This is a genomic window from Flagellimonas pelagia, from assembly GCF_003584135.1.
GTDB classification, from domain to species: Bacteria; Bacteroidota; Bacteroidia; order Flavobacteriales; family Flavobacteriaceae; genus Flagellimonas; species Flagellimonas pelagia.
In genome coordinates, this window is the sequence record NZ_QXFI01000036.1 from 1 (window position 1) to 230686 (window position 230686).

Consider the following 230686-nt stretch of genomic DNA (forward strand, 5'->3'; position numbering starts at 1 on the left):
CCACGTTCACCTCTGCCGTGTCCATTCCACAGACTCCGCTAGTAACCGTATAGGTGTAGACACCGGCGACATCCGTTGAAGGGTCAAAAACCCCTGTTCCACTGGAAAGGCTTGGTGTCCAAACGCCTCCCAAATCAGGTGTGCCCGAAAGGCTGTCGAAAAGGTCCACGGGCATATTGTTTTCACAGATCTCCAGTTCCCCATTTTCCCCTGCATTGGGCAACAAATCGATTACCACGTTCACCTCTGCCGTGTCCATTCCACAGACTCCGCTAGTAACCGTATAGGTGTAGACCCCGGCGACATCTGTTGAAGGGTCAAAAACCCCTGTTCCACTGGAAAGACCCGGCGACCAGGTACCACCCATGTCCGGTGTGCCCCCAAGGCTGTCGAAAAGGTCCACGGGCATACTGTTCTCACAGATGTTCAGTTCCCCATTTTCACCCGCACTTAAGGTATTTGCTTGCTGAAAGTCATACAAGCCGTCAAAATCACTATCCAATGGTGAAACATACCCCCCATTGCCAATGACCAACCCATTTGCATCAACAGTAACGGGGTCACTTCCAAGTATTCCGTTTCCATCAGCATCAATAAAACCAGCCTCCACTACATCAAAGCAATCATCGCCATCACTGTCCAAATCCATATGATCTGGATATCCATCATTATCACTGTCCCTTTCCAAATCACCATTTTGCTCTACTGTATCCAAAATACCATCATTGTCATCATCTAAATCATCATCATTTAATATACCATCATCATCAAAGTCTGGAATACATTCATCTCTAACTTCCTTTTCACTACTACATTTTGAGGGGTTATCAATAATGTTTATTACTCCATAAACATTTCCATTTGTAAGTAAATTACATATTGCCGAACAATCAGACAATGAATTATTTCTTCTAATTGAAATACCATTTCCATCTATAATGCCAACAGTAAATAAGTTTTCTAAGCCTTTTAAATCAGTGATAGATTCATTAGATGTAATATTTATTCCTCTGGTTTCAATTAAATTACTAAAACCGATTAAGCCTGTTAATTTATTGTTTGTTGTTATACCTAACTCTCCTTCTAACTTTGCAAGACTATTAAAACCTGTTATTGCAACAAGATTATTATTATCACTTATATATAAGTTCCCCCAAGAAGGATCTAAATCTCCAATAATTTGAATATTATTAAAGCCATCTATTTGCTCTAAACCTGTATTCCATATTTCCAAACCACTTCCAATTGTAACGAGGTTGTCAAATTGAGGGATTTCAATCAACAAAGGACACCTATCAAAATCCATTCGATATGATATTTGTACTAACCCTGTAAAACCTATAACTTTTTCTAATTTTCTATTCTCAGAAATTTCAAAGCTTTGGGCAATTTCCATTAGCGATGCAAATCCATTTATTTCAGCTAAAGAATCATTTTTAGTAATCCTCAAGTTTCCCTCAGAAAGCCATATGGGATTAGTAGGTACACCAATTCTAACCAAGTTATTAAACCCCTCAAGTTTTTCCATTGCATTAGCTCTTCTTATCAAAAACCATCCATCAACATTTAGTAAATTATCGAAGGTAGATATTGTTTCCAAAGAGTAATTCTCAGATACTTGAAAGTTTCCCCCAATTTTTTCTAACGCATTAAATCCCTTTATATGCTTTAAACCACTATAATTTTGAGTAATTAAAAAATCCCCATTGACCGCTTGCAACTTATTAATTCCTTCAACAGTTTCAATTAAATGACTTTGATCAATTATAAAATCACCGCCAACGAATTCTAAATTACTAAAGTTTGATACGCTTGTGATTTCTGAATAGGAAATTCTTAAGGACCCTTCTATTCTTTTTATAGCTGTTATGCCAGAAATATCGGTAGCATCACCTATATATACCGTACCAGTGATAACTTCACAAGTCCCATAATTTGTAATAAAATCTTCAACGTCACTTTGACTATTCAAATAAACATCTCCGGTAGGACATTGTGCCAAAACAGCATTTACTGTAAAAAAAATAACAAAAGTGATGCTTTTAAAATTCAAGTAACGAGGTTGTTTTCGGAATTCTTGTTAACGTAAAATTCAATTAAGAATTATCTTACTCATAAAAACAATCCAAACTAATTAAAAAGAGGTTTAAGAGACAAATTAAATCGTCCAAAACCAATATAAATAGTCTGAAATATTAAACTTCTTTGATCCGTAGGTGTGTTGACATTACACCCTTCTCCTACGTCGGGTATCATAAAAGGTGTTCCATTTCATTTTTTAAAAGGAAATTTTTAGCTCAACTTTTCAGACGCTACAATTTTTAAAGAATGAGATTCTTTAAAAATTTAGGCGAGTTGGTGCGGTGGAAGTAAGCTTTGTTTTTACCAAAGCAAAGAAACATAACGCGAGAACATTATAGTACAAATGCCGTCATGTAGTGTTTTATGGGTTACGCCATTAGATAGCTATAATTCTCCATATCGCTCAATTGTTTTGTACAAAAAAATGTTGTACACATTATTTTAAGGATATCTCAGTTCTGAAATGTATTGTTTTTAGAGTAGTTTGTTTCAGATTATCTTCATATTTCTTAACCAATGAAATCACACTTTCATATTTATATGTCTCTATAAATTCTTTTAGAGCCTTTTGGGCCTTCATATCGATTATTTTTTCATCCGATCCACCTATAAGTTTAATCCAATAAGAAAGATAAGACCAAACCTGTTCCTTTGAGCCCAAATCCAATTCTATATAACTATTGAATATCCCTAGCTTAAATAAAAACCTATCAATACATAAAACAATATATTCCTCAAGTTCATCGCGTTTTTCCGAATCTTTCTCTGAAAGTGCCTTAATAAGTTTTTTTATGGGTTTATAACGCTTATAATCTTTAATTAAATTTGTACAATCGTTTATTTGATTTAAAATTTTATATCCATCTAGAATCAAGAAAGCATTTTTGACATCTTGGTCATCCACAAATTTTTTGTACTCAGTGGCCAAGAATTCAGCTTTTTTCCAATCTTGGGTCTTGCGATATTCCATAAAACCTCTCCATGCACCTATCATGACAACAGAGAGAGTTAAACCCTTAATTGCTATGTCCCATTCATCAATTCCCATAATCAACGTATTTATTTATTAGTCTATAAGAATGATATCCCTATATCATCATTCAATTTGGATTTTATAGGGAAGTAATATGTAGGAAATCAATAACTTGGAGTACCTAAATATAGAAATTGAGCGCAAAATCACATTGCTCAAAAACCTTAAAAATTCTGGGGGGGTTCCATAATTTTTAAGGTTAACTTTATAGTTTTCAATTAAATATAGATGAAAAGCGGTAAATTCCGCTTTCAGATAAGTAAATGGCCTCCCCTACCCACACCACTTTCCAACATCTGGGATGGGTCTGTAGGTGTAGTATTGCAGCACTTCCTCCAAGGCCATTTTCAATGCCTTGTTCACAGGTACCATTTTGGTGCCCAGTTGATAATCTATCTGGTTCAGCTGCATGTAATACTCCGTGAACACGGGAACGTACAACCCTTTGGTAATGGCTTCGGAAACCGTTTTGTATTGCTCGGCCTGTCCTTCGCGGATTATCTTGCAGGTGGCCAAGCGCAAACTACCATATTTATCACGGGTGGCCCCAAAACCGAACAATCGGCAGATGAGACCCCGGTACGCATAGCTGCCACAATGGCCTTGACCGGTAACGGAAAGGGAGTTGAACAAAAAACAATTTGGGTTCGGGTTGCCGTTCAACATATCCAAAGTGGTTTCCGCCTCACCGGACAAAAATAAATGAAAAGCCCACGGTAAAAATTCCAACGGGGAGGCTTCTATATGGGGATAGTTACAACATTTTCCACAGCCTGAAACACAGCCCAATCCGGATGCTTTCTGAAATTGGGCACTCTCTTTTTCCAATTGTCCGAAGAGGTTCTCAACCATACGGACCTTCTGCTCTAATGTCAAAAATTTTTTCCCGAAGGTATCGCTAATTTTGACACGTCATCAGAAATTCTTTTTGAAAAATTTGAGGGCAAAAAAGCCCATATTTCACATCCCACACGTTTTAAAATTGTTGTGTGAATCGCGTTGGATCTTACCGAAATTCAATGGTTCTGGTAAAGGTACTTTTTAGGGATATCCTTGCCATCGTCCGAACTCATGGTCCAGATCATATTGGCTATCCACCATCTACCATCGGAATAAACCAATTGATAGCTACCAACCCCTTTTCCTTTTTCATTTTCGGAATCAACCCCTTCAAAACTCTGGATGATTTGGGCAATGCCATTGTATTCTTCAATCATTTCTCCCGTGGCCTCTTCATGATATCCGAGCGTATAGTATTCATCGGTAAGGGTAACCAGAAAATCATTCAAGTCCATGGTCTCATGCATGAAACTACCATCTTCTTCACCCACAACAGTAAAGTGCGCGGTGGGAAGAAACAAGGTCCTAAAATAAGCGGTATCGATTTTCTGTCCCGGTACAACGGAGATCACACGCTGTGTTTCTTTGGTCAACTCATTGGCATCCTGAAAAACACTTTTGTCCTGCGCATGTCCTAATATGCACATGAACAGCACTGCAATGGATAGATATGTCTTTTTTACTACCAAATCTTGATGCGTTCTTCTTCCGATTTAAAGTTTTGGTCCCCTGGTTGCAGGTCGAAGGTCTCATAAAACGGTGTGAAGTTCATCAACGGGCCGTTCACCCTCCAAATAGCTGGGGAATGGGGATTGGTATTCACGTAATTGCGCATAAACTCATCCCTTACCTTTACCCTCCAAATCCTGGCGATGGACATAAAGAAGCGTTCATCAGGGGTGTAGCCGCCTATCCGAACCGTATCCTGCCCCTGTTGGGTCAATTTGAAAGCGTCATAGGCGATGGCAATACCTCCATTATCCGCTGTATTCTCGCCAATAGTCAGGGCACCCTTTACATGTACACTGTCCAAAACGGTAAACGTGCTGTAGCGATCGATCAATTGTTGGGTCTTTGCCTTGAATTTGGCCAAATCGTCCTCGGTCCACCAATTTTTTAGGTTTCCATCCTTGTCATACTGCGACCCGTTATCGTCAAAAGCGTGGGTCAATTCATGCCCGATTACCATACCGATACCACCATAATTCACAGCATCATCAGCCTCCTTGTCAAAATAGGGGAATTGTAGGATTCCCGCAGGGAACACAATCTCATTGGAAGATGCACGGTAATAGGCCGTAACGGTGGAAGGGGTGGTCCCCCACTCTTCTTTGTTCGGGGCCTTGTTCAGGTCCTTCATCCGATATTCGTAGGCGTTTTTTTGTAGGGTCACCACATTCTCAAAATAGGTGTCCCTGCCGATGGTTACGTCATATTCCCGCCAAACATCGGGGTAGCCTACTTTCTTGGTGATGGCATATAATTTTTCCTTGGCCTTGGCTTTAGTGCTGTCGCTCATCCAATCGAGTTTGGACATACGGTTTTCAAAAGCTTTTTGAAGGTTGTTCACCAAATCGGCGACCCGTTTTTTGTCCTCTTCATCAAAATAACGCTTCACGTACAACTGGCCCAGAGCAAAACCCAACATGCGGTCCACCTGCTGTACCATCAACTGGGCACGCGGTTGTTGTTCCGATTGGCCCAAAAGCACCTTGTTATACTCAAACACCGCTTTTTCAAAAGGGGTGCTCAAGAAATTGGCATAATTGTCCAACGTATGGGCCATAAGATAGGTCTTCCAGTCATCCAAGGAGGTTGAACCCAACATCTCGTCCAATTTGGCGTAATATGCGGGTTGTTGTACATCCACGGAATCGGCCTCCAGCTTTAAAGTGGCCAACATATCGGCCCACCCAATATGGGCATTGTCAGTGGACATATCCGCCACGGAAAACTTATTGTAATTGGCCTTGATGTTTCTTCTTTCGATTCGGGTCTTATGCGATTCGGCCAACTGTTTTTCCATTTCGTAGACAGTCTCTGTCTTTTCCATGCCATTTGCATGATCGGTAAGCTCAAACAAGGTAGCGATGTACTTTTTATAGGCATTTTGAATACCCACGGTTGCCGAATCCGTTTTAAAATAATAATCCCGATCAGGAAGTCCCAATCCGGATTGACTGACATGCAAAATATTGATGCTACTGTTTTTATTGTCGGGCGCTACACGAAGTGCAATGATGGAATTATTGCCCGTTTCCATTTCCTCGGTCACAAAATCCATTACGCCTTCAACATTAGATATGGCGTTGATGCGTTCCAGAATAGGTTTCAAAGGCTCATATCCCCTTTGGTTGATCTGTGCCGTATCCATTCCCGAGGCGTAAAAATCGCCCACCTTCTGCTCTATCGTACCGACTTCGTGTTCCGTGGCGGAAACTTCTTCCAATATATTTTGAAGCAATTTTTTCTGGGGGATGTTCAAAAAACTGTAGGACCCTACTCCAACCTGATCCTCGGCAATTGGAGTGGAATCGTACCAAACCTTGTTCACACGCATAAAGAAATTATCGCCGGGTTTGATGGATTCTGTAATACCGGTATAGGCTATTTTGGTGGATTCTTTTGGTTGCTCCTTTTTACAGGAGGTGAAGGCAATGGCCAATAAGGCCATGGGTAACATTTTTTTCATTGGTTGGGTTATTTTTACGAATATACCGATTAATGAAACCCGTGATTCCTACCGAAATCTTAAAAAAGAATTAAAAAAAAACCGGAAGACCCGTGATAATCTCCGGTTTATATTTTTCGGCCTCAATTTGAAATCATTTATGCCAAGCCCGAAATCAGGTTCAACGCACGGTCGATCTCTTCCTTGGAATTGTAAATATGCACGGAATGTCGAAGCATTTTAGCCCCTACGGAGCGTGGTTGCAACCGTTCCTTCTCCCAAAGATATTTCTGAAGTTCAGGACCTGTCATGCCTTCCACCCCGTATGTAGTGATTCCAGCTGCCAGTTCCTCATTGGTGGACGAAAAGATGGTCACGTGTTTCATTTCCTTGAGGCCATCCCGAAGGTGCATGCCCAATTCCTTGATCCTACCGATCCAAACATCGTGGCCAATGGTATTGAAGAAGTCCACAGCGGCATCATAGCCCGCCATAAGTCCTGCATTCCCGGTTCCGTTCTGCATCAATCGGAATCCGTGATCATCCTGATTGTCCCAGTTGTAGCTAGCTATGGTGGACCAGATACCATCCACCACATCTTTATTGATATACAAAAGACCACTGCCCGCTGGGGCCAATAACCATTTGTGCAAGCTGGAATAATAGGCGTCACACCCGATATCCTTCACATCCACCTTCACGTGTCCCACACACTGGGCACCGTCCAAAATGGTGAAAATGCCGCGTTTTTTGGCTTCGGCACAGATTTGTTTTACGGGCATCACCGTTCCAAATCCGGAAATGATATGCGGTACGGCAATGACTTTGGTCTTTGGGGTCACTTCTTTAAAAATGGCATCCACAATGGCCTGTGGATCGTTGGCAGGTTCAGGCATGGTGGCCTGTTTGTACACACAGCCTTTGCGTTTGGCCAGCAATTGCCACGCCCCGAATCCACCACCGTGTTCTTGGTTGGTATTGAGGAGCTCATCCCCTTTTTTCAAATCCAAACCCATTCCTACGTAGTTCATACCAAAGGTGGCATTTTGGGTCAGGGAGATTTCCTTAAAATCACAGTTGACTATTTTCGCCAATTTGGTTCGCAGTTCCTCGTACGGAAAATAACCCGTCAACAATTCGGGACCGGAACCATTTTTGTAGTCCACTGTAGCGGCCTCTACGTTCCAATGCATTATGTGGTCGAACATTTTGTCCAGCACATAGCCCGATGTAGGGCCCATGGTACCGTTGTTGAAATAGGTCTGTCCTTCTTTCAAGGGAAATTGTTTACGGACCATCTTCCAATAATCGTCATCCTTGTCGGTAACGTACTTTAAGGAATCGATGGACCAATCTTTTTTAGGGTCGAAGGATAACAAGGGCAAGGACATCATGGCGGCTGCGCCTTGTTTTAAAAATTTTCTACGGTGTGACATGTTGGTTGGATTTAGTGGTTTAGGGTTTAGGGTTTAGGGTTTAGGGTAAAAGTAATTGTTTATTGATTATTGTTTATTGTTCATTGCACATTGTTCATTGATTACCGATCATGAAACCCAATTCCCATCAAAATCTTAGGAACACATTTCTCGATACGTTCTTCACGGGTCTTGGATTGTTTCGCACTGGAAAAATGGAGCAAGTATCCCTTTTGCCGGCCAGGGGTCAAGCTTTCAAAGGCTTCCTTCAGCTCAGGGTCTGCATCCAATCGGTCTTGGAACTCTTCCGGTACTTCGTATTCCGAAATATCCTTGCGTTTTACCTTCAGCCCTGCTTTTTCCACTTCCATGGCCTCAAAGATGTATTGACGCAAAATTTCCAATTTCTCCTTCACCTGTTCCACTTGGGTAAACTTTACCACCCGACCGGATTGGGTATTGTCTCCCGGCTTTTCCAAAATCTGGTAGGCATCCTGCAACAAGGCGCCCTTAAAAAAACTGATCCAGCAATATTCCTTAAAAGCGGCCAGCATCATAAAATTGCGTCCGTTGTAAGTATAACAGGGCACACCCCATTTCCGTTCTTCGGTAACCCCGCATTCCAATAAAAGGGTGCGAAGCAATTTCATTTCGCCCTGCCATTTGTGTACCTTACAATCCGGGGTGCCCACCAAAGAGCATCGTCCACAGCCTATTTCAAAATATTCGTCTACCGCTGGGTTCATATTTGTCATTGTTCGATTTTAACTCGTCTTTTCAAAGAAAATGTAAATTCTTTAAAGAATCATCAACACTTCTCTTCCTTTTGTTTCAGTAACCTAAAATGATCCCTTAAATTTAAGAGCTAATTCAAAACAATGAAAAATAAATTACTTCCCCTATTGCTGTTAGTGGGCACCCTTACCGTATCTGCCCAGGAAACTGTCCTTGGGTTCAGCAAAAAGGCCTCCGATGAAGAACTCAAACTAGAGGCCGCATTCGAAAAAGAACTTACTGCATCCAATCTGGACGACTGGATGAAGCTGATGGCCGCCGAGCCACACTGGGTCGGTACCGCCTATGGCGAACAGAACGTGAAGTGGATGGAAAAGCAATTCAAATCGTGGGGGTACGATACCCGTATCGATACCTACCAAGTGCTTTTCCCCTACCCTAAAGTGCGCGTGTTGGAGCTTACTGCCCCAACTAAGTATTCCGCTTCGTTAAAGGCGATTCCCGTGGAGGGCGACCCGTATACCGAGCAGGGCGATAAATTGTTGCCCAGCTACAACGCCTTCTCCACCGATGGCGATGTGGAGGCCGACCTGGTTTTCGTGAACTATGGGATTCCCAGCGATTATGAGGAACTGGAAAAATTGGGCATCGATGTGAAAGGAAAAATCGTCATCGCCAAATATTATGGTTCTTGGCGAGGGATCAAACCGAAACTGGCCGCCGAAAAAGGGGCCATTGGTTGCATCATCTACTCCGACCCTATGGACGATGGTTATTTCCAAGGCGATGTGTACCCCAAAGGTCCCTTCAAGAACAAAACCGGTGTACAACGTGGTTCCGTGATGGACATGCCGCTTTATCCCGGAGACGTATTGACCCCAGGTTATGCCGCCACCAAGGATGCCAAGCGTTTGGATAGAAAAGATGCTCCTACCATCACCAAGATTCCGGTGTTGCCTATTTCGTATGAGGATGCACAACCGTTGTTGGAAGCATTGGAAGGTCCCGTGGCTCCCGAAAAATGGAGAGGTGGACTTCCCATTACCTACCATATTGGTCCTGGTCCCGCCAAGGTACATTTGAAACTGGAGTTTGACTGGCAGTTGAAACCTGCCCATAACTTGATCGCTACCCTAAAAGGTTCCGAATTCCCCGATCAATGGGTAGTTCGCGGCAACCACCACGATGCTTGGGTTCACGGTGCCAGCGATCCCATAAGTGGTATGGTGGCCTTGATGGAAGAAGCCCGCGTAGTGGCCAAATTGGCCAAGCAGGGCAACAAGCCCAAACGTACCCTCGTGTACTGTGCGTGGGATGCCGAGGAACCCGGATTGATCGGTTCTACAGAATGGGTTGAGGACCATATGGGCGAATTGAAACAAAAGGCCGTGGCCTACGTCAATACCGATGGGAACAGCCGTGGGTATCTGGGCGTTGGGGGATCCCACTCCCTACAGGCCATGGTTACCCAAGTGGCCAATAGTGTAACCGATCCCCAGAAAGGGGTTTCCGTAGTGGAACGCAGAATGGCCGCCAACTCCATGCGGGGTGGCGACAGCTCGTTTAAATTGTCCGCTCTTGGATCGGGTTCCGATTACACCCCCTTTATACAACATACGGGTATTGCCTCGTTGAACCTTGGCTTTGGTGGCGAAGGTTCCGGTGGGGAATACCATACCATTTACGATACCTATACCCACTATACCCGCTTTAAGGACCCCGGTTTCCAGTATGGGGTGGCTTTGGCCAATACCGCCGGTCGCATTGTGCTCCGTATGGCAAACGCCGAGGTATTGCCGTTTGAACTGACCCAATGGCACAGCACCGTGAACGGTTATTTGGGCGAAGTGATGAAGACATTGGAAGACATGCGCTCCGATGTGGAAAAACATAACAAACTGGTAAAAAAGGATGCCTACCAATTGGTGATGGATCCCAAAAAACCGGTTGCCACTGCCAAAATGGAGGCCGAAATTCCGTATTTGGACTTTTCGCCCTTACAAAATGTGATGGCAGATTTGAAAACGAGTATCGATACCTTTTCCAAGATAAACCTGACCCAATTGCCCGCTGCCAAAAAGGCACAGCTCAACAAGGAGTTGATGGGCATGGAGCAGGTATTGCTGCAGGATAAGGGTCTACCCCGAAGGGACTGGTTCAAACACCAGATCTATGCCCCCGGATTTTACACGGGCTATGGGGTAAAAACACTTCCAGGCGTGCGCGAGGCCATTGAGCAGAAAGAGTGGAAAGAAGCACAGGAACAGATCGGGGTTTTGGCCACCACCCTGAAGAATTTTGATACCGAAGTACAAAAACTGATCGGTATCGCGGAATAGATATGCCGTGAAAAATCAAGGCCGCCTTTTGCGAAGTTTCGTGGAAGGCGGCTTTTTTTGCCTTCCCCCCCTCCCACTATCAATCCTTTTGCTTTGCCATAACTGCTGTTTAGTCAGTTGTTAATACCGTTAACCTTTCAACGGTGTTTATTAATTTCTCCTTAATCCCTGCCAGCTTGTGGTAATTCTAACTTGCCGGCCATAGGGGATTGTCTTCTCCTATTATAGAAAACCAATCAAAATCTTCACATGAAACGATTATTACTCGTATCGGCCATCCTTTTATTTTCTATGGCCGCATCAAACATTTTTGCGCAAGGCTGTGTAGCCATACGTGGGTTCTCCACTTGTAGCGGGGAACTTGCCAATAGAAGTACTGCCGGATTCCAAAAAGGCCAATGGTCCATCAGTGGTAATTTTAGACACTTTAAATCCTTTAGGCATTTTGTAGGTACGGAAGAGCAGGTAGAACGTGTGGAAGAACACACCAATGTCATCAACCGTTCCTCTTTTTATGACTTGTCCATTGGCTATTCGTTTACGGACAGGCTGTTTGGCACCTTGATCATCCCTTATGTGGACCACTCCCGGGAATCCGGAAGGGATGAACGGTCTAAAGTGTATTCCCAAGGTTTGGGCGATATCCGCGCAAGTGTTGGCTACTGGCTGTTCGATTTCAACAAGCAGGTACGCTCCAATCTGTCCATAAGTTTGGGGATCAAGACCAATTCGGGGAAATCCGACTTTACCGATGTACATGCCCACAGGGATGGAAGACCGGACGAAAGACCTGTTGATCAATCCATACAACCCGGGGACGGCGGCGTGGGCTTCACTTTTGAACTGCAAGGCTATCATTTGATCACCAACAACCTGTTCGTGACCGGTGGGTTCTATTATTTGGTGAACCCAAGGGAAATGAATGGCGTTCCTACCTACCGATCTAGGGAAACGGAGGCCATTATGTCCGTTCCGGATCAGTTGGCCGGACGTGCAGGACTCACCTATATCTTCGGCACTTCAGGGTTTGGGGTGTATGGCGGCGGACGATACGAATGTGTGCCGGTATATGACCTTATTGGTGGAAGCGGCGGGTTTAGAAGACCCGGTTATGTGCTTTCCGCAGAGCCCGGGTTAAGCTATACCCGTAACAAATTTCAGGTAAACGTGGATGTGCCCATTGCATTGGTACGAAACCGGACACAGAGTTTTCCCGATATGCAGACCGAGGCCATGACCGGTGAATCCCAACACGGAGATGCCGCCTTTGCGGACTATTTGGTGAGTGTTGGGGTCACTTATCGTTTTGGTGGTAAAGGACATGCCAATATGCCTGTGGATGTAGATGAAATTGAGCCTACAGCACCTATAAATTAACATATATCATGTAGCAGACAGCCTGGAAGAAAGCTCAGGAACAGCTTGGGATCGCCGAGTGACCATGGCTTCTGGACTGCAAAGATTTAAAGGGAGACCATAAGGTCTCCCTTTTTTGTGCAATTTTGTAACAATCAAAGTGAATGGTTCTCTTTAGTGTAAACCCTTTCCATGTCACACCTAAAACTTCTACAGATACTCCTCTGTGCCCTACTCTGCAGTTTAGGGCAAGCCCAGCAGGTCTCCCAAGAACAATTGGACACCTTTTTGAATACCTTGGCCCAACAGGACAAGTTTATGGGAACCCTACAAGTATCCCGAAACGGACAAAAAATCTATGGCACACAGTACGGTTTTGCCAACTTGGAAACCAAAGTTCCGGCAACGGAAAACACCTTGTACCGGGTAGGTTCCATATCCAAAACATTTACCGCCGTTCTTATACTAAAAGCTGTGGAAGAAGGCAAACTATCCCTCTCCCAAACCTTGGACGCCTTTTTTCCCTCCATTCCGAACTCGGAAAAGATTACCGTGGCGCAGATGCTGAACCATCACAGTGGTATCCACAATTTCACGAACGGCCCCGGTTTTATGGAATGGCGCACCCAACCCAAGACGGAGCAGGAAATGGTACAGATCATAGCGGCGGGAGGGAGCGATTTTGTACCCGGTATCCAAGCGGCTTATAGCAATTCCAATTACGTATTGCTATCGTACCTTTTGCAGCAGGTGTACCAACAGCCTTACGCCGTTATTTTACAGGAAAAGATATTGGACCCCTTACATCTGCAACACACCCAATTTGGGGACGCAACCCTTCCCGAGGCGAAAAAGACCCGCTCCTACACCTACCAAATAGGTTGGCAGCCCGTGGCCGATACCCATTACACCATTCCCATGGGAGCCGGGGGTATTTTGATGTCCGCCCCGGATTTAGTGAAATTTATAGAAGCACTCTTTCAAGGAAAACTGCTGTCCAAAACCTCCTTGGAAACCATGTTGACGCAAACGGATGGCTATGGCATGGGTATTTTTGAAGCGGAACTTTTTCATAAAAAAGCCTATACCCATGATGGCAAGATCGATGGTTTTAATGCATTCTATTATTATTTCCCTGAGGAAAAGACGACCTATGCCCTACTCTCCAATGCCGAAAACTACGAATTGGGCCAAGTGAACCAAGCCGTATTGGCCTATACTTTTGGCGAGCCTTTTGATCTGCCCACCTTACCTACCTATACCGTAACCAAGGAAGACCTTGCCCCCTATCTTGGAGTGTACGGCAGCACGGAAAGCAGTTTGGTGATCAAGGTGACGCATGAGGACAACCACCTCTTGGCCCAACCCGAAGGGCAACAGATCTACCCCATGGATGCCGTGGCCAAAGACCAGTTTAAACATTATAAATCCGGGGTAACCTTGGAGTTTGACCCTAGCCAAGGCAGTATGACCATGAAGCAGGGCACCCAAAACATCCATTTTACAAAGCGGTGATCTTTGTTTCTAAAAAAGTAGGACCGCCTTTTGCATAGCTAAAGAGGCGGTTTTTTAATGCCCATCCCATTTTTGCTTTTCTCAAAAGCATGGATTACCTTTCCCAGACCCAAAATTTACAAACACCTACCATGAACATACGGCTTACCAAAGAACAGAAGATCAAAGTGCTCAACTCCGCGGACATATATGCGATCATGCAGCAGGTATTGCTGCGCGAAAACAAGATACGCCGCAACCAAGAGCATTTTTGGGTGGTGGGCCTCAACCACAACAACAAGATCCTGTTTGTGGAGCTTATTGGCCTGGGGGCCAGCAACCGGGTAAATGCCGACCCGCCCGACGTGTTTAGAATGGCGATCTACAAACTGGCCAGCAAACTGATCTTGGTGCACAACCACCCCAGTGGCTCACACGCCGTTACCGATGCCGACATTACCTTTACCGACCACATGCTAAAAGTGGGGAAACTGATCAAGGTGGAAGTGTTGGACCATTTGGTGATCACCGAGACCCACTACACCAGTTTTGCCGACCAAGGCGTGATGGACCAATTGAAGAAAAATGGCCTTTTTGAAATCATGGGCCCCGAAAAACAGGAATTGGAACAGTTTAAGATCGATACCGAGAAAAAGCGGGCCGAGAAGGAAAAGGCCAAGGACATTGCGAAGAAAATGAAAGCCAAAGGCTACGACGATGCGACTATTAAAGAACTAACGGGCTTGAGTTTAAAGGTGATTGGGGGGATATAGAATACATATTATTCCTCATCTTCACCAACCTCTTGACCATTGTTAATCGCACTTTCAAGAGCCTTGTCTATTACTTCCTTTTTGGCAGATACTTTTTTCTTTGCATTTTTCTCCAACATGGCAGCGACTCTTCCTAATCCAGGAATACCAGATAATTTGTCAATTGTCATTTGGAACTTATAACTCTGCTCCAAGGCCTCCATTACAGGGTGATCTGATGCCTCATAATTTGAAATCAATTTTCCGGGATTTTCAGCTGAAATTTGTAAGAAATTGGACAAAAGCCTAAATCTCAACTCTTCTGATTCTTCTGGGTTATTCAAACTCTCAATCTGAGTTGAGAGACCTTCATAGGTTCTACTTAAAACCTCTTTATGAGAATATTCTTCAATTAGCCTTTTGGATAAATTCAATTTTTTATTGGCTGAATAGGTAAACCAAAGGACCGGAATATACATTGGAACAATAGCTAGAACCAACCTTGGCAACCTTGTTATCACTTCTTGTACCGTTATACCTTCAACCAAAAAGAATATACTAATTACGACAGGAATAAAACTTACTCCTATCATAAAGTATATACCTTGGCTAAACCTCTTTTGCAATACCTTTGAAGATTCAACCTCGTCATCTTTCTTTTTAGAAAAAGCTGAGCTTAGCCCTGCGGTCATAGCATCTGGAAGAAGCGAAGCAATATCATCGTTAATTTTTTGATATTTTTTCTTGAATTCTTCTTCAAAGACCTTATAACTGTCTTTATAATTTTTATTTAAGTTTTCTACACTTTCAAATGATTCTTCAATTTTTAATTTCAAATCATCATAGGTTGCATCCAACTCTCCTTTCAAACCATCAATTTTGGTTTCTTCACCTGTACTCTCGTCTGTTTGAACGTAGCCGAAAACTTCCCTATATAAATCATCAACCTCTTTTTTTCTCTTATTAATTGCTGTCAAGCTAACACTTGATTTGTCAAGATTTTCTTCTACTGTGGAAATGAAATCTTCAATTTCTGAAAGCTTTGAATCAAGTTCCGGATACTTTTCAAAAACGCCATCTATATTTCGAATTCTAGAATTAAGGCTTTCCAACTTTTTATCAAATTCTGATTCTGCATCATCCAATCTACTTTTTACCTCATCAACTGCCAATTTTTGTTCGTTGGCATCCACACTATAATCATTAATTTGATTTTTAGTAGTTCTTGCAGACTCTAACTCAGAATTTAACTGTTCAAGTAGGATTTGGGCTTCTTCTAATTTTGCTTCTATTTTATTCCTAAATTCTGAAGCTTTCTTGGAATGTTGCTTTGCCTCTTTCTCATCGTCAGAAGTCTTTCTTTCAATCTCTTTTTTCAATTCACCAACATATCCTTCTAATCCAGATACCCTTTCCCAAAGTTTTCTTCTCTCGTCCTCTAGGTACTCAATCTGTTTACTTTTCGAACCATCTAAAAATGACATACTATTATAGTTTCAACAGTTAATTAATCTTTCTTTTGAAGTTCTTCTTTTATAAAAGCTCCATACTTCAATTCTTTGCCATCAAACCACTTACAACCGACTTGATTGTTTCGTTCACTTACCTTATATATCGTCATTTCTGGGCCACCTGATTTTAAGAATACAACATCTCCTAATTTTAATTCACTCATAATCAATACTTTAATTTTATTTTTTTGAATTACCAATAGTTATACCAATTAGAGTTTTGTCATTAATTACATGTTTATAGTGGTAAATCCATGACATACTGTCATAAAATTTAAAATTATGTCATGTTTTTCTGTTAAAAATTGAAAATATAATTACTTAATTAAGTAATTTATTACAGAAAACCGTAACCCCATAAAAAAAGCCCTAAAGGGCTTTCTCCAATAATCCAACAAATCTAATAATCCAACCGTCCCCTAAAAAGCCACTAGCGCCTGCACCCTCTCCAACAACTCAGCGGCCATGGCGGGGTCCAACCCATAATCCTGTAGGCTGCCCACAGGGTTTTTAAAGCTCAGTTGGGTGGTATGGGCATCCACTTCTTGCAGTACCAGTTTTAAGGGAATGTCATTGATCGCCAAGGGGTCGTCCGCCATGATCTGGGCAATGTACTTGGGCTCAAAAAAGAGCAATTGCCGCAAGGGCGGTATGGTGATCCCGTGTTGGGCCACAATGGCCTGGGTATCAATCTCGTGCAGCAGCAAAAAACCGTGGTCGGTGATCCGTTGTTTCAGGGTGTCGTACACCTGCCCAAAGGGCAGCGATAACAATTGGTGTTCCACATGGGCTTTCATAGGCTAGGGATTTAGGCCATGGCGGCACGGGCAAAGCCCACGGTTTCACGGTAGGTAGTGGGCGAAATCTCGGCGTTGTTCTTAAAAAAGCGGCTAAAGTAGTGCTCGTCGTCATACCCCAGGTCGTAGGCGATCTCCTTTACGCTTTTGTTGGTGAGGTATAGCTCGCGCTTGGCCTCTATAATGATCCGCTCGCTGATCAGGTGGGTCATGGTCTTGTTAAAATAGTTCTTGGTGATCTTGGCCAGCGCCTTGGGGCTGATGTTCAGCAGGTCGGCATACTCCCCGGCGGAGTGCTTGGTTCGGTAGTGGGTCTCGATCAGGTTTTTCAGCTTTTGGAGGATAAAGGGTTCCTTTTCATCGGATAGGCCTTCCAGCACTTCGGGTTGTTGCTTGGCCTTGGCGCGGGAGGTGGTGATCAAAAAGATCTTGAGGTAAGAGACCAATAGCTCGTACTGGGCCATTTCGGCCTTTTGCACCTCCAGGCGCATCTGTTGCAGCACCAGTTCCAGCTCGTTGCGGATGTCGTCCGTTACGCGGAGCATGGGCGGCGCATAAATATTGTTGAAGAGCACCCCGTTGCAGGCCACCTGTTCGTGGTGCTTGTGGATGCAGAAAAAATCGGGATGGAAATGCAACACCACTCCTTCCAACGGTTCGTCCTCGGTAAGGGTAAAGGGTTGGTAGGGCGTCATGGCGAACAGGGTGTCGGGCGTAAAGGCATATTCCGAAAAATCCACCTGGGCGGTGCCCCTCCCCTTTTTGATCCAGATCAGGGAGTAGTAGTTGTGGCGGTTGGTATCGCAAAATTGGCAGCTATCCTCAAAATGGGAAAGTTTAAAGGCCAGGTTGCCCGTTTGTTCGTCAATAAGGGTGTTAGTGTTGTAGAGGTTCATATCAATGTTCAATTAGCAATTAGCAATTAGCAATGATCAATCCTTTGTCATTTCGAGTGGTTTTTGGGCCTTGGGCCAAAAATTGTATCGAGAAATGGTTTTTACGAACCCAACCCCTTGTTCTCGATACTTTTTCTTTCTGAAAAAACTCGAACTGACAATTTTCTGCTACTCCAATTGATCACGGACAATCCGTGCTTACAATCGGCGTTCGTTGGCCGCAATGGGCAGGTCGTTGATGCTGGCATAACGCTTTTGCATCAACCCATGCTCGTTGAACTCCCAGTTCTCGTTCCCATACGCACGGAACCACTGCCCTTGGGCATTTTGGTACTCGTATTCGAAACGTACCGCTATACGATGGTCGGTAAAGGCCCAAAGTTCCTTACGCAGTTTATAGTTTTTTTCCTTTTGCCATTTGTCGGTCAAAAAGGCAACCACGGCTTCCCTACCGTTCACAAATTGGGAGCGGTTGCGCCATTCGGTGTCCTCGGTGTAGGCCTTGCTCACCTTGTCAGGGTCTTGGCTGTTCCAGGCATCTTCTGCCAATTGCACTTTCTCCCTGGCCGTTACTTCGGTAAAGGGAGGTAATGGAAATTTTTTCTCTATGGCCATTTGCTTCTATTTTTTAGGTTGATAAAAGGGCAGGCCCCATGGCAGGACCCACCCCGGCTAATTAAAACTACTTGCTGTTCTTGACCTTGGGCCATTTGGCGTGTGCCGCCTTTTTAAGCTCCGTGGTGCGTTGTGCCCAATCTTCGTACGTATTGAAGACTTCCCCGTTGAAAGGTCCGTTGAAGAAGAGGTACAATTTTCCATCGATCACCGTATAGGTTTCCGGGTTGATGGGAAACTTGGTGTCCTTGGCCGCCACACCCCATGCACAATAGCCATCAAATTGGGGCAAATAGTTGCTGGGCGCCTTGGTGAAGGCATCGCGGTTGGCCTTGCTGGCAAAGTAATAGGTGGCCCCATCGTGCTTGGCCATATAACTTTTGTTTCCTTTTTGGGCCGCTCCGGAGAAATAGGCCACTACATCGTACCCGCCAATGGCAAGTCCGTTCTGGTCAACGGGGTCTATCTGCGCCTGGGCACCGATCATGGTGAACAAGGCCACCCCTAATAGAAAAATGGATTTCATGGTTTTCATCTGTTATGGATTTTATGATTAGAAAAAATGAACACTAAACGGTTTCAGCTTCCACTACCGGAAAATCGATAGCCGTGTTGGCGGTATTGTTGAAATAGTTGGTAAAAATGTTCAAGGCCACGTGTGCCACGATCTCACCCACGGCACCATCGGTATAGCCTGCATTTTTTACGGTCTCCACGTCGTCTGCAGATACCCTACCCCTTTTTTCCACCAAGGTCTTGGCGAACGTAAGGGCGGCAGCAATCTTGGGATCTTTGTTACGACCTTCGCGGGCCATATGCAGGGTGTCGGTATCGATGCTTACCAATTTTTCCCCGATAAAGGAATGGGCGGACAAACAGTAGTTGCAGGCGTTGGACTCGGCCACGGCCAAAGCGATCAATTCGCCCAAACGACCACCAAGGGTTCCTTTGCCCAAGGCATCGCTCAAGTTCAAATAGCCTTCCAATACGGCAGATGAGTTGCCCATGGTACGCATCATGTTCGGCACCATGCCCAATTTGCCTTGGATGCCCTCGAAAAGTTCTTTGGATCTTCCTGTTGCTTCGTTGGGATCCAATGCTTGTAAACGTGTCATAGTTTTTGTTTTTAAATGGATTGTCATTATTGACGTTACAAAGGTGCGGTGGCCGTGGTTGGGATAAAATGGACAGAAGTCACTTGTTCTTGGACATTTTTCCCTTTAGGGACAAAAAGGTTCCCGTCAACCTGAACTCGTTTCAGGTTCTCATCATGATTTGTCCATCAATGTGATGGGATTCTGAAATACATTCGGAATGACGACATTCTCTTTGGATGATTATTCTCTCAATGAGAAAAAATAGGACCATATCAAGGACCTATCGTACCAAAATGACATCAATGCAAACCCATGATCCCTCAATCCAAAACCCATTTTCGTCAATTGCATATGCAACATTATTGCGTATGGGTTAGCTTCGTTAAAAAATAAAGAAAATGACCACACTTGAAACGATAAACCTCTTACAGAAAATTTGTTTGGTCGCCGCAGGCGTTATCCTCTACCTCGCCGGATGGCTACACGGTGCCCACTGGGGGAAAAGAAATCGGATCTAACACAATACGGGACCTCTCAGAGCGTTTTGAATCTTGTCCCAACCAACCAAAACCTACTTGAGCCATCTTCACACAAGACCCCCTTATTAGACGCATTCTGGTCCTCTGCCAGAACCAACACTACATTATTGCCGTGAGCGAACTCTGGAACGGTGCCCTGCAATACGCCTGTTGGCACAAGCCCAAAACGCTCTTGGAAGAATCGAGCCTGATCGTTACCGGTGGTTCTACCCACGTTTCCCAAAAAAAAGACAAAACGGAATACCTTTTTAGGCACAAGGGCTGGATCTTTTCCTTGGAAAAAATCGTCCCTCCGGGCACCATGGCCTTTCCCCTGATCTTTTTGGAGGTCACCGACCAAGAGCAAAAAAAAAGTACCTGGAAAATGGAGGAAATGCCATTGCCCAAGTACTTAAGTAATTTTTTATGAGGATGCTCTACCCCTTGTAGGTCACGCGGTAAATGGCGTCGCCCACATCGTCGGAAATCAACAGCGAACCATCTTTGAGGAACAACAGGTCCACGGGCCTTCCAAAGGCTTCTTGTGATTCTTCGTCCAACCAACCATCGATAAAAGGTTCATAGCCTACGGCTTGGTTGCCGTCCAACTTCACCAAGGTAACCCTATACCCCACTTTTGAGGATCGGTTCCAAGAACCGTGTTCTGCAATAAAGGCATGGCCCTTATAACTCTCGGGGAACATACTGCCCGTATCGAACTTTACGCCAAGGGCCGCTACGTGTGCACCCAAAGGCTGTACGGGAGGCACAAAATCCGAACAGGGACGTTGAGATCCAAAATCAGGATCTAGAACGGTACCCCCATGGCAAAATGGAAAACCAAAATGCTGGCCCACCTCGGTCAAGCGGTTGAGCTCGCCCGGAGGGGTATCGTCGCCCATCATATCCCTGTTGTTGTCGGTAAACCATAGTTCGCCCGTTTCTGGGTGCCAGGTAAACCCAACGGTGTTTCGGATGCCATGGGCAATGATCTCACGGTTGCTGCCGTCAGGGTCCATGCGGGTGATGGATGCAAAGCGTTGGTCTACGGAAGTACTGTCGCAGATATTGCAGGGTGCTCCCACAGGTACGTATAATTTGTCGTCGGGGCCAAAGGCGATGTATTTCCAACCGTGGTGGAAATTGCCCGGGTAATCGTCATATATCAGTTCAGGTTCCTGTGGATTGTCCAACTGCTGTTCAATGTTTTGGTACTTGAAGAGTCGGCTTACCGCGGCCACATACAAGGCACCATCCCTGAAGGCTACCCCATTGGGCTGCTCCAGATCTTTGGCGATCACATAAGTCTTATCGGCCTTGTAATCCCCATTGGTATCCTTCACGGCATAGACCACGCCCTCGTTACGTGTTCCTACGAACAGGGTGCCATCGTCACCCATGGCCATAGAACGTGCGCCGTCCAGACCTTCGGCATAGACCTCGATTTTAAAGCCTTCCGGCAAGTGTAGACGATCAAGGGGCAAGCTGGTTTCGGATTGTACCGTTTCTTCAGCTTCGGTGCTTTCTTCCTTCCCTTCTTCCTTTTTTCCATTGCAGGAAAGTACGGCTAGGGAAAGCGCACAAACAGTTATTGACTTAAAGGTCAAATCGTAAATTTTCATGTTGCAGTTTTAGGTCTTTTGGTTTTTGATTCCCTAAAGCTAAAACAAAATGCTGGAAATGCAGAAAACAAGCGAGGGTACTTTTGTGATTATCCTACTCTTTTTCCTCATAGGGGGACAGATTGCCCTGGTACCATATATTGGTGCGGTGACTACTGGACATGGCGATCCGTGCCGAACGGTTGGGGAACAATTGAGCAACGACCTGATAGGCCTCCGTACCTTCGTTCACCTTGAATTTGAGGACATAACCAGAACCCTTGGTCGCCGGTTCCATGGAATATTCCTTTGGAATGCCCTTGAACTTTATCCCCACTTGCTTGGGATCGTAATAGCCTCCCATGCGGCGTTCCCCAAAATAGGGAAGGTCGGCCATGACGCTATCGCCTACCATCCGCAGATAACCGCCAGTACCCGCAATATCGATACGGCTGGCGGTACTGCCTTGAGGCAATAGGCCCGCATTGGCAATACTGTTCAGGCTTTGACTGGCCATAGGTTGTGCCCAAGTGGCCCTTATCTCGAAATGCTTATCCGTGACCATTTGGTCCAACGCGGCCAACTCCTCAGGGGTTGCTTTGTACGTGGACGAGCATGCGGCAGCAAATACGATGGCCACTAGTGCTATGGATTTGAATAGTGTTTTCATAGGATTCAAAATTGACCCAATAAATTACAAAATCTAAGGATGATTTCAGAGACAAATAACGCCGTGTTAACGTTTGAACCGTTCAAAAATGGCCAAGGTCTTTTTGGTGTTGATGAAATAGACCCCCGTCAACAAAATGGTTGCCGCGAATATGGATTGTACTGTAATCTGTTCATCCAAAAAATACCAGCCGAGCAGCAAGGCCACGATAGGGTTCACATAAGTGGAAGTCGCTACTTTTTCAGGGGAAACCGCTTTCAACAAGTAATTGAAGGAGGTAAAGGCGACGATACTGCCAAAGACCACCAAGAGGATCATGGACCACTGTACTTTACCGCTCCAATCCAAAGGAGAAGACCATTCCTCGCCAAAAGCCAAACTCATGAGGGCCAATGTGAGTCCGGCCGTGAACATTTGATATCCGGTGTTCACGAAATAGTTGGTAGGCAGATCGGCACGGGCCACAAAAAGGCTTCCGTAGGCCCAACTCAACATGCAAAAGAAGATCATGATCATCCCCGTGATGGATTCTTTCTGGGCTATGATCTGCTTTTGGCTCACCAACAAATAAATCCCGATAATCCCCAAAATAACCCCAATAACGGACATGGGTTGAATCTTTTTGCCTTGCAACATCCGCATCAACAACAAAATGATGAGCGGTTGGGCGGAGATTTCGAGGGCGGCAAATCCACTATCCACATAACGAAGTGCCCAAACCACTACCCCGTTCCCAAAACTGAGAAAAAAGACACCGGCCAATATAGTATTGAGCAATTGCTTTTTGGAAATGGTGAGGGGAATCTTCATGAACTTGGCCAAAATGAAGATAAAAAGTCCGGCAGTGGTAAACCGGCAGGAGGCCAGCATGAAGGGTTCCAGTTCCAGAACCGCGATCTTGTTCAGCAGATAGGTAGAGCCCCAGATAACGTAGATGGCAAAAAAAGCTAAAATGACCAGCGCGGAGTTCGAGGATCTTCCCATTCCAAGACAAGTTGTTTGCCTTGCAATATTACGGATGTTTAAAGGAGTACAAAACAGATAGGGAGCAACTTTTACAACAAAACAAAAGCAATCTGTAACGGGTGGTCAAACGCTAAAACGTCTTGCCCATATTCAGCAGGTAGTCCGCAAAATCGCTTTCCAGTTTTTTGAACCTTCCCAATTGTTCCTTCACTTCCATTTCCAATACTTCGCTGATGCCCTCTTTTTGTTTCTGGATAAGGTCCAGGATTTCTTTTTGATGTCTGGAAAATATCTTGAAACCGTTCTTGAGCGCGTTAAACTTTTCAAAGTCAGAAGGACATTTGGGCTCATAGGTGTAGGAGCTCAATTTTTTGGAAAGTCGTTGTATGGTGGTATTGTTCCTTTCCATGCGAACCAATAGTTCCTGTTTGGTGTGGATACTATCTTCAACAATATGATCCATGACTTTGCGCTGTTTTTGGGGATTAGATGCTTAACGACCATTAAGTTAGGTAATATCTTACAGAGTTGTTTCTTAATTAACTTTCATTTAATGGTTTAATTAACAATGATCAACAAAAAAGCCCGATGCCAAATGGCATCGGGCCTGAATATTAAGGTATTGTAAACCAGACCTAGTTTTCGGTCTTTTCGTAAGCTTCCTGCTTCAACTCATCACTGGCGATGATGGCCAACTCTACACGTCTGTTTTGGGCCTTGCCCTCCGCAGTTTCGTTACTGGCAATGGGCTGATCTTCACCATACCATTTGGTGGTGAACCTTCCACTGGAGATTCCTTTGCCTACCAAATAAGCCGTCACGGCTTGTGCTCTACGTTGGGATAGTCCCAAGTTGTATTCTGCCGCTCCGTCACTATCCGTATGGCCTTCCACCAAAATATTGGTTTTTGGGTATTCTTTGAAGATACCGGCCAATTTGTCCAAGGTAGTGGCAGAGGTTCCCTTGATATCGGATTTGTTGGTATCAAAATACACCCCGTTCTCACCACTAAAGGTTACGTTGATCCCTTCACCTACACGCTGCACTTCCGCACCTGGAATCTCTTCCTCGATACGTTCGGCCTGTCTGTCCATGCGGTTACCAATATACCCTCCGGCAGCCCCGCCCACCACGGCACCAATAATGGCTCCAAGGGCAGTGTTCCCTTTTCCAACATTGTTACCGATGACTCCCCCAATGACAGCGCCACTACCGGCACCGATGGCAGCTCCTTTTTGGGTGTTGTTAGCATTTTTGATCGCATCACAGCTCAGGATAAGGCTCAAGGCCAAAACAGCTGTGGTTCCTTTCAATAATATCTTTTTCATGTAGTTATTTTTTTGAGAATTCGTAAACAATGGTAACGGGTTGCCCGTCTACCGTAACGTTGGACTTCAGGGTCATGTTCTGGGGTGTTAGGCTCACAATATTCAAACGATAGCCATAACCGCCGGAAATGTCCTTGCGATTTTCGTCGATGAACTTAAACTGCAATTGGCTGCTGTAGTTTTGTGAAGGCTCCACAACCGACCATCTGAAAAAGCGATCGCCTCCTTGACACAAGGTACTTTGGCGGATGGTATACCGACCTGTACTGTTGTTGTCCCTGAAGAACCACTCACTGTCCTCGAAGCAGATGTCTTCTGCATCGTTAAAAATGACGGATTTAAAATTACCGGAATTGTTTTCGTAATGTACGTTGTCCAGATTCCAAGTGCCGCTAAGAAGGTTTCTTTGGTCCCTTGCGCTTTTGGACACGGAACATGATGAGAGGAAAATTCCCATCACTGCTAATAGTAGAAATGACTTTTTAATCATAAGAATTAAGTTAATGTTCAATAAAAGATACGAAATGGGGCGTAAATATAGTTGTTATAAAAATCAAAAAATGATTAATTCATTCTTTTTCAATAGGCGTAAAGTTCCAACAAAACTTGTTCAAAACGCTTATTGGGAAGATAATTTTCTTCTAAAGCCTTGGCAAAGGGAACCGGGGTCTCCAAACTTCCGACTCGTTTGACAGGAGCATCCAGATAAGGGAAACATTCCTCCATCACCATAGCGGAAATATCGCTTGCAATACCCCCGAACAAGGTGTCTTCCTGTAAAATAATGAGTTTTCCTGTTTTCTTGACCGAAGCAAAAACCGCTTCCATATCCAGAGGTTGAAGGGTACGTAAATCTAAAAGATCGGCTTCAATTTCCGGATTTTGGTCCAATATTTCCGAGGCCCAATGCACCCCCGCACCGTAGGTCACAACAGTGATGGACTTCCCTTCCCGTAACACATTGGCCTTACCAAAAGGCAGCGTGTAATAATCGGTCGGCACATCACCATAGACGCTTCGGTACAGCCCCTTGTGTTCAAAGAACAGAACGGGATTGGGATCATTGATAGCCGTGTTCAACAATCCTTTGGCATCATAAGGTGAGGAAGGGTACACCACTTTGAGTCCAGGGGTTTTGGTAAACCATGCCTCATTGGTCTGGGAATGAAAGGGTCCGGCCCCTACTCCACCCCCGCAGGGCATGCGTACCACAACATCCGCTTTTTCATTCCAACGGTAATGAACCTTGGCCAAATAGTTCACAATGGGGTTGAATCCAGAGCTTACAAAATCAGCAAACTGCATTTCCACCATGGCCTTCATCCCGTTGATGGAAAGCCCCATGGCCGCGGATACGATGGCCGATTCACAAATGGGGGTATTCCGAACCCGGCTCTTGCCAAACTTGGGCACGAACCCTTCTGTAATCTTGAAAACCCCACCATAATCCGCAATGTCCTGCCCCATGATGATGAGTTCGTTATGCCGGTACATGGATTGCTCCAATCCTTCGGATATGGCATCCACAAAGCGAATGTTCTTTACTTCAGAATTAGGCTTTATTTCTTGATAATCAAATTCTTGATATACCTCATTTAATTCCTTGGTTTCATTGAATAAAACTGGGGATTCTTCAAAAGCCAGATCCAAATTCACATTGATTTCTTCAGAAATACCAGCTTTCAATCGCTCAATTTTTTCGGAAGTGAGCACTCCTTGATCCAATAGAAAAGCCTCGTAATTGGCAATCGGGTCCTTCTTACCCCACTCCTTCATCAACTTTTCAGGAACGTATTTGGTACCACTGGCTTCTTCATGGCCGCGCATGCGAAACGTCTTGAATTCCACCAAGACCGGTCTCGGCCTCCTTCGTATGGCCTTGCACAATTCATCGATTTTGGAATAGACCTCCAAAATGTTATTGCCATCGATTACGCGGGATTCCATACCATATCCCTTGGCACGATCGGCCAAGGTTTCACAGTTGTATTGTTCATTGGTAGGTGTGGATAGTCCATAACCATTGTTCTCAATACAAAATAGTACGGGAAGGTTCCAGACAGAGGCCACGTTCAAGGCTTCGTGGAAATCCCCTTCACTAGTAGCGCCTTCACCAGTAAAAACTGCCGTCACCCGCTTTTTTCTTCGAAGCATGTCCGCCAAGGCAATACCATCGGCCACCCCCAACTGGGGACCTAAATGGGAGATCATCCCCACAATCTTGTATTCTTGGGTACCAAAATGGAAACTGCGGTCCCTACCCTGGGTAAAACCACTCTGTTTCCCTTGCCATTGTGCAAAAAGTCGGTTAAGGGGAATGTTTCGCGAAGTGAAAACACCCAGATTTCGGTGCATGGGCAATATGTACTCACTATCCTTCAGGGCCTGCGTGACCCCAACCGAAATGGCTTCCTGTCCAATACCACTGAACCACTTGGAAATCTTGCCCTGCCGCAACAGGATCAGCATTTTTTCCTCTATCATCCTGGGCTTTAACATCCCGGTATACAAATCCAGCAGCCTTTGCTCTTCCAGGTCGCCAATATGATATCTCATAGATAAAAATTCAACAGGATAAAAGTAGTAAAAAGGCATCCATCTTCCTTCAAATTTCCAAAACGTTCGGCATTATTCCTTACTTTTGACATTATTCCAAAAATGACAACATGAGTGCCATACCTAGTGTAAACCTTGAGGATTTTGTCTCAGGGGACCCAGCCAGAAAGGAAAAATTTGTCAAAGAGATCGGTGCCGCTTTCGAGGATATCGGATTCGTGGCCCTGAGCGGTCATTTTTTGTCCGACGAATTGGTGGACGAACTCTATTCGGAAATCAAAGCATTCTTCCAATTACCACAAGAGGTCAAGGACAAATATGAAATAGAGGGCATTGGAGGACAAAGAGGCTACACCTCTTTCGGAAAGGAACATGCCAAAGGCAAAAAGGAAGGTGACCTGAAAGAATTTTGGCATTTCGGTCAATATGTGGAGGACAATCCAAGGCTGGAAAAGGAATATCCGGCCAATGTGATGGTAGATGAGCTTCCCGATTTCAACAAGGTTGGAAAGGAAACCTATAAAATGCTGGAGAAGACCGCAAAATATGTGTTAAGGGCCCTTGCCCTGCATTTGGGACTGGAAGAAACCTATTTTGATGAATATATCAAAAACGGGAATTCCATTTTAAGGCCCATCCACTACCCTCCCATCACCACGGAACCCAAAAATGCCGTTCGTGCAGCGGCCCATGGCGACATTAACCTGATTACCTTACTTATGGGCGCCCATGGCAAGGGATTGCAGGTACAGAACCACGAAGGGGAATGGGTGGATGCCATTGCCAGACCCGATCAATTGATGATCAATGTAGGAGACATGCTTTCCCGATTGTCCAACAATAAATTGAAATCGACTATACACCAAGTGGTGAATCCGCCAAGGGAGTTGTGGGGTACGTCACGCTATTCCATTCCGTTCTTTATGCACCCGATTAGCGAGATGCCCCTGAACTGTTTGGAAAACTGTATCGATGCCGAACATCCCAAAGGGTTTGAAGACACCACGGCAGGCGAATACCTGCACGAACGATTAATCGAACTGGGATTGATCAAAAAATAAGGATATGGACTTGAAGGACCAGCTCAAAAACCTCTTCCCTGACCATGTATCCGAGGAAAAACCCAATCAGGAAAACAACGAACCTTCCTACTGGCTTCAGGACGATCCCATTATTTGCAAATATGAAAAGCGAAAGGGAAAACCAGTGACCATTTTGGAGGGCTACAATGGGGCCGATAGTGATTTCAAGAAACTGGCCAAAGACCTGAAATCATATTTGGGCGTGGGTGGCAGTTTTAAAAAGGAGACCATCATTATCCAGGGCGATTACAGGGACAAAATCATGGATTTCCTAAAGGAAAACGGATTTTCCGTGAAAAGGGTCGGTGGATAATCTGAATTTTGAACAAGGTGTTACAATTTCCCGCCCTATGTTAAAAAAGAACTATTGACTATCAATGTTTTGTGAAAAAATTTTTGTGTTCATCGTTTAAGTCTTACTTTTATTCTTCCTAACCAACGAAAACTAAGCTGAAAATGAAATCACTGTTGCACATCACCAACGGGGACAGCTTCACGTCTAGACTAGAGTCTCTAGAAGTGAAAGGAGACATTATTACCTGGCGGGAAATGCTATGCGAAGGCAAGACCCTTTGTGCCGTAGGAAGCGAGTCATTCTGGAAGACCCGGTTCGAATTCCTGAACAAAAACTACAAGATTACCAAGTCGTGGTTTGTTGAAAAAACATTGAAAGAGTACCGTTCCCTTTGTAACCACAAGCAGCAAGACCATATTGTTTTATGGTTTGAATACGACCTTTTTTGCCAGATCAACATGCTTGCCGTACTGAGTTGGCTGAAGACCCACAGGAGACATGCAGAAATTTCTTTGGTCTGCAGTGGCAAGGAAGACGGTTCGGAAAAATTATATGGCCTCAATGAGTTAAGTGATGAGAAATTGCTTCAGCTCTATGAAAACAGGACCATTCTTTCCCAGGACGATATTGAATACGCTGATTACATATGGCAATTGTACTGTAGCGACAACCCCATCCGATTGGAAAACCAGATTGCCAACAACGATTTTCAGTTTGAATACCTATCCGATGCCCTCAAAACACATTTGAAACGCTTCCCGACCATCAAAAATGGTTTAAATGACTTGGAAAACCATGTGCTGCAGGTGGCCGCAGAAATGAAACCTAAATCCAAAGCGGAATTGATGGGTGAATTGATTACCAACCAAGGCTACTACGGTTTTGGTGATACACAGTACGAAAGAATCGTTACCACCCTAAAACCTCTTTTCAATTCCTTCAGCCCTGTCAAATTGACAAAAAAGGGTATGGAAGTACTGAAGCAAGAAACCAACTATTATTCCCAAATACGTGATAATCAAATGTATTTAGGCGGTTCTTTAAAGTATAACTTCCTATATAATACGGAAACAAACCGCATCTTAAAACTCTAGAGAATGGCCTCTTTGGGCAGCTCAGAACTTATTCTGAACCCTGATGGCAGCATTTACCATCTCAACCTCCTACCTGAGGATATTTCCCCTATCATCATTACTGTTGGTGATCCTGGACGCGTTTCACAGGTGTCCCAACACTTTGATTCCATCGAAATCCAAAAAACCAAAAGGGAATTTGTGACCCATACCGGTCATTATGCGGGAAAACGGATTATGGTGCTTTCCACAGGTATCGGAACGGACAATATCGATATTGTTTTCAACGAATTGGATGCCCTTGCCAACATTGATTTTCAAAGCAGGAAGATAAAGGACCAAAAAACACAGTTGAATATTATACGTGTCGGTACTTCAGGATCCATCCAGACAGATATCCCGGTTGACTCTTTCTTAATGAGCACCTCTGGTATTGGTTTTGATGGTCTTTTGCACTTTTATGAGTCTGGACACGTGAGGAATGAGGCATTGGAACAAACGATCAACGATTATTTGGGCTGGGATAGGCATAACATCCATCCTTATGTGGCTGATGCCGACCCTGATTTGATTGATATTTTTTCCTCAAATCGTATACGATTCGGAATAACAGGCACTAATTCAGGTTTTTATGGTCCTCAGGGAAGGTCGCTTCGCCTACAGACCAAGATTCCCGATTTCAATGAAAAATTGGCATCGTTTTCTTATCAAGATCAACGTATTACGAACCTTGAAATGGAGACAGCCGCCATGTACGGACTTGCCAAAATGCTTGGACACCGCTCTATTTCCCTCAACGTGATATTGGCCAACAGACCCAACAAGGAATTTTCCAAACAAGGTAGGCAGTCCATAGATGCATTGATCCAATACACTCTAGAAAAAATAGCACAAAGTCAACTGGTATAATTTTTAAAAGGCTGTTTTTAAAAAAATACCGATTGGAATCTATATTTTAGAATACTCAACAAATTGCCTACATGAAAAAAGTAAAAATCATTGGGGTTCCCGAGCATTTCAACCTTCCTTGGCACCTTGCTATGGAAGATAGCGCCTTTGAAGATCGCGGCATCCAACTGGATTGGACCGATGTACCTGAAGGCACCGGAAAAATGGCCCAAATGCTCCAGGACGAGGAAACCGATCTGGCCATCATTTTGACCGAAGGTATGGTCAAAAGCATTTCGCAGGGCAATCCCAGTAAGATTGTACAAGTCTTCGTGGCCTCCCCCTTGCTTTGGGGCATCCATGTGGCTGCAGGTAGTACAAGGAATTCCATCAAGGATATTGAGAACGACAAAGTAGCCATTAGTCGCTTGGGAAGTGGCAGCCACCTCATGGCCTATATCAATGCGCAAAACCAAGGCTGGGACACCAAAAAACTTCAATTCGAAATCATCAACAATCTTGATGGTGCCGTGGAAAACTTGACTTCGGGTTCCAATGCCTATTTCATGTGGGAACACTTCACCACTAAACCTTTGGTGGACCAGGGTATATTCAAAAGAGTGGGCGATTGCCCTACCCCATGGCCGTGTTTTGTGATTGCCGCCACCAATGCATTTCTAGAAGCCCATTCGGGATTGTTACGGCATATTCTAGAGGTCATCAATACCTATACGGAAGAATTCAAACAGATTCCGAGCATAGATAGAACCTTGGCCAATCGATATGAACAAAAATTGGAAGATATTCAACAGTGGCTTTCGAAAGCCTCATGGGGCCAAGAACAACTAACCACGGAAACCCTGAACGAGGTCCAGAAAAGGTTGTTCGACCTTAAGTTGATAGAACAAATCAAGGACGCATCAGAATTTCTTTGGGATTAACAGCCAAACATTACAGTGGCTTCGACTACGCTCAGCCACCTTGTTTTTTTTAAAGAATCCAACCATCAAAAAATCCAATATTCCAAATATTGAAACCAACTACCAATCAATGGCAGGTTTTCCCATGCGGTTCAATAATGCATTGGTCTTGCTAAAGTGGTTGTTCCCGAACCAAAGTCCCCTATTGGCACTCAGGGGTGATGGATGCCCTGAAGTAAGGATATGATGTTTCGATTTATCGATCAAAGCTGCCTTCTTTTTGGCAAAACCGCCCCATAGAAGAAAAACAACCCCTTCCAACTCGGCAGATACCGTTTTGATCACGGCATCGGTAAAGGTTTCCCAACCTTTGTTCTGGTGGCTTCCCGCTTGATGGGCCCGTACGGTCAGGGTGGCATTCAACAATAGTACCCCCTGATCCGCCCAACGTTCCAAATTACCACTGGCGGGATAGGGCTTTTCAACATCCGTTTTGATTTCCTTGAAAATATTGACCAAGGAAGGTGGGTGCGGAATCCCGTCCTTCACCGAAAAACAAAGGCCGTTGGCCTGCCCAGGGCCATGATATGGATCTTGACCAATGATGACCACTTTGGTTTCTTGGAAAGGGCAATGGTCAAAAGCGGAAAAAATATCCTTACCCTTTGGGTAACAGGTGCTTTGCTGATATTCCTGCTTTACAAATTGCGCCAATTGTTGAAAATAAGGTTTTTCGAACTCTGGTTTTAAGTGTGCTTTCCAGCTAGGTTCTATATTCACGTCCATAGCCGATTACTTCTTTTTGGTCAATTTGTAGATCAAATAAGCAATACCCGCCACAAAATGGAGCAAAATAATACCGGCAATCACATAGATCAATGTATGGTCGTTCTTCATACTATTTATTTTTGAAGCAAGACAGGAATCCTCAAATGTAAGCATTGCATGCCGTTTTACATGACCACTTCATACAAAATCCTATCTTTGCGCTGCTAGCGAAAAAAGATGCATAATATTCACCCCAAAACACTTCAAGACCTCGAGTTCCCGACGGTATTACAACAGATTTCTGCCCGGTGCAATACCGAATTGGGCAAGGAACAGGCTTTGGATATTGTCCCCATCCCAAATAGGGAGGATTTGTTGGAGCGTTTGGGCCAAACTTCCGAATACTTGGCATCGTTTTCCAATGACAACCGTATTCCCAATCACGGATTCGACCAAATCAACCCCGAATTGGGACTTTTAAAGATTGAGAACAGCACCTTGGAGGTGGCAGGTTTTCGAAAAATTGGAAGCATCTGCAAAACGGTCACCATCCACCAGAAGTTTTTGAAAAAATTCAAGGAATACTATCCGCTGTTGTTCCAAAAGTCGGAAGTACTGGAGTACAACACTGAGATTCCGGAGGCCATTGATGTCGTCATCGATAAATTTGGGGAAATCAAGGACACCGCTTCTGACGAACTAAGACACATCCGAAGCCAAATCAACGAAGTTCGGGGCAAGATCAACCAAAGTTTCGGGGCCGCCTTGGGGCGTTACCAATCCTTGGACTTTTTGGATGAGATTCGGGAGTCCGTGGTAGAAAATCGAAGGGTTTTGGCTGTTAAGGCCATGCACCGAAAAAAAGTGAAGGGTACCGTGATGGGTACTTCCAAAACAGGAAGCATCGTGTACATTGTACCGGAAACCACTTTGGCCTATGCCCGGGAGCTCAACAACCTCGAATTTGAAGAAAAGGAGGAAATCCAACGCATCCTCAACCAACTCACTGATCAAATCAGGCCCTTTGCCATTTTGCTCAGGGAATATCAGGCATATTTGACGGATGTTGATATCACCGCTGCCAAGGCCAAATACGCCAATGAGATGAACGGGGTGCTTCCGGAAATCAACGGGACTAGGGAATTGTATCTCCGAGAGGCCTATCATCCCCTGCTCTATCTTTCCAACAAGCGAAAGCTGGAAAAGACCTGGCCGCAGACCATCAAACTACATCCAGAAAACCGTATCATCGTTATTTCCGGGCCTAATGCCGGGGGAAAAAGCATCACTTTAAAAACCATTGGCCTGTTGCAGGTGATGCTTCAAAGTGGCATGTTGATTCCCGTGCACGAGCGTAGTTCCGTGTGCTTGTTCGATAAAATCTTGACGGATATTGGAGACAATCAATCCATTGAAAATCATTTAAGTACATACAGTTATCGACTCAAGAACATGAACCACTTCTTAAAGAAGTGCAATAACGAAACCTTATTCTTGATTGATGAGTTCGGTACGGGTAGTGACCCTGAATTGGGGGGCGCCCTGGCCGAAGCTTTTTTGGAAGTGTTTTACGAACGTGAAGCCTACGGTGTCATCACCACCCATTATGCCAATTTGAAGGCACTGGCCAACGAATTGCCTCATGCCACCAATGCCAATATGCTCTTCAATTCCAAAACCCTGGAACCCACTTTTCAATTGGTATTAGGCGAAGCAGGTAGTTCCTTCACATTTGAGGTAGCCCAAAAAAACGGTATCCCCTACTCTTTGATCAACAAGGCCAAAAAGAAAATTGAACGGGGCAAGGTCCGTTTTGATGCCACCATTGCCAAACTGCAAAAAGAACGTAGCAAAATGGTGCAAACGGGAACCCGACTCCAGGAAGAGGAAACCAAGGCCCGGGAAGAGGCAGATCGATTGGAACAACTCAACTCCAAGATAAAGACCAAATTGGAGAGCTACCAAGAACTGTACGACCACAACCAACGGATGATTCAATTGGGCAATAAAGTCAATACGATTGCGGAACAATATTTCATTGATCACAAAAAACGCCCTCTGATTTCGGAATTGCTTCGGATTGTGGAGACCGAGAACAGCAAGCGCAAGAAGACTTCAGCCAAAAAAGCCAAGGAAAAGCAGAATCAGCAAAAACAAGTCGCCCAAGAACTGGAACAGGAAATCAAACAGGTTCGGGTAGAGAAAAAGATCAAGAAGAAAAAGGAAGTTCAAGCCGAAAAGAACAAACCCCGTCCCGTGTTCAAAATTGGCGACCGCGTCCGTATGATGGACGGTAAAGCGGTGGGCAGCATCGATACCCTTGAAAAAGGAAAGGCCGTGGTCAATTATGGTATGTTCACCACCAATGTGAGTGTGGACCAATTGGAACTGGTGGAGGCCAAAAAATAAACCTAAACGTCATTTCAAAATGAGGGGTATGATGACCCATGCGAAATCTCCCTGTGATAAGTGCTATTTTTTTGCCAATTATAACCCATCGAAGACCAACGGATCATATCATTCATGAATTTTCACATTATCCTTGTGAAATGAACAACATTCTCGTTATTATTTTTTTACCTTGTTGTCCAAACTTCTATGACAATCACGTAAAAAGATGAAAGAAAAAGCATCCTCCACAACTAGACGAAACTTCATTAAAAACACCGCAATGGCCTCTAGCATTTTTATTGTGCCACGCCATGTACTCGGTGGCCCTGGTTATTTGGCCCCTAGTGACCGCCTGCATTTGGCGGCCATTGGAGCGGGCGGTAAAGGTGCCAGTGATATTGCAAATGCCTCGGTGGACGGCCGTGAACGCGTAGTGGCGCTTTGCGATGTCGATTTTTCCGGTTCTGCCAAAAGGTCGGTGGAACGTTTCCCAAAAGCCAAACTGTTCAATGATTATCGTGAAATGCTGGATAAGATGAAAGGCATTGATGCCGTCACCATCAGTACACCAGATCATGTGCACGGTCCAGCTGCTGCCTATGCCATGGGACTGGGCAAACACGTATATGTGCAAAAACCTTTGACCCACAACATCCGTGAAGCACGTATCTTGACCCAAATGGCAAGAGACAAACAAGTAGTGACCCAGATGGGGAACCAAGGGGGATCTAACCCACTTCTGGGCATGGTCCAAAAATGGGTGGATTCCGGATCATTGGGAAAAATCACCAAAGTGGAAATTTGGACCAATAGGCCCGTTTGGCCTCAAGGATATGCCATGCCCGAACCAGACCCAGCAAGCAAGCCTGCAGATTTGGATTGGAACCTGTGGTTAGGCCCAGCACCCATGAAGCCCTACACCCCTAACCTACATCCTTTCAACTGGAGAGGATGGTGGGATTACGGTACCGGTGCCTTAGGAGATGTTGGTTGTCACTTGGTGGACATTCCATACCGAACCTTGAAATTGGGTTATCCCACCTCTGCTGAATGTAGCGTAGGTACGGTGTTCTCCCAAATGTGGACCCCAGATTACCATCCAGAAGGTTGTCCTGCATCTTCCTTCATCACCTTAAGTTATGAAGCTACGGACAAAACAGGATCTCCATTGATCATGACTTGGAGCGATGGTGGTATACGTCCATCCCATCCAGAAATTATTCCCGCCGACAGTGATATTGGAGGCCCAGGTAGTTATAATGGCGTATTGATCCATGGTGAAAACGGTGTGATTTCTACCAATATCAATGACAGTTCTCCGTTGACACCCAAATTATATTTGAACGATGGTACCACTGAATTCGGTCCCGAAGTAGAAGATATGCCTGAACCGGAATACGGCCACCAACGCAAGTGGGTAGATGCCTGCAAAGCAGGGTTTGGAAGTGAGGAACACCTAGGACTTACCTCTTCTTTTGACTATGCCGGACCTATGACAGAAACGGTTTTGATGGGCAACTTGGCCATACGTAGTTATATGTTACGCAAAGAAAACCCAGAAGGTCAGATGGAATTTTATGGAAGAAGAAAACTGATTTGGGATGGCGACAACATGAAAATTACCAACTTTGAGGATGCCAACCAGTTTGTTACCCGTACCTATCGAGAAGGATGGGAAATGTAACCGATTGGAACAAAAACCATATCATAAATCAGGGCCGCTGCATGCGGTCCTTTGTTTTTGCGCTTCAGAATGTCATTCCTGCAAAAGCAGGAATCCAAACTTGGCCCTAAATGGATTCCGCATCGCGTGCGGAATGACAATAAAAACTTTTGTGAAGACTCGTGTAATTCGTGCCAACCCGCTCCAATAAGATTGCATTTTGTAGGCCATTTGCCTTGCGCTTCTCTTTACTGACAAACAATAAAAAGGAGATTTCCCGCACTCCCTTCGGTCGGTTCGAAATGACAATAAAAACATTCGTGAAGATTTGTGCAATTCGTGTCAGAATGCAGGACAGCAATAAAAACAGATTCCCGCCTACGCGGGAATAAAAAACAGTCGGCATCAAATGGTTGAACCCCACTTGAGCGGCCGACTGCCTTGAAAAATCATTGGAATCTATAAACAGGTAACTTGCTGAATAGTTAAACAGCACCCAAATATACCCGTGGTTGCGCGGTGACAACTGTTCCCGCCATTGGTACTGTTCCCTATATAATACTGATATACATCTGCCCCACCATCGTCTTGCACCCATATGGTAATATCGTAAGCGCCGTTTGGTGGTTGTATGGTTTTGATGGATCCACTGACATTGCTTGTAACCCATAAAGATGGATTAGCATCGAGATCGCTTTTTGTAACACTTCCACCTGAACCCTGTAGTTGATTTTTATAGGTAAGTGCAAATTTAAATGTACGACTGGAATCGTTTATAAAATCCACAGTTCTATGCACAACGCCTTCACTGGTACAGGTTTCCGCTTGATAATCCTCGGTATAACCCATTTTGGCTACGGTGTTGTCCTTTAAAAATCTAACCGTATAGGAAATAGGAGCCCCTGGATTGTCCCTACTATAAACAGCATTAGCCCCTTTAATGATAGGAGATAGATCACCAAAATTACGTGCAGTCACTGCTTCAGCGGCCACCTCTGCATTCCCACCAATGACTATGGTGGTGATGTTGGAGCTAGCCAAAATGGCCTTGCTCGTCACTTCGGATTCCACACTTATGCTGTTCGATTTTCCCGCAGCGTAATCCAAAGCAGCTTCGAGCTGAATACCAGTTGCTTCATAGAAGGTTTCCAATCTAAACATAATGATGCGCCCATAGCTTACCGATTTAATATACCCCGGGGGAGCGCTGGAATTGAACATGGATTCCACGTCGGAGGCTGAAATATTATCCCCGAAAACTGCCGATGGACTGGATGGTGTTTCCATGGAAACGGTATAAAACACCTGCTTAAAAACCATATTGGCAACCCTTTTTACCGAAGTACTTTCATAACTGAGCTGTGAACTAAAGTCCGTAGATGCCCACTCGATATTCACCCCAAGATCCATACTTACCTGTTTGGAACTGTATGAGGTTTTGGAATCCGAGTAGGAACTGGCCTCGTTGACATAACCATCTTGGTAGGCGTTTGCGTTCCACCATTCAAGGGCAACATCGATGCCTGCATCCACAGAATTGAAATTGGGACTGTCCACCGTAAAATTTCCGTTTTCACCAATTCCCGGAAGGTCAACCCTTAACGACAAAGGTGCTCTTGATGGCGCAACTGGTGTTGGAAGTCCATTCCTCAGATTGGCATCAACTTTAACCAAGGCCCCGGGCCATATAATTCCCGCGTTGGGTTTTAAAATGGCAATATCTTCATAATTGGTCTTAAGGTTGTATGCCGTTGTTGTACAATTGGTAATCACATTGTTTGACTGGGTTGGTGGATCTGAAATGGTTTCTCCTTCGGTACGCACAGTACTGGAGCTTCCGGTATCCACCACTCCCAAGAGTGCATCTGGATCATAGGACAGGTTGGCGACAACTTCATTGATATTTGCTTCGCTATCTTTATTGGTTGGGTCGGTACCGCTATCCTTACTACAAGATTTGATGATAACCATCAGGGCAATCATGCCCAATACAGATATCCTTTTTAAAAATGTTTGTTTAGTTTTCATAACTATTTGGTTTTTAGGTTCAACGAAGCCGAAAGTAGTATCGGAATTGGCTCGAACCTATTTTTGGGCATGGACAAAGTATGGACAAGATGTGTGGACAACCACTAAAAATACCATGGACAACCGATTTTCAGCTATCAAGCAGTTTATCGATTAAACCCAATACAATCAATGCTTTACAGGAGTGTTTATTGGATTCCAAACAACAGGAAACATGGATTTTTTATGGACAAGCAATTCTTAGGGTCTTTACCATGAGCTAAAACCCATTGAATTAATTGATTATCTTGCTGTAACCTAACCCACCAACCTCATGAGAAACTTTTTGTACACTATCTTTTTAATTTCACTTCCCATTTGTAACCTTCCCGCTCAAGATCAACAAAAAACCGACAGTCTTATTCAGGCACTGACATCGGCTAAAAGTGATTCCACTCAATTTGACATCTTAAACCGGTTATGGTTTCAATATATTGATAACGACATTGATCAGGCCGTGGACTATTCTGAAAAAATTATCCAACTGGGGCAGAAAAGTGACATAGATTCCATATTAACCTTTGGTTATGAGCGAAAGGCCGTGACCTATGCCTATATGAACAATTTTGACAGTTCCGGGACTTATTTCAGAAAAGCACTCAGTGTCTACAAAAGGAACAATGACCTAAGGAAAATGGCGGCTGTGCAACGAAACCTGGGACAAGACCATAACGTGGCGGGTAAATTGGACAGCGCTTTTTATTACTACGATCTGGCTGAAAATAATTATGAAACCGTAAAAGATAGCATTGGCTTGGCCAATATCTATAACAGTAAGGCAATTGTATATCTTCAAAAAGGCTATTTTAATCTAGCACTGCAACAAGCTTTTAAGACTGCCGAAATTTCGGAGAAGCATAAGGATTCCATCGAACTCGTGCAGAACCAAATGGTCATCGCGGCCACTTATGCCGAAATGAAGGACACTTTGAACGCCATTGCCTACCATGAAAAAATACTGACCTACTTTGAACGCATCAAAGAACTGCGCCAACAAGGAGCCTCGTTGTTTTTGCTGTCCGCTTTGGGAGTGAATAATCCAGAATTATACAAAACCACTCAGGAACGGTTGGATAAGGCCCTGCAAATTGCCCAAAAATTGAAAGACCCTTCTTTGGAATACCAAATTGAGCACATTCAATGCCTGCTCTTGTTCAACCAAGGAAAAGTGGATGAGGCCATTTCCCGTTTAAGCAAATTGGTCGAGTATGAAGAGCTGCAAGCGAATGACTTGGGCGTCTCGGAGTATCGTATTGATTTGGGACGAATGCAACTGAAGGCAAATCAAAACGTCCTAGCTGAGACCAATCTATTGGCCGGATTAAAAATTGCAAAAGAAACCGACAATTTAAGACTACAAGTGAGAGCATACGATTTGCTATCCAAGGCATTTGAAAAACAAGGTCAATTTGACAAAGGATTGGAATACCAAAAACAATTCAAGACTATAAGCGACAGTATTTATGATGCGGAAAGCCAAAATCGTTTTTCGGAGCTACAAACCATCTATGAGACAGAAAAGAAGGAGGCCGAAATTGCATTGCAACAGGAAGAAATCAATACCCTAAATGAAAAAGCCAAAGTGGACAAACTTACCAAAAGTCTTTATGCCGGCGGCATGGCCTCTGCCCTAGCCCTTACCGGATTGGTCGTCTTCGGGTATCGCCAACGGATGAAGAAAAATAAAGTGGAACGAGAAAAGCAAGAAGAAATCTACAAACAAGAGATAGCCCACAAAAAAAAGGAACTCGCCAGCCAAACCTTGCATTTGGTGCAAAAGAACACCTTTATCCAGGAGTTGATGGAGAATTTGGAAAGCATCAAAAACTCCCCGGAAAAGTTCAAGATGGAATTCAGGCGGATCGTGATGTTGCTGAAAAAGGAAAATGCCTCGGACAAGGACTGGGAAGTGTTCAAGACCTATTTTGCCGAAGTGCACAACGACTTTGACCAAAAGCTAAGAACACTCGACCCTGATATTTCCGAAAAAGAAATCAGGCTGGCGGCCTTTTTACGCATGAACCTGACCACCAAGGAAATGGCTGCTACCTTGAACGTATTGCCAGACAGTATCCTCAAATCCAAATACCGGTTGAAAAAGAAATTGGGACTGGACAAGGATATGGACCTGAGCAGTTTTTTGAATACACTATAGGAACAAATAAAGTTTGAATTTCTTAATTTTGTTATATGCGTTCCCTGTCCACATATAACAATGAACTAAAATTGAAAGGCTTCAACGTTTTTCAAATAGAGGAAGATGGGAATGCCACCAGGGTTTACAGTCGCAAGGAGTTCTACAAAATTTGCCTGACCACGGGAAAGAGCAAGATCCACTATGCGGATAGGACTTTCGAAGCCGAAGGAACCATCTTATTTTTCGGGAATCCCCACATCCCCTATTCATGGGAAACCTTATCGTCCACCTATGTGGGTTATACCTGTTTGTTTTCTGAAGACTTTCTTTTACCTGGGAACCGATCGGAAAGTTTGCAACAATCGCCATTGTTCAAACTGGGAGGCACTCCCATTTTGGATATTTCCACCGAGCAAAGGGATTTTTTAAACGGAATCTTTCAACGGATGATTTCCGAGCAACAATCTGATTATGAATTTAAAGATGACCTTATTCGGAATTACATCAACCTGATTTTACACGAATCTTTGAAATTAAAACCTTCGGAGAAATACAACCAAAACAAAAACGCCGCTGAACGGTTGACTTCCGTTTTCATGGAATTGTTGGAAAGACAATTTCCCATTGAAAGCCCCGAAAGACCACTTCAATTGAAAAGCCCAAAAGACTACGCCCAACAACTTTCGGTACATACCAACTACTTGAACCGTGCCGTGAAACAAGTCACCGGAAAACCCACATCGGCACATATATCGGACAGGATCACCCACGAGGCCAAATCCATATTACAGCACACCAACTGGAACATTGCAGAAATTGCATATGCCCTAGGATTTGAATACCCCACATATTTTAACCACTTCATTAAAAAGCAAACAGGAACCGCCCCTTCTTTCCTTAGAGCTTAATTGGTTTGAAAATTATAATCATTGGTTTGAATCTCATTAACCCAAATCTTTGGGTTGAAGGTAATTTTGCATATATAAACGTTCACGAAGATGTCCAACGATACAAAAGACATATTCCAAAGATTGCTGAATGGGGAAACGGTTCCTTTTAATGACCCAGACTATTTCAAAATCAGGGAAGCTTCATTGGACACCAGAAAATTGGTTTCACAACTGAACCGAACCATTGACCCAGTTGAAATCAGGTACATATTGGGTCAAATTACGGGAACCAAGATTGATGACACTGTTGGTGTGTTTACTCCCATCTTTATCAACCATGGAAAAAACTTAAAACTGGGCAAGAATGTGTTCATCAATTTTGACTGCACGTTTCTGGACCTTGGCGGCATAACCATAGAAGACCAAGTACTCATTGGCCCAAAAGTAAGTGTGCTTTCTGAAGGCCATCCCATTGACCCAGCCAAAAGACAATCCTTGTCCACAGCTCCCATTTTAATAAAAAAGAATGCTTGGATAGGTGCCAACAGTACCATATTAAAAGGAGTCACCATTGGAGAAAATTCCATTGTTGCAGCTGGCTCCTTAGTGAACAAAGATGTGCCCGACAATGTGATTGTTGGTGGAGTTCCAGCTAAAATCCTGAAGAATATCGATAAATCAATTTTCAAATAAAAACATAAAAATGAAAAGGAACATTAAAAGAGCACTATTTATTACAGGACTGGTGGGAATCGCATTTTCCTTTCTGGCATGTAACTATACTATTAACAACGAAAAAGTGACAGATATGAAATCAAATGAAGAAGAATTGGACTTTATTTTCCCAAAGGGAAACCTAGGTCCCAAGGAGTTATTTACAGGCAATGCATACAACATAGGTCTTGTGGATATAGATGATGTATATACCACAGCAGTGGGCAACGTTTATTTTGAGCCAGGGGCGCGAAGCAATTGGCATACGCACCCATCCGGACAAATTTTGATCATTACGGATGGGGTTGGCTATCACCAAATTGAAGGAGAGCCGATTCAGATCATCAAAAAAGGAGACGTGATCAAATGCCCGCCACATACCAAACATTGGCATGGCGCCAGTCCCGATACCGGTTTGCAACAGCTCTACATTGTCCCAAATACCGAAAATGGTATTGTGGATTGGATGGAAGCCGTAACGGACGTGCAATACAACAATATCAAATAATAAATGTGAAACATTCAAGAAGGGAATTCATGCAGCAAACCGCCTTGGCAGGAACTGGGGTTTTACTCACGGGCACAACACCATTGCTGGCCAATAATTTCAATAGTAACAAAACCATTATGAAAGAGAATATAAAATCAAAAGGATATGCAGCCTTTGATGCAACAGGCACCTTAAAGCCTTGGGAATTTGAACGACGTCCTGTGGGCGATAACGACATCTTGATCGATATCAAATTTGCAAGTATTTGTCATTCCGACATTCACCAGATGAAGGGGCATTGGGGTCCACAACAGTATCCACAAATTCCAGGACACGAGATTGTGGGCATTGTTGAGGCAGTGGGCAAAAATGTCACCAAGTTTAAAATAGGTGATCGCGCTGGTGTAGGTTGTATGGTAGACAGTTGCATGGAATGCGATAGTTGTATGCATGGAGAAGAACATTTTTGTGAAAAAGGCGAAACGGTTTTCACTTATGGGTACCCAGAAGCTTCTTCACCAACTGGAATATCACAAGGAGGATATGCCTCCAACATTGTGGTCAGGGATCATTTTGCCGTCCATATTCCAGAACACATTAGTTTACAGGAAGCAGCTCCGTTGCTATGTGCTGGAATAACCACCTACTCCCCGTTGATGAAGGCTCAATTTAAAATTGGCGACAAAGTTGGGGTTGCCGGTATTGGCGGATTGGGGCATTTGGCCATTAAATTAGCCGTATCTAAAGGAGCCGAAGTGTATGCTTTTACTACATCTCCTGGGAAAGTAGCAGACATAAAATCTTGGGGGGTAAAGGAAGTGATTGTTGTGGATGAATCCTTTGGTAGTATGAATGTTTTTGCCAAAAAACTGGACTACATGATTTGTACCATTCCGTACCAGTTCAACTCGGCTCCATACATTGCATGCGTTAAACCTAATGGTCATTTTACCTATGTGGGCATGCCCAATGGGTTTGAATTGACTTTTAGCAATATCAATTTGGCGGCTACAAGGGTCAATTTCAATGCATCCTTGATTGGAGGTATTCCCGAAACCCAAGAAGTGGTGCATTATTGTGCCGATAATGGAATACGACCTGACATTCAAATGATTTCCGCCGAACAAATCAACGATGCTTGGGAAAAAGTGGTGAACAAGGAAGCGCGTTATCGTTATGTGATTGATGCGGCCACATTTTAATGACTGAAAAAGAAAATTTTATCATTTAAGGGAGTGGTTCAAGTCAAGGCTTGGACCACCTTTTTTTAAACCAGAAATAGACACGCATCGGTGCTTATTTTATTGCCCAATGATTTTTTTTCGGTGCGCTTTCCCCCAGTCCGTCAAATTATTGATAATGATCTGTAACGTTTTCCCATGCTCGGTAAGTTGATACTGTACGGTAACGGGTTGTGTATCTAGAACAATCCGCTTGATCAACTTGTTTATTTCTAGCTCCTTCAATTCCTTGCTCAGCATTTTGTTGGAGATACCCTTAACATCATTCAAAATATCGGAAAACCTCCTTTTGTTATAAAAGCAGATGGAAGAAATAATGGATATTTTCCATTTACCACTCAACACATCCATGGCATCTTGAACGGCCATCATTTCTTTTTTATGCATATCTGCGCGGACTTCTTTGCATTCCATACTACTTCTTGTTACCATTAGGTTACTTCGTTACTCGGAAGTAACAGTTACTTTTTGTAACAAAGTTACTAAAATAAATCTATCGGTTCTACCTTTGTGGCTCAAACAAAAAAAGTATTAAAATGAGTTTTACAAACAAAAGCGTAGTCATTACTGGAGGAAGTACCGGTATTGGATTGGCTACGGCAAAAGCTTTTATAGAAAATGGCGCCAATGTGCTCATCACAGGTAGGAATTCAGCCAACCTTGCGAAAGCAGCGGCGGAAATCAACAGTCAGAAACTGCAAACCGTAGTTTCGGACACCTCAACTTTGATCGGTATCTCTGCTTTGGAAAAGGCGGTTGAAGAAAGTGGGCATCAAATAGACGTGCTTTTTCTAAACGCGGGCATAGCAGTATTTGCACCCATCGGGCAAGTAACGGAAGAAGACTTTGATGCGCAATTCAACACGAACGTAAAGGGGTCATTCTTTACGTTGCAAAAGTTGCTTCCACATTTAGCGGATGGTTCGGCTGTGCTATTCACCTCGTCAACCGTAGCAACCGCTACCAACTCAGGTGCCAGTATATATTCTGCCACCAAAGGGGCATTGAACAAAATTGCCCAAATTGCCGCAAATGAATTGGCAGAAAGACAGATCAGGGTGAACATTGTTAGCCCAGGACCAACGGAAACACCTGGTTTTGACAAGGCGACACAAGGAGGTGCCAAAGACTTTTTTGCCGCAGCCACAGCTTTGCAACGAATGGGAAGACCCGAGGAGATAGCAAAAACAGTCTTATTCTTGGCTTCCGACAATGCAAGTTTTATTACAGGAACGGAATTGTTGGCAGATGGTGGTTACATCAATTACGCATTAAAATAACCTGAATTAAGCATTATTTAGGTAAAGAAAACCACGGATGTGCAAACATCCGTGGTTTGTATTTTTTTGTTCCCATGTAACATTTTCGGTTATGGGAAGTCTCCAAGGAAAGCATATACAAAATGAAATCAATCAAAATCCTATTACTTTTCACTACACTTTTACTCATCAACAGTTGCAAAAATCAACCGCAGCCACTTGGTGCCACTATCACCTTTAAAGAGGGAGAAAGTCCATTCACCTCAGAACAGAAAGAGTTGATCCAAGAGATTATCACCAATTCGGAGGGTGAAATCAGGGCACTACTCCCCCAACTTCCCGACAGTATTACGGTAGCTGTTGAAATTGTGGATTGGGACCTTGATGTGGTCGGTGGGGTCACAGGGCGCACCGAAACCAATTCCCCTCCCTTCGTGGCCATCCAAATCTCGGAGAAATACCCAGGTGGTGTTACTGCAGCGTCACAAACCGCATTGAAGCATACTATTTTTCATGAGTTCCACCATTTATCCCGAGGTTGGGCCATTCAGGATAACAGGTATGGTCCAGGTATACCCATTGCCGCCGTGAACGAAGGACTGGCCGTGGTGTTTTCAGAAGAATATACCCATCAGTCCATGAAAGCGGACAGCCCACCAGAAGCCGCAGTTGCAGAGCAATGGATGAAGGAAATCCTGGCACTGCCTATAGATGCCAACTATCAACATTGGATGTTCGAGCATCCGGACGGAAGGCAATCCATAGGATACCGAACTGGGAATTATATCATCAGAAAGGCTATGGAAAATTCAGGTAAAAGTGTTCTTGAATTGAGCAAGAATACTCCCGATGAGATATGGAAACTGGTAGGGTATCAACAATAAACCTTTCGTTCACTCAATAGACTTTCTATCCAAAGCGCAGTATCTTTGTAATAAAATGAGATGCTGCGCTTTCGCGGGAACAATGATATGAAAGAAAACAAAAAAATCATCCTATTCGATGGGGTTTGTAACCTCTGCAACGGCAGTGTACAGTTTGTAATCAAACGGGACAAAAAAGACGTCTTTCGCTATGCTGCGATACAGAGTGAGGTGGGTGAGCAATTGATCGCTGAACGCCATATTGACACCAGCCAAGTCGATTCCATTATTCTGATTGAACCGGGCGTGGCCTATTTTACCAAATCGGATGCTGCACTGGAAATTGCAGGAGAATTGGGTGGCTTGTGGAAATTGACCTCTATTTTCAAGTGGATCCCAAAATCCATCAGGGATGTCATTTATGATTTTGTGGCCCGTAACCGCTACAAATGGTTTGGCAAACAAGAATCGTGTATGATCCCAACTCCCGAACTAAAGGCCAAGTTTTTGGGCTGACTCACCAGAACTCCCACTTCCCTAACCCACCTGACCATTTCACACTACTCCTGATTTTTTGGATGACTGTCCAGTTATAGGTTTGAGCAACATTTAAATCCAATCCTATGAAAAATACAGCTATTCTCTTTGTATTGGCCCCTTTTTTCCTTTTTGCCAACGAATCAAAAATACCTTCCAAGATTAAAGAGGTTACGGCATACCTCAGCGGTGCCCAAATTACCCGAACCGCTACCTGCCCACTCCAAGAGGGCTCCAATGAGGTAGTTTTTACGGGACTTTCCCACAAAATTGATGAGAGCAGTATCCAGATTTCAGGATTGGGTCCCGTTTCCATCCTTTCTCTGGTGTACAATATCAACTATTTGGAGAAATCCGAAAGCAATCCCAAGGTAAAGGAGTGGGAAAACGAAATCATCCGGTTGGAACATGAAATCGCCATGTTGAAAAATACCATTGCCGGTCTTGAGGAAGAGGAAAAAGTCATCACCTCCAACCGATTGGTCAATGGGGACCGACAAGTATTGGACCTGGACCGCATAAAACAGATCGGGGCCTATTACCGGGAACGCACCACGGCCATCAAAAATGAGATCTTCAAGACCAACCTTACCATCAACAAACTAAAATTGGAAGTAGGCGACCTGCAACACCAACTCGCTGAAGTAAACAATGCCCCGGAAGTGCCCCAAGGCGAAATCACTATCATTTTTGACGCCCCTATTGCCACCAACTTGAACGCCACGCTCACCTACTTGGTCAGGGACGCAGGATGGGTACCCAATTACGATATCAAATCAACCGGACTGAATGCACCCTTGAATTTGGCCTATAAGGCCAATGTGTACCAAAAAACAGGTCAGGACTGGAACAACGTGCATATGGTGCTATCCACAGGCAATCCCAATTATAATATTGCCAAACCCAACTTGGAGGCCAAGTATCTCAACTTTGTATCCTCCTATCAAAAGCGATATGCCCCCTCCGTGAAGAAAAAAGGATATGCCTTTAACCCGAATGTCAAAAAAGTAGTGGGCACCATTACCGACGAAAGTGGACAGCCTCTTCCCGGCGTTAACATCATCATTAAAGGCACCAATAAGGGAACCCAATCCGATTTTGACGGCAATTATACCATCGATGTGGCACAGGGCCAAGAGTTGGTCTACTCTTATATCGGCATGCACCAACAGGAACTGCCCATCTACTCCTCTATTATGAATGTTCGTTTGGAGGAAGATGCACAGCATTTGGACGAAGTGGTGGTCATGGGTTACGGTAGTACTTCAAAAGCATTATCGGGTAGAGTTGCCGGAGTACAAGTAAGAAGAACAGGTTCTGTTACCATACCCACCGAAGTACAAGAACCCTTATACATCATCGACGGTATTCCAGTGGAGGATTTCTCGGAAGGTGATCTGGACGAAAACGAGATTCAGGATATAGAAGTAGTGAAGGGAGCCAATGCAACAGCCATTTATGGAAGTAAGGGCGTAAATGGGGTCGTGGTAATCACCACTAAAAAGAGTCATACCATGGAAGGGGCCACCAAAACGGAGTTTGCCATCAAAAAGGCGTACACCATCAATTCCGACGGGGATATTACAGCCATAGAGATCAATACCTTTAAAATGAATGCCGATTACGAATATTTTGCAGCACCCATCCTCAACGAAAATGTATTCTTGACCGCCCGTTTCACCGATTGGGAGAAACACCAATTGTTGCCTGGGGAAGCCAACGTTTATTTTGAGGGCACCTACGCCGGTAAAACGGTCATCGACCCCTATACCACCAAAAAAGAAATGATCCTTTCCTTGGGCATAGACAATAATGTGACGGTCACTCGGCAACAGGAACGTGATTTCAAAAGCAAATCCTTCTCAGGAAGCAACCGTATCTTGGATCGTACCTATACCTTGGAAATCAAGAACAACAAAAATGTTCCGATCCACCTAAAACTTATGGACCGAATTCCCGTTTCCCAAAACAAGGAAATCAAGGTGGACGATATTGTCACCAACAATGCAGATTACGATGACAAAAAAGGATTGTTGACTTGGAATTTGGAGCTAACCTCACAGCAATCCCAGAAAGAAAGCTTTTCTTTTCAGGTAAAATATCCGAAAGGCAGGTATATTTCCCTGTGAACGCAACAAAACAATTTACTGTTGTTTTAAATCACTTCTCTATAAAATTTTCTTCGAAAACCACTCGAAGTGACAGGTTACAACATTAGCTTAAGTCAGTTCGAGTGTTTTCTCCGACAACGGAGGAGAAAATGTATCGAGAACTATAAAGTGCCAAATTTTTTCTTGGATAGATTTGGGAGTTTGTCATATTCTCCATCGATTAGTGCTCGCTTTTTTTGACTTGACCATTTTTTGACTTGTTTTTCAAGTGATATTGCCAAGTTGGGATTGGTAAACTGACAATGATACACTAGTTTAATCGGTCTTCTTGAAAAAGTATAGCTATCCTTGTATTTTCCTGTTCGATGTTCTTCTATTCTATCGTTTAAATTTGAAGTGACCCCAGTATAATAGGTGTTATCCGAACATAATAGGATGTAAACATAGTAGGTTTTCATTCACTCGAATTCAAATCACTTCTCGATACAATTTTCTTCGAAAATCACTCGAAGTGACAATTTACTTGAGGTTATTCAGGATAAAATCCAAGGTCTTGTTGGTGTTCAATTTGGTGTTGAACGAATAGCTTTGGTGGGTAATGGGCTGTGCCAATCCCATACCTCTGAGGTATTTGATGGTTTCCTCATGATCCAAGGACACTTTTCCGGTAAGCATGTTGTCCATGCTCTCCTCTTTTTGATATCGCTTATAAATCTTGCGCAACCCGCTCAAATACAAACGATCTTTGGTGAAACCTCCGCCCCGATGCGCTCGAAGGGTAATGGTGAACGCTTCGTCCCGATTGAGTTTGTACTGGCCATGGATCAAATCAAAGGTATCGGCAAAAGAATAACCCTTGATCAAACTGTCCGCTGCCAAAACACGATAAGCCAGTTCCTTCAAACGCTTTAACGTAAGGGCTCCGCCCATGTACTCACTGAACACGGCCAAACCTTCCTGTGTCTCCACATTTTTGGGCAAGCCGTTTGAAAAAATCTTCAAAGGTTGCAACAAACCGTTATAAGTAGTCACCAAATGCACCCCGATCTCATGGTTGGCAAGCGTCAACAACTGGTTCTTACTGAACTTGTTGTTCTTTTTGATCAATAGGGACTGGGAGCTGTTGCTCACCATGGCCTCTGCTGCGATGTGTGTGGAAAACTTAATGTTCAACGGAAAATCGTACTGCTTTACAAAGTCCACAAAATAGGCCTGTGCCTCTTCTGCGGTAAACACTTTTTCCATATCCGAAGCCACGGGTTCGTCCGCAAAATGAAGAATGAACCGGGCGTTCTGCACATCCTTTTCCGTAGGGGTCCCATATACCCGAAGGGAATTGTAATAAAAGTTCTTGCCCTTGCCGATGGTCTCGATACACTGCACCATGTTGGAATAGTAATAGATCACCTCTTGGTACAACTTGCGGATACGATCATCGTGAATGCGTTCCAACCGTTGCGAAAAGAACAACCGATGCAACTTGTAAGGATCAAACTTTAGCTTGGGATATTTAAACTCGGGCTCCGCAGTATATTTTGAAGCAAAGAAACGATGCTTCTCCTTTTCAATATTGATGGGGTTGATGTAACTCAACAATTCAATCTTACTGACCAGCCGGTCCAGATTGGCATCAATTTCGAACAAATCGGCATATTCCTTGGCCAATTCCTGTTTTTCCTTTTCCCCGATCATACATTTTCTATTTCGAATGCACGTACCATTTTTGGAACCATGATCTTAAACTGCTCCTCTACCGAACGCACCACTTCCGGAAAGATGATGCCTGTATGCTCATCGCAGTAAACCTTGGAAATTTCCGTCGCCAAAACTAAGGTATTATCGAAATTCCTGGTGATATATTTTAAAAAATATCCATTGCCCTGAAAGGTGTCATTGATCTTGGCCGTGGTCTGCATATCGATAGGTAAGACCATGTTCTCCAATCTTTCCCTCCACTGTTCCGCCAATGCCCCAAATCGGTTATTATTGATGTTGATGGTACCCAAATTCCAAACAGGTACTTCCCTTTCCCATCGTTTCCAATTATAACTGTGCATATCGAAAACCAGGATCTTCGGGTATTTCGATTCCAATTTTTCGATCAAGACCTTGACTACTCTATAGAAATTAAGGTGTTTGTTCAGGCTGATCTGTTTTTCCTTTTCAAGTAGGGGTTCTTTCCAAAGCTCCTTGCCCCAGGCATCTTTGTAAACGGCCGTTTCCGGTGGGCGGTTAAGATCATACTCGAACCGGCTATCACAACCTGCAATGACAATGGGATGGGATTGCACCATGGCCTTGGTGCATGGATCCTCCTCATACCAACGTTCGTATTGGGTATGGGTACAATTGTCCCAAAGGGATTTTCGAAACTGGTGACCATCGTGAACGGCACCGCACACATAGGGAACGTAATCCTCAATTTTGAGGGTAAAGGAATAATCTTCGGCTACCGCCTCAAAACTTTCCTCGTTTTGGATTTTTTGGAGTATTTCGTCTATGGAACATCTATGCATTTTCTACTTCGTTACGCAATCTTGACCTGCGGTCAAATGCCTTTAACTTATCCAACACCTTACTTTCGATAAAATCGATGACCTTGGTTTGAATCTTGGTCTTGTACACTTTGTTCATATAGGTAATGCCACCCGGAGACATCACATTCACTTCTACCAACTTGCCACCGATTACGTCAATGCCCACAAAGTAGAGACCATCCTTTACCAGTTTAGGTCCAATCTGCTTGCACAGGGCCTTTTCCTGTTTCGTCATGGTATGTTTGGCCACGGAACCTCCAGCCGAAACATTGGATCGGTGGTCATCGTTTCCAGGGATGCGCCGCATGGCACCAATGGGTTCTCCATTTAGTATCAAAATACGCACATCGCCTTGATCGGCACCTTCAATGTATTCTTGAAGTATGACATAGTTAGAAGTTCCATCTGAATTGGTTACATAAAAATCCAACAACGAATTGATATTGGACATGGCTGTCTTCTCGATCAAGATGACACCTGAACCACCGTACCCGTTCAAAGGCTTCAAGATCATCTTGTCCGCAGGAGAATTCTTGATCTGTTGGATCAAATATTTTTTGTTCTTGGAGACATGGGTGGCCGGAATAATATTACTATGGGAATCCCCAAAAGCGGCCGTGTACAGTTTATTGTTCGCTTCACGAAGCCCTTGGAGCGAATTGACAATGAACACGTCATCTTTTACAGAATCCAAAAAATTGAGCATCAACGGGTCCAACGGAGGATTGGCACGCATAAAGATGACATCAAAGCCAGCCAAAGGAAGCATTTCTTCACGGGTTGTGGCCTGTTTATAAAAGGTCTTTTGACTGCTGGACACTTTATCCATCCGATTGATCACAGTGCAAAAGGCACTGGTAACACTGTTTCTTATCGTTAGATTGGCCGGAGTACAAAGGGCCACCCCATGGTTTCTTTTCACGCATTCATGGATCAAAGCCAAAGAAGTATCATTCTCCGGATTGATCTCATCCCATGGGTACATTAAAAAACAGATGTTCATGATGCTCTTGTTTTTAGCTCGGTTCGTTCTTATGGTAATTGTCGTCCCAATGTTTCACCTTGGGTTCTCCCAATTTTCCTACGGATTTGGCCACTACCATGGAGACCGTGGCATCCCCCGTAACGTTCACGACCGTACGGCACATATCCAAAGGCCTGTCCACAGCAAAAATAAGGGCCAATCCAGCTTCTGGAATCCCCGCTTGTGCCAACACGATCACCAACATAACCATTCCGGCACCCGGCACTGCGGCACTACCGATGGAGGCTAAAGTAGCAGTGACGATGATTCCCAACTGGGCCGACAGGCTCAAATCCATGCCAAATGCCTGCGCAATAAAAACTGCTGCAACCGCTTGGTACAAACTGGTTCCGTCCATATTGATGGTAGCCCCAATGGGCAGTACAAAACTGGTCACTTCTTCCTCTACTCCCAAATGCTCTTCTACCCTTTCCATGGTCACGGGCAGGGTCGCTGCACTGGAACTGGTTGAAAAAGCCAACAATTGTGCAGGTGACATGCCTTTTAAGAAAAATGATGGGGTTTTCTTGGTAAAGATCCAAACAATCAAAAGGTATATACCAATCATCAGTACCAAACCAAGGACCACACAGAAAGCATACCAAGCCAATGCCTTGAAAAGGTCCATACTTGGTGATTCGACCACCAAAGCAGCCAACAAGGCAAAAACGCCATAGGGTGCGGCCAGCATGATGATATCGATGAGCTTTAATATGACCTCGTTGAACCCATCAAAGAATTTTTTGACCGGTGTGGCCTGTTCTTCGGGTATCAAAATAAGTCCGATGCCGAAAAATATGGCGAAGAAAATGACTTGGAGCATGTTGCCGTTATCGCTCGCCGCCTTGAAAATATTGCTGGGAACCAAATCCTCCAATGCCTGTAACGGTCCGGCTTCTTTTTGTTTATCTGCTTTGGATTTGATGGAATCCGCATCGCCCTTGTAATTTTCTACCAATTCGTTTCGGGTATCCTCAGTGATGGAATTCCCTGGTTTTACAATGTTCACTACCATCAAACCAATAGAAACGGCAATTACCGTGGTAATGATATAAATACCGATGGTCCTACCACCCATTTTGGACAGTTTGGAAATGTCCTTTAAATCCGAAACCCCTTTGATCAACGAAGCCAAAATCAAGGGAACGGCAATAAGTTTTAAAGAATTGATGAAAATGTTTCCAAAAGGCTTGATCCAATCGGCCACCAATTTGGGGCCCCATTCAAATTGAACCATTAATAGCGCAAACAATACACCCATGACCATACCAATAAGGATACGCCAGTGCAATTCCAATTTCTTCATAAGATGGTTTTAATGGCAGTAAGATACTTTTTTGCTAGGAAACCACCTAACACCCTCTTAGATTTTGTTGGTGCGCGCCAAAAGGGTAAAGTCCGCCAAAACCAGTGCTGCCATGGCTTCCACGATGGGGACAGCTCTTGGCACCACACAGGGATCATGTCTTCCCTTACCTTGGGTGGTCACTTTTTCACCTTCCTTGTTGATGGTGTCATATGCCTGCAAAACGGTGGCCACAGGTTTAAAGGCCACATTGAAGTAGATGTCCATGCCGTTACTGATACCTCCTTGAACCCCTCCACTTCGATTGGTCTGGGTGGTACCATCGGAATTGTAGGCGTCGTTATGTTGACTACCCTTCATGGCCACCCCGGCAAAGCCACTGCCATATTCAAAACCTTTTACGGCATTGATAGACAACATGGCCTCGCCCAAACGGGCATGGAGCTTATCAAAAACCGGTTCTCCTAGACCGATTGGTACATTTTGGATCACACAGGTGACCACCCCACCAATGGTATCCCCTTCTTTTTTAATGGCCTTGATGTAGTCTTCCATCTTTTGGGCCATTTCGGTATCCGGGCAACGGACCGCATTGGACTCGATATTGGAGAAATCCAATTCTTGATAGGGTTTATCCAATTTGAGTTCCCCTACTTGGGAAACAAAGGCGTTGATCCTCATATCGCCCAAAAACTGCTTGGCAATGGCACCCGCCACTACCCTACTTGCGGTTTCACGGGCAGAACTGCGTCCACCACCTCTATAATCCCGAAACCCATATTTTTGATCATACACATAATCGGCATGGGATGGCCGATACGAGTCCTTGATATGCGAGTAATCGTGTGATTTCTGATTGGTATTATGAATGGCAAAACCAATCGGTGTTCCCGTAGTTTTACCTTCAAACAGTCCCGAGTAAAATTCCACGGTATCCGGTTCCTTGCGTTGGGTAACAATGGCAGACTGTCCCGGTTTTCTTCGGTCCAAATCCTTTTGGATCAGTTCAAGGTCCAGTTCCAATCCGGCAGGACAACCATCGATGACGCCCCCTAGGGCTTTCCCGTGCGATTCACCAAAGGTGGTGAGTCTAAAAAGCTGTCCAAAAGAATTTCCTGCCATTCGGTATAAAAATTAAAGATACCTCCAAAGGTAGATGTTATAAATCGAATTGAAAAACCCCTCACCCACTTAATGTTATTGTAACATATTGAGATTACGGATGATGATTATTTAACAATAATGTCATGTATTAATGATTTGAAATTGATTTTCAATTTATTCCTACCAGTTTATTTTGCAGTTAAACCCTATACGATTGAAAAAAAGGAAGATAGAATTGGCGGTAATTTCCGATGTCCACCTTGGGACTTACGGTTGTCACGCCGACGAACTGATTGCCTATCTGAATAGCATACAGCCCAAAAAGCTGATTTTAAATGGGGATATCATTGATATTTGGCAATTCAGCAAACGGTATTTCCCCCCATCCCACTTGAAGGTGTTGCGCAAGATCATTGGCATGGCCTCCAAAGGTACCGAAGTCTATTATATCACTGGAAATCATGACGAAATGCTCCGTAAGTTCAGTGATACTTCAATGGGTAATTTCAAGATCATGAACAAGTTGGTGTTGAATTTGGATGGCAAAAAAGCCTGGATCTTTCATGGTGATGTGTTCGATGTTTCCATCCAAAATGCCAAATGGTTGGCCAAACTTGGGGGATATGGGTATGACCTGCTCATCGTAATCAACAGTTTTGTAAACTGGTGTTTGGTGAAAATGGGCCGTGAAAAATATTCCTTATCCAAGCGCATCAAGAACAGCGTAAAAAGTGCGGTGAAGTACATCAACAACTTTGAAAAAACTGCAGCCGAACTAGCCATAGAGAATGAATACGACTACGTGATCTGCGGACACATCCATCAGCCCAAAAAAGAAGTGTATGAGAGCAAGAACGGTAGTTGTATCTATCTAAATTCCGGGGACTGGGTCGAAAACCTCACTGCCTTGGAATATTCCTTTAAACGCTGGAAAATATATCACTACAACCATGACAGGCTTTCACCTTTCTTTGTGGACGAAGACCTGAAGGAAATGGACATGAACGAACTCATTGCCTCCATTACCGACAAAGATGTGGAAATCGAGGACATGACGGAAGACTTGTTCAATGAGGAAGATGAAAAGGTAAACCCCAAAAGTCTAGATGACCAAGGCCTTTCTCAGGATTGAGACCGGATGTTGGGCTTCCCTTTTGGTGCCATCCTTAATCTGATGTCTACAACTGGTTCCATTGGCCGCGATGATCACTTCTTGCCCACTCTTGTTGATAGCCGGAAACAATTTCAGGTTACCCACTTTCATACTGGTATCGTAATGTTCCTTTTCGTACCCGAATGAGCCCGCCATTCCGCAACAACCTGATGCAATGATGGAAACTTTGTAGTTTTTGGGCAGATTCAATACATCAAAGGTCACTTTTTGGTTGCTCAACGCCTTTTGATGGCAGTGATTATGTATTTTGATGGTTCGTTCTTCATCCGTAAAACTATCTGAAGTAATGTGCCCGGAAGCAATCTCGGAAGCCAAAAACTCTTCGATCAGGAAAGATTTGCCCGTCAGCTTGTCCAACTGTTCCTTATCATCATGCAAACGTTGGTATTCATCCCTAAAGGAAAGGATGGCGGAAGGCTCCAGTCCCACAATCACCACATCATCATCAAGAAATGGCTTTAGTTTTTCCATATTCTTGGATACCAATTTCTTTGCTTGTTTCAGAAAACCTTTGGATAAATAGGTCCTTCCACTTTCCGCATAAAAAAGTTGTACATCATACCCCAACCTACAGAGCAATTCTATGGCATCCTTGCCCACTTCTATATCCAGGTATTTGACGAACTCGTCCAAGTGGAGCACCACCCTTTTTTTGGAAAGGTCTGTCCGTTTAGCACGATACTCTTGTAAATGCTTTTCAAAATTGAAACGGTGCACACGGGGCAAATGGCGCTCTGGGGCCACCGCTGAGATTTTTTTTAGAAGGCCGCCCAAGGATTTTGACTTGTAAACGGCATTGGTTAGCCCTGGAATTTTACTTCCCAAAGCATTGAGTTGGGTATTGTAAGCGAACAATTTGCTGCGCAATGGATATCCGTTCGCTTCCTGATAATGGTATAGAAACTCCGCTTTTAACGTAGCGATGTCCACATTACTGGGACATTCACTGGCACAGGCCTTACAGCTCAGGCACAAGTCGAAAGCATCCTTTACCTCACTATGGTCAAACCGATTGGTTTTTTCTGAATTCGTTAAAAACTCACGCAACGTATTGGCCCTTCCCCTTGTGGTATCCTTTTCATTTTTGGTGGCCTGATAGCTTGGGCACATACCACCGCTCATGTTGTGGCTCTTGCGGCAGTCCCCGCTCCCATTACATTTTTCTGCGGCTCTCAAAATTCCTTCACTATCCGAAAAGTCCATCAAGGTCTTGATCTTCGGTTCCTCACGGTCGATTTCATACCTCAGGGACTCATCCATGGGGAAAGCGTCCACAATTTTACCCGGATTGAATATAAGATTGGGGTCGAAAAGGGATTTCACGCGTTTCAACAATTCGTAATTGCTGTCCCCAATCATCAAGGGAATAAATTCGGCCCTCACGATCCCATCACCATGCTCCCCACTGAAACTACCGTGATATTTTTTGGTCAATTTGGCCACATCCGTGGTGATGGAACGGAACAATACCACATCCTCGGACTTTTTCAGATTGAGAATGGGTCTTAAATGCAACTCTCCTGCACCGGCGTGGGCATAATACACGGCATCTTGCTCATATTTCTTCATAATCTGGGAAAACTCCCCGATAAAATCCTTCAAATCTTCCAGAGCCACTGCGGTATCCTCGATACAGGCCACGGCCTTCCGGTCCCCTACCATATTACCGAGCAGGCCAAGCCCTGCTTTTCGCAGTTCCACGGCCTTATTGATATCGTCCCCATATAAAACCGGACTGGCATAGCTCAAACCTGAGTGTTCAATGGTCTCTAGCAATCCTTTCAGTTGGATTTGGAGGTCATCTTCGGAATGTGCCTTTACTTCGAGCATCAAAATTCCTGCTGGATCACCTTCCACAAAAAAACGATTGACCAGTTGCGCCCTGTTGTTCTTGGTGCAATCCAAAATTACCTTGTCCATCATCTCACAGGTATGCAGATTGTGCTGCATCACAGGAGCCACATCGCTCAAACAGTCCTCCAACGTTTTGTAGTGGGTGGCCACCATGGCGGAAAACGCAGGGGGTAAATCATCCAATTGCAGGGTGATTTCTGTGGTAAAGGCCAAAGTTCCCTCACTGCCCGATAATAATTTACATAGGTTAAAATCGGCCTCGAAATCCCCGAACAAATTGTTATTGAGCAACTCGTCTACCGCATACCCCGTATTTCTTCTGTGGATGCTGGGTTTTGGAAATTCTTTCCGAATGGTTTCCTGGGTGTTTGGATTGGAAAGCTCTTCAAATAGGGTTTTGTATATGTTAGCTTCAAGGGAATTGCCTTGTTTCTTTTGCTCAAATTCTTCCTTGGAAATGGATGAAAAGAAAGCTTCGTTTCCATCTGCCAAAATACAGTTCATGGAAACCACCTTGTCCCTTGTGACCCCATATTGTATGGAAGTGGTTCCGGAGGAATTGTTCCCGACCATCCCCCCGATCATACATCTATTCGAGGTAGAAGTGTTGGGTCCAAAAAATAGACCGAAAGGTTTTAAATATAGATTCAGCTCATCACGCACCACACCCGGCTGCACCGTAATCTGCTTTTTATCCTTGTCCAGACTTAAGATCTTGGTGAACTCCCGGCTCACATCCACTACCAGTCCATCCCCAACGCATTGCCCCGCCAAGGAAGTTCCCGCTGTCCTTGGAATAAGCCCCACTTTGTTCTCGTTGGCGAATTGGATCAATTTCTTGATGTCCTCTTTATTCTTGGGATAGCATACCCCCAACGGCAATTTGCGATATACCGATGCATCGGTGGCGTACAGTGCCCTGCTCAGATCATCCACCAGCAGCTCGCCCGCAAGACTTTCCGCTAGGTGGTTTAACAAATTTTTATTCAATTTGGAATACTTTTTGGGAACTAAAATGGTTTTTGAAACGTAAATCTATGACAAAACTATCTCTAATTTTTAACTTAAAAGAGAAACACATGAAGATTACCACATTATTTGCAGCGCTTTTTTTGTTTGTAACAGCGAGCCTGAGTGCACAGGAAATTTCAGAACATGCCCTTGGTCTCCGATTGGGAGACAGTGATGGCTTTGGAGCAGAGATTTCATACCAAAAATCCATTGGGAGTTCCAATCGTGCCGAGTTTGACCTCGGCTGGCGTGATAGCCGCGATTTCGATGCCTTCAAATTGACCGGCGTGTACCAATGGGTGCGTCCTTTGGACGGAAACTTTAACTGGTATTATGGAGTAGGTGGTGGATTGGGAAGTGTTAATTTTGATGAAGGGAACGGAAGTTTTTATGGTGACAATGATGGCGTTTTTGTTTTCGCGGCAGGTGATATCGGTGTGGAATACAACTTTGACATCCCCTTGTTGATATCGTTGGACTTTAGACCAGAAATTGGCTTGATTGGCTATGATGGTTTCGACAACGACTTTAATTTTGATATTGCCCTGGGCATCAGATACCAATTCTAAATAAAGATCTAAAAGATGGTAACCCTTGGTCCTTAGTAGGCCAAGGGTTTTTTTATGCCATAAGGAATGAATACCTTAGCACCTTAAATAATGTGAAATGAAAAAAATCTTTGCCATAGTACTTGGCGTTTTAGTATTGGCATCATGTAGTTCAAAATCTGATGGATATACGGTCAGTGGAACCATATCCGGGGAACCGGATAACGGGCTTAAAGTCTTCCTAAAGACCACAGATTCCCTTAATCAATTGATAGATGTGGACACCACAACCGTTGAAAATGGGGTCTTCGCATTTGCAGGCACCCAGTCAGAACCCAAATTGCATTACATTTTTGTAGATCAGGTTCGCGGTAATGTTCCCGTTGTTTTGGAAAACGGGGATATTGAAGTGGAATTCCAAAAAGATAGTATCGGCTTTGCCAAAATAAAGGGAACCGAACAGAATGATATGTTCATGGATTTCTTGACGGAATCCAGAAAATTGTCCGAAAGGGCCATGTCCATGCAGAATGATATGCGCATGGCTGCCCAACAGCAAGATACGGCCACCGTGACCGCACTTCGTGAGGAGTTCATTGAGTTTCAGGAAGAAGCCAAAAACTTCAATGTAAATTACGCAAAGAACAACCCAAACGCTTTGATTTCCGTATTGATTGTAGGGAATCTTTTGACAACCAAGGCGCTTCCCGTAAATGAGGTAAAAGAAATATTCGAAAACCTTACGCCGGAAATAAAGGCCACCGAGCCTGGTAAGAAAATCCAGGAACAGTTGGATAAAATGAAATCCACCGAAGTGGGTGATGTTGCCCCTGATTTTTCCGCTCCGACCCCTAACGGTGACCTTTTGGCCTTAAGCGACGTAACGGGGAAATCCAAATTGACCTTGGTCGATTTTTGGGCCGCTTGGTGCAGACCGTGCCGTGCCGAAAACCCTAATATTGTCTCTGTTTACAACAAATACCATGATAAAGGTTTCAATGTCATAGGAGTTTCTTTGGACACCCAAGCCGAGGCTTGGAAAGGTGCCATCGAATCTGACGGGTTGGCTTGGAACCATATTTCCAACTTGCAGAGGTTCAACGACCCGATTGCCCAAATGTATAATATCAACGCTATACCGGCCGCTTTTTTGTTGGATGAAAAAGGCGTTATCGTGGCTCGTGACCTTAGAGGGCCTGAACTTGAAGAAAAAGTAGCACAGATGCTTAACTAAGCACAGAAAACATATTTTACAAAAAAGCTCGGGACATGATGCCCGAGCTTTTTCATTTATATCTTACCCAATTTTTCGAGCACGAACAAAATGATGATGGGTATCGCCAATAAAACCACAATCAACGTATCCGTCACCAATAATTCCGGTTTGAATAATAATGTGGTGGCGAATCCGCCAATGGCCCCGCCAAAGTGAGCTGTATGTCCAATATTTCCCAATCGGCTTTTCATTCCGTAAATGGAATAGAGCAAATACGCAATTCCCAAAACATAGGCAGGTAAGGGAATCGGAATGAACATGATTCCCAATTGCATATCCGGATTCAGCAAAATAGCAGCATACAAAATCCCCGTAACCGCACCACTGGCCCCAACGGCACTGTAATAGGGTTCGTCTTTATGGAAGAAAAGTGCCAAAAGGCTACCTCCTATCAAGCTTACAAAATAGATAATCAAGAATTTTCCCGGACCAAACCAACTGATGACGACATCAGCAAAAAAGTACAGGGTGAACATATTGAAAAACAGGTGGGAAATGTCCACGTGCAAAAAACCCGAAGTGACCATGCGTTCCTTTTGTCCGGCTTGTATTCCATTGATGAGGAACTTGTATCTGTCAAAAAATCCCGAATCACTGAATCCTCTGAGGGACACGAGTACGTTGGCTGCCATGATGGCGATAGTGGCTATGTGCAAATTGACCATTGCGTAAGTTTGGTTTCAAATATAGCTATATTTGCACACAAGAAAAGTGCATGCAACTGCTAGTTTATATCCTTGTTTATCCCCTGCTCTGGTTGGTGTCCCGACTTCCGTTCAAAGTCATCTATTTTTTGTCGGACGGCATCTATGTATTGCTGTACCGTGTGGTAGGGTATCGTAAAAAAGTGGTCCGCAATAACTTGGCCCTTGTTTTTCCGAATAAATCAGAAGACGAAAGACTAGCCATTGAGAAAAAATTCTATCGCCATATGTGCGATATGTTCATGGAAATGATCAAGACCATGGGTATTTCCGAAAAAGAGCTTCAAAAAAGGTTCACCTTTACCAATCTTGAAGTTTTACATCAACTGGAAGCACAGAACAAAAGTATCATGCTCATGTTTCCACACTATGCCAGTTGGGAATGGGCCATTGCCTTGGACAGACATATAAAATCCAAAGGGTATGGCATCTATCAGAAAATAGGAAACAAGTATTTTGATAAACTGATTCGGGATATTCGGCAAAAGTATGGTACCACCTTGATCACCACCAAGGAAACCCGAGAACTGGTGGCCAAAAACAAAAAGGACGGCATTTTAAGCATGTACGGTATCTTGAGTGACCAGTCTCCCATGGTTAAAAAAGCATTGTTGTGGACGCCGTTCATGGGCATCAATGTGCCTGCACACACGGGAGCCGAAATGCTCTGTAGAAAATTGGACCTTCCTGCAGTATACCTGAAGGTATCGAAGTTGAAAAGGGGGCATTACCAAGGTACTTTTTCTGTTTTGACAGAACATCCCAAGGAATTGGAGGAATTTGACCTTACCAAGGCCTTCCTGAAAAAAGTAGAAGAATCCATCCAAGAAGCACCAGAGTATTATTTCTGGACACACAAACGCTGGAAACATAAGGACAAGGCCCCAAGAGTATTCAATAGTAACATGATTGAGCGATTAGCGGACTGATGTGCCAATTCTTTCCTAAACAAAGTGGTTTCGTTCCAAAGACTTTTATAATATTGATGCTTATCAATCCATGAAGTCATGAAACACTCCTTAGTATTGCTGTTTTTCTTTTGTCTTAGTATTTGCCCTGCACAGGAAGGTCCCATAATAGTCTCAGATAAAGTTTTGGAATCCATCAAAAACGATGTTTGGATCCCGTTCATGGAGGCATACGATCAACTGGATTCCCAAAAAATCAAATCCATTCACACCAAGGATATTGTTCGGCATATGGTTGATCAAAATAAGATTCAAACAGGGGAAGATTACCTTGAAAGTTTCGGCGGTTTTTTAGCATCTGTAAAAGATCAGGGCAATAAATTGGGAATCGCCTTTGTCATTCTGAACACCGCTATCAACGAAACGGAAGATGTTGCCATCCAATCAGGTTATTACCAGTTGAGTTCCCAAAATAAAGGTGACACATCACTCATCATACGGGGATATGGCCATTTTAATGTCGGCTTACGAAAAAAAAACGGCATGTGGAAAATCTGGATGGATTCCGACAAACACACCGATATTTCCGAAGATGATTTCATCAAGTGCGAAATCATTTATAAGCTTTAAACCAATCCTGCCACCTCCTTGATTTCCAAAATAATACGATCCGCAAGGGCATCGGCCTCCTTTTGGGATTTTGCCTCTGTATAGATTCGGATAATGGGTTCCGTATTGGATTTTCTCAAATGCACCCAATTTTCAGGAAAGTCGATTTTTACCCCATCAATGGTTGAAACCTCTTCATCTTTGTATTTATGGTGCATGGCTTCGAGCAATGCATCCACATCCAACCCTGGGGTGAGTTCAATTTTCTTTTTACTCATGAAATAGCTTGGATAGCTAGCCCTAAGTTCCGCAACGGTCCCCCCCCTTTCGGACATCAACATCAAAAACAAGGCAGTGCCCACCAAAGCATCCCGGCCATAATGGCTTTCAGGATAAATGATTCCACCATTGCCCTCGCCACCGATGATGGCATTGTTGGCCTTCATTTTGGTCACCACATTGACTTCTCCTACAGCTGCGGCTTCATACGTTCCTCCATGTTTTTGGGTAATATCCCTTAGGGCCCTGGATGATGATAAATTGGAAACGGTGTTCCCTTTGGTCTTGCCTAAAACATAATCGGCACAGGCCACCAACGTATATTCCTCCCCGAACATTTCCCCATCATTGCTGATAAAAGCCAATCGGTCTACATCGGGATCGACGACGATTCCAAAATCGGCTTGCTCCTCTACCACTTTTTTACAGATATCCCCCAAATGTTCTTTCAACGGTTCTGGGTTATGTGGAAAATGTCCGTTGGGCTCACAATACAATTTCACTACTTCCACACCCAGTTCCTGAAGCAATTTCGGGATGGCAATGCCACCTGTGGAATTCACCCCATCCACAACTACCTTAAAACCAGCTTTTTTTATGGTTTCAGCGTCTACCAAGGGTAACTCTAACACTTCATCAATATGGATATCAATATAAGAGTCATTCTTGATAATTTCTCCCAAATCATCCACTTCGGCAAACTCAAAATCCTCTTTTTCAGCCAATTCCAAAATTTTGGCACCTTGTTCGGCATCCAAGAACTCGCCGCGCTCGTTCAACAGCTTCAGGGCGTTCCATTGTTTGGGGTTATGACTGGCCGTTAAAATGATACCCCCATCCGCTTTTTCCAAAGGAACGGCAATTTCAACGGTCGGGGTGGTGGACAATCCCAAATCAATGACATCTACACCCAATCCAACCAAGGTGGAAACCACCAAGTTTTGGATCATTTCACCTGAAAGTCGGGCGTCCCTTCCAATGACGACCCTCAATTTCTCTTTTTTGGAATAATCCTTCAACCATGTCCCATAAGCGGCCGCAAACTTAACGGCATCCAACGGTGTCAAGTTGTCATTGGTCTTACCTCCTATGGTTCCTCGTATTCCAGAAATTGATTTGATCAGTGTCATAATTGTTAAAAAAGTTTGTGCAAATATAAATGGCTATGCCGTAACCCAAGTTTTGAATTTGTAAATTTCGACATAAAAGTTTTTTGCCCCGATGAATTTCTTGGCCCACATCTATCTGTCTTTCGATGACAAGGAAATTACCTTGGGCAATTTTTTTGCCGACCATATCCGGGGCAACAAGTACAAACATTTCCCTGAAAAAATCCAGAAAGGTATTTTGCTCCACCGTGAAATAGACACCTTTACCGATGCGCATCCCATTGCCAGACAGAGCAGTAAGCGACTTCATAAAAACTATAGCCACTACAGCCGGGTGATCGTGGATATTTTCTACGACCATTTTCTGGCCAAGAATTGGACCGACTATTCCGAGGTTCCCTTGGCCGATTATGTGGAAAGCTTCTATGACCTTTTGGAGGACAATTACGAAGTGCTACCCTTGGCTACCAAGCGGATGATGCCTTATATGATTACTGATAATTGGTTGCTCAACTATGCCAATTTAACGGGTATTGACCGAGTACTGAATGGCATGAACCGCCGTACCCAGAACAAATCCAAGATGAATTTTGCCATTTTGGACCTTGAAGAGCATTACTCTGATTTTGAAAACGAATTCACCGCTTTTTTTGAAGAATTGATTACCTTTTCCCGACAAAAATTTATTTCCCTATGCGAAGACTGATACTCCTGCTCCCCCTCATCTTTTTTATCAATTGCAAACAACAACCTGCCACCCCCACCGGACTTGTCGCCGAAAAGGCGATGGTAGTTTCGGCCCGTGAAGAAGCCTCCAAAATTGGGGTAGAAATCATGGAAAAAGGTGGCAATGTATTTGATGCCATGGTGGCTACCGAACTCGCTTTGGCCGTTGCCTATCCTTTCGCCGGGAATTTAGGCGGAGGTGGATTTATGGTCTACCGTAAAAACAATGGCGAAGTTGGAGGAATCGATTATAGGGAAAAGGCTCCATTGGCGGCTCATAAAGACATGTATTTGGATTCTTTGGGAAATGTTATCCCCGGAATGAGTACTACCGGTGCCACATCTGCAGGGGTACCCGGAACGGTTGCCGGTGTGATGGCTGTACACAAAAAATTTGGCACGCTTCCATTATCCGAAATCATGGAACCTATCATCGCCTTGGCCAAACGTGGCGTTGTGGTCACCGAAAAACAGGCCAAGCGACTGGAAGGTTATCGGGAAAGTTTTGTTAAAGCAAACAACGACAGCACCAAATTTGCTGGACCCTTCAAGGCAGGTGATACCATTAAATACCCTGAACTTGCCAAAACTTTGGAAGTCATCATGGAAAAAGGCCGTGATGGATTTTACAAAGGTGAAGTGGCCCAAAAACTGGCCGCTTTCGTACAATCAAAAGGTGGATTTATCACCGAAGAAGACTTGGCCAAATACGAGGCCAAATGGAGGGATCCCATTGAATTTGACTACAAGGATATTCATGTAATTTCCATGAGTCCCCCCAGCAGTGGAGGGGTCACCATCAACCAGATTTTCAAGATGATGGAGCCCTACAAAGTATCCAAGTTTGGACATAATTCGGCCAAGACCATTCAATTGTTCACGGAAGCTTCCCGCCGTGCCTATGCCGACCGGAATTACTTTTTGGGAGACCCTGACTTTGTCGACATTCCCTACGATGTGCTTCTAAGCGATGATTATTTAAAGGAACGGATGGCCAATTTCTCTTTTGATAAAGCCACACTGTCTTCAGAGGTAAGCCATGGAGAAGTGGAAATCATCGAAAGTTCCGAAACCACCCACTACTCCATTGTGGACAGTGAAGGCAATGCCATTTCGGCCACTACCACACTCAATGGCGGTTATGGTTCCAAGTTGTACTGTGATGAGCTTGGCTTCTTTTTGAACAACGAAATGGACGATTTTAGCTCCAAACCCGGTGTCCCCAACATGTTCGGATTAGTAGGGGCCGAAGCCAACAGCATCGCTCCTGAAAAACGAATGTTGAGCAGTATGACACCTACCATTGTGGAAAAAGATGGCAAACTGTATATGGTTGTGGGTACTCCAGGCGGTTCCACTATCATCACTGCTGTAGCCCAGACCATTATGAATGTGTATGAATTCAATTTGAGCATGCAGGAGGCAGTCAATGCGCCAAGGTTCCATCACCAATGGTTGCCGGACATGGTCATTTTTGAGCCAGAGGGCTTTTCCGAGGAATTGATCAACGAGCTGAAATCCAAGGGATACATTATCAACGAGGAACGTACTCCCATCATTGGGAAAGTGGATGCCATCCGAGTCCTGCCTGATGGAAAACTGGAAGGCGGAGCCGATAAACGAGGTGATGACAAAGCGGTCGGATTTTAAATTCCAATGAATGCAGTTTGATGTTGTTGTACTGACGGACCACCGGTACGTGGCCCCAGAAAAACGCACACAATACGTGGAAAATGTGCTATTGGAAGACCGATTGGTAGCTGAGGCATTGCAAAAAGAAGGATTGAAAGTAACCCGTGTTTCTTGGGACGATGCAGCATTTGATTGGTCCAGCACCAGATTGGCCATGTTTCGAACCACTTGGGACTATTTTGATCGATTTGATGAATTTTCAAAATGGTTTCGAACCGCAAGCCAACAGACCCAATTCATCAATTCCAAAAAGTTGATTGATTGGAACATTGACAAGCATTACCTAAAGGGCCTGTCCGATGCTGGCGTGACCATTCCCAAGACCTTTTTTGTGGAAAAAGGCACCCAAACAACTCTACAGAAAGCTTTTACCCAAGCCATTGACCGTTTTGGATTTAGGAAAGATATTTTTGTGGTAAAACCATGTGTGTCCGGTGCGGCCAGGCACACCTACAAAATCAAAAAGGAGGCGATTGCTGATCATGAATCAATTTTTCAACAATTGATTTCCCAAGAAGCCATGATGCTGCAAGAGTTTCAGGAAAACATTGTTTCCGAAGGGGAAATTTCAATGATGTTGTTCAATGGCGAATTCACCCATGCCGTTTTAAAAATTGCCAAACCAGGTGATTTTCGGGTACAGGATGATTTTGGGGGCAGTGTGCATGAATATACCCCATCCAAAGAACAGATTTCGTTTGCCCAAAAAGTGGTAAATGCAGCTCCAGAACTTCCTGTATATGCCCGTGTGGACCTGTTCAAGGACAATGATGGGAACTGGGCCTTGGCAGAATTGGAAATCTTTGAGCCTGAACTCTGGTTTCGGCGCAATCCGGAAGCGGCCAAAACTTTGGCCAAGTCCATCATGAATTCCTTTTTTTCAGAAAAGGTCAAAATCTAAACATATTACTATTTTTATAACTCGTAAATAATTCATAATGAAAAAACTATCGATTATCATCATGAGTATTTCCTTAGGCTGTTCGGCCCAAGAAAAAAGCATTGGAGAATTGGTTGCAGAAGATCCCTCATTCTACGAGTTCATAGATAAAGAGGCTAAAATTGAGGTCCTTGCTGAAGGCTTTACTTGGTCGGAAGGTCCCGTTTGGGTCAAAGAAGGAGGATTTCTACTTTTCTCGGATGTGCCCCAAAACACCATTTTTAAATGGAGAGCTGATGAAGGTCTTACCGAGTTTCTGAAACCTTCTGGATATACGGGGATTTTACCCTACAGCCGAGAACCAGGCAGTAATGGGCTTACTATAAACAGTGATGGCGAGCTTGTGGTATGTGAACATGGGGACCGAAGAGTAACAAGAATGCCCTTGGGAGGTGGCGGAGGTAAGTTTACCTTGGCCGATTCATGGATGGACAAGCGCTTGAACAGCCCTAATGATGTGATACAGGCTTCCAACGGCACTTATTACTTTACTGATCCACCCTACGGTCTGCCAGGTCTTGATAAGTCAGAAATGCGAGAAATAGATGCTTTTGGGGTGTACAAAATAGATAAGGACAGAAAAGTGGAAATGGTAGTGGGCAATCTCACGTTTCCAAATGGTGTGGCTTTGTCACCGGATGAGAAAATTCTTTATGTAACCCAATCCGATCCCAATGCTGCCTATATATTGGCCTATAATGTTAAAAATGATGGTTCGCTAGATGAAGGGAAAATATTATTTGATGCCACTCCGATGGCAAAATCCGGTTTAAAAGGTCTGCCCGATGGTATCAAAGTTGACAGGAACGGCACCATTTTCTCCACAGGACCTGGCGGAATTTTGATCATTTCCCCTAACGGTAAACTATTGGGCAGGATTGATACGGGCGAACCGACCGCCAATTGTGCCTGGGGTGAAGATGGTTCCGTGCTCTATATCACGGCCAACCACTATCTGGCAAAAATCAACACCAAGACCATTGGAAATGGGTTTTGATACTATTTCATCTGCCCCATTTGCCTCTTTAGTTCTTCCATGGACTGTTGCAATTGTCTCAATAGACCCGTTTCGGTAGTCGCGTCGATGTTAAAGGTCAATTTGCTGCTCACCTCCCATATCTCTTGAATCTGGAAGGGTTTGATATCGTACGGAGGGTAGTTCTCGTTCAACGATATCAACGTAATGTTATTGGAATTGGGCCTACGCTCAATCTTTTTCACCATTACCGAATCCTGTAAAACTACCACGTACATTTTATTGGGGCTTACTTGGTCAATATGCTCAACGGCCCGGGCCAACACCCAATCATTGGGTCTTAAATTGGGCAGCATACTGTCTCCTTCCACTTGAAAACCTCGGTACGTCGCATTACGGAATTCTGGAATAGGCAGATCAAAAGCAGGAAGTTGTCGGTACCAACTGGTATCGGAAATATTTTGGGGATACCCTGCGGCTGCCTTGGCATTCACCAAGACCATGTTGTCATTATCGGAATTGTCCACGGTGACCACTTTGGGGATCACACTGGTTCTGGACGTATCCAAATGTTTTTGGTCGCTTTCCCCGAACAACCACATCGGATTGATCTTGAACTGTTTCAAAAGTTCGGAAACCACCTTTCCTGAAAGCTTGGTCCGCCCTCGTTCAATATCGGCTGTAGTGTTCTTCACTCCCAACAATTCGGCAAACTCCGTTTGGGTATAGCCCAACTCACGTCGGATATCGGTAAAGCGTTTTAGTGTCAGTTCATTTTCCACAACCCAAATATATACAATTTGGATTATTTCCAAAAATTTTTATGGATTATTTCCATTTATTGGAATATTTCCATATTTTTGATTGGAATATTTCCAAGTTATGGATTTTGATAGAGTACGAGAAAAATTGAACATATTGGCCGACGCCGCCAAATACGATGTCTCCTGTGCCAGTAGTGGCAGCGACCGGACCAACAAGAATAATGGGTTAGGCAACGCCTCAAAAATGGGTATTTGCCATAGCTACACCGAGGATGGGCGCTGTATTTCCTTGTTGAAAATCCTGTTGACCAACCATTGCATCTATGATTGTGCGTATTGTGTGACCCGAAAAAGCAATGATATCCAAAGGGCTGCATTTAAAATTCAGGAGGTGGTGGATTTGACCATCAACTTTTATAGAAGAAATTATATTGAAGGTTTGTTTTTGAGTTCCGGCATTTTTAAAAATGCGGATTATACGATGGAACGCTTGGTGGCCGTAGCGAAGAAACTCCGGGAAGAGGAAAATTTCAACGGGTATATCCATTTAAAATCCATTCCAGGGGCCAGTGATGAACTCATGTACGAAGCCGGATTATACGCGGACCGACTTTCGGTGAACATTGAGGTGCCCACCATATCCGGACTTAAACTATTGGCCCCCGACAAAAAGCACGAGGATTTTACCAAACCCATGCTGAAAGTGAAAAATGAAATCGTACGGTATCAAGCGGAACGAAAAATCATCAAGAGCACGCCAAAATACGCCCCGGCCGGACAAAGCACGCAAATGATCGTGGGGGCTTCTGGGGAAACGGACAAGGATATCATGTACTCAGCCACCTATTACTACAAAACCTATCAAATGAAACGGGTATATTATTCCGGTTATGTGCCCATTGCGGATGATGCGCGGTTGCCAGCCATTGGCTCGCAGGTGCCCATGTTGCGGGAAAACCGACTGTATCAGACCGATTGGTTGTTACGCTTTTACGGTTTTGCCGTGAACGAAATCTTGAACCATGAGCATCCCAACCTCGATATGGAGGTGGACCCAAAACTTTCATGGGCATTGCGCAACCTACACCATTTTCCAGTGGATGTGAACATGGCGGACAAGCGCCTTTTGGCCCGTATTCCGGGAATAGGAATGCAGTCCGTTCAAAAAATCATGGACGCCCGAAAATTTAGAAGATTGAACTGGGACCATCTCAAGAAAATCGGGGTGGCCCTCAACCGTGCCCAATATTTTATGGTGTGCGATTCCCGTCATTGGGAGCGTCGCGACCTAGATGCAGAGAAAATCAAAGGGATGATCTTGCAGACTTCGTCCGGCAAGTTTCGGAACCAATACAGCATGCAATTGTCACTGTTCAATTGACAATGAGCAATTAGCAATGAACAACTGTGTCATTTCGAACGAATGTGAGAAATCTGGATTTCTCAGTCGCAAACTCCTTCGAAATGACATCAAAAACTAAAACACAAGCGTTATGAATGCTTCAACAACCTTAATTTACGACGGCAGCTTCAACGGCTTTCTTACGGCCGTATTTGTTGCTTTTGATGAAAAGATACCCGTGGCCGACATCCAAAAGAACGGTCGTTGCCAAAATGGGCTTTTTTCTGAAACGGAGACCATTTTTACCCATGTGGAAAAGGCCAAGCGCGTTTGGAACGGAATCCGAAATAAGAGCCACAATGCCATTTCCAGTGTGTATTTTGCTTTTTTAAGCGAAACCGAAGGCGTGGAAATGCTGTTATTTGATTACATCCAAAAATTGATGCGGACCCAAAACGGCAAGTATCTGGATTATTCGGACAGTACCGTTTTGCACATCAGCCAATTGGCCAGAAAGGTGGGGCGTGAAAAACACCGCATGGAAGCTTTTGTTCGGTTCCAGTTGACCAAGGACAATATCTATTTTGCCAACATTGAACCCGATTTTGATGTGCTACCCCTTATTTCCAAGCATTTTCGGGACCGTTACGCAGACCAGCAATGGTTGATTTATGATGTAAAGCGCAAGTACGGTATCTATTACAACTTGGACCATGTGGAAATGGTGTCCTTGAACCTAAAGGACATCCACCATAACAAGATCCATAAAAGTGATGCTTTTGCCAACGGGGAATACGAGTACCAGACCTTGTGGAACGATTATTTTAAAAGTACGGGCATTCTATCCCGGATCAACCCCAAATTGCATACGCAACATGTACCCAAACGCTATTGGAAGTATTTGAGTGAGAAAAAGGAGGCGGTTTAGAAATTCCATATGCATTAAAAAACACAAATCATTCTTTGTAGGAAAAAAGGCATTTTTATTATTATTGTAATGAGCATTCCCCAAATAACACTACAACAACCATTTAATTATGAATGAATTTGGGGGTAATTGGACTGATGCAAAAATTGAAATATTGGTTGAGTATGCAAAAGCATACTTAACTATAATGAATAAATATGCTGATAGATTTGGCTGGAATCTTCTCTATTTTGATGGTTTTGCGGGAAGTGGATCCATAACAAAAGGAAATGATGAGAATAAAAAAGTAATTCTTGGCGCTGCAAAGCGTATTTTAGAAATAGATGAACCTCGTTCCTTTGATGAATACTACTTCGTGGAAAAGGACACCCATAATGCCCAAGAATTAAAAAGTTCAATCTCTTCAACAAATAAAAAAGTTTATGTTGTTAATGAAGATTGTAATGCTAAAATCCATTCCATGGGTCAGTTTTTAAAATCTTCGAAAGGAAAGAATCGTAAAGTTTTGGCCTATATTGATCCATGTGGCATGCAATTAAATTGGAATTCTCTTACTTCTTTAAAAGAATCAAATGTGGATGCATGGATATTGGTTCCGACCGGAATGGGTGTTAATAGGCTGCTAAAAAAAGATGGTAAAATTTCTGAGGCCTGGATTGAAAAACTGGAAACTTTTCTTGGTATGAGTAGGACAGATATTTTGAGTAATTTCTATAATCAAAGTGAAGTGATTACCCTATTTGGTGAAGAAAAAGTTACAACGAAAACAGAAAAGGCAGTTGAGAAATCAGCGGAAATATATAAGAATAGGTTAAATGAGTTATTTAAACATGTAACCGAACCATATATATTGAAGAATAGTTCGAATTCCATAATGTTTCATTTCTTTATGGTTTCAAACAATAGAAACGCAGTGAAAATTGCAAATCAAATAATAAATAAGTACAATAATTAATATATGGCCCAATCAAGTATCGAATGGACAGAAATGACATGGAACCCAACAACTGGTTGCACTAAAATCAGTCAGGGTTGTAAGTTCTGCTATGCTGAAGTAATGTCCAAAAGGCTTCAAGCCATGGGAATAGAAAAATATAAGGATAATTTTAAAGTGCGGATCCATGAATCGGAATTGAGTACTCCGTACTCATGGAAAAAACCAAAAATGGTTTTTGTAAACTCGATGAGCGATTTGTTCCACCCAGAAGTTCCTTTTTTCTTTATCCAAAAGGTTTTTGAAGTCATGAACGATAATCAACAACACATTTTTCAAGTTTTAACTAAAAGACATGACCGATTGTTGGAGTTACATGATAAACTCAATTGGACTCCAAATATATGGATGGGAGTGTCTGTTGAAAATCAAGAAGTTGAGTATCGCATTGATTATCTCAGAAAAACCAATGCGAAGGTTAAATTTCTATCCCTAGAACCCTTAATTGGACCTCTTCCTAATTTAAATCTCAAAGAGATTAGCTGGGTAATCGTTGGAGGCGAAAGCGGTAGGAAACCCAGGCCCATTAAAGTTGAATGGGTAAAAGACATAAAAAACCAATGTGAAAAAGTAAATGTTGCTTTCTTTTTCAAACAATGGGGCGGCACAAATAAGAAAAAAAGTGGTCGTTTACTTAACGGTCGAACATATGACCAAATGCCAAACTACAGGTTAATCGCTTAGCTACTTACTTTTCTCCCCCACAAAATAATCGCTCTTGCTTTTAAAAAGTACATTAAAACTGGTCAAGCTGCCATAAATACGGGTAATGTATTGCTGTAGGTCAATTTTTTCCTGATCGTCCAGATTGTTGCTGCTGTTGATCTTTTGTTCCATCACTCGGATACGGTCGCGCACCATCACAATCTTATGGAAAAAGGTTTCGATGGGCATTTCCTTGTTCTGGGTGGCATCCCCGGGATCCAAAATCAGTTTGCCGCCTTTCCATTTATCGGCAATGGCCACTTTTTTATGGGTATCGCTCCATTTTTCCAAAATCTGCACCAAGGAACGCTCAATATCAAAAAAGCTCACGGAATCCACCTCGTCCTCTACCCCTTCGATGACTTCAAATTCGGAGTCCAGGTCAATGGTCTCCAATCCGTTTTCCAAAAAAGTGACCCAATAATGCTTTGATGATACGTTCGTTACCACACCTTTACCGTATTCGGGGTGGTCAATACGGGAGCCGATGCCCAATAGTTTCATAAATCTGGTTTTTATCGACCGTAAATTTAGAATTTTTACAACTTTACCCTACATTCGTTCATGCTTTTATAAGCCATCTTACATGGAACCACAAAAATTAAGGGTAAAACTCGGAGAGTTGGCCTCTACATCCATCAGTGGTAACGACATCAGTTCTTCTTGTCTGTACGTATCCGCGTTGGCGGTGTTGCATGCCGGTCAATACGCTTGGATTTCCCTGTTGATCGTAGGGGTCGTCCTGTTTCTGTTCAGAAAAATTTATGGTGAAGTGGTCGGGGCCCTTCCCATGAACGGTGGGGCCTACAACGCCCTCTTGAACACCACTAGCAAGGGAATGGCGTCCTTGGCCGCCTCTTTGACCTTGTTGTCGTATATGGCCACCGCGGTGATTTCCGCCAATGAGGCCATGGCCTATCTAGGTACCTTGGTCCCCCAACTCCCCATTATTTTGGCGACCATTGTACTATTGGCCATTTTTATGGGATTAGTGATCATAGGGATTGGGGAATCCTCCAAAGTAGCCATTGCTATTTTCATCTTCCACTTGTCGTCGTTGATCTTATTGTCATCATTTGCCGGAATGTACCTTTTTGAACACGGCCTAAAAGTATTCACGGACAACAATGCCTTGCCCGTAAAACACGGAGCGCTCCCCATGGCCCTATTCTTTGGTTTTTCTGCTGCCATGTTGGGGATCAGTGGATTTGAAAGTTCGGCCAACTTTGTGGAAGAACAGAAAAAAGGCGTTTTCCCCAAAACCTTGCGCAACATGTGGGTGGTGGTGACCATTTTCAACCCGTTGATTGCGTTCTTGGCCTTGGCCGTATTGCCTATTTCCGAAATAGAACACAACCGTGAAGCCTTACTTTCCATTATGGGGAATCAAGCAAGCGGCCCATGGTTGTCCACTTTGGTTTCCGTAGATGCGGTGTTGGTGCTCAGTGGTGCGGTGCTTACTTCCTTTGTGGGTGTTTCAGGGCTTGTGGAACGGATTACCTTGGATAGAATCCTTCCCCCATTTCTTTTAAAGCGAAACAAAAAAGGGAGCACCTATCGGATTGCCATTTTCTTTTTCTTGCTGTGTGTCTCCATATTGCTGATCACCGAAGGGAATCTAGAAGCCTTGGCAGGGGTCTACACCATTGCCTTTTTGTCCGTGATGGCCTTGTTCGGAATCGGGAACATTTTGTTGAAAGTTCGTCGTAAAAATCTACCACGACCTGAACGTTCAGGTTGGCTATCCTTGTTGGTTGCCATTGTAGCGGTTATTGTGGCTTTAGCCGGAAACATTATCCTTAACCCGGATTATTTGGCCGTGTTCATGGAATATTTCATCCCTACCATTGCGGTGGTCATGGTAATGTTGAACCGAACCGCGTTGCTCAAATTACTTTTACGATTGATTCGTTACTTTCTGGATCCTATCAATCGTTTTTTGGTACGGTCCTACAAAGGCATCAACCAGACCATCAACAGAATCAACGATCAGGAATTCGTGTATTTCACAAAAAAAGATGATGTGGCCCTATTGAACAAGGTTTTATTGTACATCCGCAACAACGAGCACACCCGAAAACTCAAGATTGTGTCCGTTTTTCCCGAAGGGGAGCAGGCCACCAAAAGTTTTGTGGCCGACCTTGATGTGCTGGATAGGGAATACCCCGAAATCAAAATAGAATACATCCAATTGCACGGAAAATTCACACCACAACTGATTAAAAAACTATCGGTGGAATGGAACATCCCCATCAATTTCATGTTTATTGGAAGTCCAAGTGATAAATTCCCCTACCCCTTGCAGGAACTGGGGGGCGTACGGTTGATCATTTGATTGAAAAAACAACTATTTAGACGCTTTCTATAAACTAATAACGAAAAGCAAACCTCCTTCTTTTTTACGTGCCAAATCGCTACTTTTGAAGCTTTGCTATGATTTATGGTCAACTACGAAGAACATATTGAGGTCAAGGGTGCCCGGGTACACAACCTGAAAAATATTGATGTCACCATTCCACGCGAAAAACTCGTAGTAATCACTGGACTTTCGGGCAGTGGAAAATCATCGTTGGCGTTTGACACTATCTATGCAGAAGGCCAACGACGCTATATTGAAACTTTTTCTGCCTACGCTCGTCAATTTTTGGGTGGCTTGGAACGACCCGATGTGGACAAGATCGATGGACTTTCCCCTGTGATTGCCATTGAACAGAAAACCACCTCCAAATCCCCAAGGTCTACCGTAGGCACCATTACCGAGGTATACGATTTTCTGCGTTTGTTGTTTGCCCGTGCCGGGGATGCCTACAGTTACAACACGGGAGAAAAGATGGTCAGCTACAGCGATGAGCAGATCAAGGATTTGATCATCTCCTCGTACCTCGACAAGAAAATCAACGTATTAGCTCCCGTGATCAAATCCAGAAAAGGGCATTATCGCGAGCTTTTCGAGCAAATTGCCAAGCAAGGTTTCGTAAAAGTGAGGGTCGATGGTGAGATCATGGACATCACCAAGGGTATGAAAGTCGACCGTTACAAGACCCACGATATTGAAATTGTCATCGACCGTTTAAAAGTTTCCGATACGGAGGATTTCCATAAACGCCTGGCTGAAACGATCAATACCGCCATGTACAGTGGCGACAATGTGTTGATGGTACTGGAGGAAGGGGAAACCGTTCCCAGATATTTCAGTAGGGATCTCATGTGTCCTTCCACGGGTATCTCCTATCCTACCCCGGAACCGAACACTTTTTCGTTCAACTCCCCAAAAGGCATGTGCCCCGAGTGCAGCGGACTGGGGCATGTGTACGAAGTGAACGAGCAAAAAATCATTCCCAACAAAAAACTATCCATAAAAGCCGGAGGATTGGCCCCATTGGGCGAATACAAAAAATCTTGGGCCTTCAAGCAGCTCGAAACCATTGCACAGCGGTATAATTTTGACCTTTCGGACGCCATTGAAAAGATTCCCGAGGAAGCCATGGACGTTATTTTGAACGGCGGTAAGGAAAGCTTTGAGGTCGACTCCAAATCCTTAGGGGTCAAACGACAATATAAAATTGATTACGAGGGCATTTCCAATTTTATCCGGACCCAGTTTGAAGAAGCTAATTCCACTTCCATAAAACGATGGGCCAAGGATTATATGGATAAAGTGGACTGTCCAAGCTGCCATGGTGCCAGACTAAGGCAGGAGTCCCTTTATTTTAAAATCGGGGAAAAGAACATTGCCGAGTTGGCCCATATGGACATCACCGAATTGGCCGAATTCTTCCAAAAATTAGAGGACACCTTGGAAGGTGATCAAAAAATCATAGCCGAGGAAATCATCAAGGAAATCAAGGCACGCATTGGATTTCTGTTGGATGTAGGATTGGATTATCTCTCATTGGGTAGAAGCTCCAAATCCCTTTCCGGAGGTGAGGCCCAGCGCATCCGATTGGCGACCCAGATAGGTTCACAATTGGTTGGGGTACTTTATATTTTGGATGAACCCAGTATCGGTTTGCACCAAAGGGACAATGAACGCTTGATCCATTCTTTGGAATCGCTTCGGGATATTGGCAATTCGGTTATTGTGGTAGAACACGATCGGGATATGATCGAACGTGCAGACCACGTCATCGACATAGGTCCAAGGGCGGGTAAACATGGTGGAGAGATCATTTCCGAGGGCAGTCCACAGGAATTGAAGGACCATCATACCCTGACCGCACAATACATTACCGGGGAATTGGAAATCCCTGTTCCAAGTGAAAGAAGAAAGGGAACCGGGAAAAAAATTGTGCTTTCGGGATGTACGGGCAATAATTTGAAAGATGTAACCGTAGAATTCCCTTTGGGAAAACTTATCGGGGTTACGGGTGTATCGGGAAGTGGCAAATCTACTTTGGTGAACGAGACCCTTTACCCCATCATGAACGCACATTACTTCAATGGGGTCAAAAAACCCATGCCCTACAAAAAAATAAAAGGGTTGGAGCATATCGATAAGGTCATCGACATTAACCAATCCCCTATCGGAAGAACACCTCGATCCAACCCAGCCACCTACACAGGCGTTTTTAGTGAGATCCGTACATTGTTTGCCAAAACCACCGAGGCAACAATACGCGGATACAAACCGGGACGTTTCAGTTTCAATGTGGCGGGGGGTAGATGCGAGACCTGTCAAGGAGGTGGTCTTAAAGTCATCGAAATGAACTTTTTGCCGGATGTGTATGTAGAATGCGAGACCTGCAACGGCAAGCGTTTCAACCGAGAAACCTTGGAAATCCGGTATAAGGGCAAATCCATTGCCGATGTGCTGGAAATGACCATCAACGAAGCAGTCGATTTCTTTGAAAACATTCCCAAGATCCACCGTAAATTGAAAACAATAAAAGATGTGGGATTGGGTTATATATCATTGGGGCAACAGTCCACTACCCTTTCCGGGGGCGAGGCGCAACGGGTGAAATTGGCCACTGAGCTATCCAAGCGCGATACCGGAAATACATTTTACATCCTCGACGAACCGACTACCGGCCTGCACTTTGAAGATATCAGGGTGTTGATGGAAGTGCTCGACCAATTAGTGGACAAGGGTAACACTATTTTGGTAATCGAACACAATATGGATGTGATCAAAATGGTGGACCATATCATCGATATTGGATACGAAGGAGGCCGAGGGGGCGGTATGGTCGTGGCCACAGGTACTCCAGAGGAAGTGGCCAAGGACAAAAAAAGCTATACAGCAAAGTTCTTGAAAAAAGAACTGGAGAACACAAAACAAAAGATTGCACGGGCAGTTTAAAAAGATATCATTATGCAAATGCGAAAAGAGCAGCATTCCAAAGGCTGGAACGAGATAAAGACCAATGATTCGTGGGCCATTTTCAAGATTATGGGCGAATTCGTCAATGGATTCGAAAAAATGAGCGTCATCGGCCCATGTGTTTCCATATTTGGATCGGCGCGGGTAAGACCGGGCAATAAGTATTATGATCTGGCGGTAAACATCTCCAAACGGATTTCCGAAGCCGGGTATGGAATCATCACCGGAGGTGGGCCCGGAATCATGGAAGCCGGGAACCGGGGTGCCAATCTTGCAGGAGGAACTTCAGTGGGATTGAACATCGACCTTCCGTTCGAGCAACACGACAATCCCTACATCGATGACGACAAAAGCTTGGATTTTGATTATTTCTTTGTCCGAAAAGTCATGTTCGTGAAGTATTCACAAGGATTTGTGGTCATGCCGGGAGGTTTTGGCACCTTGGATGAACTTTTTGAAGCGATTACCTTGATCCAAACCCATAAGATACACACGTTTCCCATTATTTTGGTGGGCACGGATTTTTGGAAGGGCTTGATCGATTGGATCAAGAATACCATGCTTGAGGCCGGGAATATCAGTCCTAGGGATTTGGATCTCATCAAACTGGTGGATACCGAAGATGAAGTGGTGGAAATCATAGATGCCTTTTACAAGGGCCGAACCCTTAGTCCCAACTTTTAATCCTTTCCATGTTGAAGAGCCATCGGGTCCATTTGCGGTTTGCTTTGCTTCTTTTTCTTTTGTGCGCCTCACTTTGGGGGCAGCACAAAAATGAAATTGTGGCAACCCTTGATGGGCCGAGCAATCAAATCAGGATTCGACAGAAGTTCACCTATGTGAACCATTCTACCAGTGGGCTTTCCTCCCTTTATTTCAACGACTGGAACCATGCCTATTCCAACAAGAATACGGCTTTGGCCAAACGTTTTGCAGAAGAATTTAATCGCGGGCTCCATTTGGCCAAGGACCGTGAAAGGGGGCATACGACCGTTATGTCCATCGTAGACCAGAACTATACAGGGTTGAATTGGGAAAGGGTTGGCAACCGTGATTTAATTGCCATTACCCTAAACGACATCCTGCGCCCAGGGGAATCGGTGGAACTGTTCTTGACCTACACGATCAAGTTGCCCAACGCGAAGTTTACTGCATATGGTGCCGTGGACGGTGGCGGATACAACCTTAAGGACTGGTACCTATCCCCTGCTGTTTTTGATGGTTACTGGCGTCTTTATGACAACAAAGGCCTTGATGACCTTTACACCGATGTTACCGAAACTTCCATCAATTTCACATTTCCGGAACACTTATTTTTAGCTTCCAATTTCAGGCATTCCACTGTTTCCAATTTCCCAGGGGGACAGCATACCCAATTGTTTGGAAACCAAAGAAAAAACTGTGAGATCATCCTTACTCCCCAGAAAACCTTCACCAAGCATGTCACAGGGCCGTTTACTGTCATCACGGATGTAGAATCCAATAAATATGATGAGATATCCCAAGGGATTTCCATCAAAAGGATTGCCGACTTTTTGGATGAAAATTTGGGCGAATACCCACATCAAAATTTATTGGTCAGTGAATTTGATTACAACAAATCCCCACTGTACGGGATTGGGCAGTTGCCTTCCTTCATAAGACCCTATGAAGAGCAATTCCAGTTTGAAATGAAATTTTTGAAAACGGCCGTTCGCAGTTATTTAAAGGAAACCTTGTTCTTGGACCCACGGCAGGAACGATGGGTGAACGATGCCATTGGGTATTACCTGATGATCAAATATGTAGAGGAATACTATCCTGATCAGAAATTGGCCGGAAAACTTTCCAGAGTATGGGGCATTAAAAATTTCCACTTTGCCCAGATGGACTTTAATGAGCAGTACACCCTGTTCAGTATGCTCTCGGCCAGAAAAAACATAGACCAAGCACTGACCACCAGCAACGATTCCTTAATCAAGTTCAACGAAAAAATTGCAAACGGCTACAAAGCTGGATTGGGTATGTCCTACCTCTCCAACTATCTTGGGGAACACCAAGTGGATAGCAGCATTATCGATTTTTATAAAAACTTCAAGCTAAGGCAACATGTTTCGGCCCTGGATTTTGAAAGCACGATCAAGGCGCATGCGAAAAAGGACATCGATTGGTTTTTTGATGAATATGTTTCCACGGACAAGAAAATTGATTTCAAGATCAAGAAAATTGAAAAGACCGACGATTCCATTTCCTTAACGATAAAAAACAAACGGGGCACCAATGTTCCCATATCCCTTTTTGGGCTGCAGAAAGACTCCGTCATTTCGCACTACTGGTTCACGGGCATTGATTCCACCAAGACCGTGACCCTCCCTAGAAACGGGGAAGACCGAATGGTGCTCAATTACGATCAAAAGATACCGGAATTTAACCAACGGGATAACTGGAAGACCCTGAATGGTTTTCTATCCAGCAACAAGAAGTTGAAGTTTCAATTTTTCAAGGATACCGAAGATCCTTATTACAATCAAATTTTCTATGTGCCCATTGTAAACTTCAACATTTACGATGGTATCACTCCCGGACTGAGACTTTACAACAAAACATTCTTGGAGCGGCAGTTTTTATATGATATTTCACCGACCTACTCCTTTTTGGAGCACACCTTGGTAGGAAAAGCAGGGTTCAGATATCGGAAATACCATAAGAAAACGGGATTGTACGTTACTGATTTTTCTTTTTCCGGTTCCACATCGCATTTTCAGGAAAATTCCCGTTTCTCTACCTTAACCCCCGCCGTGACTTTTGGCTGGCGGCCAAATGATTTATTGTCCAACAGAAGGCAATATTTGATGTTCCGTTACCGAAATGTCTTCCGAAACGTTGATCCTACCCTTGAAAACCAAATTGACACAGATCCCAACTATGGGGTGATGAATGCCCGTTTCACGGACGTGGACAACAATATCCTGAACTATCTCTCTTGGTCTTTGGATGCCCAACATTCCAATGATTTCTCCAAGCTGGCCTTTGAAATGGAATATCGGAAACTCTTCCAGAGCAACAGACAGTTGAACCTGCGCTTCTACGCCGGTAAATTTTTAAGAAACAATACCGCATCCGATTTTTTCAGCTTTGCATTGGACCGGCCCACGGATTATATGTTCGACCTGGCCTATTTGGGAAGATCGGAAAGCTCCGGATTGTATAGCCAACAGATCATTATCGCCGAAGGGGGGTTCAAATCCAAATTGGAAAACCCATTCGCCAACGATTGGATCGCCACTACCAATGCAAGCGCCAACATTTGGAGGTGGGTTGAGGCTTATGGGGATATCGGCTTTCTTAAAAGCAAGGGGGGCGACGCCCGTTTTGTGTACGATTCGGGGGTGCGATTAAATTTGGTCACCGATTATTTCGAACTGTATTTTCCTGTCTATTCCAATCGGGGATGGGAAATTGGGCAAGATGATTATGGCCAACGCATCCGTTTTATAGTCACCATAAGTCCCAAGACCCTTATCGGTCTATTTACCCGAAAATGGTTTTAATTTGATGATTTCATAACATACAAGTTTTAGAATGACATTTTTTTGAAGAATTTGTTTTAAAAACCATTTATCATTATCAAATTGTTATTTTATTAACGTGTGGTGTTATTGCTGATTTGATTGTATTTTAGTAATTTCGCAGAAATCGACATTAGCCCATGAAACCTGACCCGAGTACCAGCAACGATATTTCCTTTGACGATTTTAGATCGCAGATCCTTCAGGATTATGAAATAGCCGTTACCAGCAGGGAATGTAGTTTGTTGGGCAGGCGCGAAGTACTCTCCGGAAAGGCCAAATTTGGGATTTTTGGGGACGGAAAAGAACTCCCACAACTGGCCATGGCCCGGGCGTTCCAAGATGGGGATTTCAGAAGCGGTTATTACCGGGACCAAACCTTCATGATGGCCTTGGGCTATTTGAGCCCTAAGGAGTTTTTCCATGGACTTTATGCCACTACTGATATCAACAAAGACCCTATGAGCGCCGGAAGGCAAATGGGAGGCCACTTTGTGACCCACAGTCTGAACGAGGATGGCACGTGGAAAGATCTCACCAAACAAAAGAACAGCAGCGCGGACATTTCTTGCACGGCAGGACAAATGCCACGCCTAGTGGGCTTGGCACAAGCCTCAAAAATATATCGAAACGTAAAGGAAATAGACCAGACCAATTTTTCCAACAATGGAAATGAAGTGGCTTGGGGTACCATCGGTAACGCAAGTACTAGCGAAGGTCATTTTTTTGAAGCCGTAAACGCTGCTGGGGTCATGCAGATCCCTATGGTTATTTGCATCTGGGACGATGATTACGGTATTTCCGTTCCTTCCGAGTATCATACCACAAAGGGCAATATCTCCGAAGCGTTGAGTGGCTTGCAACGCGATGAGGAACACAAGGGATATGAAATCCTGAAAGTGAAGGGATGGGACTATACCGCTTTGATACATGCTTTTGAGAATGCTTCAGATATTGCACGGGAAGAACATGTTCCCGTGATGATCCATGTGACGGAACTTACCCAGCCGCAAGGACACTCCACCTCTGGATCCCATGAGCGCTATAAATCTGCGGAAAGACTTGAATGGGAAAGGGAGCACGATTGTAACAAACAATTTAGGGAATGGATACTGGAAAATGGAATTTGTTCCGAAGAGGACCTGAAAAAGTTAGATCGCGAGATCAAGCACAAAGTCCGCACGGCCAAAAAGGAAGCGTGGTCCGAGTTCCTTCAACCCCATTTGGAAGCCAAAAAACAACTGGTCCAGTTGTTGGATCAAGTCGCTGCAAAAAGTCCGAATAGGGCATTCATCACCAAAATAAAGAACGACCTTATTGCCATTGAAGAGCCCCTGAAAAAGGATTTGGCCTCCAAATCCAGACATGCCCTTCGATATCTACTGGGGGAAAACAGCCCCGAAAAGAACCAATTGCAACAATGGGTCGCCAACTTTTTGGACACCAATGAGCCCAAATACAGTTCACACCTGTACAGTGAACTGAGCAACAAGGCCACCAATATAGCAGCCGTGCCTCCCACCTACCCCAACAATGTAGAAGAAGTGGATGGGCGTATCATCCTTCGGGACAATTTTGATGCCCTCTTTGAAAAATATCCTCAAGCTTTGGTCTTTGGGGAAGATACTGGAAATATTGGGGATGTGAACCAAGGACTTGAAGGCTTGCAAAAAAAATTCGGTGAACTCAGGGTTGCCGACACGGGTATCCGAGAGACTACCATTATTGGCCAAGGTATTGGGATGGCACTTCGCGGGCTCCGCCCTATTGCAGAGATCCAATATTTGGATTACATCCTGTATGCCATCCAAACTTTGAGCGACGATCTTGCTACATTGATGTATAGAACCGTGGGCAAACAAAAGGCCCCGCTAATCGTGCGCACCAGGGGACATCGACTGGAAGGTATTTGGCATTCTGGCTCTCCCATGGGTGGTTTGATTCATTTGCTTCGAGGCATGTATGTCCTGGCGCCAAGGAACATGACACAGGCTGCCGGTTTTTACAATACCTTGTTGAAGAGCGATGAACCTGCATTGATCATAGAAAGCCTTAATGGTTATCGTTTAAAAGAAAAATTACCTTCCAATCTGGGCGATTTCTGTACTCCCATAGGTAAAGTAGAAACCCTGAAGAAAGGTACCGATATCACCTTGCTTTCGTATGGTTCAACACTACGGATTGTTGAAAAAGTAGCCCAAGAACTTCTTGAAGTAGGCATTGATGCCGAAGTTATAGATGCCCAAACCCTATTACCTTTTGACTTGGAGCACGATGTGGTGAAAAGCCTCCAAAAGACGAACAGGCTGTTGGTCATTGACGAGGATGTTCCTGGTGGATGCTCGGCTTACTTGCTACAGGAAATAGTAGAAAGGCAAGGGGGTTACAAATATTTGGACAGTGCTCCCCAAACATTGACTTCCAAGGCGCATCGACCTGCATACGCGACGGATGGGGATTATTTTTCCAAACCGAATGCCGAGGATATTTTTGAAAAAGTCTATGAAATCATGCATGAAGTAGACCCAAAATCCTTTCCTCCGTTAAGGTGAATTTGTGGAGATGCATCAATCGAAAAGCTCTTTTCGTGAAGTAATGTTGCGTTTTTTGAAACATTATTAATATTTTCACGTCAACTAAATCCCCCATGAATGAAAAATAACACACTTATACACCTTGGACTGGCACTATTGAGAATTATTCCTTCCGCTTTCATGCTGACCCACGGTTATCCCAAACTTATGAACTTGATCAATGGCAATACCGAATTTGCCAATCCTTTTGGTATCGGCCAAGCACCAACCTTATTTTTGGCCGTAGTGGGTGAATTTATCTGTCCTCTTTTGATGATTATTGGGTTTAAGACCCGTTGGGCAGCTATACCGACCGCCATCACCATGTTTGTGGCCGGTTTCATCATCCATGGAGCGGATCCTTTCGGAAGAAAGGAAATGGCCCTTCTTTATCTGGCCATTTTTGTGGTAATCATGCTTTTAGGTCCCGGCAAATACAGCGTAGACAAAAAGTAATTACACGATTTGCACCAATAGTTCCTTAAGTAGATCAGCTTGAGCCATATTGTTGGCCCCTACTCCTTTGCTTTTAAGATCCAAGTCCCTAAGACTGGAAATGATACCGCTTACCCTTTTCATGGGATAATTCCTTGCCGCTACGGTAAATTCATTTACGAAATAGGGGTTGATTCCCAACACCTTGGCTACATTCCCCGGGGAATGATCACTCAAACCGTGATATTGCAATAACTGCGTAAAAAAAGTATTCAATAGGGTGATGGTGACCACAAAAGGATTGTCTTTTGGATTTTGTGCAAAGTAATCGATAATGCGTGAGGCTTTCTTCACATCGCGCTCACCAATGGCTTTCTTCAGTTCAAAGTTGTTGAAATCCTTGCTTATTCCGATATGCTCTTCGATAATGCTTGCAGTAATTTCAGTGCTTTGAGCCACTACTAACGAAAGCTTATCCAACTCATTGCTTATTTTGCTTAGATCCGTGCCCAAAAACTCCACCAAAAGTACGCACGACTTGGGGGAGATTTTATATCCCTTTCCACTCAAAGTCCTACGGATCCAATCCGCTACCTGGTTTTCATACAGTTTGTTGCTTTCAAAAAGTTCCCCAGATTTTTGGATGGCCTTGTACAGCTTTTTCCTTTTATCCAGCTTTTTATACTTATAGCAAATAACCAAGATAGTGGTAGGTTGAGGATTTTCAGCATAAGAGATTAGGTTCTCTATGGTTCTTGAAAGGTGTTGGGCTTCTTTCACAATCACCACTTGGTGTTCCGCCATCATAGGAAAGCGTTTGGCGTTGGCCACCACATCTTCCACAGTGGTATCTTTCCCATAGAGCACCATTTGGTTAAACCCCTTTTCATCCTCGGTAAGGACGTTTTCAGCAATATATTGGGAGATTTTATCAATGTAATAGGGCTCTTCCCCCATTAAAAAATAAATAGGCTTGGGATTTCCCTTATTGATTTCCGCCACAATTTCCTTTACTCTTTCCATTCCAAAAAAAATCGTCAATTTTGTCCAATGCAGCCATTGAACTTTCCCAAATATTCGTTTCGAATCAAAAATAGCCAAAATAGACAGTACATTTTTGATGGTATCCGTAAAAAATTTGTGGTACTGCAACCTGAAGAATGGGTACGGCAGCACTTGCTCCATTTTTTGATTTTCACCAAGAATTTCCCCAAAAGCTTGGTCAATGTGGAAAAACAATTAAAGGTCAATTCCCTGAAAAAACGCTACGATGTGGTGGTTTTCAATCCGGATGGGTCCATTTTTCTCTTAGTGGAATGCAAAGCACCCGAAATCAAGATAGACCAAAGCACCTTTGATCAGATTGCGCGCTACAACTATCAGCTAAAAGCCAATTATCTTTTGGTGACCAACGGTTTGGAACATTATTGTTGCGAAATGGATCATGAGCATGAAAAATATAGGTTTTTGGAGGATATTCCTGATTTTAGCCGTTAATTTGCCTCCGTTTTGAAAATCGCCGTAGTCATACTCAATTGGAATGGGGAAGCCCTTTTGGAGCGGTTCCTCCCATCGGTCATGGAGCATTCCAAAGGAGCGGATATTTATGTGGTGGACAATGCCAGTACCGATGGCTCCGTGGATTTTTTAAAACAGCACTACCCTTCCATTGGTGTGGTGCAAAATGATGTCAACGGTGGTTTTGCCAAAGGCTACAACGATGGATTGAAACATATTGAAGCCGACCTGTTCTGCCTTTTGAACTCCGATGTAGAGGTGACGGAAAATTGGCTGGGACCTATCATCAAGGCCTTTGATGAAATTCCGGAAGCAGCCATCATACAACCTAAGATATTGGACCTCAAACAAAAGGATCATTTTGAATATGCCGGTGCAGCCGGTGGTTTTATTGATATGTTGGGATACCCATTTTGCAGAGGGCGGATTTTTCAATCCATTGAAAAGGACGAAGGGCAGTACGATGACATCAAAGAAGTATTTTGGGCTACTGGGGCGTGCATGTTCATCAAAAGCGAGGTGTTCCAATCATTGAACGGTTTTGATGAGGACTATTTTGCCCATCAAGAAGAAATAGACCTTTGTTGGCGGGCCAAAAATGCCGGGCATAAAGTGTTCTATGTGGGACAAAGCCATGTGTACCATTTAGGAGGTTCCACCCTATCCAACATGAATCCAAAGAAAACCTTTCTCAATTTCAGGAACTCCCTATACTCTATCACTAAAAATCTTCCCCGAAAAAAAGCTTGGCCCATTGTCCTTATCCGATTGTTGTTGGATGGCATTGCGGCACTCCGCTTCGTTTTTCAATTTAAATTTGACCACTGCTTCGCTATCCTCAAGGCACATTTAAGTTTTTATGCTAACTTTAGCAAAATGTACAAAAAGCGGGAAAAAGCTAATTTTTTATTAAAGTACTACCCGGTGACATCCATTGTTTGGTCCTATTTCGTACATCATATAAAGAATTTTAACATTTTAGTAAAAGATTAACGATACCGAAATAGTGAAGCCTTGGTTTTTCTATAATTTTGGTTTAGTTTTTTAACATTGATTAATCTAACAATCCTTAAATTATACTCTGAACTATGAAAAAAGTTTTTCTAGGAACATTGGCAATGTCAGTTCTCTTAACGTCTTGTGTATCGCAGAAGAAATATGCAGAACTGGAAGCCAAACAAAAAGAAACCCAAGATTTATTGAACTCTGCAACCGTTAAACTGAACGATTGTTTGGAAGACAAAGCCACTGCAGATGCCAAATTAAAAACCCTCGAAGACCAAAATGCCTTTTTGAAAGCCAACAATCAAGAGCTTATCAACAACATGGGCAATTTGACCACCTTAACTACAAAAGGTGCTGAAAACCTTGAAAAATCTTTGGAAAGCCTTCGTGAAAAAGACCTTACCATTAGAAAGCTCCAAGATGCCGTTACACGTAGGGACTCTGTTAACCTTGCTTTGGTACAAAGCTTGAAAGGTGTACTTGGAAACTTGGACGATGAGGACATCGAAGTAAGTGTTGAAAAAGGTGTCGTATTCGTTTCCATCTCTGACAAATTGTTGTTCAGAAGCGGAAGCTACAACGTCACCAATGCTGCCAAAGAAGTACTAGGTAAAGTAGCCAAAGTGGTGAACAACAAGCCTGACTTCGAATTTATGGTGGAAGGCCATACCGACAACGTACCTTACAGAAGCGGAGTGCTTTTGGATAACTGGGACTTGAGTGCCAAAAGGGCAACAGCTGTTGTGAGGATCCTACAAAATGATTTTGGTGTAGATCCTGCCAGAATGACCGCTGCCGGACGTAGCTACTACGTACCACTTGTGAGCAACGACACTTCTGCCAACAGGGCCAAAAACAGAAGAACACGAATCGTGGTGCTTCCAAAAATCGATCAGTTCTATAACATGATCGAAGAAGGAATGAAAGATCCTGCCATTGGCGGTACCGGTAAATAAGAATCGGTTAATGAAAAATAAGAAGCGGCCTAAAGAGGCCGCTTTTTTTATTTTATAAAATATCAAGGCTACCCTTTCCTTCACGAACCACAACAGGTTCTCCTTCGGATAGATCTATAACCGTGGAGGCCACATTATCGCCATAACCGCCATCGATTACCACGTCGACCAGATTCTGCCATTTTTCATAAATGAGCTCCGGATCGGTGGTATATTCCAAAATATCATCTTCATCACGAATGGAAGTAGAAACAATTGGATTGCCCAATTCTGCCACCAAGGCCCTGGCAATGTTGTTGTCGGGCACCCTAATTCCTACCGTTTTCTTTTTCTTGAAATCTTTTGGCAGATTGTTGTTCCCAGGAAGGATAAAAGTATAAGGTCCTGGAAGGGTCCTTTTCAAAATCTTGAAAGTGGATGAATCAATTTGCCGAACATAATCCGATAAATTACTCAAATCCGCACAAACAAAGGACCAATTGGCCTTTTCCAACTTAACCCCCTTAATTCTGGCCAGACGTTCCAATGCCTTGGTATTGGTAATATCGCACCCTAAACCATATACTGTATCCGTAGGGTAAATGACCAATCCACCCTTTCTGAGTACGTTGACCACCTTCTCCACCTGCCGGGGATTCGGGTTCTCTTCATAAAGTTTTATCAACTCTGCCATCTTATTGTTCCAAAGGAAAGTTCAATCGTTTCCAACAGACCAAGTTACTAAAGAATACCGTGATATATACATAAATGAATCCAATTCAATTGATATATGCCAATTTTTTCTTAAGACAACCAACCTTAAAGTAATGGCAGCATCTATGCAGTAAAAAAACCGATTGGTCAATTGATATGGTCGATTGGTAGATTGTACACCAAAAACCGTACGTAAAACTTGCAAATTTGTTCCATATGCCACCATTACATCCCCAAAGAATGAAGCTTACACCATACGCCTTGCTTTTATTTTGCCTTACGGCATTGCTGGCCGTCGGTTGTTCCAATAGGAACAATTCTCCCCAATATTCCGATGGAAAAGAAATTACCCAACTATTGGACAGCCTGTTCACAAAGCTTGAAAAAGCATATTCAGAAGCCAATTCCAATTCGGAAAGGTTAGTGGAAATCAATGAAAAAATAAGAAGGGCCATTGAGCGCATTGACTCACCTAAATTATTGGATGATATATTAAGCGGATATGATACTAAAAAGCATGACTTTTCATTCATCCTGTCCCCTGACACAAAGGTCTGTGTATTCTCATGGTATACCCATATGGAAAATTCCGGGAATAGGATCAAGAACATTGCTCTTTACCATTCCAATGATAAAATGGTACCCACATCCCTTTATGGCACACCCGTAATTTATAGTGAAATCAATCAAATAGAGACTTACGATGGTGAAACCATTTACCTCCTCCAAGGAAATGATAGCATCAACCAAAACAAGTTTTATCGCTTGAATGCCTATCTCCTCAAGAACGGTTATCTTGAAGAGACCCCCGCATTCCCTAACAATGAATCTTCCATTGCCATCAATAGCTTGTTGGACTCTTCCAAAATGGGGACTCCTTCCCATTTTAAAATAGAAATGAACGGTTTAAGGATTTTGTTCCAAGACCAGTTGGACACTTCCAATGTGGAAAACACCCTTGCGTTCGATGGCAAAAAATACGTGCTGGAAAATGGGCACCACTGAATTAGCCCCAAAACCAAATTCATTTTATGGTTTTAGGTAAAAGCCTAAATCATCCAGGACAATAATCCCCAACGAATCCTTATCAAACACAAGTTTAATACTCTTTAGCTTGTCCATATGAAGACTATCATTCTGTACCTTAAACAGGGAAATGGGCAGATAACAGCTTTTTAATTGGATTTCCGATTCCTGGCCTATCATCTCCTTGTCCAAAAACTTGAACTTGGTAAACTTGGATTTAATGGTTTTGGGGAAACTATTCGTAGTCCCTAAATTCACCGTAGCAGTCCTTTCCAAACTATCAATAAGCACAACGCTGAAATTAAAACCATGGTCAGGTGCCTCATCCTTTTTCTCTTTATCGGATTTGTTCTTCAATTCGGCAAAATTGCCCATGGCCAAGGAAAGTGCCAGGGTGTCCGCAGTCTCAAAATTCTTGAGCGAATCCGGCAAAACAATGGTATAGCTCGCTATGGAATCTGCAATGGACTTCTTCCCATAACGCCAACCCAGCACCAGGGCATTGTTTTGCTGACTCCCACCATCCCTGGACTTGAGTTGTTCTTCTCTCCAAACCTTGAAATTTTCGGCTTGGATCTGAATTCCATCTTTGGATGAGGCCACATCCATATCCTCTTCAAAATCCACCAATATCTTTTTGGAAGTATCTGCGTATTGTGAAAAATAATCTTCTTTGGGCAACCATTCCCCTGCCAGTTCCGAATTCTTGAAAATGGGGACATAGGCTTTGTTTCCCTTCAAAACAGCTTCCACAAAGGCGCTCACATAAACCTTGGCCACTTGCCGTTGTTCCTCGCCTGTAACCAAAGGTTTCAAATTCAACAACCATTCCATGGGAGCCCCAAAGTCGGACCGACCCCATGTGGAATTGAATTGGCCGTGGTTGGCGTGGTTCATATACAAGCCCGCTTTGAAACCATCAAATCCTTCCGAGAATTTTAATCGATGATAGGGTCGCATGCCCCAAAAACTCGTTTCATCAGAATCCCAAGCTCCTTGAAGGGAAAGGTAGTTGATGTTCTCCAACTCCATTTCCCTATCGTATCGGTAATCCGTCGGAGCAATGGTAACCACCCCTTTTATCCCGAAACCGAAATCAAACTCCTCCCTGGCATTATCGGGAAATCGGCTCAGTTTATTGAAAGCCGCTGCAATGGAAACCGCCTCACCTCCTCGGGAATGACCGATCAAAACAATGTTGTCCATATCTACTTTACCCTTCAGATCGGCATTGCCTCCCCTGTTCCATTGATCCCACTGCTCCAAATGTTTGAGCAACAACCAGCCACGGACTGGCATTTCTTTCCCTCTGAAATCACCCGACCAGTGTGCGTTGACAAAGTTTTCATCCACAGAAACCACAATGGTGCCCCTGCTTGCCAAAAGTCCACCCAAATAAGCGTACCCTTCATCCGAATAATCAATCATGCTGTGGTTGCCATGCACCACCAGTACCAAAGGAAAAGGCCCTTCTCCCTTGGGCATATACACCCTTCCGTTCAAGGGAAATTCCTTCACCCCAAATCCCCAGAACTTTTCACGCCACTTTTTCTTTTTGCCCTTCCAATCGGGAAGCAACAAAGAAGCATCCACAGAAGGTGTCTTTATTTTTACGCCTTCGGCATATTCGGGTCGTTTTTGGTCCGTTCCACTGCCATACGTAAAGGTTTCCACCTCAAAAGTACCTGGGGAGGAAGGATTGTCCAATCCTATTTCCTTCAAAGTGACCACCGCTACATTTGATTCTTGCCCCCCCTCTTCTTTACTGAAAGGATCCCCATCCAACGTTGAAAATCCATATACACCAACAGCAGCTAAAACCAGAGCCCCTATTAACATTACGGCACCCCACTTGACACTGGTCTTCGCAAGGATTTTCCATATTCCCCAAATCAACAGTCCGCAACAAATCAACCCGAAAACAGCAAGGGCATAAAATAAAGAAGCAGGCCACCGAAAGGCATACATCCGCATAAGGTACAGGGCTACAAAGCCGGTTAAAAGTGTAGCATAGACCGAAGCTGGAATCTTCCCCAGCAAGGGTATTAGTTTGGAAAAAATAATTCTCAAAAGGAACAAGAGCAGTATTCCAATGAGCAGCCCCAATACCATGGTGACCCAAGCAGGAAATCCGATTTCAAAATAATATCCGGAAATCCCGAAAAGAAGCAATACCACAAGGGCTACGGAAAGAAATAAGGGTTGGGCAAACAGTTTTTTCATGAGGTTGGTCGGTTGGTTTAAATACAAAGTAGCTTTGAATTTAAACAATTTTTACCATCCCCTGATGGAACGAACACCATTTTGGGACATTGACAACACAACCGAGCGTTGATCAACAGAAAAACGTAGAAATACCCTGATATTTATTTTATGCGTTATCCAGCACTTCCAACTTGGCGAAACGCAGGAGCAGTTTTTTGATGCCTCCATTATCAAAATGGATTTCTGCCTTTCTATCGTTTCCTGCGCCTTCAATGCTCAACACCTTTCCCCTACCAAATCGGGTATGGTTTACCAGGACACCTACTGCCAAGCCAGGGTCAACCGTATTGGTGTTCTCCACGGGGGAGCCAAGATCCGGTTTTAACTTTCTCAACTTTCTAAGTTGGTTCTCATTGGGACCTTGAACACTTGGAGGGGTCCCATTGATCGGTTTAATTTGGCGTAGCTTGCTTTTGTCCACCTCTCCAAAGATATCGGCATTGATCATGGATTTGTATCGATATCCATCATTGACGGGCACTAGATTGTCCACATACTTTTCATCAATCTCTTCCAAAAATCTACTAGGCTCAGCATCAATGAGTTTCCCCCATCGATATCGATTTTGGGTATAAGTAAGATAGGCCTGCTTTTCTGCCCGGGTCAACGCTACATAGAACAACCTACGCTCTTCTTCCAGTTCGCTACGGGTATTCATGCTCATAGCCGATGGAAATAGGTCTTCCTCCATACCCACCACGTACACGAACGGAAATTCCAGTCCCTTGGCCAGGTGAATGGTCATGAGGGCCACACGGTCATCATCCCCTACCTCTTTGTCCATATCGGTGGCCAAGGCAACATCTTCCAAAAACTCGGTAAGACTACCTGTGGCATCGGCCAATTCTTTCTGACCTTCCACAAAATCCTTGATACCGTTCAAAAGTTCCTCGATGTTCTCCATACGGGCAATGCCTTCGGGAGTTCCATCTTTTTTAAATTCAAGCAACAATCCGGTCTTTTTGGCCACATGTTCCGCCAAGGTAAAGGCATCGGAACCTTCGTTCATGATCTGGAAGCTCTTGATCATGGTCACAAAATCTTCCAACTTCCGTTTGGTACCTGCATTGATGTTCAAGTTGAGCTTGTCCAGATGTTCCATCACCTCCAAAATGGAACGACCATAGTGGTTGGCGGCCACAATCAACTTGTCAATAGTGCTCTGCCCGATCCCCCGTGCCGGAAAATTGATGATACGCTTCAGTGCCTCCTCATCTTTTGGGTTGATGACCATTCTCAAATAGGCCAACACATCCTTGATCTCTTTGCGTTGATAGAAGGAAAGCCCCCCATAAATACGATAGGGAATATCACGCTTTCGCAGAGCGTCCTCAATGGCCCTGGACTGCGAGTTGGTACGGTACAAGACTGCAAAATCCCCATTCTGCATTTGGTGTTGCATCTTGTTCTCAAAGATGGAACCTGCCACATACCTGCCTTCCTCTGCATCGGTCGGGCTACGGTGTATTTTGATCAAGCCCCCATCGTCATTGGAGGTCCAGACATTTTTCTCTAGCTGGTTTTTATTGTTCGCGATGATGGAATTCGCGGCATTTACGATATTCTTGGTCGAACGATAGTTCTGCTCCATACGGTACACGGCCACATCATCATAATCCCTTTGAAAATTGAGGATATTGCTGATGTTCGCCCCACGGAAGGAATAGATACTCTGTGCATCGTCCCCCACCACGCAGATGTTCTGGTAACGATCGCTCAACGCCTTTACAATCAAATATTGGGAATGGTTGGTGTCTTGGTACTCATCCACCAAAATGTATCGGAACCTGTCCTGATATTTCATCAAAACCTCTGGGAAGCGCGTTAAAAGTTCATTGGTACGCAATAACAGATCATCAAAATCCATAGCACCTGCCTTAAAACAGCGGTCCACATAATTTTGGTAGATCTCGCCCATTCGGGGTCGCTTTGCCATGGCATCAGCCTCCACCAATTCCGGGTTCTGGAAGTATGCCTTTACCGTGATCAAGCTATTTTTATAGGATGAGATACGGCTCTGAATCTGTTTGTATTTGTAGATATCCTTATCGAGCCCCATTTCCTTGATGATGGAAGCAATCAAACGTTGGGAATCCTGGGTGTCATAAATGGTAAAGTTGCTGGGGAAACCAAGCTTGTCCCCATCAAAACGGAGCAATTTCGCAAACACGGAGTGAAAAGTCCCCATCCAGAGATTCTTAGCCTCCGAGTTCCCAACAATCGTGGCAATCCGCTTCTTCATTTCACGCGCCGCCTTGTTGGTAAAGGTCAGGGCCAGAATGTTAAAGGAGTCCACTCCTTGTTCCATCAAATGGGCAATACGGTAGGTCAGTACCCGTGTCTTGCCCGAGCCCGCTCCGGCAATTACCATCAATGGACCATCCTTGTGCAGTACAGGGGCACGTTGCGCATCGTTCAATTCATCCAAAAAAGTGCTCAAAAGGTCTGCTCTTTAAAAAGTAGGGGTGAAATTAGCCAATAATGGAGACCTGCTAAAATCATAGTTTCAATTTTTATAAACACTGGCATCGGAAATCAATACATTTTTAAATATATTTAAGCCCTCAACTTATATCGCTGATGAATTTTCACCATTTCCCCCTATTCCTTCTTCTTCTTTTTGGTTTTTTAGGAATTTCACAAGAAAAAAGTACGGGTCCCGTCATTGCCGATTACGGCCCTGTTTTCAAAATTGAAAACCCCGATTTTAAAACGGATATGTCCCAGGAGTTCAAGGTTGTTTTTGATGTAATGGACAGCCCAGAATCGCATACCGAGCTTAACAAAAAGCTGGAGACGGCCGCCCGTTTCCTTAACTTACATGCACAAGCAGGCATTCCTGTTTCACAACTTAAAGTGGCCGTCATCGTACACAATGCGGCTTCCAAGGACATTACCCATGATGAGGCCTACAAGACCCGTTTTGGAGTGCCCAATCCAAATTCAGGCATGGTCCAGGCCCTCCTAGATGCCGGAGTGGAAATCATATACTGTGGTCAGTCCTCCATGGCACGGAATTTCCCCAAGGAAGATTTGATTCCAGGGGTAAAGATTGCCCTGTCCGCCATGACTGCCAACATCCAATTGCAAAACCAAGGATACCGTCCTATTAAATTATAACCAACATGATGAAGTATGTTTTAACGCTTGCTCTGTTTTCTGCAAGCTTATCGATTTATGCCCAGCACGGGTTGGAAAAAGACATTGCCGCCGTTGAATCCAAAGTGATTGAATGGAGACGTGACATACATGAACATCCTGAACTTAGTAACAGGGAGTTTAAAACAGCAGAGAAAATTGCAGAACATTTAAAATCCCTGGGGATTGAGGTCCAGACCGGCGTTGCCCATACCGGTGTGGTCGGGTTGTTGAAAGGTAAGAAACCAGGAAAAGTGGTCGCCCTTCGTGCCGATATCGATGCTTTACCCGTTACCGAGCGTAACGACCTTCCCTTCAAATCCAATGTTACATCGGAATACTTGGGTCAGGAAGTTGGGGTAATGCATGCCTGTGGACACGACACCCATATTGCCATTTTGATGGGAGTGGCCGAAGTGCTTGCCAAAAACACGGATAAAATACGCGGGACAGTGAAGTTCATCTTCCAACCTGCTGAGGAAGGTGCGCCTCCAGGAGAAGAAGGTGGTGCCGAATTGATGGTAAAAGAAGGTGTACTGGACAACCCAAAGGTAGATGCCATTTACGGTCTCCATATCGGTTCCTATCTTCCTGTGGGGCAAATTGCCTATAAACCAGGGGGCGCCTTGGCCGCTGCACAGCGCTTTGTGGTCAGCATCAAAGGAAAACAAACCCATGGTTCCGCTCCTTGGGGTGGAATCGACCCTATTTATGTGGCTTCCAAAATTGTGGATGGCTACCAGTCCATTATTAGCCGCGAGTTGGAATTGACCAAAGAAGCTGCCGTCATTACCGTGGGTAAGATCAGTGGTGGTGTCCGAAACAATATCATCCCCGAAAGTGCCGAACTTATCGGAACCATCCGAACGTTGGACTATGACATGCAAAAACAGGTCAATGATCGAATGAAGGAAATGGCAGCAGACATTGCCAAAGCCTACCGGGCCGAAGCAACTGTGGAAATCGCCAAAGGCGTGCCGATCACCTACAACGATGTGGACCTGACCGAAAAATCCCTACCAAGCCTGCAACAAGTGGCCGGGGCGGAAAACGTCCATTTGATCAAGGCCATCACCGGAGCCGAGGATTTTTCATTCTATCAGGAAAAAATCCCTGGTTTCTTTTTCATCTTGGGAGGAAAAGACCCAAAATCTGGGCCAGATGAATATTTTCCACACCATACCCCCGATTTCAAAATTGATGATAGCGGGCTGTTATTGGGTGTAAAAGCCATGACCGAAATTGCTTTGGATTATTTGGATAGAAGCAAATAATCCTTGCTAATCCTATAAATCAAGCCCCGATGTCCTCCGTAATTTGGAATTTGGACATCGGGGTTTGATATTTGTAAGCACACCTGAAACTAAAAATATGGAAGCATTTCTTGATTTCTTGGGCGATATCCCTTGGTGGACTTGGATTCTCATCTTTCTTTTGATCGTTGCCATCCGAGATATCTTTTTTCAAAAAGCCCATACCATAAGCCATAATTTTCCCATTGTGGGACATTTGCGGTACTGGCTGGAAAGCATCGGTCCGGAAATGCGCCAGTATTTTGTGGCCAACAACCGAGAGGAACTTCCTTTTAACCGAATTGAACGAAGTTGGATCTACGCTTCTGCCAAAAAGGAAAACAACTACGAGGGATTCGGGACCGATCGTGACATTTACAAGCACCAGCACATTTTTGTGAAAAACGCGATGATCGGGTATCAGGTTCCCGAAAACCATCCCAACATCAAAGATCCTTATTTTATCCCTTGCGCCAAGGTGATGGGTGCATACAACAAACGGAAGAAGCCTTATCGCCCTGCCTCTGTGATCAATGTTTCGGCCATGAGTTTTGGGTCCTTGTCCGCTGCTGCCATTGAATCGTTGAACAAAGGGGTGGAAAAATGTCATGCCTACCACAATACGGGTGAAGGCGGACTGTCGCCCTATCACAAGCAAGGCGGTGATGTTATTTTTCATTTTGGGACCGGATATTTTGGTGTACGCAGCAAGGATGGAAATCTCTCCATGGAAAAATTGAAGATTCTGGTGGATGAAAATCCATGTATCAAGGCCATTGAAATCAAATTGTCGCAAGGAGCCAAACCTGGCAAGGGCGGTGTGCTCCCTGGATCAAAGATTACCCATGAACTGGCAGAGATACGAGGTGTGGAAGTAGGAAAGGATGTCATCTCCCCTCCTACTCACAAAGCTTTCAAAAATATTCCTGAACTCATGGAACTCATCGAGTCCATTGCGCATGAAACTGGGCTTCCCGTAGGAATCAAAGGGGCCATTGGTAAAGTGGACCAATGGGAGGAACTCGCCGATTTGATGATCAAAACTGGTAGGGGCCCGGATTTTATCACCATTGATGGTGGTGAAGGAGGTACCGGTGCGGCACCACCCAGTTTTGCGGACCACGTATCCCTTCCGTGGACCTATGGATTCTCGTCAGTATATAAGCTCTTCTTGGATCGGGGATTAACGGAACGTATTGTCTTCATCGGAAGTGGCAAATTAGGTTTTCCTGCGAAGGCGGCCATGGCCTTTGCCATGGGAGCGGATTGTATCAACGTGGCCAGGGAGGCAATGATGAGCATCGGTTGTATACAGGCCCAGGTATGCCATACGAACAGATGCCCCTCTGGAGTAGCTACACAGAACAAGTGGCTGCAGAACGGCATCAACGTTCCCTTGAAATCCGATAGGCTGGCACAATATTTCAAGACTTTCCGTAAAGAATTTTTGGAGATTACCCATGCCGCAGGGTATGAGCATCCATGCCAATTTCATATGGAAGATATACAAGTGAATGTGGATGATGACTATCTTAGCAGTAATTTGCGTTCGGTCTACAAGTACCAAAAAGAGAAAGTGGATTTTGACTCCATGCAAAAACTTTATGATTGCGTTCACTTGGGTGGACAACCATCTTTGGAAAAAACATTATAATTTAGCCCCGAATATTTTTAACGAACAAATACTACTTATGAAAAAATATTTACCCTTTATATTGTTCCTAGTTCTTGCAAGTACTGCCAGTGCACAAAAGAAAAGCGAACTCATTGCTGAAATTGAAAGCTTAAAAGCCAAGATTTCAGATGTGGAACAGGAACTGGCCAAAGCCAAACGTGAAATATCTTCCGCCAATGCCAAGGCTGAAACCTTGGACACGGAAAATGCAGGGCTTCGGGATGCCAACGCTACCCTATTGAGCAATTTGAGCAATTTCTCGGAACTTTCGAAACAGAATTCGGATAACGTGAACAAGGCTATGGCCGCATTGGCCAGAAAGGAAAAGCAGTTGAGTGGCATCAACGATATGATCTCTGCCAATGATTCCACCGCCATTGTTTCTTTGACGCGGATCAAACAAACCTTGGGCGAAAATGCCAATGTGGGCGTAGCTGAGGGAACCATTTCCATTTCCAGCAGCTTGAACAACCTTTTTGGTTCGGATACCTCTTCTGAATTAACCGAGGAAGGAAAAGCCTGGTTGGCCAATGTGGCGAAAGTGATCAAGGCCAATCCCAATTTTAAAGCCGAAGTGGAAGGGTTGAACATGACAGGAGAATTCGGACCTACATTTGATCAAGCTGCCGCCGTGGCCAAAGAACTGGTCGGAATATTGGAAATTCCTGCAAACCGTATCGGCATCTCTGCCAAGGATGGCAATTTTAAGGAAGGAATCAATATAAAGTTACAGCCTGACTACAAAGGTTTTTATGCCAAGGCCAAGGAAAGTGCCAAAGCGACCCGATAACATCTCCGCGAAACATACTTTTTAGGATTTTGGTTCGTTCTTGGTAGTGTAAAATCAAAACAAAAACCAAACTATCCTATGAGTGGAGATCAAATCCTTCAGCTATTTGCCTATTTAATGCCTGCGGTGGTAACCGGAGCGGTTGCCTTTTACTTTTTTAGATTGCATACCCGTAATGAGGATGGCAGACGTCGTTTTCTATTGCACAAGGATTCCCAAAAGGAAACGCTGCCCGTTCGTTTGCAAGCCTATGAGCGTATGGCCCTTTTCCTGGAACGTATTGCCTTGAACAGCCTTGTGGTAAGGGTCGCACCGAAAACCAAAAGCAAGAGCGATTATGAAAACCTGCTCATCAAACAGATAGAAACGGAATTTGAACACAACCTGTCCCAACAGATCTATATGACTGATGAATGCTGGAACATCATCAAAACGGCTAAAAATGCCACCATCCAGATTATCCGTAGTGCCGGGATGAGCCAAACCGATTCCCCTGACAAGTTGAGGGAAGATATCCTGAACCAAACCATGGAAAAACAATCCCCTTCGCAGACCGCATTGGCATTTGTAAAAAAAGAGGTGAGCGAACTTTGGGATTGACCTATTCCTGCATTTCGGGATTGATCGGACTGGTTTCCTCGTTCTTGTTTTTAGCGTATAGGTAGCCTCTTTTCCACCACATGGTCATTCGTTCCTTATTGAAAATCAATGAATTGGTTGTCAGTACGGTAGGGGTGTAATAAAAATTGATGATAGCATCCTTTTGGTTGGCCACCAATTTCCCGATACGGACATTTTGATTTTCAATCCTGTCCAACATAAAACTGAAGATGGTGGTGATCAAGTCGAAAGGGTTTTTGGTGGACATACGGTTCAAATGGTTCACTTCGGTGTGGAGCACCACTACATCGACTTCAGTGGCACCTCGTTGTAGAGCTTCCTCAATGGGTACTAAGCTGCCCAATCCCCCATCGGCATATTCGCAACCATCTTTTTTGACCAAGCTCATAAAGGGCGTATAATTGGAGGAAATCCAAATCCAATCGCAAAATTCATCATAAGTGCAATCGTTAATGGACTTATACTCCACTTGGTTCAGGGAAAGGTTGGAAACCGTGACCACTACATCCATATCCCCTTCTTTCAATTCTTCAAATTCTTCCATGGTGATAGAATCCCGAATCAATTTGCGGAGATTTTCACTTTCGCCAAAGGTCTTTTTACCTCGGATAAAGTTTTTGACCACGTTCCAGTGGTTGATGGCAATGATTTCGACCCCGTGCTTTTTCTTGATGATGAAGGGACAGTTATTGAAAATACTATCTTGATCTACCGAAGAATAAATTTCCTTGATTTTGTCCAGTTTGTTCAACGCTAGATGGGAAATCAGGAGGCTTCCTGTTGAGGTTCCCACAAAAAGATCGTACTTGTGTTTGGCCTCCTGGATCAGGAATTGGGCCACTCCACCTGCAAAAGCTCCCTTACTGCCCCCACCAGAAATGACCAATGCCCTCATTCACCCAAAGTTTTGTCCAAATATTGCTTTTCTTCTTGATTTAGCAAAGGATATATGGACTTTACCCTTGCCAAACCGCCTTCTTGCTTTAAAATTTCATTCAAAATATTGCGTGCCGATTTTTTAAAATGCCAAACATGGTGGCTACAGGCCTCGATTAAATTTTTGAGCGACTCATCGTTGAACCCGCCAATACTTTTTAAATATTCAAAAGCCATTAACCGTGTTTCAAAATGATATTCTGCCCCGGTATAGTTGCTCAATTCCTCCAAATAAGAAGGTTTTAAGTCGGAACGATATTCGGGAGTTACAAGGGCCAAGGTCAACCACAATAATCGAATATTTTTGTTGGGAAACCCGATGACGGACTGCGTTTTATCAAGATAACGGCCCCTACCCTCGGGAAAATCAGACCAAAGTTTGTACAACGCCGATTCCATTGTGGTGTAGCTCGCATCGGTCAACAACGCTTCTGCTGGATTTTGCAATTCTTCTGGTACTTTATCCAGCGATAAAATGACAGCTTGCCGCACTTTTAAATCATCTTCCTTCAATACCTTTTCCAAAAATAAGGTCGACAGGTTCTTGCCATAATCCAAAATGAGATTTTGTTTCAATTGGGATGAGGTGAAGAAGTCCCAAGCATTTGACAATATAGATTCCACGGCTTCTGGATTGTCTTCAATTTTGCTTTTGATTTCAAAATACTGTCTGATGGAAGCATTTTTCTCCATTAAAAAGGTTTGCACACTTTCAAAAGGAAAATCTGACTGATGTAACCAAGTTGATTCAAAATCGGAAAGTCCCATGCCGGAAACAGCCTCCATCTCCGCCATAAAATTGGGAATGGTCACATTTTGGTAAGCATATTTATTCAGATAATTCTGGATCCCTTTCTTAAAAGGGGTTTCTCCCAACTTATCCTGAAGCATCACCAAGGCCCAAGCGCCTTTCTCATAAAAAGTCAGACTTCCCGCCCCTGAATTTCTTAAAGCCTCTCCTTGATCGTCCTCCGAAAAATTCTCCAAAGCATTCGCGGTTTCCAACAAATGCCAATAAAAATAATCTTCCCCGAAAATGTCCTTTTCCGCCAAATAGGCATAAAACGTGGCAAAACCTTCATGCAACCAATGGTGCTCACTGCTGGTTTCGGTAACAAGATCCCCAAACCATTGATGGGCCAGTTCATGGGCGTTTACATTCACGTAATTTTTATCCACAAAGGCTGTTGAATCAATTACGTATTGGTTGGAAAAAATGGTACAGGTGGTGTTTTCCATACCCGCATATAAAAAATCCTGAACAGGGACTTGTTTGTAATTCTGCCACGGATAAGGCACGCCGATTTCCTTCTCCAAAAAGTCAAAAATATGTTGGGTGTAACGATACGTGGGCTCCACTTTTAAGCTGTCCTTGGGTTCATAGTATAATTCAATGGGCACTCCGGATGAAGATTTGAGCTCTTTTTTATCAAAATCCCCAATGGCAAAACCGACTAGATAACTGCTCATGGGTTTTTGCATGTCAAACTTCCATTGTCTTGAATATTCAGCTATCGAGTCAACTGATTTCAGTTCCCCATTAGAAATAACCGAAAAGCCTATATCAGCAATGATATTAATATCAAACTCAATTTTATCCGTCATATCGTCCAAACTGGGCAACCAATGGCTGGTATATTTTCCTTGCCCTTGGGTCCAAACTTGATCAATTATTGTCCAGTTTCCTTCCAAATCAACTTCTTTAGCAGAAATAATACTTGATAATATCGGTATCGTTGGTGACTCTATATTTTTTCCTTGAATGAAATAAACCGTTTGCTTTGGAATTGACTTAAAACTCAATTTAACTAAATGAGTATTTCCTTTTTTAAAACTATTTTTCAAGACGATTTTTTTCTTGGTGTTCTCATATAAAACATCTTTGTCATCGAGAAGGACAGCAGAAAAATCCATGTCATGTGCATCTAAAAAGATGGTGTTTACATCATCAAGCACCTTAAATTCATAGGCGACAGAGCCTTGAATCATTTTATCTTCCAATATAGGCTCCACAAAAACTTCCGCATGGATAAAATCCACCTTGTCCTGAACCTGGGCGTTCAGGAGGTGCACAAATAGGAGAAAAATAAGAATCGGGTTCAGCTTCATACGATCATCCCATCAAAAGTCCTTCCAAATTACATATTTTAGTTCGATGAATCCCAATTTTCTACAAACTCCCATTGCCTATCTCAAAGGTGTCGGTCCCAACCGGGCCGATATCCTCAAGGCCGAATTGGGCATAGAAACCTATCGGGACCTGCTCCATCTCTTCCCCAATCGTTATTTGGACCGCACCAGTTATTACAAAATCAACCAATTGCAACCCAGCGGTGCCGATGTGCAGGTGGTCGGGAAAATCATCCACCTCAAAATGGTGGAACAAAAACGGGGTAAACGTTTGGTGGCCACTTTTGTGGACGAAACCGGACAAATGGAACTCGTTTGGTTTCGTGGGCATAAATGGATCAAGGAAAGTTTAAAAATTAATGAACCCTACGTGGTGTTCGGTCGCGTTTCCCAATACGGAAGCACTTTTTCGATGCCCCATCCCGAAATGGAACTGTTGGTTCAGCATCAACAAGGACTGAAAATTGCCATGCAACCCATCTATCCATCCACGGAGAAGCTAAGTGCTTCGGGGATTACAAACAAGGTTGTTTCAAAAATGGTGCAACAGCTTATTCTGGAGTCAAGGGGGATGTTTCCGGAGTCCTTGTCCCCCAATATTTTGGATGAACTTCGGTTGATTTCCAAAACGGAAGCCTTGTTGAACATCCATTTTCCTAAAAATCAAGAGCTATTGGCGCGGGCACAGTTCCGATTGAAATTTGAGGAGTTGTTTTTTGTGCAGATGCAATTGATTTCAAAGAAAATGCTGCGCAAACAAAAGATCAAGGGATTACCTTTTGAAAATGTGGGCGAAAATTTCACCACGTTTTTTGAAAACCACCTCCCTTTTGAGCTCACCGAAGCACAAAAACGCGTAATCAAGGAGATCCGGAACGATTTGGGCAGCAATGCACAAATGAACCGCTTGTTGCAGGGCGATGTAGGGTCCGGGAAGACCATCGTGGCCTTGATGTGTATGCTGTTGGCTATCGATAACGGATTTCAGGCCTGTTTGATGGCCCCTACGGAAATCTTGGCTACCCAACATTACAACGGGCTGAAGGAACTTTTGGTGAACATGGATATCAAGATTGCTCTTTTGACGGGTTCCACAAAAAAATCGGAACGGACCTTGTTGCACAACCAATTGGAAAATGGAAATCTCAACATTTTGGTGGGCACCCATGCTGTTTTGGAGGATAAAGTTCAGTTCAAAAACCTTGGGTTGGCCATTGTGGACGAACAACATCGGTTTGGGGTGGCACAACGATCCAAATTGTGGCAAAAAGGAAGCCCTCCCCAAATCCCTCCCAAAGGGAGGGTGGAAGAAATTCGATATAAATATCAAACAGCTAGACCTTCAACCTATAAATTGCTTAAAGAGTTTCAAAAGGAACGCAAAAAGAATACTACGGATGCCGAACGTATTCTTTGGGAACAATTAAAAACCAAGAAACTTGGAACAAAGTTTAGACGACAGCATGTAATCGACATTTTCATTGTTGACTTCATTTGTTTGTCTAAAAAATTGATTGTTGAGGTAGATGGTGGCTATCATAACAATCCTTCCCAAAAAGAAGCCGATGACATGCGAACCTCAATTTTAAATGAGTTTGGGTACAAGGTAATTCGGTTTAAAAATGAAGAGGTCTTCGGAGCTATTGATTCTGTAATTAACAGAATTGAAAATATACTGGATAGGCTCCCCGTCGGGGAGGATGGAGGGGCCATACCCCCCCACATTTTGGTGATGACGGCAACACCGATTCCAAGAACACTGGCCATGAGTCTGTATGGGGATTTGGATGTTTCTGTAATTGATGAACTTCCTCCAGGTCGTAAACCCGTGACCACGGTCCATCGCTTTGATAACAATCGATTAAAAGTTTTTGGATTTCTCAAGGATGAAATCAAGAAAGGTCGACAGGTGTATATTGTGTACCCCTTGATCCAAGAATCGGAAGCTATGGATTACAAAGATTTGATGGACGGTTATGAGAGCATCGCCAGGGATTTTCCACAACCGGAATATCAAATTTCCATTGTTCACGGCCAGATGAAACCAGCGGACAAAGACTACGAAATGGAACGCTTCGTAAAAGGTGAAACCCAAATTATGGTGGCCACAACGGTAATAGAGGTTGGGGTGAACGTCCCCAATGCCTCGGTGATGATTATTGAAAGTGCGGAACGTTTTGGGCTTTCCCAATTACATCAGCTTCGTGGGCGTGTTGGTCGCGGTGCCGAGCAGAGTTTTTGTATTTTAATGACGGGCCACAAATTGTCCGAAGATGCCAAAACCCGTTTGCAGACGCTGACCAGTACCAACGATGGTTTTGAGATTGCCGAGGTGGACTTAAAGCTACGTGGACCGGGTGATTTGATGGGCACCCAACAAAGTGGGTTGTTGGCCTTGAAGATTGCCGACATTGTAAAGGACAACCAAATTTTACAGACCGCTCGGTATCATGCCATGCAATTGCTGAAAAACGACCCCAGATTGGAAAAAGAGGAAAATGCACCCGTCCTTCAGGCATTTACCAAAATGATGACCAACAAAACCATTTGGAATTATATAAGTTAAAAAAGCCCAGTTTTTCACCGGGCTTTTTTTCAATTCATTTTTATCAATTGATATCCTCACCTTGTTCCAATTTTGGAAAATAGGAGGCAATCGCATTCCGATTGGCCTGATCCGGTGCTCTTCCTTCCGCAATTTTCAAATGCTTTAAAGCCGTTTTATAATTACCAACCGCTGAATACCCTCTTGCCAACCCAAAGTCCACAGGCCAGGTTCCCTTGTGCTTTTTGGCATTCCATTTAAAAACTTCAAGTGCCTCTTCCTTCTTGCCTTGGGCTATAAGTTGTCTCCCGTAGGCATGCACTTCAAAAACAGTTCCAAGTGGCAAGGCTTCATCCATGATCGTCTTAGCTTCCGCGGATTTTCCCTGTTTTTCCAAAATCTGGGATTTTATACTCAGATTGCTGAAATTCTTTTCACTAAAGAACTGCCCTTCAATGGCAGCGTTGATCCAGCCAAGAGCTTCGTCCAAGTCACCCCCATTATTGAGTGAATAGTTGGCCGCTTGTTCCCAACTCGCGCGATTGAATCCAGGTGATGTCTGTATTTGTTGTCGGATTTCAGCTAAAACGTTTTTGGTCACATCAGTTTCAATCCTGAACGGAATCTGTTTTTTCTCCCATTTTAAGGAAGCTACGGTGGAGTTCGGCAGCACGTCATCAAACGAATAGGTCAACTGTTCAACAAATGGGATTTCCTGCGTCTTGACATCTACACGCAAGGCATCTTCAGAAGAATCGTAGAAGAAACTTCCCCAGGCACCATGGTTTTTAGAAAAAATGATTGTGGCCTTATCATCCTCATAGACAATCATATGCAAGCCATATTCCCCAGCTGGAAGGTTCTTGCCTTCAACATTGACATCATGTGTGGTCCTGAATATAGTATTTTCATTGGCTCCAGCCCTCCAAGGAGATTCGGTAGCCGTTCCAAAACCCAAATTGTTCATCCCATACGGAACAAGAGAGCCCCATACTTTTCTGCCATTCACACTGGGTCGGGAGTACACTAAGGTCAAGTCAGTATTTCCTATTCTTTGGGATACTTCGGCTTTCTGACTGCTTTGTGGTAAAAAATCGAATTGGGCTGAAGCTGTTTTGCACAGCAATAGCGCGACAACCAGTAGAGTTGCCTTCAGTGTGGTATAATTTTTCATCATTAGTTCGTTTTTGATTTAGTTTTTCCTTGTTTTTAGATATATCCTCCCAATGTAAAAACCTTATGGCTACTCTAGCGTTAGAGCTTTGTTAAAAACTACCTATGCTTTTAAAATTCAATGGGTTATTTTAAACTACAGATTATTCTTGCGTTCAAAGGTTAATTTGTTGGATTATGGTTTTGTCCTTTAATTTTGATGTTGAACATCGTAATTTTACCTTGTTCCGATAAACGGATTTTCATTCAAATTTTAACTTTGTAAGCTTACATAATTTGATTGTTACCATGAGCAAAACACTTTTTGATAAAGTATGGGATTCCCATGTAGTTCAGCATATTGATAATGGTCCGGATGTACTGTTCATTGACAGGCATTTGGTCCACGAAGTTACGAGTCCCGTGGCTTTTCTCGGGTTGAAGAACCGCGGCATTAAGGTATTGTACCCAGAGCGCACTTTCGCCACTGCGGATCACAACACCCCCACCATAAATCAACATTTGCCGGTTCAAGATCCATTGTCTGCCAACCAATTGAAAGCTTTGGAGGAGAATGCAACGGCCTACAATATTCCTTATTGGGGTCTTGGACATAAGAAAAATGGTATTGTACACGTGATCGGTCCAGAGAATGGCATCACCGTTCCAGGGGCAACGATTGTATGTGGAGATTCCCACACTTCAACCCATGGTGCATTTGGCGCCATCGCCTTCGGTATCGGTACCAGCGAGGTGGAAATGGTATTGTCTACCCAATGCATCATGCAACCGAAACCCAAGAAAATGCGCATCAACATCAACGGGAGCCTGAACAAGGCCGTAACCCCAAAAGATGTGGCGTTGTTCATCATTTCCAAATTGACCACTTCTGGTGCTACCGGATATTTTGTGGAATATGCCGGTGATGTGTTCAAAAACATGTCCATGGAAGGTAGGATGACCGTGTGCAACCTCAGTATTGAAATGGGTGCAAGAGGCGGAATGGTCGCTCCCGATGAGAAGACTTTCGAATACATCAAAGGTCGCGAATACACACCAAAAGGAGCCGATTGGGACAAGGCAATGGAATTCTGGAAAACCTTGTATTCCGATAGCGATGCTGTATTTGACAAAGAATTGACTTTTGCTGCCAACGAAATTGAACCCATGATCACCTATGGTACCAACCCTGGTATGGGCATGGGCATCAAAAATGATATTCCAATGGCTGAAGCCGTTGAAGGCGGCGTAGCCACCTATAAAAAATCATTGGAATACATGGCGTTCAATGAAGGGGATGCCATGATCGGCAAACCTATCGATTTTGTGTTCTTGGGGAGCTGCACCAATGGTAGGATCGAAGATTTCAGGGCTTTTGCCTCCATCGTAAAAGGAAGGAAAAAAGCGGACAACGTAACCGCTTGGTTGGTTCCAGGATCTCATCAAGTAGAAGAAGCCATCAAGGAAGAAGGTATTTTGGATATTTTGCAAGATGCCGGATTTGAGCTACGTGAACCGGGTTGTTCTGCCTGTTTGGCCATGAACGACGACAAGGTTCCTGCCGGAAAATACGCGGTGAGCACTTCCAACCGAAACTTTGAGGGAAGACAAGGACCAGGTGCTAGAACTTTGTTGGCTAGCCCATTGGTTGCTGCCGCTGCGGCCGTAACCGGAAAAGTCACCGACCCAAGGGAACTTATGGAAGAAGTCTACGCATAGCAATAAACAATGTACAATGAGCAATTACCAATGATCAATTCAAACGTATTGTTTATTGTTAATTGAAAAACTGAAAATTGAAACAACATGGCATACGATAAATTCAGCATATTAAAAAGTTCAGCGGTACCCCTGCCGATAGAGAATGTGGATACCGATCAAATTATTCCTGCCCGTTTCCTAAAAGCAACGGAAAGAAAAGGATTTGGGGACAACCTGTTCCGCGATTGGCGTTACAACTCCGATGGTACTCCAAAGGAGCATTTTGTATTGAACAACCCCATTTACAGTGGAAAAATTCTGGTGGGTGGTAAAAACTTTGGTTCCGGGTCTTCCCGCGAGCATGCCGCTTGGGCCGTTTATGATTATGGTTTCCGATGTGTGGTTTCCAGCTTTTTTGCCGATATTTTTAGGAACAACTGTTTGAATGTTGGAGTGCTGCCCGTTCAGGTAAGTCCCGAATTTTTGGACAAAATTTTCACTGCTATCGAAGTAGATCCCAACACCGAATTGGAAGTGAACCTTCCCGAGCAGACCATCACTATTTTGGCCACTGGGGAAAAGGAAAGCTTCGACATCAACGATTACAAAAAAGGCAACATGCTCAATGGGTTCGACGACATCGATTATCTGTTGAACATCAAGGAAGGCATCCAAACCTTTGCCGAGAACACACCACTTTAATCTGACCTTCAGAACAAGGCACGAGAATGAAAACACGCACCGTTGAAATCATGGACACCACCCTTCGGGATGGTGAACAAACCTCTGGGGTTTCCTTTTCCGCTTCGGAAAAGCTCACCTTGGCCAAACTCCTTTTGGAAGAACTCAAGGTAGACCGTATCGAGGTGGCCTCGGCACGCGTTTCAGAAGGGGAAATGAAAGCGGTGCAGAGCATTACGGAGTGGGCCGAATCTGAAGGATTGTTGTCCAAAGTGGAAGTTTTGACGTTTGTGGATGGTGGTGTGTCTTTAAAGTGGATGCAGGAAGCAGGCGCCAAGGTCCAGAACTTGTTGACCAAGGGTTCCTTGAACCACCTGACCCATCAACTCAAGAAAACTCCTGAGCAACATTTCAATGAAATAGCAGAGGTCATTTCCAAAGGAAAAGCATTGGGCATCGATACCAATGTGTACTTGGAAGATTGGAGCAATGGCATGCGCAACTCCAAGGAGTATGTGATGCAATTCCTTGATTTTCTGACAAAGCAACCCATCAAACGTGTTTTGTTACCGGACACTCTTGGTGTTTTGACCCCCGAAGAAACAGGAGCATTTTTCAAGGAAATCATAGAACGCTACCCCAATACCCATTTTGATTTTCACGGACATAATGATTACGACCTGAGTGTCGCGAATGTCATGGAAGCCTTGAAAGCGGGTGCCAATGGTCTACACCTTACCGTAAATGGTATGGGCGAACGTGCAGGGAATGCCCCATTGGCCAGTGTGGTTGCTGTAATCAATGATTTTTTACCAGAAATAACCATCGGCGTCAAGGAATCCTCGCTTTACAAAGTGAGTAAATTGGTCTCCGCGTTTACCGGTTTTGGTATTCCTGACAATAAACCAATTGTTGGCGACAACGTTTTTACTCAAACTGCTGGAATACACGCAGATGGAGATAGCAAAAAGAATCTTTACTTTAATGATTTGTTGCCTGAGCGTTTTGGCAGGAAGCGCAAATATGCCTTAGGCAAAACCTCTGGGAAAGCGAACATACAAAAGAATTTACAGGAACTTGGATTGACCTTGAACGATGACGAACTGAAAAAGGTCACCGAACGCATCATCGAACTTGGGGACAAGAAAGAACGCGTCACCAAAGACGACCTTCCCTATATCATTTCCGATGTTCTGGACAGCAACCTACACCAACAAAAGGTATTCGTGAAATCGTACGTGCTCACCCACTCCAAGGGATTGAAACCCTCCACTACCCTTTCCATCGAGATTGAAGGAAAAGTGTACGAGGAAAGTTCCCAAGGTGATGGACAGTTTGATGCCTTCATCAACGCTTTGAAAAAAGTCTACAAAAAAGAAAACAGGGAATTGCCCAAGTTGGTGGACTATGCCGTTCGGATTCCCCCTGGCAGTACTTCCGATGCCCTTTGCGAAACCATAATCACTTGGCAGACCAAGGACAAAGATTTTACGACCCGTGGATTGGATTCCGACCAAACGGTATCGGCAATTAAGGCCACCGAAAAAATGCTCAACCTTGTTTAAGAATATTGATAATTGTTTATTGAAAACCGATAATTGAACAAATGAAACTAAACATAGCCCTTTTGGCCGGGGATGGAATTGGCCCGGAAGTAATTGACCAAGCCGTAAAAGTATCAGATGCCGTAGCTAAAAAATTCGGACATGAAATCGAGTGGACCCCTGCCTTAACTGGGGCGGCGGCCATTGATGCCGTTGGAGAACCCTACCCAGATAGCACCCATAATATTTGCGTAGCTGCCGATGCAGTGCTTTTTGGTGCTATTGGCCACCCGCGGTTCGACAACGACCCATCCGCCAAAGTAAGGCCCGAACAAGGCTTGTTGAAAATGCGCCAGAAATTAGGACTTTTCGCCAATGTGCGACCCACCTTCACCTTTCCATCCTTGATTGATAAGTCGCCATTGAAAAAGGAACGTATCGAGGGTACTGATTTGGTGTTTTTGCGCGAATTGACCGGAGGTATTTACTTTGGAAAAAGAGGTCGAGAAGATAATGACAATACCGCATACGATACCTGCACCTACACCCGTGAAGAAGTAGAGCGTTTGGCACGCAAAGGTTTTGAAATGGCCATGCAACGTTCCAAAAAACTATGTTGTGTGGATAAAGCAAACGTGTTGGAAACTTCCCGTTTGTGGAGGGAAACGGTGCAAAAATTGGAAAAGGAATATCCTGAAGTCCAGGTTTCCTATGAATTTGTGGATGCCGTTGCCATGCGATTGGTGCAATGGCCAAGTTCCTATGATGTTTTGATTACCGAAAACCTTTTTGGTGACATTTTGACCGACGAGGCTTCGGTTATTTCCGGCTCCATGGGATTGATGCCCTCTGCGTCCTTGGGCGAAAAGACTTCGTTATTCGAGCCTATTCACGGTTCTTACCCACAAGCTGCCGGAAAAGACATTGCCAACCCATTGGCGACTGTGTTGTCCGCAGCCATGATGTTCGAGACTGCGTTTGGATTGAAGGACGAAGCCGAAGCCATCCGCGAGGTGGTCAACAAGTCATTGACCGAAGGTGTGGTGACCGAAGATTTGGCAGAAGGCGGAAATGCATACAAAACCAGCGAAGTAGGTGATTGGCTGGCCAAGAATATTTAATCAACCCTAACTACAAACCAAAAAAAAGCCCGGACAAATATATCCGGGCTTTTTGATTTATCATTTGAACAAGACTACAGAATATAATCCGTACTCAAGAAGTTGCTTACTTTAGCTTCAAGTAACTGTTCAATAGTTTGGTTGTTCAGTTCATTATCCTTGAATGCCACAAACGTTCGGATGGAGAACGACCTCAAGGCATCGTGCACACTCAATGTGGATTGGGCGGAGTCTTTTCTTCCTGTGAACGGATACACGTCCGGTCCACGCTGACAGGAACTGTTCAAGTTTACCCTGCATACCAAGTTGGCCAAGGCATCGATCAATGGGGAAAGTGTATACACATCCTTCCCGAACAAGCTGACTTGTTGACCATAGTTGGATTCTGCCATGTCATCCAAAGGCTCTTCAATATCCTTGAAGGAAAGTACAGGAATTATCGGTCCAAACTGCTCCTCTTCATACACTCTCATGTCCTTTGAAACAGGATATACCACAGCCGGCCATATGTAATTGTCGAAATGCTTCCCTCCTTTTTTGTTCAATACTTTGGCACCTTTCGCTTTTGCATCGTCCAATAATTCTTGGATATATGCCGGCTTATCTAGCTCTGGCAGCGGAGTCAAGTTGACACCATCATCCCATGGGTTACCAAATTTCAGGGCATCCACCCTTTCCGAGAATCGTTTTAAAAATTCATCCTTAATATCCTCATGCACATACACCACTTTAAGGGCCGTGCAACGCTGTCCGTTAAAAGACAAGGTTCCTGTGATACATTCATTGATGGTCAGATCCAAATCGGCATCTGGCAATACAATAGCGGGGTTTTTAGCCTCCAAGCCCAATACCAACCGGAGTCTATTGCTTTTTGGATGTTGATCTTGCAGGGCATTGGCCGATTTGCTATTACCGATCAAGGCCAACACATCCACCTTACCTGTTTTCATTATAGGCGCCGCTACAGCTCTTCCTCGACCAAACAGTATATTGACCACTCCCTTGGGAAAACTGCTCTGAAAAGCCTCCAAAAGAGGCGTGATGAGCAACACGCCATGCTTTGCTGGCTTAAATATGGTGGTATTCCCCATGATGATGGCAGGGATCAACAAAGCAAACGTCTCGTTCAACGGATAGTTGTAAGGACCCAAGCACAGCACCACTCCGAGTGGTCCCCTTCGGATATGGGCATATACACCATCGTGCTTATCGAACTTAGCGCAACCACGATCCAATTGCTTGTACTCTTCGATAGTGTCATAAATATACTCAACGGTACGATCAAATTCCTTATAAGAATCTGGCTTGGATTTCCCGATTTCCCACATGAGAAGTTTCACTACTTCCTCCCTTTTCTTTTCCATTTTCTTCACAAAGGCCTCCATGCACATGATGCGATCTTTGACTTTCATCGTGGGCCAAACCCCCTGTCCCCTGTCATAAGCGGCCAATGCCGCATCCAAAGCCTCCATAGCCTCAGGCTCCCCCATGTCGGGAATGCTTCCCAAAGGTGTAGGGGCATATTCTTTGGTGGATGAAATGGTAGAGATTACCTGACTGGTTGCCCCGTTCCATTTTCGAAGTTCACCATTTACCAAATAGGTTTTTTGGTGTATTTCTTCCGTAATCTGAAAAGCTTCAGGAATCACGTTTTTAGTTGTTGACATAGTGTTGTTGTTTATAGAATTAGTGTTCATGAAAATGGTCGCCCATCCTTCACAAAGCTAACATAAAAACTGAAGGAAAACAGCTCATTTCCATTGGTTTTACAACGAAATCGATTTAGAAAACAAGATACCAGATCGTTGTGAAAATCAGACCAAATACTGAAAAAGATCGGGCTTATCGTTCAAGTAGTCCCCAAAAAAATGCCTGGTCTTCATCCGTTGGATCAAGGGCTCCAGATCGTCCGAAGATTTTAGTTCAATTCCCACTACCGCCGGGGCATTCTCCCTGCTCGACTTTTTGGAATATTCAAAATGGGTGATGTCGTCGTTGGGACCCAAGATCTCAACCACAAATTCTTTAAGCGCGCCTGGTCTTTGTGGAAAGCGAACGATGAAATAATGCTTCAGGTTGGCATAGAGCAAAGCTCGCTCCTTTATTTCGGCCGTTCTGGTAATGTCATTGTTGCTACCGCTCACAATGCAGACCACATTCTTCCCTTTGATTTCCTCGGCAAAATCGTCCAACACCGCAATCGTCAAGGCACCGGCAGGTTCTACAACAATGGCATCACGATTGTACAAATCCAAAATGGTTTGGCATACTTTACCTTCTGCCACCAAAACCATTTTACTTAAACAATCACTACAAATAGGATACGTTAATGCTCCTACTTTCTGTACTGATGCCCCATCGATAAACTTATCGATTTCTTTCAGCTCGGTCAACCTTCCCGTTTCTATCGAACTTTTCATGGAAGGAGCACCCAAGGGCTCCACCCCGACGATTTTTGTGGATGGTGACAAGGCCTTAAAAGCACCACACAACCCGGAAGCCAGGCCACCTCCTCCTATTGGGACAAAGAGATAATCAATGGGTTCTTGCGATTGTTGTAGAATTTCCAATCCTACGGTACCCTGTCCTTCAATGATTTTCTCATCATCAAAAGGATGCACAAAGGTTTTGCTGTATTGATTGCAGTACAATTGGGCCGCTTTATTGGCATCGTCGAACGTATCACCTTCCAAAATCACTTCAACCCATTCCCCACCGAACATTTTGGTCTGGTCGATTTTCTGTTTCGGGGTTACCACAGGCATAAAGATGGTCCCCTTCACCTCCAAATGACTACAGGCAAAGGCAACTCCTTGGGCATGGTTGCCGGCGCTGGCACAGACCACGCCTTGCTCCAACTGTTTTTTGGAAAGGGATGCGATTTTGTTAAAAGCACCTCTGATCTTATAGCTACGGACCCGCTGAAGGTCTTCGCGTTTTAAAAGAATATTGGCCCCATATTTTTTGGAATAGCGGATACTTTGCTGCAAAGGGGTTTGCTCCACTACTCGGGAGATGGTCTCTGCTGCTTGTTGAATGTCCGCCAATTGCGGAAAGTATGTCTCCACGGTTTCGTTGTTCATGGGGCCAATATGCTTGGATTATATTGGCTTCATTGCGGTCATGGATGCACGCAATCTGGCACCTACAACCTCAACATTGTGAGTTCTGATGGCTTTGTTGACCTTGATCAATTTAATATTGTCCACGCCATTGTCCTTGCCTTCACCAAAATGTTTTCCAATCACATCGGTATCGATTTTCTTCATGAAATCGGTCAATAAAGGTTTACAGGCATGATCGAACAAATAACAACCATACTCAGCGGTATCGGAAATTACACGGTTCATCTCGAACAATTTCTTTCTGGCGATGGTGTTGGCGATCAGAGGCGTTTCGTGCAAGGATTCGTAATATGCAGACTCACCGATGATTCCGGATTCGGTCATGGTCTCAAAAGCCAATTCCACACCAGATTTTACCATAGCTACCATCAACACACCATTGTCGTAATATTCCTGTTCAGAAATGGATACATCTCCGGCAGGCGTTTTTTCGAAGGCTGTTTCTCCGGTTTCGGCTCTCCAATCCAATAGATTTTTATCACCATTGGCCCAATCTTCCATCATGGTTTTGGAGAAATGTCCGCTCATGATATCATCCATGTGCTTTTGGAACAACGGACGCATGATCACCTTCAATTCTTCGGCCAAATCAAAAGCCTTGATCTTAGCAGGGTTGGACAAACGGTCCATCATATTGGTGATACCCCCTTGCTTCAAACCTTCGGTGATGGTTTCCCATCCGTATTGGATCAATTTGGAAGCATATCCTTTATCGATTCCCTTTTCCACCATTTTGTTGAAGGAAAGAATGGAACCAGTCTGCAACAAACCACAAAGAATGGTCTGCTCTCCCATCAAATCCGATTTCACTTCGGCTACGAAAGAAGATTCCAAAACCCCAGCCTTGTCTCCACCGGTAGCGGCAGCATAGGCTTTGGCCTGCTCCAATCCTTTTCCTTCAGGGTCGTTTTCAGGGTGCACGGCAATCAAGGTAGGCACACCGAAACCTCTTTTGTATTCCTCACGAACCTCGGAACCCGGGCTCTTAGGCGCCACCATGATCACGGTGATGTCTTCACGTACCTGCATACCTTCTTCCACAATGTTGAATCCGTGGGAATAGGACAAAGTCGATCCTTTTTTCATCAATGGCATTACGGCACCTACCACTTTGGTGTGTTGCTTATCCGGAGTAAGGTTGATGACCAAATCGGCCGTTGGGATCAATTCCTCATAGGTACCCACAACAAAGTTGTTCTCTGTTGCATTTTTATACGACTGCCTTTTTTCCTTGATAGCAGCTTCCCTGAGGGTATAGGATACATCCAACCCGGAATCACGCATATTAAGGCCTTGGTTCAACCCTTGGGCCCCGCAACCTATGATCACAATTTTCTTTCCTTTTAAAGCCGAAACACCATCAGCAAATTCGCTGGGGTCCATAAACCTACATTTTCCCAGTTGGGTCAATTGCTCACGAAGCGATAGTGTGTTAAAGTAATTTGCCATTTTTGTTATTTGATTTTATGCTATTTAGTTTTCTTGAAATTCTGTCAATAGTTCGGAAATCGGCATGGCCGCTTTGGTCACCGCGATACGGCCCGAACGGACAAACTGCATGATGCCATAAGGTTCCAGAGCATCGTGCATCTCATCGATTTCGTGTCTGCGTCCCGTTTTGGCCAGCACGAAGAACTCACGGCTCACCGTTACAATCTGGGAATTGCTTTCTTTGATGATGTTCTGGATCTGACGTTCATCGAACAGCAAATGGGATGCGATCTTGAACAAGGCAGATTCCTGATAAATAATATCGTCATCGGTATGATAGAACGCTTTGATCACTTCTACCTGTTTCTCAATTTGTTGAACGATCTTACGCGTCCAATCCTCTGTGGTATTGACAACAATCGTAAATTTTGACACATGCTCTATCTCTGATTTAGAGACATTTAAACCTTCTATATTGATGTGTCTCTTTAGGAATATGCCTGATATTCTGTTCAGTAATCCCACGTTATTTTCGGAATACACCGATATGGTATACCATTGTTTTTCCATTCTCAATTTATTTTGACTGCAACGATCAATCCTGTGGACCAATCCATTTTTGTTATTGTTATGTCTTCTCTTTGTTCCAAAACTTGAACCAGTTCCTTGGCCTTTTCCTCATGTCCTTCTGGCCAGTTAGGCTGCTTTTTCATATCATCTATTACGTAAAACCCACCATTTTTGATAAGGCTTATCGTTTTATCCAGATGGCTGTATTTTCCAGGCCAAGCGTCAGCGAATATGAGATCAAAAGATTCCCCAGTATAGTTTTCCAACCATTCTTCACCATCGGAACATATTAATGTTAATCTTGGTTCTTCCTTAAAGAAAAGGTTGGCTATTTGGATAAGCTCTGGATCATTATCCACACTGATCATTCTGGATTTCCCGTCCATGCCTTCTATCATCCAAGCCAAGGACAAACCTATCCCGGTGCCTAGCTCCAAAAAGTTGCCGTTTGGTTTTGATGCCACCAATGTTTTTAGCAATGTCCCTACATAGACATCTGATGGCATGGTGAACCCCAGTTCCTTGGACTTTGCAAGCAAAGCCGGATACTGGCCCGGCATTTGTATGATCTTGGTCTGGTCCATTTTATTTTAATCTGATGTCTGCTACTGAGGCACCTGTTGGAATCATAGGGAATACATTGTCCTCTTTTTCCACTTTGACCTCCAAAAAGTAAGGGTCTTTGGAAGCTATCATTTCTGCTACGGCATCCTTCAATTCGGAACGCTGGACCACTCTTCTGGATTTGATGTGATATCCTTCGGCGATCTTTACAAAATCAGGATTGGTCATTACGGTGGACGCATATCTACTTTCGAAGAACAGTTCCTGCCACTGGCGCACCATTCCCAAGTGATCGTTGTTGAGCACCACGATTTTAACCGGTACGTTGTGTTGAAAAATCACACCCAATTCCTGAATGGTCATTTGGTACCCTCCATCCCCGATAATGGCCACTACTTCACGGTCCATGGCACCCATTTTGGCCCCAATAGCTGCTGGAAGCCCAAAGCCCATGGTCCCCAATCCACCAGAAGTGATGTTACTCTTGGATTGTGTGAACTTGGCATACCTACAGGCAATCATTTGGTGTTGGCCCACGTCGGAAACAATTACAGCATTGTTGCCTGTGGCCATGTTGATTTGTTCCATGACCTCACCCATGGTCAATCCTTCCTTGGTAGGGTGGATATCTTTTTGGATAACGGTCTCAAATTCAATTTGATGTTTTTTATCAAATTCATCAAGCCATTCCTTGTGCTCGCTCTTATTGATCAACGGCAATAACATGCCCAAGGTTTCCTTGGCGTTGCCCAAAACCGCAACATCGACCTTTACATTCTTGTTGACCTCAGCGGGATCAATTTCAAAATGAATGATTTTTGCTTGTTTAGCATAAGTCGCCAAATTACCGGTCACACGGTCATCAAATCGCATACCGATGGCAATGAGCACATCACATTCGTTGGTCAAAACATTGGGTCCGTAATTACCGTGCATCCCCACCATTCCTACGTTCAAGGGATGGTCCGTTTCCATGGCGGAAAGTCCCAAAATGGTCCAAGCAGCGGGAATTCCTCCTTTTTCAACCAAAGCCTTCAATTCGGCCTCGGCTTCACCCAAAATCACCCCTTGACCAAAAATAATGTAAGGTCTTTTGGCATTGTTGATGAGTTCAGCAGCATTTTCAATGGCGGAAAGATTGGGTTCTGGAACCGGCTTGTAACTTCTTACTCCAGTGCATTTTTCATATTTGAAATCCAGCTCATCAAACTGGGCATTTTTGGTGATATCTACCAAAACCGGGCCCGGTCTTCCAGATCTTGCAATATAAAATGCCTTTGCCATGATCTCAGGGATTTCTTCCACTCGGGTAATCTGATAGTTCCATTTGGTCACCGGGGTGGAAATACCCACAATATCCGTTTCTTGGAACGCATCGGACCCTAAAAGACTTCTGGTCACCTGACCAGTGATGCATACCATTGGGGTTGAATCGATTTGAGCATCAGCAATACCCGTGACCAAATTGGTGGCTCCAGGCCCGGAAGTGGCCATCGCCACACCTACTTTACCCGTAACCCTGGCATAGCCTTGTGCAGCGTGCGCGGCGCCTTGCTCATGTCGGGTAAGGATGTGCGTCAGCTTGTCCTGAAACTTATACAATTCATCATAAACAGGCATAATGGCCCCACCGGGGTAACCATAGATCAAATCCACCCCTTCGGCCAACAAACAATGGATAAGGGCCTCTGCACCTGTGATGCGCATGGTGGTTTCCTGTTTTTTCTCCTTCTTTTCCGCTTTCAATGTCTCCATAAGCTTATCTTTTTCGGGAAATTCCCTTTTACTTTTTATTTTAGAACGTATCGGTTACACAACCTTTGGATGCCGATGAAACCATCTTGGCATATTTGTACAAGCTGCCCGATTTCACCTTTAATTCTGGTTGCACCCAAGCCTTTCTTCGTTGTTCCAATTCTTCGTCAGAAATATTGATGTTGATAGTGTTCTTCACCGCATCGATGGTAATCTCATCACCATCTTTCACCAAGGCGATACCACCACCTACTTGGGCTTCTGGGGAAACGTGACCTACCACGAAACCGTGTGATCCGCCTGAGAATCGTCCATCAGTAATCAGGGCAACATCCTTACCCAATCCGGCACCCATGATGGCCGATGTGGGTTTCAACATTTCGGGCATTCCCGGAGCACCTTTAGGTCCTTCATACCGAATGACCACCACATCACCTTTTTTGACCTTTCCTGTATGGATACCTTCGTTCACTTCAATTTCACCGTTGAAAACTCTTGCAGTTCCCGTGAAACTCAATCCTTCCTTGCCCGTAATCTTGGCTACGGCACCTTCGGTTGCCAAATTGCCATACAGAATCCGGATATGCCCTGTTTCCTTGATCGGCTGTTCCAAAGGCTTGATAATGTCCTGGCCTTCTTCCAAATCGGGAACATCCAATAGGTTTTCTGCGAGAGTTCTACCGGTAACCGTCATACAATCTCCGTGGAGCATGCCTTTCTTCAACATGTATTTCAAGACGGCTGGCACTCCTCCAATTTTATGAAGGTCTTCCATCAAATATTTTCCACTGGGCTTTAAATCGGCCAACAATGGAGTGGATTCGCCAATACGAGTAATGTCTTCCAAAGTAAAATCCACTTCCGCGGCATGGGCAATGGCCATAAAATGCAATACAGCATTTGTGGAGCCTCCCAAAACAGTCACCAACTTAAAAGCGTTTTCCAATGCTTTTTTGGTCACAATGTCCTTGGGTTTCAAATCCATTTCCAGTAGGTTCAGAATGGCTTCCCCGGCAGCTTCGCAATCGGCACCTTTGGCCGAATTCACTGCAGGAATGGATGAATTAAAGGGCAATGACATTCCCATCGCCTCAATGGCAGAAGCCATGGTATTGGCCGTATACATGCCGCCGCAAGCTCCCGCACCGGGACATGCTTTGTGAATCACCGCCTTGAATTCGGTCTCATCAATGGTTCCCGCTACTTTTTGGCCATAAGCCTCAAAGGCAGAAATGATATCCAATTTCTTATTGTTATGGCAACCAGGGGCAATGGTGCCTCCGTATACCAAAATGGAAGGCCTGTTGAGCCTTAGCTGGGCCATAAGGGAGCCAGGCATATTCTTATCACAGCCCACCACGGTCACCAAACCATCATAATACATGGCCTGCATCACGGTTTCGATGGAATCGGCGATGATGTCCCTGGACGCCAAGGAATATCGCATTCCCGGGGTTCCGTTGGAAATTCCATCACTCACGCCAATGGTATTGAAGATGAGTCCCACCATATTGGAAGACTCCACCCCCTTTTTAACCTTCTTGGCCAATCCGTTCAGGTGCATGTTACAGGGGTTTCCCTCATAACCTGTGCTGGCTATTCCAATAAATGGTTTTTTTAGATCATCATCATTGAGCCCTAACGCGTGCAACATAGCCTGAGCGGCTGGAAGCGTTGGGTCTTGGGTCACACTTTTACTAAACTTGTTCAGTTCCATTGTCAAATTTCATTCAAATACAGAATTCCGCTGAATTTATACAGTCAATCAAAGATAGATGTTTAAAAAGCCTTAGATTTTTAACAGTTTCGGCCTATTTAAATCCATTTGAAACATAAAATATACAAAACTCTGTTTTTCAGTTATTTACATCAATTCAAAATCCAATATTCAATTATTTTCTTTATAAAGAAAAAGGGCCTGTATCTAAATGGATACAGGCCCTTCTTTGTCAATAGCAAGTCTGTATCATTCCAGATTTGGAATAATAATGACCACGCCGTTGACCAGGTTATTTCTTTTCATGCTTCAATGTTACAAAAAAATATGTTGGATTCCAGCAGAAAAAACAACTAAAGTAATTTAAAGGTGAACTTATCCCCGTGTTTCTTTTGGGCCAAGGTACAAATGGATTCTTCGGAAAGTTGCAGTATCCTGGGGTAGCCTCCCGTGGTCTGGCCATCCTTCATCAGAATGATCAAACGTCCTGCCGGCGTCAATTGTATGGTTCCAGGCAAGGTTCCAGACGTCAGCATGGAATGGGCATGGCCCTCAATCAATTCGGATAACTGATAGGCCATTCTGTTGTTTTCTTTGGATACCGTGAAGGTTTTGGTGAATATTGCGGATAGTTGGGCGTCCGACAGTAGTTCAAATTCCGGGCCTTTGTACACTTCCAGATAATCCTTTAGAAAATGATCATCAATTTTTACTTCGGAAATAAGGGGTTTAAAAGAAATGTTCTTGGTGAATAGGACTTCATCCCCATCCTTGAGTCTTTTTGTTTTGGTCACAGGCACAAACTGGGAACGGCTACCTAAGACCTTTTCTGTTTGAAAACCGCTCTTGATGGCCAAATACGCCCGAAAACCGTTCTCTAATTTTCCATAGGACAAAATATCACCTTTGGACACCTGTACCACCTGATAATTTTCAATGGGTTTGTTGTTCAAGGTCGCAGAGATATGGGCTCCGGAAAGACAGATAAAGGTAGGCTCATCAAACTGCAAGGTAGGCCCTGTCATGGTAATTTCCATAACCGCCGCATTGGGGTCGTTCCCCAACAAAAGATTGGCCTTTTTTACAGAATCCACATCCATCGCCCCAGAAACGGGCACACCTATGTCACGATAACCATACCTGCCAAGGTCTTGAATGGTCGCAAAAAATCCTGATTTGAGCACCTTAAGCATGTAGCGCCACTTTTTCGGGTTTATAAATACCTACTTCGGCCTCTATTTTATGGAGTTCGTATTCGGCTTTGGATATTTTATGGAATTGGATCTTGTCCCCCACTTTTACAAAACAAGGTTCCTTTAAACTGGGGTTGAACAAAGGAACGGGGCAGTTGCCGATGATATTCCACCCCCCTGGGGATTCCTGGGGATAAATGCCCGTTTGTTTCCCTGCCAAACCAACCGAGCCCTTGGCAACTTGCAAACGTGGTTCCGATCGTCTGGGGATTTCCAGAGACTTTGGAAGACCTCCCAAATACATAAACCCGGGTAAAAAACCTATGCCATATACCACATATTGGTGGGACGTGTGTTGTTGGATGAGTTCCTCAACGGACAGGTTCAAAGTTTTGGAAACTTCTTGTATGTCTATTCCAAATTCCAGGTCGTAACAAACCGGGATGGTCCAGAGGTGTTGCACCCTACTCGAGGTGCTTTTGGCCTGTTCGGCATGGCAGTCCATGATCATTTTTTGGGTTTCCTCAAAGTCCAGATGGTCGTTATTATAGACCATGGTCAAGGAATTATAGGCTACGGACATTTCCCAACCTAGAATTTTGAGTGCCTTGAAGGCTTCCATAAAATCAAGGATATCGGCTAAGATGGACTCTTTTACCTCACTGGGCCATTCTACTAAAACGGCTCGTTCTCCAAAGGGTTTGATGCTGATGGGGTAACTTTTCACTTTTGTATTTGCACCTGATGTTTGGGTAATTCCCGTGAAAGATACATTAATATTTCCAATGCCGAAGCGGTATCGCCATGCACGCAAAGGGTGTTCGCCTCAATTTTATGGAATTTGCCGGAAACCGTCTTTACTTTTGCATCTTTTATAACGGGTAGCATATGAAGGAGAACTTCTTTCGGCTCTTGAATCAATGCATCTTTATTTTTTCTGGACACAAGACTTAGGTCTTCATTATAATTTCTATCGGCAAAAGCCTCATACCATATCTTGAAACCCATTTCCTTAGCCTTGTTGGCAACCAAGGAATCAAATGGCACATACAGAATTGCATTTTGCCTATATGCAGAAATAGCTTCCAAATACGTTTTTGCCAACTCCCCATCTTTCGCAGTTTGATTGTACAATGCCCCATGTGCCTTTATATGGTGAAGGATGGCTTTTTTTCGGTCCAGAACGCCTTCGAATGTTTGGAGCTGATTTCTGATACTTTGTATCAGCACCTCATTTGGAATATCCATGACTTCCCTACCAAAATTCTCTTTATCGGGATATGATGGATGTGCTCCTATCTTTACACCATGTTCAAGAGCTAAATCCACCACCTCAGACATCGATTCCTCGTTTCCGGCATGGCCACCACAAGCTATATTGCATGAACTGATGAAGGGGAAAATCCGGGCCTCGTTGCCAATGCCTTCCCCTACATCACAATTGATATCTATCGCAAATTTTTTCATCTATAGGGTTCCCATGACTTTTAAGATACTTTTCGCCCCCAAGAAAATGGCAAAGGCCACTATGGCCATCCCCAAAACATTCTGTAAAAGGGTGTTTCTGTTTTCTCCCATAACCGATTTTTTGTTCACTACCCACAATAACAAAAGTGCCATAACAGGCAACAAAACACCATTGGCTACCTGGGCAAACTGAATCACTTGGATGGGTTTGATGTCAAAAGACAAAAAAATCACCCCACAGAGTAAAACAAATGCCCAAGTGGATTTGAACCTTTTATCCTGCATACCTCCTCCCCAACCAAAGCAGCTACTGGCCACATAAGCGGCTGCCAATGGAGCCGTAATGGCAGAGGTCACTCCAGCCGCCAAAAGCCCGATGGCCATAAAATAGAGTGCCATTTTACCGAAAAGGGGCTCCAACCCTTTAGCCATATCCATGGCATTGTTCATGTCGGAAATTGGGGCGGCGGAAGCGGTGATCAAAATGGCCATGGACACCAATCCACCTAAGGCAATAGAAATGATAGTGTCCCATTTCACGACTTTCAGATCACTTTGTGACTTCCATTTTTCACGCACTAAGGATGCATGCAAGAACAAGTTATAGGGTACCACCGTAGTGCCCACCAAGGCCACCACAGTCAACAGGCTATCTTTAGGCAATGTTGGCACAAACATCCCTTCTAAAATACCGGATAGGGAAGGTTTGGTCATCAAAGAACAAATGATGAAGCTCACTCCCATTAAAGCAACCAAGCCCACAAAAATTCTTTCCAATACTTTATAATTGCTGAACCACAGCAAGCAGAAAATGGCAATACCAATCAGGGCAGGAAAAAAAGGCCTCATTTGGGGGTTGGGGAAAATCTGTTCCAGACCCAAGGTGGCCCCTCCAATGTTCCCTCCTTCATATGCCGCATTACCTATCAAAATGGCCCCCAATACTACGGCAAGGACCACATTACGGACCCATGGCGTCTGTAATTGCTCTCGGACCACATCGACCAAGCCTTTTTGGGTCACCAAGCCGATTCTACCGGCCATTCCCTGTAGTACAATCGTAGCAATAATGGATATCAACAGGGCCCAGATCAGGGCGTATCCGAATCGTGCTCCGGCCAACGTACACATGGTTATAGTTCCCGGTCCAACAAAGGCAGCCGCGACCAATACTCCAGGTCCTATTTTTTTCAACATAAATGGGTTGGTTTAGGGGGTTGAATTTAACAGGATATTAGGACAAACCATGTATTTCATCCAAAAAAATGCATTTCGTCTAAAAGTGGGGTATTTTATATCTACATTTTATACGATTTTAAAAATGGCGAAGTTATAATAGTCCCAAATCGAACTTTGACCTTAAACTTGGCAAATACTTATGACATGTAAGGATTGTGAAAAGAGTATTGATTCCCATCAGTACAAGACTTCTATGGAGTCTTTGGGAATCCACTTGTGCGACCGTCATTCACGGCTCATTAAAAAAGTAATTCTAGATAACAACACTCCATTGGAGGCCATCCACCTCTTTTACGCCTTGAAGGAAGCCGGAGCCCATCCCATGTTGGAATGGTGGGACGGCAAGCGCTCAGTAGACATTGCCATTTCCCGCGTAAAGCTCAATATTGAAATCGACAAGGACTATAACATGATCACCCATGAACAGGCCATCAGCGATCTGGAAGATGCCATGCATTCGTTTAAAAATGGGTTCACCACGATCCGGATCCCCCATTTGGCCATCAAATACTATTTAGAGGAAACCGTTCAGAATATATTGGGCATCATCTCAGGACTCAAAGCGAACATCAAGGCCATTTAGTTGCAAAACTCCACCTTATTGTTCTTTTTGGTCTCCTTATACTCCAAAATACTGATACTAACCGGGTCTTCCCCTATGTTTTCCAAATCGTTAACATAGTCTTTGCCCCTGTTTTCAAAATATTCGGTATCGCCTGGATTCAGTTTGAACATATCAATTTTCCCGTTCCCATAGCGAGTTATCACCAAACCTCCTGTTGGGCATACCCAACCATAGTTGGTATTGTGTCTTCTAAAAGGAATCCGCTCACCAGGTGCGAGATATAGATCCCATAGTTTAACACTTTCATTCTCAAACACCAGTCTGTCGCTTAAAGACTCTGTTATTTCTTGATGCAGCAACTCATCGATCTTCTCCTGTTCCCATGGGTCAAAGTTGCCCACTGGGTTCAATTCCACACATTGCATTCCAATAAAATTTCAAAAAAGAGCGGCAAATGTATATCATAACAATCTCAATACCAGATCAGTGTAATTATTTAACGTATTTTTTACACTTGTAAGCCTTAAAGGGGTTTCAATTACCAATTTGAACAGGAAAGCCTTAAAATTTTGGGGGTTTCAAAAACAAACCTAGATATGGGCTTCCGTTTGACTTTTTTATCTAATTTGTCGCCAAGTGTATCATCTTCAGGAGAATTCGACACACTTTTCAATTTGAAACCAACTAAACCACCTCAAGAATGAAAAAATTCCTTTTCGTGCTCTTAAGCCTTATCATCGTATTGGCCGCCGTCTTAACTTTTAACACCCTTTCCCTTACCTCCAAACAAGTCGCACCTGACCCCTTGCAAAAAATGGATTTCCCTGCAAATGCTTACCAGCACCTCTCCAAAGCTGTGCAGTTCGAAACCATTTCTTATAGTGAAGATGCCATTCCCGATTCCACTGCATTCAATGGTTTCCACGGGTTTTTGCAGGAGACCTATCCATTAATCCATGAAAAACTTACATTAGAAAAAATCAGCGAATACAGCTTGCTCTATAAATGGGAAGGTTCGGATATATCAAAAAAGCCCATCATCCTCATGTCCCACCAAGATGTAGTTCCAGTGGACCAGCCAACCCTTTCCGATTGGGAGGCCCCACCATTTGCCGGGAAGATAACCGATACCCATATCATTGGCAGGGGCACTTTGGATGATAAAAGTTCCTTGATGGCCTTGATGGAATCCATTGAAACGTTGCTAAAAGAGTCTTTCACCCCTACCCAAACCATTTACTTGGCTTTTGGTCATGATGAAGAACTTGGAGGAGGAAACGGGGCACAAAAGGTTGCCGCTTATCTCAAAGAAAAAGGTATCCATGCAGCGATGACCTTGGACGAAGGTGGACTTTTGGCCGAGAACATGGTCCCTGGGTTCGATAAGACCATCGCCATGTTGAATTTGGCGGAAAAAGGGTATGCTTCCTTTAACCTGATCGTGGAAACCAAGGGTGGTCACAGTTCCTCCCCTCCAAAGGACAACACTTTGGGGATGTTGGCACAGGCCATCGTGGATTTGGAGAACAATCAACTGCCTTATAAACTGGTCAAGCCCATTGATTACCAATTTGAATATATGGGAGCCGAAATGCCTTTTTTCAAAAAAATGGCGTTTGCCAATCCCTGGCTTTTTAAAGGACCGGTCCTAAAGGCTTTGAATGCGCATACCACAACGGCCCCCACCATTGTGGAAGGAGGCGTAAAGGACAATGTGATCCCGACGGTGGGCAAGGCCACCATCAATTTTAGAATATTGCCCGGGGAAACCATAGCTTCCGTGAAGGAACATATTGAGAAAACCGTTGGGGACAAAGTAAAGGTGGAACTGGCGGGATTTGCCGTAGATCCCTCACCCGTGTCAGGAATAGATTCCGAAGCGTTCAAAACGTTGGAAAAAACCATTCGTTCCGTATTTCCAGATGTGGTAGTAGTGCCCGGTTTGATCGGCGGTGGTACCGATGCCCGTTATTTTTATGGGGTTTCTGACGATGTGTACCGTTTTTATCCCATCCGCATCAGTCCGGAAAGTTTCTCCCGTTTTCATGGCATTGATGAAAAAATCAGCAAGGAAAATTACAGGGAGATGGTCGAGTTTTCATATCAAATGATCAAAAAATTCAATTGATCCTTTAACCCAACCAACCTTCCCTATCCAAGCTCCGGTATTGGATGGCTTCGGAGATATGGTTTTCATTTAGATGCTCCTGACCTTCCAGATCGGCAATGGTTCGGGCCACCTTTAATATTCGATCATAGGCCCTTGCGGATAGGTTCAAGCGTTGCATGGCACTTTTTAAAAGCGCCTTTGAGGATGCATCCAGTTTACAGAATTCCCGGATGTGCTTGGTATTCATCTGGGCATTGTAATGCAAGTCCTTGATGTCTTCAAACCTTAAGGTTTGAACATCCCGTGCCGCCTCTACCCGCTTTCGAATTGCCACACTGCTTTCCCCTTTCCTATCATCGGATAGTTTTTCAAAAGGAACCGGGGTCACTTCAATATGGATGTCGATACGATCCAATAAAGGCCCGGATATCTTGCCCAAATATCGTTGCATCTCGGCCGGTGAAGAAGTGACCGGGGCATCAGGATCATTGAAATACCCTCCCGGACTGGGATTCATACTGGCCACTAACATAAAGCTACTCGGATAGGTCACCGTATATTGCGCCCTTGCAATGGTCACCTCCCGGTCTTCCATGGGTTGGCGCATCACCTCCAGAACCCTACGTTCAAATTCGGGGAGTTCATCCAAAAACAATACGCCATTGTGCGACAGGGAAATCTCACCAGGTTGCGGATAGCCGCCCCCTCCTACCAAGGCAGCACTACTGATCGTATGGTGCGGACTCCTGAACGGTCTTTGGCTCATCAGGCCCTTGTTCTTTACCTTGCCCACCACACTATGGATTTTGGTGGTTTCCAAAGCTTCATGTAAGGTCATGGGAGGTAAAATGGAAGGCAATCGTTTGGCCAGCATGGTCTTTCCCGCCCCTGGTGGACCTATCAAAATGATATTGTGACCTCCGGCCGCCGCAATCTCCATACAGCGTTTAATACTTTCCTGCCCCTTTACATCGGCAAAATCGAATTCGGGTAAATCCAAGTGATCATAAAATTCTTGGCGCGTATTCACGATGGTTTCTTCCAAGGGAATACCTTGATCAAAAAAGGCAATGACTTCTTTGATGTTTTCCACGCCATACACTTGCAATCCATCCACAATGGCAGCTTCATTGGCATTTTCCTTTGGAAGAATAAATCCTTTGAATCCTTCATGCTTTGCTTTAATGGCAATGGGCAAAGCTCCCTTAATCGGTTGCAAACTGCCATCTAGGGAAAGTTCTCCCATAATCAGATAGTTGTGGATGTCCTCAGATTTTATCTGTTCCGAAGCGGCCAATATGCCCAAGGCCAAGGTTAGGTCATAAGCAGAACCTTCTTTCCTCAAATCGGCTGGTGCCATGTTGATGGTAATCTTTTTACCGGGAATGCGATACCCATTGTTCTGCAGGGCCGCCGCTATGCGGAAATTACTCTCTTTGATGGCGTTGTCGGGAAGTCCAACCAGATGATACCCTACCCCTTTATCTATGTTGACCTCTACCACAATAGTGGTCGCCTCAATGCCAAAAACGGCACTGCCATATACTTTTATAAGCATTCAGAAAATTCTTGAAGATTGTGTCCCCAAAAATTAACTTTTACAAATTGGCAAGAGAGGGCAGATTGACGAATGCCCCATTTTGGATTGACACAGGTGCTTTCCGAATTTGTGGAGGGGTTACTTTTTGGTAAAGGTAAGCACCGATTCCGCAGTTTCCTGAATTTCCTGTTTGTTCATCATCATCTTTCGGAACTTGCCCTGCACATACATTTCAGCTTGATCTTTGTAATGCTTGCTGAAAGGATTTCCCGATTGGCCCGTGGGCAAAATACTGATGCTGTTTTCTACATCGGAAAAATCCACAATTCGGCGTGTGGATGGCCCAGAACTGACTTTGTAATAGCCTGTACTATCATACGGAAAGGAGAGGTTGTTGATGACTTCGCGGGTGCCTTCCACAGGAAATGGCCCTACATTGAAATATTTCCGTAAGGATTCCACTTTTCCGAAGGGATGCTGGTGTTCCAAGGTATGTACCTTGTCCCAGGTCCATTGGCTCGGGTCTGGTCCCAAATCTTTCACCAAAGATTGCCAAGCATCCGCAAAGGACTTCATAACGATATCCTTTCGGGTTTCCACGACATCTTTAGTGTTCACATTGTCCCACCATTTTCCGCTTTCCATTTTGGCCCCCCAAGCAATCTGCCGTTTAAAAAGGTGGGTGCCCAAAAACTCGTTGAACATCTCGGTGCCCAATTCGTCCTCCATCGTATTTTTTACCATGAAATACTCACAGCGATGAAACAATGTAGGACTTGTACTGTTCAAAGTGTACTCCCCATTCCAATTTTTAAGGGAATCGACCAGAACTAATTGTTCCGTGGACAAATGGGATACATCGAATAGCTTAATAAGCTCAGTTACCAAATCGGTATTTACGGGTGAGGTAACGTCCAATATCATTTCGGAAAACGATTCCTTGTCCCAATCATCTTTGGCATCCAACAACTGTACAATCCTTTTGGCCCTGTTCTCTGGCAAATAATAACCAGGATATAACATCCCTGCGATGGAATCAGGTTGGTTGTTCGCAGAATAGACATAATGCCAAGGCGGATTCACGGCACTCGGGTTTTCTGAAAAGTCGAGGTAGCGTATGGGTTCGTCCTTGCCCGAAGTTCCATCCAAAATAAATTTAGTGGAAACGCTGTCCGCCATCTGGTATAATTTGGCGGTGGCCCACCAACCCACATTGCCTTTGGCATCACCGTACATTACATTGAGCCCGGGAGCATGGATCTTGGGAAGGGCACTCTGGAATTCCTCCAAATTGGTGGCATGGCTCAACCCGTACAAGGCATCCAAGACTTCGTTCTTGGGCTTGGTATAGATCCACGACATGCCAATGGGCCGTTCCCCTGAAATTTGGTCGGCAATATCGTTCATGATAGGCCCATGTTGCGTTTTTTTAAAGGTAAAGGAGACATCTTCCCCATCTTTTACCTTGATGGTCTTAGTGATATATTCGAATGGCTTCCAACCTTCTACCGTCTTATATTGTGTGGAGTCAGCTGGATTGGCCTCTTCGTAGTAGAAATCAATATCATCGTTCTCGAACATAGTCAACCCATAGGCCAGATTTCTATCGTGGCCCAACAAAGGAAAGGGAACCCCTGCCAAATGATAGCCGTATTTTTCGTAGGTTGGGGTAACCACATGGGCTTCATACCAAACCGAAGGTTGGGCAAACCCAATGTGCGGGTCGTTGGCAAAAATAACCTTACCATTCTTGGTCTTCTCGGGGGACACTACCCAACTGTTGCTTCCTTCAAAAAGAGGAACAGGCAGATTCTCCAATGCTTCCGTAACACTTGCTGTGATATCGGTTCCCAAGGAATCGGTCTTTATCCCATGATAATTTTTTATCCACACGGTTGAAGTGTCAGAATCGATGGCAAGGTCTTTCATATATTCGTCCCCCAACTTATCCCGCATACTGGTGAGCAAAGGGTCGGTTTTGTGGGCCATCGCAAAGCTAAAGGCCATATATCCCACGGCATTGTATACATCTTCTATGGAAAAAGGTTCCTTATCAATACCTGTCAGATAAAATTCTATAGGGGTCGGGCCATTTTTGATAAAGTCGTTGATGCCATCCAGATAGGCTTGGGCCATTATTGCTGTCTCACTATTCTTGTCCAAGTTGGCAACCGTTTGTGCAGATTGGTCATCGATACCCATGGAAAGGAAGAACTTATCTGTCTTGATAAAATCCTTACCAAAAACCTCTGCAATCCTACCCTTGGCCACCCTTCGCAACAGTTCCATTTGCCAAAGACGATCCTGTGCATGCACATAACCCAATGCCTTTAGCGCATCTACTTCATTTTCCGCATAAATATGGGGGATTCCATAAGTATCGAAATACACATTGACCTCACTTTGAAGGCCGTCCAGTGTTTTTTTGCCGCTATAATCAGGTTTAAGGGAATTAATAAAAATGGCAATGGCAATCACCAAAAGCAGAAGTAGTCCCGCAAGGATCAGAAGTACTTTTTTAATCTTTTTCACGAAGTTGTGGTTACGTCAATTAGTCACTCTAAGGTATAACTAATTTCCAACTCCCGTGAAAAATATTCATTATTTGTTCATGGAGAGTTGATGCTTTTCCAAACCGGATTTCAACCATTTTTGATAGGTTTCCACATCCACGTATTGCACCGCATCGTTCAGGATTTCCAGATCCGGGGTCATCAACACGTAATAAGGTTGTGATGCAGCGTTGAAATTTACCGTCTGGAAAGTACCCCATTTTTGCCCAATGTTCTCAATGGATTTGATTCGTCCGGAATCGAACTTGAAATCAAATTTTTCCCCTTCGGGAAGCTCCTTTCTATCATCTACATAAAGAGAGATCAATACATATTCATCCTTAAGGATGGGATACACACTGGCATCGCTCCAAACATTCTCTTCCATCTTTCTGCAATTGACGCAGGCCCAACCAGTAAAATCGAGTAGAATGGGCTTGTTCACCTCTTTGGCATAGGCCACTCCCTCCTCAAAATCCTTGAAACAATCCAATCCCAACGGGCAATCGCTCTCGGTTTCCACCACGCTGTAAAAACTTGGTGGCGGGAATCCGCTCAACAATTTCAAATCGGTGACATGGAACAGCCCAAGAATCAAATAGACGGAGAAGGCAAAGCTTAATAGCCCCACCATCTTTCTTGCAGGTGAAAGGTTTTTCCTAGGGCCATCATGTGGGAAGCGGAACACCCCAAACAGATAAAGGGTCATCAAAATAAACAACACTACCCAAACCCCAATAAAGATCTCCCTTTTGAAGACGCCCCAATTGCCTACCAAATCCGCATTGGACAAAAATTTGAAGGCCAAGGCCAGTTCCAAAAAGCCCAACACCACTTTCACGGTGGTCATCCAACCGCCTGATTTTGGCAAGGAGTGTAACCAGGCCGGGAACATGGCAAACAGTGCAAAAGGCAAGGCCAAGGCCAACCCGAAACCGACCATACCCATGGTCAAGTTGGTGGCCACATTACCTTCGGCCAAGGTAGTACTGCCCAAAAGTCCCCCCAAAATGGGACCCGTGCAGGAAAATGAAACAATGGCCAAGGTCAACGCCATAAAAAAGATGCCCAATCCCCCTCCTACCTTGGAAGAAGCGGAATCCATCTTATTGGCCCAGGAACTTGGCAGGGTGAGTTCGTAATACCCAAAGAATGAAAAGGCAAAGAACACAAAAATGACAAAGAAGAGCACGTTGAGCCAAATGTTGGTGGCAATGGTGTTCAAAATCTGCGAGTCCACCGAATTGAAGAGGTGAAAGGGCAAACTCAACAAGAAATAAATCAAAACGATAAAAAAACCATACAAAACCGCATTACCGATTCCCTTGGATTTGTTCTGCGACTGTTTGGTGAAAAACGATACGGTCAATGGGATCATCGGGAATACACAAGGGGTCAATAAGGCTATCAAGCCTCCCAAAAAGCCGAGCCCAAAAATCATCCAAAGGTTGGATTTGCCTTCAGAATCCACCAAACCACCCTGATTGAGCAGTTCCTTGTTCTTCAAATCCAGTTTAAGTGATTCCCCAAGGGCCACACTTCGGTCATCCAAGGTTTTGGTGTCGCCCACAAAGGCACTTCCATCCAACGAAATCTCAAAAACCTCGTCTTTTGGAATACAGACTTCCTTGCAGATCTGATAAAACAAATTGACGGAAATTTGCCTCACATCGGGTTTGATGAGCTTTATTTTTTGGGTGAAGATGGCCTCTTTTTTAAAGAAAGTCTCCTCCACTTCAAACACATCACTATATTCCTTGATGGTTTCACTTTCGGTGGTGGAACCGATCAATTCGTAGTCCTCACCCGCTTTTTCAAAGGTGAATTCGCTAGGCAAGGAACCACCTTCGGCGGTAAATTGGGAATATACATGCCACCCGTCCATGATCTTGCCTTTAAAGACCAATTCGTATTCTGTGTCCGATAATTTGTGTACTTCATGGCTCCAAACTGCGGGATTGGCATCCGTTTGTGCAAACAGGGTTAGATTGATGAAGAATAAACCTAAAAAAACTTTCAATACTCTCATGAAATCCATGTAATCTTTACTATTTGTCGGGTGGAATCATCAACCCTGAATCGTTCATCGGCCCTTTTGCCCACTACCCAAACAATTTCATCGTCCGAGCACAACAACCATTGCTTTTCCTTGGAAACGACATCTATCTTCTCATCCTTGAAAAACTTGGACAACTTTTTCTTGTCTTTCATCCCGAAGGGATAAAAATAGTCGCCTTTCTCCCAATTTCTTAACACTAAAGGGAAGTTTAACTTTTCCTTATCCAAAAATATAGTGTTGCTTAAGGGTTTTTCCATCCTTTCAACATTATCCATGGTCAATTTAATGGGCTGTTCGAGCATGGTGTCCTTATCAAAGACAGGGAAATGGTCATTTACCCTAGTTTTTAATTCGGAAAGAATCAAACAATCACGATTTTTGACTAATCTATGGGTTTTGGAAAACACTTCCTTGCCGCTCATGGAGGTCAATAGTCCATGGACCGCTTCCCAATCGGAAAAGCCGAACCCATGGAACAAACCGTAGAGATAGGCTTGCAAGGGCTGTAACTTTTGTAAATCGGCTACATTGACCTTGATCGCACCATCAACTTTTTGGAACAATCTGGTCTTGACCTCCTCCAGATGATTGTTGGCCAAGTCACTGGTCTGATGCAGATACGATTGGGTCTGGATAAAATTCTGCACAAAGGTTGGGTGCAATTCCTTCAACTTGGGAACAATCCCATGCCTGATTTTATTCCGAAGGTATTTGGATTCCGAATTACTGCTATCTTCCCGCCATTGAATGTTTTGTTCTTCAGCATAGGCAGCAATCTCTTCTCGAGTGAAAATCAACAAAGGCCGAATGATCTTGTCATTCTGTTCCGGAATCCCCAATAGTCCTTCCAAACCGGTACCCCGGGAAAGATTGATGAGGAAGGTCTCCAAGTCATCATCCAGATGATGGGCCGTCATTAAATAAGCAAAGTCCTTTTCCTTCAAAAGGTCGTTAAACCATTGATAACGCAACTCCCTGGCCGCCATCTGCATCGACCCCCGATGATCCTTTACATATTCCAAAGTGTTGAATGCTTTCACCAGCACCTCAACATCCAATGTCTCAGCCAAGTTTCGCACAAAAGCCTCATCCCCATCGCTATCGGCCCCACGCAATTTAAAATTGCAATGGACCAACGCAATGTCCAAACCTGCTGACTTGCACAAATGTGCCAACACCACACTGTCCACCCCGCCACTACAGGCCAACAACAGTTTTTTTCCTTTTAGGAAAGGGAGCTTGGCATCGATGTGGTTTTTGAATTTGGACAACATGTCGCAAAATTACGAATAAACCTCAGCCTTTTTCCAATACTTTGCGCATGGCCTTGGCTTTCAACAAACATTCTTGGTATTCCTTTTCAGGTTCCGATTTTGAAGTGATGGCGCTGCCCACGGAAAAGGAAACATATTTGTTCGCTTCATTGTACAAAATACTTCGGATGACCACGTTGAAATCAAAATCACCATTGGGAGCAAAATAGCCTACTGCCCCACTGTAGAGCCCGCGCTTTGTCTCTTCCAAATTTTCGATGATCTGCATGGCGGATATCTTTGGTGCCCCTGTCATACTGCCCATCGGAAAGGTTTCCTGGATCAATTCCACTGGGTTTTTACCCTCGAAAACCATTGAAACAATGGTTGAGATCATTTGATGTACTTGTTTGTAAGCGTATACTTTGCAGAGTTCTTCCACCTCAACACTTCCCTTTATGGCACTTTTGGAGAGATCATTACGGACCAAATCGGCAATCATGATGTTTTCCGCCCTTTCTTTTTCATCCAGCGCCAAGTCATTTTTAAGTTTCAGGTCTTCTATTTTGGTCTTTCCACGTGGGGCCGTTCCCTTTATGGGTTGGGAAACGACCTTCTGTCCCATTTTTTTGAGATAACGTTCCGGGGAGGCGCACATCAAATACCGTTCTTGCAATTTCATGAAAACTGCGAACGGCGGCTCGGAGACAGCATTGAGTTTTTGATAGACCGATATGGGGTCGATGGTAATATTTTCCGCATAAAATTCTTGACAAAAATTGGCCTCGTAAATATCCCCTCTGTGGATGTGCTCCAAAAACCGGTTCGCTTTTTCAAAATAGGCATCTTTGTGAATGCGCATTTTAATCTTCACAGGCGGGCCATCGGGTTTCGAAGACTGGTCCATGTCGGTTAAAGCAACAATTTGCTCAAAATCGGATTCGATTTCATTGCTGTAATCGTCCAAGTATTTAAAATGGAATTCATCATCCTTCAAAATGATGATTTTTTTGGGTTGGAAAAAATATAGCAGCGGAAAACCAAGTCCATCCATATTTTCAGAGGCCAAATCCTCCAATTCATTCTTCAGGTCATAGGAAAAATAACCAAATAGCCAATCCTTGGTTGTGTCCAGATAAGAACTGACCAAGTCAAATGTCGTACACTTTCGCTCCTCCCCTATGGCCAGACAGGCTTCAAAAGAGGAATATTGATCCCGATGCCCATTGCTATCCAGCCAAACCACTTGCTCGAAGGGTTTGGACCATTGCGCCAAAGCATTCTTGGTCCCTGAAATAGATTTGACCTGAAAAGTGCGATGGGTCCGCAAGGCGAGCTATTTTAAGGATTCCAAAAAAGTCTCCAAGGCAGCTTGGTGTTCAGATTTTAAAGTGGCATCCAAAATGCCATCATCTGAAAAATTCTCATAAAAAGAAGGCAGTGAAAAAGTCGTAATCACTTCCCCGCCAAAACGTGGCAATAGATTTTCAATCACGGTCAGTGAACCTTTGGCCCCTCTTTTTCCTCCGGAGGTGGACATGAGTAAAACCTTGGTGCCTTCCAAAAAATTACGATCCAAGCGAGACAGCCAATCCAATACATTTTTAAAATAGGCCGAGGGATTCCCATTGTGTTCATTGACGGACAGAATCAGGCCTTTACTTTTTTGGATATCGTTTTTCAATTCCACCAATGCATTGGAGTATCCTTTTTCCTTTTCCAAGTCCTCACTGAACATGGGAAAAGGGTAATTGGCCATGTTTAACACCTGAACCTCACGTTCTTGCACCAAGGAAACGGTAAGTTTTACCAATCTAAAATTAATAGAAGTGGAAGAATTGCTTCCAGCTAATGCCAATATTGCAGCCATACCCGAAAATCGTTGATTGTTTCGCTAAAATACCCCAATTGCGGATCAGAAGCGAGTATTTTGCATATTTTTGACCCGCGAAGCATCCAAACCTACTGCTAAACAAGTATATAGGGTAACAGTTGACCGAATGACAGCCAAGAACAACAGGTTATTTTTTATTGATGCCATGCGCGCATGGGCCATTTTGATGATGCTGCAAGGGCATTTCATCGATGGACTTCTTGACCCTATTTTTAGGGATACTACAAATCCCGTATACAATATTTGGCTCTATTTCAGGGGAATAACCGCTCCGGTCTTCTTTACGGTTTCCGGTTTTATTTTTACTTTTTTGCTCATCAGGGTACCCCAAAAAGGCATGGACAATCCCAGGGTTGCCAAAGGTGTGCGCCGTGGATTGCAATTGTTGCTTATTGGGTATTTGCTCCGATTGAACCTTTTTGGTTTGTTTAAAGGGCAATTGTACAATTCCTTTTATCTGGTTGATGTACTTCACTGTATAGGCCTTTCCATATTGGGCGTCATTGGCGTATATTTGCTCACTATCAACAAAAGAAAATATGTTTTTCCGTCGGTACTGATAGGGATTACCCTATTGCTTTTTCTTTTCGAGCCCGTCTATAAACAATGGACGTTCTCGTTCTTGCCCGATTTGATTGCCAACTATTTCACCAAAGCCAACGGATCGGTGTTCACCATCATTCCTTGGTTTGGGTATACGGCCTTGGGAGCTTTTATTTCGGTTTTGTTCACCAAGTACAGGGAATCCAAATATTTGTTCCCTGCCGCTATTTCCATTGCCCTAACAGTTGGCTATCTGTTGATCTATCAATCCTCCAGAATGTTCGATGGACTGTATGATGCAACAGGATTGGAACTGTTTAAAATGATTTTGGCCAACAATTATCTCTTCATCCGTTTAGGGAACGTGTTCTTGGTATTTGCCGTGTTTATGGTGCTTCGCCAATTCATGACCAACAAAACCGTTTTAAATATTGGTGCCAGTACACTTTCCATCTACGTGATCCACTTTATCATCCTGTATGGAAGTTTTACAGGATTGGGACTATACCGATTCTTCAACCACTCCTTAACCCCACAAGTGGCCATTCCAGGGGCCTTGGCCTTCATGGTTGCCTGCACTTTTTTAGCCTTGAAATACAACCAATACGAAGAACGCATCAAATCCCAGATCAGTTTGGGGTTTGCCACTGCAGTATCCCAACTCATGGATTTCAAGGAAGCTTCCGTCCCCGTTATCCGCGAACTTTCCATAAGGGGAAGGCTTGTGTTGAGAAGGTTTTTGCGTACCGTCCGCGGATAGATTCCACAAAAAAGCATCCAGTCCGAAAACTGAATGCTTCGTATTATTTCATTTCTTTTAAATCTTAGATATGCAACGCCCTATCATCCGTTGCTGCCAATGCTGCTTCTTTTACAGCTTCTGCAAACGTTGGGTGGGCATGGCTCATTCGGGAAATATCCTCGGCTGAAGCCCTAAACTCCATGGCGGTAACACCTTCAGTGATCAAATCCGCACAACGAGCACCGATCATGTGGACTCCCAATACTTCATCGGTCTTTTTGTCTGCCAAAATTTTCACGAAGCCATCCAAATCCATACTGGCCCGGGATCTACCCAAGGCACGCATCGGGAATTGACCCACTTTGTACTCCACACCTTCTTCCTTCAATTGCTCTTCGGTCTTGCCTACAGCCGCAACCTCTGGCCATGTATAGACCACTCCGGGAATCAAGTTATAATCGATATGTGGTTTTTGGCCCGCCAATAATTCAGCCACCAATGTTCCTTCTTCTTCCGCTTTATGAGCCAACATCGCTCCTTTGATTACGTCACCAATAGCGTAAATGTTGGAAACGTTGGTCTGCAAGTGAGCGTTCACTTCCACTCTACCCCTGTCGTCCATTTTTACACCGGCCGCTTCAAGGTTCAATCCATCCGTGTAAGGTCTTCTTCCCACGCAAACCAAGCAATAATCTCCGGTCATGGTCACTTCATTGCCTTTTTTATCATCAGCTTTTACGACGACCTCATCCCCTTTACGTTCTACGGATTTCACTTTGTGCGAAAGGTTGAACTGTACCTTTTGCTTCTTCATCACCTTGGTAAGTTCCTTGGAAAGGGCTCCGTCCATTCCCGGAATGATGCGGTCCATGTATTCAACCACAGTGACTTCGGCACCAAGACGCTTGTACACCTGGCCCAATTCCAGACCAATGACACCGCCCCCGATTACAATCAAGTGCTTGGGAACTTCTTTTAGTTTTAAAGCTTCCGTAGAAGTGATTACCCTTTCCTTATCAATTTTGATAAAAGGAAGGGTAGATGGCTTGGATCCTGTGGCAATGATGATGTGCTTCGCCTCAATGGTTTCTTGGCCATCCTCTTTGGCTATGTTTATGTGCGTGGCATCCTTAAAGCTACCAACGCCATGATATACATCGATTTTGTTCTTGTCCATCAAAAAATCGATACCCTTGATGGTCTGGTCCACTACACTCTGCTTGCGGGCAATCATTTGCGCCAAATTCACCTTGATCTCGCCAGGAATATCGATACCGTGCTCCTCAAAGTGTTTTACAGCATCCTCATAATGATGGGATGAGTCCAAAAGGGCTTTGGATGGAATACAACCCACGTTGAGACAGGTTCCGCCCAAGGTGGCGTATTTTTCGATTATGGCAGTTTTCATTCCCAATTGGGCACATCGAATGGCCGCTACATAGCCTCCAGGTCCGGAGCCGATGATAGCTACATCATATTGATTCATATTGAATGATTTGTAAGGATATTTTTGTAACTGATCTGTTCATAAAAAACAGTTGTAAAAATACGAATGTTTTTCGGGATCGTCCCATCAATTGATTCTGAAATACATCAATTTCGAAGATATGACAAATCCAATGTCCCCTGTTAAATATGGACGGAAGGACTGTTCTTCACTTCATTGATCACAAAGGAACTCTGGGTATTACCAATATTGTTGATGGCCGTAAGTTTGGTGATCATGAACTCGCGATAACTCTTCATGTCCTCCACGTTGATTTTCAGAATATAGTCGTAATCACCACCGACATGGAAACATTCCGACACTTCTTCCAGCTTTAAGATCTCCCGTTCAAAACGTAAAACATTCTCCTTGGTATGCTGCACCAGACGGATGTGACACATTACGGTAAAGTCCCGATTGACCTTGGACTTGTTCAACAATGCAACATAACCGGTAATGACACCGGTCCGCTCCAAACGACGAATGCGCTCGTATACCGCGGTTTTGGATAATTGCAGCGCATCCGCATATTGTTTGGTGGTCTTTTTACAGTCTTCCTGAAGAAGCGCAACCAATTGTTTGTCCAAAGCATCCAATTCCATGGTGAAGATTTTTCTATTGAAACCAATATATAACATCAAAATTAGAACAATATTCTATTATTAATAAAATATTAGTTCTATTTCCTATAAATAGGATTAATAATTGACTTTTAATCTATATCTGAATAGATTTACAAAAAATCGTATATCATGGACTATAAAGCTGCAGAACGCATTCAAGACCTTCAATATTTTGGTGAATTTGGAGGAGTAAACCCTTCCATATCAGATTCATCAACCTATACCTTCCTAACAGCGAAGACGATGTTCGACACCTTTGAGGGAAATACAGAAGGTTGTTACCTGTACAGCAGGCATTCCTCCCCTTCCAATCTATATTTGGGAGAGGCCATGGCCCAATTGGAAGGCACCGAGTCTGCCAATGTGTTTGCTAGTGGTATGGGTGCCATCAGCGCCGTGATCATGCAATTGTGTGATAGTGGCGACCATATTGTATGCAGCAGAACCATATACGGGGGCACTTATGCCTTCTTGAAGAATTTCTTGAAAAAGTTCAACATAACCACCTCATTTTTGGACATTACGGATTTGGACGCTGTCACCAGAGCCATCACCCCAAAAACCAAAATGATCTATTGTGAAGCCATCAGCAATCCGTTGTTGGAGGTGGCCGATATTGCTTCCCTGTCCAAAATTGCCAAAAAGCATGATATTCCTTTAGTGGTAGACAATACCTTTTCACCTCTGAACATTGGAGCGGCTCAGTTGGGTGCGGATATTGTGGTGCACAGTCTTACCAAGTTCATCAATGGAAGCAGCGACTGTGTAGCGGGGGCCGTTTGTGGCACCAAGGATTTTTGTCTTGGTCTAAAAGATGTGAACAACGGTGCAGGTATGTTGTTTGGAAGTACCTTGGACAGTCTTCGGGCGGCATCCATCCTAAAAAATATGCGTACGCTGCACATCCGCATCAAAAAACACAGTGAAAATGCCCATTATCTAGCAGAGCAATTTGAAAAAGATGGTTTAAAAGTGGTGTATCCCGGCTTGGAAAGTCATCCCGGCCACGAATTGATGAAAAAACAGATGAATCCAGAATATGGCTTTGGCGGTATGTTGACGTTGGATGTTGGTTCGTTGGACCAAGCCAATGCCTTGATGGAACTCATGCAAAAAGAAAAACTGGGGTACCTGGCAGTGAGTTTGGGCTTCTACAAAACCTTATTTAGCGCTTCGGGAACCTCTACCTCTTCCGAAATCCCCGAAGAGGAACAAAAGCAATTGGGTCTTTCCCAAGGACTTATCCGTTTTTCCATCGGATTAGATAATGATATTCACAAAACCTATCTATCCATGCGCCACTGTATGGAAACTTTGGGAATCCTTTCACCTGTTTCGGCTTTGGTGTGATGGTATTGCGTTCCCGTTTGCAGAACAAGAGGCAAAGTTGTAATATTACCTCTTAACAAACTCAGACCACATGGCTAATCCAGAGGAAAAACCACATTTTAGGGAAGACGAACATATTGTTGAGAACAAGAATCTAAGCATCACCGAAGCGCTCATCCCTGTATTTGCCTTGGTGGGCATGTTGGCTTACAACGTTTTTGTCTTTGGAGATGATGCCCTGAGTGGCTCCAATCAGTTTATCCTATTGATGGGAGGTGCAGTAGCTGCCATTGTCGGTTTCTTTAACAAGGTTTCCTATCAACAAATGATCGATGAAGTCGCCGAAAATGTGCGGTCCACCACGGGAGCCTTGCTTATCCTTCTCATGGTTGGAGCACTTTCCGGAACTTGGTTGGTGAGCGGTATTATCCCTGCCATGATCTATTACGGTCTGCAGATATTGAACCCAACCATATTTTTAGCGGCTTGTGTGATCATTTGCTCCATCATTTCGGTGGCCACAGGAAGTAGCTGGACCACATCTGCCACTGTGGGTATTGCCCTGGTGGGTATTGGGGATGCCTTGGGCATTCCTTTAGGAATGACGGCTGGAGCCGTGCTTTCCGGAGCTTATTTTGGAGACAAGATGTCTCCTTTGAGCGACACCACCAATTTGGCCCCTGCCATGGCCGGAGGGGATTTGTTCTCCCACATTCGCTATATGACCTTGACCACTACCCCTACCATCATCATTACCTTGGTGTTCTTCATCATCATGGGCTTTACCATTGATACTTCTGGGGTTGCGGATACCGGTTCCATTTTGACGAACATCAGCAAAACCTTCAACATTAATGGATGGTTGTTTTTGGTACCTATCGCCGTAATCATCTTGATTGTGAAAAAGGCTCCTCCTTTGATGGCCCTATTGATCGGCACACTCTTGGGTGGACTTTTTGCTCTCATTTTTCAACCGGGTATTGTGGCACAGATTGGTGGTGGCACCCAATTGACTTTTGAAGCCGCTTATAAAGGCATTTTGAATGCCATCACCGTTGATACCAATATTGCCACGGACGATCCCGCATTGAACGATCTGTTCTCTTCAGGAGGCATGTCAGGAATGCTGGGGACCATTTGGCTCATTGTCTGCGCCATGGTTTTTGGAGGCATCATGGACGGTATAGGAGCTTTGGAGCGTATCACCGAATCCCTGTTGAAAATGGCCAAGACCACTTTTGGACTCTTTGCTAGCACCGTTGGAAGCTGTTTGGCCCTCAATGTTACGGCATCCGACCAATATCTGGCCATCGTGGTGCCTGGTAAAATGTTCTCCAAAGCGTATAAAGAGCGTGGATTGGCACCGGAAAACCTTAGCCGTTCTTTGGAGGATTCCGGTACCGTGACATCGGTTTTGGTGCCCTGGAACACTTGTGGCGCTTATCACAGTGGGGTTTTGGGTGTCAGCGTTGCCGAATATGGCATTTTTGCCGTCTTCAATTGGTTGAGCCCCATCATGACCTTGTTGTTCGCAGCTTTCAAAATAAAGATCAAGCAGCTTACGACCAGCGGTTCGTAACAAGGCTTCCATTCTTTAATTTTTTCTAAAATCATGGGAAGGGGTTGCCCCTTTCAGCATTAATCTTTTTACCTTCACACCAAAATAAAAATCTTTTATAATGGCTTCAATCACATTGGGCGGAAGTCCCGCCAGTACTCTTGGGAATCTCCCTGAAATTGGTTCAATAGCACCTGATTTCACTTTGACAAAATTAGACCTATCCGAAGCTTCCCTAGCGGATTTTAAAGGACAAAAACTGGTTTTGAACATTTTCCCGAGTGTTGATACGGGAACTTGTGCCCAATCGGTTCGTCATTTCAACAAGGATGCGTCCGAATTGGAAAACACCAAGGTGCTTTGTATTTCCAAAGACCTTCCCTTTGCACAAAAAAGATTTTGTGGTGCCGAAGGGATTGAAAATGTGGTCATGTTATCGGATTTCAAAACAGGGAAATTCGGCAACGATTACGGTTTGACATTTTCCGATAGTGCCTTCAAAAATTTGCTGTCCCGCTGCGTAGTGGTGCTGGACAAAAATGGAAAAGTGGTATATACGGAACAAGTGGCCGAAACTGCGGACGAACCCAATTACCAAGCAGCGCTCGACGTACTGAAGAATGCCTAAGGAATCTCTCTTTATGAATAGAATTCGCGGTGTGGGATATGCCCTAAAGGGCATGTTCCTGCTGTTGCGTACCGAAAGTAGCATACAGATCCAGTTCTGTATTGCCATTATTATGACGGTCGCAGGGTTCTATTTTAAGATTTCAAATACGGAATGGATACTCCAGTTGCTCGCCATTGGTATGGTCATGGGCATTGAAGCATTGAACACGGCCATTGAAAAGGTATCCGACTACATTCAACCCGAAAAAGACCCTAAAATCGGATTTATAAAAGATATTTCTGCCGGGGCCGTTATGATAGTGTCCATCATTGCAAGCATCATTGGGCTCATCATTTATGTACCCAAATTCATGTAGCATCATCCAAGGACAATTGTAGCATCGTAAATTTGTAACTTAGCCCCGCATTAAACAGGATTAATGGCAAAAAAAAGAACAAAATCAAAATCAAAACCTACTGCTGCCAAAAAGAAGGTGTCTTTTAAGCCCTCAAAGCAGAACAAGATCATCTTTGGTAGTCTTTTGATCGTTCTCAGCATCGCGCTTTTTTTCTCTTTCATGTCCTTTTATTTTACATGGCAGGAGGACCAGAGCATGCTGTCTGAATTTGCCAACCGCAATGCACAGGCCAGCAACCTTTTGAACAAATTCGGGGCCAGTGTCAGCCATTTTTTCATGTATCAAGGGTTTGGATTGGCATCATTCGCCTTCCCCTTCCTTTTGGCCATCACAGGATTGTATCTTTTCTTGGGACTTGACGGCAAAGGACTTGTTGGAAAATGGGTCTGGGGACTAACAGGAATCATTTGGGTTTCGGTCGCCTTGGGCTTTTTTGCTGCGGACCTTCCCCTTTTAGGTGGATTGATCGGCTACGAGGTCAATGATTTTCTTCAGGATTATACCGGCAAGATCGGGGTTTTCCTCATCTTGATCTTTGTATTGATGGTCATTTTGGTGCGTCTGTTCAATTTCACCCCAGAGGGCTTTGCCAACTTTTTCCGTTCCCAAAAACAAAAGATTAAATCCGATTTTGAAGAACCCACAGGCAATCATGTTGATAGTGAAGATGATGAGGAGAGCGGTATTGAACTCAATTTGAATGACAAAACCCAGGAAAAAATCGATACCTATACCCACAAAAAAGACATTCCCCCTCTTAAAAGTGAGGCCGGCTTGGATGTAAACCTGCCCGAAGAAGAAGAAGAGGAATCAGACATCGATTTGACCGTTGAAGAAACGAAGGAAGAAGAGGAAAGCGAAGTAAAGGCCGCTAAATTGGTAAAGGATTTTGGTGAGTTCGACCCCAAATTGGAGCTCGGTAATTACAAGTTCCCTCCTATCGATTTGTTGGATGCACATGGTGCCTCAGGGGGCATTACCATCAACCAAGAGGAACTGGAGGAAAACAAGAACCGTATCGTCAGCACCCTCAAAAACTATAAAATTGGCATCGCCCAGATCAAGGCGACCATAGGTCCTACGGTAACTCTTTACGAAATTGTTCCTGAAGCAGGTATCCGTATTTCCAAGATCAAAAACTTGGAGGATGACATCGCCCTTTCATTGGCAGCATTGGGCATCCGTATCATTGCCCCTATTCCCGGAAAAGGAACGGTAGGTATCGAGGTGCCGAACAAAAATGCCACCGTGGTTTCCATGCGATCTGTGATTGCCTCCAACAAGTTCCAAAAGGCTGAAATGGAACTTCCGGTCGCTTTTGGAAAGACTATCAGCAACGAGACCTTTGTGGTGGATCTGGCCAAAATGCCCCACTTGCTTATGGCTGGGGCCACTGGTCAGGGTAAATCCGTGGGTCTTAACGCCGTCATCACTTCTTTGCTCTATAAAAAGCACCCTGCAGAGGTGAAGTTCATCTTTGTGGATCCCAAGAAAGTGGAACTGACGCTATACAATAAGATTGAACGCCATTTCTTGGCCAAACTTCCGGATTCGGATGAGGCCATCATCACCGATACGACCAAGGTAATCAACACCCTGAACTCGCTCTGTATTGAAATGGACAACCGCTATGAGCTGCTTAAAACGGCCATGGTGAGGAACATCAAAGAGTATAATGCCAAGTTCAAGGCCAGAAAATTGAACCCCAACGATGGGCACAAATTCCTTCCTTACATTGTTTTGGTCATTGACGAGTTTGCCGATCTTATCATGACAGCTGGTAAGGAAGTGGAAACACCCATTGCCAGATTGGCACAGTTGGCCAGGGCCATCGGAATCCATTTGATCATCGCCACACAACGGCCTTCGGTCAATGTGATCACAGGTATCATCAAGGCCAACTTCCCTGCCCGAATTGCCTTTAGGGTGACCTCTAAAATTGATTCCCGTACCATTTTGGATGCCCAGGGGGCCGATCAGCTCATCGGTCGCGGAGATATGTTGTACACCCAGGGCAATGATATGACACGTTTGCAGTGTGCCTTTGTGGATACTCCCGAAGTGGCCAAGATTACGGATTATATTGGGTCGCAACGTGCCTATCCAGAAGCTCACATGTTGCCCGAATATGTTGGGGAAGATTCTGGCACAAGTATTGATTATGATATTTCGGAAAGGGATGCCATGTTCCGTGAGGCTGCAGAAGTCATTGTAACGGCACAGCAAGGATCCGCCTCCCTGATCCAACGTAAATTGAAATTAGGCTATAATAGGGCCGGAAGGATTATTGACCAGTTGGAAGCCGCAGGAATTGTGGGGCCATTTGAGGGCAGCAAAGCAAGGCAAGTTTTAATCCCTGATATTTATTCTTTGGAACAACATTTGGAAAATGAAACAAAATAAAACCATGATCAAAAAATATATTCTTTTTATCGCACTATCCACCGTCGGACTTTTTTCATACGGACAGAATGCCGATAAGGCTAAGGCACTTTTGGATGATGTATACAACAAGGTGAAGTCCTACGACAATATTTATATTGAATTCCAGTCCTCATTGGAAAACACCGAGGCCAACCTAAAACAGGAAACCAATGGCAATGTAACCTTGAGCGGTGAAAAATACGTATTGAACTACCTTGGCGCAGAACAATTGTATGATGGTAAGAAAGTATATACCATTGTACCGGAAAACGAGGAAGTGACCATCGAGGACGTGAACGAGGAAGAGGACAACGTGAGCCCATCCAAAATGCTGACTTTCTACAAAACAGGACATAATTATAAATGGGACATCCTCCAAAATGTTGGAGGCAGAAAAATCCAATATGTGAAGCTCACCCCCATCGACTCCAATTCAGAAATCAAATCTGTGTTGCTCGGTATCGATACGGAAACCAAGCACATCTACAAATTGATCCAAACGGGTAACAATGGCACCAAGACCACCATTACCGTTAATTCTTTCAAAACCAATCAACCACTTTCGAGCACTCTGTTTACCTTTAACGAGAAAAAATACGAGGATAAAGGGTATTACATTACAAGAAACTAGGCATTGAAAATACTAGACCAGTATATATTAAGGAGATTCCTTTATAATTTCTTCAGTTCCTTTTTCATCTTGATCGTCATATTCATTTTTCAGGGAATATGGCTGTTCATTGATGATTTGGCCGGGAAAGGTCTGGGTATTGTAATCATCGCAAAGTTCATTTTTTATTTTATACCTACCTTGATTGATAAGGTATTACCGTTGACGGTTTTGCTTTCTTCCATCCTCACTTTCGGAACTTTTGCCGAAAATTATGAGTTCGCTGCCATGAAGGCTTCGGGCATTTCGCTACAGAGAGGCATGCGGAGTCTAATCGTATTCGTACTCTTTTTGGGCGTGGTCACTTTTTTCTTCGCGAACAACGTGATTCCCAAATCGGAGCAGAAAATGTTCAACCTCAGGCGGAACATCGCCAAGGTGAAACCTGCCGCCGCAATTACCGAAGGGGTTTTCAGTGACTTTGAAGGAACCGGGCAAGGTATGAACATCAAAGTGGACCGAAAGCATGGGGAACAAGATCGTTTTCTGGAGAATGTCATCATCCACAAAAAAAACAATCAAAATATCAATACCACGGTAATCAAGGCCAAGTCCGGGGAGTTGATCAGCAGCGAAGAATCCGACATTATCCAATTGGTGCTCAAAGATGGCAATTACTATGAAGAACTGACACCAAAAGATGCCAAGGAACGGAGGAAAGAACCCTTTGCCAAGTCGGATTTTGAAACGTATACCATCAACATCGATATTTCCGAACTAAACGACCAAGATCTGGAAGAAGATCAGAACATTACCACCAACAAAATGAAGAATGTGAGCCGGTTGATCAAGGATATCGACTCATTGCGCGAGAACAACTTGGAAAAAGTAGAAGCATTTTCCAAGAACATTGTGAACCGAATGGGAGCTTTCCCCGTGATTGTCAAAAAGGACAGTATTGAAAAAAAGTCCTCGCCGGAGCTTATTGTTTCCGACAAGGACAAAAAAGTAGAAAAAGATTCCATTAGAACCGTCAATGACTTGTTGAACAGCATGCAAACTTTTGAACAGTTGCAGGTAATGAAAAAGGCAAAAAATGACGTGTCGGGTATCCTGAGTACGGTAATCGCCAAAAAGGACGAACTTCAGACCAGATATAAATTTTACAATAGCCATATCCTATCCCTTCACCAAAAATATGCCTTGGCGCTATCCTGTATCATCCTGTTCTTTGTCGGGGCGCCCTTGGGGGCCATTATCCGAAAAGGCGGACTTGGATTGCCCATGGTAATAGCCATTGTCTTATTTTTGACTTATTATTTTATTGGTGTTTTCGCCGGCAATTATGCCAAGGAAGGAAACATACACCCTGCCCTTGGTGCTTGGCTTTCCACGTTGATCATGATGCCCTTGGGCATATCCTTGACCAAAAGGGCCACTGCGGATAAAGGATTGTTCGGGTTTGGAAATATTTTTGATAGAATAAAAAGCATTTTCAAAAAAAGAGAAGAAGAAGCTGAAGCTGATGAAGAAATAAATTTAGATGCTATAGACATAAATTCTGAATTGTTCATGGATTTATCTAAATATCCTGACAATAGACTAGTCGACATGACAAAAAATTATAAGCAATATGAATATTCAAAAGAATATAGAAACACAGCTTTAAAAGTTTTAGAAACTAGAGGAACAACGGTTGAGGTTTTACGTTACAGAGGTGATTTAAGCAATGAGAAGTATGAAAAGGCCTTGGAGAATTATTCTCAATATTTAAAATACGCTGATTGGGCATTAAATTTATACTTCATTTCTCTTGTTCTGCCAATAATTTTGGCCTTTACTGGGATACAATTACCAGTATTAGTTTCTGTAAATGTACTTATCTATCTAGTATTTCTTTATTGTGTTGCGAGAAGTTCAATCCAATTTTCGAATCTATATAAATTGATTGGAAAAGATATGTTCTTGAATCCAATTCTTATATTTTTTATTGGAATGTTGGCCTACGTTGTGATTTATTATATAAATAGAAAACATATTCGAAAGGACCTTAATTCAATTCGATAAAACTTAATTCAATTTCAATTGAAAAAAATACAACTGAATGCCATAGAGGAAGCCATTGCCGATATTCGTGAGGGCAAGGTGATTATTGTGGTGGATGATGAAAACCGGGAAAACGAAGGGGATTTTATTGCTGCCGCAGAAAAGGTCACCCCGGAGATGATCAACTTTATGGCCATGCACGGCCGCGGGCTCATCTGCGCACCCCTGACCGAGGACAGGTGCGAAGAACTAGGTTTGAACATGATGGTCCAGAACAATACCGTGCTACACCAGACCCAATTTACCGTATCCGTAGATTTGTTGGGATATGGCTGTACCACAGGAATATCCGTGCATGACCGGGCCAAGACCATTCAAGCCTTGGTAAACAAGGAAACCAAACCCCATGAACTGGGGAAACCAGGACATATTTTTCCGCTACGTGCCAAGAACGGTGGTGTTTTGCGCAGAACTGGGCATACCGAGGCCGCCATTGACCTAGCTAGATTGGCAGGCTTGGAACCTGCCGGTATTTTGGTGGAAATTTTGAACGAGGACGGGACCATGGCCCGTTTGCCCCAATTGATGGAAGTCGCCAAAAAATTCGACTTAAAAATTATCTCCATCGAGGATTTAATTGCCTATCGCATGGAGCATGATAGCCTGATTGAGCTAAAGGAAACCTTTACTATTCAGACCCGGTTCGGTGAGTTTAGGTTGAGGGCCTACCAACAAACGACCAATGACCAGGTTCACATTGCCCTTTTAAAGGGTAACTGGAAAAGTGGGGAACCTGTTTTGACCCGTATCAATTCAACCTTGGTCAACAATGATATATTGGGTACGTTGACCAATAATCCCGATGAAGCCTTGCAACGCATGTTCCACGCTTTAAATAATGAGGAAAAAAGTGCGATGATCTTTATCAACCAAGGAAATCAATCCATGAACCTATTGAACAGGTTGTCCGAATTTAAAAAACTACAGGCCGAGGGTGTAACCAATGCACCAAAAATTGAGATGGACAGTAAGGATTTCGGTATCGGGGCACAGATACTGCACGACCTGAACATTTCCAAAATTCGTCTGTTGAGCAACTCTGCGCACACCCGCCGTGTAGGTATGGTAGGATATGGTCTGGAAATTGTGGAATATGTGAATTATTGATAAGATGCCTCGCTCTTCTTAGCATGACAGGCAATTCCGTTTGATTAAAACAGGGATTCATTGGGATGCTTCACTTTGTTCAGCATGACAAAACCAACCCAAATTGAAATTTGTTAATTGCTTATTGTCAATTGAAAAGTGTGTCTTGAACTACAGAAACCATTTTCAAAGCCCTCTCCTCCATTTCTTTTTCAGGCCAGCTTAATTTGATCAAACAGGAGATGGTCCTTCCCATCCAATGATCGGACGCTGAAAAATCACTCTTGCTATAATCAGGAAGTGCATTTTTCACCTCTTGTGGTAGACTGCCCAAGGATTTGAGTTGGGTCAAGTGATCCCACTTTTTATAATAGTGCCAATTGTTGCTGTACCAATAAAAGCAACCATCCACCCCATTTTCCCCGAGGGCTTTGTGCGCCTTTTGTGCCAATTCTTCCGTTGGAAGAAAGAAACTGAGGAACGAATAGTTCTCCTCCCCTCCTTCTGGAACAGACCTAAAAATCACTTCTGGAATTTGGGCCAAAGCTTCCCGCAAAATGGTATAGTTCCTTTTTTGGATGGAAAGAAACTCCTCCAAACGGGAAAGTTGTGCCAAGCCCACCGCTGCATTCATTTCGGATATCCTGAAATTGTACCCCAAGAAAGGATGTTGTTCCGCTCCCCTATCATTACCTATGTGGTCATGGCCGTGATCGGAATATTTATGGGCATTTTCGTAATACGTTTCATTGTTGGTGATAATCGCACCTCCCTCGCCACAGGTAATGGTCTTCACATAATCGAAAGAAAAACAGCCGAGGTTGCCATAGCTTCCCAAGGGTTTCCCTTGATAGCTCCCCCCGATGGCCTGACAGGCATCCTCCAAAAGTAAAAGTCCATGCTTATCGCAAATCTCCTTTAATGCCTTCAAATTGGCCATAGAACCGCACATATGCACGGGCATAATCACTTTGGTTTTTGGGCCAATGGCTTTTTCCACAGCAACGGGATCAAGGGTCAGGGTGTCATCAATATCCACAAGGACAGGGACAGCTCCCAACGCCAAAATGGACTCAAAACTGGCCACAAAGGTAAAAGTGGGCATGATGACCTCATCCCCTGCTCCAATTCCCGCGCTGGCGAGGGCCACTGTTAAAGCTGCGGTACCACTGCTCACCAAATGCACATGTTGGGCCTGCATACGCTTGGCAAGGGCGGCCTCCAATTCCTTGGCCTTCCAATGTCCGTTGCGCATACCATCGAATCCGTAGCGCATGAGCACCCCCGAATCCAATACATCCTGTACTTCTTTCCGTTCCTTATCCCCAAAAAGTTCAAATCCTGGCATTCTTTATTTTCCTATTTTAATTCAACTTAAAAAAACCACAGCTTTATGGCCATGATCACTACGGCAACAACGAGAAAAGTCTTGATGAACCCGTCTCCCCGTTTTACCGAAAACCTACTGGCCACCCATGCACCCGATCCATTGCCTATGGCCAAAATTAAACCGATTTTCCAATTGACCTTATCGTGAAATGCAAATACGGCCAATGCCGCCAACATATAAATAAATACTACGGTGACCTTGGTGGCATTGGACCTTACCAGGTTCATCCGGTTGACGTAATGTGTGAACAGCATCATCAAGAACCCAAGGCCGGCATTGATGAAGCCCCCATAAATACCAAATCCGAAAAAAACAATCAGGCTGATCCATAAATATTTCCCGGTGAGACGTTCCTGCATTTCCTCCATCCGCATCTTGGGCTTAAAAATGATGATCAGCACCACGGCCAACATGACCATCGCCAATATCCGATTAAAGGTTTCCCCATTGATATCCACCGCTATCCAAGCCCCAAGAATAGACCCCAAAAAGGCAGAAATACCCAAATACACATTAAAGGGAAATGTGGAAATGCCCTTGCTCTTAAAACCGGCCGTGGCCATGGCCGTTTGGATGACAATGGCCACCCTATTGGTTCCATTGGCCACTGCAGCTGGAAGTCCCAAAAAAATGAGCGTCGGTAATGAAAGCAGGGAACCTCCTCCGGCCACGGTGTTGATAAATCCTACGGCAAAACCGACCGCGACCAGGAGCAAATAATGGTACCATTCTAGCATAGTTCAAAAGTACAGGCAATAATTGAATTCTGCCATGGATAAAAAATAAAATGATTTGGTTTTTCACAGAAGGAAAAAGCTTTATATATTTGCACCCGCTTAGGAGGAATGGCAGAGTGGTCGAATGCGGCAGTCTTGAAAACTGTTGAGGGTCACACCTCCGGGGGTTCGAATCCCTCTTCCTCCGCTTTATAACGTGAAAAGCCCCTTTTTTAGGGGCTTTTGTTTTTTGGTTGACAATCTAGTTGACAGAACTTGCTTTTATATGGTCAATTTTAAAAGGAGTCAATTTCTAATATTTTTGCATATTTTCCCTGATATTAACTTCAATAGCTTTATCTTATCCACTCGTAATCCCAACCTCTTCTCAATATTGACTTCTTTAGTCATAACTATAATAACTTTTAATGGAGAAGCCTGTTGTTCTATTTTCCAAATCCCATCATAAAGGAAAAGAAATACTGCTCGTTGGATTTGAGAATAATGCTAGACTTTCGGGGCCGTACTGCCAAATCGACTTGACAAGCTGTCCAGCCCCCCTCCATCACTCCCTAATAAAGGCCAGGAGATCTTTGTTGATGGTTTCCGCTTCCGTCGTCGGCATCCCATGCGGAAATCCAGGATACGAAATCAGTCTGCCCTTTTTAAGGAGTTTGACTGCCAGCTTGGCCGTTGTGTCTATAGGTACAATTTGATCATCATCCCCATGCATGACCAACACCGGAACTTTGACACTTTGCAGATCCTCCGTAAAATCCGTTTCGGAAAATGCCTTGATACAATCATAGTGTGCCTTTATGCCCCCCATCATTCCCTGACGCCACCAATTGTCCATTATTCCTTGGGAAACAACTGAATTATCACGGTTATAACCAAAAAAGGGAACTGTAAAATCCTTGAAATATTGGGGCCGACGTGTTGCAGTATTCAAACGGATCTCATCAAATACTGACATGGGGACACCATCAGGATATCGTTCCGTTTTTACCATTATTGGTGTCACGGCACTGATCAGCACCACCTTGGCCACTCGTTCTTGACCATACTTGGAAGCGTATCGAATGGCTTCCCCACCGCCGGTTGAGTGCCCCACGTGTATGGTGTTCCTCAAATCCAAGGCCGCAACCAACTCTGCTACATCGGCGGCATAAGTATCCATATTATGACCCGATCCTGTTTGGGTCGACCTTCCGTGTCCCCTCCTATCATGGGCAACTACTCGAAAGCCCTGATTGACAAAGAACATCATTTGTGCATCCCAATCATCACTGGAGAGCGGCCATCCATGATGGAAAAATATGGGTTGGCCCTCACCCCAATCCTTGTAACTGATTTCAGTCCCATCTTTTAATTTTAATGTTTTCATAGTGCTGTATTTTAAAGTTTAATTTCAATATCTGTTCCTAAGGATTAATTGTTTTATTCCTGCGAGCCATCCTTTTTTGCCGCGCATTCGATTGCTGTCATATTGGGATTCAAAACCGGAACTCAGCCGTGAGTACGGCGTGGAACAATGTAGCGGACAGTCCACTGTCCCGTAAAAAATCATCTGGAACAATCAGATTGGTCTCCAATTCCATATTGAGATGATTGTTTATGTCCAACCCATAGAGCAATCCAAATTGATTACCTATAAATGCTTTGGTGTTTACGGAAGGATATGCCAATTGTTGTCCAGCGTCATACACCCCATCTTCTTTGGAATAGCGCCAGAACACATCGTAATCCATTTCCACATAGTGGTTTGACTTCCTTATGTTCATATATGGGTGGAAATCGATTAGGTTTGACGGACCGAACCTTGCTACCCGGCCAAAATAGGCCCCTCTTGGATAAAGGGGATCAAAGGTGTTCAGATTCCCATCCCCTGGCTTCCTATCCCCACTGATCACTTCTGTTTTTAGGCCGAACACTGTCCCATCACCAAAAAAAGCTGTGCTCAGTTCACCGTTCAATGAGACGGTATAAGCCCGGATATCCAGTTCTCCAAAACGACCGAACTGATATACCCCTTCATTATTGAAACTGAATGTCCCCATCTTTCCGAAATAACGCACTCCCAAAGAATACCGCCTTTCATCCGCTGTACCCGCATTGTATGTGGCCCCATTGTCCTTTTGATAAAATCCATAAACATCAAGATTGGAAATCGGCCCAAACTTTTTGGTCACATACAATCCAGAAAATGTTTCATCGAAATTGAGATAGGTATTGTCAAAAATGCCCTGTCTTGTCCTTACGGGTACGGAGAAAAAAGTAGTAACATTGGTCAGTTCATCGACATAGTCCCAACGCAAGATATCAAAGGACCTTCGAACGTTGGGTCCCTCCCGGATGTCAATGAGTCTGCGACTTCCGAATTTCAAATTCTGTCTCCCCAGGGAAATGCTCAAATGGTCATCAAAATGATAGGTGGCAAAAGCTTGGTTCATTGCCAATACATCCTTGTCCACGGGTGAAACGTCTTTTTTACCCACTACAGTGCTCGAATTCAATTCAAGATAAAGTTCAAAATGGTTTTGGATCCTTAAATGGGTATGCAACAACAACCGCTGGAGATACCAAATATTATCTTGATTTCCCATGGTGGTGAAGTTTTCATGGATAAAATGTTCCGTTTGAAAGCGATAACTTCCTCCCAATGACAATGCACTATGCTCCGTTAACCCGATCCATTTTAGGTCCTCATAAATGGTTTTTTCCCTCTGTTCCAATAGGAAGGACATATCATCATCTTGACCCAGCAAATGGAAGACCATTGGTACCTTATCCTGGGCATACCCTACATATGACACAAACAATATGGAAAAAACACCCCAAAAAATCTTTGGAAAACGTATCATATACGGTTTTTAAACATTATGATTTTGACCATCTCCAATCCTAAATATGGACGTTCCTTTCTATGATTTTTAAAGAAAATCCTGTTTCAGGGGGATTTTCATCTATTCAGTTTGGTAAACAAGACGGTATCCAAGGCGTATTTCCCCGGGCCCACCACAAAAATGAAAAGGTAGACCAAGGAATACATGAAGGGCACATCCTTCACCAACAGCGGGTCATGGGCGTGGACCACCCAATAACCCGTCAATGTCACCACCAAAACCGGCACTGTTGCCAATCTTGTGAGAAATCCGAAAATGATGAGAATCGGAAAACCCAAATTGCTCGCAATGGCCAGGAATTCGTTCAATTGTTCCGGTAATCCCAGCGGATTGGGCACCTTTTCGGGAATAGCAACCCCGATTCCGATTTTTTTGAATCCATGGACCACAATTAGTTCCAAGGAAGCTAGGGTTCGAAGGGCCAAAAGGGCAATATGGACAACCTTTCCAGTAATGTCCGTTGACAAAAATCGCATTAAGACCTTACGCATCATGACCTTTGAAATTAACCTCAAGACTATAGAACACTGGTATAGGATTCCTCCTGTACTCGGATAAACTGTAATTCAATGATCAGCTTCACTTCCTCCCCAACAAGCACACCACCAGTTTCCAACGCAGTGTTCCAATTAAGGCCCCAATCCTTTCTGTTCAGGCTCCCCACCAATCCAAACCCGGCCTTTTCATTGCCCCATGGATCCTGTGCAGATCCATGAAATTCTGCTCTCAGGGAAATGGGTCTACTGATGCCCTTCAAGGTCAATATCCCTTTTAGTACAAAATCCCCATCCCCATCTTTGGTATAGGAAGTCGATTCATAAGTGAATTCGGGATACTTTTCCGCGTCAAAGAAATCGGTTCCCAATAAATGGGCATCCCTATCAGGGTTTCCTGTGTTCAACGAGGATACCTTCCCCCTGAACTTAAATTGACCGTCCTGAAGGAAATGATCTTCGGTTTCCGCTTCCGCTTCAAATTCCCTAAAGTGTCCAGATACATTGGTAAACATCATATGTTTTACCTTAAAACCTATTTCCGAATGGTTGGAATCAATCATCCATTTTGTAGTTTCCATAATTTTCGCTTTTAAATCAGTTTCAATAGTTATTATTTTAAATTGGAGGCTTTTCAACAAGACCCCACATTCTCCCATTCCTATGGATTTAGCCCTACCGGTTCCATTGACATTTTTTTGATTTCCCTATAGGCTGTGGGAAGATTGAAATTGTAATGCAGCCAATGGAATAGGACATATCCTTTGTCAAATTCCTTCATTGGGGTTGCCTCAAGGGTCTGTTCCAGGGTAAGTCCCCTTTTTATGGCCCGTTCCATATGTTCCTTCAAGGTATTGACGTAGTCGACCGTAAACTTGATTCCCTCTTTATCGGTAATGCGACCATGGCCCGGGACAACAACATCGTTTGCCCCCAACAGGTTGTACATTTTATTGAGGTTGGCGACCGGCTCAAGAAAGAAACCATCAAAAAGCCATGGAATGGTGGGTGACTCGGCAATAAATGCATTGCCCGCCCATAGAATGTTCTTGGTATTCGTTCTGACATATACAAACAGATCCGCAGGGGATTGGGCAGTTCCAGTGTTCATAAGTTCTATTTTAAGGTCTTTCCCCATATTGATGACCATTTTTTGGTCTTTCGGAACAATAATATCGGCAGCCCTTAGCTCACTTTCCTCAATGCCCCTATCCTTACCGAAAAGCATTACCATGAATTGTTTGATGCTCTGGTAATTGTTGGCCAGGTTCTTTTGTCCGTACTCATTTTGGATGATCAGGGTTGGATCGGGCAACAGATAGTTCCCAAAACAATGGTCTCCATGGTCACTGGTGTTAATGGCATAGAGTATCGGCTTTTGGGTTACACCCTTTACCAGGGTATACAGTTGGTCATAAAGTCTTTTGGACAACATAGTCTCAATTAAGACCACCCCCTTTTCCCCAATGATAAACCCTGCTGTCGTGGCCTGCGGTATTCCTTTTGTTGTCTCTGTCTCTGCGGTAACCGGAATTACGGCATAGACATCATCCGTGATTTTGTGTAAGGTCAGTGATACCTTGTTCGCATCCCATATAGGTACTTCAGGGGGCATGGGAAATTGGGAATACAAAGGATTGATGGACATCATGACGATCATTGCATACAAAAGTCCACACATGCCATATTTAATAATGGTTTCCATTCATTTCAGTTTTTGGATTCAACAGCGGTTTAGTTTTGATAGCCACCATAATAGTTGACGGGCGACCATTCGGGAATCACCGGTGGCAATGGTGGATTGTAGCCCTCGTAGCTACCAGAGCCAAATACGATTTTTCCGTTTAGTACCGTGAGCAATGAGGTTATCCCTTTGATATCATCGTCCTTAATGGAGAAATAGTCATCAGAAAGCAGGGTCATATCGGCATACATTCCTTTGATAAGTTTTCCCTTGACATTTTCCTCACCCGAACACCATGCACTACCTGAAGTATATAGTTGAAGTGCAGTAAACCGGTCCAAGACTTGGTCCTTGGGCCAAAATTGCATGTCACCAATAGTTTTCCCGGTAATGAGCCAATGCATGGCCATCCATGGATTATAGGTCGAAATCCGGGTCGCATCGGTACCCATACCTACTGGAATCCCCATTTCCAACATTTTCTTTATGGGCGGTATCTGTTGTTTGGGCTTGCCGTATCGCTTGGTGTACAATTCCCCTTGGAAATACATCCGGAATTGGACCGCAATACCCCCTCCAAGTTTTTGCACACGTTTGAGTTCGGAATCGGAGATGGTTTCGGCATGGTCAAAAAACCATCTCAGTCCATTGAAAGGGGTTTCCGCATTCACTTTTTCAAAGACATTCAACATTCGATCTATGGATTCGCCATAGGTGGCATGTAACCTGAAGGGCCATCTATTTTTGACCAGAAGCTTGATCACGGGCTCTAGATCCTCTTCCATCTGCTCGGAAAGAATGGTCCTTGGTTCCAGAAAATTTTCAAAATCTGCCGCCGTGGCCACAATGTTTTCACCCGCCCCTTCCATGGAAAAACCATTGGCCATGAGCATTTGATCGTTCTTGTTGGGATGAGTACACAGTATCCATTCCTGGTAATCCTGTAATTCCCGATCCTTTTGTTGGGCAAACAAATAATAGGAGGTTCTCACCGTCAACTTATTTTCCTGTGCCAACTGGAGGGCCACTTCATAATCGGCTGGATAATTCTGTCCTCCCCCGGCCGCATCAACGGCACTGGTGATCCCAAAACGGTTCAGTTCCCGGTAGAAATGTAAGGTACTGTTAAGTCGTTCCTCTTGGTCCAATTTGGTGGTTAGGCCCAATGTGGAATAAATGGCCCTAGGGGTTTCCTTGGCAAAGATCAACCCGGTGGGCACACTATCCTTATCCAATTCCACCAGACTTCCTTCATAATAGGTATTCCTGTCATAGCCCAAGACCTCGATACCCTTTTTATTGATAAAGGCCTTTCCGTAGAGGTAGGTAATGTATACGGGCTTGTTCGGTACGGCAGCGTTGATTTCTGCTATGGTAGGTTGGCGCTTTTCCTTGAACTGGTATTCGTTCCAACCCCCGACAACTTTGATCCATTTGCCTTCCGGAGTCCTTTCTGCCTGCTCCTTGAGCATTTCCATAGCCCTTTTCAAGGTCTTTACTCCGTCCCATCGAAGCTCGCTGTTAAAATTCAGCCCCTCCCGAATGATATGGATATGGCTATCGTTCAAACCAGGGATCACAGTTTTTCCGGAAGCATCGATTACTCGGGTGGAATCATTTTTATAATTTGACAAAATGGATTCCGAGGTTCCAGTGGCCAAGATGATGCCATCTTTTGAGGCGATTGCCTCCACAAATTCCCCTGGCTTTTCCATAGTGGCCACTTTGCCATTGTATAGTATAAAATCGGCATTATGCTGGGCACTGGTGAAAAAACCTATCAACAGCATCGATATAGAGATGTATTTATACATGACTTGACTTTATTAAAATTGGAGATGATTAAGTAGGACTGTATTATCCCTTTAAAAAGAAATCCATTAATCCTTTTTGAACCTGTTCCGTTTGTTCTTGGACCACCCAGTGCCCAGACCCCTTGATTTTTGCCTCGGTAACCTCTTCTGCCACAAGCCGGCAATGCTCTGCCAGAAATGGTGCACTGAAATATTCCCCACCCATGGCAAGCATGGGCATTTCCAGTTTATGTTTCATGAATTCATGGTTGTCAATGACATCCTTCTGAAAATCCCCGAACCAATGAAAACTACCTGTGGTAGATCCTTTGACCGAATAGGCCCGTATGAACTCATCCTCCTCATCTTTTGAGAATGGGCGTTTCATTGGGGTGACCGTGGTCCAAAAGTCCTTAAAAAACATTTCTTCCTTCCCGGCTACGACTTCCCCTGCCACGGGTCTGGAAAAGAACCCAAAATGCCATACCGTTGTGGACAATTGTTGCCAAACCGGCTCGACCCCAGGGAGCAATGCATCCAATAACGCTATTTTCTTTACTTCATTTCCGAACTGTGCCGCATAGGCATATGCGACCATCATTCCAATATCGTGACCTACCAAATTGATCTTTTCGTAGCCCAGTTGCTTGACCATTTCATGGATATCGACGGCCATGGTCTTTTTGTCATAACCGCTTTCCGGTTTATCCGATTCACCGATTCCCCTGAGGTCAGGGGCGATGACGGTGAAATGTTTGGAGAGCTCAGGCAATAATCGGTTCCACATATACCAGTTTTGGCCAAATCCGTGTAGCAGTACCAAGGGCTCCCCTTTTCCACCTATGACATAGTGCAAGTTGATCCCATTAACATTCGCCATTTGGTGTTGAAAATTGGATGGTGGTTCCGCCGGAACCATTATTGCCTCTGCAACTGGTTCGGTTGGGGTCGCATTAATTTCCTTTGCCTCCTGTTTCTTTCCCATACAACCGGTCAACAGGACCATGACTATGATAGAACTGCAACTTAGAGTTGAAATTCTCAAGAGTTTTGTTTTTTTCATGTCTTCAATGTTTATCGTTTTAATATATTTTTTATGGATTTGCCCAATTGTGGCCCTTAATGTTTGAGCATTTCTTGGGCATACTGAACGCCAAGTCCATACCCTCCACCATATTTCTTAATGAGATCGTTGACTTGTACATAGGTTGATTTTCGGGCCCAATCCCTTTGGAGTTCAAGCAGATATTGCACAGAAGTCATGGGTTTCACACCTGCTTGGACCATTCTTTCGATACTGATTTCATGGGCTTCCTTGCTTACATCCCCGCAAGCATCGGTAAGGATGTAGACATCATATCCCTCCGCTAGGGCAGAGAGTGCCGGTCCTGTGATACATACACTTGTCCAAAGTCCGGCAAAGACGATCTTCTTTTTCCTTTTTCCAATAATGGCTTTGTGGGCATTGACATCCTCCCACGTATTCATTGTGGTCCTATCCAAGTATGTGGTGGATGTGGGTGGATAAAACTCCATAATTTCTGGGAAGACAGGTCCGCTGAAGGACTTTTCTGCCACTGTGGTCACCACGGTCGCAACATTGAAAATCTTGGAGGCCCCTGCGATTATCGCAGTATTGTTCCTAAGTTCGTAAATGCTTCCACTTGATACTGCAAATGCCATTTGGCCTTCAAAATCAATAAGGACCAATGCATGGTTCTCGGGAGTTAGAAGGTCTGGTGATGGTGTTTGTCCATAATGTACAAGCGAGAACAGGCTTGCCACTGCGATAATGATACTCTTGACTTTTTTTTCCATTGTAGTGTTATTTAGGTTGAACAAATTTTTAATTGTACTTCTCATTGGCTGCTTTTAATTCCATGGTCTTTTCAATCCAGTTCCATATGTATGAAGCATCCTCTCTCCAAGTAGGTTGCCCCAGCACATAATGGTTCCGGCCCTTGAACTCTATATAGTCGGTTACGGATTTGCTTTCGCCATATTTTCTATAATTGGCATAGTTGAGGGATGCCGGGATGGAGTGGTCATTACTCCCGGAGGTAATGAGCAATGGGGGGCGGGCATCCATAAAATTTATCTTTGCTGCCTTTGTTATGGTATCCCGTACCATTTTTTTGGATTCCGGAACAACATATTGGTAATAGGATTCCTTTTGCTCCTCGCACGGCATTCCATTGGTAAAGGCATATTGCCATTGTTCAAAGGACATGAGGTATGCCCTTTTGGTCGATGTAAAAAAACCTAGGGCACCCCAACCTGCCTTTAAAAAGGACCATTTAAGGGTAAAAATTCCTTGTGGGGGAACCGGATGAATGGCCACACCTGCCGACCCGATGCCGCGTTGTAATAGGATTTGAACAATCAGTCCACCTATGGAATGTCCAATAAGTATAGGCTCCACGGAAAGGGATTTTGCCGTTTGGGCGAAAAAATCCGTCAGATCGGACAACCGATTGGATGCAATGCCGTGATTGGGTTGACCGTTACGAAGTTCTTCAGGGGAAAGATCTTTGTTGGGCCAAGCTGGTGCAAGGGTACTATAGCCCTTACTTTCAAAATAGGATTTCCAAGGGTCCCAGCAACTGTTATGGATAAATGCCCCGGTAATGAAAAGAATCGTTTTGACTCGCATATGCTCCTGTATTTAAGGTTTGCCCAATGGAATACATCTTAAATACCAAAAATATATTTACTTGATTATCAAATAATTAAAAAATAAAAAGCATCTCAAGACCACGAAATCCCATGGCTTTACACCGAAAACCGTGAAATAAAACGGTTTTTTGGTGTTCAGAAATGAACCCAAGCATGTATAATTACATTTTTTAAAAATTGAAAGCCAGGTATTTAGATATTTCCTAATTTGGTTTTGTAATGTACTTCATCATCGTTTCAGAAATTGGAAAGGAATTTGGGCAAATGACATAAAAAGTGATGTATAGGTGGTTAGTATGCGTGTGTTCATTGGTATGGGCTTATTCATCCTGTTATGCCCAAGAACCTGTATTCAAATCTTCCAAGGAATTACGTGCACTCTTAAAGGCTAGCAAACCTGACACCAATCGCATTAAATTGCAGTTCGAACTGGGAAATTCCTATCTGGATAGGTTTGGCTTTGTCCTGGAGCAGCATAACATCTTATCGGACAGTGCCATCACCCTGTTCAAGGAAGCACTCTTTCTAAGTGATTCCCTTCAATTGGATTCCTATAAAGATCAAAGTCTATGCCTACTAGGCAATGCTTATTTAAGGATTGGTGATGTATCAAAGGGCAGGGAATATTTTATGGAGGTCATACATAAACTTCGGATTGAGGGAAATAGGCAAAAGGAGGCCCGGACATGGCAACAGTTGGGCTATAGCTATAATAGGGAGTTGGGAAACTATGATCCAACCCTGTTGGCCTTTCAAAATGCATTGGACCTATATCGGGAATTGGATGATAGGGACAATGAAGCCGGGGTCATGTTGAAAATTGCCGACCACCATTTTGCCTTTGGAAAATTTTACCTGGCCGAAAAAGAATTGTTATGGGTCTTGGACACTTATTTAAGCGTCGGGCATCAAAAGTTATATGATACCTATTATATGCTATCCGTGGTCAACAGATATCGGGGGGATTTTGATAAATCCCTTTTTTACGCAGAAGCGTGCATAAACAATATGGAACAGACAAAGGACATCAAAAATGCAGAGATATTTTACGGGGAGCTTGCCTTGGTTTTTCAGGAATTGGGACAACATGAGGAAAGTATAAAATGGTACCGCAAGGATTTGGACCTTATCACAAAGAAGAATCGAAATAAGAGTCTTATATATAGGACGACTGGATTATTGGCCCTTCAATTGATAAAGCAAGGGAAAGCAAGCGAAGCGATGTTGCTTGTCACAGATATAAATAAAAAATTTAAGCCGGTTACCCCTTTGGAGTTGGCAACGGTGGCCCAAAACTTGGGGTATTGCCATGAAGCCATGCTAGATTATCCCAAGGCAGAGAAGTATTATCTCGAAATGATAGATCAATACAATAAATCAAGCTATGATGACGGGTTCCAGACGCTGGCCTATAGGGATGCAGGGAATTTTTTCTTAAAGACAAAAAAGAACGTGCTCGCACAATATTTTTTGAACATGGCGACTTCAAAGGAAGAAACAAAACTCCCCCGGTCGGTTATCAAAGACATTTATCTTTCCAATTTCAAGGCAGATTCCGCAGTCGGAAATTATTTATCCGCCATTGCATCCTTCCAAAAATACAAAAGCCTGAATGATACCATATTCAACGATAAACGCAACAAACAATTGGAGGAATTGCAGGTAAAATATGAAACAGCGAGAAAGGAAAGTGAGATCCAACAATTGAGTAACAATAATATGGTACAGGAAAACAAGCTTAAAAATTCCCGTATCCTGCGCAACAGTATTATTTCAGTGGCCCTTGTTCTGATAGGGATTATATACTATCGCTATCACTTAAAACAGAAAACGAACAAAATGTTGGCATACAGTCAAATTGAAATTGCCCAAAAGAACAGACATCTAGAACGATTGGTCAACGAAAAAGATTGGTTGGTAAAGGAAATCCATCATCGTGTAAAAAACAATTACCAAATGGTAATGGGCCTTTTGGGAGCACAATCCGGGTACCTTAAACATGAGGAGGCCTTAACAGCAATCCAGGAAAGTAAACAAAGGATCCAGGCCTTGTCCATCATCCATCAAAAACTGTATCAATCCAATAATCTTTCTGCCATTAATATGAAGGATTATGTCCCAGAACTTGTGGAATTTCTAAAATTCAGTTATAACCAAGACCCAAAAATAAAGTTCAGCTTAAATATAGAACAGATCATATTGGATCACTCGTATGCCATACCCCTTGGCTTGATCTTGAATGAGACCATAACGAATTCCATCAAATATGCATTTCCCGGAAAATCCGAAGGGACCATTACTATTTCCCTACGGAATACTAAAAAAGGGCAAATTGAATTGGTGATTCAGGATAATGGGGTCGGAATTCCGGACAGGTACACGAACAAAGCCCCAAATTCTATGGGTTTGAACCTTATTAAAGGTCTTTGTGAGGATATTGCAGGCGTTTGCACACTTGAAAACAAAGGTGGTACAAGGATTTCCATTCTTTTCCACGGCAGTTAGATGGAGTGTTGAAACCACTGATATCAGACTTTTGAATATTAAAACATGAAAGAAAAGATTCTCATCGTTGAAGATCAATTTATCGAAGCCGATTACCTAAGATCCATGCTTATAAGAGGAGGCTACCATGTATGCGACATTGCAAGATCGGTATTACAGGCCCAAGAAATTTTAAAACGAGACAAGCCAAGAATGGTCCTATTGGACATTTTCTTGAAGGGAAAAGCAACCGGTATAGACCTGGCTCATCAATTAAAAAAAGACCATATTGCCTTTATCTATCTATCAGCCAACTCCAATCAAGACATATTGACCCAAGTAAAACCTACGGAACCCTATGGTTTTCTGGTAAAACCCTTCAAGGAAAAGGACCTTCTGGTTGCATTGGAGATTGCCCAATACCGTATGGAGTTCAGCTTGGAATCCAGACTTCACAGGGAAGAAATCCTACAGAAACGATTAGGGGACATCTTTATGGGCAAGGGAAATTGGAGAGATAAATTACTGGCCTTAAGCAGAAACTTTCAGCCCTATTTTCCTTTTGATTATTTGTCGGCAGGTCTCATCAATTCGTACAGGGATTCCTCAAACGAAACGGGCTTTTTAAGAATAGGGTTCAATGAGTACCAATATATTGGAAGAGAGGAATTATATAACATTACAGGCATCACTTCCCAGCATATAAGGAACTCCCAACCCCAAGGGGGAATGGTTCCTACCTCTTATTTTCGTAACGCCGATTTTTTTAAGGAGGATATTAAAAAAAATTCCCTGACGAAACTAATTGCCGAAGCCTTCAAGGTAAATGCGCAACTCGTATTTCTACTCCGGTTACACGACGGCCAACGGTTCCATTTTCACTTTTACAGTAAAAACCCGAATGCTTATACTTCGGAGCATATTGCAGTCTTCGATCGAATAGAGGTTCAGTTGGTAAAAGGTTTGGATACGATTTTTGTGGCTGATAGACATCAGGATTCTGCTTTAAATACGGAATCAACAGAAAATTTTGACGGTACCGGTTTTTCCATTCCATTGCACGGGATTGTAGGTAGAAGTCATCTACTGTTAAAAGTTATCGACCATGCAAGGATAGTCGCCCCAACGGATACATCGGTTTTGGTTTTGGGGGAAAGCGGGACAGGCAAGGAAAAGATTGCGCATTGCATTCACAACTTATCATCCAGAAAGGAGCGACCCTTTGTAAAGGTCAACTGCGCCAATCTTCCAACGAATCTTATTGAATCCGAATTGTTCGGCCATGAAAAAGGGGCATTCACGGGTGCCATCGAGAGGCGTATAGGCAAGTTTGAACAAGCTGATAACGGCACAATCTTCCTTGATGAAATTGGGGAACTTTCCCTTGAACTTCAAATGAAATTATTGGCCGTCTTACAAGAAAGGGAAATTGAACGCGTGGGGTCCCAATCCGTCAAAAAAGTGAATGTTCGCGTCATTGCAGCAACCAATAGAAATTTGGAAAAAGAAGTAGCTGAGGGAAGGTTCAGACTTGATCTTTATTATAGGCTCAACGTTTTTCCGATCATTCTGCCCCCCTTACGTGAGCGAAGGGAAGATATTGCTGCGCTGTCCGCTCATTTTATCCAACATTACAATCGAAAGACCGGAAAAAAAATTATTGGGCTTTCCGATAAGGCCCTGAAAAAGCTTGAAGAATACCATTGGCCCGGAAACATCCGTGAACTGGAACATTTGATCGAACGAAATATTTTATTGAGTAAGGAACCCATGATCGATGATATCCAAATCATACCCCTTTATCAAAAAAATGCAGACATGTCTTTGGGATCTCGAATAAAAACCATGGAAGAGAACGAAAGGGACCACATTCTGTTTACCTTGGAAAAATGCAATGGAAAGATTTGGGGGGCCGGTGCCGCAGCGGAATTATTGAACCTACATCCTTCCACCCTTAAATCCAAAATGAAGAAATTGGGTATCAAAAAGAATTTTACCAACTAAGGGAAGATATATCCATGGGATCCGGTACTATGAATAGATTGTATACTATCCCAAAAATCATAACTTTTAACCTTCTATTACATTAAGTTACTTCGTCTTAAATACTGCACGGTAGGTTTTAAGATTTTGCTCGAATTGTGTTTTAATATTCCCAAGCCCTTTGGGGATATACGGATATTCCCTCTTAATACTACAACGCTATAGTGTTAAATTTTCAAAGTTTTTAAATTTAAACAAACGTTTAATTTAAACGATTGTTTAGTTTTGTCCTCGTTTTTAACCTTAGACCATTACTTATGGACTTTAACGAGAAACAAATTCAAATCCTGAAAGTGGCCGAAAAGCTTTTTGCAGAAATAGGTTTTGATGGCACCTCGGTTCGGCATATTGCCAAGGAAGCCGATGTAAACGTGGCCATGATATCCTACTACTTTGGCTCCAAGGAGAAGTTATTAGAGGCCCTTTTATTGTATCGCGTAGCAGATTTCAAAATGGAACTGGAAACCGTAATGGTTCAGAATTTGCCCCATGTCGAAAAGCTGGATGCATTGGTTTCCTTAATGGTCAACCGCATCCACCGAAACCGCCGCACCCATAAGATCATCAATTACGAGTACACGAACACTTGTAGACAAATCGACTTTGATGCTTATGTGGAACAGAAAAAGGATAGTCTCGGAATCATTGAAGCTTTTGTAAAAGATGGGCAGAACAAAGGCGTATTCAAGACCGATGTCCATACCAAACTTTTAGGGGCCACGGTCATTGGAACCTATTTTCAGGTCTACAACAACAAACCTTTTTATAAAAAACTCCTTGGGTTGGATTCTGATGAGGCTTTTGAAAACTACATGCTCACCTCCCTCACCCAGCACATTCAACAAACCATAAAATCATTGCTGCTAAATGAAAAATAAAGTATCCCTCCTTGTGCTATTGTGCTTCATGTCGATAGTGTATGCACAAGCCCAAAACACCCAACAGCTCACCTTGCAAGAAGCCGTGGAACTGGCATTGCAAAACAGTGATGGGGCCAAGGCGTCGGAAGCTAGGCTGAATGTCGCCGAAAGCGAGATAAATGTCACCAAAAACCTGCAATATCCCGACCTGAAACTATCTGGTCAGTACATGTACCTGACCAATGCCGATGTCAACCTAAAATTGGCCACAGGTTCCAGTGATGGCGAGGGAGATAGTGGTTCTTCCCCTAAGGTCAACCAACTTTTGTTGGGACAGGCCAGTGCGAGTATGCCTTTGTTTTCTGGGTTTAAGCTGAAGAACACCGTTAAATCATCCGAGCATTTGTATCAAGCGGCCTCATTCAATGCCAAAAATGATAATGAGACCATTGCGTTGAACGTCATTCAGGAATATATCAGCCTGTACAAATCGCGACAAGCGGTGACCCTCATCGAGGAAAACCTGAAAAGTGCCCAACAAAGGGTCAAGGATTTTTCGGCTATGGAACAGAATGGGCTTTTAGCTCGAAACGATCTCTTAAAGGCACAATTGCAAGAAAGCAATGTGGAAGTATCCTTGGAGGAAGCCAAAAAGAATGCCCGCATCTTAAATTATGAACTGGCCACTTTATTGAAATTGCCGGAAGAAACGAACATTGAAACAGCAACCACCGAGTTCGGTTTGGTAGGTTCCCCCACTGTTTCAATTGGGACCGACCGTTTTGACCTTGAGGCGTTAAAATATCAAAAAGAAGCCGCAGATGACCAGGTAAAGGTGGCCCAAAGCAAATACTACCCCTCGTTGTCCCTATCCGGCGGATACATAGCCCTGGACCTTCAAAATGCCATCACAGTGACCAATGCCATGAATGTTGGCGTGGGAGTATCGTATAATCTTTCGGACCTATTTAAAGCCAAAAGCGATATCAAATTGGCAAAGTACAAAGCCGAGGAACTTCACTATAATCTAGATGCCTTTACGGATAAAGTCAAGGTTCAGGTGGAGAATGCCAACCAGGAATACGAACTGGCGCTAAAAACGCACAACATGTACCTAAAATCCGAGGAGCAGGCCAAAGAAAACTACCGAATTGTAAAGGATAAATATGATAATGGTCTTGCCGACACCAACGACCTATTGGACGCCGATGTGCAGCAATTGCAGGCCCGCATCCAATTGGCATATGCAGAAGCCAACATCACCCAGCGGTATTATGAGCTGTTAACGGCAAAAGGACAATTAACGAACACATTACAAAACTAATCCCATGTCAGATAAAATGGAACCCAAGAAAAAAACCAATAAAAGATTTGTCGTGATCACCACTGCCCTTATTTTGATGGGTGGCACGTACGGCGTATACAAATTTGTCCATTCCTTGGCCCATGAGGATACGGACGATGCCCAAGTGGAGGCCCACATGAGCCCCGTGATTCCTCATGTTGGCGGCTACGTGAGCAAAGTCAACGTAAAGGATAATCAAATCGTTAAAAAGGGAGATACCCTGTTCATCATCGACAACCGTGACTATTTGGTGGAATTGGAACAGGCCAAAGCACAACTGGCAGCTGCCGAAAGCGGATTGGTCGTTTCGCAGGCCAGTATCGGTTCTTACCAAGCCAACGCCGCCGCAGTTTCGGCCCAAGTAGGTTCGGCCACCCAAACCTTAGAAAGTGCCAAAACCCGCTTGTGGCGCGCTGAAAACGACTTTAAACGTTACGAGAACCTGTACGCCAACCATTCCATCACCACACAGCAATACGAACAGGCCCTTGCCGCCAAACAGGAAGCTGAAAACAATTTGCGTGCATTGGAAAATCAGAAACAAGCCACCACTAGCCAACGGAATGCGGCCACTTCGCAAACGGAAATTTCAAAGAAACAAGTTTCGGTTGCCGAAGCCAACGTACAAAGTGCGCAGGCCAAATTGGACGCTGCACAACTCAATGTGGATTACACCATTGTAACGGCCGCCATTGATGGACAGCTCTCCAATGTGGATCTTCAGGAGGGGCAATTTGTCCAGCCCGGCCAATCGTTGTTCTACATCGTCAATACGGATGAAACTTGGGTAGTTGCCAATTTTAAGGAGACCCAATTGTCCAAAATGCAACCTGGACAAAAAGTGACCATTAAGGCAGATGCCTACCCCAGTGAGTCCTTTGAAGGAATCGTTACCACTTTCTCCCCTGCCACTGGTGCACGTTTTTCACTATTGCCGCCGGACAATGCCACTGGAAACTTTGTGAAGACCATTCAACGTCTTCCCGTAAAAATTGATTTTACCAATAATAACGACGCACAAGCCTTGCACAAACTACGTGCAGGGATGAACGTTGAAGTAGATGTGCATTTAAAGTAATCGCATGAGCGACCAAGATAGTTTAGTAGAATACGGTTTTAGGAGGGTCATCATCACCATCACGGCCATTTTATGTGCCTTGTTGGAAATTGTGGACACCACCATCGTAAACGTGGCACTCAACGACATGAAAGGTAGCTTGGGAGCCACCTTGACGGATGTGGCTTGGGTAATCACTGCCTACGCCATTGCCAACGTGATCATTATCCCCATGACCAGTTGGCTTTCCAAACAGTTTGGACGTAAACGCTATTTTGCTACTTCCATCATCATCTTCACCGTGGCTTCCTTTTTATGTGGAAATGCCGATAATATTTGGGAATTGGTTGCCTTCAGATTTATACAAGGTTTGGGCGGTGGAGCCTTGTTGGTTACGGCACAAACCATCATTACCGAAAGTTATCCCATGGCCAAACGTGGAATGGCCCAGGCTATTTACGGTATGGGCGTGATCGTGGGACCCACTTTGGGGCCTCCATTGGGAGGATACATTGTGGACAATTTCTCATGGCCCTACATCTTTTACATCAACATTCCCATTGGCATCATAGCTGCTTTTTTAACAGTGATGTTCGTAAAAAGTCCCAAATATGGCGACAAGCTCAAAGCCAATCAAGTGGATTGGATCGGTATCCTTTTGCTAACGGTTTTTATTGGTTCCCTACAATTTGTTCTGGAACATGGCCAACAGGATGACTGGTTTGCCGATTCGCTCATCACTACTTTAAGTGTAGTCTCGGTATTTGGTTTTATCTTTTTCATTTGGAGGGAATTAACCTACGAACACCCCATTGTAAATCTCGGTGTATTGAAGGACAGCAACCTGCGAATCGGTACCATCATGACCTTCATTTTGGGATTTGGTCTGTATGGTTCCACTTTTATCATCCCCATCTATACGCAATCGGTACTCGGTTTTACCGCAACGGATGCTGGATTGTTGTTAATTCCAAGTTCCATTACTACAGGATTGATGATGCCCATAATCGGAAGGGCCATACAGGCTGGGGTACCACAGAAATATATGGTGACCGCTGGTTTTGCCATCTTCTTCGTGTACAGTTTGTGGATGTATTTGGTGATGACTCCGGACACAGGTGTTGAACATTTCTTTTGGCCCTTGGTAGCCCGTGGTATCGGGTTGGGACTGTTGTTCGTGCCCATTACTACCTTATCACTATCCACACTCATGGGAAAAGATATTGGTGACGGTGCCGCTTTTACAGGAATGACACGACAATTGGGAGGATCTTTCGGAATTGCCATCATTACCACCATGATTGCACGGTTCCATCAGCAACACCGTGTAGATTTGATTCCCAACCTCAGTGCTATCGACACCCAGGTGCAGCAACGCGTGCATGCCCTGCAACAAATGTTCATCAGCAAGGGATTTGCTGCCAACGAAGCCTTGGACAGGGCCTACCAAATGCTTGAACTTTCTGTGGGCAAGCAGGCCACGGTACTTTCTTACATGGATATCTTTATCGGGCTCGGTGTGCTATTCCTTCTCTGTATACCTTTCGTTTTACTTATCAAGAAAGGCGCTGGCAATTTAAAGGCCGCCTCAGCTGCCCATTAGTACAAAATCTATAAAATAATGAAGCCCCAGATTTGGGGCTTTGTTTTTTCCTGAGATGCCACTAAATACCTGCCTGATCATGCCCCGTAGGCATCCCTTTTGTATTTCACCATGTAATCAAAAGGTGTCATTTCGGTATACTTTTTAAAAACTTTCCTAAAAGCTTTTGGGTCCGAGTACCCTGCATCGAACATGACTTCGTTCACCGTCTTTCTCCCTTTTTCAAATTCCTTTTTGGCCGCTTCTATCTTTACTCGTTGATGATATTCCAACACCGTATTGGAAGTAGCCTTTTTAAATCTACGTTCAAAAGTCCTACGGTTCAGGGCCACTGCGTTGCTCAACTCCTCCACCGATATTTTGTCCGTGTAGTTTTGCTCGATCAATTCCTGGGCCTTTAGAACGGATTTATCCTGATGTGTCTTTTGCCCCTTAAAAATCATGAACGGTGATTGACTATTACGATCAATATCTATCATAAAACCTTTGGCGGCCAAAATGGCAAGTTCCCTTCCTGCAAACTTCTCGATCAAATAAATGATGAGATTGGTGAATGCATAGGCTCCCCCGCTGGTATAGATACCTCCTGCATCGGTTACAATTCGCTCATCGGTCAGGATTACCTCAGGAAAGAGTTCCCTGAACATAGGGGCGGACTGCCAATGGGTGGAACATGGTTTTCCATCCAACAACCCTGTGGAAGCCAAGAAAAAAGAGGATATACATAGACTAGCTATTTCAGCGCCTTCGCCGTAACGATCATGGAGCCAAGGAATAAAAGGCTGGTTATCTTCCAAGGATCGGGCATAGCTTTCATGGATGGCCGGGATGATGATCAAATCGGTCTTTGGGACTTCATCTATGGTCAGTTGATGGTGAACTGAGAACAGACCTTTGTGTGTCCCCGCCCTATCGTCCAACCCAACCAAATGGATATCGAACAAAGGCTCGCTCCCCGATTGTTCCAAAAATTCGTTTACCCAGGTCAACATTTGGTATGTACCGGCAACATTCACCACGCTGATGGTACCTTGGGGCACCAATATGGACACATGTTTCATCTATTGCAAATTAAACAGTGAAAAGATAGGAAATGTGGGTGTCGCAATCAACCCCTTGGAATGTCGCAATGGCACAGTCAAAGATTCAACAAACACCAATACCTTGCTTATCAGTTATTTAATTTTCATCCAAAAGAGGCGAAATCTGTTGGAGGAATAACAGCAATGTATCATACATATGGTCCAAGACAATTCAAATACGAGCAAACCCAACCTGATAGAAATCTTCAGGACAAATGTGGAGGATGAATCCACTGCGGATCGCACGGTCAATGCCCTACATGAGAATTTTAAAAATGTAAGTGCCAACTTCGACCTTGAAGACTGTGACCGCATTCTTCGGGTAGAAAGTATAGATGGCAACATCATGCTGAAGGAAATTTTGCATTTTCTAACCAGTCTAAACCTTAAGGTTGAATTGATTATGGACTAACCCTCATAATAATTGATAATTAATACCTGATCGACCATGAAACAAAAAGTCTACAATGTTTTATCCATCCTCTTTGGATTATTGCTGCTCAATGGAGGATTGAGCAAATTCTTTAACTATATGCCCCCACCGGAAAACCTTTCCGAGGCCATTACCAAGGATTTTGCCGCCTTGATGGAAATTTCTTGGCTGATGCCCTTGATCGGTGTGGCCGAAATTGTTGGTGGTATTTTGATCATCATTCCCAAAACAAGGGCTTTGGGTGCAGTAGTCATCTTTCCTGTCATGGTCGGTGTATTGTTGACCAACACAATCGTAGATACCAGTGGTCTCATCATTGCCTTGGTCATATGGGCCATCCTTTTGTGGATATTGTTTGAGAACAAAGACAAGTACAAACAATTGATTTAAAACAGGATGGCCAGTTATCATTTGGGCTCAAGACCGAGATTCCATCAAAATCAATAAAACCATTAAATTCTATACCCATGAAAAATGAAAATCCTGTGGTTTGGTTTGAAATCTATGTAGATGACATCAACCGCGCCAAAAAGTTCTACGAAGCTGTTTTTGAGTATGAGTTCAAAGAATTGCCCATGCCGGAATCCGCGGCGGATATGGAAATGTACTTCTTCCCGAGCGATATGCATTCAGAAAACCGGGCCTCCGGGGCCTTGGTTAAAATGCAAGGGGTAACACCGGGGAACAATAGTACCCTTGTATATTTTATGAGTAAGGATTGCGGCATAGAGGCCTCCAGGGTCGAGGCTGCCGGTGGTTCTATCTTCAAGCCAAAGACCTCCATTGGGGAATATGGCTTTATTGTTTTGGCAACCGATACCGAGGGTAATATGTTCGGCATCCATTCCATGAACTGAGTGAGTTAGCCAACCTCTCTATTTTTGTCTGTACAACAATGATAAAAATCCCCATATGGGGATTTTTTAGTGCCTGGCCATATAGTCATCCACAAATTCTATTAGTTCATCCCCATGCAGGTTTTTGGCCAATACCATGCCATTAGCATCCAATAAAAAGTTTGCCGGAATGGTCTTGATCCGAAGGGAATCCATCAATGGGTTTTGGTCCCCTTCCACGTGGGAGGCATGCAACCATCTGTAGGCTCCGTCCTTGTCTATGGCATTTTCCCAAGCTTGTTGGCTGCTCTCCAGACCATAGGCCAAAATCTGAAATCCGTCTTTATGATATTTTTCCCAAAGGGGTACCAGTACATTTCGATTTTCAAGTCGGCATGGGGCGCACCAAGAAGCCCAAACATCCAAAAGAAATAGTTTTTCACCCCCTATCAATGCATTCAACGTGCTTTTAGACCCGTCCTTCATGGGAAATTGGAGATTGGGAATTTGGTCCCCTATCAAGATGGGTAGTTTATTCTTATCAGCTGATGCAGCCAATTCTTTCACCCAAGGATGCTCTGGGTTTTTTGTTTTCCACTTTTGATTTTGCCCCACCAAAAATTCAGGAATGCGTTCGTAATTCCCTTCTGGACTTACCCAACGGATGGCCATCAGGGCAGGAAACAGTTGTTGGATGGTATCCGCAAACTGCATCAATGAAGACTGGTAGGTATGGTGGGCCTTTTCCCGCTCCAACAATTGCTCATCCCCTTCCTGTTGTCCCAAGGATTCTTGGTATTGTACAAATGCATTTTTCTTTATGTCTCGTAGTTGCATGAAAGCAGCATTCGCGCTTGAAGGGTTTTCTACAGTGGCCGAAGCTTGGAATCGATTTATGGCGGCTTTCATGACAATCTGTTCTCCAGGTGCCCAAATCAGTGGGAAATAATTGTCCGTTTCCGGATTTTCATTCTCCAATCGATTGGAATACCGCTCCCCTTCTTTTTGAACAACCACCTCAAACAAAACGGTATCCTTGATCTTCATTTGCTGCCCAAATTGGAAATGTCCGTTGGAATCCACCTTTGAAGAGTCCAACAATTTCCCCGTAAAACTTTGCCCCAATGCACCAAAACCTTCTGGCTGAACTAAATACACCATCGGTTTCCATTCCTGTCCTTCGGTCATATCCAAAGTGCCGGAAATCATCGGGGCATTGGAACAACCCTGCAATAGGAATAGAAAAATACAAGCACAGTACAGCAGGTGTTTCATGGAAGCAAAAATAAGGAAATGGCATCGTTAATCTTCACCAAAACTGGGGAGAACCAAGAGGGGCACATCGGTCTTGAAGCTTGCTTTTTTGACCACGGGTTCCTGGGTAAGTTTTCCAAAAAAATCATGTGAATATTTGGTGAGCACGATGAGATCTGCATTCTGGTCCTTCGCGAAGGTGATGATGGCCTCCGTCACTGTCGTTTCGATAACTACTCGGTGAAAGGAAACAGAAAATCCCTCGAACCGCTTTTTGAGAATTTCCTTGTTCTCCTGTTGGTTTTCCGACATGATAAATTCTTGGGCCACATGGAAAATCTTCACTTGGGGATTCCATAGCTCGAAAAGTTTCAATAGATATTCCAATGCACCTTTTGGAAAAAAGTGGGTAAAATCCGTAGGAAAAACAACGGATTTAAGGTTTTGAAAATCAAATGATTGAGGAACGACAAGCATGGTGCAGTCCTTAATATGCTTTAAAACCTTGACCGTATTGCTCCCCAAGAAAACTTCCTTGGCTCCTGTTGCCCCTTGTGTGCCCATCACAATGGTATCGATATCGTATTTTGGGATAAGTTCACGAACAGTATCAGGTAGATCCCCTGCAATGGATATGGTCTTAAAATGGTGTTTGGGGTTGCTGTTATGTTCTTCCATATAAGCCTTGGCCTTGTGGAGTTCATTCTCCACGGCCGTGGCCATGGACTGGTAGACCATACCTGCCCGGGCACTGCTCTTTTGGCCCGAGATATTACGCATTTTGGGTTCGTGGACATGTAACAGATAAAACCTGCATTCCTGCTCTGCAAAAAGCTTGGTTCCCGTGAAAACGGCATTCCAAGCATTTTCGGAAAAATCGATGGGACAGAGTATATTTTTCATGACAATTTATTTGGGGAGTTCTGAAGTGTCCGGCAGTACCAAAAATGGCACTTGACAATGATAGCCTACTACATCCACGTGGTGTTTCAGCAAAAGCTGCCCCAAGAACGTGTGTTTCCTGTTCATCATGGCCACCAAACCAATATTATTTTTATCAATATAGGAATGGACAATATTGGGCATGTATTCCCCAGTGCTATCCGTAAAGACAACATCAGGAAGGGTTTTGAATATATCTTTTAGGTGTTCTTTGTTATCTTTTTGTAAATCAGTTAATTTATAATCTTCAAGAGCGTGTACCACGTGCAAATTGGCCTTGAACCTTTTGACGGTATCCACCAAGGGTTTCAATTCATTGGGTTTGTACTTGGTCTCATACCCCGTGGGCATTAGAATGTTCTTTATTCCCTTGTACTCGTATACTTGGGGAACGGCCAAGACAGGTACTACAGCCTTACGGATAACGTGTACGGTGTTGGACCCCAGAAAAAACTCCTTGGCCCCCGATGCCCCTTGGGTTCCCATGACCACCATGTCCAGTTTTTTCCTTTCGGAAATATCATGGACCTCATCGGGCAAGGTGTTGAACGAAGACAAAATTTCAAAAGTGTGGTTGGGGTTGTCGTACCGCTCCTCGATGCGTTTCAGGGTGTTTTCCAATCCCTCCAATGAAATATCCACCCCAACATCGGGAATCGCGCTCATGGCAGGACCGCCCATGAGGTAATCAATCCTATAAAAGGCTGGTGTATAGGTGTTCAGTATATAGAACATGCATTTTTCTTCCTTAAAAAAATGCAGTGCGTACTCGATAGCATTCCATGCATCCTTTGAAAAATCGGTGGGCAACAATATGCGTTTCATGGCCTTGGTATTTAAATTCAGGGTAATGTTCCAAATCAACCCTTAGAGAAATTAAATGTAGATACACCAAGATGATTGGGAAATGATATTGGTCAATCGGAAAGACTTTTGGAGTTTGGGAGGAATGCCAGCAAGGCATTGAAACTTGGTTGCCCGTCCTTGCCACACGGGCAACCCAACTCGTCAGGAACACAGGATTTAAGCTACAACTTCTTCTTTTTTGTTGCGTTCCTTGACAATGCGTTCAATAAGGTCGGGCACTTTTTCAAAGGCGGCTGCCAAACCGTGTGTTTTTCCAGCTTCCAAGAAGGAGATTTCATCCCCTTTGGTAACCAAAAATCCGATGGGTTGGATTCCGATTCCGGCACCGGCACCGGCGCCTTCGCCTTTACGCTCTTTGCCTTCAATTCCTTCGCCTCCTCCGGAGCCGAAGCCCATACCCACCTTGATCACTGGAACACATTTGAATTCTCCCAACTCAAATGGTTCGCCAATGATGGTCTCGGTCTTTGCTTCTGACTTAATGAAGTCAGTGACCTTGCTCAATAATTCTTCAAAATGTAAATCCATGGCCTTTTATTTTACTGTTAAACAATTGATCTTATCATTCTGATGGGCCTGTTACGTACATCCATCAGTAATCGGTTCCTATCTTGGAAATTGATGTGGAAGCTGCCCATAAATTGGTCAAGAAGAACAAAAAGAGGATACATTTTGGCATTTGCTACGTAGTCCCCCGTATCCATTTCCACTACAAACCTTCTTATCTCGAAAGTTTTTATGAGACGGGCAATTTTCCTGAACTTCAACCTCTTTTTGGGCTTGGTTTTTTGCCTTACAACTTTTTCTTTTGGTTTTGGTGGTTTGGTGATGGGATAAAAACTGCGTTCAAAGAAGAGTATCCGCATTCGCACTCGTACTATTTCCTTTTCGTCTGGCTCTAAGTCAACCTTCGCAAGTCCCTTCACCCTTACAAAATACCTTGATGTGTCCGTATCGATATAAATTTGAATCGGGACAAAGAGCAACCCGAGGATGAGCAGCACAACGAACAATATTACGGCGGTCAGTATCATTCGTCTTTTTGTTGCAAAGGAAATAGGGTCAGGTCAAACTCGCAATGATCTATGTCATTGACGGCCAATAAATTCAAAGAAAAATAAAAGATTCTTCCCTTGTACCCACCCATCAATCCCATACTGACTTAACTCATGTTTCAAATTGTATTTTTATTGGTAATTTGATGGTCCTATCATGAAGCATACAATGAAGTATTTTTTATCAACCTGTATCATTGTCCTGATGTTTTTCTCCTGTAGTGAGAAAAAAGAAAAAATATATCCTGAGAAAATGCCGTTGACGGAATCCGTTTATGCATCGGCCACGGTTCAGCCAGATAGTTTGTACCAAGCCTATTCCATCGTCATGGGTATTTTGGACAAAAATTGGGTGGAAGAAGGTGATAAAGTAACCAAAGGAGACCGAATTCTCCAAATCACCAACACCTCCCCCCAATTGAATATGGAAAATGCCAAGTTGGCCCTGCAATTGGCCCGTGAAAACTATAGTGGCCGTGCGGCGGTCCTCAGCAGCATCAAGGATGAAATACAAGCTGCAGAACTCAAGTTGAAAAACGATTCCATCAATTATTTTCGCCAAAAGAACCTATGGGACCAGAACATCGGTTCCAAAGTGGAGTACGACACCCGAAAACTTGCCTATGAGCTTTCCCAAAACAACCTGAACCTCCTCAAAAAGAAATACTCACAAACAAAAAACGAACTGGAAACCCAATTGAGGCAGGCGGAGAACAACTACCAAACCTCACTGACCACAACCAACGACTTTACCATTACCAGTAAGATTGACGGAACGGTGTATGCCCTCTATAAAAACCCTGGTGAAATCGTGAATACCGTAGAACCTGTTGCAGCCATTGGTCGCAGCGATAAATTTATTGTGGAACTCTTGGTGGATGAGGTGGATATTGTCAAGCTAAAAATCGGACAAAAGGTATTAATCACCTTGGACTCCTATAATTCCGAGGTATTTGAGGCCACATTGGACAAAATATATCCCAGAAAGGACGACCGCTCCCAAACCTTCAAGGTGGAGGCTCTTTTTACGGAACCTCCAGCCACCTTGTATCCCGGTCTATCGGGTGAAGGGAACATCATCATAGCTGAAAAGGAAGAGACCCTTACCATTCCCAAGGAATACCTTATTAATGGGTCCAAAGTTTTAACGGACAACGGGGAAATCGAAGTGACCGTTGGGCTACAAAATTTGGAAAGCATGGAGATTTTGGGCGGCATCGATGAAAAAACGGCCATTTACAAACCGGAACCATGACCAATTGGAGCGTGATATTGGGCATTGCCAAGACCCATCTTTTGACTAAGATGAAATCCACCGTGACCGCCACGCTCGGGGTCACCTTCGGGATTGGGGCCTATATTACCTTGGTGAGTTTTATGACGGGACTCAATGGCATGCTCGATGATTTGGTGTTGAACCAAACGCCACATATCCATATGTACAATGAAATAAGGCCTTCCGAAAACCAGCCGATTTCGCTCTATGGCGATTTTAAGGATGCCTTCAATATGGTCCATTCCATAAAGCCAAAGCAGAACCAAAAGAAAATACACAATGCCCTTCCCATTTTGGACTACCTCAAGAAAAATCCCAATGTAAAAGGAGCCACACCGCAGTTAAGGGCCCAGATTTTTTACCTATCGGGTTCCATTGAGTTGGGAGGTAATCTGGTGGGTGTGGATATTATGGAAGAAGTGCGCTTGTCCAACATCCAGGACAATATTGTGGAAGGGACCCCCGAAGCACTTAACAATAATGACAACGGTATTCTTTTAGGGGCGGGACTGGCCGAAAAAATGTCCCTGTCCGTTGGGGACCGAGTCCAAATAAGCACCGTTGCCGGTGATATTTTTCCGTTAAAGATCGTGGGTATCTACCAAAGTGGTATAGCCGACATTGACAATGTACAGAGCTTTGCCAACCTCAATACCGTTCAACGCATTTTGGGCGAAGCGGAAAATTATGTTACCGACATCAACATTAAATTGGTGGATATTGCACAAGCCGAACCCATGGCCCGCCGTTTGGAAAAACAATTCAACATTAAGGCCATAGACATCAACGAGGCCAACGCCCAGTTTGAAACAGGTTCCAACATCAGAAACCTAATCACCTATGCCGTATCGATTACCCTTTTGATCGTGGCAGGTTTTGGCATTTACAACATTCTGAACATGCTCATTTACGAAAAGATGAAGGATATTGCCATTTTAAAGGCGACCGGTTTCTCAGGCAGGGATGTACAATACGTTTTCATGGGGCAGGCCATGATCATTGGGCTTATTGGCGGCGTTTTGGGATTGCTGGTCGGATTCGTGCTTTCCCGGCTCATAGACCAGGCTCCTTTTGAAACGGAGGCCCTACCCACCATCACTACGTATCCCGTAAACTATAACCCGACTTATTATGTCATCGGTATCACCTTTGCCCTGCTATCCACTTTTGTGGCCGGATACCTGCCATCAAACAGGGCCAAGAAAATTGACCCCGTAGAAATCATAAGAGGAACTTAGCTGAACCATGAATTTTGTACTAGAAGCCAAAAATATCAACAAACACTTTCGAAAACCCAAGGACTTTCATGTCCTAAAGAATGTTTCATTTGGGGTGAAGGTCGGTGAATTTGCCTCCATCATGGGAAAATCCGGGTCTGGAAAATCCACGTTGTTGTATATCCTTTCCACCATGGATACGGATTATACGGGCGAGCTTTTCCTCAACAACGAATTGGTAACAGGGAAGACCCATCAGCAATTATCACGGATCAGGAACAAGAACATCGGCTTTGTGTTTCAGTTCCATTACCTGTTATCGGAATTCAGTGTGTTGGAAAACGTAATGCTCCCGGCCAAAAAGCTCGGGGAAAAGTCGAATCAGGAAATTGAACGCGATGCACACCAAAAGCTCGAAATGCTCCACATTGGCCATTTAGCGCACCAAAGGGCCTCAAGGATATCAGGTGGGGAAAAACAACGGGTGGCCATTGCCCGGGCCTTGATCAACGACCCTACCATTTTGATGGGTGATGAACCTACGGGAAACTTGGACAGCCATAACTCGGAGAACGTGTTCAACATCTTCAAAAACCTGAAGGAACAACAAGGGCTATCCTTATTGGTCGTTACCCATGACGAGGATTTTGCCAAACGCACGGACCGTATCATACAAATGGAGGACGGTATCATCCTGAACCCATAAAGTCCGTTTCCCTTTCATTCTTTTTGATTATTGGCTTTCTTCTGTTCCTTCTCCAGTTTTCTAAAATAGCCCCGAGTAAGGAAATTGTGCTTTAGGGCCTCCATATTTTCATTGAATTTTTCCGTTCCTTCTTCAATGTTCTGCATGGTCTTCATCAAATGATTGGCCATTGCGGTATCCGTGGCCACCATACGGAGCATACCTTCCCCTTTGTTGATGTCCTCTACAACGGCATTCAGGTTTTGGGTCATCCTGTTGATCTCAACACTGGAGGTTTCCAAATTCTGGATAATGTTCCTGAGCTTTGTGGCCGATATACTGTCCGACAACAGCACCCCCGCGATACTTTCATCACTTTTGGTGCCTTCAATGGCTTTTTGGAGTTCATCCAACGTGGTATTGACCTTGTTGCTGCTGTATTTCAGGTTGGTAATGGTCGCCTTCAAATCGTCTGCCATTTGGGTGTCGTTGAGCAATCGTCCCAAGGTTCCCTTTCCTTCTACCAAGGATTGGGTCACTTTTAAGAGATCGGAAGTCAACAAAGCGGCATTCTCATTCGTTACATTTAGGGTGTTCAACATGTCCTGGGAGGCAATCCTGCTATAGGATACCAGTTGGTCGCCCTGCTGTACCGAAGGCGCCTCACCTACTCCCGGCACAATGTTGACCAACATGCTGCCCACCAAACCATCGGAACCTATGGTAGCTATGGCATTGTTCTTTATGTGGCTTCGCATTTTTTCTTCCATTTTCATGTAGACGTAAATGGTGGTATCGTTCATCATCTCTATTTTATCCACAGTACCAATGTTGATTCCCGAAAAACGAACATTGTTCCCTACTTGAAGCCCGTTAACATTCCTGAACACAGCATTCACCGTAAAGTTTTTGACGAACATGTTCTGCCTGTTCCCGATGAGATAGGAGGCCACCAAGATCAACACGGTGCCCAGCACCACGAAGATGCCCAGTTTTAGATTCTGTATGGAAGTTTTATTCGCCATATCATTTTTTAAAAAAAGCGTTCACATTAGGGTCTTGTGAGGTTACCAGTTCCGCATAGGTCCCCTCTGCGTAATTTGTTCCATCCACCAACAAGATCATCCGTTCGGAGATTACCCGTGCACAATCCACATCATGTGTAATGATCAATGCAGAAGTACCATATTTTTTCTGAATGCTCCGCATGAGCTCTATAATTTCTTTGGAGGTTATGGGGTCGAGACCACTGGTGGGTTCGTCGTACAATATCAATTTTGGTTTCAGGATGATGGCCCTGGCCAAAGCCACCCGTCTTTTCATTCCTCCGGAGAGTTCCGAGGGCATCAAATCCATGGTATGGGCCAGTCCCACATTCTCGAGCGCTTCCCTTACCAAAGGCAAGGTATCAGTAATTCCTTCGAATTTCTTACGATGTCGTCGCATGGGAAATTCAAGATTTTCCCGTACGGTCATAGAATCGTAAAGGGCACTGCCCTGAAAAAGAAACCCTATATCGGAACGGAGTTCGTCCAAGGCGATTTGATCTAAATTGTTGATGTCCTTGCCCAAAACCTCTACATAACCGCTATCGGGGGACATCAAACCAACCAAACATTTGATCATGACCGATTTTCCCGAACCCGATTTGCCCATAACTACCAAGTTTTCCCCTTTCCGTAGCTCCATGTTGAAACCTTTCAGAACCTGGTTGTCGCCAAAGCTCTTGCATAGGCCCTTGATCTTGATGACCACTTCCCCACTCGCTTCTGCTACTCCTGCCACTATTTTTTCCTTGGTTTCCATCTACAATTCATAAAAAATATCAGAAACGAACACCGCGATAAAATCCACCACGAACAACAGCAACGATGCCATCACCACTGCCGTATTGGCCGCAATGCCCACACCTGCCGTTCCTCGACCTGTTTTGTAGCCCTTGTAACAACCGGTAAGACCAATGACAAAGCCAAAAAAGAAGGACTTTATGGTCGCCGGAATCAAATCCCCATAAGAAAGGGCTTCAAAAACTTTATTGAAATACAACCGAAACGAAACATTTCCCTTAAAATATTCTACTAGGGAGGAACCGTACAATGCTATCAGATCCCCAAAAATGACCAATAACGGCAACATGAGGGTTGCCGCCAAAATTCGGGTCACCACCAAATATTTAAAGGGATTGGTCCCTGAAACTTCCATGGCGTCTATCTGTTCGGTGACCTTCATGGAACCCAATTCGGCACCAAACCCGGAGGCGATACGTCCGGAACAGATCAAAGCGGTGATGACCGGACCGATTTCCCTGACGATGGAAATGCCGACCATATTGGGCATCCAGGACACCGCCCCAAACTCGATAAGGGTAGGCCGGGTCTGTAGGGTCAGTACCAAACCAATGATGAAGCCCGTGGTAACGACCAACAATAACGATCGGTTCCCGACTTGGTAACATTGTCTCAACAGTTCCTTGAATTCAAATGGGGGTTTTACGGCCTGTTTAAAAAAGCGGGCCGCGAAATAGGACAAATCTCCTATTTCCATAAAGAATTGCTTGGTCCTATTGACCATGTTGAACTTTATATCCATAAACATGGTCCATTATTCCTTTCTCCCAAAAATAGGGCAGTTGTCCAAGCTTAAAAATGACCAAGATCAGTTGCTAAACGACTAGTGCTCTTGTAGCACCGAGAACTGCTGCAGGGCTTCCAATGCCTCGCAACCATATACTACAGATGGTCCTCCACCCATTAGGATGGCCACTCCGATAGTTTCCAACACCTCTTGGGTACTGGCTCCGGATTGTAGGGCATCGTTCACGTGGAACGAGATACAGCCATCACATCTTACGGTAATGGCAATCCCAAGGGCAATCAGTTCCTTGGTTTTTTTGCTGAGGGCACCATCAACGGTGCTCGACTTATGAAGTTGATCAAAAGCTTTCATGGTGTCTGGAATTTCTCCTCCCAATTTCCCCATCAACCCAATCAACTCATGATATTTTCTGGTATGATCTTTTAGCATGACAATGAATTTAGATTTCTATCCTTTGGTATTCTTCATAAAACTATCCCAAACCAAAACATCAGGGAATGATTTAGATCATTTACTCGAAATGGGCCATTGCACTACCTTGTAATACTAAATTGTTTTGCCATGAAAAGGACTGTTTTTTATTCAATCTTGATGTTCGCTTTATTAGGGTTACAGGCGTGTGGTCCCGTAATTGTCTCGCACCGATTGGCAGACCCGCCACCTCCTTGGTTTTACCCACACAGGGTTGAAGCGGTACGATATGTTTTCTTCCCAGAAATCAGCATTTATTATGACCTATCCACAAGGACCTATGTTTACTTGGACGGAGAGGTCTGGGTACGACGCCGGGAGCTTCCCAATCAATATCGGGCCACTGACCTGAACAGATATCGGTATGAAAGGGTGCGCAATTATTACGATGACAACATCCAACGCTATCATCAAGAAAACAATGCCAACAGGGGACGCAGCAACAAAACCGTTACCCGTAGAAGCAACTAGATTTGTTTCCCAAGGTAAAAAATGACCGATGTCCTATTAAAACATGGGGCATTGATTGTACTTTTACAGGATACAAATTTTTAAGATATGCTCAATTCAGAGAGAATAGGAAATGAATTTTACCAAAACCTCGGCAAACTTTTTTATGCCGTGGCCATGTCCGATAATGCTGTCCGTCCCGCCGAGATTGAAAGGGTACGAAAGTATGTCAGGCAATATTGGTTGGATGTGGACCCCGTGGAAGATGAGTTCCAAACCGATGCCGCATACCAGATAGAAACAGTTTTTGATTGGTTGGACGAAGAGGAAAAAGACGGAACGGAGTATTTTGAAGAGTTCAAGGATTTTTACAAAGAGTATCCCGAAAAGTTCACCCCGGAGTTGAAAGCCCTGATTTTGGAGACTGCGGAATCCATTGCAAGTTCCTTTGCGGGTAAGAACAGGTCTGAAATGATGATTTTGATGAATCTCGAACACCTCTTTGCCCTTTGATATGTCCTTAGCCGAGTACATCGACCATACCAATCTAAAACCCACGGCCACTGTGGCCGATATCAAGCAACTATGCCTTGAGGCCAAAACCTATGGTTTTTATGCGGTATGTGTGAACGGTTGCCATCTTCCCCTTGCCAAAGAGGAGTTGAAGAATTCCAAGGTAAAACTTGCCGCCGTTATCGGGTTTCCCTTGGGGGCCATGTCCACAAAGGCCAAGGTATTCGAAGCCAGGGACTATGTAGAACAAGGCGCGGATGAAATTGACATGGTCATCAATATAGGATGGCTAAAATCCAAGATATACGAGGCTGTAAAAAATGAAATCCAAGCCATTAAATTGGCCATTGGTGATAAAATTTTGAAGGTAATCCTGGAAACCTGTTATCTCAACGATGAAGAGAAAGAAATGGCCTGTTCCCTCTCCGTAGAGGCCGGTGCCGACTTTGTAAAGACTTCCACTGGATTTGGTAGTGGCGGCGCCACTTTTGAAGATGTGATCTTGATGAAAAGAATGGTTGGCGACAAGGCAAAGATCAAGGCTTCAGGCGGCATCAAGGATAAGGAGACCACATTAAAATATATAGAACTGGGTGTTTCCCGCATCGGAACCTCTTCCGGGCCCACACTGTTGAAATAAACCATTCGCATGAGCATACACATAGAAGCCAAAAAAGGAGAAATTGCAGAAACCGTATTGATGCCCGGGGATCCCCTTCGGGCCAAATGGATTGCCGAAACTTTTTTGGACGACCCTGTTTGCTACAATAGGATTCGTGGTATGTTGGGCTACACAGGCACATACAAGGGCCACAGGGTTTCCGTTCAGGGAAGCGGCATGGGTATGCCTTCTTCCATGATCTACTTTCACGAACTCATCAAGGATTATGGGGTAAAGAACATCATTCGGGTGGGATCGGCCGGGTCGTACCAAGAAGATGTAAAAGTGAACGATGTGGTCCTGGCCATGGCGGCCTCTACCACTTCTGGTATGAACAATTCCCGGTTTCTCAACTCGGATTATTCCCCCACCGCCGATTTTGAACTGTTCCAAAAAGCGGTAAATTATGCCAAGGAACACAACATCCCCGTAAAGGCGGGCAACATCCTTTCCTCGGACGAATTCTATGGGGACGACCCCGAGGAATACAAGCTTTGGGCCCAGTACGGTATTCTTTGTGTGGAGATGGAAACGGCAGGACTTTATACCATTGCTGCAAAATATAATATAAAGGCCCTCACCGTTCTCACCATTTCAGATTCCTTGGTGACCGGGGAACGATTATCTGCCAAAGCCCGTGAAAACTCGTTCACGGATATGGTGGAAATTGCCTTGGCGGCGGCCATTTCGTAAAAAATCAGTCCCGTCTAGCAGTTGGCACTTCTATTTAACTGACAGGCCTGTAGTACTTGGTTGGCCTTACTGCCGTCCCTATAAACGGTAATACCCTTTAGTCCATATTCCCAGGCAGTGCGGTAAATTTCAGAGATGGTGTCCGTATCTGTTTCATGGCTTAAATTGATAGTCTTGGATACCGCATTGTCCGTGTATTTCTGGAAGGCCCTTTGGTGCTGTAAATGATATTGCCAAGGTATTTCCAAACTGGTTTCGAAGAGCTTTCTGACTTCTGATGGCAAAGTGACCAGATGTTGGATGCTTCCAGTGGATAACACCTCATTTTTTAAGCTCTCATTCCATAATCCCAACTTTTTCATCTTCGAAACAAATACTGGATTGATTTCCAACTGGGTCTCGTTTTCCAAGATGCCCACCCGCTTGTACGCCAAGGCATAAAAGGGTTCGATGGAATAGGATGTATCGGCAATCACCGAAATACTGCCTGTAGGCGCAATACTATTACAAGTGGCATTCCTCAGAGGAGTCTTGGGACTGAAAACACTTTCTTCCCAATTGGGAAACGCACCTCGTTCCTTTGCTAACGCTTCTGAGGTTTCGTAGCTTTTTGCCTGAATGAACCGCATGATTTTTTCTCCCATCTCCACAGCCTTGTCCGATGCATAGGGTATCTCCAAAATGGCCAACAATTCTGCCCATCCCATAAGGCCCAGACCCACTTTTCGGTTGTTCTTGGTCGCGGTTTCTATTTGGGAAAGCAGATAATGGTTGGCTGAAATGACATTATCCAAAAATCGCATGGAAACTTGAACACAATGTTCCAATGTCTTCCAATCCACCTGCCATATACCATTCTCATGTTTGACCATTTTTGAAAGGTTCAACGATCCCAGATTACAACTTTCGTATTCAAACAAGGGGACTTCACCACAAGGGTTAGTACTTTGTATTTTACCAAGTTTGGGTAACGGGTTATGTTTGTTGATGGTGTCCAAAAAAATCAATCCAGGGTCCCCTGTGGCCCATGCCTGCGAAATAATCAAATCCCACAGTTCTTTGGCCCTTATGGTCTTGGTAACTTTGTTGTTCCTTGGGTTGATCAAATTCCAAGTCTCATCATTTTGTACCGCCCTCATGAAATCATCCAAAATCCCAACGGAAAGATTGAAATTTTGAAGTTCATCCCCTTTGGATTTTGCCGTGATGAAGGCCTCGATATCGGGATGGTCTACATTCAAGATGCCCATATTCGCCCCTCTTCTCTTGCCACCTTGCCTTACCTGTTCGGTTGCTGTATCGTATACCTTGATAAACGCCAAAGGACCTGAAGAAGTTCCACCCGACGCTGAGACACGGTCCCCTTGGGGACGAAGTTTGGAAAAGTTATACCCCGTTCCCCCACCGCTCTGATGAATCAATGCCATATCCTTCAACGTGGAGAAAATACCTTCCAAACTATCTTCCACCGGTAACACAAAACAGGCGCTCAACTGTCCGTTTGGCAATCCAGCGTTCATCAAAGTGGGCGAATTGGGCAAAAAGTGGAGATGGGCCATCAAATTATAGAAACGGTTTTCCCAAAAGTCCTTATCCTCTTCAACACTCGCGATATGTTTGGCCACCCGCCTAAATAATTGTTCCGGGGATTCCACAATCCGGCCTTCGGTATTCTTCAGGAAATACCTTGCTTCGAGTAGCTGAATGGCATTGGCGGAAAGTTTCATTTACCTCAAATTGTCAGTTCCATAAAAGTACTGTTAGGTGATGCTGTATACTATGATCTAGGTCAGTGCCGCACTTGTGTTTTTATACATCCCAGTATCATTATTTGCCTTTCCAAGACCATCCTATTTCCATATCTTTAACCATTAAGTTTAAAGCAGAAGCCATGCGAATCATTTCTTGGAACGTGAACGGTGTGAGGGCCGTTGTAAAAAAAGATTTTTTTGAAAACATTAATAACCTGGACCCCGATATTCTCTGCTTGCAAGAGACCAAAGCACAGGACCATGAAGTGGAAAACGAGCTTTCCGTTATGGGGAATTATGTTTCCTATTTTAACTCTGCCGAAAGAAAAGGATATTCCGGAACTGCTTTGCTGAGCAAGCAAAAACCTTTGTCCATCAACAATGATATGGGTGTTCCGGAGCACGATACCGAAGGAAGGATCCAATGTGCGGAATACGACAACTTTTATCTGGTGAATGTATACGTGCCCAATTCCGGGCAGCAACTGGATCGTTTGGATTATCGAAAAACATGGGATGCGGATTTTCTGGCCTACTTGAAAAATTTAGAGACCAAAAAGCCTGTGATCGTTTGTGGGGATTTTAATGTGGCCCATCGACCTATTGACCTAAAAAACGATAAATCCAACTACAACAAAACAGCGGGGTATACCCAAATCGAAATCGATGGGATGGACAATTTTTTGAATTCAGGTTTTGTGGATTCTTTCCGACAGCTACACCCAGATGAGGAGGCCTACACGTATTGGAGCTACCGTTTTAAGGCTAGGGAGCGCAATGTGGGGTGGCGCATCGATTATTTTTTGGTGAGTCCCAGTCTTATGGAAAAAGTGAAGTCCGTTGAAATATTTCCGAATGTATTGGGCTCGGACCACTGCCCCATCGCATTGGACATCGAACTATAACATAAAATGAAAAAGCCCCCAAATTTGGGGGCTTTCACGTTTAGATTGGTTATTTTACACTATCTCACAATTTAATGGAAGCACCAATTCCAATCATGGAAGTGGTCATGTCATAAGACACCTCGCTTCCTGGAATGGCACCATAAGGTGGGTACGCTTGTGCAAATTGAGGGTTCAACAATGGACCTGAGGTAGATCCTCCGCTGGAACCATAATGATAGAGGGCATCCATGGTGAACTTATCACTGAACTCGTAGCTAAATCCCACTTGAAAGGCATTTTTGATGATAGCGGTCGCGGGAATATTAAAAAAGGCCACATCGCTATCGATAGGATTGGAACTATAGGTATACCCTACCCGTATCGGAAACTTGTTGATACCCTTGTACTGCAAACCAGCAGAAACGATATTGATGTTCTGCCAGCCAAATCCCTGTACGGAGCCTGTTTCTGTCCATCCAACGGAAGAAAAACCATCGGTGTTTTCGTAATCCACAATCCTGTAATCCAAGGCCAAATCAATGAAGCCCAAGGAATAACCTAAACCGAAGGATAGAATGGCAGGGTAATCCATATTGAAGGAGTTGGTTCCTGTGGTACCGTCCAAATAGGTGTTGTCCAAATCAAAATCCCCAAAATATTGAGTGGTTTTATAGGATACCCCTGCTTTAATGCCCGAAGGAGAGTTGTAAAAAAGGCCCACTTGACCCCCAAATCCAATGGCTGAAGCCTTGTCGGTCGATGGATACCCAGCTTGTGTAGGGTCAGCGGTTGGGTTGGGCATCAATTCCAGTGCCGCATAATCTAGGGTCGGTTGAATACCGAAAGAAAGCTCATCGGTCAACTCATAGGCCCATGCCAGTCCAATTTGGAGCAGCATGTAATCTGATTCCACCCGTCCAAAACCACCCATGCTCTGTGGCATGTTGATAGGGTTGGAAGTGCTTTCCGGAAAAGTTACCCCAAAACCACTGATTCCAAAAATGGAAGCACCAAAAGTGTGCTTGCTCTCTGGTTTGCCCCAAACCATGGCCAATGCAGGCATTGGAGAAACACCACGGTCATCCTCGGTGGTACCGCTGAAGAAATTTCCGGTGGGTTGCCCCTCACCATCAAATTCAGGAACGGTAGAACTCAGTTCAGGAGAAGAAAAGAACAACCCAATATCCAGTTTTAGGATAGTGTCGTCAAAGGTCGAAATGGTCGCAGGGTTCCAATGGAGCGCTCCAGAAATATCCAGTGGTTGCGCAGTGGCTGCACCACCCACGGACATATTCACCGAACCCACACCTTGCATAATGTGTCCTGCTTGGGAAAACATTGCTGTTGTGCAGAGGTAGGTGCACATTAAAAAGAAGAGATTTTTCATTTGTACAGATTTTTAGACAGTAAATGACTTTTTTCACCTGTAATGGTAGTGTGAACAAGCATCAGTTGCTGTAAAGTTGATACTGGTCACAAACCTACGGACTAGACAGTCAAAATAGTATGATAAATGTCACGATAGCCAGTATTATTGGCCTAAAAGTGACGGCGTTAACATTGCTGGATTTTTACGACTATCATGTCAAATGAACAAACACCATCATCATGAAAACAAAATCCATCCTTGACTTGGCCCTTAGAATTATACCTGCGGTCATCTTATTGCAAACCCTTTATTTCAAATTTTCCGGGGCACCGGAATCCATCCATATCTTTGAAACCTTGGGACTGGAACCCGTGGGCAGGATCGGGCTTGGGGTGGTAGAACTGATTGTGGCGATTCTCATCCTCGTACCCAGAACCACATGGCTTGGTGCCATCTTGGGGGTGGGCATCATGAGCGGCGCGCTGTTTTCCCATATCACAAAGCTTGGTGTCGTGGTCCAAAATGATGGGGGCACTTTATTCACGTTGGCGCTCGTTACCTTTATTTTTTGTGTCATTTTGGTTTGGAAAAATAAAGAGAGGATTCCAAGAATCAACAAATAGAGCTTTTGGTACTAAACTCCAGATTGGAAAGTTGCTATTTGGTATCAACCTGAATTTCAGTACGGATTGGTACAACGAAGATAACACCTCCAATATTGAAAGGACCAGTTCTTCGGTCTGGTATACTTTACATATCCTTTTGAACCACCCAAAGCCATTAAAAAGCTGTTCCATTCCAAAGATTGACGTTCCCAAAACTCTTATTTTTGGTATTCCAACTCATTCCCATGATCACAGAAATTCTAACCACCATTCTTTTCCTTATTGCCGTAATCGACCCTCTTGGATCGGTACCCGTGTATTTGGAAGCCACAAAACAGTTGAGTGAACGACATAAGAAAAAGGTAGCCATCAGGGCTTCCATTGTTGCGTTTGCCATCTTGCTCTTCTTCATTTTGGTGGGACAAGTGATCTTGGAGGGAATGGATGTTACCTTGGATGCTTTCCAGATATCCGGTGGGGTCATTCTTTTTCTTTTTGCCTTGACGATGATCTTCGGGGAAGGAAAACCACAATCCGAAAAACACCACATTACGGATTATAAACATGTCACCATATTTCCTATGGCCATTCCATCCATTGCATCACCCGGGGCCATTATGGCAGTAGTGCTCTTGACCGACAATCATATTTATTCCGTACAGCAGCAGGCCATAACCACTTTTCTGGTATTGGTGGTAATAGCCATAACCATGACTATTCTTTTGGCCGCAAATGTGGTGCAGAAACGTATTGGCGAATATGGTATAACCGTTATTAGTAAGGTCATGGGATTGATATTGGCCTCTTATGCTGTCCAAAGCATCCTTAGTGGGTTAAGGGACTTCTTTGTTATTTTAAAGTAGTGAAAATCAATCTTTTTGATTTGCAGAGCCGCTGATGAACGACCAAAAATCCCGTTAAACGGTACTTTCAATCCCTTTCATCTGAAAAAACGGTAAAAAATATTCGATAAACTGCACTTTTTAATCGTTAAAATCAAAAACCTATGAAAAATTCATAAGTATTCCCTTGAATTCTTTTTGATCTTTGTCATGTATTAACCCCCAAATCAATACATCATGACACGTTCAATCTTTTACAGCCTACTTGTTACAGGAATGATTTTTGCAAGCCAAACCACTTTTGGCCAAATGGCAAAAGAAATGCTAACCGACAATATGGAAGGTGGAGTTTCCTCGGTAGATGGTTATGTCCCATCCATGTCCATCACAAAAGATGGTAAAACAGCCTACTTCAGCAAAGCTTCGTACCAAAAACCACTTTACGGTGTTTTCTCCAAGAAAGAATTGGTACATGAAATTTACCGAGCTGAAAAAGTCAATGGTGAATGGACCAACATTACCAAAATGGATGTGTGTCCCAACCACTATTCAGCAAAACATCCAACGGTTTCAGAGGATGGAAAAAGATTGTTCTTCGCTTCCAATATGAAAGGAAGCTATGGAAAATATGACATCTACGTGGCCGATATTAAGGCCGATGGTAGCTTGGGTGTATCCAAAAACCTGGGACCCAAAGTGAATACCAAGGAAGATGAGTTGTATCCCAGCATCTACAATGGTACCTTATTGTTCTTCGCTTCCGAAGGAAGGGACGGATATGGTGGTCTTGACCTTTACGCCACCCAAGTGGTACAGAACACATTGACCCCATCCGTGAACCTAGGTGGCCATATCAACAGTAAGAGCGATGAGTATGCCATCCAACTCAGTCCAGAGAAGAAATTAGGGTTGGTCGTGTCCAACAGAGGTTTCAACAACACCATTTCACAATATACCGTAGCCTACGGACGTTCCAATAAGCAAGATGGGTACAACGATGTTGCGGAAAGTGATGCCGGTCTCCAAACCGTAATGAACACAAGTTCCGAGTACGCAACCACATCGTACGAGGACCAACAATAAACTGAATAACTTACTACACGGAATCGGTCAACTACCTGAAGTGTCATAATGAAGTTGTTTCACATAGCCGAGAATCGAAACACTCATGACCATGATAAGAAAGACAGGGGGAACTGACAGTCTATCATAGAAAGCGGGTTGTATTATTTCAATCTGACCGATTTTACCAAGAATAGGGTGCTGATGGGACGGCACCCTATTTTTTTATTTAGGGTACTACATATCAACATGTTAACTGTATTTTATCGGACAAAATGCACGTTTTGGCGATATTCTAAAAGTGCAGTTGAACGAAAAACACTACAAAAAATTCTATTGCATCCTAAAAAATTCTAATTTGACTCTTGAAATAATACAATCCCAAATCTATTAGTCATGAAGAAAAACTACAACACTCGGAAAAAAGGCATTCCAAAGTCCTATTCGGAATAGCTTTCCAACGAGGTAAACCTACCTCGACTAAACCCAATTTTTGATCCAATCCCAAAGGGATTGTACCCGGTTTGAATTTTTAAACCCTGGTATTTCCATAGCGCAAGTTTCTGTTTGACAAAACTTTGTGCCCCATTGGTTTTATCAAAACTTAATCTGTTCAAACCGCGGAAAGGGCTTCATTTGCCCTATGTTAACCTTAAGTTTAAAAAATGTAAAAGAATTAATCCCCCAAATCTTTCTTATCATGAAAACTAACACAGTAAAAATTGCCATCATCGACAATGATGAAGCACTGGACCCCATCTACAGGCTTTATTTTAACGATGATGTAACCTACGAGCTGCATGGAATCTACAAATCGGTGCATGAACTGCTGTCCAATTTTGGTCGCTCCATACCGGACGTAATCCTTTGCGAGGCCCAATTGAACGGTATTACCGGCATTGACGGGCTGGAGTATTTCTACAAAAAGAACGAAGACCTCAAGGTCTTGATGATGAGTAAAAAGAACGACTTTAAACTCATTAAGGAAGCCTTTAAAAAAGGAGCGTGCGGTTACCTCATCAAACCTTTGACCAAAGAGCGATTGTTCCATGCGCTCGATGCATTGGGACAGCATGGTGTGGCCTTGGAACTGGATGTGGCGAAGAAAATCATCAGCTCGTTCCAGACCAAGTCATTCGATTCCTTCTCGCGAAAAGAGAACCAGATCATTGAACTGCTCACCCAAGGATTCACCTATAAAATGATTGCCGATCGACTTTGCGTAACACCCAGCGCCGTAAATTTTCATATCCAGAACATTTACGTCAAACTGAATGTGAACTCCAAATCGGAAGCTTTGCAAAAGTTGAAGGAAATGGAGATTCGCCAACTCAATGCGGCCTAGGCCCAAAAATGCTATCATAGAAAAAGCGGGGCAAGCCCCGCTTTTTTAATTTATGATACTCGCCATCCCAATCTTTCCATCCAGCGATATGGTACTCGCTTCAATCTTGATACCAGAATTATCGGAAGGCAGAGGGATCGTTATGGTTGCCTCTCCGTTTTCGTCAGTCTCCAGTTGTGGGTTCCAATACAGCAAATTGATTTTTTCTTCCTTTCTTCGGGAAAGGCTTTCCTTGTATTCATTAAAATCGAGAGCGGTGGTGTACCCTTCAAAGACCAATTGACCTTCCTTCCTTCGAATATATTCCAACTCGTTCCCTTTCCGAGTGTAAATGATAAAAACACCTCCAGAAGCCCTGCTTCCAAAAATGGATGCTTCTGGTCCTTTCAACAATTCTATCCTTTCAACATCCCTATCACTGACCAAGCTCATAATTTCAACAAGAGCACTTTGGGAACTGGTACCCATCTGCGTTCCGGTCCCTTCTTGGGACAATGGAAAGCCATCCACGACCCATAAAATGGGTCCTACCGCTCCCAACACACTCGCCTTTGGGTTTAATGTTTCCACACCACTTACTATAACCCCCGGAAGTTCCGCAAGTAGCTGAAGTAAGCTTTTGGGCTTCTCAAAATCCTGATATTTTATTCGATTTGGAGGCAAATTGATGCCGTACAGGGACGGGGTATATTTTTTCCTTTCAACACTTTTTCCCTCTACTTCCACTTCTCCCAGTTCAATGATTTTTTCCGATTTATCAATATAGAAAGGTTCCGAAACAACGGTTGGTTTACCTTCTTCTACTTGTTTCGGATTTTCCGCCACATAGGGCATCAAAACCTTTTTTTTCTGTTTCATCATGGGTATGGGCACAATCTTTACCAATCTGGATTTCACATCATCGCCTTTCGTCCTGGATATTAAGGTGGCCTCCCCTTCTATCTGGATATCGTCCAATTTCAATAGTCCCCGGTCATCCGTTTCAACCTCCCCGATCCAAACATCTTTATCATTTGAGGCTACCACCTGAATCGTGGTATTTCTCAATAGCGTATTGTTCAAATCAAAAGCATGTCCCATAATCTCCAATCCCTTCTGAAATGAAAATTTGATGTCGTTGGTCATGTCTTCTTCCTTGGAAAGGGTCCCAAACTCATTGGCAGATGACAAAAGGTCCAAATCTTTTAAAAATGTTTTTTTTCTGTAGGTCGACACTTTGCTTTCGTCCAAGATTTCAGAAAAAGTGTATAAACTGTTTTGTTCCACACTATTTTCATCCAAACTCTTTTCGGTTTCCAAATGATAGCGATTGACACTCACGGCCAGTTGTGATTTTATAGGTGTATTGGTATGGTCGGTCACCTTTATTTTATATGTTTTTTGATTGGCATCGGTACCTGAGCCAACAGGTTCTATGTCTATATGAAGTCTAGCCCCGTCTATCCAGATAGGTCTGTCTGCCAATTCCGAACCAAGGTTGTCCACCAATTTTAAAGTAAAGACACCATGCGGAAAATTGGCTTTGGAAAGCTCCACGTCCAAAGTCCTTCCATCGCGGAAATTCAATTTCTTTTCAAAATAGGTTATGCCCCCAGACATTCCTATTAATCTCAATTCCGATTTTGGGGCATTGGCCGATGCAGTGATCCGGATTTTGGCATTGTTTTCATCCAGGTTGTTCACATGTAAAAGATATCCCTCTGTTTCTGCCATCGGAATAGGGAAAAGCGTTCCATCTTCCAATTCCAATTGATAAGTACTATCCTTCATCGGTTTAAAAATGGCAGTGCCCAGACCTGAAGAGTAAAAGGAAACATGGGCTACCTCTTGTTTATTTTCATCCAATATTCTTCCACTTTGAACCATTTTTAGGTTCTGATCCAAAGGGAATTTGATGATGACCCTATTCTCATGATCATTTAAAAATGTCCCACCTTCGGGCATGATGGACACCTCGAAAACAGCGTTTGTTATTTCTTTCCCGTTTGTCAAGTCTCCTATCTTGATCTTCTCCCTCGCAACGAAATCAGGACCATAATTCTGCGACCAACGGGTGTATGCCTTGACCGCATAGCTGCCGGACTTCATATTTTTAGGGAGTTCCAATTGCCCTCGAACCATGCCATCTACTATTTTATGGAATTGCCGTTTCAGCAACGTTCCATTGTCATCCAACAATTCCACATTCAACACCCCACTTTTGCTATATCGCTTGGGTTGTTTCTCTGTGGTAAGATATGCCTTGAAAAAAAGAGGTTCGTCGGCATTAATATGTTCATTGGCAATCTGGAGCATCACACGCTCGGGCCATGATGCGAGGGAATCCCTGAAATTGTCCTGAAAGTCAAAGGACAACCCGCTCCAATACGGTTTGTTATGATTAAAATCCAAGCTTTGGGCAAGGCCCACGGTAATGTAAAAAAAGAAAATAATAAACGTAAAAAAGAACCCTCGAACTTTGTTTTTCATGATTTTAGTGTTTAGTCAATCACAGGCACCTTACATCACATGGGGGAGGGAATTTGAGATGCTCCTATGTACTATGCTTAAATATACAAAAAATTGCTTTGCTATTTTACTTACACCTTTTATGGGATAGTCCTGACATTGACACTTTTGGAATAAAAAAAGCCCCGATTTAAATCGGGGCTTTTCTGTTGTTGATTATAACTGAATATGTATTTATTTCACTTCTTCGAAGTCAACGTCTTCCACGTTGTCGCCTTCGGCAGCTCCACCGCCGGCTGCACTATCTGCTCCTGCGGAAGTATCGGCTCCATTCGCTTGGGCTGCGTCGGCTTGCGCCTTGTACATTTCCTCGGAAGCTACTTTCCAAGCTTCGTTGATTTTGTTCAAAGCCGGCTCGATCACTGCAAGGTCCTTGCCTTCATAAGCCTTCTTCAATTCTTCCAAAGCATCTTCAATTGGCTTTTTCTTGTCTGCGGACAATTTATCACCAAACTCCTTCAACTGCTTTTCGGTCTGGAAGATCATTCCATCTGCCTCGTTCAACTTATCGGCAGTCTCCTTCGCTTTTTTATCCGCTTCGGCATTGGCTTCAGCTTCGGCCTTCATCTTTTTGATTTCTTCCTCGGTCAAACCTGAAGAAGCCTCGATTCGGATATCCTGGGTCTTGTTCGTGGCTTTGTCCGTTGCGGAAACCTTGATGATACCGTTGGCATCAATATCGAAGGTCACCTCAATTTGAGGGGTACCTCTTGGTGCTGGTGGAATACCGTCCAAGTGGAACCTTCCGATGGTTTTGTTGTCCCCTGCCATAGGTCTTTCCCCTTGTAGCACGTGGATTTCAACCGAAGGTTGATTATCCGCCGCTGTGGAGAACACCTGTGACTTTTTGGTCGGAATGGTCGTGTTGGACTCGATCAATTTGGTCATTACACCACCCATGGTCTCGATACCCAAGGATAGAGGCGTAACATCCAATAGCAATACATCCTTCACATCTCCGGTCAATACACCCCCTTGGATAGCGGCACCGATGGCCACCACCTCATCCGGATTCACTCCTTTGGATGGTTTTTTACCGAAGAATTTTTCAACGGCTTCCTGTACCGCAGGGATACGGGTAGAACCACCTACCAAGATAATCTCGTCTATATCGCTTTTAGAAAGTCCGGCAGACTTCAAGGCTGTCTCACAAGGAGCAATGGTTCTTTTTACCAAGTCCTCTATCAATTGCTCGAATTTAGCCCTAGTCAACGTTCTCACCAAGTGTTTTGGTCCAGAAGCTGTAGCCGTCACGTAAGGCAAATTGATCTCTGTCTGTGCAGAAGAGGACAATTCAATTTTGGCTTTTTCGGCGGCTTCACGTAATCTTTGAAGGGCCATGGGATCTTTTCTAAGATCCATGTCCTCGTCTTTTTTGAACTCTTCGGCCAACCAATCTATGATTTTTTGGTCCACGTCGTCACCACCCAAGTGAGTGTCACCGTCCGTGGCCAAAACCTCGAATACACCATCACCCAATTCCAAAATGGAAACGTCGTGCGTACCTCCACCAAAGTCGAATACTACAATCTTTTGGTCTTTGTGCTTTTTGTCCAAACCGTAGGCCAAAGAAGCTGCGGTTGGCTCATTGATGATACGTTCCACGGTAAGCCCGGCAATTTCACCGGCTTCTTTGGTGGCCTGTCTTTGGGAGTCGTTAAAGTAAGCAGGAACGGTGATTACCGCCCTGGTCACATCTTGTCCCAAGTAGTCCTCGGCAGTCTTCTTCATTTTTTGAAGGATCATGGCCGAAAGTTCTTGTGGGGTATACAAACGACCATCGATATCCACTCTTGGGGTATCGTTATCGCCTTTTACCACTTTGTATGGAACCCTTTCCGCTTCCTTTTGTGATTCTGAGTATTTGTTACCCATGAATCGCTTAATGGAATAAATCGTTTTGTGTGGATTGGTTACCGCTTGTCTTTTAGCTGGGTCCCCCACTTTAATCTCCCCGCCTTCAACAAAGGCAATCATGGATGGGGTTGTACGTTTACCTTCGGCATTTGGAATCACCACTGGTTCGTTACCCTCCATTACAGAGACACAGGAGTTGGTCGTACCCAAGTCTATACCTATAATTTTGCTCATTGTATCTAAGTTATATCTGTTTAAAATTCTTTTTGTCTTCGGACATGAAATGTCAATGATCATGCCACGGGCGATAATCTGACAAGGTGTCAGCTAATTGAGGATATTTTTTTGGAACACCCTTAAATCCAGAACGGTTTGATCAAAAATCAAAATGAAGCCTTTCCCAATTCGAAATTCTCAATTTTTTAGGTGCAAGATGTTATATTTGAAGGCATAAATTGAACCAATGGAATGTATCAGTGTGTTTGACATGCTCAAGATTGGGGTTGGCCCTTCCAGCTCACATACCCTAGGCCCATGGCGTGCCGCGGAACGGTGGATAGCCGAGTTGGAAGAGCAAGGTGTTTTTGATCAGGTACAGTCCGTTTCGGTTTCCCTTTACGGGTCGCTTTCGCTCACAGGTAAAGGGCATGCCACCGATATTGCCCTGGCCATGGGCCTGTTGGGAGCCGATCCGGTGACGGTACCCATTGACAGTATTTCAGGAAGTATTGACAGCATAAAAGACCAAGGCAAGATACTTTTTGGTGGAAAACGGGAAGTTCCGTTTGATTATGCCAAAAATATTTCCTTCAAGAAAGAATTTTTGACCTTTCATGCCAACGGTATTCGCTTCACCGCTCAACTCGCGAATGGGGAGATTTCAGAAGAAACCTATTATTCCATTGGTGGTGGGTTTGTGGTGAAAGAGGAACTCATCCATTCCAAAGAGAACAAGGAGACCTTCAAAACCTTTCCCTACCCCATTAAAACAGGGAACGAACTGCTCCATTTCTGTGAGACTGAGAAGAAATCCATTTCAGAGATTGTCATGGAAAACGAGCTGTCCTTGAGAACAGCAACAGAAATTGATGAAGGCCTACAAAGCATATGGAACACCATGCTGGAGTGCATGTACGTGGGCTGTCATACCGAAGGCACACTCCCAGGCGGACTCAACGTAAGACGACGCGCTTATGACCTACACCAAAAGCTGAAAGGCACGGTCCCCTACTCCAATCCACAGGAATGGCTGGAAGGTATTCGGGATACCGAGGTGAAATTCCGCCAGATCATCAAATGGGTCAGTTGTTTTGCCCTGAGTGTGAATGAGGTGAATGCATCATTGGGCAGGGTGGTCACCGCTCCCACCAATGGAAGTGCAGGGGTCATCCCAGCCGTGCTGATGTACTATATGGTCATCGAAAACCACGACGCCAACTTTGATGATGTCAAGCAGTTTCTACTAGTGGCCAGTGAAGTAGGCAGTATTTTCAAGAAAGGGGCCACCATATCCGCTGCCATGGGTGGTTGTCAGGCTGAAATTGGCGTTTCATCGGCCATGGCCGCTGCGGGATTGACGGAGCTTATGGGTGGTACCCCTGAACAGGTATTGATGGCCGCCGAGATTGCCATGGAACACCATCTTGGGCTTACCTGCGACCCTATTGGTGGATTGGTGCAGGTGCCTTGTATTGAACGCAATGCCATGGGTGCCATAAAAGCTATCAATGCCGCAGAACTGGCATTAGACACCGACCCCAAGGACGCCAAAGTACCTTTGGATAAGGTGGTGAACACCATGTGGGAAACTGCAAAGGATATGAGTTCCAAATACAAGGAAACCTCCGAAGGAGGTCTTGCTGTTGGGGTATTTTTGAGTGATTGTTAATCCAAACACCCTTCTTTTCCCCTAGTGTCTATCAGATACACAATTTTCCATTCCCCATCGAAATCCACCAATTGAAAGGAGTCAATGCCACAGTGGCTAAAGGTATCGTTCAACCAAAATTCATACCCCACCCAAGCATTGGCCATGGTTCGGTCAATTTGAATGGAAAAGGAAGTCAATTTTTCCTCGAATTTGATGCTATCGGGAATACTGACAATGGATTTCAGGAATTCGGAAAACTCCTCGTTTTTGAACAATGTTTTTCCTTCCTGATTTTTACCTGTAGTCTGCAGCACCACGTGATCGGCAACCGTTGATTTAATGATGGTGGAATCCTGTTTGTGGAAACCATCAAAAAAAGTCTCGATTACGCCTTTTATCTTTTGCTGGGTTTCCTCTTCGGATGGATTTGAACCTTGCGCATTAACAGCAATGGCTAAAAGAAACAGTATCAGTGTGCTGAGCAGTTTTCTCATCTCTTTAGTTTTTTGATCGAGTCCCAAATTAAACAAATCTGCTTACATTTAGCTGGTAAATAAAGAAGATAATGTCTGTTGCAAAAAAAGAATACAAAAGGGTCACGGTAAAGTCTTTGGTAGAAATGAAACAAACCGGGGAAAAAATCTCCATGCTGACCTCCTATGACTATTCCATGGCAAAAATTGTAGATGCCGCCAATGTAGATGCCATTTTGGTAGGGGATTCCGCGAGCAATGTCATGGCAGGCCATGAAACTACTTTGCCCATTACCCTCGATCAAATGATATACCACGCTTCTTCGGTGGTACGTGCCGCCAAAAGAGCATTGGTGGTCGTGGATATTCCTTTTGGGAGTTACCAAGGTGATTCCAAAGAGGCTTTACGGTCGGCCATTAGGATCATGAAGGAGAGTGGCGCCCATGCCGTAAAGGTAGAAGGTGGTGCAGAGATCAAGATTTCCATCAGCCGGATTCTCGAAGCTGGTATCCCCGTGATGGGACATTTGGGACTTACGCCGCAATCCATCTACAAATTTGGGACTTACACCGTTAGGGCCAAGGAAGAGGAAGAAGCTGATAAATTGAAGGAGGATGCCAAATTGCTAGAGGAACTGGGTTGCTTTGCCATCGTTCTTGAAAAAATCCCAGCCAAGTTGGCCAAGGAAGTGGCGGAAAGTGTTTCCATTCCAGTGATAGGCATAGGTGCAGGAGGTGGAGTCGATGGACAGGTTTTGGTCGTCCACGACATGTTGGGCATGACCCATGAGTTCCACCCAAGGTTCCTCAGAAGATATCTGAATCTTTACGATGAAATGAGTGCCGCTATCTCCCAATATGTGGATGATGTGAAATCCAAGGATTTTCCCAATGAAGAAGAATCGTATTAATAGTATGTAGTTTGTACCACATGAAAAAACATCTTACCAAAATCTTGATTCTGTTTTTGATATTAGGCAACATCAGTTGTGACCAAGTTTCCAAAAAAATAGTACGGAGCAATGTTAAGCAAGGTGAGTATATCAAATTGATAAATGATAATTTCATTCTTACCAATGTGGAAAACACAGGCGCGGCCTTGGGCTTCGGGCAAAATTTTAATCCCTTGGCAAAGACCATTTTACTTAAAATGCTTCCCTTGTTGGTTCTCTTTTTGTTGGCTTTTCGAATCCTGACAAAAAAACACATGAACAAATTCTTGGCAATCGCTTTTGCCTTTGTAATAGGCGGTGGTATTGGGAATTTAATCGACAGGATAGTCTATGGTTCAGTTACAGACTTCTTTCATCTCCGCATTGGGTTTTTTAAAACAGGAATTTTCAATATGGCAGATGTTTCGGTAACCATTGGTATTTTAATGGTACTTGTCCTTGCCTGGGGGAAAAAGAGTACTGAAATTGCATGAGCCTAAAATCTGACAAATCCAATCTCCAAGTACTCTTCGAGGACAACCATCTTATTGTCATCAATAAAAGGGTTGGTGACATTGTACAAGGTGATAAAACTGGGGACGCGCCTTTGAGCGATGTGGTCAAGGAATACCTCAAGGAAAAATATAACAAACCTGGCAACGTGTATTTAGGCGTGGTCCATCGGTTGGACCGCCCCACTTCTGGGCTTGTTGTTTTTGCCAAAACCTCGAAAGCGCTTCCAAGACTCAACAAACTTTTTTCCGAAGGAAAGACCAAAAAAACGTATTGGGCCTTAGTGAAAAATCCACCCAAAAAGGAAAGTGCAACACTCACCCATTGGATGGTGCGAAATCCCAAACAGAACAAGTCTTATGCCCATACTAAGGAAGTGCCCAACAGTAAAAAAGCCATCCTGGATTACAGGTTGATCCAAAAGCTGGACAGTTATTATTTGTTGGAGATAGATTTAAAAACTGGAAGGCACCATCAAATTAGGGCCCAATTGGCCGCCATGGGATGCTGGATTAAAGGCGACTTGAAATACGGTGCGGACCGTAGCAACCAAGACGGAGGTATACATTTACATGCTAGAAGCTTGGAGTTGGAACATCCCGTTACCAAGGAAACCATCAAATTTGTGGCTCCACTACCAAAAGATCCGCTTTGGGATGCCTGTGCTATCGGGTAAGGGTCATGGCCTTTTCCCGAATAATTTGCCCCACGGGCTTGTTCTCCAAATGACTTTCCAGCCAAGAAAGGATATCCAGATACAGAAAAGCCCTCTTTTCATAGGGGTGATTCTCGTATTTCTTCAACTCGTTGTACAACTTTTGGAACTCGTTCTTTAAATCTGTTGGGTAAATGTCCCCAAGGTTTCTCAAGAATTTAATCATTTCTTTTTGCACGGCATGTAAGTCGTTCATTTTCAACAAAAACTTATAGGTGCTTTTAAGCTGTACTTCCAAATGATAGTCCATACCTGCCTCATAATGTGCAACCAAGCTCAACACCCGGGCGAAGCACATCAAGTCCTCCCGCATTTTTAGATTTTTGTTGGAAATGATCTTTTTCAGATAGACAATGCAGTTCTTGTTGTCTCCATTACCAAAGTAGAGACAGGCAATTTTATAATAGAGCAGCATAATGTGGTGTTCGTCTATCCTCTCCCTGTGCTTTTTGATTCCGTATTCAATGATATTTACCAAATAGAGTCCATTATCAAAGGTCCCCTCCAAAAAATGAAGGTTCAATTTATTGGTATTGATATACAAAAATGCCAAGGAAGCAATGTTGTCGTTTTGTGGAAAATTGGGATCCTCCACTTGTTCCTCCAACCGTTCTAAGGTTTCCCTGAACTGGGAAGCATATTTCACAAAAAAGAGGGACTCCAATAAATAATGATTCCCTTTCAAATAGAACACGGGGTTCAGAGGAATCATTCCTTTATTGTCATTGAACAGATCCACCCATTTACTGGCATATTTGTACGCTGACAAAAAGTCCTGGGTCAAAAGACTGTACCACAAATAGGCTTTGTACAACCATAGTTTCTCCCGGAATCCCAGACTATCGATATCATAACTGGGCAAATGTGTCTCAAAATAATTCTTTACCGTTTTTAGGTCCTCGTCACTCCGTACATATCCCACCTTCAACATCATACTGTACAACTGAAGGGAAAGGTTGGACAATTTACTGGTCATGACATTATGGGCACTGAGTTCCTTGGCCTGTACCGCCAGTTCATCGGCCCGGTCTGGGATGCTTCGGGTAATATATTGGGTCTCGATCACCTTTTCGAGCTCCACAATTTCGTAGGCCACATTTTTTTCCTCGTTTTCTATGGCAAAACTTTTGGCCTTGTCCAGAATCTTCAAACTCTGCTTGTAGAGTCCTTTCTGGTATAGGATGGTAGCAAAATCCAATTGCTCTCGGATCTGGATTCGAACATTTTGGTTCACCGGGTTCAACCTCAAGCTTACCAAAATTTGTTTGTACAGATGGGCCTTCAAGTTGGAAAGTTGTGCTTTTTTAACGATGCCGCTTTCCAAAATTTGGCGTTCGTCATACCTCCGCATCTTGTCCAACAGATTAAAAAGGGCCAAAAACTTCGCATCCGTATTGACCCCCAATCGGCCAACATACAGCTTAAATTGGCGCTTTTCCGATTTGGAAAGCGATTTTATCAACACGAACAACGCGTCCTTATGGGCATTTGTCATCGTAAAAAAATCAATTTAAAATATTGTAATTCAGTAAATTAAACTACTCAGTGTGTGATTTAACGTTGTAACAAACATCAGCCTACTTTTCATCTTCGCCCTACCTTCTCTATTTTCGTATGTCTTAGAAAAAACAGATTGGAATAATGGGTAAAGATAAGGTACAAATTTTTGATACAACGCTAAGAGATGGAGAACAAGTTCCGGGTTGCAAATTGGACACGGAACAAAAATTGGTCATTGCCGAACGGTTAGATCAACTAGGTGTTGATGTAATCGAGGCAGGCTTTCCGATTTCATCCCCTGGCGACTTCAAGTCTGTACATGAAATTGCCAAGTTGGTCAAGAATGCAACGGTGTGCGGGTTGACCCGTGCCGTTAAAAAAGATATCGAAGTGGCCGCCGAGGCCATCAAAATTGCAAAAAAGCCAAGAATACACACCGGTATCGGAACTTCCGATTCCCACATCAAGTTCAAATTCAACTCCACTAGGGAACAAATCATAGAAAGAGCCGTTGAGGCCGTAGCCTACGCAAAGACCTTTGTTGAGGATGTGGAATTTTATGCAGAGGACGCAGGACGTACCGACAACGAATATTTGGCCCAAGTTTGTGAAGCGGTCATCAAAGCTGGTGCAACGGTATTGAATATTCCGGATACCACTGGATATTGTCTTCCAGAAGAGTATGGTGCCAAAATGAAATACTTGAAGGAAAACGTAAAGGGCATCGACAAGGCCATTCTTTCTTGTCACTGTCATAACGACCTTGGTCTTGCTACCGCAAACTCCATCGCAGGGGTCATCAATGGTGCTAGACAAATCGAATGTACCATCAACGGTATCGGGGAACGTGCAGGGAACACTTCATTGGAAGAAGTGGTGATGATCTTGAGACAACACCCTTACCTCAATCTCGATACCAATATCAACAGTAAATTATTGTGGGACACCAGCCAAATGGTTTCCCAAAAAATGGGGATGCCCGTACAGCCCAATAAGGCCATTGTAGGATCCAATGCCTTTGCCCACAGCTCAGGGATCCATCAAGATGGGGTGATCAAGCAGCGGGAAACCTATGAAATCATCGACCCTAAAGATGTTGGGGTAAGCGAATCCTCCATTGTTCTGACCGCCAGAAGTGGACGTGCAGCCTTGGCCTATCGTGCCAAAAAGGTAGGTTACGAGCTCACCAAACTGCAATTGGATGTGGTCTATGAAAACTTCCTGAAATATGCTGACCGCAAAAAGGAAATCTTGGACAACGACATCCATGAGATTGTGGAAACCAGCAATATCAGTATTCAGAACATTGCTTAAACTACGGTTATGAACCTAAAGATTGCCTTGCTCCCTGGAGATGGAATTGGCCCGGAAGTGTTGGCCCAGGCAGTCAAGTGCTTACAGGCCGTAGAGGAAACCTTTAACCATACCTTTGCATACAAGGAAGCTCCCGTTGGAGCCATTGCCATAGACAAAAAAGGCACTCCCCTGCCCGAAAGCACCCTCAAACTCTGTCACGAAGCCGATGCCATTTTGTTCGGTGCCATTGGTGACCCCAAATATGATAACGATCCCGATGCCAAGGTACGACCCGAACAAGGGTTGTTACAATTACGGAAAGAACTTGGCCTATTTGCCAATATCCGACCTGTACTTTCACATCCTACCCTATTAAACAAATCCCCGCTCAAAAAGGAAATCATATCCGGGACGGATTTTGTAATCTATCGAGAGCTTACTGGTGGCATTTATTTTGGGGAGAAAAAATTGAATGAAGCAGGCACTGTTGCTTCCGACCTTTGCGAATATTCCGAAGAGGAAATCAGTCGTGTGGCCCATTTGGCCTTTAAGGCTGCAAAAGGAAGAAAAAAGAAGCTTACTTTGGTGGACAAGGCCAATGTACTTGAATCTTCAAGGCTTTGGAGGAAAGTGGTGACCCGAATCGGGGAAAGTTATCCTGAAGTTGCCTTGGACTACCTCTTTGTGGACAACGCAGCCATGCAGATTATTTTGAACCCGACCCAGTTTGATGTGATCCTGACCGAAAACATGTTCGGTGACATCCTTTCCGATGAGGGAAGTGTCATTAGCGGTTCCATTGGATTATTGGCCTCTGCCTCTGTTGGGGATGAAAATGCCCTATTTGAACCCATCCACGGATCATACCCACAAGCCAAGGGCAAGGACATTGCCAACCCTATTGCCTCCATTCTATCCGCAGCCATGCTCTTGGAACATTTTGGATTACATGAAGAAGCCATGGCGGTAAAAAAGGCGGTGGACAAATCGCTCAAAAAAGGAATGGTTACCCCTGATTTAAAGTCTAAAAGTCAATACGGGACCAACCAAGTGGGTGATTTTATCGCGCATAACATTGTGGATATTGAAGACAACTTCAATATGAACGATGAGAATATAGATTTGGGCAAGTCCACCATTATATAGCCACCACTTTTTCCCCTGTCAGTTTTTCCAAAGTTTCATCGAACTGCTGCTTGAACTGTTCAAATTTTTCGCCCGTGGCTGGGCCATTGAACCCTGTATGTATTTTTTGAACCTCCCCATTCTTGTCAATATAGATGGTTGTAGGGTACGATAAAATATGGTTGAGCATAGGCAATTTTTCGTTTGCCTTTTGTTTGTTGGAAGTGCCATACTGGGCCAACAATATCGGATAGGTCACTTCTTCGCGTTCTTTTAACCGCTTAATGCCCTCAAAGGCTTTTTCTTCTGTTTTGGCATACTCAAAGGCCAGACCAATAAATTGAACGTCGAGGTTTGGATTATTCTTTAAAAAATCCACGTAAAAACGGGTCTCATCCAAGCAATTGGTACACCAAGTTCCCATAATCTGAATAAGTACCGCCTTATCCTTAAAGCGCGAATCGGAAAGGCTCACCATTTTGCCCGTTTCATCCGGGAAGGTGAAATCCAGTTTATCGTAACCTTCCCGTAGAAAGGTGAGATTGTCCGAATCGGGAAGGTCAAAGGCCTCGTTACGGGCACCCAAAAATTCCTGTACACTATGCCTACCTGAATAGAATTTACCATCCAAGGTACTATCCGTCACTTGGGCGAGAAACAAGAACACATGGGAACCATCAAAAGCGGAAAGTTTTAGGCTATCACCGGAAACCACCCCTTCAAGATAGCGGTAATCTCCTGTTTTGGTCCGAAAGGTTCCTTTTACTTTGTTGCCATTTTGCATAAAAATGCCCTTGGCAGGGTATTCCCCGTCCGTATTTACGTTGAAGTACGTTTCCCATATTCCTGAGATGTTCACTGTGGCATCCTGCTGTACCGCAAAACGATCATGCTTTCCGTAGATGGCCCTAAACGGTACCCTACGTTCTTTGCTCTCCTCGATAAACTCCCCAGTAATATCATTTTCCGTAAAGGTCCCGGAAATGTGTCCTTCAAAAATGGGCATCCTTATGTTGATGGAATCCCCATCAAACTTGAACTCATCTACCATGACTTCTTCCTCCGCATTGTACATTTTCATGACGTAGTTTCCATCCCCATCTTTGGACAAGGTGAAATTAAAAGGCAATGACTTTCCTTCGGAGACTTCCATTTCTGCCCGCCAATCTCCCAATGCCAATTCCTTTTTCACCTCCTTCTTACAGGACGTAATCAACAGTACCACAATCAATAACAATGGCCAATTCTTTCTCATACAATGAAAGATTTTTCTTAAAAGTAGCAAAACCAATCGATAACATATCAAACCAAACGGTATACGGTCGTTATTTACGTTGAATCTGTTCCTCTATTGTTTTATATTTGTCCACTCTAAAATTGGGGTATGAAGATTTCTTACAACTGGTTGAAGCAATTTTTGCATATTGATTGGGACTCGCAAAAAACAGGCGAACTTTTAACAGATTTGGGTCTGGAAGTTGAGGGTATATCCAATTTCGAATCAGTGAAAGGCAGTTTAAAGGGTATTGTAGTAGGACATGTGCTTACTTGCGTGCAGCATCCGAACGCAGACCGACTCAAATTGACCACTGTGGACATTGGTCAGGAAACCCCGTTACAGATTGTCTGTGGTGCGCCCAATGTGGCGGCCGGACAAAAAGTGCCCGTGGCCACCATTGGCACTACCCTTTACACCAAAGAAGGTGAAGCTTGGGTCATCAAAAAGGGAAAGATTCGCGGAGAGGAAAGCCAGGGAATGATCTGTGCCGAGGATGAAATTGGGTTGGGCAGCAGCCACGATGGCATCATGGTTCTCAATGAAGAACTAAAACCAGGTACCCCTTGCTCCAAAATCTTTGATGTAGAGGATGATGAGGTGTTCGAAATAGGACTTACCCCCAACCGTGCCGATGCCATGAGCCATTTTGGCGTGGCTCGTGATCTAAAGGCGGGATTGGAACAGAAAGAGATACAAAAAGAGTTGGTCACTCCATCGACCAGTAACTTTTCCATTGATAATCGTTCCCTAAAGATTGATGTAGAGGTCAAGGACAGCCAGTTGGCACCAAGATATTGTGGGGTAACCATCAGCAACCTTATTGTTCAAGATTCCCCAGATTGGTTAAAAAACCGATTGAAGGCCATTGGCCTATCCCCCATCAACAACGTGGTGGATGTGACCAACTATGTGCTCCATGACCTGGGTCAACCTTTACACGCTTTTGATGCCTCTAAAATCAAAGGCAATAAAATAGAAGTGAAAACACTGCCTTCCGGAACCAAGTTCAAGACCCTGGACGGTGTGGAAAGGGAACTACATTCGGATGACCTAATGATCTGTGACTCCGAAAAACCCATGTGTATCGCAGGTGTTTTTGGTGGAATCAACTCTGGGGTCACGGAAAATACCTCGGCCATATTTTTGGAAAGTGCCTATTTTGACCCTATTGCCATTCGAAAAACGGCCAAAAGACACGGGCTCAATACCGATGCCTCTTTCCGTTTTGAGCGGGGCATCGATATCAACATGACAGAATATGCGCTAAAACGAGCCGCACTATTGATCAGGGAAATTGCAGGAGGCTACATCAGTTCCGAAATTGTGGACCTGTATCCTAAAAAACCGCAGGAAAGGCAAGTCTTTTTGACTTTTGATAAAATATTCAACCTGATCGGACAGGAGATTCCCAAGGATAAGATCAAATCCATTTTGTCTTCCTTGGAAATCCGCATCAATAATGTTACCGAGTCCGGCCTTGGATTGACCATTCCCACTTACCGTGTGGATGTTACCCGTGAGGTGGACGTCATCGAGGAAATTCTAAGGGTATATGGCTACAACAATATCGATTTCAAGGAAAAACTGAACGCTTCTATAGCCAAGACCTCTAGGTTTGAGAACCACAGGATCCAGGACATTATCGGCGATACTTTGGCCGCCAAGGGCTTTTATGAGATCATGACCAACAGCTTGGTTTCTTCGGATACTATTTCTTCCGAGGAAGATAGCAGTGTTGTGCAAATGTTGAACCCCCTGAGTTCGGACCTATCCGTGATGAGAACCTCCATGCTGTATTCCGGCCTTCAGACCGTGGGTTACAATCACAATAGGCAGAAAACCGATCTTAAGCTTTTTGAATTTGGCAAAACCTATCATAAGGTGGATGGTGGTCACCAAGAGAAACGTCATTTGGCGCTCTACATTTCAGGCGAGCGCAAGCAGGATTCTTGGGTCGCATCATCCAAAAAAACCGATTTTTTCTATTTAAAAGGAATTGTAGAGACGGTATTTGAACGTTTGGGTATTAAGGATGTCGAGGCACAGCCCTTACATGCAGATCATTTATCCGAAGGGCTATGCTTCGTTAAAAACAAAGCAATATTGGCTTCCTTTGGATTGGTATCCAAAAAAGAACTGAAAAAGTTCGACCTGAAACAGGAGGTTTTTTATGCCGATTTTGATTGGGATGCCATTTTGGAATCCATTACTACTCAAAATGTGACTTTTAAAGAGATTCCAAAATTCCCCGAAGTAACCCGGGATTTTGCCCTTTTGTTGGATGAATCCGTAAGTTTTCAAAAGGTTTATGACATGGCCTGGAAGACAGAGAAAAAACTCCTTAAAAAGGTCAATCTGTTTGATGTATACACAGGCAAAAACCTTCCCAAAGGGAAAAAATCATATGCGGTGAGCTTTACGTTGTTGGATGAGGAAAAAACCCTTACCGATAAGCAAATCGACAAGATCATGGGCAAACTCTTGGCCCAGTATCAAAAAGAGTTGGGAGCGGAACTTCGCTAATTACATTTGGGTGGGCAGGATCACGCTGTCAATTTCGTGAACCACATCGTCCTTGTTCAAATTAAGGTCGGCGGCGGTAATGCGTGCCGTATTGCCCATGGGGTCCGTGAGGACGATATCGTAACCATCCATGTGGGCCATTAATTTTTTACCCTGAACCGTGGTAAAGCTCGCTTTGCCATTACCCCTACACATGGCCCTTAAAATACGGCTTGCCGTCAATTGCCCTGCCACGATGTGATAGGTAAGCAAGGATTTTAGTTCACTTTTATCCTTAGCGTTGATGAGCTGGGCTATCTTTTCGCTTGAAAATCTTTCAAAAGCGGCATCGGAAGGAGCAAAAATGGTGAACGGTCCAGATTTATCAAGCAAATCTTCCAATTGTGTGGCCTTAACGGCCGCCAAAAGAATCTTGTGATTGCTGGCTTCTTCAGAATTAAAATCTAGGGATTTGGATGAGTTTTGGGCAAAAGTGGTGATGGTAAAGACCATACAGATGCCAAGTAGGATTTTGGTTATGGGGGCTTTCATTAGTGTTCTGACGATTTGGGACTTTCCTTTTTTAAAGTATGGTTATACGATTAAATACCAAAAACGTCGATAAGTTACATCATTTTAACGAATTACATGGCAGTTTTTCTGTACGGCATTTCATTTAACAAAATCTTAACATATTGAATTTTATGACATGTGTCATATTCGAGATTTCAATTGCTTAACTTTGAGAACATTGCTAAGAAAATTGATATGATGCTCCGAAGTACCAACATTGAACGTAAACTCCAACAAACCAAGGGAAAACAAAAAAGCGAATCCGTAATCTTGGCCGAGGTTCAGGAAATTTTAAGGCAGGATACCTTGAAAGAGGAAAGGATCAACCAGCAACTGAACACAAAGAACACTGCAAATACCAATGCTTTTGAGTTTGACCTTTTGGAGAGCCACAAAATTTTCCACATTGATCAAATAAAGGAAATCTGTATCGATTACCGATTACGATTTTTGAACAGCTCTTACTTCAAAGGAGAGATTCCACAAGAAGCCATTTCCAAAATAAAGCATTTGGAAAGTATCCACAATACAGAACTCAAAGGATTCAAGATCATGGCCCCTTCCAAGCTCTTCAAACTGGAAGACAAGGACGACCCCTTATTGTTTGCACCCATCGGCAACGATTATTTTTATTTGGTGCACAAATGGGGCAATGACCTTCATCCACTACGAAAATTGCTGGTATGGCCCTTCAAGAATATCGGAAACTTGGTGGTGTTGGTCCTACTGATCAGCTATTTGGTGACCTCAATGGTGCCAGATGGTCTTTTTTCAAAGAAAAACACTACGGCAGAGTTCTGGATCATTTACTTTTTTATGTTCAAATGCATTGCATCCGTGGTCATTTTCTACGGATTCGCTTTGGGGAAAAACTTTAACCCCGCCATTTGGAACAGTAAGTATTTTAACGCTTAGGCTGTAACGGCGTACATTTTTTCGCGCTGCTCCCTTATGGTTTTGTCCGACATGTAATCATCGAACGTCAAGTAACGATCAATGGTACCCTTGGGGGTAAGTTCAATGATCCTATTGGCGACAGTATGGACGAATTCGTGGTCATGAGTGGTCAATAGCACCGTTCCCTTAAAGTTTTTCAGGGAGTTGTTGAAGGCCGTGATACTCTCCAGGTCTAAGTGATTGGTAGGTTCGTCCAGCAAAAGCACATTGGCACGGATCATCATCATGCGGCTTAGCATACAACGCACTTTTTCTCCCCCGGATAAAACCGTACACTTTTTAAGTGCTTCTTCTCCACTGAAAAGCATTTTACCCAAGAATCCCCTAATGTACACTTCTTCCCTCTCCTCTTCGGTTTTGGCCCATTGACGGAGCCAATCCACCAAATTGATGTTGTCTTTAAAAAAGTCTGAATTGTCTGCTGGCAAATAGGATTGAGTAGTAGTCACCCCCCATTGATAGTTGCCACTGGTGGCCTTCGTTTTCCCAGAAATGATATCGTAAAATGCCGTAGTGGCTCTAGAGTCTTTTGATAGAATGGCCACCTTGTCCCCTTTTGCCAAATTGATGTTCACATCTTGAAACAACAAATCCCCATCATCGGAAGTGGCAGAAAGTTTCTCAATGTTCAAGATCTGGTCACCCGCTTCCCGTTCCCTTTCAAAAATGATGGCCGGGTATCTTCTGCTCGATGGTTTGATATCCTCCACCTTCAATTTATCCAACATTTTTTTACGCGATGTGGCCTGTTTGCTCTTGGCCACGTTAGCGCTGAAACGCATAATGAACTCTTGGAGCTCCTTGGCCTTTTCCTCTGCCTTTTTGTTCTGTTGGGCACGTTGGCGGGCCGCCAATTGGCTGCTCTCGTACCAGAACGAATAGTTTCCGGAATACAGATTGATCTTACCAAAGTCGATATCCGCAATATTGGTACAGACCGCATCCAAAAAGTGCCTATCGTGGGACACTACAATTACAGTATTCTCATAGTTGCCCAAAAAGTTTTCCAACCAGTTGATGGTCTCGTAATCCAAGTCGTTGGTAGGCTCGTCCATGATCAACACATCGGGATTTCCGAAAAGGGCCTGTGCCAAAAGCACCCTCACCTTTAATTTGGAATCCATGTCCGCCATGGTGGTATAGTGCAGGTCTTCGGTAATACCCAAATTAGACAGAAGGGCAGCGGCATCACTATCGGCATTCCAGCCGTTCATTTCTTCGAACTGCACCTGAAGCTCCCCTATTTTCTCGGCATTTTCATCTGTATAGTCCGCATAGAGTGCATCTATTTCCTTTTTGATCTTGAACAATGGTTTGTTCCCCATCACTACGGATTCCAACACCGAAAACTCATCATAAGCGTTGTGGTTCTGCTCCAAGATGGACATCCTTTTACCGGGTTCCAAATGCACATGTCCCGAGGTGGGATCGATCTGTCCCGAAAGAATCTTAAGAAATGTGGATTTTCCGGCACCATTGGCGCCAATGATTCCGTAACAGTTGCCATGCGTGAAGGTTACGTTCACTTCATCGAACAATACTCTTTTGCCAAACTGTACGGATAAATTGGATACTGATAACATGCAACTATGTAATTTTTGTGCAAAAGTAGCTAAAACGAATCCTTATTTCTAACATAAACCAAGTTAATTGAACGGCAGAATTGAGTACCTTAACAACATTTAACGACCCATTAACAGCGTTGACCCACCTGTATTGCTATTTTTGGTAGCCTAATGGAAGGTTCCCTGCATATGGTAAAATTTTTACTCGGCCTCACCTTACTATTTGTTTTCTCTTGTTCCGACAAAACAGAACAACAATCCACTGTATTTTTTGGGGGTGAAATCGTAAACCCCACTAGTGACTATGTGGTGCTTTACCATAATGATACTTATGTGGATTCCGTGAAGCTGGATGACAATAACCGCTTTGCGTTCCATCTTGACAGTATTGACGAAGGCCTGTACCATTTTGACCATACACCGGAACTTCAATACGTGTACCTTCAACAAGGAGACAGCCTGTTGGCCCGTCTGAACACGGTAGAGTTCGATGAATCCTTGGTGTATTCCGGCAAAGGGAGCGAGATCAATAATTTTTTGATCGAGATGTACTTGAGCAATGAAAAGGACGAACCCTTAATTCAAGATTTTTATCCACTAGACCCTGATGATTTTAGTGACAAGATGGATTCCCTTCGGGACATCAAACTGGAACATTTACACCAATTTGCCACTGACAACCAATTTTCCGACCGTGTCTTGGACATGGCCAAGGCATCCATAGACTACAGTATATACATCGCAAAGGAAAAATATCCTTTTTATCATAAGAAAAAGACCGGGGAAGTGGCCTTTCACGACCTACCTGCTTCTTTTTATGATTTTAGAAAGACGATAAATATTGACAATAAGGATTTTACCTATTTTAAGCCCTACTTTGATTACATGAAGTGGCACTTTGGGAATTTGGCCTATATGACCTGTCTCGAAAACTGTGCCACCGAGGGGCAACCCGTTAGTGATCGTTTGCATCTCAACAAACATAAATTGACTCTTGTGGATAGCATCGTGAAACAACAAGATCTCAGGGACATATTATTTCGGAACATTGCCATCGACTATTTATTGAAAGAACATAACCCCAGCGAGGAATGCCGATTGTTTATCGATAAATTCAGATCACTATCCTCCAACGAGGAACATAAGGAAGAAATCGACTTGCTCTACAAAAGCATCAAAAACCTTCAGCCCAATACTACACTTCCAAATTTGGCGCTCAAGGATGCGGACAACAATGAGGTTTCCCTTAAAGAGTTGGCCAATAGCAAAAAGAATACGGTGTTTTATTTTTGGACCGCTTCCCAAAAGAAACATTTCAGAAATGTGAACCAGCACATTACCGAGCTTGAAAAAAAATACTCCCGTTACAATTTTGTGGGTATCAACCTAAGGACCAGTTACCCCCAATGGAAAATGCTGATGGATGAGTACCACTTGGACAAGAACAAACAATTTTATGGGGAAAACTTCAAGGAAATCCAAATGGCGATGATCATCGATGGTCTTAACAAATGTGTGATTGCCAAGGACACCGTTGTCATTGACGGCTTTGCAGACCTCTACAAATCCCTGTAAATATAAAAGCCCCGAAAATTCAGGGCCTTTTCTTTTTATTTCAATCCTAAAATTTAGGAATTTCCTTTTTTGTAGTCTTCCAAAAACTTGGCCAACCCAATATCGGTAAGTGGGTGTTTCAACAAGCCTTCGATGGAGGACAATGGACCCGTCATGACATCTGCCCCAATCTTGGCACAATCGATCACATGCATGGTGTGACGGATGGATGCAGCCAAAATTTGAGTCTCAAAATCATAGTTGTCATAGATCAAGCGGATTTCGGAAATCAGGTTAAGTCCATCGGTGGAGATGTCGTCCAACCTTCCCAAAAATGGAGAAACATACGTAGCTCCCGCCTTGGCGGCCAACAAGGCTTGTCCTGGAGAAAACACCAGCGTACAATTGGTGCGGATTCCCTTGTCAGAAAAATATTTTAGGGCCTTTACCCCATCCTTGATCATCGGTATTTTCACCACGATCTGCTCGTGAAGATCGGCAAGCTCCTCCCCTTCCCTGATCATCCCCTCCAAATCGGTGGCGACCACTTCAGCAGAAACATCACCTTCCACAATGTTGCAAATGTTCACGTAGTGTTTTAGAATATTGTCCTTTCCCGTAATGCCTTCCTTGGCCATTAAGGATGGATTGGTGGTTACCCCATCAAGCACACCCAATGCTTGGGCTTCCTTAATTTGGTCAAGATTGGCGGTATCAATAAAAAATTTCATCAGTAACTGTTTATGATTCGTATTAAGAGGTATAAAACTACAACTTATAATGGTTGATCAATAGCTTTTCGTAGACTTTATCGGGCAATATGCTTTTGAGTTTCAAGGAAAACTTTTGCATAAATGCTCCAACGGGGTTGTGTACTTTGGGCTTATCCTGCTGGATGATCTTATACACCGCTTTTGCCACCTGAATTGGGTCTCCGGCACTGTCCACATCGTCATTGATGGCATTAATGGTCTGGGCGTATTTATCTTCATATGCAGAGCCATCCAGAACAGGTGCATGATACCTCCCAGCGGCAATATTAGTGGCAAAATCGCCAGGGGCGATATTGGTAACGGTTACCCCAAAATCCTTGACTTCCATGCGCAAGGCCTCGGTAATCAGGCCCAAAGCACCTTTGGTGGCAGAATAGAACCCACGATACGGCAAGCCCATATATCCGGCAATGGATGTTATATTGATGATAGTACCCCCACCCTGCTTGCGCATTTGTGGCAATACAGCCTTCATCATGTGTACGGGACCGTGGAAATTGGTATCGAAAACGTTCAGGATCTCTTCATGCGGGGTTTCCTCGATGGGCCCCGTGATACCTACTCCAGCGTTATTGATCAATACATCCAAACGACCTGCTTTGGTGATGACCTGCTTCACGGCGTTTTGGACACTATCAGTATCCTTTACGTCCAATTGGACCAACTCAAAGGCGTCAAAATCGGGGTAGTTATGGGGATTGCGGGCAGTGCCATAAACTTTGCATCCCTTGGCTGATAAAAAGGTTCCGATGGATTTTCCGATGCCGGATGAACCTCCTGTGATCAGTACAACTTTATTTTCCATGATTGCTTAAATTCTGGAAACAAAAAACGGCAAGCTACCTACATCGCACCGCTACGACCGTATACCCTTGCTGCGTTCCCACCCTGGGGGATTCTACAGGAGCTGGTCGTGTAGGACTTGCCGAATGCAAATATACGACCTTTTAAATTTGTCGCAATCCCAATTCATTCTTAATTTCGAAGTTCTAGGAACACATCGCATGAAACATGATCAGAAAACCATGGTGAAACTTTTTTCTTTAACGGGGATCCTTCTCTTCTTTTTGGCCTGCGGAGGCAATTCGGACCCTTCCAAATTCTTTTCCATTCAATTGGAAAACAAGACCCTACATCAAAATGAACAGGTTGGCGTCGCCTTAAAAAACAAGAAAGGACTCGAAATTTCCAACCTTCATTATTATATGGATGGACAGGAATTGCCGGTTGAAAACGGCAAGATTACCTTGGACCTACCTACTTTGGGAAACAAAAAATTGGTGGCCAAATTTGATTTGGAAGATCAATCCGTGGAAGTTGAAGAAGATTTGAGGCTTTTGGCTTCCACTGCTCCTGAAGTGTACACCTATGAAATCATCAATACCTATCCGCATGACACCAAGGCCTACACCCAAGGCTTGGAGTTTCATGATGGTATGCTCTATGAAAGTACCGGCAAAAAGGGTGCATCAACCGTAAGAAAAGTAAACTTTGAAACGGGCGAAGTGCTTCAAAAAATAGATCTGGACAATTCCTTGTTCGGCGAGGGCATCACCTTGATGGAAAACAGACTTTACCTACTTACATGGCAAAGTGGAATGGGCTTTGTATACGATGCCACCAATCTTGAAAAGATCAAAAGTTTTACCTATGGTGAAAGTAGACAAGGATGGGGCCTTTGCAATGATGGCAAAAAAATATTCAAGAGCGATGGTACCGAAAAAATCTGGTTCCTTGACCCTGAAACCTTAGAAGAAACAGGGCATGTGGAGACCGTTACCAACAAGTCCATCTTCAATATGGCCAACGAACTGGAGTATGTGGATGGAAAAATCTACGCCAACGTTTACCAAAAAGAGAGTATGATGATCATCGATGCCGTTTCCGGCGCCATTGAGGGGGTCATCAATTTTGGAGGTCTAAAAAGTCAGGTTAAAAAAGGTACTGAATGGGACGACACCAACTCTGTTCTGAACGGGGTAGCCTATCACCCGGAAAGGGGGACTTTCTTTGTAACCGGCAAAAACTGGGACAAGCTTTTTGAGGTCCATATCCTTAAAAAGAACTGATGCAGACCTTTTCCGAAGTTTTTGAGGTAGTGCAGGATGATCTGGACGACCTGAACCATGTGAACAACATCCGCTATGTGGAATGGATCCAGGCCATCTCCAAAAAACATTGGGAAAAAGTGACCACAGAAGACATGAGAAAAGAAATGATCTGGGTGGTACGGAACCATAGCATATCTTACCACAAGTCCGCCCTTTTGGGCGACACCATTCAGGTAAACACCTACATAGAGGGCAACAAGGGTCCCATTTCTACCAGGATCGTGGATATCAAGAAAAAAGACACGGGTGAACTCTTGGTGAGGGGTATTACTGAATGGTGCCTTTTGGATGCCAATACCTTTCGCCCTAAACGGGTACCGGAACGTGTTCAGGCCTTGTTTGCATAATCATATCCCGAATCGGGCCTACCCCCTTATTCCACTAAATTTTAAATGCGCTTCGCAATATTTTGTGTAGTTCGTCGAATTTCACCTTATCGATTCGTCTTTAAGGTCCCAAAAATTAGGAAAATACGGTCTCAAATCGTAAACTAGTATGAAACCTAAATAACAACCCACTTAAAAACCGACCAAACCTTATGCGAAAACTCTACAAATTTTGGCACGACCGACCCAACTTCCAAAGCTTTGAAGGTTAAGATCTTCATTCCGAGTACCACACAAAAATAGCTTGTTGCAAACCGACCATTTCGTTACGATTACGCATCCATTAACGAAATTTTAAGGAAAACTGTAGGAAAATCAACCAAATTAGAGAGAAACCCATAGTTTTTTTAAGGGAAAACTGCAATGAGATTTTTGTGGGCGTTAGTAACTTGCAATCAGCATTTTGCACATGGAATATACCTACAACATCATTGATTCGAACGCTACTTCCAAGCTACAGTTACAGCTTTATTTGGAAGAGTATGAAGATTTGACCTGTACCGGGGTGGCGACTAGTGCCGCTGAAGGATTGGACTCCATATTAAAGCATACGCCGGACCTTGTGCTAGTCAATTTAGGGGAAGATGGGATGGAATATTTCCAGATGGTGACCGAATTGAACCAATACATGCAAACGCTACCTATTATTATAGGTTACTCCACCACCAAAAAATATGCATATAATGCCATAAAGAGCGGTTTCTTTGATTATTGGATCCTCCCCCACAATGAATTTGACGTAAGAAAGACCATTTTACGTCTTAGGAAGAAGCATCCAAAGGATGATATTCCCTCCACCATCTGCCTTAAGTCCTATAATGATTATAGGTATTTGGACACCAAAAACATTCTTTATCTAAAATCCGACAACAATACCACGGACTTTTACATGAGGGATGGTAATGTCATCAGCGCTTTCAAGACCTTAAAATCGTTTGAGGACAAACTTCCCGAAGGATTCATCAGGATCCACCAAAGCTATATTTTGAACAGCAGGTATGTTTCACGGATCAATTATGGCAAATCCATTTGCACCTTGAGCCATGACCGCGAAGAGGAGCTCCCCTTCTCCAAGACCTATAAGGACAAAATAGACACCTTAAAGGAAATGCTCTCCAAAACGGCCGTAAAGGCACTCAATTAGCAAAATTCTAGCAGAATCCCGCAAAATTCTAACAGATTTCCATACTTCACTAAAGTCATGTTAGTTGGGGCAATATCCGTATTGTGCTTAAATATCTTAGCCTCGTAAACCAATTTAAACACCCCCTAAAACTAACATTATGAGAAAAGTAGTAAGTATTTTGGCACTGGCATTATTGACCGTTGGATTCTATTCTTGTGAAGCCGATACCGATGTGCAGGACACCGAAGCAACTTTTAAACAATTGAAAGTAGATCAGAGCGCAACAGATGGAGAAGAAACTGTTAGCGATGGTCGAGGAGATGACAACAACTAAAAAATATAGTTTAAAGTTACTGCTGCAATGATTAATTCTTCTAGGTCCTTCTTATACCTTATTATACTCGGTGGACTTTTTGTCCATAATAGGGATAAACCTTCAAGAACCAATAGCTCAACTGAATTGGAAAATTCCGTGATCTCATCATATACCGAGCGGGTAAACCTTGGTATTATTAATGATAGTTTAAAGAGATTAGAGCAAAGTGCCGGAGATGGCAGAGAATTGTAGTTTTTAAACAGATTAAGACTTAGCCCCATACTATATAGTTTGGGGCTTTTTTGTTACTTTGGATATATTAACACTGGTCATATTTGAAATTTAAGCCTCTAATACTGTCATTGCTTCTGTTTTGGGGATGTACCCATAAGACAAACGAAAGTACATCTGCATCAAATCCTGATTTGGATTCTATACAGAAATGGTTGAAAATAGCCAAAAATGGGAAGGAACTTTCTTTGGAAAACCGAAAACAGTATTTGGATGATGCAAAGAAGAAAATTTATACCTTATCAAACGACACTTTAAAGTTAGAGCAGCTTTCCGACATATCCTTGGTTTATAAAACGCTGAAAGACTCTTTAGAGTTTCGCCAGGTCAATCGACAAGTCTTGGAATTGGCCCAAAAATCAAATGATTTTAAAAATATTGGCTTTTCCCACTGGGATCTAGGTGATTTTTTACAAGATCATAGTGTTTTGGACAGTGCCTTTTATTATTACAGGAGAGCATTGACCAGTTTTGAACGTTTACCTGCGGATTCCACATCCAAGTCTTTAAGAGCCAGGATGCTTTATAGCATGGGAAGAATTCAAGATTCTTATAAAGATTATCTTGGAGCCGAAGCCAGCATTTCTTCAGCCCTAAAGATATTTGACGAGCTTGGCGATACCAAAAGAATCCATAATTGTTATAACGTACTTGGAGTAGTTGCTATTGGTATGGGCGATAGCCAAAAATCACTCGAATATTACAAAAAAGCCGGTGAGTACTTGAACAATTCAGGTTCATCCAACAATCGTCTCAGCTGGATCAATCAAAACAATATAGCCAGCGCCTTTTTGAATATGGACGATTATCAAAGAGCGATAAAATCTTATAGGGAACTACTATCGGACCAAACATTTAAGGAAAAAGATCCCGATCTTTATACAAAGGTGATATCGGGGCTCGCCTACTCAATGTTCAAATCAGGAGTTAATCAAGAAAATGTGGAAAGTCTTCTACAAGAGGCGATTATGGTCAATAGCCAACAAGGAAAAGAATACGACCTCGCCCGTCCCAAACAATACTATGCCGAAGTATTGGCAGCCAAGGGAGATACTTCACAAGCCATCCAATTAGCCCAGGAATCGTATGCCATTGCCAAGGAAACCTATAACAATGACCGTTCCTTAGAGGCCTTGATGTTATTGACCAAATTGGACCCTGCGAATGGTTCCACCTATGCAGATGACTATTACAAGCTAAACGAAACCATCAAAGAAGAGGAGCGTACCAAAAGGGACAAGTTTGCCCGTATTCGCATGGAAACGGATGAAATAATTGAAAAGAACGAAATCCTGACCCAAGAAAAACAAGTATGGGTCGGTGCCGCCTTTGCGTTAATTCTTTTCGGTACAGCATTTTTGATCATCGTTACCCTTTACATCAACAACAACCGGCTCAAGTTCAGGCAAAAACAGCAGGAGAGCAACCAAGAAATCTACAACCTGATGCTTTCCCAGCAGGGCAAGTTTGAAGAAGGCAAGCAACTGGAACAAAAGCGTATTTCCGAAGAACTCCACGATGGCATTTTAGGCGAAATGTTAGGTATACGACTCATTTTGAGTGGTTTGAATGAGCGTGAAGACCCAGCATCCATTGCCCAACGTGCGGAACTCATTGAAAAATTACGGGAGGTAGAGGAAGAGATCAGGACCATTTCCCATGAGCTCAACAATGCCTCTTATGAAAAATTTCATAATTTTATTGTATCGTTGGAAGACTTGATCGATGGTATCCAAACCTCTTCCGGCATATCATGTTCCTTTACATTCGATGATAAGGTAAGTTGGGACAATTTGTTGGGCGATATTAAGATCAATGCCTACAGGATCGTCCAAGAAGCCCTTAAAAACTGTGTCAAACACGCTAAAAGCCAGCATGTTGATATTTCCTTTGAATCCTTTGGGAAAAACTTGAAGCTGACCATCGTAGATGACGGGGTCGGTTTTGAGGTGAACAAGGGAAAACGTGGAATAGGGTTGCGCAACATTATTTCACGATCAAAAAAAATACATGCCAAGCTGGATATTGATAGTAAAAAAGGAAAAGGAACTACCATAACAGTGACCATTCCTGCCATCTACATAGATTCGGACGTGGTGGAACGCAAAGAAGTATTGAACACCTAAATCTTGCAACAAAAGAACTAAAATGGAAACGCTTAGAATATTAGCCATAGATGACCACGAAATGACCATGCTCGGCTACAAGTTCATACTTGAGGGCATTGAACTAGAGGGGTACCATATTATTGTGGATACGGCCACCACCTACGACGCCGGAAAAAAACTCATTGAAGATTCCGTACACTCGTTCAAATACGATATCCTCTTTTTGGACGTGCAATTGTTCGCGCCCAACGAGGAACAACCGTATACCGGGGAGGATCTGGGAATCCTGGCCCGAAAAATAGTACCGGAAAGCAAGATCGTATTCATGTCCTCCTTTAGCGACAACTATAGGATCAACAGTATTTTAAAGTCCGTAGATCCAGATGGCTATTTAGTAAAGACAGACATCGATCCAAGAACTTTGGAGGATGCCGTAAAAACCATCATATCCAACCCACCCTACTATTCGTCCAAGGCACTTTCTGCCATCCGTAAAAAAATGGCCAATGATATAGAACTGGACGAGAAGGACAAACAAATTTTGTTCCACCTCTCCAAGGGTACCAAGAACAAGGATCTCGAAAAATATATCCGGTTATCTCCCTCTTCCATCGAAAACAGAAAACGACATTTAAAAACCCTCTTCGGCACCGAAAATGAGAATGATCTGGCCTTGATCTTGGCAGCAAAAAATAGAGGCTTTATTTAGCCTTAATAGCGACAAGTACCTACTTAAGCCAGTTTTGGCAATTGTTTTTGGACTTTCACTGAGCTAAAATCCTTACAATTAAGGAAAACCCATAGAATTTTTAAGGATTTTCTGTAATCCCATCAAAAAGATTCATCCTAATTTTAAGGTGAAGAGAAAATTACAACCCACAAAAACATGTCGTTCCCAAAAAAAACTAACACCAATTATCGTAATAGCGGCGCAAAAGTCTTTGAGGCCGCTAACGGACTGGACGATTTCCTAAAAACCCTGGAAAAGGATTTTTTTGCAACAGCCAAAGTCCAATGTAAATTCAACAATCTTGAGAACAGGGCCGATTTAATCATTGACCTATACCTCAACTTTGGGTTGATGGATTGCCTTAGACATTTTAATAATGGAGATTGGGGAGGTTTGGCCTTTTCTGAGGAGAGCCAGACAAATATGTCATCATCGGCAGAAAAAGCCCTTAAAAAATTAAACGCCTTGAACAGTCATTCCCTAGATATTTTGGAGCTTTCCCTTCATTTTAAGGAAACCTCCATCATTATCTCAAGATTGCATGACCAAAGTATACCCAAACAATTGGGCAATATTATATCCAGTGTTGGAGAACATTTTGTGTACTTTACCAAAGGGTTGACCGAAATGCCATATGAAATCTTCGTTCCTGTTTTTGAGGACACCATGTTGGAACATTCCCAATCCAAAATGGGTCAATGTGGATACCTAGATTATTGGGGACTGTATTTTGAAGACCAGGCCCAACACCAAGCGATGATCTATTCCTTAAAAAACAAAAAATTGGAACAAGAAGACCTATTCCTATTCGAATAAAAAGTACTTACAAGTAAATACTAAGCACTGAACAAAGGTCGCGATTTCATCAAATCGTTGACCTTTTGTTTTATCTGTCCTATTTTCTTTTCATTTTCGGGGTCCATGATCACCTCATCGATAAATCCGACAATGGTCTCCATATCCGCTTCCTTAAGTCCCCTGGTGGTAATGGCCGGCGTACCGAAACGTATGCCAGAGGTAATGAAAGGCGATTGGGTATCAAAAGGTACCATATTCTTGTTGGCCGTGATGGCGGCATGCTCCAAGACCTTTTCCGCATCTTTTCCAGTAATGTTCTTATTTCTTAAGTCGATAAGCATCATATGGTTGTCCGTACCGCCCGAAATTACTTTGTAATCAAGGGACATGAATGCCTTGGCCATGGCCGCAGCATTTTTCTTCACCTGTATCATGTAGTGTAGGAAGTCATCCGAAAGCGCTTCTCCAAAAGCTACTGCCTTGGCAGCAATGATATGCTCCAACGGGCCACCTTGATTTCCTGGAAAAACGGCAAGGTCCAAAAGAGCGGACATTTTTCTTAACTCTCCGCTTTTTAGTTTGATACCGAAGGGGTTGTCAAAATTTTCACCCATCAAGATCAAACCTCCTCGGGGACCTCTCAACGTCTTATGGGTTGTGGTGGTCACAATATGGCAATGCGGAATGGGATCGTTCAGGATTCCCTTGGCAATAAGTCCCGCAGGGTGAGAGATATCCGCGACCAAAATGGCTCCGACACTATCGGCAATCTCACGGAAACGTTTAAAATCCATGTCCCTAGAATAGGCAGAAGCTCCGGCAATGATCAATTTCGGTTTTTCCTTATCAGCAACTTCTTGGATCTTGTCGTAGTTCAAGGTTCCGGTTTCTTCATCAACACCATAAAACACAGGGTTGTACAACTTACCGGAGAAATTCACAGGGGATCCATGGGTCAAATGTCCTCCATGTGACAGATCAAAGCCTAAAATGGTATCTCCTGGCTGCAAACAGGCATGGTACACCGAAGCGTTGGCCTGAGATCCGGAATGGGGCTGCACATTGGCATATACCGCACCGAACAATTCTTTGGCACGATCAATGGCCAGTTGTTCCACTTGATCCACGACCTCGCAACCACCATAGTAGCGTTTTCCAGGATAGCCCTCGGCATATTTGTTGGTCAAGACGGAACCTGCGGCTTCCATCACCTGTGGACTGGTAAAGTTTTCCGAAGCTATCAGTTCTATACCTTCAATCTGTCTCTCCCTTTCTTGTGCTATCAAATCAAAAATCGCTTGGTCTCGTTGCATTGCCTATTATTTTTAATAAGCGGTAAAATTACAAATTGAAAGGGGATTACATCCTAAAAAATGCGCAATGACCATCAAATTTATCAAACGGCAATTAACAATTTTCACCCTTTTTGAAAATGCCTCAAAACGCTCATTTTTAAGCTTTTCACCGAAAATATACTACCATTCATCCTTTTTCGTTAATAAGATGTGGTTTTTTGGCATAGCTCTTGAACCCGCCTAAGTAACCAGTAAAATCGACGACCATGAAAAAAGTTCTACTCTTAACCACAATTGTACTGCTTGCCGCCTGTGGAGGTGTCAAGAAAACCCAAGAGGCCCTAAATACCGGAAATTATGTTACCGCTATGAACAAGGCCATTAAAAACTTGTCGGAAAACAAAACCAAAAAAGGTAATCAGGAATATATTACCCTTTTGGAGGAAGCCTTTGCCAAAAACACCGAAAGGGAGCAACAGGAAATCGCTTTCTTGCAAAATGATGGCAATCCTGCCAATTTGGAAACCATTTATAATAAGTATTTGCAGTTGAAGCAGATACAAGAAAGGATCAAACCACTGCTTCCACTCCGTATCAACGATGAAGGAAGAAATGCTAAGTTCAATTTTGTGAACTATGACAACAAGATCTTGGCCACCAAGGATGATCTTTCCGAGCATCTTTACGAAAATGCCTCCAGCTTATTGGCCAATGCCAAATACAAGGCAGATTTTCGGGCCGCGTACGATGATTTGAAATACCTACAGGAAATCAATCCTGGGTACAAGGAAACCGTTGCCAAAATGGACGAAGCCTATAACAAGGGGTTGGAATATGTCCGAGTGGATATTGCCAACCAAACCGAGCAAATAATTCCAGAACGTTTGGAAAGCGAGCTTCTGGATTTTAATGCTTTCGGCATTGACAATTTTTGGTTGCAATACCACACCAACCCATTGGCCAATGTAAAATATGATTATGCCATGAACCTGGATTTCATGGAAATCAATGTCTCTCCTGAGCGTGTAAACGAAACCCAAATCATCAAGGAGAAACAGATCAAGGATGGCTGGGAATATCTGTTGGACACTAACGGAAATGTAGTGAAGGACAGTTTGGGCAACAAGATCAAAGTAGACAAGATGCGCACCGTTACCTGTAAGTTTTTCCAATTCACCCAAACCAAAAGTGCCCAAATTGGGGCAAAGGTTCGGTTCACCGATTTGAACAGCGGACAGGAAATAAACGCCTACCCCCTATCCAGTCAATTTGTGTTCGAGCATGTATTTGCCAATTACCAAGGGGATAAAAGAGCTTTGGAAGATGATCTTTTGGTCTTTCTAAATGCCAGGGAGGTTCCCTTTCCATCCAACGAACAAATGGTGTACGATGCCGGTGAAGACCTCAAGGCGAGACTGAAGGGCATTGTCTCAAAATATCAATTCAATTAAAATGGGCCCTGATGAAGATCAGGGCTTTTTTATAGTTTTTGTTTCAAATCGGTATCGGCAATCGCCCCGTGCGAAGTATGGAATGTCACTTCCCCATTCTTAACGACCAACAACTGTGGGGATTCGTGCCTTACCCCGAACTTTTGGGCAATTTCATTGGAAATGTCCCTGTGGTGTTGAATGGTCAAAAAATATAGGTCACAATCCGTGTCCAAATCATATGAATTGGTAAACATGTTCAACACCATACTACTGATTCCACACGTGCTGGAGTGTTTGTAAATTACCTGAGTTTTATCCTTTGATTTCCCTGAAATCACATCCAATTGCGCCAATTCCTCCAATTCTATCCAAGGTAACTGCTTATTCTCACGCCCTTGTTTTTCCTTCTTTCCGAAGACACTGTCAAATATTCCCATGCTGCAAATTTAGTTCATAGGTCGTAGTACTTCCAAAAGCTTACAACTGACGAAATGTCCTTTATTTTCAATATTCTTCGGACATTTTGACTGTAATGTGTTGCTGGTAGGATTCTTGTCATTACAGAGGAAAACAACGACTATGAACTTTAATAATTTTACCATAAAATCACAGGAAGCCATTCAACGGGCCCAGCAATTGGCCCAAGAATTAGGGCATCAACAAATTGAGAACGAACACCTTTTCAAAGCCATTGCAGAGGTCGATGAAAACGTACTACCCTTCATTTTGAAGAAATTGAACGTGAACGTAACCCTTCTGAACCAAATTTTGGACAAGGAGCTCCAGAGCTTTGCCAAGGTTTCTGGAGGGGAGATCATGCTCTCAAGAGAAGCGGGCAAAACCGTGAACGAAGCCAGTATCATTGCCAAGAACATGGGTGATGAGTTCGTCTCCTTGGAGCATTTGTTATTGGCCATCTTCAAATCAAAAAGCAAGGTCTCCCAAATCCTCAAAGATCAAGGCGTAACCGAAAAAGATTTGACGGCCGCTATCCAAGAATTGCGCAAAGGTGGCAAGGTGACCTCACAAAGTGCCGAGGAAACTTATAACTCTCTGGACAAATACGCCAAGAACCTGAACCAATTGGCTGATAGTGGCAAATTGGACCCCGTCATCGGAAGGGACGAGGAAATCAGAAGGGTTCTTCAGATTTTGTCCAGACGGACCAAGAACAACCCCATGTTGGTGGGTGAACCCGGTGTAGGTAAGACCGCCATCGCAGAAGGGTTGGCACACCGGATCGTGCAAGGAGACGTTCCTGAAAACTTGAAAGACAAAATCATTTACTCCTTGGATATGGGGGCCTTGATTGCGGGCGCCAAATACAAAGGGGAATTTGAAGAGCGACTCAAAGCCGTAATCAAAGAAGTAACCTCATCGGATGGCAATATTGTATTGTTCATTGATGAGATCCATACCTTGGTCGGTGCAGGAGGCGGTCAGGGTGCCATGGATGCCGCAAACATCCTCAAACCCGCTTTGGCAAGAGGTGAACTCCGTGCCATTGGTGCCACTACCTTGGACGAATACCAAAAATACTTTGAGAAAGACAAAGCATTGGAGCGTCGATTTCAAAAAGTAATGGTGGATGAACCCGATACCGAAAGTGCCATTTCCATCCTAAGGGGTATCAAAGAAAAATATGAGGCACACCACAAGGTCCGCATCAAAGATGAGGCGGTGATTGGTGCCGTAGAATTGTCACAACGCTATATCACTAACCGTTTCTTGCCCGATAAGGCCATTGACCTTATGGACGAGGCCGCTTCCAAACTTCGGATGGAAATCAACTCCAAACCGGAAGAATTGGATGTATTGGACAGAAAAATCATGCAGTTGGAGATTGAGATCGAGGCCATCAAAAGGGAAAACGACAAGGCCAAATTACAGACCTTGAACTTAGACTTGGCCAATCTCAAAGAAGAACGAAACGAGATCTTTGCCAAATGGGAAAGTGAAAAAACCGTGGTGGACAACATCCAAAAGACCAAGGAAGATATTGAAAACTTCAAACTGGAAGCCGAACGCGCCGAACGTAACGGAGATTATGGAAAAGTGGCCGAGTTACGATATGGCAAAATCAAAGAAGCCCAGGAAAAACTGGACAAATTAGAAGATGAGCTTGCTAAACAGCAAACCGCAGGCACTTTGATCAAAGAAGAGGTAACCTATGAAGATATTGCCGAAGTGGTCGCCAAATGGACCGGAATCCCCGTGACCAAAATGATGCAGAGCGAGCGTGAAAAACTATTGAAGTTGGAAGATGTGCTCCATCAACGGGTGGTCGGTCAGGATGAGGCCATTACAGCTGTTTCCGATGCCATAAGAAGGAGCCGTGCCGGTTTGCAGGACGAGAAGAAACCTATTGGTTCCTTCCTTTTCTTGGGAACCACCGGTGTGGGTAAAACGGAATTGGCCAAAACCTTGGCTGCCTATCTGTTCGATGATGAAAATGCCATCACCCGAATCGACATGAGCGAATACCAAGAGCGTCACTCCGTGAGCCGTTTAGTGGGTGCACCTCCAGGATATGTAGGGTATGACGAAGGAGGTCAGTTGACCGAAGCTGTGCGTAGGAAGCCCTATTCCGTGGTGCTTTTGGATGAGATAGAAAAGGCCCACCCTGACACCTTTAATATTCTTTTGCAAGTGTTGGATGAAGGCAGGCTGACGGACAACAAGGGTCGCTTGGCCGATTTCAAAAACTCCATCATCATTATGACGAGTAACATGGGAAGCGATATCATTCAGGAGAAATTTGAAAATGCCATCGATTTGGAAAGTGCTTCGGAAGCCGCTCGGGTAGAAGTTTTAGGATTGCTGCGCAAAACCATCCGACCCGAGTTTTTGAACCGTATCGACGACATCATCATGTTCGCCCCATTGAACAAAAAGGACATCAAGGATATTGTGGGACTTCAGTTGAACGGATTAAAGAAAATGTTGGCCAAACAGCACATCACTTTGGATGCGACCCAAGATGCCATCAACTATCTGGCAGAAAAGGGATACGACCCCCAGTATGGTGCGAGACCGGTAAAACGTTTGATCCAAAAAGAGGTGCTTAACAACCTATCCAAAGAGTTGTTGGCCGGTAAGATCCAATCGGACAGTATTGTGTTATTGGATTCGTTCGATGACGAACTGGTATTCAGAAATCAGGATGAGTTGATTCAGAAATAATTAATTACATACACTACAAGGCGAAACCTTCCCTAAGCGATTGGGGAAGGTTTTTGTTTACTATCAATCCAAATTTGTTGGATATCAAAATCGGACTAGGTCTTTACATTTAAATCCTTATTTTAGCTAGCGACACATATTTTAGCTACAAACACTCCAACCCTATGCCACTCGTTATTGCCGTTCTCGGGATCTTCCTTTTGTTCATACTGATTGCCAAGTTTAAACTGAATGCCTTTCTATCCTTCATCATCGTATGTCTTTTCGTTGGGATTTTTCAGGGTATGGAATTGGGAAACCTGGTACTGTCCATTCAAAGGGGAATAGGCAATACCTTGGGTTTTTTGGTATTGATCCTTGGACTTGGGGCCATGTTGGGCAAATTAGTGGCAGATAGTGGTGCCGCACAACGGATAACCACACAATTGGTGGCCAAATTTGGATTAAAACACGTACAATGGGCCATGGTCATCACCGGTTTCATTGTTGGGATCCCGATGTTCTATTCCGTTGGGTTTGTGATTTTGATTCCCTTAGTGTTTACCGTTGCGTATTCCACAGGGCTTC

Annotated in this window: 200 protein-coding genes, 1 tRNA gene, 1 other RNA gene and 1 pseudogene (1 of these 203 cut by a window edge); 106 read left to right on the top strand and 97 right to left on the bottom strand. The window is 43.8% G+C overall.

The window, feature by feature from the left end; genetic code table 11:
* The 7 genes and pseudogenes from D2V05_RS17020 to D2V05_RS17050 all read right to left on the bottom strand — a co-directional run.
* Positions 1–2053: pseudogene (locus D2V05_RS17020) on the bottom strand (hypothetical protein); the annotation flags it as partial.
* Positions 2054–2518: 465 nt separating this feature from the next.
* Positions 2519–3130: a hypothetical protein gene (locus tag D2V05_RS17025; protein WP_119648731.1), complete on the bottom strand. Its 612-nt coding sequence runs from the start codon at positions 3128–3130 to the stop codon at positions 2519–2521.
* Between the two features lie 258 nt (positions 3131–3388).
* Complete coding sequence (locus D2V05_RS17030; RefSeq protein ID WP_313786755.1) at positions 3389–3967, bottom strand: YkgJ family cysteine cluster protein; 579 nt, start codon at positions 3965–3967, stop codon at positions 3389–3391.
* 164 nt (positions 3968–4131) lie between these two features.
* A complete protein-coding gene (locus D2V05_RS17035) occupies positions 4132–4644 on the bottom strand; it encodes a hypothetical protein (RefSeq protein WP_119648733.1) in 513 nt (170 codons plus the stop codon).
* Positions 4638–6647 carry a M13 family metallopeptidase gene (locus tag D2V05_RS17040; protein WP_119648734.1) on the bottom strand — a complete coding sequence of 670 codons (2010 nt, stop codon included), beginning with the start codon at positions 6645–6647 and terminating at the stop codon, positions 4638–4640. The genes D2V05_RS17035 and D2V05_RS17040 overlap by 7 nt, the downstream gene beginning before the upstream one ends.
* Positions 6648–6784: 137 nt before the next feature.
* Complete coding sequence (locus D2V05_RS17045; protein ID WP_119648735.1) at positions 6785–8062, bottom strand: aminotransferase class V-fold PLP-dependent enzyme; 1278 nt, start codon at positions 8060–8062, stop codon at positions 6785–6787.
* Between the two features lie 101 nt (positions 8063–8163).
* Complete coding sequence (locus D2V05_RS17050) at positions 8164–8787, bottom strand: YdeI/OmpD-associated family protein (protein WP_183114873.1); 624 nt, start codon at positions 8785–8787, stop codon at positions 8164–8166.
* Between the two features lie 132 nt (positions 8788–8919).
* Here D2V05_RS17050 and D2V05_RS17055 point away from each other — a divergent pair, with 132 nt between their 5' ends.
* From D2V05_RS17055 to D2V05_RS17070, 4 genes are all read left to right on the top strand, one after another.
* Positions 8920–11115 carry a transferrin receptor-like dimerization domain-containing protein gene (locus D2V05_RS17055; protein WP_119648737.1) on the top strand — a complete coding sequence of 732 codons (2196 nt, stop codon included), beginning with the start codon at positions 8920–8922 and terminating at the stop codon, positions 11113–11115.
* 249 nt (positions 11116–11364) lie between these two features.
* Positions 11365–12492: a hypothetical protein gene (locus tag D2V05_RS17060; RefSeq protein ID WP_119648738.1), complete on the top strand. Its 1128-nt coding sequence runs from the start codon at positions 11365–11367 to the stop codon at positions 12490–12492.
* A gap of 171 nt (positions 12493–12663) precedes the next feature.
* The gene (locus D2V05_RS17065; protein ID WP_119648739.1) at positions 12664–13986 is read left to right on the top strand and encodes a serine hydrolase domain-containing protein; all 1323 of its coding nucleotides are present in this window, start codon (positions 12664–12666) and stop codon (positions 13984–13986) included.
* Between the two features lie 89 nt (positions 13987–14075).
* The gene (locus D2V05_RS17070) at positions 14076–14738 is read left to right on the top strand and encodes a JAB domain-containing protein (RefSeq protein WP_235855487.1); all 663 of its coding nucleotides are present in this window, start codon (positions 14076–14078) and stop codon (positions 14736–14738) included.
* Between the two features lie 8 nt (positions 14739–14746).
* On the opposite strand, the gene D2V05_RS17075 is transcribed toward D2V05_RS17070, so the two are convergent.
* From D2V05_RS17075 to D2V05_RS17105, 7 genes are all read right to left on the bottom strand, one after another.
* The gene (locus tag D2V05_RS17075; RefSeq protein WP_119648740.1) at positions 14747–16201 is read right to left on the bottom strand and encodes a hypothetical protein; all 1455 of its coding nucleotides are present in this window, start codon (positions 16199–16201) and stop codon (positions 14747–14749) included.
* A gap of 23 nt (positions 16202–16224) precedes the next feature.
* Positions 16225–16392 carry a YodC family protein gene (locus D2V05_RS17080; RefSeq protein ID WP_119648741.1) on the bottom strand — a complete coding sequence of 56 codons (168 nt, stop codon included), beginning with the start codon at positions 16390–16392 and terminating at the stop codon, positions 16225–16227.
* A 255-nt stretch (positions 16393–16647) separates the two neighbouring features.
* A complete protein-coding gene (locus D2V05_RS17085) occupies positions 16648–17025 on the bottom strand; it encodes a DUF302 domain-containing protein (RefSeq protein WP_119648742.1) in 378 nt (125 codons plus the stop codon).
* Between the two features lie 11 nt (positions 17026–17036).
* Complete coding sequence (locus D2V05_RS17090) at positions 17037–17921, bottom strand: helix-turn-helix domain-containing protein (RefSeq protein WP_119648743.1); 885 nt, start codon at positions 17919–17921, stop codon at positions 17037–17039.
* A gap of 198 nt (positions 17922–18119) precedes the next feature.
* Positions 18120–18536 (bottom strand): nuclear transport factor 2 family protein, encoded by a 417-nt coding sequence (locus D2V05_RS17095; RefSeq protein ID WP_220473575.1) that lies wholly within the window; start codon positions 18534–18536, stop codon positions 18120–18122.
* Between the two features lie 67 nt (positions 18537–18603).
* On the bottom strand, positions 18604–19071 hold the full coding sequence (locus tag D2V05_RS17100; RefSeq protein WP_220473576.1) for a YHS domain-containing (seleno)protein: 468 nt from the start codon (positions 19069–19071) through the stop codon (positions 18604–18606).
* Positions 19072–19105: 34 nt separating this feature from the next.
* The gene (locus D2V05_RS17105) at positions 19106–19651 is read right to left on the bottom strand and encodes a carboxymuconolactone decarboxylase family protein (RefSeq protein ID WP_119648744.1); all 546 of its coding nucleotides are present in this window, start codon (positions 19649–19651) and stop codon (positions 19106–19108) included.
* 633 nt (positions 19652–20284) lie between these two features.
* Here D2V05_RS17105 and D2V05_RS17110 point away from each other — a divergent pair.
* Complete coding sequence (locus D2V05_RS17110; protein WP_119648745.1) at positions 20285–20581, top strand: hypothetical protein; 297 nt, start codon at positions 20285–20287, stop codon at positions 20579–20581.
* A 7-nt stretch (positions 20582–20588) separates the two neighbouring features.
* On the opposite strand, the gene D2V05_RS17115 is transcribed toward D2V05_RS17110, so the two are convergent.
* The 7 genes from D2V05_RS17115 to D2V05_RS17145 all read right to left on the bottom strand — a co-directional run bounded on the left by D2V05_RS17115 (position 20589) and on the right by D2V05_RS17145 (position 27272).
* Positions 20589–21773, bottom strand: coding sequence for a PQQ-dependent sugar dehydrogenase (locus D2V05_RS17115; protein WP_119648746.1), 1185 nt, complete (start codon positions 21771–21773; stop codon positions 20589–20591).
* Positions 21774–21867: 94 nt separating this feature from the next.
* On the bottom strand, positions 21868–22422 hold the full coding sequence (locus D2V05_RS17120; RefSeq protein ID WP_119648747.1) for a DUF4251 domain-containing protein: 555 nt from the start codon (positions 22420–22422) through the stop codon (positions 21868–21870).
* Positions 22423–22488: 66 nt separating this feature from the next.
* Entirely contained in the window at positions 22489–23406 is a 918-nt protein-coding gene (locus tag D2V05_RS17125; protein ID WP_119648748.1) for an EamA family transporter, read from the bottom strand.
* 112 nt (positions 23407–23518) lie between these two features.
* Positions 23519–23851 carry a hypothetical protein gene (locus tag D2V05_RS17130; protein WP_119648749.1) on the bottom strand — a complete coding sequence of 111 codons (333 nt, stop codon included), beginning with the start codon at positions 23849–23851 and terminating at the stop codon, positions 23519–23521.
* Positions 23852–24023: 172 nt separating this feature from the next.
* On the bottom strand, positions 24024–24716 hold the full coding sequence (locus D2V05_RS17135) for a YiaD family glycine zipper/OmpA-like lipoprotein (RefSeq protein ID WP_119648750.1): 693 nt from the start codon (positions 24714–24716) through the stop codon (positions 24024–24026).
* Positions 24717–24720: 4 nt separating this feature from the next.
* Positions 24721–25206 (bottom strand): lipocalin-like domain-containing protein, encoded by a 486-nt coding sequence (locus D2V05_RS17140; RefSeq protein ID WP_119641512.1) that lies wholly within the window; start codon positions 25204–25206, stop codon positions 24721–24723.
* Between the two features lie 89 nt (positions 25207–25295).
* Positions 25296–27272, bottom strand: coding sequence for an alpha-ketoacid dehydrogenase subunit alpha/beta (locus tag D2V05_RS17145; protein ID WP_119648751.1), 1977 nt, complete (start codon positions 27270–27272; stop codon positions 25296–25298).
* 110 nt (positions 27273–27382) lie between these two features.
* Here D2V05_RS17145 and D2V05_RS17150 point away from each other — a divergent pair, with 110 nt between their 5' ends.
* The 5 genes from D2V05_RS17150 (at position 27383) to D2V05_RS17170 (ending at position 31551) form a co-directional block, all read left to right on the top strand.
* A complete protein-coding gene (locus D2V05_RS17150) occupies positions 27383–28333 on the top strand; it encodes an isopenicillin N synthase family dioxygenase (RefSeq protein ID WP_119648752.1) in 951 nt (316 codons plus the stop codon).
* Positions 28334–28337: 4 nt separating this feature from the next.
* Positions 28338–28667, top strand: coding sequence for a translation initiation factor (locus tag D2V05_RS17155; RefSeq protein WP_119648753.1), 330 nt, complete (start codon positions 28338–28340; stop codon positions 28665–28667).
* Positions 28668–28810: 143 nt separating this feature from the next.
* Positions 28811–29743 (top strand): DUF1835 domain-containing protein, encoded by a 933-nt coding sequence (locus tag D2V05_RS17160; protein ID WP_119648754.1) that lies wholly within the window; start codon positions 28811–28813, stop codon positions 29741–29743.
* A 3-nt stretch (positions 29744–29746) separates the two neighbouring features.
* On the top strand, positions 29747–30631 hold the full coding sequence (locus tag D2V05_RS17165) for a nucleoside phosphorylase (protein WP_119648755.1): 885 nt from the start codon (positions 29747–29749) through the stop codon (positions 30629–30631).
* Positions 30632–30702: 71 nt separating this feature from the next.
* The gene (locus tag D2V05_RS17170; RefSeq protein WP_119648756.1) at positions 30703–31551 is read left to right on the top strand and encodes a substrate-binding domain-containing protein; all 849 of its coding nucleotides are present in this window, start codon (positions 30703–30705) and stop codon (positions 31549–31551) included.
* Positions 31552–31650: 99 nt separating this feature from the next.
* Here the strand turns inward: D2V05_RS17170 and D2V05_RS17175 are convergent, their stop codons facing one another.
* Complete coding sequence (locus D2V05_RS17175; RefSeq protein ID WP_119648757.1) at positions 31651–32316, bottom strand: uracil-DNA glycosylase; 666 nt, start codon at positions 32314–32316, stop codon at positions 31651–31653.
* A gap of 219 nt (positions 32317–32535) precedes the next feature.
* Between D2V05_RS17175 and D2V05_RS17180 the strand changes: the two genes are divergently transcribed.
* Complete coding sequence (locus D2V05_RS17180; RefSeq protein ID WP_119648758.1) at positions 32536–34707, top strand: endonuclease MutS2; 2172 nt, start codon at positions 32536–32538, stop codon at positions 34705–34707.
* A 208-nt stretch (positions 34708–34915) separates the two neighbouring features.
* The gene (locus D2V05_RS17185; protein ID WP_119648759.1) at positions 34916–36373 is read left to right on the top strand and encodes a Gfo/Idh/MocA family protein; all 1458 of its coding nucleotides are present in this window, start codon (positions 34916–34918) and stop codon (positions 36371–36373) included.
* Between the two features lie 438 nt (positions 36374–36811).
* On the opposite strand, the gene D2V05_RS17190 is transcribed toward D2V05_RS17185, so the two are convergent.
* A complete protein-coding gene (locus tag D2V05_RS17190; RefSeq protein WP_119648760.1) occupies positions 36812–38380 on the bottom strand; it encodes a thiol-activated cytolysin family protein in 1569 nt (522 codons plus the stop codon).
* A 313-nt stretch (positions 38381–38693) separates the two neighbouring features.
* On the opposite strand from D2V05_RS17190, the gene D2V05_RS17200 reads away from it, so the two are divergent.
* From D2V05_RS17200 to D2V05_RS17220, 5 genes are all read left to right on the top strand, one after another.
* Positions 38694–40574, top strand: coding sequence for a tetratricopeptide repeat protein (locus D2V05_RS17200; protein ID WP_119648762.1), 1881 nt, complete (start codon positions 38694–38696; stop codon positions 40572–40574).
* A gap of 35 nt (positions 40575–40609) precedes the next feature.
* A complete protein-coding gene (locus D2V05_RS17205; protein WP_119648763.1) occupies positions 40610–41464 on the top strand; it encodes a helix-turn-helix domain-containing protein in 855 nt (284 codons plus the stop codon).
* 90 nt (positions 41465–41554) lie between these two features.
* A complete protein-coding gene (locus D2V05_RS17210) occupies positions 41555–42139 on the top strand; it encodes a sugar O-acetyltransferase (RefSeq protein WP_119648764.1) in 585 nt (194 codons plus the stop codon).
* Between the two features lie 10 nt (positions 42140–42149).
* Positions 42150–42668, top strand: a complete 519-nt coding sequence (locus D2V05_RS17215; RefSeq protein ID WP_119648765.1) for a cupin domain-containing protein — start codon at positions 42150–42152, stop codon at positions 42666–42668.
* A gap of 5 nt (positions 42669–42673) precedes the next feature.
* Positions 42674–43852: an NAD(P)-dependent alcohol dehydrogenase gene (locus D2V05_RS17220; RefSeq protein WP_235855488.1), complete on the top strand. Its 1179-nt coding sequence runs from the start codon at positions 42674–42676 to the stop codon at positions 43850–43852.
* A gap of 99 nt (positions 43853–43951) precedes the next feature.
* On the opposite strand, the gene D2V05_RS17225 is transcribed toward D2V05_RS17220, so the two are convergent.
* Complete coding sequence (locus D2V05_RS17225) at positions 43952–44305, bottom strand: winged helix-turn-helix transcriptional regulator (RefSeq protein WP_183114855.1); 354 nt, start codon at positions 44303–44305, stop codon at positions 43952–43954.
* Between the two features lie 122 nt (positions 44306–44427).
* Between D2V05_RS17225 and D2V05_RS17230 the strand changes: the two genes are divergently transcribed.
* The 4 genes from D2V05_RS17230 to D2V05_RS17245 all read left to right on the top strand — a co-directional run bounded on the left by D2V05_RS17230 (position 44428) and on the right by D2V05_RS17245 (position 48679).
* Positions 44428–45171: an SDR family oxidoreductase gene (locus D2V05_RS17230; RefSeq protein ID WP_119648767.1), complete on the top strand. Its 744-nt coding sequence runs from the start codon at positions 44428–44430 to the stop codon at positions 45169–45171.
* A 122-nt stretch (positions 45172–45293) separates the two neighbouring features.
* Positions 45294–46034: a DUF2268 domain-containing putative Zn-dependent protease gene (locus tag D2V05_RS17235; protein WP_119648768.1), complete on the top strand. Its 741-nt coding sequence runs from the start codon at positions 45294–45296 to the stop codon at positions 46032–46034.
* An 87-nt stretch (positions 46035–46121) separates the two neighbouring features.
* Positions 46122–46529 (top strand): thiol-disulfide oxidoreductase DCC family protein, encoded by a 408-nt coding sequence (locus D2V05_RS17240; RefSeq protein WP_119649365.1) that lies wholly within the window; start codon positions 46122–46124, stop codon positions 46527–46529.
* A gap of 107 nt (positions 46530–46636) precedes the next feature.
* The gene (locus D2V05_RS17245; RefSeq protein ID WP_119648769.1) at positions 46637–48679 is read left to right on the top strand and encodes a mucoidy inhibitor MuiA family protein; all 2043 of its coding nucleotides are present in this window, start codon (positions 46637–46639) and stop codon (positions 48677–48679) included.
* A 143-nt stretch (positions 48680–48822) separates the two neighbouring features.
* Here the strand turns inward: D2V05_RS17245 and D2V05_RS17250 are convergent, their stop codons facing one another.
* From D2V05_RS17250 to aroC, 6 genes are all read right to left on the bottom strand, one after another.
* A complete protein-coding gene (locus D2V05_RS17250; protein ID WP_119648770.1) occupies positions 48823–49119 on the bottom strand; it encodes a GIY-YIG nuclease family protein in 297 nt (98 codons plus the stop codon).
* 61 nt (positions 49120–49180) lie between these two features.
* On the bottom strand, positions 49181–50353 hold the full coding sequence (locus D2V05_RS17255) for a flavohemoglobin expression-modulating QEGLA motif protein (protein WP_119648771.1): 1173 nt from the start codon (positions 50351–50353) through the stop codon (positions 49181–49183).
* Positions 50350–51177, bottom strand: a complete 828-nt coding sequence (locus D2V05_RS17260) for an N-formylglutamate amidohydrolase (protein ID WP_119648772.1) — start codon at positions 51175–51177, stop codon at positions 50350–50352. The genes D2V05_RS17255 and D2V05_RS17260 overlap by 4 nt, the downstream gene beginning before the upstream one ends.
* The gene (gene gshB, locus D2V05_RS17265; RefSeq protein ID WP_119648773.1) at positions 51170–52201 is read right to left on the bottom strand and encodes a glutathione synthase; all 1032 of its coding nucleotides are present in this window, start codon (positions 52199–52201) and stop codon (positions 51170–51172) included. The genes D2V05_RS17260 and gshB overlap by 8 nt, the downstream gene beginning before the upstream one ends.
* A 13-nt stretch (positions 52202–52214) precedes the next feature.
* On the bottom strand, positions 52215–53528 hold the full coding sequence (locus D2V05_RS17270; RefSeq protein ID WP_119648774.1) for a dicarboxylate/amino acid:cation symporter: 1314 nt from the start codon (positions 53526–53528) through the stop codon (positions 52215–52217).
* A gap of 57 nt (positions 53529–53585) precedes the next feature.
* Positions 53586–54650 carry a chorismate synthase gene (aroC, locus tag D2V05_RS17275; RefSeq protein ID WP_119648775.1) on the bottom strand — a complete coding sequence of 355 codons (1065 nt, stop codon included), beginning with the start codon at positions 54648–54650 and terminating at the stop codon, positions 53586–53588.
* A 196-nt stretch (positions 54651–54846) separates the two neighbouring features.
* Here aroC and D2V05_RS17280 point away from each other — a divergent pair, with 196 nt between their 5' ends.
* Positions 54847–55764, top strand: coding sequence for a UDP-2,3-diacylglucosamine diphosphatase (locus D2V05_RS17280; protein ID WP_119641490.1), 918 nt, complete (start codon positions 54847–54849; stop codon positions 55762–55764).
* On the opposite strand, the gene D2V05_RS17285 is transcribed toward D2V05_RS17280, so the two are convergent.
* Entirely contained in the window at positions 55735–58650 is a 2916-nt protein-coding gene (locus D2V05_RS17285; RefSeq protein WP_119648776.1) for an FAD-binding and (Fe-S)-binding domain-containing protein, read from the bottom strand. The two genes, D2V05_RS17280 and D2V05_RS17285, sit on opposite strands and share 30 nt — an antisense overlap.
* Before the next feature lie 89 nt (positions 58651–58739).
* Here D2V05_RS17285 and D2V05_RS17290 point away from each other — a divergent pair, with 89 nt between their 5' ends.
* Together D2V05_RS17290 and D2V05_RS17295 are read left to right on the top strand one after the other, a co-directional pair.
* Complete coding sequence (locus tag D2V05_RS17290; RefSeq protein ID WP_119648777.1) at positions 58740–59240, top strand: hypothetical protein; 501 nt, start codon at positions 58740–58742, stop codon at positions 59238–59240.
* Between the two features lie 97 nt (positions 59241–59337).
* The gene (locus D2V05_RS17295; RefSeq protein WP_119648778.1) at positions 59338–60453 is read left to right on the top strand and encodes a TlpA disulfide reductase family protein; all 1116 of its coding nucleotides are present in this window, start codon (positions 59338–59340) and stop codon (positions 60451–60453) included.
* A gap of 56 nt (positions 60454–60509) precedes the next feature.
* On the opposite strand, the gene D2V05_RS17300 is transcribed toward D2V05_RS17295, so the two are convergent.
* Positions 60510–61160 carry a rhomboid family intramembrane serine protease gene (locus D2V05_RS17300; protein ID WP_119648779.1) on the bottom strand — a complete coding sequence of 217 codons (651 nt, stop codon included), beginning with the start codon at positions 61158–61160 and terminating at the stop codon, positions 60510–60512.
* 50 nt (positions 61161–61210) lie between these two features.
* On the opposite strand from D2V05_RS17300, the gene D2V05_RS17305 reads away from it, so the two are divergent.
* Both D2V05_RS17305 and D2V05_RS17310 read left to right on the top strand, forming a co-directional pair.
* A complete protein-coding gene (locus D2V05_RS17305) occupies positions 61211–62128 on the top strand; it encodes a lysophospholipid acyltransferase family protein (protein WP_119648780.1) in 918 nt (305 codons plus the stop codon).
* A gap of 78 nt (positions 62129–62206) precedes the next feature.
* Positions 62207–62737, top strand: a complete 531-nt coding sequence (locus tag D2V05_RS17310; RefSeq protein WP_119648781.1) for a YybH family protein — start codon at positions 62207–62209, stop codon at positions 62735–62737.
* On the opposite strand, the gene glmM is transcribed toward D2V05_RS17310, so the two are convergent.
* Entirely contained in the window at positions 62734–64125 is a 1392-nt protein-coding gene (gene glmM / locus D2V05_RS17315; protein ID WP_119648782.1) for a phosphoglucosamine mutase, read from the bottom strand. The genes D2V05_RS17310 and glmM overlap by 4 nt on opposite strands.
* 91 nt (positions 64126–64216) lie before the next feature.
* On the opposite strand from glmM, the gene D2V05_RS17320 reads away from it, so the two are divergent.
* From D2V05_RS17320 to D2V05_RS17335, 4 genes are read left to right on the top strand one after another with little or no spacing between them, the layout of a single operon-like run.
* Positions 64217–64810: an acyl carrier protein phosphodiesterase gene (locus D2V05_RS17320; protein WP_119648783.1), complete on the top strand. Its 594-nt coding sequence runs from the start codon at positions 64217–64219 to the stop codon at positions 64808–64810.
* The gene (gene ggt / locus D2V05_RS17325) at positions 64798–66480 is read left to right on the top strand and encodes a gamma-glutamyltransferase (protein WP_119648784.1); all 1683 of its coding nucleotides are present in this window, start codon (positions 64798–64800) and stop codon (positions 66478–66480) included. Before D2V05_RS17320 ends, ggt begins: the two co-directional genes overlap by 13 nt.
* 10 nt (positions 66481–66490) lie before the next feature.
* Positions 66491–67423: an ATP-grasp domain-containing protein gene (locus D2V05_RS17330; RefSeq protein ID WP_119648785.1), complete on the top strand. Its 933-nt coding sequence runs from the start codon at positions 66491–66493 to the stop codon at positions 67421–67423.
* 37 nt (positions 67424–67460) lie between these two features.
* On the top strand, positions 67461–68459 hold the full coding sequence (locus D2V05_RS17335) for an SMP-30/gluconolactonase/LRE family protein (RefSeq protein ID WP_119648786.1): 999 nt from the start codon (positions 67461–67463) through the stop codon (positions 68457–68459).
* A gap of 2 nt (positions 68460–68461) precedes the next feature.
* Here D2V05_RS17335 and D2V05_RS17340 read toward each other — a convergent pair whose 3' ends face one another.
* Positions 68462–69220 carry an XRE family transcriptional regulator gene (locus D2V05_RS17340; RefSeq protein ID WP_119648787.1) on the bottom strand — a complete coding sequence of 253 codons (759 nt, stop codon included), beginning with the start codon at positions 69218–69220 and terminating at the stop codon, positions 68462–68464.
* A gap of 100 nt (positions 69221–69320) precedes the next feature.
* On the opposite strand from D2V05_RS17340, the gene D2V05_RS17345 reads away from it, so the two are divergent.
* From D2V05_RS17345 to D2V05_RS17360, 4 genes are all read left to right on the top strand, one after another.
* Positions 69321–70583 carry a putative DNA modification/repair radical SAM protein gene (locus tag D2V05_RS17345; RefSeq protein WP_119648788.1) on the top strand — a complete coding sequence of 421 codons (1263 nt, stop codon included), beginning with the start codon at positions 69321–69323 and terminating at the stop codon, positions 70581–70583.
* A gap of 112 nt (positions 70584–70695) precedes the next feature.
* Positions 70696–71472: a TIGR03915 family putative DNA repair protein gene (locus D2V05_RS17350; RefSeq protein ID WP_119648789.1), complete on the top strand. Its 777-nt coding sequence runs from the start codon at positions 70696–70698 to the stop codon at positions 71470–71472.
* A gap of 109 nt (positions 71473–71581) precedes the next feature.
* Entirely contained in the window at positions 71582–72427 is an 846-nt protein-coding gene (gene tcmP, locus D2V05_RS17355; RefSeq protein WP_119648790.1) for a three-Cys-motif partner protein TcmP, read from the top strand.
* 3 nt (positions 72428–72430) lie between these two features.
* Positions 72431–73150: a DUF5131 family protein gene (locus D2V05_RS17360; protein ID WP_119641475.1), complete on the top strand. Its 720-nt coding sequence runs from the start codon at positions 72431–72433 to the stop codon at positions 73148–73150.
* Here the strand turns inward: D2V05_RS17360 and D2V05_RS17365 are convergent, their stop codons facing one another.
* On the bottom strand, positions 73151–73675 hold the full coding sequence (locus tag D2V05_RS17365; protein WP_119648791.1) for a hypothetical protein: 525 nt from the start codon (positions 73673–73675) through the stop codon (positions 73151–73153). It lies immediately after the preceding gene.
* Between the two features lie 82 nt (positions 73676–73757).
* Here D2V05_RS17365 and D2V05_RS17370 point away from each other — a divergent pair, with 82 nt between their 5' ends.
* From D2V05_RS17370 to D2V05_RS17395, 6 genes are all read left to right on the top strand, one after another.
* Positions 73758–75506 carry an APC family permease gene (locus D2V05_RS17370; RefSeq protein ID WP_119648792.1) on the top strand — a complete coding sequence of 583 codons (1749 nt, stop codon included), beginning with the start codon at positions 73758–73760 and terminating at the stop codon, positions 75504–75506.
* A gap of 105 nt (positions 75507–75611) precedes the next feature.
* Positions 75612–78473, top strand: a complete 2862-nt coding sequence (uvrA, locus tag D2V05_RS17375; RefSeq protein WP_119648793.1) for an excinuclease ABC subunit UvrA — start codon at positions 75612–75614, stop codon at positions 78471–78473.
* Between the two features lie 18 nt (positions 78474–78491).
* A complete protein-coding gene (locus tag D2V05_RS17380; protein ID WP_119641471.1) occupies positions 78492–79178 on the top strand; it encodes an LOG family protein in 687 nt (228 codons plus the stop codon).
* A 98-nt stretch (positions 79179–79276) separates the two neighbouring features.
* Entirely contained in the window at positions 79277–82024 is a 2748-nt protein-coding gene (locus D2V05_RS17385) for a gluzincin family metallopeptidase (protein ID WP_313786756.1), read from the top strand.
* Positions 82025–82182: 158 nt separating this feature from the next.
* Entirely contained in the window at positions 82183–84594 is a 2412-nt protein-coding gene (locus D2V05_RS17390; protein WP_119648794.1) for an alpha-ketoacid dehydrogenase subunit alpha/beta, read from the top strand.
* Between the two features lie 99 nt (positions 84595–84693).
* A complete protein-coding gene (locus tag D2V05_RS17395; RefSeq protein ID WP_119641469.1) occupies positions 84694–85071 on the top strand; it encodes a DoxX family protein in 378 nt (125 codons plus the stop codon).
* Here D2V05_RS17395 and holA read toward each other — a convergent pair whose 3' ends face one another.
* Positions 85072–86073 (bottom strand): DNA polymerase III subunit delta, encoded by a 1002-nt coding sequence (gene holA, locus D2V05_RS17400; protein ID WP_119648795.1) that lies wholly within the window; start codon positions 86071–86073, stop codon positions 85072–85074.
* 27 nt (positions 86074–86100) lie between these two features.
* Between holA and D2V05_RS17405 the strand changes: the two genes are divergently transcribed.
* The 3 genes from D2V05_RS17405 to D2V05_RS17415 all read left to right on the top strand — a co-directional run bounded on the left by D2V05_RS17405 (position 86101) and on the right by D2V05_RS17415 (position 88529).
* Positions 86101–86547, top strand: a complete 447-nt coding sequence (locus D2V05_RS17405; protein ID WP_119648796.1) for a type I restriction enzyme HsdR N-terminal domain-containing protein — start codon at positions 86101–86103, stop codon at positions 86545–86547.
* A 12-nt stretch (positions 86548–86559) separates the two neighbouring features.
* Positions 86560–87561 carry a glycosyltransferase family 2 protein gene (locus D2V05_RS17410; protein ID WP_119648797.1) on the top strand — a complete coding sequence of 334 codons (1002 nt, stop codon included), beginning with the start codon at positions 86560–86562 and terminating at the stop codon, positions 87559–87561.
* Positions 87562–87656: 95 nt separating this feature from the next.
* Positions 87657–88529 carry an OmpA family protein gene (locus tag D2V05_RS17415; protein ID WP_119648798.1) on the top strand — a complete coding sequence of 291 codons (873 nt, stop codon included), beginning with the start codon at positions 87657–87659 and terminating at the stop codon, positions 88527–88529.
* 52 nt (positions 88530–88581) lie between these two features.
* Here D2V05_RS17415 and D2V05_RS17420 read toward each other — a convergent pair whose 3' ends face one another.
* Positions 88582–89202, bottom strand: a complete 621-nt coding sequence (locus tag D2V05_RS17420; RefSeq protein ID WP_119648799.1) for an L-threonylcarbamoyladenylate synthase — start codon at positions 89200–89202, stop codon at positions 88582–88584.
* Between the two features lie 260 nt (positions 89203–89462).
* Between D2V05_RS17420 and D2V05_RS17425 the strand changes: the two genes are divergently transcribed.
* Complete coding sequence (locus tag D2V05_RS17425) at positions 89463–90227, top strand: hypothetical protein (RefSeq protein ID WP_119648800.1); 765 nt, start codon at positions 89463–89465, stop codon at positions 90225–90227.
* Positions 90228–90251: 24 nt separating this feature from the next.
* Here the strand turns inward: D2V05_RS17425 and D2V05_RS17430 are convergent, their stop codons facing one another.
* Together D2V05_RS17430 and D2V05_RS17435 are read right to left on the bottom strand one after the other, a co-directional pair.
* Positions 90252–92471, bottom strand: coding sequence for an alpha/beta hydrolase (locus D2V05_RS17430; RefSeq protein ID WP_119648801.1), 2220 nt, complete (start codon positions 92469–92471; stop codon positions 90252–90254).
* A gap of 148 nt (positions 92472–92619) precedes the next feature.
* The gene (locus tag D2V05_RS17435) at positions 92620–94953 is read right to left on the bottom strand and encodes an ATP-dependent helicase (RefSeq protein WP_119648802.1); all 2334 of its coding nucleotides are present in this window, start codon (positions 94951–94953) and stop codon (positions 92620–92622) included.
* Between the two features lie 140 nt (positions 94954–95093).
* Here D2V05_RS17435 and D2V05_RS17440 point away from each other — a divergent pair, with 140 nt between their 5' ends.
* The 5 genes from D2V05_RS17440 to D2V05_RS17460 all read left to right on the top strand — a co-directional run bounded on the left by D2V05_RS17440 (position 95094) and on the right by D2V05_RS17460 (position 100008).
* The gene (locus tag D2V05_RS17440; RefSeq protein ID WP_119648803.1) at positions 95094–95633 is read left to right on the top strand and encodes a DsrE family protein; all 540 of its coding nucleotides are present in this window, start codon (positions 95094–95096) and stop codon (positions 95631–95633) included.
* 8 nt (positions 95634–95641) lie between these two features.
* On the top strand, positions 95642–96925 hold the full coding sequence (locus tag D2V05_RS17445) for an amidohydrolase (RefSeq protein ID WP_119648804.1): 1284 nt from the start codon (positions 95642–95644) through the stop codon (positions 96923–96925).
* 97 nt (positions 96926–97022) lie between these two features.
* A complete protein-coding gene (locus D2V05_RS17450) occupies positions 97023–98597 on the top strand; it encodes an FMN-binding glutamate synthase family protein (RefSeq protein WP_119648805.1) in 1575 nt (524 codons plus the stop codon).
* Between the two features lie 37 nt (positions 98598–98634).
* The gene (locus tag D2V05_RS17455; protein WP_119649369.1) at positions 98635–99408 is read left to right on the top strand and encodes a hypothetical protein; all 774 of its coding nucleotides are present in this window, start codon (positions 98635–98637) and stop codon (positions 99406–99408) included.
* A gap of 78 nt (positions 99409–99486) precedes the next feature.
* Positions 99487–100008: a DUF7935 family protein gene (locus D2V05_RS17460; protein WP_119648806.1), complete on the top strand. Its 522-nt coding sequence runs from the start codon at positions 99487–99489 to the stop codon at positions 100006–100008.
* A 1-nt stretch (position 100009) separates the two neighbouring features.
* Here the strand turns inward: D2V05_RS17460 and D2V05_RS17465 are convergent, their stop codons facing one another.
* Positions 100010–100924, bottom strand: a complete 915-nt coding sequence (locus D2V05_RS17465; RefSeq protein WP_119648807.1) for a patatin-like phospholipase family protein — start codon at positions 100922–100924, stop codon at positions 100010–100012.
* On the bottom strand, positions 100921–103074 hold the full coding sequence (locus tag D2V05_RS17470; protein ID WP_119648808.1) for a M1 family metallopeptidase: 2154 nt from the start codon (positions 103072–103074) through the stop codon (positions 100921–100923). Before D2V05_RS17470 ends, D2V05_RS17465 begins: the two co-directional genes overlap by 4 nt.
* Before the next feature lie 46 nt (positions 103075–103120).
* Here D2V05_RS17470 and D2V05_RS17475 point away from each other — a divergent pair, with 46 nt between their 5' ends.
* On the top strand, positions 103121–105661 hold the full coding sequence (locus tag D2V05_RS17475) for a DUF559 domain-containing protein (RefSeq protein WP_119648809.1): 2541 nt from the start codon (positions 103121–103123) through the stop codon (positions 105659–105661).
* 43 nt (positions 105662–105704) lie between these two features.
* Here D2V05_RS17475 and D2V05_RS17480 read toward each other — a convergent pair whose 3' ends face one another.
* Positions 105705–106817 (bottom strand): DUF2911 domain-containing protein, encoded by a 1113-nt coding sequence (locus tag D2V05_RS17480; protein ID WP_119648810.1) that lies wholly within the window; start codon positions 106815–106817, stop codon positions 105705–105707.
* A gap of 284 nt (positions 106818–107101) precedes the next feature.
* Here D2V05_RS17480 and leuC point away from each other — a divergent pair, with 284 nt between their 5' ends.
* The 4 genes from leuC (at position 107102) to leuB (D2V05_RS17500) (ending at position 111839) form a co-directional block, all read left to right on the top strand.
* Positions 107102–108511, top strand: coding sequence for a 3-isopropylmalate dehydratase large subunit (gene leuC, locus D2V05_RS17485; protein WP_119648811.1), 1410 nt, complete (start codon positions 107102–107104; stop codon positions 108509–108511).
* An 87-nt stretch (positions 108512–108598) separates the two neighbouring features.
* Positions 108599–109195 carry a 3-isopropylmalate dehydratase small subunit gene (gene leuD / locus D2V05_RS17490; protein WP_119648812.1) on the top strand — a complete coding sequence of 199 codons (597 nt, stop codon included), beginning with the start codon at positions 108599–108601 and terminating at the stop codon, positions 109193–109195.
* 26 nt (positions 109196–109221) lie between these two features.
* A complete protein-coding gene (locus tag D2V05_RS17495) occupies positions 109222–110739 on the top strand; it encodes an alpha-isopropylmalate synthase regulatory domain-containing protein (protein ID WP_119648813.1) in 1518 nt (505 codons plus the stop codon).
* Positions 110740–110780: 41 nt separating this feature from the next.
* A complete protein-coding gene (gene leuB / locus D2V05_RS17500) occupies positions 110781–111839 on the top strand; it encodes a 3-isopropylmalate dehydrogenase (protein ID WP_119648814.1) in 1059 nt (352 codons plus the stop codon).
* 74 nt (positions 111840–111913) lie between these two features.
* On the opposite strand, the gene D2V05_RS17505 is transcribed toward leuB (D2V05_RS17500), so the two are convergent.
* From D2V05_RS17505 to D2V05_RS17560, 11 genes are all read right to left on the bottom strand, one after another.
* Entirely contained in the window at positions 111914–113506 is a 1593-nt protein-coding gene (locus D2V05_RS17505; protein WP_119648815.1) for an NADP-dependent glyceraldehyde-3-phosphate dehydrogenase, read from the bottom strand.
* Positions 113507–113653: 147 nt separating this feature from the next.
* Positions 113654–114922 carry a threonine ammonia-lyase IlvA gene (gene ilvA, locus D2V05_RS17510; RefSeq protein WP_119648816.1) on the bottom strand — a complete coding sequence of 423 codons (1269 nt, stop codon included), beginning with the start codon at positions 114920–114922 and terminating at the stop codon, positions 113654–113656.
* An 18-nt stretch (positions 114923–114940) separates the two neighbouring features.
* Positions 114941–116413, bottom strand: coding sequence for a ketol-acid reductoisomerase (gene ilvC, locus D2V05_RS17515; RefSeq protein ID WP_119641447.1), 1473 nt, complete (start codon positions 116411–116413; stop codon positions 114941–114943).
* Positions 116414–116437: 24 nt separating this feature from the next.
* Positions 116438–116965, bottom strand: a complete 528-nt coding sequence (ilvN, locus tag D2V05_RS17520; RefSeq protein WP_119641446.1) for an acetolactate synthase small subunit — start codon at positions 116963–116965, stop codon at positions 116438–116440.
* Positions 116966–116967: 2 nt separating this feature from the next.
* Positions 116968–117549: an O-methyltransferase gene (locus D2V05_RS17525; protein WP_119648817.1), complete on the bottom strand. Its 582-nt coding sequence runs from the start codon at positions 117547–117549 to the stop codon at positions 116968–116970.
* 1 nt (position 117550) lies between these two features.
* On the bottom strand, positions 117551–119284 hold the full coding sequence (gene ilvB / locus D2V05_RS17530; protein WP_119648818.1) for a biosynthetic-type acetolactate synthase large subunit: 1734 nt from the start codon (positions 119282–119284) through the stop codon (positions 117551–117553).
* A gap of 40 nt (positions 119285–119324) precedes the next feature.
* The gene (gene ilvD, locus D2V05_RS17535) at positions 119325–121001 is read right to left on the bottom strand and encodes a dihydroxy-acid dehydratase (protein ID WP_119648819.1); all 1677 of its coding nucleotides are present in this window, start codon (positions 120999–121001) and stop codon (positions 119325–119327) included.
* A gap of 353 nt (positions 121002–121354) precedes the next feature.
* The gene (locus tag D2V05_RS17545; RefSeq protein WP_119648821.1) at positions 121355–122194 is read right to left on the bottom strand and encodes a 5-oxoprolinase subunit C family protein; all 840 of its coding nucleotides are present in this window, start codon (positions 122192–122194) and stop codon (positions 121355–121357) included.
* A complete protein-coding gene (pxpB, locus tag D2V05_RS17550; RefSeq protein WP_119648822.1) occupies positions 122187–122921 on the bottom strand; it encodes a 5-oxoprolinase subunit PxpB in 735 nt (244 codons plus the stop codon). Before pxpB ends, D2V05_RS17545 begins: the two co-directional genes overlap by 8 nt.
* Complete coding sequence (gene pxpA / locus D2V05_RS17555) at positions 122918–123661, bottom strand: 5-oxoprolinase subunit PxpA (RefSeq protein ID WP_119648823.1); 744 nt, start codon at positions 123659–123661, stop codon at positions 122918–122920. Before pxpA ends, pxpB begins: the two co-directional genes overlap by 4 nt.
* A complete protein-coding gene (locus D2V05_RS17560) occupies positions 123662–124858 on the bottom strand; it encodes an Nramp family divalent metal transporter (RefSeq protein ID WP_119648824.1) in 1197 nt (398 codons plus the stop codon).
* 181 nt (positions 124859–125039) lie between these two features.
* Between D2V05_RS17560 and D2V05_RS17565 the strand changes: the two genes are divergently transcribed.
* Entirely contained in the window at positions 125040–125483 is a 444-nt protein-coding gene (locus D2V05_RS17565) for a hypothetical protein (protein WP_119648825.1), read from the top strand.
* Here D2V05_RS17565 and D2V05_RS17570 read toward each other — a convergent pair.
* Positions 125480–125890 carry a hypothetical protein gene (locus D2V05_RS17570; RefSeq protein ID WP_119648826.1) on the bottom strand — a complete coding sequence of 137 codons (411 nt, stop codon included), beginning with the start codon at positions 125888–125890 and terminating at the stop codon, positions 125480–125482. The genes D2V05_RS17565 and D2V05_RS17570 overlap by 4 nt on opposite strands.
* A gap of 275 nt (positions 125891–126165) precedes the next feature.
* On the opposite strand from D2V05_RS17570, the gene D2V05_RS17575 reads away from it, so the two are divergent.
* Positions 126166–127593 (top strand): M20 family peptidase, encoded by a 1428-nt coding sequence (locus D2V05_RS17575; RefSeq protein ID WP_119648827.1) that lies wholly within the window; start codon positions 126166–126168, stop codon positions 127591–127593.
* A gap of 4 nt (positions 127594–127597) precedes the next feature.
* On the opposite strand, the gene D2V05_RS17580 is transcribed toward D2V05_RS17575, so the two are convergent.
* The 6 genes from D2V05_RS17580 to D2V05_RS17605 form a co-directional block, all read right to left on the bottom strand.
* Positions 127598–129133, bottom strand: coding sequence for a YifB family Mg chelatase-like AAA ATPase (locus D2V05_RS17580; RefSeq protein ID WP_119648828.1), 1536 nt, complete (start codon positions 129131–129133; stop codon positions 127598–127600).
* 120 nt (positions 129134–129253) lie between these two features.
* The gene (locus tag D2V05_RS17585) at positions 129254–131647 is read right to left on the bottom strand and encodes a penicillin acylase family protein (RefSeq protein WP_119648829.1); all 2394 of its coding nucleotides are present in this window, start codon (positions 131645–131647) and stop codon (positions 129254–129256) included.
* Between the two features lie 69 nt (positions 131648–131716).
* Positions 131717–133696 (bottom strand): protein-disulfide reductase DsbD family protein, encoded by a 1980-nt coding sequence (locus D2V05_RS17590; RefSeq protein ID WP_119648830.1) that lies wholly within the window; start codon positions 133694–133696, stop codon positions 131717–131719.
* Positions 133693–135000 (bottom strand): tRNA lysidine(34) synthetase TilS, encoded by a 1308-nt coding sequence (gene tilS, locus D2V05_RS17595; RefSeq protein ID WP_119648831.1) that lies wholly within the window; start codon positions 134998–135000, stop codon positions 133693–133695. Before tilS ends, D2V05_RS17590 begins: the two co-directional genes overlap by 4 nt.
* Positions 135001–135022: 22 nt before the next feature.
* Positions 135023–136309, bottom strand: coding sequence for an anthranilate synthase component I family protein (locus D2V05_RS17600; protein WP_119648832.1), 1287 nt, complete (start codon positions 136307–136309; stop codon positions 135023–135025).
* Positions 136310–136315: 6 nt separating this feature from the next.
* A complete protein-coding gene (locus tag D2V05_RS17605) occupies positions 136316–136849 on the bottom strand; it encodes an NADPH-dependent FMN reductase (protein WP_119648833.1) in 534 nt (177 codons plus the stop codon).
* A gap of 130 nt (positions 136850–136979) precedes the next feature.
* Between D2V05_RS17605 and D2V05_RS17610 the strand changes: the two genes are divergently transcribed.
* Positions 136980–138176, top strand: coding sequence for a heparan-alpha-glucosaminide N-acetyltransferase domain-containing protein (locus D2V05_RS17610; protein WP_119649370.1), 1197 nt, complete (start codon positions 136980–136982; stop codon positions 138174–138176).
* A 64-nt stretch (positions 138177–138240) separates the two neighbouring features.
* Here the strand turns inward: D2V05_RS17610 and lpdA are convergent, their stop codons facing one another.
* Complete coding sequence (lpdA, locus tag D2V05_RS17615) at positions 138241–139644, bottom strand: dihydrolipoyl dehydrogenase (protein WP_119648834.1); 1404 nt, start codon at positions 139642–139644, stop codon at positions 138241–138243.
* Positions 139645–139787: 143 nt separating this feature from the next.
* Positions 139788–140246, bottom strand: coding sequence for an Lrp/AsnC family transcriptional regulator (locus tag D2V05_RS17620; RefSeq protein ID WP_119649372.1), 459 nt, complete (start codon positions 140244–140246; stop codon positions 139788–139790).
* A 150-nt stretch (positions 140247–140396) separates the two neighbouring features.
* On the opposite strand from D2V05_RS17620, the gene D2V05_RS17625 reads away from it, so the two are divergent.
* From D2V05_RS17625 to ribB, 8 genes are all read left to right on the top strand, one after another.
* Positions 140397–141617 (top strand): aminotransferase class I/II-fold pyridoxal phosphate-dependent enzyme, encoded by a 1221-nt coding sequence (locus D2V05_RS17625; RefSeq protein WP_119648835.1) that lies wholly within the window; start codon positions 140397–140399, stop codon positions 141615–141617.
* Between the two features lie 70 nt (positions 141618–141687).
* Positions 141688–143175, top strand: a complete 1488-nt coding sequence (gene nhaC, locus D2V05_RS17630) for a Na+/H+ antiporter NhaC (protein ID WP_119648836.1) — start codon at positions 141688–141690, stop codon at positions 143173–143175.
* Positions 143176–143275: 100 nt separating this feature from the next.
* Positions 143276–143782, top strand: coding sequence for a thiol peroxidase (tpx, locus tag D2V05_RS17635; RefSeq protein WP_119648837.1), 507 nt, complete (start codon positions 143276–143278; stop codon positions 143780–143782).
* A complete protein-coding gene (locus tag D2V05_RS17640; protein ID WP_119648838.1) occupies positions 143775–144140 on the top strand; it encodes a diacylglycerol kinase family protein in 366 nt (121 codons plus the stop codon). Before tpx ends, D2V05_RS17640 begins: the two co-directional genes overlap by 8 nt.
* Before the next feature lie 63 nt (positions 144141–144203).
* Positions 144204–146585, top strand: a complete 2382-nt coding sequence (locus D2V05_RS17645; protein ID WP_119648839.1) for a DNA translocase FtsK — start codon at positions 144204–144206, stop codon at positions 146583–146585.
* Between the two features lie 4 nt (positions 146586–146589).
* Entirely contained in the window at positions 146590–147237 is a 648-nt protein-coding gene (lolA1, locus tag D2V05_RS17650) for an outer membrane lipoprotein periplasmic chaperone LolA1 (RefSeq protein WP_119641848.1), read from the top strand.
* Between the two features lie 3 nt (positions 147238–147240).
* The gene (locus D2V05_RS17655; protein ID WP_313786757.1) at positions 147241–149283 is read left to right on the top strand and encodes an LptF/LptG family permease; all 2043 of its coding nucleotides are present in this window, start codon (positions 147241–147243) and stop codon (positions 149281–149283) included.
* 18 nt (positions 149284–149301) lie between these two features.
* Complete coding sequence (ribB, locus tag D2V05_RS17660) at positions 149302–150429, top strand: 3,4-dihydroxy-2-butanone-4-phosphate synthase (RefSeq protein WP_235855489.1); 1128 nt, start codon at positions 149302–149304, stop codon at positions 150427–150429.
* Between the two features lie 127 nt (positions 150430–150556).
* On the opposite strand, the gene D2V05_RS17665 is transcribed toward ribB, so the two are convergent.
* On the bottom strand, positions 150557–151756 hold the full coding sequence (locus D2V05_RS17665; RefSeq protein WP_119648841.1) for a DegT/DnrJ/EryC1/StrS family aminotransferase: 1200 nt from the start codon (positions 151754–151756) through the stop codon (positions 150557–150559).
* Positions 151757–151782: 26 nt separating this feature from the next.
* Complete coding sequence (locus D2V05_RS17670; RefSeq protein WP_119648842.1) at positions 151783–152535, bottom strand: sulfite exporter TauE/SafE family protein; 753 nt, start codon at positions 152533–152535, stop codon at positions 151783–151785.
* 102 nt (positions 152536–152637) lie between these two features.
* Here D2V05_RS17670 and D2V05_RS17675 point away from each other — a divergent pair.
* Positions 152638–152722: transfer RNA gene (locus D2V05_RS17675), tRNA-Ser, on the top strand.
* 357 nt (positions 152723–153079) lie between these two features.
* Here the strand turns inward: D2V05_RS17675 and D2V05_RS17680 are convergent.
* The 9 genes from D2V05_RS17680 to D2V05_RS17720 all read right to left on the bottom strand — a co-directional run bounded on the left by D2V05_RS17680 (position 153080) and on the right by D2V05_RS17720 (position 162044).
* A complete protein-coding gene (locus tag D2V05_RS17680) occupies positions 153080–153901 on the bottom strand; it encodes an alpha/beta fold hydrolase (protein WP_119648843.1) in 822 nt (273 codons plus the stop codon).
* Between the two features lie 109 nt (positions 153902–154010).
* Complete coding sequence (locus tag D2V05_RS17685; RefSeq protein WP_119648844.1) at positions 154011–155378, bottom strand: porin; 1368 nt, start codon at positions 155376–155378, stop codon at positions 154011–154013.
* Between the two features lie 98 nt (positions 155379–155476).
* Entirely contained in the window at positions 155477–155914 is a 438-nt protein-coding gene (locus D2V05_RS17690) for a DoxX family protein (protein ID WP_119648845.1), read from the bottom strand.
* Positions 155915–155937: 23 nt separating this feature from the next.
* A complete protein-coding gene (locus D2V05_RS17695; RefSeq protein ID WP_119648846.1) occupies positions 155938–156495 on the bottom strand; it encodes a YceI family protein in 558 nt (185 codons plus the stop codon).
* An 80-nt stretch (positions 156496–156575) separates the two neighbouring features.
* Positions 156576–157619: an MBL fold metallo-hydrolase gene (locus D2V05_RS17700; RefSeq protein ID WP_147378307.1), complete on the bottom strand. Its 1044-nt coding sequence runs from the start codon at positions 157617–157619 to the stop codon at positions 156576–156578.
* A 29-nt stretch (positions 157620–157648) separates the two neighbouring features.
* Positions 157649–159412 (bottom strand): amidohydrolase, encoded by a 1764-nt coding sequence (locus tag D2V05_RS17705; protein ID WP_119648848.1) that lies wholly within the window; start codon positions 159410–159412, stop codon positions 157649–157651.
* 43 nt (positions 159413–159455) lie between these two features.
* The gene (locus D2V05_RS17710) at positions 159456–160454 is read right to left on the bottom strand and encodes an alpha/beta fold hydrolase (RefSeq protein ID WP_220473577.1); all 999 of its coding nucleotides are present in this window, start codon (positions 160452–160454) and stop codon (positions 159456–159458) included.
* Between the two features lie 56 nt (positions 160455–160510).
* The gene (locus D2V05_RS17715) at positions 160511–161209 is read right to left on the bottom strand and encodes a hydrolase (protein WP_119648849.1); all 699 of its coding nucleotides are present in this window, start codon (positions 161207–161209) and stop codon (positions 160511–160513) included.
* Positions 161210–161237: 28 nt separating this feature from the next.
* Positions 161238–162044, bottom strand: coding sequence for an alpha/beta hydrolase (locus tag D2V05_RS17720; RefSeq protein ID WP_119648850.1), 807 nt, complete (start codon positions 162042–162044; stop codon positions 161238–161240).
* Between the two features lie 440 nt (positions 162045–162484).
* Between D2V05_RS17720 and D2V05_RS17725 the strand changes: the two genes are divergently transcribed.
* From D2V05_RS17725 to D2V05_RS17750, 6 genes are all read left to right on the top strand, one after another.
* Positions 162485–164572 carry a tetratricopeptide repeat-containing sensor histidine kinase gene (locus D2V05_RS17725; protein WP_183114857.1) on the top strand — a complete coding sequence of 696 codons (2088 nt, stop codon included), beginning with the start codon at positions 162485–162487 and terminating at the stop codon, positions 164570–164572.
* Between the two features lie 45 nt (positions 164573–164617).
* A complete protein-coding gene (locus D2V05_RS17730) occupies positions 164618–166555 on the top strand; it encodes a sigma 54-interacting transcriptional regulator (protein ID WP_119648852.1) in 1938 nt (645 codons plus the stop codon).
* 296 nt (positions 166556–166851) lie between these two features.
* Positions 166852–167472 carry a TetR/AcrR family transcriptional regulator gene (locus D2V05_RS17735; RefSeq protein ID WP_119648853.1) on the top strand — a complete coding sequence of 207 codons (621 nt, stop codon included), beginning with the start codon at positions 166852–166854 and terminating at the stop codon, positions 167470–167472.
* A complete protein-coding gene (locus tag D2V05_RS17740) occupies positions 167462–168778 on the top strand; it encodes a TolC family protein (protein WP_119648854.1) in 1317 nt (438 codons plus the stop codon). Before D2V05_RS17735 ends, D2V05_RS17740 begins: the two co-directional genes overlap by 11 nt.
* Before the next feature lie 4 nt (positions 168779–168782).
* The gene (locus D2V05_RS17745; protein ID WP_417935695.1) at positions 168783–169877 is read left to right on the top strand and encodes an HlyD family secretion protein; all 1095 of its coding nucleotides are present in this window, start codon (positions 168783–168785) and stop codon (positions 169875–169877) included.
* Between the two features lie 4 nt (positions 169878–169881).
* Positions 169882–171459: a DHA2 family efflux MFS transporter permease subunit gene (locus D2V05_RS17750; RefSeq protein WP_119648855.1), complete on the top strand. Its 1578-nt coding sequence runs from the start codon at positions 169882–169884 to the stop codon at positions 171457–171459.
* 77 nt (positions 171460–171536) lie between these two features.
* Here D2V05_RS17750 and D2V05_RS17755 read toward each other — a convergent pair whose 3' ends face one another.
* Positions 171537–172520, bottom strand: a complete 984-nt coding sequence (locus D2V05_RS17755; RefSeq protein WP_119648856.1) for a GlxA family transcriptional regulator — start codon at positions 172518–172520, stop codon at positions 171537–171539.
* A 178-nt stretch (positions 172521–172698) separates the two neighbouring features.
* On the opposite strand from D2V05_RS17755, the gene D2V05_RS17760 reads away from it, so the two are divergent.
* The 3 genes from D2V05_RS17760 (at position 172699) to D2V05_RS17770 (ending at position 173831) form a co-directional block, all read left to right on the top strand.
* On the top strand, positions 172699–172953 hold the full coding sequence (locus D2V05_RS17760; protein ID WP_119648857.1) for a hypothetical protein: 255 nt from the start codon (positions 172699–172701) through the stop codon (positions 172951–172953).
* A gap of 36 nt (positions 172954–172989) precedes the next feature.
* Positions 172990–173364, top strand: a complete 375-nt coding sequence (locus D2V05_RS17765) for a DoxX family protein (RefSeq protein ID WP_119648858.1) — start codon at positions 172990–172992, stop codon at positions 173362–173364.
* A gap of 77 nt (positions 173365–173441) precedes the next feature.
* Entirely contained in the window at positions 173442–173831 is a 390-nt protein-coding gene (locus tag D2V05_RS17770; RefSeq protein ID WP_119648859.1) for a VOC family protein, read from the top strand.
* A gap of 66 nt (positions 173832–173897) precedes the next feature.
* On the opposite strand, the gene D2V05_RS17775 is transcribed toward D2V05_RS17770, so the two are convergent.
* From D2V05_RS17775 to D2V05_RS17795, 5 genes are all read right to left on the bottom strand, one after another.
* Positions 173898–175085 carry a TlpA family protein disulfide reductase gene (locus tag D2V05_RS17775; protein WP_119648860.1) on the bottom strand — a complete coding sequence of 396 codons (1188 nt, stop codon included), beginning with the start codon at positions 175083–175085 and terminating at the stop codon, positions 173898–173900.
* A gap of 27 nt (positions 175086–175112) precedes the next feature.
* On the bottom strand, positions 175113–175967 hold the full coding sequence (locus tag D2V05_RS17780) for a universal stress protein (protein ID WP_119648861.1): 855 nt from the start codon (positions 175965–175967) through the stop codon (positions 175113–175115).
* A 6-nt stretch (positions 175968–175973) separates the two neighbouring features.
* Complete coding sequence (locus D2V05_RS17785; protein WP_119649378.1) at positions 175974–176831, bottom strand: universal stress protein; 858 nt, start codon at positions 176829–176831, stop codon at positions 175974–175976.
* Positions 176832–177029: 198 nt separating this feature from the next.
* The gene (locus D2V05_RS17790; RefSeq protein WP_119641401.1) at positions 177030–177401 is read right to left on the bottom strand and encodes a GerW family sporulation protein; all 372 of its coding nucleotides are present in this window, start codon (positions 177399–177401) and stop codon (positions 177030–177032) included.
* 17 nt (positions 177402–177418) lie between these two features.
* On the bottom strand, positions 177419–177907 hold the full coding sequence (locus tag D2V05_RS17795; protein WP_119648862.1) for a hypothetical protein: 489 nt from the start codon (positions 177905–177907) through the stop codon (positions 177419–177421).
* 178 nt (positions 177908–178085) lie between these two features.
* Between D2V05_RS17795 and D2V05_RS17800 the strand changes: the two genes are divergently transcribed.
* From D2V05_RS17800 to D2V05_RS17810, 3 genes are read left to right on the top strand one after another with little or no spacing between them, the layout of a single operon-like run.
* The gene (locus tag D2V05_RS17800; RefSeq protein WP_235855490.1) at positions 178086–179183 is read left to right on the top strand and encodes an efflux RND transporter periplasmic adaptor subunit; all 1098 of its coding nucleotides are present in this window, start codon (positions 178086–178088) and stop codon (positions 179181–179183) included.
* Complete coding sequence (locus D2V05_RS17805; protein WP_119648864.1) at positions 179180–180442, top strand: ABC transporter permease; 1263 nt, start codon at positions 179180–179182, stop codon at positions 180440–180442. Before D2V05_RS17800 ends, D2V05_RS17805 begins: the two co-directional genes overlap by 4 nt.
* A gap of 7 nt (positions 180443–180449) precedes the next feature.
* Positions 180450–181127, top strand: coding sequence for an ABC transporter ATP-binding protein (locus D2V05_RS17810; RefSeq protein ID WP_119641397.1), 678 nt, complete (start codon positions 180450–180452; stop codon positions 181125–181127).
* A gap of 14 nt (positions 181128–181141) precedes the next feature.
* Here the strand turns inward: D2V05_RS17810 and D2V05_RS17815 are convergent, their stop codons facing one another.
* The 4 genes from D2V05_RS17815 to D2V05_RS17830 form a co-directional block, all read right to left on the bottom strand.
* A complete protein-coding gene (locus D2V05_RS17815) occupies positions 181142–182131 on the bottom strand; it encodes an MlaD family protein (RefSeq protein WP_119648865.1) in 990 nt (329 codons plus the stop codon).
* Between the two features lies 1 nt (position 182132).
* Positions 182133–182912, bottom strand: coding sequence for an ABC transporter ATP-binding protein (locus tag D2V05_RS17820; protein WP_119648866.1), 780 nt, complete (start codon positions 182910–182912; stop codon positions 182133–182135).
* Positions 182913–183701: an MlaE family ABC transporter permease gene (locus D2V05_RS17825; protein WP_119648867.1), complete on the bottom strand. Its 789-nt coding sequence runs from the start codon at positions 183699–183701 to the stop codon at positions 182913–182915.
* Positions 183702–183776: 75 nt separating this feature from the next.
* Positions 183777–184130, bottom strand: a complete 354-nt coding sequence (locus D2V05_RS17830; protein ID WP_183114858.1) for a carboxymuconolactone decarboxylase family protein — start codon at positions 184128–184130, stop codon at positions 183777–183779.
* A gap of 132 nt (positions 184131–184262) precedes the next feature.
* Here D2V05_RS17830 and D2V05_RS17835 point away from each other — a divergent pair, with 132 nt between their 5' ends.
* The 4 genes from D2V05_RS17835 (at position 184263) to deoD (ending at position 186489) form a co-directional block, all read left to right on the top strand.
* Positions 184263–184643, top strand: a complete 381-nt coding sequence (locus D2V05_RS17835; protein ID WP_119648868.1) for a hypothetical protein — start codon at positions 184263–184265, stop codon at positions 184641–184643.
* Positions 184644–184730: 87 nt separating this feature from the next.
* Positions 184731–185135 carry a glycosyltransferase family protein gene (locus D2V05_RS17840; protein ID WP_119648869.1) on the top strand — a complete coding sequence of 135 codons (405 nt, stop codon included), beginning with the start codon at positions 184731–184733 and terminating at the stop codon, positions 185133–185135.
* A gap of 1 nt (position 185136) precedes the next feature.
* Positions 185137–185775 carry a deoxyribose-phosphate aldolase gene (gene deoC / locus D2V05_RS17845; RefSeq protein WP_119648870.1) on the top strand — a complete coding sequence of 213 codons (639 nt, stop codon included), beginning with the start codon at positions 185137–185139 and terminating at the stop codon, positions 185773–185775.
* Between the two features lie 9 nt (positions 185776–185784).
* Positions 185785–186489, top strand: coding sequence for a purine-nucleoside phosphorylase (gene deoD, locus D2V05_RS17850; protein WP_119648871.1), 705 nt, complete (start codon positions 185785–185787; stop codon positions 186487–186489).
* A gap of 14 nt (positions 186490–186503) precedes the next feature.
* Here deoD and D2V05_RS17855 read toward each other — a convergent pair whose 3' ends face one another.
* Positions 186504–188216 (bottom strand): adenosylcobalamin-dependent ribonucleoside-diphosphate reductase, encoded by a 1713-nt coding sequence (locus D2V05_RS17855; protein ID WP_119648872.1) that lies wholly within the window; start codon positions 188214–188216, stop codon positions 186504–186506.
* 164 nt (positions 188217–188380) lie between these two features.
* Between D2V05_RS17855 and D2V05_RS17860 the strand changes: the two genes are divergently transcribed.
* Positions 188381–189145 carry an exodeoxyribonuclease III gene (locus D2V05_RS17860; protein ID WP_119649382.1) on the top strand — a complete coding sequence of 255 codons (765 nt, stop codon included), beginning with the start codon at positions 188381–188383 and terminating at the stop codon, positions 189143–189145.
* Positions 189146–189209: 64 nt separating this feature from the next.
* Here D2V05_RS17860 and D2V05_RS17865 read toward each other — a convergent pair whose 3' ends face one another.
* Entirely contained in the window at positions 189210–190514 is a 1305-nt protein-coding gene (locus tag D2V05_RS17865; protein ID WP_119648873.1) for an OmpP1/FadL family transporter, read from the bottom strand.
* 221 nt (positions 190515–190735) lie between these two features.
* Here D2V05_RS17865 and D2V05_RS17870 point away from each other — a divergent pair, with 221 nt between their 5' ends.
* The 4 genes from D2V05_RS17870 to D2V05_RS17885 all read left to right on the top strand — a co-directional run bounded on the left by D2V05_RS17870 (position 190736) and on the right by D2V05_RS17885 (position 194350).
* The gene (locus tag D2V05_RS17870; RefSeq protein ID WP_119648874.1) at positions 190736–191119 is read left to right on the top strand and encodes a DoxX family protein; all 384 of its coding nucleotides are present in this window, start codon (positions 190736–190738) and stop codon (positions 191117–191119) included.
* 230 nt (positions 191120–191349) lie between these two features.
* Positions 191350–191964: a MarC family protein gene (locus D2V05_RS17875; RefSeq protein WP_119649383.1), complete on the top strand. Its 615-nt coding sequence runs from the start codon at positions 191350–191352 to the stop codon at positions 191962–191964.
* 216 nt (positions 191965–192180) lie between these two features.
* Positions 192181–193026: a TolB family protein gene (locus tag D2V05_RS17880; protein WP_119648875.1), complete on the top strand. Its 846-nt coding sequence runs from the start codon at positions 192181–192183 to the stop codon at positions 193024–193026.
* Between the two features lie 679 nt (positions 193027–193705).
* Positions 193706–194350, top strand: a complete 645-nt coding sequence (locus tag D2V05_RS17885; protein ID WP_119649385.1) for a response regulator transcription factor — start codon at positions 193706–193708, stop codon at positions 194348–194350.
* 45 nt (positions 194351–194395) lie between these two features.
* Here D2V05_RS17885 and D2V05_RS17890 read toward each other — a convergent pair whose 3' ends face one another.
* Both D2V05_RS17890 and dnaK read right to left on the bottom strand, forming a co-directional pair.
* Positions 194396–196819: a TonB-dependent receptor gene (locus tag D2V05_RS17890; RefSeq protein ID WP_119648876.1), complete on the bottom strand. Its 2424-nt coding sequence runs from the start codon at positions 196817–196819 to the stop codon at positions 194396–194398.
* Between the two features lie 213 nt (positions 196820–197032).
* The gene (gene dnaK / locus D2V05_RS17895; protein ID WP_119648877.1) at positions 197033–198949 is read right to left on the bottom strand and encodes a molecular chaperone DnaK; all 1917 of its coding nucleotides are present in this window, start codon (positions 198947–198949) and stop codon (positions 197033–197035) included.
* Between the two features lie 229 nt (positions 198950–199178).
* Between dnaK and D2V05_RS17900 the strand changes: the two genes are divergently transcribed.
* Complete coding sequence (locus D2V05_RS17900) at positions 199179–200603, top strand: L-serine ammonia-lyase (protein WP_119648878.1); 1425 nt, start codon at positions 199179–199181, stop codon at positions 200601–200603.
* On the opposite strand, the gene D2V05_RS17905 is transcribed toward D2V05_RS17900, so the two are convergent.
* Entirely contained in the window at positions 200600–201079 is a 480-nt protein-coding gene (locus D2V05_RS17905; RefSeq protein ID WP_119648879.1) for a nuclear transport factor 2 family protein, read from the bottom strand. The genes D2V05_RS17900 and D2V05_RS17905 overlap by 4 nt on opposite strands.
* A gap of 71 nt (positions 201080–201150) precedes the next feature.
* On the opposite strand from D2V05_RS17905, the gene panB reads away from it, so the two are divergent.
* Genes panB through D2V05_RS17920 form a run of 3 tightly spaced genes read left to right on the top strand, consistent with a single transcriptional unit; the run spans position 201151 to position 203179 of the window.
* The gene (panB, locus tag D2V05_RS17910; RefSeq protein WP_119641377.1) at positions 201151–201969 is read left to right on the top strand and encodes a 3-methyl-2-oxobutanoate hydroxymethyltransferase; all 819 of its coding nucleotides are present in this window, start codon (positions 201151–201153) and stop codon (positions 201967–201969) included.
* 20 nt (positions 201970–201989) lie between these two features.
* Positions 201990–202484, top strand: coding sequence for a signal peptidase II (gene lspA / locus D2V05_RS17915; protein ID WP_119648880.1), 495 nt, complete (start codon positions 201990–201992; stop codon positions 202482–202484).
* On the top strand, positions 202481–203179 hold the full coding sequence (locus D2V05_RS17920; RefSeq protein ID WP_119648881.1) for an RluA family pseudouridine synthase: 699 nt from the start codon (positions 202481–202483) through the stop codon (positions 203177–203179). Before lspA ends, D2V05_RS17920 begins: the two co-directional genes overlap by 4 nt.
* Here D2V05_RS17920 and D2V05_RS17925 read toward each other — a convergent pair.
* On the bottom strand, positions 203169–204713 hold the full coding sequence (locus tag D2V05_RS17925) for a hypothetical protein (RefSeq protein ID WP_119648882.1): 1545 nt from the start codon (positions 204711–204713) through the stop codon (positions 203169–203171). The genes D2V05_RS17920 and D2V05_RS17925 overlap by 11 nt on opposite strands.
* A gap of 146 nt (positions 204714–204859) precedes the next feature.
* On the opposite strand from D2V05_RS17925, the gene D2V05_RS17930 reads away from it, so the two are divergent.
* On the top strand, positions 204860–206032 hold the full coding sequence (locus D2V05_RS17930; protein ID WP_119641373.1) for a 2-isopropylmalate synthase: 1173 nt from the start codon (positions 204860–204862) through the stop codon (positions 206030–206032).
* A gap of 9 nt (positions 206033–206041) precedes the next feature.
* Positions 206042–207160: a 3-isopropylmalate dehydrogenase gene (gene leuB, locus D2V05_RS17935; protein WP_119648883.1), complete on the top strand. Its 1119-nt coding sequence runs from the start codon at positions 206042–206044 to the stop codon at positions 207158–207160.
* On the opposite strand, the gene D2V05_RS17940 is transcribed toward leuB (D2V05_RS17935), so the two are convergent.
* A complete protein-coding gene (locus D2V05_RS17940; protein ID WP_119648884.1) occupies positions 207153–208394 on the bottom strand; it encodes a peroxiredoxin family protein in 1242 nt (413 codons plus the stop codon). The genes leuB (D2V05_RS17935) and D2V05_RS17940 overlap by 8 nt on opposite strands.
* Positions 208395–208523: 129 nt before the next feature.
* Here D2V05_RS17940 and pheT point away from each other — a divergent pair, with 129 nt between their 5' ends.
* Positions 208524–210941: a phenylalanine--tRNA ligase subunit beta gene (pheT, locus tag D2V05_RS17945; protein ID WP_119648885.1), complete on the top strand. Its 2418-nt coding sequence runs from the start codon at positions 208524–208526 to the stop codon at positions 210939–210941.
* On the opposite strand, the gene D2V05_RS17950 is transcribed toward pheT, so the two are convergent.
* Positions 210942–211472, bottom strand: a complete 531-nt coding sequence (locus D2V05_RS17950; protein ID WP_119648886.1) for a fasciclin domain-containing protein — start codon at positions 211470–211472, stop codon at positions 210942–210944.
* Positions 211473–211688: 216 nt separating this feature from the next.
* On the opposite strand from D2V05_RS17950, the gene D2V05_RS17955 reads away from it, so the two are divergent.
* Entirely contained in the window at positions 211689–212408 is a 720-nt protein-coding gene (locus D2V05_RS17955) for a hypothetical protein (protein WP_119648887.1), read from the top strand.
* Here D2V05_RS17955 and D2V05_RS17960 read toward each other — a convergent pair.
* On the bottom strand, positions 212405–214033 hold the full coding sequence (locus D2V05_RS17960; RefSeq protein WP_119648888.1) for an ABC-F family ATP-binding cassette domain-containing protein: 1629 nt from the start codon (positions 214031–214033) through the stop codon (positions 212405–212407). The genes D2V05_RS17955 and D2V05_RS17960 overlap by 4 nt on opposite strands.
* Before the next feature lie 171 nt (positions 214034–214204).
* Here D2V05_RS17960 and D2V05_RS17965 point away from each other — a divergent pair, with 171 nt between their 5' ends.
* Complete coding sequence (locus tag D2V05_RS17965) at positions 214205–215590, top strand: TlpA family protein disulfide reductase (protein WP_235855491.1); 1386 nt, start codon at positions 214205–214207, stop codon at positions 215588–215590.
* A 53-nt stretch (positions 215591–215643) separates the two neighbouring features.
* Here the strand turns inward: D2V05_RS17965 and fsa are convergent, their stop codons facing one another.
* The 3 genes from fsa to ffs all read right to left on the bottom strand — a co-directional run bounded on the left by fsa (position 215644) and on the right by ffs (position 217270).
* Positions 215644–216300: a fructose-6-phosphate aldolase gene (gene fsa, locus D2V05_RS17970; RefSeq protein WP_119648890.1), complete on the bottom strand. Its 657-nt coding sequence runs from the start codon at positions 216298–216300 to the stop codon at positions 215644–215646.
* A 37-nt stretch (positions 216301–216337) separates the two neighbouring features.
* Positions 216338–217147, bottom strand: a complete 810-nt coding sequence (locus tag D2V05_RS17975) for an SDR family oxidoreductase (RefSeq protein ID WP_119648891.1) — start codon at positions 217145–217147, stop codon at positions 216338–216340.
* A gap of 24 nt (positions 217148–217171) precedes the next feature.
* Positions 217172–217270, bottom strand: an RNA gene (ffs, locus tag D2V05_RS17980) — signal recognition particle sRNA small type.
* A gap of 76 nt (positions 217271–217346) precedes the next feature.
* Here ffs and D2V05_RS17985 point away from each other — a divergent pair.
* The 7 genes from D2V05_RS17985 (at position 217347) to D2V05_RS18010 (ending at position 224226) form a co-directional block, all read left to right on the top strand.
* A complete protein-coding gene (locus tag D2V05_RS17985; protein ID WP_235855492.1) occupies positions 217347–218411 on the top strand; it encodes a glutaminyl-peptide cyclotransferase in 1065 nt (354 codons plus the stop codon).
* Positions 218411–218800 carry an acyl-CoA thioesterase gene (locus D2V05_RS17990; protein WP_119648892.1) on the top strand — a complete coding sequence of 130 codons (390 nt, stop codon included), beginning with the start codon at positions 218411–218413 and terminating at the stop codon, positions 218798–218800. Before D2V05_RS17985 ends, D2V05_RS17990 begins: the two co-directional genes overlap by 1 nt.
* A gap of 448 nt (positions 218801–219248) precedes the next feature.
* The gene (locus D2V05_RS17995; protein WP_119641362.1) at positions 219249–219983 is read left to right on the top strand and encodes a LytR/AlgR family response regulator transcription factor; all 735 of its coding nucleotides are present in this window, start codon (positions 219249–219251) and stop codon (positions 219981–219983) included.
* 139 nt (positions 219984–220122) lie between these two features.
* Complete coding sequence (locus tag D2V05_RS19745; protein ID WP_183114859.1) at positions 220123–220299, top strand: hypothetical protein; 177 nt, start codon at positions 220123–220125, stop codon at positions 220297–220299.
* A 428-nt stretch (positions 220300–220727) separates the two neighbouring features.
* A complete protein-coding gene (locus tag D2V05_RS18000; protein WP_147378308.1) occupies positions 220728–222698 on the top strand; it encodes a tetratricopeptide repeat-containing sensor histidine kinase in 1971 nt (656 codons plus the stop codon).
* Between the two features lie 22 nt (positions 222699–222720).
* Entirely contained in the window at positions 222721–223389 is a 669-nt protein-coding gene (locus tag D2V05_RS18005; RefSeq protein WP_119648894.1) for a response regulator transcription factor, read from the top strand.
* Positions 223390–223566: 177 nt separating this feature from the next.
* On the top strand, positions 223567–224226 hold the full coding sequence (locus D2V05_RS18010; protein WP_119648895.1) for a hypothetical protein: 660 nt from the start codon (positions 223567–223569) through the stop codon (positions 224224–224226).
* A gap of 20 nt (positions 224227–224246) precedes the next feature.
* On the opposite strand, the gene glyA is transcribed toward D2V05_RS18010, so the two are convergent.
* Positions 224247–225521, bottom strand: a complete 1275-nt coding sequence (gene glyA / locus D2V05_RS18015) for a serine hydroxymethyltransferase (protein WP_119648896.1) — start codon at positions 225519–225521, stop codon at positions 224247–224249.
* Positions 225522–225769: 248 nt separating this feature from the next.
* Here glyA and D2V05_RS18020 point away from each other — a divergent pair, with 248 nt between their 5' ends.
* Positions 225770–226954 carry a hypothetical protein gene (locus D2V05_RS18020; RefSeq protein ID WP_119648897.1) on the top strand — a complete coding sequence of 395 codons (1185 nt, stop codon included), beginning with the start codon at positions 225770–225772 and terminating at the stop codon, positions 226952–226954.
* Positions 226955–226983: 29 nt separating this feature from the next.
* On the opposite strand, the gene ytxJ is transcribed toward D2V05_RS18020, so the two are convergent.
* A complete protein-coding gene (gene ytxJ, locus D2V05_RS18025) occupies positions 226984–227373 on the bottom strand; it encodes a bacillithiol system redox-active protein YtxJ (RefSeq protein ID WP_119648898.1) in 390 nt (129 codons plus the stop codon).
* A 142-nt stretch (positions 227374–227515) separates the two neighbouring features.
* Here ytxJ and clpB point away from each other — a divergent pair, with 142 nt between their 5' ends.
* Positions 227516–230119: an ATP-dependent chaperone ClpB gene (gene clpB / locus D2V05_RS18030; RefSeq protein ID WP_119648899.1), complete on the top strand. Its 2604-nt coding sequence runs from the start codon at positions 227516–227518 to the stop codon at positions 230117–230119.
* 164 nt (positions 230120–230283) lie between these two features.
* A protein-coding gene (locus D2V05_RS18035; protein WP_119648900.1) for a gluconate:H+ symporter crosses the window boundary here: on the top strand, positions 230284–230686 show its beginning. It continues 911 nt past the right edge of the window; only the first 403 of its 1314 coding nucleotides appear in the window; its start codon is at positions 230284–230286; its stop codon lies beyond the right edge, outside the window.

Coding starts and splice junctions, on each gene's coding strand:
- D2V05_RS17025 (WP_119648731.1), bottom strand. CDS start 3,130: ATGGGAATTGATGAATGGGACATAGCAATTAAGGGTTTAACTCTCTCT.
- D2V05_RS17030 (WP_313786755.1), bottom strand. CDS start 3,967: ATGGTTGAGAACCTCTTCGGACAATTGGAAAAAGAGAGTGCCCAATTT.
- D2V05_RS17040 (WP_119648734.1), bottom strand. CDS start 6,647: ATGAAAAAAATGTTACCCATGGCCTTATTGGCCATTGCCTTCACCTCC.
- D2V05_RS17045 (WP_119648735.1), bottom strand. CDS start 8,062: ATGTCACACCGTAGAAAATTTTTAAAACAAGGCGCAGCCGCCATGATG.
- D2V05_RS17050 (WP_183114873.1), bottom strand. CDS start 8,787: ATGAACCCAGCGGTAGACGAATATTTTGAAATAGGCTGTGGACGATGC.
- D2V05_RS17055 (WP_119648737.1), top strand. CDS start 8,920: ATGAAAAATAAATTACTTCCCCTATTGCTGTTAGTGGGCACCCTTACC.
- D2V05_RS17060 (WP_119648738.1), top strand. CDS start 11,365: ATGAAACGATTATTACTCGTATCGGCCATCCTTTTATTTTCTATGGCC.
- D2V05_RS17065 (WP_119648739.1), top strand. CDS start 12,664: ATGTCACACCTAAAACTTCTACAGATACTCCTCTGTGCCCTACTCTGC.
- D2V05_RS17070 (WP_235855487.1), top strand. CDS start 14,076: ATGGATTACCTTTCCCAGACCCAAAATTTACAAACACCTACCATGAAC.
- D2V05_RS17075 (WP_119648740.1), bottom strand. CDS start 16,201: ATGTCATTTTTAGATGGTTCGAAAAGTAAACAGATTGAGTACCTAGAG.
- D2V05_RS17080 (WP_119648741.1), bottom strand. CDS start 16,392: ATGAGTGAATTAAAATTAGGAGATGTTGTATTCTTAAAATCAGGTGGC.
- D2V05_RS17085 (WP_119648742.1), bottom strand. CDS start 17,025: ATGAAAGCCCATGTGGAACACCAATTGTTATCGCTGCCCTTTGGGCAG.
- D2V05_RS17090 (WP_119648743.1), bottom strand. CDS start 17,921: ATGAACCTCTACAACACTAACACCCTTATTGACGAACAAACGGGCAAC.
- D2V05_RS17095 (WP_220473575.1), bottom strand. CDS start 18,536: ATGGCCATAGAGAAAAAATTTCCATTACCTCCCTTTACCGAAGTAACG.
- D2V05_RS17100 (WP_220473576.1), bottom strand. CDS start 19,071: ATGAAAACCATGAAATCCATTTTTCTATTAGGGGTGGCCTTGTTCACC.
- D2V05_RS17105 (WP_119648744.1), bottom strand. CDS start 19,651: ATGACACGTTTACAAGCATTGGATCCCAACGAAGCAACAGGAAGATCC.
- D2V05_RS17115 (WP_119648746.1), bottom strand. CDS start 21,773: ATGAAAATTTACGATTTGACCTTTAAGTCAATAACTGTTTGTGCGCTT.
- D2V05_RS17120 (WP_119648747.1), bottom strand. CDS start 22,422: ATGAAAACACTATTCAAATCCATAGCACTAGTGGCCATCGTATTTGCT.
- D2V05_RS17125 (WP_119648748.1), bottom strand. CDS start 23,406: ATGGGAAGATCCTCGAACTCCGCGCTGGTCATTTTAGCTTTTTTTGCC.
- D2V05_RS17130 (WP_119648749.1), bottom strand. CDS start 23,851: ATGGATCATATTGTTGAAGATAGTATCCACACCAAACAGGAACTATTG.
- D2V05_RS17135 (WP_119648750.1), bottom strand. CDS start 24,716: ATGAAAAAGATATTATTGAAAGGAACCACAGCTGTTTTGGCCTTGAGC.
- D2V05_RS17140 (WP_119641512.1), bottom strand. CDS start 25,206: ATGATTAAAAAGTCATTTCTACTATTAGCAGTGATGGGAATTTTCCTC.
- D2V05_RS17145 (WP_119648751.1), bottom strand. CDS start 27,272: ATGAGATATCATATTGGCGACCTGGAAGAGCAAAGGCTGCTGGATTTG.
- D2V05_RS17150 (WP_119648752.1), top strand. CDS start 27,383: ATGAGTGCCATACCTAGTGTAAACCTTGAGGATTTTGTCTCAGGGGAC.
- D2V05_RS17155 (WP_119648753.1), top strand. CDS start 28,338: ATGGACTTGAAGGACCAGCTCAAAAACCTCTTCCCTGACCATGTATCC.
- D2V05_RS17160 (WP_119648754.1), top strand. CDS start 28,811: ATGAAATCACTGTTGCACATCACCAACGGGGACAGCTTCACGTCTAGA.
- D2V05_RS17165 (WP_119648755.1), top strand. CDS start 29,747: ATGGCCTCTTTGGGCAGCTCAGAACTTATTCTGAACCCTGATGGCAGC.
- D2V05_RS17170 (WP_119648756.1), top strand. CDS start 30,703: ATGAAAAAAGTAAAAATCATTGGGGTTCCCGAGCATTTCAACCTTCCT.
- D2V05_RS17175 (WP_119648757.1), bottom strand. CDS start 32,316: ATGGACGTGAATATAGAACCTAGCTGGAAAGCACACTTAAAACCAGAG.
- D2V05_RS17180 (WP_119648758.1), top strand. CDS start 32,536: ATGCATAATATTCACCCCAAAACACTTCAAGACCTCGAGTTCCCGACG.
- D2V05_RS17185 (WP_119648759.1), top strand. CDS start 34,916: ATGAAAGAAAAAGCATCCTCCACAACTAGACGAAACTTCATTAAAAAC.
- D2V05_RS17190 (WP_119648760.1), bottom strand. CDS start 38,380: ATGAAAACTAAACAAACATTTTTAAAAAGGATATCTGTATTGGGCATG.
- D2V05_RS17200 (WP_119648762.1), top strand. CDS start 38,694: ATGAGAAACTTTTTGTACACTATCTTTTTAATTTCACTTCCCATTTGT.
- D2V05_RS17205 (WP_119648763.1), top strand. CDS start 40,610: ATGCGTTCCCTGTCCACATATAACAATGAACTAAAATTGAAAGGCTTC.
- D2V05_RS17210 (WP_119648764.1), top strand. CDS start 41,555: ATGTCCAACGATACAAAAGACATATTCCAAAGATTGCTGAATGGGGAA.
- D2V05_RS17215 (WP_119648765.1), top strand. CDS start 42,150: ATGAAAAGGAACATTAAAAGAGCACTATTTATTACAGGACTGGTGGGA.
- D2V05_RS17225 (WP_183114855.1), bottom strand. CDS start 44,305: ATGGAATGCAAAGAAGTCCGCGCAGATATGCATAAAAAAGAAATGATG.
- D2V05_RS17230 (WP_119648767.1), top strand. CDS start 44,428: ATGAGTTTTACAAACAAAAGCGTAGTCATTACTGGAGGAAGTACCGGT.
- D2V05_RS17235 (WP_119648768.1), top strand. CDS start 45,294: ATGAAATCAATCAAAATCCTATTACTTTTCACTACACTTTTACTCATC.
- D2V05_RS17240 (WP_119649365.1), top strand. CDS start 46,122: ATGAAAGAAAACAAAAAAATCATCCTATTCGATGGGGTTTGTAACCTC.
- D2V05_RS17245 (WP_119648769.1), top strand. CDS start 46,637: ATGAAAAATACAGCTATTCTCTTTGTATTGGCCCCTTTTTTCCTTTTT.
- D2V05_RS17250 (WP_119648770.1), bottom strand. CDS start 49,119: ATGAAAACCTACTATGTTTACATCCTATTATGTTCGGATAACACCTAT.
- D2V05_RS17255 (WP_119648771.1), bottom strand. CDS start 50,353: ATGATCGGGGAAAAGGAAAAACAGGAATTGGCCAAGGAATATGCCGAT.
- D2V05_RS17260 (WP_119648772.1), bottom strand. CDS start 51,177: ATGCATAGATGTTCCATAGACGAAATACTCCAAAAAATCCAAAACGAG.
- gshB (WP_119648773.1), bottom strand. CDS start 52,201: ATGAACATCTGTTTTTTAATGTACCCATGGGATGAGATCAATCCGGAG.
- D2V05_RS17270 (WP_119648774.1), bottom strand. CDS start 53,528: ATGAAGAAATTGGAATTGCACTGGCGTATCCTTATTGGTATGGTCATG.
- aroC (WP_119648775.1), bottom strand. CDS start 54,650: ATGGCAGGAAATTCTTTTGGACAGCTTTTTAGACTCACCACCTTTGGT.
- D2V05_RS17290 (WP_119648777.1), top strand. CDS start 58,740: ATGAAGATTACCACATTATTTGCAGCGCTTTTTTTGTTTGTAACAGCG.
- D2V05_RS17295 (WP_119648778.1), top strand. CDS start 59,338: ATGAAAAAAATCTTTGCCATAGTACTTGGCGTTTTAGTATTGGCATCA.
- D2V05_RS17300 (WP_119648779.1), bottom strand. CDS start 61,160: ATGGTCAATTTGCACATAGCCACTATCGCCATCATGGCAGCCAACGTA.
- D2V05_RS17305 (WP_119648780.1), top strand. CDS start 61,211: ATGCAACTGCTAGTTTATATCCTTGTTTATCCCCTGCTCTGGTTGGTG.
- D2V05_RS17310 (WP_119648781.1), top strand. CDS start 62,207: ATGAAACACTCCTTAGTATTGCTGTTTTTCTTTTGTCTTAGTATTTGC.
- glmM (WP_119648782.1), bottom strand. CDS start 64,125: ATGACACTGATCAAATCAATTTCTGGAATACGAGGAACCATAGGAGGT.
- D2V05_RS17320 (WP_119648783.1), top strand. CDS start 64,217: ATGAATTTCTTGGCCCACATCTATCTGTCTTTCGATGACAAGGAAATT.
- ggt (WP_119648784.1), top strand. CDS start 64,798: ATGCGAAGACTGATACTCCTGCTCCCCCTCATCTTTTTTATCAATTGC.
- D2V05_RS17330 (WP_119648785.1), top strand. CDS start 66,491: ATGCAGTTTGATGTTGTTGTACTGACGGACCACCGGTACGTGGCCCCA.
- D2V05_RS17335 (WP_119648786.1), top strand. CDS start 67,461: ATGAAAAAACTATCGATTATCATCATGAGTATTTCCTTAGGCTGTTCG.
- D2V05_RS17345 (WP_119648788.1), top strand. CDS start 69,321: ATGGATTTTGATAGAGTACGAGAAAAATTGAACATATTGGCCGACGCC.
- D2V05_RS17350 (WP_119648789.1), top strand. CDS start 70,696: ATGAATGCTTCAACAACCTTAATTTACGACGGCAGCTTCAACGGCTTT.
- tcmP (WP_119648790.1), top strand. CDS start 71,582: ATGAATGAATTTGGGGGTAATTGGACTGATGCAAAAATTGAAATATTG.
- D2V05_RS17360 (WP_119641475.1), top strand. CDS start 72,431: ATGGCCCAATCAAGTATCGAATGGACAGAAATGACATGGAACCCAACA.
- D2V05_RS17365 (WP_119648791.1), bottom strand. CDS start 73,675: ATGAAACTATTGGGCATCGGCTCCCGTATTGACCACCCCGAATACGGT.
- D2V05_RS17370 (WP_119648792.1), top strand. CDS start 73,758: ATGGAACCACAAAAATTAAGGGTAAAACTCGGAGAGTTGGCCTCTACA.
- uvrA (WP_119648793.1), top strand. CDS start 75,612: ATGGTCAACTACGAAGAACATATTGAGGTCAAGGGTGCCCGGGTACAC.
- D2V05_RS17380 (WP_119641471.1), top strand. CDS start 78,492: ATGCGAAAAGAGCAGCATTCCAAAGGCTGGAACGAGATAAAGACCAAT.
- D2V05_RS17390 (WP_119648794.1), top strand. CDS start 82,183: ATGAAACCTGACCCGAGTACCAGCAACGATATTTCCTTTGACGATTTT.
- D2V05_RS17395 (WP_119641469.1), top strand. CDS start 84,694: ATGAAAAATAACACACTTATACACCTTGGACTGGCACTATTGAGAATT.
- holA (WP_119648795.1), bottom strand. CDS start 86,073: ATGGAAAGAGTAAAGGAAATTGTGGCGGAAATCAATAAGGGAAATCCC.
- D2V05_RS17405 (WP_119648796.1), top strand. CDS start 86,101: ATGCAGCCATTGAACTTTCCCAAATATTCGTTTCGAATCAAAAATAGC.
- D2V05_RS17415 (WP_119648798.1), top strand. CDS start 87,657: ATGAAAAAAGTTTTTCTAGGAACATTGGCAATGTCAGTTCTCTTAACG.
- D2V05_RS17420 (WP_119648799.1), bottom strand. CDS start 89,202: ATGGCAGAGTTGATAAAACTTTATGAAGAGAACCCGAATCCCCGGCAG.
- D2V05_RS17425 (WP_119648800.1), top strand. CDS start 89,463: ATGAAGCTTACACCATACGCCTTGCTTTTATTTTGCCTTACGGCATTG.
- D2V05_RS17430 (WP_119648801.1), bottom strand. CDS start 92,471: ATGAAAAAACTGTTTGCCCAACCCTTATTTCTTTCCGTAGCCCTTGTG.
- D2V05_RS17440 (WP_119648803.1), top strand. CDS start 95,094: ATGAATTTTCACCATTTCCCCCTATTCCTTCTTCTTCTTTTTGGTTTT.
- D2V05_RS17445 (WP_119648804.1), top strand. CDS start 95,642: ATGAAGTATGTTTTAACGCTTGCTCTGTTTTCTGCAAGCTTATCGATT.
- D2V05_RS17450 (WP_119648805.1), top strand. CDS start 97,023: ATGGAAGCATTTCTTGATTTCTTGGGCGATATCCCTTGGTGGACTTGG.
- D2V05_RS17455 (WP_119649369.1), top strand. CDS start 98,635: ATGAAAAAATATTTACCCTTTATATTGTTCCTAGTTCTTGCAAGTACT.
- D2V05_RS17460 (WP_119648806.1), top strand. CDS start 99,487: ATGAGTGGAGATCAAATCCTTCAGCTATTTGCCTATTTAATGCCTGCG.
- D2V05_RS17465 (WP_119648807.1), bottom strand. CDS start 100,924: ATGAGGGCATTGGTCATTTCTGGTGGGGGCAGTAAGGGAGCTTTTGCA.
- D2V05_RS17470 (WP_119648808.1), bottom strand. CDS start 103,074: ATGAAGCTGAACCCGATTCTTATTTTTCTCCTATTTGTGCACCTCCTG.
- D2V05_RS17475 (WP_119648809.1), top strand. CDS start 103,121: ATGAATCCCAATTTTCTACAAACTCCCATTGCCTATCTCAAAGGTGTC.
- D2V05_RS17480 (WP_119648810.1), bottom strand. CDS start 106,817: ATGATGAAAAATTATACCACACTGAAGGCAACTCTACTGGTTGTCGCG.
- leuC (WP_119648811.1), top strand. CDS start 107,102: ATGAGCAAAACACTTTTTGATAAAGTATGGGATTCCCATGTAGTTCAG.
- leuD (WP_119648812.1), top strand. CDS start 108,599: ATGGCATACGATAAATTCAGCATATTAAAAAGTTCAGCGGTACCCCTG.
- D2V05_RS17495 (WP_119648813.1), top strand. CDS start 109,222: ATGAAAACACGCACCGTTGAAATCATGGACACCACCCTTCGGGATGGT.
- leuB (WP_119648814.1), top strand. CDS start 110,781: ATGAAACTAAACATAGCCCTTTTGGCCGGGGATGGAATTGGCCCGGAA.
- D2V05_RS17505 (WP_119648815.1), bottom strand. CDS start 113,506: ATGTCAACAACTAAAAACGTGATTCCTGAAGCTTTTCAGATTACGGAA.
- ilvA (WP_119648816.1), bottom strand. CDS start 114,922: ATGAACAACGAAACCGTGGAGACATACTTTCCGCAATTGGCGGACATT.
- ilvC (WP_119641447.1), bottom strand. CDS start 116,413: ATGGCAAATTACTTTAACACACTATCGCTTCGTGAGCAATTGACCCAA.
- ilvN (WP_119641446.1), bottom strand. CDS start 116,965: ATGGAAAAACAATGGTATACCATATCGGTGTATTCCGAAAATAACGTG.
- D2V05_RS17525 (WP_119648817.1), bottom strand. CDS start 117,549: ATGGACCAGACCAAGATCATACAAATGCCGGGCCAGTATCCGGCTTTG.
- ilvB (WP_119648818.1), bottom strand. CDS start 119,284: ATGGAGACATTGAAAGCGGAAAAGAAGGAGAAAAAACAGGAAACCACC.
- ilvD (WP_119648819.1), bottom strand. CDS start 121,001: ATGGAACTGAACAAGTTTAGTAAAAGTGTGACCCAAGACCCAACGCTT.
- D2V05_RS17545 (WP_119648821.1), bottom strand. CDS start 122,194: ATGCTTAAGGTGCTCAAATCAGGATTTTTTGCGACCATTCAAGACCTT.
- pxpA (WP_119648823.1), bottom strand. CDS start 123,661: ATGAAAAAATTTGCGATAGATATCAATTGTGATGTAGGGGAAGGCATT.
- D2V05_RS17560 (WP_119648824.1), bottom strand. CDS start 124,858: ATGTTGAAAAAAATAGGACCTGGAGTATTGGTCGCGGCTGCCTTTGTT.
- D2V05_RS17565 (WP_119648825.1), top strand. CDS start 125,040: ATGACATGTAAGGATTGTGAAAAGAGTATTGATTCCCATCAGTACAAG.
- D2V05_RS17570 (WP_119648826.1), bottom strand. CDS start 125,890: ATGCAATGTGTGGAATTGAACCCAGTGGGCAACTTTGACCCATGGGAA.
- D2V05_RS17575 (WP_119648827.1), top strand. CDS start 126,166: ATGAAAAAATTCCTTTTCGTGCTCTTAAGCCTTATCATCGTATTGGCC.
- D2V05_RS17580 (WP_119648828.1), bottom strand. CDS start 129,133: ATGCTTATAAAAGTATATGGCAGTGCCGTTTTTGGCATTGAGGCGACC.
- D2V05_RS17590 (WP_119648830.1), bottom strand. CDS start 133,696: ATGAGAGTATTGAAAGTTTTTTTAGGTTTATTCTTCATCAATCTAACC.
- tilS (WP_119648831.1), bottom strand. CDS start 135,000: ATGTTGTCCAAATTCAAAAACCACATCGATGCCAAGCTCCCTTTCCTA.
- D2V05_RS17605 (WP_119648833.1), bottom strand. CDS start 136,849: ATGGCTGCAATATTGGCATTAGCTGGAAGCAATTCTTCCACTTCTATT.
- D2V05_RS17610 (WP_119649370.1), top strand. CDS start 136,980: ATGACAGCCAAGAACAACAGGTTATTTTTTATTGATGCCATGCGCGCA.
- lpdA (WP_119648834.1), bottom strand. CDS start 139,644: ATGAATCAATATGATGTAGCTATCATCGGCTCCGGACCTGGAGGCTAT.
- D2V05_RS17620 (WP_119649372.1), bottom strand. CDS start 140,246: ATGGAATTGGATGCTTTGGACAAACAATTGGTTGCGCTTCTTCAGGAA.
- D2V05_RS17625 (WP_119648835.1), top strand. CDS start 140,397: ATGGACTATAAAGCTGCAGAACGCATTCAAGACCTTCAATATTTTGGT.
- nhaC (WP_119648836.1), top strand. CDS start 141,688: ATGGCTAATCCAGAGGAAAAACCACATTTTAGGGAAGACGAACATATT.
- tpx (WP_119648837.1), top strand. CDS start 143,276: ATGGCTTCAATCACATTGGGCGGAAGTCCCGCCAGTACTCTTGGGAAT.
- D2V05_RS17640 (WP_119648838.1), top strand. CDS start 143,775: ATGCCTAAGGAATCTCTCTTTATGAATAGAATTCGCGGTGTGGGATAT.
- D2V05_RS17645 (WP_119648839.1), top strand. CDS start 144,204: ATGGCAAAAAAAAGAACAAAATCAAAATCAAAACCTACTGCTGCCAAA.
- lolA1 (WP_119641848.1), top strand. CDS start 146,590: ATGATCAAAAAATATATTCTTTTTATCGCACTATCCACCGTCGGACTT.
- D2V05_RS17665 (WP_119648841.1), bottom strand. CDS start 151,756: ATGCCAGGATTTGAACTTTTTGGGGATAAGGAACGGAAAGAAGTACAG.
- D2V05_RS17670 (WP_119648842.1), bottom strand. CDS start 152,535: ATGCTAGAATGGTACCATTATTTGCTCCTGGTCGCGGTCGGTTTTGCC.
- D2V05_RS17680 (WP_119648843.1), bottom strand. CDS start 153,901: ATGAAAACATTAAAATTAAAAGATGGGACTGAAATCAGTTACAAGGAT.
- D2V05_RS17685 (WP_119648844.1), bottom strand. CDS start 155,378: ATGATACGTTTTCCAAAGATTTTTTGGGGTGTTTTTTCCATATTGTTT.
- D2V05_RS17690 (WP_119648845.1), bottom strand. CDS start 155,914: ATGATGCGTAAGGTCTTAATGCGATTTTTGTCAACGGACATTACTGGA.
- D2V05_RS17695 (WP_119648846.1), bottom strand. CDS start 156,495: ATGGAAACTACAAAATGGATGATTGATTCCAACCATTCGGAAATAGGT.
- D2V05_RS17700 (WP_147378307.1), bottom strand. CDS start 157,619: ATGGAAACCATTATTAAATATGGCATGTGTGGACTTTTGTATGCAATG.
- D2V05_RS17705 (WP_119648848.1), bottom strand. CDS start 159,412: ATGTATAAATACATCTCTATATCGATGCTGTTGATAGGTTTTTTCACC.
- D2V05_RS17710 (WP_220473577.1), bottom strand. CDS start 160,454: ATGAAAAAAACAAAACTCTTGAGAATTTCAACTCTAAGTTGCAGTTCT.
- D2V05_RS17715 (WP_119648849.1), bottom strand. CDS start 161,209: ATGGAAAAAAAAGTCAAGAGTATCATTATCGCAGTGGCAAGCCTGTTC.
- D2V05_RS17720 (WP_119648850.1), bottom strand. CDS start 162,044: ATGCGAGTCAAAACGATTCTTTTCATTACCGGGGCATTTATCCATAAC.
- D2V05_RS17730 (WP_119648852.1), top strand. CDS start 164,618: ATGAAAGAAAAGATTCTCATCGTTGAAGATCAATTTATCGAAGCCGAT.
- D2V05_RS17735 (WP_119648853.1), top strand. CDS start 166,852: ATGGACTTTAACGAGAAACAAATTCAAATCCTGAAAGTGGCCGAAAAG.
- D2V05_RS17740 (WP_119648854.1), top strand. CDS start 167,462: ATGAAAAATAAAGTATCCCTCCTTGTGCTATTGTGCTTCATGTCGATA.
- D2V05_RS17745 (WP_417935695.1), top strand. CDS start 168,783: ATGTCAGATAAAATGGAACCCAAGAAAAAAACCAATAAAAGATTTGTC.
- D2V05_RS17750 (WP_119648855.1), top strand. CDS start 169,882: ATGAGCGACCAAGATAGTTTAGTAGAATACGGTTTTAGGAGGGTCATC.
- D2V05_RS17755 (WP_119648856.1), bottom strand. CDS start 172,520: ATGAAACATGTGTCCATATTGGTGCCCCAAGGTACCATCAGCGTGGTG.
- D2V05_RS17760 (WP_119648857.1), top strand. CDS start 172,699: ATGGTCCAAGACAATTCAAATACGAGCAAACCCAACCTGATAGAAATC.
- D2V05_RS17765 (WP_119648858.1), top strand. CDS start 172,990: ATGAAACAAAAAGTCTACAATGTTTTATCCATCCTCTTTGGATTATTG.
- D2V05_RS17770 (WP_119648859.1), top strand. CDS start 173,442: ATGAAAAATGAAAATCCTGTGGTTTGGTTTGAAATCTATGTAGATGAC.
- D2V05_RS17775 (WP_119648860.1), bottom strand. CDS start 175,085: ATGAAACACCTGCTGTACTGTGCTTGTATTTTTCTATTCCTATTGCAG.
- D2V05_RS17780 (WP_119648861.1), bottom strand. CDS start 175,967: ATGAAAAATATACTCTGTCCCATCGATTTTTCCGAAAATGCTTGGAAT.
- D2V05_RS17785 (WP_119649378.1), bottom strand. CDS start 176,831: ATGAAACGCATATTGTTGCCCACCGATTTTTCAAAGGATGCATGGAAT.
- D2V05_RS17790 (WP_119641401.1), bottom strand. CDS start 177,401: ATGGATTTACATTTTGAAGAATTATTGAGCAAGGTCACTGACTTCATT.
- D2V05_RS17795 (WP_119648862.1), bottom strand. CDS start 177,907: ATGATACTGACCGCCGTAATATTGTTCGTTGTGCTGCTCATCCTCGGG.
- D2V05_RS17800 (WP_235855490.1), top strand. CDS start 178,086: ATGAAGCATACAATGAAGTATTTTTTATCAACCTGTATCATTGTCCTG.
- D2V05_RS17805 (WP_119648864.1), top strand. CDS start 179,180: ATGACCAATTGGAGCGTGATATTGGGCATTGCCAAGACCCATCTTTTG.
- D2V05_RS17810 (WP_119641397.1), top strand. CDS start 180,450: ATGAATTTTGTACTAGAAGCCAAAAATATCAACAAACACTTTCGAAAA.
- D2V05_RS17815 (WP_119648865.1), bottom strand. CDS start 182,131: ATGGCGAATAAAACTTCCATACAGAATCTAAAACTGGGCATCTTCGTG.
- D2V05_RS17820 (WP_119648866.1), bottom strand. CDS start 182,912: ATGGAAACCAAGGAAAAAATAGTGGCAGGAGTAGCAGAAGCGAGTGGG.
- D2V05_RS17825 (WP_119648867.1), bottom strand. CDS start 183,701: ATGTTTATGGATATAAAGTTCAACATGGTCAATAGGACCAAGCAATTC.
- D2V05_RS17830 (WP_183114858.1), bottom strand. CDS start 184,130: ATGCTAAAAGATCATACCAGAAAATATCATGAGTTGATTGGGTTGATG.
- D2V05_RS17835 (WP_119648868.1), top strand. CDS start 184,263: ATGAAAAGGACTGTTTTTTATTCAATCTTGATGTTCGCTTTATTAGGG.
- D2V05_RS17840 (WP_119648869.1), top strand. CDS start 184,731: ATGCTCAATTCAGAGAGAATAGGAAATGAATTTTACCAAAACCTCGGC.
- deoC (WP_119648870.1), top strand. CDS start 185,137: ATGTCCTTAGCCGAGTACATCGACCATACCAATCTAAAACCCACGGCC.
- deoD (WP_119648871.1), top strand. CDS start 185,785: ATGAGCATACACATAGAAGCCAAAAAAGGAGAAATTGCAGAAACCGTA.
- D2V05_RS17855 (WP_119648872.1), bottom strand. CDS start 188,216: ATGAAACTTTCCGCCAATGCCATTCAGCTACTCGAAGCAAGGTATTTC.
- D2V05_RS17860 (WP_119649382.1), top strand. CDS start 188,381: ATGCGAATCATTTCTTGGAACGTGAACGGTGTGAGGGCCGTTGTAAAA.
- D2V05_RS17865 (WP_119648873.1), bottom strand. CDS start 190,514: ATGAAAAATCTCTTCTTTTTAATGTGCACCTACCTCTGCACAACAGCA.
- D2V05_RS17870 (WP_119648874.1), top strand. CDS start 190,736: ATGAAAACAAAATCCATCCTTGACTTGGCCCTTAGAATTATACCTGCG.
- D2V05_RS17880 (WP_119648875.1), top strand. CDS start 192,181: ATGACACGTTCAATCTTTTACAGCCTACTTGTTACAGGAATGATTTTT.
- D2V05_RS17885 (WP_119649385.1), top strand. CDS start 193,706: ATGAAAACTAACACAGTAAAAATTGCCATCATCGACAATGATGAAGCA.
- D2V05_RS17890 (WP_119648876.1), bottom strand. CDS start 196,819: ATGAAAAACAAAGTTCGAGGGTTCTTTTTTACGTTTATTATTTTCTTT.
- dnaK (WP_119648877.1), bottom strand. CDS start 198,949: ATGAGCAAAATTATAGGTATAGACTTGGGTACGACCAACTCCTGTGTC.
- D2V05_RS17900 (WP_119648878.1), top strand. CDS start 199,179: ATGGAATGTATCAGTGTGTTTGACATGCTCAAGATTGGGGTTGGCCCT.
- D2V05_RS17905 (WP_119648879.1), bottom strand. CDS start 201,079: ATGAGAAAACTGCTCAGCACACTGATACTGTTTCTTTTAGCCATTGCT.
- panB (WP_119641377.1), top strand. CDS start 201,151: ATGTCTGTTGCAAAAAAAGAATACAAAAGGGTCACGGTAAAGTCTTTG.
- lspA (WP_119648880.1), top strand. CDS start 201,990: ATGAAAAAACATCTTACCAAAATCTTGATTCTGTTTTTGATATTAGGC.
- D2V05_RS17920 (WP_119648881.1), top strand. CDS start 202,481: ATGAGCCTAAAATCTGACAAATCCAATCTCCAAGTACTCTTCGAGGAC.
- D2V05_RS17925 (WP_119648882.1), bottom strand. CDS start 204,713: ATGACAAATGCCCATAAGGACGCGTTGTTCGTGTTGATAAAATCGCTT.
- D2V05_RS17930 (WP_119641373.1), top strand. CDS start 204,860: ATGGGTAAAGATAAGGTACAAATTTTTGATACAACGCTAAGAGATGGA.
- leuB (WP_119648883.1), top strand. CDS start 206,042: ATGAACCTAAAGATTGCCTTGCTCCCTGGAGATGGAATTGGCCCGGAA.
- D2V05_RS17940 (WP_119648884.1), bottom strand. CDS start 208,394: ATGAGAAAGAATTGGCCATTGTTATTGATTGTGGTACTGTTGATTACG.
- pheT (WP_119648885.1), top strand. CDS start 208,524: ATGAAGATTTCTTACAACTGGTTGAAGCAATTTTTGCATATTGATTGG.
- D2V05_RS17950 (WP_119648886.1), bottom strand. CDS start 211,472: ATGAAAGCCCCCATAACCAAAATCCTACTTGGCATCTGTATGGTCTTT.
- D2V05_RS17955 (WP_119648887.1), top strand. CDS start 211,689: ATGATGCTCCGAAGTACCAACATTGAACGTAAACTCCAACAAACCAAG.
- D2V05_RS17960 (WP_119648888.1), bottom strand. CDS start 214,033: ATGTTATCAGTATCCAATTTATCCGTACAGTTTGGCAAAAGAGTATTG.
- D2V05_RS17965 (WP_235855491.1), top strand. CDS start 214,205: ATGGTAAAATTTTTACTCGGCCTCACCTTACTATTTGTTTTCTCTTGT.
- fsa (WP_119648890.1), bottom strand. CDS start 216,300: ATGAAATTTTTTATTGATACCGCCAATCTTGACCAAATTAAGGAAGCC.
- D2V05_RS17975 (WP_119648891.1), bottom strand. CDS start 217,147: ATGGAAAATAAAGTTGTACTGATCACAGGAGGTTCATCCGGCATCGGA.
- D2V05_RS17985 (WP_235855492.1), top strand. CDS start 217,347: ATGAAACATGATCAGAAAACCATGGTGAAACTTTTTTCTTTAACGGGG.
- D2V05_RS17990 (WP_119648892.1), top strand. CDS start 218,411: ATGCAGACCTTTTCCGAAGTTTTTGAGGTAGTGCAGGATGATCTGGAC.
- D2V05_RS17995 (WP_119641362.1), top strand. CDS start 219,249: ATGGAATATACCTACAACATCATTGATTCGAACGCTACTTCCAAGCTA.
- D2V05_RS19745 (WP_183114859.1), top strand. CDS start 220,123: ATGAGAAAAGTAGTAAGTATTTTGGCACTGGCATTATTGACCGTTGGA.
- D2V05_RS18005 (WP_119648894.1), top strand. CDS start 222,721: ATGGAAACGCTTAGAATATTAGCCATAGATGACCACGAAATGACCATG.
- D2V05_RS18010 (WP_119648895.1), top strand. CDS start 223,567: ATGTCGTTCCCAAAAAAAACTAACACCAATTATCGTAATAGCGGCGCA.
- glyA (WP_119648896.1), bottom strand. CDS start 225,521: ATGCAACGAGACCAAGCGATTTTTGATTTGATAGCACAAGAAAGGGAG.
- D2V05_RS18020 (WP_119648897.1), top strand. CDS start 225,770: ATGAAAAAAGTTCTACTCTTAACCACAATTGTACTGCTTGCCGCCTGT.
- ytxJ (WP_119648898.1), bottom strand. CDS start 227,373: ATGGGAATATTTGACAGTGTCTTCGGAAAGAAGGAAAAACAAGGGCGT.
- clpB (WP_119648899.1), top strand. CDS start 227,516: ATGAACTTTAATAATTTTACCATAAAATCACAGGAAGCCATTCAACGG.